Here is a 230,686-nt window from a genome sequence, read left to right as displayed (position 1 = left end):
TAATAGTAATGAGAATAGCAATACACCAGAAGAGAATATTGAACAAGCTGATTTTGTTGCTCATTGGGTACCAAAACGTTTTGTTTCTTTAGTTAGCTCTTTTTATCATGAATCAAAAACAATTCAAGAACTGTGGAAGGTCGTAAGACAGTGCAATAAAACTATTAACTTCTCTACAGGTGATAAAGCATTTACTAAAGACCAGGAACTTACTATTGGCTTAAAAGCTATTAAAGAGTTTGTTATGAAAATTAAATCCGGAGTAAAAATGAAGAAAGGTAAATTCGCTTATTTCAACGGGATTGTAAATAACTTAATGGACAAGTTCTACTTTGACAAAAAGTTTATGGGATTGTAACAAGGTTCTATCTGCATAAATAAACAGAAGTTCCCCAATACCAGGTTAACTTCTGCTTATTTCCCCCTTTTTTATTTTTCGGGGTTATGTTACTGTAATGATGTCAATATTAATTATAAAGTGATGGCAGTCACTTTGTGGAGCGTTGGTGCCTTTCTGAACGTGTTTTGGGCTCAGGCTTATCAGCGGCTCCATCTTTCTTTTGAGACTTGTACAATTTTGCAATTAAAACAATATTAATCGCAAACATTAACAACCCAAATACAGTTCCAATATTTCCTGCTACAAAGTTATTAAATGATGTTGTGTATGCTGCAAATTCTTTTGGAGTGAACCACATTGCATAACTGTGAAGTGGTGCCGCTTTAACTAGTACTACATAAATGAATAGAATAACTTCCGAGAAGTGTTTTACTACGAATTTCAAAATGTTCTTCATGTTGTATTCCTCCTAATGATAAATTTTTTATGTTCAGGCTGCTTACTTTTTAACTACAATCAATAGCACCAACTCCTTTAAAAGCATCAAATATCTTACATTCAAATCTAAACCTTTTTAACTACTAGACTATAAAACAATTATCGGCAACACTCCTTTCACATAACCGACTAATAGATGTAGCATTTGAATAAATCAATTGCACACGCATTTTAAATTTTTTCATATATCTACTATATCGAATAAATTCATACTCTTGTTTCACCAATATTCCCTTATATTTTCTATTTTCGACAAATAAGAAGAATTTGATTACACCATTTCAATTTTTGGGACATCTTTTTCTCTACTTCTCTTTTATATCCTATTTCAATATAAAAAATTAGTAACATTTTGCTCTACCATGTCGGACCCCGTTAAGAATCTCAAAAATTTTTACCTCTTTGTAATATGTACGCATTACTTTCCTTATCAGCCATTTATTTTCAGCTATATTGTGTAATCACCATTGTGACGAGATTTATGATAAATAACACATTCGTTTTTATGGATTGCATAAGTTTTTAGTAAAAATAAACAGATTAATATGGCTTACTTCTTTTATTTTCGACAAATTCATTGATTCTGATACTTAAATTACTACACTTATATACATTTCATATTTTGAAATAAGTGTGCGTAGAAACAAAAACAATTGTATGTACCAATGCTTTTCGATTAAATATGAAATTTGAAGTTGATGATTTTGTTGATGTGAAATAATACCAATATCTCTAATATCTGATATACTGATACAGTTATTAATATCAATTAGGAGGAACGACCTTTGAAAAAATTAATTATTGCAGGACTTTCAATAGGACTTTTAGCTGGATGTGGTTCTACTGATAGCAAGAGTGAAGTTAAAGAACAAACAACACAAAGCGAAAAACCTGAAACTAGTACTAAAAAAACTAGTAAGCATCCTTTCCCTAAAGATGCTAAACCAGTTGGAGAAGGAAAAATAACAGTTGATACTCCAGCCGGAAACTCCGAAAATGGAAATGTACCTGTCTTATTCTCGGATAAAAACACAATCATGGATCAAATCGGTTTAGATTATGCTAATTTCCAAGGTGACAAACAAACATTTGTTTACGTTGATAAAATCTTTGATAGAACTACTCAAGTCGGTGAATTAACACAATCAACTTTCACATTAGCAGAAGATACATTAAAACCAGGTGTACATACAGTTACTGCTGTTCAATTTGAGAATGATGACCCAAAAGGTAAAGTACTGAATTTTGTTGAAGCTAAATATGAAGTTAAAGAAAAGAAATAATAAATACTTGATACATTATTTAGTTCAGGGGGCATCTTCATGAAAGTTGTACGCTCTATATTTAAAGGATTTCGTTTAATAGGTTTAATTGTAAGACCTATACTCAAAGCATTATCTAAAAGTAAGTTCTAGCTACATAACAACAAAAAAGCCGACTCATAAAAGAGTTGGCTTTCAAATTATTCATATGGTCGATATTTTTCTCTTAATTGCCCTAATTCTTCAGCCAGTTTTTCTACATCTTCACGAAAATACAACGAAACCCTATCAACTACTTTAATAGGAACAATTCGTCCTTGTTTTACAAGTACATGTAATCTTTGGGTTGTGACACCTAATAAATTTACAGTTTCATTTGCTGTTAAAACTACTTGGTTAACTAACTTTTCTATTTCTTCACGACTTATTTTATAGTCCATACTCATTTTTCGTCCCTGCCTTTTTTCCATAAAGAAATTAAATTAATAACAAGCGCTATAGCTAAAATTATTGTGGAAGCAATTCCTAAGTAGTCACTTACTTCAGGCTTCTTATAGTTTGTTACTGTAACCACTAATATTAAAAATAATACTAATACCAAAGTGTTTCGGTCTAACTTCATTTTTACATGGATTGGATTTTGTGTAATTTTGTAATTATGTTATAATATTTTTAAGGTTGGGGGAATTTCTTCCCCCGTTGTGTTATTTGCGTCTAGTCTTGCGGGCTAGGCGTTTTTCTATTTCTTCTTCCTTTTTCTTCTCCTTTCTGTCTTTTATGTCGTTTAGAGCTTTCTTTGCGTTTATGATTCCTACCACCATCGCTACTATGTAAGCTAGATTTCTAAGAACCTTTTCTGTTAAGTCCCAATCCATGTTTCTCACCTCCCTTACATATATAATTATACCATACCTATTTATTCAAATCAATAGGTAATAGTTAAATAATTGCTATAAAATAAAAAAAGCCGTCATTATGACGGCTCTTACTTTACTCTTCAAACTTCACATATTCACCTGAAACCCATTGGTCTCCACCCACATTATACCAACCATCTCTATATCCCCACGACTGATATTGTTCTCCTTGGTACACATTTTTTACAATGTCATAATTAGTTCCTGGACCTTTACGAACACGCAATACATCTGCTGTAATAGTAACTATTCCTACACCATTATTGACTGATTGCGAACTTGTCGGTGTGCTTTCTCCTCTATAACGAATGTATGATGAATCATTATAAATCCACTGATTGCCACCAAGGTTTAACCATCCATTTGATTGTCCCCATACTTCGTAGGACTCACCTTTACCTAATTGACGAATAACCCCGTATCCAGTACCTGGACCTTTACGAAGATTGATGCCATTCCCCTCAATATACGCAATACCTGTCCCGTTAGTTGACGGTGGAATAAGTGTAGGAGTTACTTTACCATCTCCATTGTATGCATTTTGAACTCTTTCAATAAAATTATTCCAACGTCCTTCTGCCAACATACGATGAGGACAGTACTTCCCACTCCATGATTGATGTGTACGGACTTTATTAATTGGAATATTGTACTGTTTCATTAGTTGAGCTACAACGATAGCTGCATTGTCTTCCGCTTTATAGTATCTATCTCCACCGCTTAAAGAATAGCAAATTTCAACTCCGATAGATTTACGATTACCGTTCCCGTTTCCGTCGCCAGTATGCCAGGCGTTACGCTCTAAAGGGATTCCTTGTACTGCTTCTTTATCATCTACTGCAATATGAAATGAAACCTGATTATCATTACGAATCATATAAGCTACTTCGTTTTCTGCTGTAGCATCGTTGTAAGTATTGTGGACTGTAATGAATTCCGGATTCATTGTATAAGGACACTTTATACAATATTTACTTGGGTCAACTAATTTTTTTCTAATTTCCATTATAGAACATCTCCCTTTTTCTCTTCTTGTTTTTGTTTACCACCTAAAATTTCAACTGCATTTGTTAAAGCTTGTGGTAACGGAATGCCCATTCGACCAGCATTTTCTAAAAGTGAAAGTAATTCATTACCCATGAAGAAGAAAATAGTCGCTTCACGAATTGCACTGTTACTTCCAAGCGCTGAATCTAGTTGTGCAGCCGCTCCGACCAAAAGAAAAAGCACCACCTTTTTGGCGATGCCTTTGAAACCAACTTTACTTTTTAATTCTCCGTTATACCCTGCTGCAATCATGCCAGTTAAATAATCAATAACTGCCATCGTCACTAAGATTTTCAATGTTGCATCCCATCCTCCCAAGAAATACCCACAGAAGCCACCGAAAGTGGCAATAAAGATTTTTAATAACACATCAATACGATCCATCTTTTCCTCTCCTTTTTTAGATAATAAAAAAAAGACCAGCTTATGGCTGCTCCGGTTTCCTATTTATTAATTTTTTTTAGTCATAATCCTTTCAGTTGCGATTTGCTACTGTTCTATTCAGAAGGTACATTCTGTTTTTCCTGTGAAGCTTGTGTAATTCTGTCTAAGCAATCTTTGCAAATTTCCTGATTACCGATTCTTGTTGTATTTGTATTCACACCACAAATATCACAAAACCTTTCTGCAGTTCTAACGAACAGATTAGAAGTATCAGAGAATAATTCCACTTTTGTATTTGGTTTAATACCTGCTGTTTGCAACATATCCAATGGAATTTTGATTGTCCCATCTTCACCAACTGTTCCTAAAATACCTAAAAATTGACTCATTTCATTTTCTCCTTTCATCATTGTGAGCTACTTATAAAGTTCCATGCTTTTCCATCGTGGTAGTAAGCTCCAAATCCTCTATAACCATTCCCCATCCATAGAACCCCTTGTTGAGACAAAGGAATCTTTCCAAATGAGTTGAATAATATACCCGATGTTGAAATTGGTGACGTGAAGTTAACTCTCTTGGCTGTAAACCAAATCCCATCTTGAGCTGTTATACCGATATTACCTGCATTCGTTAGACGAATATTACTTTCAGCGCCATTATAATCTACATAGCGATAGTAAACGCCATTTCCATCTTTGTAGATACTTCCAATATTCCTACCAGTCCCATCACCTTCACCAAGGATTATATATGGGTTACGTGTTGTACTTTTTCTCTCATCTTCAAATCCCATCACAATTTTGGCAGAGCCTTGGTTTACAAAACGAATAACCTGATTTTCCATATGGAGGTATTCTTTTGTAGCACTTGTTTTGATAGTCATACCTTGGAGTAATCCAGCTTTTAACCAAGATGCTTCTACTCTACCTACCAAATCAATTAGATTGGCTGAAATTTTAATCTTTTCTGCCGTTTGATTGATAGATGAAATGATTTCACCTTTTTTTACGGTACTAAGAATATTCTTCTCAGTAACTTGAATACGTCCTTCCATATTCCTTACATAAGCATTCGTAGCAAATTTATCATTAGATTGAGTTTGTGTATAAACCTCTGTCTTTTTTGCTGCTAAATCAATACCTTTTTCATTAACACTAAAACGGTTATCGATTTGAGTCATCTTTTGATTGTATTGCTCAGTTGCTACTCTATTAGCTATATCTTCTAGCATTTTATCAGAATCAACTTGATCTTTAGGGTGTAACCAAAATTCTGTAGCTACTTTCCCCCGCTGTAACATAGGCATGCAAAACCAAGCTCTACCATTTCTTTGTACGTATGGTCGAAATCTTACAAACCCAGTTCCTGCTGGAGCTTTAGCTGTACAAGTAGATTTAATCCAAGTATTGTTAATGATTTGAACCCTTTCTCTAGCAGTTGAAATTCTGGTTGTTTTATTCGATTGCCAAAACTCCATCTCGATATACACACCATTATCAATAGGCACTTTCCCATCAGTGTTAAAGTAAGCCGAAACAACAATGTCTTCATAAGGAGAACAATCTATAAACTGCCCAAAAGCACCCCACCATCTATCCTGGTCTTGTCCCGTAGTGTGCATAGAAAACGAGTTGTATCCTTTATACTTTAGGTTTGGGTCTATAGCGTGCCCATTCGACCACCCCCAGTATTTGTTCCCTTGAGTAAAACCTGCATCGCGAATCTCATTGATGGCTCCAAGACCCCCAACATAATTTTCAACATCTTTCTTTTTCATTGTTAGATTCAATGCCTCAGAATGTTGCTCTAACGTTGTAGTAGCTTGAGTCAATGTTTTCCCTTGCTGTGTTTGAGTCTCTTGTAATTTAGAAACATTTTGAGTGATTCCATTTGCTGTCTTCTCTACCTCAGTAACACGTTTATCAAAACTACTTTGATTATTTTCTACTTTTGTTATTGTTTCTTTAATGCCACCTACACTTTTTTCAATCTCAGTTGTTTTCTTAGTGAATTCATTTAACGACACTTTATCAGCGTTTGAGGTGTCCCAGTCAGTAGCTATAGTACCTTTTTCTACTTTAAGGGCATTAACTCTAATCCAAGCGTAACCATTTTTTCCATCTAACGCTCGTTTTGTAGTACCTGCGATAAGCAAAAATGCTTGATCATCATCTCTATCGGCTGTGAATGTAAAATGAACTCTATAATAATTGTTATTCTGTCTATCGTTGATCTTAGCTACAATCGGAAAATCTAAAGTGTTAATATCAGGAATTCTTCTGTTTCCACCTTCAGCCGTATACATAATGTAAACGTAATCCAATAACCAACCTAACTCACTAGTTGCAACATTAAATGAAATCGTATATTTTTGACCTTTTTTAACTTTGAATTTACGATCATGTGACCGCATACCAACTTGTGTTCCATTAGGCACAACTTGCTGTTTACCATCGACTACAGTTTCCATTCGGAGTGAATAAGGAGTTGGCAACGAAGTTAAAGCACTCTCATTTGTAACATTAACAGCACCATAATTCCCCCAACGACTCCAACCATTAGCATTAATGAATTCTGTTCCATTAATCATGTTAGTTGCACCGACTTCTAAACCATCAACTTTACTATTAATTTGTTCCATTCGTTCTTTTGTACGTCCAGCTTCCTCTTTAATTTCAGTTGTTGTTTTAGTTAGTTCACTTGTTGTTTGCTGTACATTGGAAATTGTCTTTTTTGTGCCTTCTACAGTGGATTCAACCGTATTTAATTTATTACTAATGTCAGTATCTTTTTTAGTTAACGATTCGATGGATTGTTTAAAGCCGTTTGCTGTTTGCTCAGATTTCGTTACACGTTCTGTAAGCTTTCCCTGTTCGTTTTGTACATTTGATACCGAAGTATTTATTCCTTTAATAGTAGTCTCGATTTCTACTGTTTTTTTAGTGAAATCAGCTGTGGATACTTGGTCTTCTGGTGCTGGTGTCCATGCCGTTGGTATTGTGCCAATTTCTAATTTAAGCTTTTCAATTAACACGTCCCCCGTAAAATCACGTGCTAAAGCGTAAACTGAAACCTCCTTAATAGGCTTATCCATTACTACTGCACTTGCTGTAAACCTTTCCTGGTTATATTGTTTACCTAGGGTTAAACGGTTTTCTACGCGGCAACTTGGATAATGAAATGTATTGTCTGTGAAAGTAATCTTCACTTCGAAACCAGCCCATTTATTCGTTGTACCCCATGCAGTAACTTTACCTGTAAATAGGAAACTCATAGCAAGATTCTTACCCTGCATTAAGGTAGCTATGTCCTTTGCTACATCAAAGTAGGTATGCGGCTTATTTTCCCCAGTCTTCACTGAATGTGATTTAGTAGCTGTTTCTAGTAATAGATTTCGTCCACCAACTTGAATATTATCAACTTGAGTTTTCAGATTAGAAAGTGTCTGCTTCGTTCCATCTGCCGTTGATATAATCTCATTCGTTTTACTTTCAAGTTGAGACAAACCATCATTAATTTTCGTTAACTCCGACTTCTCTGCTTTTTGTTTAAGAGCTTCATTTGTTTGACTAATAGATGTATTAATATCTTGGAACTTCTTAACGTTACCATTCTTATCAGTTTCATAGATTTGTTTTCCTATAAAACCATCTTTAATTTCATCTTTCGTATAAACACCGGATTTATCAGCCTTATCTTTTAATTTATTATTAATCCACGTTTGATCAACTTTGTCATTAACCTGCTTTTGAACACCGACTATTTGTCCAGCTATTTCTTGCACTTTACCTTCCGCACTTAGAACCTTTTGATTTAATTCTGTCTTTGTGAATTCAATATCTTTGCTGACCTGCTCTATTGTTTCTTTTTTAACCAATTCCACATCAGGAACAACCGGGTCCCAAATACCATCTTTCCAGAGTTTTAAAATGCCCGGCTTACTGTTAGAAATATCTAACCATAATGTTTTTCTATCTTTGAGCCCTGTTGTTGGTGGGTATTTTGATTCAATGATTTCAACGGTATTATTTTTAACATTCTCTTGTACCTTTTCAGCAAGTGTTTTTGCTGCTTCTGACTCCTTCTTTGCATTACTAGCTGTTTCATTCGCTTCTTTCACTAACTTATCTAGCTGATTTATCATTTCTTGTTTATTGCCAAGCGAACTAAGAATACGATTGTAAATCCTTCTTAATTCTTCATTTGGATCAATAATTTCATGATAATCTCCAAATACATATTTATCTTGCAATGGATTTTTAAACGATTCATCACCAACAATTGCCCTAGCTTCTAAATAAAGCTTAGGTGTGAATCCAGTGTCTTTTATTCGAATCGTATCGCCCTCGTTAATTAATTCGTGAGCTAATCCAAACACACGACCAATTGATTGTGCTTCAACTTCATAAGAAACAGATGTATTTACACGTTTTTTTAACTCTGTATTCATAAGAGTCATTAAACGTTTGGCATCCATGTCATCGTTTTCTGTTTCCGGACTATAGAAACCAAATTTATGATTCCCTTTCTCGTTCCATCTTTGGAAAGCATCATTGTCCACAAGATAAGGAACACCCTTATTTATTTCTGTAATGGTAATGAATTCTCCGCCTTCTTTTTTTACGAAACCTAATAAGGCTGTACAAATATTTTGAGAGTTTTCAATCCGTTTAATTCCCAACAAGTCTTTACCAAGGGTTATTTCTTTCCCTGTTTCTTGACCACGCTTCTTAACCATATCTACATAACGCCCAACAACTTGAGAGCCTACAACTTCAGCGCGATATTGAATTTCTAACTCAAACAAAGAAGCAATCTTTTTAAGAAAAGACAACGGATCAATAAATTCATCGATTGTCATAGAACGGAAACTAGCATATTCTAAATTCCCCTTTTGCCACTTTGTGCCCGCAAGAGCGATATCAACCATTTCAATTACGGTTTTACCTTCTAATTTTTGTGGAGGGATAATTCCAGCTTTAGCAAGTTGAATCCATTCTCCTGATGCATAAGCAATTACTGATCTATCATCGGAATCTTTTTCAATTTCAGTAATTACATAAGGAACAATACGTCCATCGCGCACTTCTTTTAATACTAAGTTTTGCTGTATAAGTGTGGACGAATGCCTTGTATTATCAAATACTCGAAACTCTAATGTATCAATGTTGTTTTTGATTTCCCAATGTCGTTTATCATCCCAATAATCTGCGGGCTGAATGCTTGATACAATCTGTCCTGTTTTAAAATCGCAAACATGTAATTCACCACTTGGCGTTCTCATCTATATCTCTCCCTATAACTGATTGTAGCTATAACATCCGGCGGCATAATATCAATACGATTATCTCCACGAATGACCTTAGGAAACTCACTAAATATATCTTTAATATTAATAGCGTCTTTCCCATTAATCGTAACAAGGCTTCTTTCTGTATCAATAATTACTTTATCTCCTGTATCGAAAATATAAGGCTTTGTATTTGAAGGGACTTTGTTTACCTTCCAAATCTTTAAATCGTCAATTTGCATTTCGTTAATAGGCTGGTGATTATCCCACTTACAAATCGCGATCATAACTTGTGCTATTTTACGTTCTGTCATCGGATTTCCTGTTTCATCAATCCAACGTTCCACAAGTGAAGCACCATCTGTCTCTGTACCATCTATAAATTTAGCGACATAAACAGACCATTGTTTTCCTCTTCTAGCAATACGTAAACGCCCTCGGAATTGGTTAAATGTATTCGAATAATATCCACTTGTATCAACTAATTTCCGAAAACTATTGGGTGTTCCGCTATTCCCAATTTTCATATGAGCCTTTGTAATTTCAGCAGTCCCATATAGATCATTCATATTGATGCGTGCTACCACATTACTTGCCTCATCTAGAAGAAGAACTTCAACACGCCCCATTTCATCAATGTTTTTGGACTTTAAAGTCATCCATGCCTCCATTTCAAAATCTTGTAATGGTCCGCCCGGAATACTTTTCTTAGCTATTGCACCGTAAAATCCTTTTCCCTCTCCGTATTCTTCACAATATAATGCATAACCATCTCTTGATTTAAAACTACCTGTCCCTTTCATTTCCTCAACTTGTCCAGTAACAGGAGTCCATCCTATTGGTGAAGCCATTTCATCCCATAGCACACGCTCACGCTCTTGGACAGTGGATTCTTCCACAGTTAATGGATATCCAATACGGAAATAGTTTCGTTCTAAAGGATATTTACCAAACCATACATCTAAAAAAGTGCTTGGTTTTTTTACAGTCATTTCAATTAACGCTGGAGCTTCTACGCTTCCTTTATTCGTGAAATAAGAAGTAGTCTCGGTAGACCAGTTTTGAGTGAATGTGTAAGTTTGTACTTGCCCTAGCTTATAAGGTATCGGACAAACAAATTTAATTGTACCGATTCCAAGTGTTACAAATTCATCCGGGTCAAAGCTATCATCCACTACCGCTAAATATGTTCTATTTGGTTCTACATCGAAAATAAGCTCTGCTGTTTGATCTGTAATTAGCCAATCTGCAATTTCTTCTTTTATGATTTCTAAATCAGATCCATCAGGAACAATGATTCCTACAGGGATAGATAAAACACGCATTTCCGTTTGTGTGTTTAATAGTCTTGCGCCTGGATATCCAGGAACACTTAGGAAATTCCTTTTTAATGGCGCCCAAGTTGGTCTTTTCCATCCTTTTGCGATTTGAATAAAGTTTTTTCGTTCGTTATTAAATGTAAAAGAACTCATGTTGACACCTCATTTTTTATATAATAAAAGAAACCCAAACCTAAAAGTCTGAGTTTCTTTTTGTTTCTCTTTCTTGATACTCGGTTGTATATCGATACGTGCCACGCGCCACATCTCGTCCCTCTAAAACAACAGGAACTTCAACAACTAAATCGCCACCAAGCATTGGAAGTACTCCACCGTCAGATGATCCTGAAGAGTAATTAAATACTTGATTTGATACGCTGCTTGTCATGGCTTGTCTACTATTTGACATACTTCCATACACACCACTCATGACAGTCTTTAATCCTGATAATTGACTTACAGAACTAGCCATCATACGGCTCATATCACTCATTACTTGATTTATTTCACTAAACCTAGCAAATTGTTCGCGTGGCATGGCTGCTGCAATTCCAGCACCAATTGATCCGAGGGTCTTTTTATTTAAAGGTAAAACTGCTTCTGGTCCAGCTTCTCCAGCTCCTTGCAAGTTTCCACCCATCATTCCAAAGATAGTTGGTTTAGTGAAAATACCACCTTTTGCCCGCCAATCTATATTAATTCCCGATGGAAAAGTAATGTCTTTTCCTAAAACGTTTTTCGTACTAGTTTGCAAGCTGAAGTGTGGAAGAGGCGGCATTTCAGGTTTTGGGATTTTCAACTTCATATTTTCAAAGAAGCCCTTTATTTTACCAACAAACTCTTCTACTCTTCCAACCGCATCTCGTATCGGATCAATAATAAATCGTTTCGCCGCTTCAAATTTTTCTTGTGCTGCATTCTTTACAGAATCGAATTTTTCTCTAGCTGAATTATATAAATCAGTAAATTTTTGCTTTGCCTGATTATAGGCATCTGTTACTGGCTGAATAACATATTGCTTTACTAGATTCCAAGCTGTAAGCGTATAGGATTTTATAGAGCCCCAATTTGATAATATCCAATTGGCTAAATCAGCAAGCTTTTGCTTGGTTGTATTCCACAATTCTTGAACTGGCTGAATAACGTACTGTTTTACCAAGTTCCAAGCCATAAGGGTGTATGATTTGGCAAATTCCCACTGTGAACTTAACCAAGAAATTAAATCGCTAAATTTCTCTTTTACTAAACTCCAAGCTTCCTGTACAGGCTGGATAATATATTGTTTAAATAATCCCCATGCAACTTGTGCCACAGCTTTTGCGATTTCCCATTGTGTACCGAGCCATGTAACTAATTCACCTATCTTTGTACTTACCCAGTCATAAGCTTGTTGAATTGGTTGAATGATATATTGTGAAATGGCTGCCCATGCAATTTGTACCCCTGCTTGTATTAATAGCCATCCAGCTTGTAGTACTGTTGAAATTAATGAAATGATTGGATCTAAAACAGTAACGATGGTATTCCAAGTTTCTTGCCAAGCTTGTACGAGTGTCCCCCATAATTCTGAAGCTGTTGTAACTAAAGAAGTCCACCAAGAAGATGCTGTTTCCACAATTCCGGACCATAAACTACTAAAGAATTCCCCTATCGGATCAAAAAAACTATGCATCATTTCAGTAAATGAAGCCCAAGCTCCTGAAAAGAATTCAACAATAGAATTCCATGTACTACTACATATTTCGCCTATTCCTGTCCATAAATCGCTAAAAAATTGCCCTATTGGATCAAAGAATGAATGCATTGTTTCTAAGAAAGAACTCCATGCCTCACTGGAGGATTGAACTATTCCATTCCAAAGCTCTATTAAATATTCTTTAATAGAATTCCATGTTTCTATTGTCCAATTTTTAATATCTTCCCAATTTTTATAAATTGCTATACCTAAAGCAACTATGGCTGCTATGATAATTGGAACAATGGCAACTATCCCTGCTGCTACAGCTGCACCAACCCCAAATATACTCATTACCGTCATGACTATTGGCGCAAGAGCCATAATTGCACCTGAGATTATACCAATAGCCATTGCAACAGCTGTTAATGTGGCTGCTAACTTTGGATTGTTTGAAACCCATTCAGCTATTTTTGAAATGACATCCGCTATTACACTAAGAACTGGCTGAAGCGCAACTTGTAAATCCTGCATCGCTTTTTGAAATTTAACTGCTGGGTTTGCATCCATTTTCTTAATGGAATCATTCAGTTTATCTTGTTGCTTTCCAAAATCAACTGTTTTCTCTTTTGCACCTAGCAAAGTATTAATGATGTTTTGCCCTTGATCTTCATACATTGTCCCGAAAAATTTAACACCTAATTCATTACGTTTTGTTTCATCTTCAACCTCTGATAAAGCTTGTGCAATTTCTGTCATAGCTGCCGATCCATCTTTACCACCTTTAGCTACTGCCTGCCCCCATTTTTCAACTTGTTCTGCTGAAATTTTTGTACCTTCAAGAGCTTCAGTCATTGCTTTATCGACACCTTGACCAAATTCAGCCGCTTTAATACGCCCTTCTTTCAATCCGTCTAAGAGGTTATCAATATTCCAGGTTCCTGTATCAACACCAGCTGCCATAATAGCTTGTACTTCTTCAGCATTGTATCCTGCTCGCGTGAGCTGGCCGCCATATTCAGCGATAATATCTAATTGTTCTGGCGGAAAACCCATTTTTAATAAGGCGTCAGCCATACCGAGAGCGCCTTCTTGTGAAATGCCTAGTTCATTGCCAATTTCATTTGTTTCTTGAATTAATTCAGTAAAATCTATGCCAGCATAAGCATTAGAAATAACAGCTGCACTCTTTACAAAAGAAGCATTTGCTTCATCACTAACACCTTTATTCAAAGCCCATTGTCTTCTTACACCCTCAAGTGCTTCTTCTGCATCCAATCCATAGGCTGAAATTCCTCTTACAGCATCCTCTACTGATTTTTTTGAGGATTCAGGAACATCAAATCCTATTTCAATTTTTGTTTTTAACTTGGACATATCAAGTGCTTTTTCAACAGCTGCTGCCATACCTCCGCCTGCTGCCATACCACCAATAACATTTTCGAGTCCTACTTTTAGCCCTTCAAACTTTTTCTCCGTTCTTCCGGCTTCTTGCTGTAAATCTCTTAACTCATTTTGTACTTGTCGAATCGAATTTCCTGCATCCACAGATCGAAGAGCGCGTTGTAATTTATCAATATCCGTCCCTGCGCCTAATGCTTCACGGCCGATAATTCCAATCGCTTGCTCTAACTGTTTACTTGTAGCCGTTCCATTTCGAATTGCATTCACAAGACGATTTCCTAATGCTCCTGCAAAATCATCAACACTTTTACCTGTAGCTCTAAACAATGTTTCTAGTTGTCTTGTGGAACTCGCTACATTCTCTTGCTCAGCTTTCATGTTTCCTAGTTTATTTTTAAGACCATTAAGTGACCCTTCTGTAAATTCAATTTCACGCCTGAATGCACGGTATTGTTCTTCAGAAATCTTTCCGTTTTGAAATTGCGCTTGGACTTGTTGCTCCGCTGCTTTCAATTTGTCCAACTTTTGCGTTGTATTTTCAATTTGTTGAGTTAATAACTTTTGCTTCTGAGCCAAAGCTTCAACATTACCAGGATCAAATTTTAAAAGACGTTCAACATCTTTTAGTTCTTTTGCCAAGCTATCACTTTGCTTATTAACATCTTTTAAAGCATTTTGTAACGGTTGAGTGTTACCATTAATCTCAATTGTAATTCCTTTAATTCTTCCTGCCATTTTCTCACCCCTTTCTTAGAACGAATCGAAGTCTTTTTGATTTGCTTTTCTAACTTTTTCTTTATCCGGATTCTCCATTTCAGCAAATTCAGCAATATAGTCAAAACAATCACCGATTGTCATATCTTCTAAATCCCAACTTGTTAGTTTCGCTTTATAACAAAGAGCAAGGAACGTATCGGATGTTAATTCTTCATCACCGAAAGTCCCTTGCCCTTCATTATTTTCTGTTATTTTTTTTTTGCTCCCATAGTAACTTGGATTAAATCCATAATTTCCGGCATAATTTCTTCGATTGGGAACTCTTCAAATCCATCTAACCACACCATAGGATCAGGAATACTTTGATCCGCTGTTTTAGCGAATAACCAAGTTAAATCATAAATAAGTTCAAAATCCACATTACTTAAATCAACATTAGACATATCAATAGGTTGTTGCGTACCATCCGGTGAAGTTAATGCGCTAATTGCTCCTAATCCCATCAAATCAGCAAATAAATTACGTCTAAATTGAGCCTTATAACGTTTGACTGTTGCTGCTGTACTTTTAAGTCGGATTTGTTTTCCGTCTATTGTAATTGTCTTTTCCATTTACTTACGCTCCTTTTGGTGCTGCTGGTTTTTTAATGTACACTTCTTTGTACCAGTTATCGTAAATTGCTTGAGTCGTTTTAGACGTTGTTTTTGTTTTAACCATTGGTCTTCCGCCAGGCGCTAAAACAATTGGACTAGATACAAACTTCAATTCATTTGTATTTGGTTCAGCTGAATTTGTTTTTGTTTTAGATGCGATTGTCGGACGGCTCGCCGCACAGTTATACATAACGTGTCGAGTTGCGTTCACATCGCCATCGAATTCAAATAGTAATGCAAATGATTTTCCTTTGGCATCAGCTAACTCATTTAATACACCGTCTGTTTCATCTAATTGCTCTCCTAATGCATCGATAGCAAATTGTTCCGGAATAGTTGCAATAGATAGCGTTCCATCATAACCTTGGTTATTACTTGCCGCATAATAAAGCATATCATCAGCATAAAATTCAATTAAATCACCGCGTGGTTCAAAAGTTAGTTCAACCCCACCAGGTAATGGAACTGGAGTACCAAATTTCACTATAAAGTCTTGAATATCAATTGGTACATAATGTACATTCTTCAAACCAAATGTGACTTTATTTTCTTTATTCATTTACATCAACCTCGTTTCATATATTTTTTGATACATTTTTTCAGATTCAATAAAAGTCCCATACGAGTCATAAGGAATCTCATGATCGTCTAGGACTTTTTCAAGTTTCGCTTCTGCAACTAAATCTTTTTTAGTTGTGTAAAGCTCTATGTTTAAGTCATTTATCTTGTGGTAGACCTTGTTATCGGCCATTAAATTTGCTGATCCGTCCACAAGAAAACAAATATAAGGTGGCGCTGGAACTGGTTTAGTCGGTGTTGCTGTAAAATGAGAATAAGCCACAGGATAGCCTGTAGCTTCAAGCATTTTCTTTAATTCAATTAAGTTCATTGTTGAACCGACCTTTCAATTCGCTTTGGTAACTCGTCAGTTACATACTCCTCAACTGGACGAATATGCACTTTTGCTGGAACACGACCACCATCAACTTTCGCATGACCATTCTCTAAGAGATGTGTTAATTGCCCCTTTATATTATGAATAATAACTCCTTTCCCCTCTTTTTTCTTTCGCCACCCTTTACGATAACCACCTGTTTTTTTAGGACTATTTTGTTTTAATTTCCCTACAGCGATATCGCTTATTTCATCAATCTCATTTTCTAATTTTTCGTCCACAACACCAGCATACCTTTGTAATTCTCTGGTAATCTCACTTGCTAAATCATTGATATTAGCCACCAATATTCACCTCACAATATAATTCTGTGAAGCCATCCGATCTCATAAAGGAGCGGTAAATAGTGTATTTCATTTCCTCATATTTTACCTTGCTTTCCTTGTCATACTCATCAGAATCAACAATTAGCATAATCTGTGGTTTACGATTAAGCTGTCCCGCTGAATAAAATTCAGATTGACTAATACTTAATTCAGAGCAAAATATTTGTCTTGGTTTTTCATTTGTACCAATTTCTTGTCCAAGCTCATCCTTTTCAGTTTCAATGGAAATTAAAAAGCACACACCGTCTAATGATATGCACTTTGAATTTCCTACACTGGGTTTAATCGACGGCATCTTTAATCCCTGCCTTCTTAATCACTCTATTATTAAGACGGATTTGTAAATTTCGAGATAATGGAACATCTTCTTGGCGATGTCGATAAACCCATGCTGCATAATCAACTGTGAGCATTTGATCATCGATATTTTCAAAATCTAATACAATTCCTGTTCTCTCAATCTCATTTTGAGAACTAACTAATAAATTATTAAAATAAGCATCCCTCAAATCGTGAGTGATACCTAAATCAAGTTTTAATAAAGTTAATAAATTTGTTTTTACTTGATTATTCATTGCCTTCTAATTCCTTGATTAAAGGCTCACCTCTAAGATTTTCGCTCCCCGAAAGTTCTTCAATCCGTTTTTTCTTTCCTTGCCCCTTATGAGGGTAATGATCTCCCTTTCGATAAATGTGATTATTATCTTGTAAGTCTGTAAAATCTTCTAAGACTTCATACTTAGCCATTCATAACCACCCTTTCTTTATGCTCCCGCTGGCGCTTCTGGTGTGTATGTGATGTAGTATCCTGCTTGTTTGTCTACAGCTTTAGTATCAAAGCGAACAAAGCCAGCTAATAATTGACCGTAAATGTCATTATCAGTCCATTTAACAGATGCTTTTTTACGATCAAATAAAGTACAGAATTCATACGCATCACCCACAAAGCCAACTAAATCGCCATCTTTTTTACCAATCATATCATCATCTAAGACTACAACCTCTTTGCTCTTAATACGTTTACCAGATGCAACTGTAATATCATCCTGTAATAAATAACGACCATTTTTATCTTTCAATAAGTCTAATGCATTAAATAGTGAAGAGGAAACATAAAATTTCACATTATAAACCTGCTTAAAACCTGTATTTAGTAATGTAACAATCCCGTCTAATCCAGTTACAGGTTGAGCTGTAGCTGTTTTAAAGATAGCTGCAATTTCAGCATTTTTTGTATTTAAATCTTGGTCCTGAATATCTTCTGCAATGAGACCCGAAATATCATAATCTGCATCATCAATCATTTCTTGAGAAACAGGAATGTAACCACGATACGTTTCGATGTCGTATGATACATCTTCAAATTTAGGATGTGCAAGTTCTGGATTTTTTGCCAGCTCTGCAACTGAAATCATTTTTCCGTTTGATTTCTTAATAATCGGGTATTTACCTGAACCGCGATTTACTGGGATTTTTCGTACGTATTGTGTTAAATCTACTGTATCTACTTTTTCTTGTTGTGGTTTTAATAATTCTTCTGGAATTAATGCTCCCCCCTCCACAGATGTGAATCCAGAACGCGTTTGATCTTTACTGCGCACATAAGCATTGATAGCTTCACGTGTTTCATTGTGTTTTGGCATATTGCGTTTCGCTCCTTTATTTGGTGATCTACGATTAGATGCTTCTAGTTCCTTTTCTAGTTCCTCGATTTCTTCTGTTAATGTTGTTTTTTCATCTTCTGTGGAAGTAATAGCATCATCATTTTCCTTAATACTTGCTTCAAGTGCTGTTAAATCTTCTTCATTGTCGATTCCTTCGATAGATGCTTCCAACTCACTTCGTTTTGCAAGTAATTCCGTTAATTTTCCTTCCAAAGTTGATAAGGAATTTCGTTTCATATTTAATTTAGCGCCAATTAATACTGGATTAGGCATTGTTTAATCGCTCCCTTAATTGTTTTTTTCGTTGTTCTAACCTTTGTTTCTTGATAACTTCAACATCTTTTTGTCTGGCCATAATATCCGTTTGTGGATAAGCTGGGAATGCTGTAATAGAAACCTCATGTAGCTCAGCTTCAGTTATTCTCCATTTCATCGTTCCATCATCACGTGTAATTTGTTCTTCTTTTGTTGGATAAAAACCAAATGAACAGCCACGTACTTTCCCAGTCTGTACTTTACGATACGCACTTTTTGCATTTGGATCTTCTAAATCAATAATCGCTTTTCCCCATAAACCATAGTTATCGGACTTTAATTCAAGCGTGTCACTACCAAAACTAGCTAAAACCATTCTTGAATCATGATTATCCAGGCACATAATGTCATTGTTACGTAAACTATTTTCAAATGCTCCTGGTGCCACTTCTTCAAATGCTCCTGGCCATAACTCAGTTTCTTGATTGTAGACAACAAAATACCCCTCAATCACTGCTTCATTTTCGTTTTCACTATCTCTAGTTTTTAATTCTGACGTAAAGTGCATATGGCGTTTATTCATCGTTCTCACCTCCCTTCAGTTTGTTTTGGCTACCAATCTTATTAGCTGGAATATAGTTTTCTAAGATGATGAGCTCTTGCATTTCTGGATCAGGATCCAGTCCAACCCAATCACGTAATTCATTTCTTCTCATTGCATTTCGGTCAACCATTTGTGTGCCAGCTTCCACCATTTCACTTAAATTGTATGAGTATAAACTTCGTGGATTTAAACGGAAAAACCAATTTGGACTAAATAACAAATCACGTGTTAATGTTTGTGCTATAACTTGTCCGATCGAAAAAACGCGTGTATTAATGAAATTGTTATATTCATCTTTATTAAACTCACCAACACCCAAGAAAAAAGCCGGAATCCCAAAGAGCCCAGCAACAGTTTTCTTATCTAATTCAACACCTTCATTAATAGCAATATCTTTTAGCGATAAAGGTTTTACTTGCTCAACTTTTATTAAGTCTGCGGGGATGATCCAAGGCCTACCACCTTCTGTTTCTGCAAAATATTTAGCCATAATATTATCTCTACCTTCTTTACTAGATAACTCTTCTGTCATGGCATCCACAGAAATAATAAGTGATGGCATGTATTTACCGCTCATAAAATTATTCTTTGTTCTTGTAGCTTGATTTAAATTTCTTACGATTTCCTTTAATGCCACACGATATCCAGTACCACGGTATGGATAATTAGGATGAGGGTTAATTACAAAGTGAATTACCTCGTCTGATGTGTACGTTGTACCGTTGAAGTTGATGAGGTAGTTGCCATCCACATCTTCATAGCTTACGGCTTGCATTTGAAACGGTGTTAAATCATCAATGAAAGTCGTTTTTGGATCAATACCAATATGAACAATAGAATTACCATCACCATGAAGTAATAAGTCACTAACAATCTTATAAACCCAAGATTTACGAGTCATATTCCGATGTGGTTCAATATCTATCTTTCGTGACAATTGATTTCTCAACCGTTTATCACCTTCATCAGTATTTTCCATGAGATGAATTGTCATATTAGAAACTAAATCGGCTATTTTATCAACTGCAATTAATACATCAGGATTGTCCGAAAGTCTTGTATAACCAACTGTTTCAACATCTCCAAGTGCTATTGGAATAGAAACAGATGAACGTGTTTTTTTCTTTCTCCAAAACTTCAAAATTTACACCTCCTTCCTAAGATTAGCTTTCTAACCACGTTGAAGCATCAACAGCCTTTTCAAAGTTTTCAAGCATACGAATAGCACCAAAAACAGCCGCATCAAAGATATCGATACGCTGGTTTGGCATAACTTTTTCATATTGAATCATGTCATCTGTTTTCTCGATTGCTGCAACATTCTGCACACAATATTCAAATGCTTGCGAATGTAAATAATAAAACTCTCCATCCTTAGTTTTCTTTTCAATACGTCTAAATCCCTCAGATTTCTTGTGGAAGTATTGTGGTTGGTCAACCATTCGAAAACCTTTACTCTTCATTGCAAGGAAAAATTCTCGACTAAACTTTCTATCAAAACCAACCTGTTTAATTTTAAATCCCTTTTTCTTCATTTTGATAAACCAATTTACGATATCAGAATGATTTACAGTAGGCGTATTACACATGGTCAACCAACCATCATCTTTCCAACCAAATAAAGGGATATTGTCTTCCTCTGCCTTTTGCGTAGCTGCTATAATTGGAAACCAAGCATGAGGAATAACGATATCTACTCCTTTGTAATTTCCATACAAAGCCGCCGCTGTTAAATCGTGCATCTTCGAAAGATCGGCGCCACCAAACCAATCGATTTTCAATTTAGCTAACTCTTCAAGCGTCCAATTGTACTTTTTGTCAGAAGCTTTGAATTCATCTAAATTAAAATAAGCACGAATAGCTGATGTGTAAATGTTTAATGACTTTGCTAAAAAGTCTTTCCTCTGTTGAGGATCATTCTGTGCTTGTAGTGCATCGTTCAAGAGATCATCAGGTCGAATTGAAACCTCATAAGCTGGATTTGCTTTTTGATGTTCAATCGGGTTTGTGTAATCCACATTTCCTTTTTCATCTTCATCAGCCTTTGCAATGAACACAAAATAAGCCTCGTCTTTCACAGTGCCATCAAGTATCTTTTTACAATACTGTAAACGTTGATAACAGAAGCTTGTCATATCATCTCCGGCCGTTGTTATACCAATCATTAACTTATTCGTATAAGCTTTCATGGCTTCTTTGATGATATTATATTGTTTTGGTGTTTTATAAGCGTGTAATTCATCAGCAATAGCAATATTACAGTTTAATGAGTCCTGTTTATCAGGATTCGCTGCTAATGCTTGGATGAAAATAGAACCGTCACCTAAATCACCAGAAATAGAATGTTCCTGGTTATTATCAATTACCCTAAAATTCTCTTTTTCACCCATTTGACCAAGATTAAAGTTTATAAAATTAAAGCTTTCAAGGGATTGTTTTAATGCTGCCGAAGTAATATAAATTTTACTTCCAGATTTCCGATTTAATAATCCCAAAGCCCAGGCTAATCCTGCTGCAAAAGATGTTTTTATATTTTTCCTTGGAATATAAATAAACGCTTCTTTAAAACGTCTAATTTTTGTCCCCTTATGATAAAATCCTAGCAAATTATATACCTGGTACTTATGAAATGGCTCCAATAAAAAAGGCGTACCTCTTAGCGGTGTGCCGTCCAATTTTTCCCCTTGAGCATGTACGAAAGTTTTTTCAATAATTCTTATAACAAACTCTGCATCTTTTGGATTGAATTCATAATCAGGATTTTTTAAATCTCTTAAAAATCTTTCACAACCTTGTATTTGCTCTTTATTTGCTAATTTTCTGCCCTCCACAATTGAAGATGCGTATTCCATAACTAAGTCATAATTTTCATATTTACTCATGAACTATCACTCAATGCTTGTACTAATTTTGATTTTGGTTTTTCAGTTTCTTTTTTACGAACTGGTACTTCTGGACGTTTTATTCGTTCATACGTTTTCGGGTTCAAACATAGTAAATTCGAATAGTTGGCCAGGTCTTTCCGCAAAGCTTCCATAGCTGTGTAGATCGGGGTTTTTCTTTCATTCGTCGCCCCGGCTTTATTTGTATATGAATCTGTTATTTTAAAACCTGACTCTTCAAATTGTTGTTCGAAAGCTTGATATTGAGCTAACATACCAACATAAATGTTAATTGTATGTTCAAAATCATCCCGATAAACACCCAAATGTTTCATATTAGCAATCACAGTTTCTTTCAATTTCATTTTTTCTTTTTGGTCCATCCGGGCACCACACCCCCTTTCTAAAAAAAATATAGTCGCTCTATTGGAAAAAGCTCCCCCTCTCGGTCCCCATAAGACCCTTTGAATTATTTTTTAAGTAGGGGGGATTGTTTCATTTCTTCTTGATTGATTTCTTTCAGAAAATCTTCGATTAGTTTATTGATTAAATTTGTTGTAGCTTCTTTCTTTTCTTTTGGTGTTGTATTCTCTTGCATATCATCAAACGTTTCGATTAATGGTTCAATCTTTTCTAACTCAATATACTCTTCAAGTTTCTCTTCACCAATTGCATTAAGGATTGTTCCAATGACTATTGCCTTTTCAAGTTTAGTTAGTTGTTCCATTACCCTTCACTCTCTCCATTCGTTCTATCCATTGCATACCTAACTCGGTTAACTCATCACTCACTCGGTCATGCATCTTATCGTGACACCTTCCACACAAGCTAACCAGATTACTTGTTGTGAGTCTTAGCTCCGGTCTATTCCTTAATGGATGGATATGATGTACTGTCGTTGCTTCTTTGTTCTTGCCATATCGTTTACATTCTTGGCATTGGTACGAGTCACGTCTTAATACATTTGCTCGTTTGTTCTTCCAGCGTTTTGTTTTGTAGAAGTTAGTCAATGTTACTCACTCCTTATTCACCAAGTAATAATTCATCCGTCTTTACTAATCGTTCCTTATTACCTTTATCTCTTTCTAATAAATCTTTTATCGGTGTTTGCATGAGGTATTCTACAGAATAAAACATTGGCTTCTGTCCGTGAAGTTTATAATATTTGAATCCACTAATATCAATCCCAGACTTCTTATACGCTTTCTCATGAGACTTCAAGTATTTGATATACGCTTTCTTATCAATAGGTATAAGGCCAAGCAAAGCAATCTTACCGTTTAAAACACTGTTCAATTATTATCATTCCTTTCTTACTTTTCTCCAAAACAAAAAGCACCCATTATGGATGCTTCGAAACATATTAAACTTCTTAAAAATAAATACGTATAAATTACACATATTATATTGCACGTATAAAATATACGTGTTATAATAAATATAGAGTTAAAGGAGGTGAACAATAACTCGAAAATACATAAGAAAGGAGCAAGCGCTTTGCCATCATACAGTTCTAAACAATTAATAAAAATGGCTGAAGAACACCAATGGGAACGTCAGCCAAGTAAAAAGCGCGGTAAAGGTGACCATTTAATCTTCACCAAACCAGGAGCACCGTATCACATTTCGATACCTCATCCCGTCAAAGATGTTGCAACTGGAACCGCTCATAAAATTGTAAAGCAGATAAAGGGGTTTTAACCCCTCTGCTTTTCTAAAAACTGTATGATACTACTATAACCAATTTTTAAAGAAAATCAACAAATGTTAATTTTAATAAAAATGGAGGTTTTCAAATGAATAACTCAAATAGACATACGTATAAAGATTTCTATAGTTTTACTGCTATATTAGAACAATATCCCGATGAAGATGTTTTCAGCGTTTCATTTCCTGACATAGTTGGTTGTCATGCACAAGGCGACACAATTCAAGAAGCTATAAACAACGCTAAAGAATCCTTAGGATCCATTTTATATAACATGGAGATTAATCACTTAGAAATACCAGAACCAACCTCATTAGAAGAATTAAGTTTAGATATAGAGTTTTATGAGAATATTTCTAAAAAGATAATGGTACAAATTGAAATTCATATGCCATTATATAGAAAAGCTATAAATAATAATTCTATTAAGAAAACATTAACTATACCTCAATGGTTGAATGAAGCAGCTATAAAAGAAAATATAAACTTTTCACAGGTCTTACAAGATGCCTTAAGAGAGCAATTAAATATAAAATTACCTTTTGATAAAGACTATAATATAAAAGCAAATAATAATGATTTAAATGAGTATAATATAAATAGTGATAATAATAATTAAGGACGCCCTGAGCGTCCTCTTTTTTATATAATAAAAAGCACTCCATAAGGAATGCTTTCACATCTTTTCTATTTAGTTTAGTTCTTCACACCAGAATGATACTTTTAAATCAATACCAGTGTTATCTAAATAAATAAAATCTCTACGATTTACTTTATATAAATAACCTTCAATATATATCGTATCACCTACATTTGGAATTGGAGCACTGAAATTTTCATAGATTTTTGTTTTTTCATGTACTCTTGTTTTTGACATATCTAGAAATTCTAATTCGACTATCATCTTCAACATCTCCTTTCTATCTACATTATCTGATAAAAAGAGACATTTTTACAGAATAACATTTCGTCATATATCGACATAATAAAAGAGCAACCGTGCACCAGTTGCCCCTTCGTCAATTTCTTATGTTATTACTATAATCTATATTTTCAAGAGTTAACATTCATAAAACTGGCTGTCAGTAAAGTGCAAGTTTTTCAGCGAACTTTATTCTCCTTACAATCTCAGCATGTTTCTTATAGATATAACTAGAACTGTAATTCAAATCCTCAGCTATTTCCTCTAATGTCATTCCGTACACATACTTCATTTTCAATAATTTATTTTCTAATCCTTTGAACTTACTAATCAAATTCAATAAATCATGCATTGCATTCATATTATGAGCTAACTCATATTCAATTGCTTCAATACGTTCTTCTACCTTTGCACCTTCCGATTCAGCAGTTAAACGTACATCTTGCAAATCACCACTAACCCAACGTTTTAATTCAGCTTTTGTTTTATCCAAGTTGTAATCTAAATAAGCAATATCTTCTTCTAATTTTTGATAATCTTTTAGCCAATTAAACAAATTTGGGTTCACCTCTTTCATTTCTCTATCCAAACAAAAAAGGCACAAGACATACGCTTAATACGTACAGCTTGTGCCCTCCAGAAGACTGGTCGGACTCTTTAATTTACTTTTAAGTTAAGATCTGAAATTGTAAATTCTTTTGCTAATTCATTTTGATATTTCTTAAAGAACTCCATTTCTATTCCTAAAAGATTAGATAAAAATTCAACATCAACCATTAGTAAATCTAAAAGCGCTCCTAATGATAAGTACTTTCTATCAAATAAGAGTTGTAAAATACTTCTTACCTTACCAGGTTTCATAACTTTTATCTCTTCATCAAGAGGCTCTCTTATTTTATACCCTTGTCTATTTAATTTAATGTTAAAATATCTATACTTTTGATAATCAAGTAAACCAAGTGAATGTGCTCGATATGCCATCGCTTGAATTGATACAACCCATTTCTTTTTTAAATCAATGTATGAATCAGGGGATGACATCTTGATGAGCATACTAAAATCCTCAGTAAATTCTTTTTCTGGCAGTAAAAATGCTCCAGCGAATAAATTTGCTTCTTGTTCATATTCCCTATGTGATTTATTGTCTAATAAAGAAAATTCAACTTTATAATGTAACAGTAAGTGTCCTAATTCATGAGCCAAATCAAAATTTCTTCTAGCAGCAGACTTTTTCAAATTTCCCAACATAATAAAAGGGCGTTCATCTTCTGACCACAAGCTATAAGCATCTATTTTTTCCCCTATAGCCTTTTCAAAGATAAATGCCCCTTTTTTTTCAAGCATAAATAATAAGTTTATATTGCTCTTATTTCCTATATTTAAAAACTCTCTAGCTATACTAGCCGCTTTCTCGATTTTTACTTTTCGTTCTTCACTTGAATTATTAAGATATTCAATAATCTTATTTCTTAAAATAACTATTTCATTTGGAGGGTAATACAATTTCTTCTCAATAATTTTTAAAAAGGAGTTAAGATACTCAATATTTTTTGCTTCACTTTGATTTTTTTGGGCACTATTCATTACTTCTGCTCTATATGCAATATGGCATTGCTGCACATTCGTATTTCCATTTTTAGTAAGAATATCTTCAGAGTAAAAATATTTACTTTTTACCCCAAAGATATTTTTCATTTTATTTATAACTTCTAACTTAGGAGACATATACCCGTTCTCATATTGCCAAACAGCTTGCTCTGTAATATCCAACATTTCGGACAGTTGTTTCCTTGTATAGCCATGGAGAATTCGAATGTTGGTCAAAGTTGTACCAACAAACATGTATATCTACCTCCTATATAATACTAACTTCGACTATCATCATCATCGTTATTTGTTTGTTCTCGATCCAGTTCTTCCTCGTGGAAAATATCAAAGTCAACAGCCGCAGGTGAATCGTAGTTATACTCTAGTTCATCACTTTCTAAAACAGTGATATCCACATCGTCAAAGTCCACTGAGCTATTATTAATTAATTCCGTTAAATCGTCAACTAAATATGCTTTTTCATCATTAGGATTCGGCATCCAAACTAATATTTTTGAAATCATAAATGCTTCATCAATTTCATAAGTTACAATATAAAATTTATTATATTCTGTTTGCAGCCTGCTCACATCTGTATCCTCTAATGATTTCAATGTATTATCATCAAAAATGGATAAAATCTCCACACCTTCCGTATCTTCCGTGAATAAATCAGGAGCTTTTGGAAATGTAATATTATGATTTATTCTAGATAGTTTCTTTAAATAGTTTTCATCATTTTTCTTTCTTTGCTTCCTTCCATTAATCCCCTTACCACCTGGAAAATTCTCTTCATTGAAGTACTTAGCATTTTTGACAATGAACATGCTCTTGTCTTCAGAATCCGAAAACTGTAAATATCCCCAAGTATAACCTGCTTTAGCCTTTTTATACTCAATTCCTACTCTTTCACATTCTCTTGCTGTTTGGTCATCAATGTGATTTCCTTTCACCCATGCATATGCATCACTAATTAGCATTGTTCGTTGTTTTTCATTTCGTTCATGAATATAACTTTTATATCCATTCAAAATTCCATCAACAATTACTTGGTTTACTTCTAAGTTAAAAGTATATTCTTGCATCTCCTATCCCTCTTTCTATTTTTATAGTATGTAATATACTTAATTATATATCATATTCTAAAAAGTTAAAGAAAAAGTGATAAAAAGCAAAAAAAATTAAAGTTAGAACTCTTCACCCTCCTCTCGTTTCATTCTTTTAACTCTTCCTTGATGTGTAATAATTCTATATTCACCGTAAATCGGTAACTCTCTCACTTTTGCTTTTCCATTCGATATAATTACTATGCAATCTTTCTTAATATCCAAAATGTCTATTTCTAATTTTGTTGTTCCTGGATTTATTTCAATATCTTTTCTTCTCAAAATAACACTCCTCTTCTTACTTAAATAATTAATCATTTTTATGGATTACTCTTTTCCCCCAAACTGAAACCCAGGACAATATTTATTCAGCAATACTTTCATCTTCAACAATTTTCAACTGACCAGGAGCGACATCAGTTGTTCCATCTAGATTAACGTTGTATTCCATACCTTCATGTGGTTCTTCATAGAACTCATCAAGAGACATTTGAGAAGGATCAAGATTGATAGAAACATTTTCGCCAGCGAATGGATAAAGTTTATTAATTTTATCTTTTGTATCACCTTTTACACTGAATTCAAGAAGAGTTTTTTTACTATCACGTTGAATCTTTACAAATTCCGCGCCAATTGGTTCAACTTCGTCTTTCTCCACCGTTAAAATAACAATCGTCCCTGGCATTTTTAATAACTCATCAGCATGTGGAAGTTCATCACTTAATACGTGAAACTGTAAAACTTCTTTTTTATCATCCTTTTGCATTTTCTTGAATAATACGTTTAATTTTACGTTTGTCATGGTTTATTTCTCCTTTAATTGTTTTGATTTCTATCAGATGACACCCTTCTTCAAATACTCACGAGCCATGTATAAGAAGTGATGATATATGTAATTACCTGTTGTAGCTGGCTCAATAAATACAGTTGAAAATCCATATCGCACCTCAAATGTTTTTAAACTACCAAGTAATGCTTCTGGTTTGTATTGACTTATATACTCACCTTTTAATATTTTTTGATAGCCTTTTAAATCTTCCACAAGAAGAACAAATGGATGTTTAGCAGCACGAATCAATTCATTTTCAAATCTCGTACGATCTTTAATTGATTGAACCAATTCGTCTACACCGTTTTTACGTTCTACTCCGGCGCAAAGATAAACATCTCGTGTAATGCCCATCTCAGGATTCTTAGGGATTACCGCTGAATAATCGGCCGTATCAATTTTTCTAAGTCTGAATGGAACATTCTTTTTACGAAAATAATCAAGTACATGCTGATTTTTCTGTTCTCTTGTATCCACCATGATTTCTAATGTATCTAGTATTTCTTTCAATTCTTTTTCTGAATATCGATAATGAATCGCTGGCATTTATTTCACCTTCCTAAAGTGCGACATTGCACGATTGAATATTTCTTGTGAAAGCTCGTCCGTTAATTTATTTTCATAGTTGGCCACAGATTCTTTAACATGTAACCAACCATTTAGTGAAAAGTTCAATGTTAATTCCATGACCAACCTTGCAGCGGCTTCATCCTGATTAAACCAATCATTTATTTTCGGATTTATGTCTTGCTCAACACCGATAAAAAAATTAATAATTTTATCTATCGTTTGTTTTACCGCATGATCTTGGTCCGAATAATTACCTTGCAAATATTTAATAATCCGTAACTTGTATTCTTTAATAACTGATTCAATTTCAGGAGCAATCTTTTCATGGTTCTCAATGTATAAGTCATCGCCATCAAGAACGAGCTTCGCTCCCATCGATTGAACATCAACACATATTTGTTTTGGATGCATATTACACCTCTTTTTTTAATGAGTTACTAAATAGTTACTAAGTTATTTAAAAAGTTACTCGTGTAAACCCAGTCATATCAAGGGTTTAAGCGTTATTTAGTTATCAAAGTTACTAAAGTTACTCGTTTTTCTATTAAAGCCCTATATATATATTATTTTTTTATTTATTTATTTTTCATGGGAATGGAACATAGAAATTAAGTAACTTAAGTAACTATTCATCTACAAACGTTGTCATATCAACGTTTATACGAGTTACTAAAAAAATAATTAAGTAACTCTTTAGTAACTCTACCCTAAATTTTTTTCCTTTTTATAGGAGTTACGTTGTTTTTGTCTTCATTCTCAGTTGAAAATAAATTCGAACCAGCTAGTTTATTTAATGTAATTCCAAGAATAAAATTTTTATTTGCTGTACCTTTCTCTTTTTTAAATCCACGAATTTCTAATTGTCGATAAAAAGCACGATTCTTTAAATCCAATTCATTATTTTGAAAACACCACTTTGTATAATTTTCGTATAGTAGTTTCGCTTCAATTTTCACTGAAGGATTCACTATACAATTTTCATCAATGAAAGGTGCCAATATGTCCATGTCCTCACGATATTCTGCAGTCGCTGCCTTCACAGCTTCAGGAGCACGCAACCCTTCGGCCTGCCACTTCATGCAGCCCTCAACAGCCCACCGCAAAATACCAGGCATTTCTTTTGCTAATTTATCTGGTAGATCATAATCAATCTTGTCTTTTGGGATTGTTACGGTAAATGGAATAAGCATAATTCTTCTCCAAATACCTTCATCCGAACCTTTTACAATCGGCTTATGGTTGGTAGTGAAAAACACTTTAAATTCTGGTGTAAATTCAAAGTATTCCTGGCGTAAGAAACGAGCTGACATTTTCTCACCACCGGTGATTTGTTTTACCAGGGCTTCAGATAATTGTTGCCCTTCTTCACTCTCAACAGCTGATACAAAACGCGCTCCATCTAATCTGGCCACATCGTTATTGATTCCTGAATCATTTCTCTTTTTCAGGAAAGTATCACTGTTTGTTTGCCTTCCATAATCACCAAGTAAGTCTTGGATGATATTAATAAAAGTGGATTTACCATTTCGTCCATTACCGAATAAGAAAAACATTACTTGCTCTTTGGTTACACCAGTTAATGAATAACCAATTGCTTTCTGCAGGTAGTTAATTAGTTCATGATCTGGTTCACCTGCAGCTGTTTTAAAAATACTTTCTAAGAAAGCTTTCCAGTTTGGACACTCAGCATTCCTGTCATACTTGATTGGAGAAATCTTTGTTAATAACAAGTCACGATTATGCGGTAATAATTCACCGTTCTTTAAATCAATAACTCCGTTATCACAGTTAAATAAAAAGTTATGAGCATCCAATTCTTTCTTTTTCACTGATACCATTGGTCGCACATCCAAAATGCTATTTATCCGAATGGAACGTCTTTCACATTTCTTTGCCCAATCATGTAACAACTTTGATTGATATTTATCTTCTGTAGCCTTTGCTTCTCCATATATGGCTCTCAGTGTTTTGGCCGTAATAGCTTCAATCTGTCTCTTACTATCCTCATGCCAATGCTTACCGTTCCATATAAGCCATTCCAACTCATTACAGTACCGAACATTTTCGCCATGATAATACGCAATACGCTCCGCATTTCCTAACTCAGTTAAATGAAACTTTGGAGCTTCATCGATAATTTCCTCAGTATCTTCAATTGAGTTATCGGATATATAAACTTCATACTTTTTCTCTTCCAGCGGTTCATAATCAGCTATTGTGGAAGGAGTGGAAAGAATTGCTGTATCAATTGTCATTTCCCCGTATGTACGGCCATCACTTGAATGTGGTTTATCCCACTTCTCACGAAGTAAGGAAGACTCTCTAAACATAGAATCCATCTTTGCAGCATCTTTATCCGTCCAAAATGCTAAATGATTACATAAAGCCATATCAGTAGAAGAATGATCACCATTAATCAACATGCCCTGGAATAAATCTTTAATGGCTGCACCGTTTTTACTACCAAACATTCGCTCCCACAATTCTGAGTTCGATAGGCTAGTAATGTCTTCTCGTTCAAATGAAGTAGTGCTTGGCTTCTTCTCTGGCTTTGGTTTTTCTTTCAAATACTTCTCAAATAAAACTTTTAATTCATCCGTTCTATCTTCCACAGGAACTTGATCTAAGCAATTACCGGTGAAAGTGAAATACCGTCCATGTCTATATACTTCCAATCCAAGGTCTACATTTTTCCGTCCTGTACCTGGTCCCTTTAATGGCAGCTTGCCTTTTGCAATAATGTGGATGCCATCACCACTTGGTGAATATTCCGTGTAACTACTTACCGTTTCAATAACATCCTCAGCTAAACTTGTAAGAGCACCTTCTTGGATACAATGGTCAATATCAATGCCAATGAATGGATCATCCTTTGAAAACATGAATCCAATGCCGTCATAATCTCCTTGTTCATAGAATTTTATGATTGTCGGAAACGTTGACCAGCTACGCTTATTATTTGATTGAGCCATTTCCCCATTGATTTGATAAGGAACTTTTGTTTTCTTACCGTTTCTTACTTCTGACCGCCATAAGATCCAATGAGGAGTGTTTTTAAGCTCTGCCGGTATTTGATTAAATTTATATCTCATTTTATTTTCTCCCTTTGGAAAAGGGAGCCGTTAGTAGCTCCCTCCTATTTGAATCTTGTTAATTAATTTTTAGAATGGGATATCCTCATCTGAAACTGTAAATCCAGTACTTGGAGCTGCTACTTCAGACACTTTAAAACCATTTACTTGTGGGTATTTTTTACCGTTGTACTCACGTTCACCTACTACTAATCGCAACGGTTTATTTAAGAATGTATCAGCCCATTCTTTGTAGCTGCTAAATTGCATTCCATCTGGGAATTGTGCCGCTTTTGATGCTGCTTGGAATCGCCACATTGCTTTTTCAGTAACCGTAAAGTTATCAAATAAAATCTTTTGACCTTGGAATGGTTGGTCTACATCACTGCGAATTTCATAATCAACAATTACTCGATTATTACCTGACTCTGCTTGCTTTAATTCATAATTAACAACTGTTACTTCATATTCACCTGGTTTAATTACCTCAAATTCTGTTGCTTGACTGTGATCTACTTTAAACATTATTTTTCCTCCTTGTTGTTAAAAACTTGTATTCTATCTAAAGCGGCATTTAAATATTTAAGATTGAAATCTTGGAGTTTTTGTTTTGTTTTAAACTCAATTTCATCTAGCATCTTCGCTGCTTCATCACTGGATTCAACAATTTTTATTATTTGTTCAATAAGAGCCTTTCTTTCGTTCTCTTGTTCCGCTCTTACGTCCACACCGAGTTCCAACCATTTATAAATAATTGCACCATGCTCCGGCTTAATTAATTCACCATTTTCATTTATTAAATTAGAATTATCCTTAGTTGGTGTAGCTGTATGATTTTGTTCCATACGTAGAACAATCATGAATTCGTACTCCAAATCATCTTTCTGAATTGGTTTTAACCCTAACTTACGAATTTGAAGCTTATCATTATCATCACGTTCAGCTTGATACTCTTGCTTAGTACGTAACGTAGCAATAATATGAACATCATTTTCTGTAAGGGATTTAATAAATTCTTTAATAACCGGCTTCATTGTTTTCCAATCTTGAAAACGGCCACCTAAATCTTGCTGCTGGTCCAAGATACCTCCGATACCTTCCCAAGCATGTGAAAGGCTATCTGCAATAACCACTTCACAACCACTTTTCTTTAATAGTTCAATTGCTTGTTGGTATCGCACTGTGGAATACGGTGCATCAAGTTCTACATATTTAAAGCTACCAATCTTGTAACCTTTAATTGTATTGTTTGCATAAAGAAGCGAGCGTTTGTGTTCCGTATCGATAACACCAATCTTCTTCCACAATTCTTCTTCTGGTAAATCTGGATAAGCTTCTTTCATCATTCCATATGCCAGAATTAATGATGTTAATGTTTTACCACCACCGCTAGCACCAAATAACGCTATACATGCTTTCAACTTTTCACGTTGTGCATCTGTTACTTGCAACATACTTATACCTCCACACTATAAGAAATAGATTCAGGTTTAACCTTAACCCCTGGAACAATTTGTCCATCCCCATCTACAACTACTTTCTCATCACCAATTTGAACAATTTTTAATGTTTTCTTTAAATCGGCCCATTTCACACTATTTTTGATGAACTCAGCAAGGTCATTTTGAATTACATAATCCAAGAGAAGTTCCTCATTAGCTTTATCAGGCGCTTCCTTACTCTTACGAGTTTTGGATTTACCGTAAGGCGTAGAAATTGTTTTCTGTTTTGGATCCGCTGCAAGCTGTTCTGCGTGGTAACGTTGAACATGGCTTTCAAAGAAGGTAATACTATTGTGGACGGAAATTAATTCACCTTTTTCCCATTCAGCAATGCGATCACGTTCAACATTTGCTAATTGATTAATTTCCTTTTCCTTTGCTTTAAGAGCTGTTAATTTACGGAATGCCCAGTTCAAACCGTTAATATCCGTAATTTCAAACTGTTGCTCCGCATCTTGTAATTGGTCCACTTCTAATAATTCATTTTGTTGTAATGCATTCATCGATATTACCTCCAAATGTATTTTTAAAGTCCCGTGCAGTGTAAAGAGAAAGATATGTAAAACCATTTTTCGTAAACTCAACTTGAAGAGGATATTCCCAATCATCACGCTTTACCACTTCTAAATCCCCTTCTTCAGTTAAAAGTTTTTCTAATAATTGATGTCTCACATGAACCTGATTCTCGGGATAAACGCCCAGAATTCCTTGCTCTTCAGCTAAACGAATAGCTTGTACACTATTTTCAATCGCTTTAATATCCATCAAAATTCCACCACCTTGGCATATTCCACTGTTTTGCGGATTACTTCTCCACCAACATCGTTGGCTACTTGTTTTGATTTTTCATATTCAAATTCCATTGCGCTTTTTACTAATTTCGTTACTACTAATGGATTTGGATTACTGACAAATAAATTCCCCACACTTACTAAATATGTAGTTTTGGGTGTTAATTGTTCATCCATCCTTTTTCTCTCCTTTACAGCAAATCTATTCATGCTATAATGACTGTGAATTTTGTTTTTCTAAATCACCTGTTGGTGCAGGTGGTTTTTCTTTTTATACAGCTCGAAAGCATTCAACATTTTGTTCCGCAATTAAGTAATTTGTTAGATTTCCTTCAAGTACGGCATCCTGGCCAAACATAAAATACTTATCATCTTGCTTAATTTCAGAACCATAGAAGTCTTCAATTGGATGATCTGGTTCTTTAATAGATTCCTCTTCAGCAATGTCTTCCACAATTATTGCATCAATATTACTTGCATTAACGTGAGATGGTACCTTCCCAATAGCACCTTCATATTCAATTTTCGATAAAGCACCAAAGTTATTTTTAAATGTTTTAAATTGCTCTACTGTAAAACTTGCTTTAGCACCTGACTTAAAAATCAACGTTACTTCCTTCAATTAACTCACCTCATTCATTTTCTGTTCCATTACAACCCACTCTTGTGGAAATACAATCTTTCCATCGAGTGCATGAACTACAGTAAAATCATCTTCATCACAAATTCGAACTTCAGGGAAAATATGCTTTTGTAAATTTACATAGTTCCAAGTTTCTTGTGCACTCGCAAGGTTAACCGCTGGACAAAACTGTCCGTCTTTTTCAATAAAGCAATAACCTTTGAACAATTAACTCACCTCCCTTCGGGCTGAAACCTTACGGTTCATTTCCCTTAGCTGACACTTTGCTTCTAATTCAGTAATGAGTAATAACGCTGGACTCTTTCGCATCTCAGCACATTGCTGACGTACTTGAGATGCTTTCATTAATTTACTTGCGGATAATACTCCGTTCATGATTAGTCACCTTCCTTATCTATTTTTGTTTTCCGATATAAGTTAAATTTGTACACAACTTGCCATCCTCTATTACTACTTCTCTTTCATAATTCGACAAAATTTTCTCATGGTTGATTTTTTCTACTTTTTCACCGTACCTCCAATATCCAGCACGAAGTAGAAACTCGGAATACCCTTCTGGAATTGGTAATTCATAACCATCTAAGGTTATTCTAGTTACCTCAATGCCTTCTCTAATTATCATTTCTTTCACCTTCTACATTTCAAGAGTGACTCCACTTTCAACTCTACTTAAAGTAGAGTCTACATTAAAAAAAATTTGATCATAACTAATTTCTAGCAAGTCACAAATCTTCTTTGCATTTCCTACAGTCACCTCATCAGGATGATTTTCCATATTTCTATACGTTTGAACATGGACATTTAGTTTTTGCGCCATTTCATTTTGAGTAAAACCCTTTATTAATCGCGCTTGTTTGATAGTGAGAATCATCACTTTCACCTCGTTTCTATTCGCTTGTAAACTCATAATAATCTACTAAAAGTAGAATGTCAACACTACAAAAACTATACTAATCTACTTTTATATCATTTTTAAGAATTTAAAGTAGAATTTTTTCGACATTACATTGAATATATTCTACTTTTAGTATAATATTATAGATATAAAGTTGACGGAGGTCACTATAATGAGCATAGGAAAAAATATTAAAAAATTAAGGGATAAACATAATCTTTCACAAAAAGAGTTTGGTGAAATAGCTGGTGTTTCAGATAAAGCAGTATCAACTTGGGAAAAAGGATTGAAAGAACCACGAATGGGAGCTATCCAAAAAATAGCTGATCATTTTGGAATTTTAAAAAGTGACATCATCGAAGACCAAGATTCTAAAGTTACTCATATCAGACCGAACCAACCAAAAATTGAAAATAACTGCAAGGCTGTTCCATTACTAGGGGCAATAGCTGCTGGAACTCCACTTGAAATGGTAGCTGTGGAAGAATGGATTAACGTTCCAGTTGAAATAACAGATAATCATCCACATGCATTTTTATTAAGAGTAGTTGGTGACAGTATGAATAAAGTCATACCGCCGAACATGTTGGCATTAATAGATCCAGATACTGAAATTAAGAATGGGGATATCGCAGCAGTTGCAGTTAATGGGTTTGATGCAACTTTAAAAAGATTTTACAAGTTCCAAGACGGAATTACTTTAGAACCTGAGAGTTATAATCCAGAACATAAAACACAATTTTATGATTCTAAGGCTCAAGAATATACTCCTGTTGTAGTAAAAGGGAAATTAGTTTGGTATATGGCACCTCTTAACGCTAAATTTTAAAAGTAAAAGGTGATTATTTTGACTAAAGCAGCTATATATATCCGTGTTAGTACGCAGGACCAAGTTGAAAACTATAGTATAGAGGTCCAACGGGAAAGAATAAGAGCTTTTTGCAAGGCAAAGAGTTGGGACATCTATGATGAATATATAGATGGTGGTTATTCTGGTTCAAATTTAGAACGTCCTGGTATAAAAAAGCTTATAACTGATTTAAAGAACATAGATGCAGTTGTTGTATTAAAATTGGATAGGTTATCTCGTTCTCAAAGAGATACATTAGAACTCATTGAAGAACATTTTTTGAAAAACAACGTAGACTTTGTATCTATAACAGAAACATTAGATACTTCCACACCATTCGGTAAAGCAATGATTGGTATTCTATCTGTATTTGCTCAATTAGAGCGTGAAACAATTGCAGAACGTATGAGAATGGGACATATTAAACGAGCGGAAAACGGTTTAAGAGGTAACGGCGGAGACTATGATCCAGCTGGCTATACTAGGAAAGATGGACACTTAATAATTAAAAAGGACGAAGCTACTCACATTAAAAGAGCTTTTGATTTGTATGAGCAATATTATTCAATTACTAAAGTACAGGAAGTTTTAAAAGAGGAAGGTTATCCTATTTGGAGATTTCGAAGATATAGGGACATTCTTTCTAATACATTATATATAGGGCGTGTAACCTTTTCAGGAAAAGAATACGAAGGTCAACATGAACCTATCATTTCATCAGAACAATTTAAACGTGTACAGGCGCTTTTAAAACGTCACAAGGGACATAATGCCCATAAAGCTAAGCAAAGCTTGTTATCAGGGCTAATAACTTGTTCTTGTTGTGGAGAGAATTATGTATCATACAGCACAGGTAAATCTAAGGCTGCTGAATCCAAAAGATATTATTACTACATTTGCAGAGCCAAGAGATTCCCAGCTGAATATGAAGAAAGATGTATGAATAAAACTTGGTCCAGAAAAAAACTTGAAGAAGTTATTATATCTGAATTAAAAAATTTAACTGAAGAAAAGAAACAGACTAATAAAAAAGAGAAAAAAATAAATTACGAAAAACTAATTAAAGATATAGATAAGAAAATGGAACGTTTGCTTGATTTATTTATGAATACTACAAACATAAGTAAAGGCCTTTTAGAGCAACAAATGGAAAAGCTTAATTTAGAAAAAGAAAAATTACTTAATAAACAACAACGCTCTGAAGAAGAATCACTTTCTCGCGAAGTAACCTTGACTACTATTGATGATGCATTTGAAACGCTAGAGTTCAAGGAAAAACAGATTATAATAAACAACTTTATAGAGCAGATTTATATCAATCAAAATAACGTCAAAATCATTTGGCGTTTTTAAATAATAATTTTATGTATTCATTTCCGGCTATTCATACAGCCCAAATAAAGAAAGATTCTTTCTGCTTAATAGCTTCTATAACACCTTGCGCCACCAACTCCTGACCGGTAGACAAAACCCCTTTCCACTGCAACTGATTTAACTCTCTTTCTTCCTTTCTTTCCTGAATCCCACGAACGAGTACAGTACATTCACTAACTCTCCCCATCGTGATGCACTTCCGGCAATACGTGCATCTTTTACTGCACCTTTTACATAAAAATGATGCAAATAATCGCTGCTCTATATTTCCGCAGCGCTGACATATATATTTAGAAGCCTTCTTTGTTATGCCTTGTACACATGCGACTTCTCCCTTCTTTTTCAAATCACTTAATTCTTTCCGTAAATCTGAAGAGAGTTCTTCTAATAGCAACTGTTTTCCAGCAAGCATTCATACCACCTCCAGCACTACTATAAACCTTTCTCATCATCTCGTAAAAACTCAAAAAAGCCGATAACCTACTTAGAAAATAGTAAGCTATCGACTTTATACACATGTTTTATTCTTTTATAAATCCTAGAATCGACCGTATCCTAAGAAATGTTTTTTGTTATACGAACTGTTAATATCACCGTACGCAATTCCTTTATCGCTAGCATGGATCATTTGGCCATTACCAACGTAAATACCGATGTGAGATGGGCCTGCTTTGTAAGTACCTTGGAAGAATACTAAGTCTCCTGGTTGTGGGCTACTTACTTTAGAAACTGAGTTCCAGTAACCATTAACGTCTTGACGACCTACACCAAAAATGTAAGAAATGAATCCACTACAGTCAAAACCACCGTTTGATGGAGATGCACTTCCCCAAACATATGGCTTACCCAAATATTGCTTAGCTTTACCAATTACGCCAGTATCCGGTGGAGTTGGTGCTGGGTTTTGCTCTGGTGTTTTCTTTTCTGCTTTAGGTGCCTCTTTTTTAGGCTCTTCCTTTTTAGGTTCTTCTTTTTTAGGCTCTTCTTTTTGAGCTTGTCCACCATTGTTTGCTGGTGCAGCTTGCTCTGCAGGTGCTTGTGCTGGCTGAGCTTGCGCAGCTTTAGCAGCTTGCTCTGCTTGTTTTTGAGCAGCAGCTTCTTGTGCAGCTTTTGCTTGTGCTTCTTCTTCTGCAATGCGTTGTAATTGTAACGCTTGTTTCTCAAGCTCTTTCAATTGACCTTCCGTACTTGTCATTGAAGTTACAACTGTATCCATTTTACTGCTTAAATCGTTTACCGCTGTTGCTTTTTTCTCTTTTTCAGCGTCAAGTTCTTTCTTAGCAGTTTCAATTTGAGCTTGTGCTTCTTTTAATTCTTTTTGTTTCTCTTTTACCGTTGCAACATCTTTTTTCACACTAGCTTGATCTTCTTGTTGTGTTTTCATGATATCTTCATCAGACTCAAGAATTTTAGAAACAGAAGTTAAACGATCAACTAAATCTGCAACGTTTTTAGAGTTTACAAGAACTTCTGTTACAACGTTCGTATTTGGTTGTTCTTGAAGTGCAACTAAACGCTTTCTTAATAGCTCTTCACGTTTTGCAATCTTTGTTTGTAATTCTGCAATATCTTTATTTTTCTTTTCAATTAATTGCTCAGTATCAGAAACTTTTTTCGTTGTTTCATCAAGCTTTGCAGCATTCTCTTGAACAGATTTATCTAAACCTTGAATTGTTTTGTTTAAGTCATTCATTTGTTTTTGTAATTCATCACGTTCTTGTTGTTGTTTATGTAAAGTGTCATTTTGTGTATTAATTTGTGATTTCACGTCAGAAATTTTATCTTCTGCAAATACATTTGGTGTTAGCCCTGAAAACATTAACCCTGCAACTAATGCGCAAGATGTCATTTTTAGCTTTTTCATTTTATTTTTTACACCGCTTTCTTTTTTCTTTTTCCGTATATAACCTATAAAATTTATACCATAATTCGGGATTTTTTTTGCTAATGTTACGTTTTTGTAAAACAAATGTAATATTACATGTGACTATAGTGCAAAATTCGTATATTTTTGTATGTGTGTGTAGAAATTTATATACTTTTCTTACTTCTATAAACAAAGAAAAAACGTAAGGAATCCCTTACGTTTTATTAAATATACGAATAGAAATGAAATGCTACTTCATCCATTTCTCAGCCCAATTTTGGACCTCATCCATAACACTTTCTAACGCTTTTCCCTTGTCAGTTAAGCCATACTCGATTCGAACTGGTACTTCTGGATAGACATTACGAACTACAATGCCCTCGCTTTCCAATTCCTTCAAACGCTCTGACAACATACGATCGCTCATATTTGGGATAATATCTGCGATTTCTCTAAAACGTTTCGACTCTTCAAGCAAAGATTTAATAATTAAGCCAGTCCACTTCTTACTAAGCAGAGTAAAAGCTGACTCAAACTTTGGACATAAACAAGAATTATGCTCCATATGTTTCACCTCTCTCCCATTATAATATAGTTTCTTGTAAAAAGTAAGTTATAAAACTTTCCTCATTATTTTATTTTACGTACATTTTACCATTTCCAAATATTAACTTGTCAACTAAACGTAACATACCTGTAAAAAAACCCTCTTAAAAAGAGAGCTTTTTATATCTTTATTACTTCGTATACCATCCAAGACCTAATGCACCTTCACCTAAGTGCGTACCAATTACAGCTCCAAAATAACCTGTACGAATTGTGACGTGAGGATATTTTGCTTCTAATTCTTTCTTCCATTCATTCGCTTCTTCTTCACGTTGTGCATGAATGATAACTGCTTCCATAGGTACACCTTTACTTGCTTGCTCATCAAAAATTTCAATGATACGTTTTAATGCTTTTTTACGTGTACGAATCTTTTCAAACGGAATAATGATTTTATCTCTAAAATATAAAACTGGCTTCACTTGTAACAGACTGCCGATGAAAGCTTGTGCGCTATTCAATCGACCACCACGCTGTAAATGATGTAAATCATCAACTACAAAATAGGCGTCCATCGTTTTCTTCATTTCATCAAAACGAGCGATAATCTCTTTTGGATTCTTTCCTTCACTTGCTAACTTTGCACCTTCACGCACATAAAATCCTTGTACTTCACAACTAATTTCAGAGTCATACGTGTACACATCAATACCCTCTACCATCTGTCCAGCTGTCGTTGATGTTTGATATGTACCACTAATTCCACTTGATAGGTGAATACTAATAACTGCATCATAATCTTTAGCTAGTTCTTCATATAGCTCAACAAACTTTCCGATTGCTGGTTGAGAAGTTTTTGGAAGTTCCTCTTGTTCACGTACTTTCACATAAAAATCATCTGCTGAAATTTCAGCTTCTTCTTGATAAGATTCTGTTCCAAACACAACGTTTAATGGAATCATATATATATTGAGTTCATCACGAATTTGCTTCGGTATATATGCCGTACTATCAGTAACAATAGCTATTTTCATTTTCGTACCTGCCTTATAAAAAGTTTTATTTTCTAATTTTACACGAAAACTACAAATGGTGCATCCATACATGAAAATGCCGGTTGAAATTATACCTACCATCTCGACAAATTACAACAAAAAGATAAAATACTCACCAAAAACTTCAGCATATTTAGAAAAAATGTTTGAATATAAAAAGGCTCGCTTTTAAAATGGAAAGTACTAGTCATTTTGATAGATAGGGGCGTACACAAGTGCTATTACAATATTTTACAATCAAAGACTACGGCGAACACGAAATCGTCATTCAAAAATCAAGATTTATTTGTTATATTAGCCGAGCAACGACTGAGGAAGAGGCTCAAGCATTTATACAAAAAATAAAAAAACAACATTGGAATGCAACACATAATTGTTCCGCTTATTTAATTGGCGAACAAGACCATATTCAAAAAGCAAATGATGACGGCGAGCCTAGCGGTACAGCTGGCGTACCAATGCTAGAGGTACTTAAAAAACGTGGACTAAAAGATACCGTTGTTGTCGTAACACGCTATTTTGGTGGTATTAAACTTGGCGCAGGTGGATTAATTCGTGCATATGGAAAATGTACAAGTGAGGGCATTAATCATGTCGGTGTTGTCCAGCGAAAACTAATGCGTGTGATGCAAACCGAGATTGATTACACATTACTTGGCAAAGTGGAAAATGAATTACGCAATTCAAAATATGCCATTAAAGATATACATTATCTAGAAAATGTCACATTTGATACGTATGTAGAAGAAGACGGCAAACAAGCATTTACAGATTGGATGATTGAATTAACAAACGGGAAATGTACAATTACAGAAGGAGATATGTTGTACTTAGAACAAGATGTTATCTAAGCATAACCCATTTATCACCTTCAAAGATTAATGTAGTGAATTACTTCCCTACGAATGAACTAACGAACTAAGGAGATTATATATGGAAGAACGTTATTATCATCTCCAAAATAGCAGAATAAAAAAGAAGCGAAGAAGGAAACTTTTCTTCTTCCTTATTTTCGCATTTTTATTTGGCAGTATAGGAGTTTATGTGTTAAATTCTTACTCTTCTCTTATGGGGATGTATAGTGGTTTTACTCGTGAAAAATCGGATTTAAGAAATAAAGATGTAGAAATTACAAAGGAACCTTTTACAATTCTCATTATGGGTATAGAAGATTATGCGACAGACGGTCAAAATGGTCGTACAGACTCATTAATGTTTGCAACAGTCAATCCAAAAACACAAAAGATTTCACTTATGAGTATTCCTCGTGATTCTCGAGTTAAAATTGTTGGCAAAAATAAAGAAGACAAAATTAACGCTGCCCATGCTTACGGCGGAGAAGAAATGGCAATCAAAACTGTCGAAGGCTTTCTAAAAGTTCCTGTAGACCATTATCTTAAAATTGATTTCCAAGGCTTTAAAGGTATCGTTGATGCTGTTGGCGGCGTTACCGTTGACGTACCCTTCGATTTCTGGGAGCGATCTGACGTCGATTACTACAAAAAAATCCAATTTAAGCAAGGACAGCAAAACTTAAACGGTGAAGAAGCACTTGCTTATGTACGTATGCGAAAGCAAGATCCAAATGGCGATTATGGTCGAGCTGCTAGACAAAGACAATTACTAGCCGCTGTTGCTCATAAACTAAACTCCACTTCTACTGTATTTAAAATTAAAGATTTAACAGCTGTCGTTGGAAAATATATAAAAACCGACATTCCTATTTCAGACGGACTTGCTCTTTACAATAAACTTTCTGGATTTGATCCTTCTACAATGCAAACGTTAAAGCTTGAAGGTGAAGATAAAAAGATAGGCGGTATTTATTACTTCCTTCCAGATCCAATCAGTATAGAAACGGTGCGTAACGAAATTGAAAAAGAATTAGGAGAAAAAGCAAAAAATCCAACTACAAAAAACAACTCAAATCCTGATTCAAATTCAAGTTCTAATTCTAACGAACAAACAAAAAAAGAAACAAACCAAAATAAAACACCAACTGATCCGCCACCTTCTACAAATGCTCATGCGGAGTGGATTATGCGCAATCAGCCGTAGCAAAAAGGCCCAATCTATCCGATTGGGCCTTTTTTATTTACTTATTAAAGTGTTGTAAAATTGCTTCTACAATACGCTCTGATGCACGACCATCACCGTAAGGGTTAGATGCTTTCGCCATCTTATCATGAGCTTCTTTATCTGATAACAACTCATCAGCAAGACCAAAGATTGTCTCTTCGTCTGTTCCTGCTAATTTCAGCGTACCTGCTTCAATACCTTCAGGGCGCTCTGTTGTATCACGAAGAACAAGAACTGGTACACCAAGTGATGGAGCTTCTTCTTGTACACCACCAGAATCCGTTAACATTAAGTATGAACGAGCTGCAACATTGTGGAAATCAATTACATCTAGCGGCTCAATTAAATGAATACGGTTATGTTCACCTAAAATTTCATTTGCTATTTCACGAACGACAGGGTTCATATGAACAGGGTATACAACTTGTACATCTTCATGCTTATCAACAAGACGCTTAATTGCACGGAACATGTTACGCATCGGTTCACCTAAGTTTTCACGACGATGAGCTGTCATAAGTACAAGACGATCATTTCCAAGTTTCTCTAGTACAGGATGACTATATGTTTCTTTTACAGTCGTTTGCAGCGCATCAATCGCTGTATTTCCTGTGATGAAAATACGTGATTCATCTTTATTTTCCTTCTGTAAGTTCGTTGCTGATTTTGCTGTCGGTGAGAAATGAAGATCCGCCATTACACCTGTTAATTGACGATTCATCTCTTCTGGGTATGGAGAATACTTATCCCACGTACGAAGGCCCGCCTCAACATGACCTACTGGAATTTGATTATAAAAAGCAGCTAAGCTTGCAATAAATGTTGTTGTTGTATCACCATGTACAAGTACAATATCCGGCTTCGCTTCTTTCATTACTTTATCCAAACCTTCTAAGCCACGCGTTGTAACATCAATTAAAGTTTGGCGATCTTTCATGATATTTAAATCGAAATCTGGCGTAATTCCAAAGATACTTAATACTTGGTCTAACATTTGGCGATGTTGTGCTGTTACAGTCACAATCGATTCAATTTTTTCTGGGTGTTTTTGCAACTCTAATACAAGAGGTGCCATTTTAATTGCTTCTGGACGTGTCCCGAAAATTGTCATTACTTTTAAACGTTCAGTCATGTGATTGCCTCTTTTCTTTCACTAATTACAGCTTCTATTATGACATATAAAAATAGGCATGAGTATATCCCTTTTTAACGTATAACAGAAACTTTTCTATTACAAATACTTTTTCTTCCCACCGAGTAATAATCTATCTTTTGTTTCTTAACATCTTCATCAGTATAACAATTTCTCCCATCAAATAAAATAGGCTCCCTCATAAGTTGTACGTACTTTTCTAACGGATAAGTTTGAATATCTTCCCATTCTGTTACGATAAAAACCGCACTCGCATCTCTAATCGATTCATCTATACAATTGCTATATTGTATAGCATCTCCAAATATATTTTTCACATATTGAATTGCTTTTGGGTCGTAAAGAACAATATCTGCACCTATATTAATTAATGCTTCTATTATAATGAGAGATGGTGCCTCTCTAATATCATCCGTATTTGGTTTAAAGGATGCGCCAAGAACTGCAATCCGCTTTTTATTCATGTTCATGACTTTTTTCGCTTTTTCAATCAATAGCAGTTGTTGCTTATTATTTACTTCAATAACCGCTTTTAACAAACGAAAATCATGAGCAACATTTCCCGCAATTTGCACCAGCGCTTTCGTATCTTTTGGAAAACATGATCCCCCGTATCCAATGCCCGCATTTAAAAAAGACGCACCAATTCTCTTATCCATTCCCATCCCTTTAGCAACATCCAGTACATTTGCGCCTACCTTCTCACATATATTTGAAATTTCATTAATGAAACTAATCTTTGTAGCTAAAAAGGCATTCGACGCGTATTTAATCATCTCTGCACTTTTAATATCTGTAACATACGTTTCTAAGCGTAATTCGCTATACAAACTCTCTACTCTTCTTGCTACTTCCTCACTATCTGCTCCAATTACAATACGATCTCCATGAAAGAAATCATAAATACCTGAACCTTCACGCAAAAACTCTGGATTCGATACGATATGTAATGTATATCTCCCCTTTAACTCCTCCTCAATCCATCCTTTCATTACATCATTTGTACCTACTGGAACTGTACTTTTCGTAACAACAATAATATCGTTCGTCGCATATACTCCAATATCATTACAAGCACTCTGAATATACGTTAAATCCGCCGTCCCATCTAATAAAGGTGGTGTTCCAACTGCAATAAATATAAACTCTACATCCTCAAACGCCTCTTCTTTATTTGATGTGAAAGTTAAAGCATTATTCTCATATGCATCATTTATTAATTCATGTAATCTAACCTCATAAATAGGTAAATCCCCTTGTTTTATCCGTTCAATTTTCTCATCATCTATATCAAAACATGTAACTGAATGCCCCAACTTTGCCAATCCTACTCCTGTAATCAATCCAACATATCCAGTACCTACTATCGTAATTTTCATTTCCTTTTCGCACAGGAATATACAATAGAAAAGATATGAAATATAGAATTCTCCCTGTGCTTCCCCCTCTCACATTAAAAATGAGAAAACTCTTTTCCTTTTTCATTATATGAATTACTTCCCTCATTCTTTTTAAAGTTTTTGTAAAATTAAATGCACTATAATATAAAGTGCAACTTAATCATTGGGAAGCCAGCTACCAGCTCACTCCAGATAAATTCCCACATTTTAACACGAGACTTACTCATTTCTACGTGTAACACTTATAATACTGAAATAAAAGTATTCACTATCGAAGAAAAAGAGGAAATGTCATATTCCAAAGTCCAGTACGATTAACCTTCTTATATGATTCAACATTCTATATACAATTGTCATATATTCTATCCGCTTCCATTAAGCGTAAAAAGAAAAAAAGATTGAATTCTAATCTTTTTGTGATACCATATGTTATGAGCCTGTAAATAAACATCATAATTTTCAGATAAATATATTTTCAAAAAAAAATTACGTTAGACTATAAAGGGTGGGGTATTAATGGACTCACAAGTGATTTATGCCATTTTGGCATCTTTCATCACTGTACTCGTCGTTACTCCTTTAGTTATTAAATTAGCTTTTAAAATAGGAGCGACAGATAAGCCAAACGCACGTAAAGTGCACCAAAAGATTATGCCTCGTCTTGGCGGGTTAGCAATCTTTATCGGTGTAGCTGTAGGATTTGTTGTTGGCGGCTTATATGAGCAAAGAATGTTATCGATAACGCTAGGTGCGATTATCATTGTAATCATCGGAATTTTAGATGATATGTACGAGTTATCTGCGAGAGTAAAATTCGGTGGACAACTGTTAGTTGCCATTATGATTGTAAAAAGTGGATTATTAGTGCAAGTATTATATATCCCATTCCTTGGGGATACTGAACTTGGATGGCTTGCTTATCCAATTACAGTATTTTGGCTTGTAGGTATTACGAATGCAATCAACTTAATTGACGGCTTAGATGGATTATCTGCGGGGATTTCATCTATCGTACTTGCAACGCTAGCATATATGGCCTTCACTAGTCCATGGGGTACTGGAACAGCTATTATATTGCCACTTGCATTAATTATATTAGCAAGTACAATTGGATTTTTATTCTACAACTTCCATCCAGCAAAAATTTTCATGGGAGATACAGGAGCACTATTTTTAGGATACTGTATTTCTGTTATATCGTTACTTGGATTATACAAAAGTGTAACGTTATTCAGTTTTATCGTTCCAATTATCATTTTAGGTGTACCTATATTTGATACGATATTTGCAATCATCCGTCGTATCGTAAATAAAAAACCTATTTCAGCACCAGATAAATCGCATTTACATCACCGCTTACTTGCAATGGGATTCTCTCATCGCAAAACGGTACTAATTATATACGCATTCGGTATTTTCTTTAGTGTAAATGCCATTATTTTCACTAGTGCAACATTATGGTTATCCATTATTCTTCTTTTCGCTTTGATTTTCTTCACAGAAATCATTGCTGAAATAATCGGGCTTGTACATGAACGCTACAAACCAATTATTTCCTTTTATAAAAAAGTGAAAAAACGCGAAGACTAATTGTAGTATAGCCTTTACCATTATGAAATATTCAAATAGCATCCTCTTTCTTATAAGAGGATGCTATTTTTTATTCCTTATTTTATATTTCCAAAATATAGATTGTTTGAGAGTTCCTCTATTGGAGAAAGATATACATAATAAGAAACGTATCAAGTTTTCTTTTTACATCTTGATTGTCAAACTGAGGGTGAATGTTATGATCAAGCGAGTATTGCAATGTATTATTTTATTTTTGACCATTACTATGTACGCATCATCTAATACTGAAGCAACAACTGTTATTCCTGCTGAATATCATCCAAATACTGAAACGACCTCTCCTACACAAAAAATTGCGTACTTAACATTTGATGACGGGCCAAACAAATATACTACACAAATTTTAAACATCTTAAAAGAAAAGAACGGAAAAGCAACTTTCTTTGTTATTGGCGGAAAAGTGCCACATTACACAAAAACGATGCAAAGATTAATTAAAGAAGGACATTATATCGGTCTCCACAGCATGTCACATGATGTAAAACGCCTTTACACTGGTGACCCTTCCACTTTAATTGCAGAAATGGAGCAAACACAAAGCATTGTCCAGCAAGTTACGAAATTAAATACACATCTCGTTCGCGTTCCATATGGTAGTATGCCTTACTTAAAAAAGAATTACCGTGACGCACTTGTATCGGCCCAGTATAAAATGTGGGATTGGACAATCGATACATACGACTGGAAAAGCTATGACAATCCTTCTGCCATACTCGAAAGAATACGTAATCAAAGTGATGAACAAGTAGAAGTCATTTTAATGCATGATTCGAGTGTAACCGTACAAATACTTCCAAAAGTAATTGATTATTTACAGTCACAAGGATACAAACTTCTTCCCTATAATCCTTCTTCTCATCTCAAGGTAAATTTTTGGAAAGACACAAGATTGTAACAGCTTTAGTGCCTATGTGCTAAAGCTGTTTTATTTTTCTCTTCCCACCCTTCCCGTTTTTGTGTAAAATTTTAAATAGTGATGAAGTTTCGAGGTGAATAGAAATGAAACGAATAGATCTCATTTTTAACGCAATACAAAAAGGCAATTATACAGAAGGTGTAACCGCATCAGAACTCGCTACCTTTCTGCAACTAGATCGCGCCAATGTAAGTAGCGACTTAAACAAACTTGTAAAAGATAAACGTTTATTAAAAACAAATACGCGTCCCGTTCGTTTTTATATAGAAACGAACGCTTTGTTGGAAACGCATTCAAAAGAAGTGACTTCATTAGATACCTTTGCAATTGAAAATACAAGCCTTAAAATCGCAATTGAAAAAGCGAAAGCTTCTATGCTCTATCCTCCAAACGGTATGCATACTTTACTGCTCGGAGAAACAGGAGTCGGAAAGTCTATGTTTGCTTCTTTAATGCACGAATATGCAATTGAAGTTGAACAACTTCCTAAAAATGCACCATTTATCGTCTTTAACTGCGCTGATTATGCAAATAATCCACAGCTACTACTTGGACAGTTATTTGGAATTAAAAAAGGAGCTTACACAGGTGCAAGTGATCAAAAAGGGTTAATTGAAAAAGCTCATGAAGGGATTCTCTTCTTAGATGAAGTACATCGCCTGCCTCCAGAAGGCCAAGAAATGCTTTTCACCTTTATTGACCGCGGAGTATATCGCCGCCTTGGAGAAACAGAAAACGAGCGTAAAGCACAAGTATTAATCATTACTGCAACAACAGAAGAACCAAATTCATTTTTATTAAAAACATTTACAAGACGTATACCGATGACTATCACGCTGCCACCACTTCGTGAGCGTACACATAAAGAGCGCTTTGCTTTACTACAACTATTTTTTACAAATGAAGCAATTCGTCTGCGAAAAGAAATTCACGTTAGTCCGAATGCAATGCGTGCTTTCGTCTTTTACAATTGTCCCAATAACATCGGTCAATTAAAAACGGATGTACAGATCGCCTGTGCGAAAGCCTATTCTGAATTCGTAACAAAGAAACGTGATTCTGTCTATGTTTCAAGTACAGACTTACCTTGGTATATGAAAGAGGGGCTGTTCATCGAAAGAAAGAGCCGTCACTTATACCAAATACCAAATGAAACATTTGTATTTACAGGTGATGAAGGTTGGAGTAATCATAAAACAGAAGATGAAAAACGCTCTTCTATTTACGATTATATTGATTATAAATACGAAGAACTTCAAGCACGCGGTATTGAAGAGGAAGAATTAGAATTACTAATAGAAAATGATGTTCAAAGCTTTTTCGTACAATATTTTAACCAAATATCAAAAAAAACAAGCCATGAAAATGTTTTTAAAATTGTGGATCGTAATATCGTTTCCGTATGTGAAAAAATAGCGGAACTTGCGGAAAAGCATTTATCTAAGACGTTTGATGAAAAAGTATTTCTCGCTTTAAGTTTACATGTACAGACAACTCTACAACGTTTACAAAGCGGCAAACAAATACATCACCCACAATTAAATCAAATTCGTACGAAATATAAAAAAGCCTTTTCCGTAGCTATGCAAGGCATTCAACTACTGGAAGAAGAGTTACAAATAACAATGCCTATTGATGAAGCTGGCTTTTTAACAATGTTCTTCGTTGTTGATCCAATTCCTGCCTCACAAACAGAAGTAAAAGTATTAATATTAGCACACGGTAATGGCATAGCAACTGAAATGGCAAACGTTGCAAACGAACTTCTCGGCATTGAGGAAGTAACCGGTATTGATATGCCGTTACATGAATCACCGAAAGATTTCTTGGAACGTGTGAAAGTATATATGAAAACACTACAAAATGTAAATGGGCTTCTCTTACTTGTCGATATGGGGTCACTTGCTTATATCGGTGACATATTAGAAACGGAGTTTAAAATCTCTGTACGTGTTCTCTCGATGACGAGCACACCACATGCACTGGAAGCAGCTCGAAAAGCTCAGCTCGGTTATTCATTAGATGCGCTATATGAAACAGTAAAAAATTTAACACCGTTTTACTTAAACGTACAAGAAGAAAAGAAAAAACCTCTCTCTCCAATGAAATCTGTTATTTTAACAGCTTGTTTAACTGGTGAAGGAAGTGCTTTAGCTATTCAAAAAATGTTAGAGAATTATTTACGATTTGATAAAGACTTAATTGAAATTATTCCGATTAGTATCGTCCATGAAAAAGATTTAACGAAAATGATCGAGAACATAAAAAAAGAGCGTAACATCATTTGTATTGTCACGAATTTCGATGTGCAAGTGCCATGCTTAACATATCATTTCCAAGACATCGTAAACTACACAGCAATTCAGCCCATTCAAGAATTAATTACGTATGAAGAAACATATGCAAAAATGGCGGATATTCTTGAACAACAAATGCAGCGTAACGATGGAGCATTACTTATCAAAACAATTCGTTACGCATTAAATACAATTCAAGAATTAATTTCCTTACAGCTAACTCCTGATAGCTTAATGGGTGTTATTCTGCATATGAGCTGTATGGTTGACCGTCTTCAAAAAGGAGAAAACCTTCTTCCTCACCCTGATAAAGAGAAAAGAAGACAAGATGAATACTGGATGTATATGAAAGTAAAAAAAGCATTGCAACCAATTGAAAATACATTTGAAATACAAATACCTGATGACGAAGTGTTTTACGTTATGGACTTCTTTATTAAAAATCAACCTTTTAAAAATTAATTGAGGCCGTTTTTAAAAATATCGACCGTAACATGAGTTATATCAGCGATTATTAAAATATATCGGCGCAACTCAGATTATATCAGCGATTCTCACAATATATCGGCGTAACTCAGATTATATCAACGGTTTTCACAATATATCGTTTTACCGACAATAATCGCTAAACTAGCACCTTATATAATGAGAAAAGGCTGTTCCAACATATGGACAGCCTTTTCCTCTACTTCTTTACTTTTCTAACTCGCCCTCTTATTTCTCCCCTTTTTTGTGATTTCGTATGGACATTAACATATACATTTGCTTGAATAATTTCTTGAAGTAAATGTACAAATGATTTCCCTTGTAAAGGTCCCTCAAAATCCTCTACATTCACTACACCAGTAATACTTCCCTCGTTCAAGCTAATCCCTTGCTCCAGTGGACCATACAAATAGAAAACAACAGGACCAATTTGAGTAGACTTCCCTAAATGAATTTGACACGATGTAACCTTTTCTATATTTTTTAGTATTACTCTGTAATGCAATTTCGTTAAATCATCACTAAAAATAAACTCTGCTACCCCAAAAGCTTCTGTATTTACAGGAGGCACTTCCCTCTTACCTGTTAACCTGGCAAAGAAATGTGTTGTCATAAGGCATTCTCCTTATATAAATTTCCCAGCACTACTTCTACTACTTTATGGTTTAGACATAATCATTTATGACTTTTTCAATTTTAATTACAAAGAAAAGATTCACAAAATCTTTACATTAAAATCGTTCCTATAGATTGAACGTCTCTTGTATAATGCACATAGAAAAACATTATAGGAGGTTATTTTGAAAAAAAACAAACACACCTTTCACACATTATTAGAGATTTTTCTCGTCTCATTTAAATTAGGACTTACTTCATTCGGCGGTCCTGTCGCTCATCTCGGCTATTTCCACCACGAATACGTGCAAAAAAGAAAATGGATGAATGAACGAAGCTATGGAGATTTAGTAGCATTATGTCAATTCCTTCCTGGTCCTGCCAGCAGTCAAGTCGGTATGGGCGTTGGATTATTAAGGGGCGGGCTTTTAGGAGCTATTATTTCATGGATTGGATTCACTTTACCGTCTGTACTTATTTTGGTTTTCTTCGCCTCATTCCTTAATCAGTTCGATCTTGGAAGTGCTGGCTGGATTCATGGACTAAAACTTGTAGCAGTCGCTATTGTCGCTCATGCCATATGGGGAATGGCGCAAAAGTTAACTCCAGATCGCAACCGTGCAACAATTGCGATCGTAACTGCCGCAATCGCCTTATTATGGCCAAGTAGTTGGACACAAGTCATCCTCATTATAATATGTGGCTTTATCGGCTGGTTTTTATATCGCAACCAACCAATTAGCCAATCTCAAAATATAAAAGTACCTATTTCAAAAAAAATAGCAGTTTCTTGTCTCGTCTTATTCTTTGGACTATTACTACTGCTACCAATATTAAGACCGTTCTCTTATTACATCGCTTTATTTGACAGTTTCTATCGCTCTGGCGCACTTGTATTTGGAGGAGGACACGTCGTGCTGCCCCTTCTTGAAGGTGAGTTCGTACAAAACGGAATGATGACGAAAGAACAGTTCCTAGCTGGATACGGATTAACACAAGCAGTACCAGGACCACTATTTACATTCGCCTCTTATATAGGAGCAGTGTTAAACGGGACGCTTGGGGCAATACTCGCAACAATTGCGATTTTCCTCCCTGCTTTCTTACTCGTTATTGGTGTTTTACCATTTTGGAACAGTGTAAGAAAAATATCTTTCATACAAGGCGCACTACTTGGAGTCAATGCCGCTGTTGTCGGTATTTTAATTGCCGCTTTTTATGACCCTATTTGGACAAGCACAATTATGAACGCTGTAGATTTTGTTTTTGCGTCTCTTCTATTTTGCTTGCTCGCTTTTTGGAAAACACCACCTTGGGTTATCGTTATACTTGGAGCCTTTGGCGGATATGTTCTGTCCATTTTATAAATAGAAAAAACGACGGCTATACCATGCCGTCGTTTTTTCTATTAAAACTTTACAAGCTCTATTCCTTCTGGCAACTCACTCTCTGTTAAAATACGCAATTCCTTCACACGATCCATTACGTAAGAAGAACGCTTCACAAGCTCTGGATCAATATAAGCTGGATGAACCATAATTTCTACCGTTTGTTCACCTTGTACTCTTTCTTTTAACTTCACAAAGTAATCTTCCGTCACACCATCTGCGTAAAAGTCACTGTAAAACACATCAGAAAATGGATGCACCGCTCTATCTTCCTCACAACGACGAATTGGAACATTATATGTAGCCGCTAATCTCTCAAGAACATCGTGTAAGATCGGTAATCCGTGTACATGATGATGACTATCTAAATGAGTTGGTGTTAATCCGTAAGATAAAAACTTCTCAATTTGAGCAGTCCATTCTCTCTCAACTTCTTCTGGATTTATATTCCCTTCCCTTACAACACTTTGTTTATGAAACGACCCGTTTGCCCCTACGAGTGACGGTACATCCTTTAACAGTGGTTCCCCTGCTGTTAATACGAGATGTACGCCTACTCCGAGTAGGTTGTACTCTTTCGCTAAGCGTACCGCATGCTCTGTTCCTGGCATATTCATCATCATCGTCGTTGAATTTACAAGTCCATTTATATGTCCATCAATAATGCCATAATTTGTACCTTCTGTAAGACCGAAATCATCTGCATTTACAATTAACTTAATCATCATAATACCTCCTAATAAAGTGAAACTTTAATCAGTGGGGGGTTTTCTCCCCCCACTGATTATTAGTTGAACCAATCGGACTTTTATGGGCAGTTGATCCCCCACCTAATTTCTTTGTTTTCGCTGAATTTTGAGGTAGTGGTCTTACTGCCCATTAAAGTGGGATAGAATAAAAAAAGCGGGCTAAATAGCGCCGCTTTATTTCTCTACCTTTTTAAAGAATTGCGGAAGATACTCTTTATGTGCTTCCAACATTTCATCTAAAATTTGTTTTGCAACTTTATCTGATGGTACAAGTGGATTAATTGTCATAGCAAGCAGCGCCTTATGATAATCCCCTGTAACAGCAGCTTCAATTGTTGTGCGCTCGAATGATTTAATTTGTTGTACTAAACCGCGAACTGGTACTGGAAGATCTCCAACTGCAATTGGTTTTGGGCCTTCTTTCGTAATAATACAGTTCACTTCAACAGCTGAATCATGTGGTAAGCTTGCAATTGTTCCGTTGTTTCGTGTATTAACAGGCTGGATATCACCTTTATTATTGTAGATAGACGTAATTAAGCTACATGCTGCATCACTATAATAAGCTCCGCCACGTTTTTCTAATTGTGGTGGTTTAATATCTAAGTTCGGGTCTTTATATAACTCGAATAAATCATTTTCTAATTGTTTTACTACTTCTGCACGTGTACCTTTTTCAATTGAAGCTTCTTTCTCTTCTTCTAACATTTCACGTGTTTTGTAGTAGTAACGATGGTATGGACATGGAATTGCACGAAGGCCACGAATAAAGTCTGGTTCCCAGTTAAGCGCTGCGATATTTTCCATCGTAATTTGCTTTTCTGGATCTGTCACAAGCTCTAACACACGATCCATTACACTTACGCCATCTAAGTATACATCTAGTCCGTATACCATATGATTTAAACCTGCGAAATCAACGTGAACACGACTCGCATCTACTTCAAGTAACTTTGCAAGACCCATACGGATTCCGATTGGAACGTTACATAGACCAACTACTCTTTGAATATTTGTATAACGAAGAACAGCTTCTGTTACCATACCAGCTGGGTTTGCAAAGTTAATTAACCATGCATTCGGACAAAGCTCCTCCATATCCTTACAAATATCTAAAATAACAGGAATCGTTCTCAGCGCTTTGAATAAACCACCAGGACCATTCGTTTCCTGACCGATTACATCATATTTTAATGGGATTGCTTCATCTTTTGCACGTGCTTCTAATAAACCAACACGAAGCTGCGTCGTTACGAAATCAGCATCCTTTAATGCCTCGCGGCGATCAAGCGTTAAATGTACCTCGATTGGTAAACCAGATTTTTTTACCATACGTTTCGCTAAGTTACCAACGATTTCTAACTTTTCTTTTCCTGCCTCAATATCTACTAACCAAATTTCACGAACAGGAAGCTCATCATAACGCTTAATAAATCCTTCAATTAACTCTGGTGTATAACTAGATCCACCGCCGATTGTAGCAATTTTAATTCCAGTCATGCTTTATTCCCCTTTCGCTTCTAACTTTTTATAAAGATCGATAAACTCTGCCGCTAATTCTTTTACTGTAATCGCATTCATTAAATGATCTTGTGCGTGAATTAAGAGAACACTAACCGCTGTTTTTTCTCCTCTTGCTTCTGATTGTATGAGCTCTGTTTGGAAATGATGCGCTTCATTGATCGCTTCTTTCGCCTTTACCATCGCTTCATCAGCCTCTGCCATTTTCCCCTGTTTGGCAAATTGAATTGCCTCCATTGCAAAGCTGCGTGCGTTACCACTATTTAAAATCAATTGGAATGGAATTTGTTCTGCTGTAGTCATCATAATTACCGTCCTCTCTATAAGGTTCAACCGATTGAAATACCCCTTCAGTTTGAACATTTCTATTAAATTATTATTTTATGAATGATAGTTTGGTGTTCTTGTAGATGAGTATCATCTTTTTGAACATGATATAAAGGTAATTGTTCTCACAGATCATGTTGTCTGTGAGAACAATTATTATGTTACATAGGTACAGAGTTGTTATTTCCTTGTGCTGCTGCTTTTTCAGTACGAACGACTGAACGGTCACATAACACAACGAATGGATAATAGATTACCATCGCAATTACAAAGTTGAATAACTGTAGAATTGCACCTGAAAGATGTCCACCTGTTACAAGATAACCACTAATAATTGGTGGTGTTGCCCATGGAATCATCGCAACTGTTTTTGGTACCCAGCCAATAGATATAGCTGTATAAGAAGTAATTACCAAGACAATTGGTGTTATGATAAACGGTAAGAATAAAACTGGATTTAAAATAATTGGTGTACCGAATATTACCGGTTCGTTAATATTGAATGCACCTGGTCCAATTGATAAGCGAGATACACCGCGTAATTGTGCACTTTTTGCTACAAGTAATACAACTACTAAAAACGCTAATGTTGCACCAGAACCACCAAGATATACGAAAGTATCAAAGAATGGTTTTGTAACAATGTTTGGAACATCAAATGCAGATGTGCCACCTTGGAATAACTTCATATTTTTCTCTAATGCCGGTAAGTATAACGGCTCAATAATACCACCAACGATATTTGGACCATGTAAACCGAAGAACCAAAGAAGATGAACAAGGAGTACAATGACAATTGCACTTGGTAATGTCCCTGCTAAACTTTGCAGTGGTGATTGAATCGTATTAAAGATAAATTCATGAACACTTGTACCAGCTAATTTCACTGCTAATTGAATACCTGCAACTACTGTTAAAATAACAAATGCTGGAACTATAGCTGCGAAAGATCTTAAAACTGCTGGTGGTACTCCATCAGGCATTTTAAAAGTAATGTTTCTTTGTACAAAGAAACGGAATACTTCAGTAACAAGGAGTGCCACAATAATTGCTACGAATAGCCCTTGTGCACCTGTCCAAGCTAAGTTCAATCCGCCTTCTTTCGGTGTTGTTGGCGTAAGAATAATTAACGCACCAAATGAAATAATACCTGCTGACAAACCATCAACGCCGTAAGATTTTGCTAAGTTATAACTTGTTGTAAATGCTATGATTAGTGCTAGAATCGCGAAAGAACCAGTCCACATTCCACCGCCAACTTGTTTCCACGTTTCACCAAACAAACCTTTCATGAAATCTTGGAAAGCTTCAGATGGAAAACCATTAATTAGTGATGCCAGTGCACCAACTAAAATAAGTGGCATAACTGCAATAAATCCGTCACGGATCGCAGCTAAGTGACGTTGCGATCCGATTTTACCAGCGACAGGAACGATATATTTCTCCATGAATGCAATAAACTTTTGCATTTCGCTTCCCCCCTAATTATTTTTTTAGTGTTAATGCGTGATCTAAAACTGCTTCTCCATTCATCATGCCGTAGTGCATTGGATTGATAACGTCGATTCCAACGTTTTTCTCGTCAGCAAGCGTTTTCATTGAAGAGAGCATGTAACGAACTTGTGGTCCTAGTAATAACACATCTGCTTGGTCGATATTGTTTTTTACTGCATCCCCAGATACAGCCCAAATCTTTCCTTCTAAACCGCGAGCTTTTGCAGCCGCTTCCATTTTTGTAACTAGTAAACTTGTAGACATCCCTGCTGAGCAACATAATAAAATATTCATTTGAAAATCCCCCTTGTGTAGTATAAAAAATTTATGTTTTATTTATTTTTCTTTACGCTATTTATTAATGCAATTAGCGTGCCAACTTTTTAAAAGCACTAAAATCAGTGCTTTTTCGAGCATTTTCTTTGTGTGTTAACGCTTTCAATTAGTGTGTCGTCTAAAAAACACACAGTGTGTTATAAAACAACACGCTTTTAACACATAACTGTATGAAAATAGATTAGTGTTTAGTTGTCTAGTTGTGTTTAAAACAAAAAAACACTAAAAAAATTTTTTTAGCGTGAAAATCTATTAAAAAAACTCCTCTATCTATTGTCCAAGCAAACTCTACTAAATTACATAGAATAGAATAAAATAACACAATTCGAAAGGGGATTCCTATGCCAAAACATAGAAAACAAAGCAAAATAAAGATTTATAGAATAACAAGCTATAAAAAAGACAAGCGTTCTGAATTAGACTCTAACAAATTTGAACTAGAACAGCAGGAGGTAGAAAATAAGCAGGACAAGCAGGACAAACAAGATAATCAAGTACAATCGGAAAATGTAGTCATAGTACCCACAGATTCACACAACTTAGATATATGGGATGAAATTTCTCTAAAGGAAATACAAGCTGGTGAACATACAAATTTATTTGTGGAACAAAGTAATTATCAAAATATTAATTTGTTACAAGTTAGCGATATCCGTTTATATTTGGACAAGCAACTACAATTCAGTTCCGTCGATGAGCAAATTTATCATGAAGCACTTGTACATCCAATTATGTCAAAAGTAATTGATCCAAAACGTGTTCTCATATTAGGCGGTGGCGATGGTCTTGCCCTGCGAGAAGTTTTAAAATATGAAACTGTACTACATGTAGACCTTGTTGACTTAGATGGATCGATGATTGATATGGCTCGTAATGTTCCTGAATTAGTTTCTTTAAACAAAAGTGCATTTTTTGATAATCGTGTAAATACACACGTATGTGATGCAAAAGAATTTTTAAGCTCTCCTTCCTCTTTATACGATGTAATCATTATTGATTTCCCAGACCCAGCGACAGAGTTGTTAAGTACTTTATATACAAGCGAACTTTTTGCTCGTATAGCTACATTCTTAACAGAAGACGGCGCGTTCGTCTGCCAATCTAATTCACCCGCTGATGCACCACTAGTATATTGGAGTATTGGTAAAACAATTGAACATGCGGGATTAACTGTGAAAAGTTATCATACAATCGTTCCTTCTTTCGGAACTGACTGGGGATTTCATATTGCCACTAATTCTGCCTATGTACTCGATCAAATTGAGCAATTATACGTAGTACCAACTCCTCGAACATTGCCTTCTCTTCTTTTTCCTTTATTTCAATTTAAAGAAGAACATCTAGAACAACGTAACCTCGCTCTTTTAAATTCAGAATCAAATCTTATCTTACACCAATGTTACAAAAAGGAAATGGAGTTTTGACGATATCACAGGAAGGAGTGCTACCTTATGAAATATTCTACTTTCGGTAAGCATATAATAGTAGATTTGTGGGGAGTGGATTTTTCCCTATTAGATGATATGTACTTTTTAGAACATCATTTAGTTAACGCTGCTGATCAATCTGGTGCCCACGTTTTAAACGTAAGTACAAAAGAATTTGATCCGCATGGTGTTACTATTTTAGTTTTACTATCAGAAAGCCACCTTTCTATTCACACTTATCCAGAAAAAAACTTTGCAGCCATCGACTGTTATACTTGCGGTACGACCGTTGAACCGCAAATAGCGATTGATTATATCGTAAGTATATTAAAACCAAATGAGATGCATATAAAAAAACTAATTCGTGGTATAGGAGAGATTGTAAATACTGATTAAATACCGCTCTTATTCATTTGTAAAAAGGAGGAGTGTAAATACCATCAGTGGAACGAACATTCCACTGATGGTACAGACACATACATAAAGTGAAACTTTAATTAGTGGGGGTTTTGTTCATCTCCCACTAATTATTAGTTGAACCAATCGGGCCTTTACGGACAGTTAAGCTCCCTCCTAACTTCCTTGCTCCAGCCACATTTTGAGGTGGGAGTTTTACTGCCCGTTAATGCGGGATAAAAAAACCTTGCATACGCAAGGTTCATTCAGTCACTGACATCTTCCTATATAATTCTACAAATTCACTCGCTAATTCCTTCACCGTAATCGCATTCATTAAATGATCTTGCGCATGCACCATCAGAAGGGTAACTTCCGTCTTTTCACCACCAGCTTCTTTCTGTATGAGCTCCGTTTGTACACGGTGCGCCTCTTTTAATTCCTCTAGTGCTTCTTGTAATTTAGCTTCAGCTTCTGTAAACTCCCCACGCTTCGCACAATCAATTGCTTCCATTGAACAACTTCTCGCGTTTCCCCCATGCAAGATTAAATGAAAAGCTTTCGTCTCTATCGTATCCATTGTAGTTCTTTACTCCCCCTTTTCTTCCGCCAGTTTTTGTTTATCCCATATTTTTAAGAACGGTAAATAAATGAAGAATGCTAGCGCAAAGTTAACAAGTTGTAAAATAACACCTGAAATTTTCCCGCCCGATCCTAAATATCCACTAAAAAGAATAGGTGTCGTCCAAGGTACAGCGGCCCCACTTGGACGTGCGACCCATCCCCATTCCATTGCAAAGTAAGAAACAATTGTTAACACAACTGGAACTAATATAAATGGAATTAGTAAAAGTGGGTTCATTACAATCGGCATACCAAAAGTTACCATCTCATTAATATTAAATATACCAGGTGCAATTGACAATCTCCCTAAACTTTTTAATTGTTGACTTCGTGCAAATAGTAACATTCCGACAACTAGAGCAAGCGTTGCACCAGAACCGCCCATATAAATCCATAAATCAAAAAACTGTGCCGTAATCGTATTTGGTACATCTTGCCCAGCTTGAAAAGCCACTCGGTTTTGATCCATTAACGATAACCAAACGGGGCTCATTACACCACCAACAATAGTAGCACCATGAATTCCACACGACCAAAGAACATGAACGAGAATAACTGCTATTATTGCGCCCCAAAGACTAGCACCAAGTACACTAAGTGGCTCCTGTAAAATTTGTCCTACAATATTATGGATACTGCCAAAAGAAGTATTTTCTATAATTAAGCGTAAAATCCAAATAACTGTTACAACAATAAATCCTGGAACAAGTGCCGCAAATGAACGCGTGACAGCTGGTGGAACTGTCTCTGGCATCTTTATAATTATCTTTTTTTGTACAATAAATCGATAAAGTTCAGTAGATATAAGTGCAATAATCATTGCTACAAATAACCCTTGGCTTCCCATTAATACAGCTGGGATAGCGCCTTCTACAAGTACACTCTCTTTTGTACTTGGTATAATATATGCAACTTGGAATGGAGTCGCAAGTAAAAACGTCACAAGCGACAATGCCCCGGATGCTAAAGCATCCACTTTATAATACTCTCCAAGCCTGTAAGCGATTCCAAAAACAGCTATTAAAGCCATTATATTAAAAGTTGCACTAACTGGATAGCCTAAAGCTCTCTGCCAATTCTCCCCAAACAAACCTGCCATAAACTCGTTATATCCCGGTATCGGTAGCGCACTAATAATAAGGAAAAATGATCCAATAATTAAGAACGGCATCGTTAAAATAATTCCATCTCGAATCGCTTGTAAATGCCTCTGCTCTGCAACCTTCCCCGCTATCGGCATCACATACTTCTCTAAAAACCGTATCATCTATCCCACTCTCCTCATGGTTTCATTGACAAAGCTGCTTGCAAGATAGCTTCTCCATTACAAAGTCCGTAATGAACGGATTGAATGACATCAACAGGTATCCCTTTATCCTTACATAATTCTTGCATCTTCGGTAATAAATAACGTACTTGTCGTCCAAGTAAAAGTACATCGGCTTTATCAATATGGCTATTTACTTCAGAACCTGATACAGCCCAAATCTTTACCTCTATTCCTCTTGCCTCTGCTGCTTTCTCCATCTTTGTAACAATCAAACTGGAAGACATTCCCGCTGCACAGCAAAGCAAAATATTCATTCCGCTTCCCTCCCCCTTTTATTAAGCCTAAGTTATGGTGCATCCCTTGCCACCACTAGTTTACAAATATATATGTCTAGATTTCCTGCTGTATGCCGAGCTTAAAAACAAAAATTTCTTGGTTTTCACGCTATTCCATTTATCCGTATTCTCCTAGTAAAGAGGACTCTAACTCGCTATAATGATTCAGTATGAATTTTTTTAATTGATAGGAGGATATATTTATGAAGGCATATCGCTTTCCACTTATTTTATTATCTTCTATCCTAATTGGTGGTTTCATTGGTTATTTCATGGGTGCCGATGCAGTTGCTTTAAAGCCGCTTGGTGATATTTTCTTAAACTTAATGTTTACGATTGTTGTACCTTTAGTGTTCTTTAGCATCGCATCGTCTATTGCTAATATGGATGGATTAAAACGTTTCGGTAAAATTATGTCTAGTATGGCTGGGACTTTCTTATTTACAAGTATTTTAGCTGCTATTTTTATGATTATTGTCGTGAAAGTATTCCCGCCAGCACAAGGTGTTGTACTAGAACTAACACAACCTGACAAAGCCGGCAAAGCTGTTAGTGTTGCAGATCAAATCGTCGGTATTTTAACAGTATCTGACTTCTCTAAGTTACTATCTCGTGAAAATATGTTAGCTCTTATTTTCTTCTCTATCTTAATGGGGATTGCAACTTCAGCAGTTGGCGAAAAAGGAAAGCCATTCGCTACATTCCTACAAGCTGGTGCAGAAATTTCAATGAAAGTTGTATCTTTCATTATGTATTACGCTCCAATCGGACTTGCTGCTTACTTCGCAGCATTAGTTGGTGAATTCGGACCACAACTTCTTGGAACTTACTTCCGAGCAGCAATGGTATACTATCCTGCTTCTCTAATTTATTTCTTTGTATTCTTCACATTCTATGCATACCTTGCAGGTCGCAAGCAAGGTGTACAAGTATTTTGGAAGAACATGGTCTCTCCTACAGTTACATCACTTGCAACTTGTAGTAGTGCCGCAAGTATTCCAGCAAACTTAGAAGCAACAAAGAAAATGGGTATTTCTTCAGACGTTCGTGAAACAGTTGTCCTTCTTGGTTCTACTCTTCATAAAGATGGCTCTGTTTTAGGCGGCGTATTAAAAATCGCTTTCTTATTCGGTATTTTCAACATGGAATTTGAAGGACCGAAAACATTAGCAATCGCACTCGTTGTTTCTTTATTAGTAGGAACAGTAATGGGTGCTATTCCAGGCGGCGGTATGATCGGTGAAATGTTAATCGTATCTCTATACGGTTTCCCGCCAGAAGCATTGCCAATTATTGCAGCAATTAGTACAATTATTGATCCTCCTGCAACGATGTTAAACGTAACAGCAGATAACGCTTGTGCCGTAATGACAGCTCGCCTTGTAGAAGGTAAGAATTGGATCAAAAACAAATTTGCTTAATAGATAGAAAGAGGATGCTCATTTTGAGTATCCTCTTTTTGTCGTTATTTGTTGATAAGTCGATATCCCTTGTCGAAACGTCGATATATTGAAAAAATCGTTGATATATTTGAAGTTATGAACGATATATCCAAAAAATCGTCGATATAATCCATTCCGCCACAAATTTGTTATAATCTTCACAAATATTCCACACTCATTATCCATTCTCCGTACTATAATCATGTATGGAAAAGGAGTTGGACATAATGACACAAAGCGCACCAGAATTTAAAGTTTTGCAAAGCATTGCATTCCTTGCTGTCGTTTTGCAAAGTTCGTTATTATATACAATGAATCAAGGAAATGTCTTACTTGAGCAATCTCTCATTATGGGCATGCTATTTAATCTTGCAAAATTCTCAGCACCTGCATTCATATTTATCGTTGGATTTCATTTAATTCGTCACTATACAAAGCAATTAGTATACAAAGAATATATTTCTGAAAAAGCCGCACATTTACTCATTCCTTATTTCTTCTGGTCTATTCTTTACTTATTAACAACAAACGATATGATCACATTACAAGGCGGAATAAAAAGTGTATTACTCGGAACAGCCGCACCCCATCTTTGGTACGTAATTATGATGTTCCAAATTCACTTATTGTTCCCTTTGCTGTGCACACTATTTTATTGGTTTCAAAAACGAACAGAAAATAAAAAAGACATATATAAATATATGACCATCTTTGCTTGCCTATATTTCCTCTTAATGTGGTATTCTTCGCACTACATTTTTAATGGAGAGAAATTGACTAGCTCAACCATTTTACATTATACAGATCGTTCCTTCTTCTTCTACTCGTTCTATTTCGTCATGGGAGGAATCGCTGCTGTAGCACTAAAAACGTGGCGGCTATTCGTCATGAAACATATCCCGCTTATCACAATATTATTTTTCATCTTATTTTTATTCATCAATTATGAGTTGTTTAGTTTTTACGGAGCAAACTCTATTCATTTAACTGTTTCTACCTATTTAAAACCATCTATGTTTTTATATATCGTATGCGAAATTATCATACTGTATGTGTTATCTATTATGATAGTACAGCGTCGTGGTTTCTTATATAAAACGTTACGTTTCATTGGAAATTACACGTATGGTGCTTATTTAGCTCATTTATTCTTCTTGCAACTATGCACAAAACTTCTTTCCTTATTCACGCTGCAAGAAAATACTATATTATATAGCCTATTACTATTTGTATTAACGGCCATTACCTCTATTTCAACAATGGTCATTTGTAGTACAATACCATTTCACACTTGGATTACAGGTCCTTCTCCTACAACTAAGATGAAATGGACGAAGGTTGTATTCCGAAAAAATCATAGAAAACTATTCAAACCATATATTTGATATAATAATACGGATATAAAAAAGAAAGCGAGAGACACCTATGATTAATCAAGTTGGACAAATTATGCTATATGTAAATGACCAAGACGAAACAGTACAATTTTGGATAGAAAAAGTAGGATTCCAAATCATTGCGGATGAAAATAACGGAAACGGATTCCGCTGGATTGAAATTGCGCCGGCGAAAGAAGCAGGAACAAGCATCGTCCTTCACGATAAAGCGTTAATTGCGAAGATGCAACCTGAATTAAACTTAGGTACTCCTTCACTTATGTTCTTCTCTAATAACTTAGATCAACTGTATAAAGATCTTTCTGAGAAAAATGTCACAGTTGGACAGATTGTAGATTTACCTACTGGCAGAGCATTTAACTTTGCTGATAATGAAAATAATTACTTTGCAGTAATGGAACGTAAATAAAAAAGAAGCTATCCGAAAAAATCGGATAGCTTCTTTCATTTTAAGAAACTTGTTCTGCATTCGTTTCTCTATGCTGTATATGACTCGTGACCCAAGCAATGCCACCGGCAACAACGAGATAACATAACAATATTAAAATTTGCATTTGTAATTGCGACCAATCTCCTAAAGAGATAACATCTTGTAATCCTCTAAGAGAATGGGACATTGGGAGAAACTGTCCAATTTTGCTAAGAACAGCTATGTTTAATTCTCCTGGGAAAGTACCTCCGCTCGTCGCTAATTGCAGGACAAGAAGCGTTACCGCTAAGAACTTTCCAACAAGACCAAATACTGTGACTAACATAAGAATAAATGTCATGAACGTAAAGGAAATCACAATACTTGATAAAACAAAAAGTGGCACACTTGCGACTTCTAATTTCATAACACCTAGCACAACTACATCTACGAGTAGCGCTTGAATAAGTCCAATTAAATATACCAATCCTAGTTTATTAATAAAATGTACGGTTCCACTTACCTTCATATTTTGTCTGCGGCCAAGCGGTAAAATATTCGATGCCATAATTCCGCCAACATAAAATGCAAGTGATAAGAAATATGGTGCAATGCCTGAACCGTAGTTAGGAACGTCAGAAACTGTTGACTTCACTAACTGAACTGGCTCTGAGAACATCGTATTGCGTGCATCATCATTACGAACATCCGCTATCTTCTCTGCGCCCTCTCCTAATTTCGTAGAAAGTTCTTTCGCACCATCGTCAAGTTTAACAAGTCCGTTCGTTAACTGATTCGCACCATGATTCAGCTCTGTTCCGCCACTCGCAAGTTGATTTACACCTTCTTGTAATGATGTAAATCCATTTCCCCACTTCGTAAATCCATCAGCCAAATTCGATGCACCATCTGCTATCTTTTTCGTTCCAGCAGTAGCTTCATTTAACTTAACTCCGAATGTATTCATACCTTCTTCAATCTTATGTTGACCGTCAGTAAGCTTCTTCGCACCTTGTGTCAATTGTTGTTGGCTATTATTTAAAGTACTTGTTGCTTTAGCTAGTCCATTAGACGTAGCAACAATTTTTTGAAAAGCGGGATCTTGCTGCACTTCTGGATGATTTTTCACGTACTCTTCTAATTGTTGTTTTATACTATTAGCCGCACCATCCGCTTTTACTTGGCCTTCAGCAAGCTTCTCACTTCCGCTCACCCATTCATTTGTACCAGCACTTAATTCACTAACTCCTGATTGTAACGTTTTTTCACCTTGTGCTAATAACTCCATACCACTATGAAGTGATGTCGCTCCTTGACTCAGCTCATTTGCTCCCCCCGTTAAGGCAGATTGACTGGATGCAAGTTTTTCACTTCCTTCTTTCAATTTCGATGTCCCACTACTTAAACGATCAATACCATCCGCAAGCTGATTCGCTCCATTTTTTGCATCGGTCGTTCCTTCATGTAACTTCTCAGCACCATTACTTGCATCACTCAATCCTTGTGCCAAATCTTGAAACTTTGAAAAGACGCCTTCTGTATAAGATTTCGTAATACTGTTTGAGATTTTTGTTTTCATATTTTCAACAGCTGTCGTTCCAATTTGAGCCGCTACAAAGTTTTTCCCTGGATTTACTTTGTACTGCAACGTTGCCGGCTCTGGTTTCTCATCCATAAGTGTACTTACCTTTTTAGAGAAATCTTCCGGAATCGTAACAACCATATAATATTTATCTTCTTTTAACCCTTCATCAGCATTTTTTCCTGATACGAAATGAAAAGCCAATTCCTTATTCTCTTTTAAATTTTTAACAAAATCGTCTCCTGCATGAATTGTTTTTTCATCCATCACAGCACCCTTATCTAAATTCACAACCGCAACAGGTAATTTATCTAATTTTCCATACGGATCCCAATATCCAGCCAAGAAGAATCCTGAATAAATTAACGGAACGATTAATAAAAAAATTAAAGCGATACGTCCATGTTTATGGTGCCACATCGCTTTCCAATCTTTAAATATAAGTTGAATTCCTTTCATGAAACATACTCCTTCTCCTAATTTCACACCATTACAATGGTTTAACAGATTTACTATACACGTCACTTTCCATACTGTATAATACATCTTTAATTATCAATTCATTCCTTTTGGTCTATAGAAAGGAGATTCGAAATGGAACTGCTCCAGTTAAAATACTTTCAGACAGTTGCACGACTAGAACATATGACAAAGGCAGCTGAAGAATTGCATATCGCGCAACCTTCACTCAGCAAAACAATCGCTAGACTCGAAAAGGATTTAGGCGTCCCTTTATTTGATCGCCAAGGCCGACAGATTACTTTAAATTCTTTCGGAAAAGTATTTTTAAAACGGGTAGAACGTATTTTTCATGAATTAAGTGAAGGGGAACGAGAAATTAAAGATTTAGCCGAATTACAACAAAGCTCTATTACACTGGCCGTTTCTATTCCGAGAATATTACCAGAACTACTTGGCTCTTTTTTACTAGAACATCCTAACGTTCGATTCCAACAATTTCTTGCATCCACTCCTTCTATGAAACGACAACTAGATAATATAGAAATTGACTTTTGTATCTCCTCTGTACCAATTGAAGGTGAGGAGATTGTTTGGGAACCACTTATTACAGAAGAAATTTTCTTAGTTGTCCCTTCAGACCATCGTTTATCAGGCCGAGAAAATATCCACCTGCATGAAGTAAAAGACGAACCATTTATTAGTATGAACACTGGCTATGGATTTCGGCACTTAACAGATGCATTTTGTAAAGAAGCTGGTTTCACTCCGCATATTGCTTTTGAAGTAGATGAACCGACCGTGATTAGCGACCTCATTAAGCAAGGTCTCGGCATCGCTTTTGTTCCAAGTTTAACTTTATTAAAAAACTCTGCTTTAGCATCAAGCAAATTGCGTATTATTGAACCCACTTGTCAGCGAACTATCGGTTTAAGTTGGTCGAAAAAACGCTACTTATCAAAAACAGCTCAGCAATTTCGTGAATTCGTGATTGATTACTTCTCCAACATTAGGACGTAAGATTATATCAACAAATAAAAGTTGCCACCCTCATATGGTGGCAACTTTTATTGTTCACTCTTTTTTAATTCCATTTCAGCTAAAAGTGGTAGTACATTATCAAAAATATGCGTATTATTATTTTCACCTGTTACATATCCACCGTAATATCTACTAAATACGTTATCATTTCGGAATGTGGCCATATGATCATACAACTCTTTCGCAAACTTTGTATCACCTGTTTGTAGTACGTACAAAATCGTTAATCCGTATGCGGCTGGCGATTCATAATTCACAGTTTGTTTTCCCGTTTCTAAATTGTAACGACCGTATAGCTTTCCATCCTCCTGGAATTTCTTCTTTATAAATTCTAAATAAGCAGCTGATGAAAGACCACCTAAACTTCGATGATATGCAACGTACGATTGGTCAATAAGATTCACTTCTTTATCGTACGTAAATGTACCATCTTCTTTATACTCTTTTGGGAATGCCCAGCCATGCCTTGGATAATCCGCTAAAAACTGAACGACTTCCTGATATTGCTGAGCAGAAACTTTGCCGTACTTCTTCATATAGGAGAATGCACGCGGATTTATGTATGATGTTGTTACAAAATTATTTTGTTTCCCTGCATCTGCATCATAATAATCAACATAATAATTATCTTTTTTATTATAACGAAGTACAGCATCACTTAATTGATCGGCAACGTTTTTATAACGCTCTTCCTTATACATTTCATAAGCACGATATAATTGTTCTATAATACGAAGATCATCTATAAGTGCATTTGTAGCTGACTGCCTCTCTCCCTTTTCAGAGAGTTTCCATAAAACGATATGATTCTTATATACGAAATTATCTTGAATAACCTTTACTTGCTCATCAAATAACGCCTGATCATCTTTATCAAGTGTATATTGTAACCATAATCCCGCCGATTCTGATAAAGCTTCACGTCCCTTAGCTTCACCCGTACCTGCCTTAGTATCTACTAAACGATACGTGGCAAGCGTTCCATTGTCATTCACCATATGTCTTAAAATAAAATTTTCTGTACGGTTTCCTTGTAAAGCTGACCAAAATACAATTCCACCTAAAGCGATTAAGAAGATAACCCCAATCCCTATATATAAACGTTTCCGCAATCTTTTCACCTCCCTAGTAAGGCTAACCTTAATTTTATCAGAACATACATAAATTTAAAAAAGACAATCTATTAGATTGTCTCCCGCATTTCTACCCCTCGCAAACCCCTTTAGAAGGTTTATATAGCGATTGTACAAGTCGATCATATTCACGACGTGTAATCTCTTTATTATATAACTTCAATAATAAATCTCTATGCTCTTTTGAAAATGCCATCTTTTTAATGACTTCAGGATACATAAAACACCCTCTCCATTTCACATAAACTTCTTTTCCGAAAAACAGAACTTATGTTCGCATAAAAGATTATAAAAGATTCCTGCGCAAAAAACAAACAAAATATAAGCAACTACTTATTTCTTTCTATTCAAAATATTACAACATTATATTATCATATTCACTTTTTAAATACATATATATTTTTGGTAGTTTTTTTGAATAAATCTTCCAATTCAATCAGAAAATAATGGCAAAAAAGAAGAGGAGTTTACATATGGATACGGTAACATTAGCAAGAGCATTTTTTGGTTCTTCATTAGCATTCCACATTATCTTTGCAACACTTGGCGTTGGACTTTCATTGATGATTTTTATAAGCGAAATACTCTATCACTGGAAGAAAGACTCCGACTATGCCATTATGGCGAAAAGATGGACAAAGGCGTTTGCTATTCTTCTCGGTGTAGCAATTCCAACTGGAACAATTGTCGGTGTGCAAATCTCACTTCTTTGGCCTGGTTTTGCCAAAATTGTTGGACAAGTTATTTCTGTTCCCTTCCAAATTGAGATTTTCGCCTTCTTTTTGGAGGCTTTATTCATGTCGATTTACGTATATGCAGCCGATAAACTTCCTCCATTTATGAGATTAATCTCGCTATTTTTCGTCATGCTTGGTGCCACGGCATCCGCCGTTCTTATTACATCAGCAAATACATGGATGAATACACCAGCAGGTTTTTCAATGAATCCAGACGGATCTGTTTTTAACGTTGATCCGTGGAAAGCTTTCTTTAATCCGAGTTTTGGCACAAGTGCATTCCATGTCGTTATTACGGCTTATGCAACTGGTGCGGCTGTCATTGCTTCTATCGCTGGATTTAAATTATTGAAGAAAAATTTAAGTACACGTGAAATTGCTTATCATAAAAAAGGGCTACTATTAGGGCTTGTCGTTACATTTATTACAGGCGCTACGATGTGGCTTTCAGGACATGAATCAGCGATTGCCTTACATAAACACTCACCTGAAAAACTTGCATCTGCTGAAGCTTTATTTGAAACGACATCACACGCACCGTTATCCATTGGCGGAGTTGTGGATCCTAATACACTTGAACTAAACTATGCACTTGAAATTCCAAACATGCTTAGCTTATTAGTGGGACTAGACCCTAGCACTGTCGTAAAAGGTCTAAACGAATTTCCACAAGAAACATGGCCACCATTTTATACACATACTCTTTTCAACTTAATGGTCGGCACTGCTGCGTTTACCTTTGCTGTTGCAGCAATTGCGCTCTTATATTGGTACTTCGTTTACCGAAAAAAAGGAACAGAACTACCGAAGTGGCTACTTTGGGGGACTGCCGCATGCGGACCAATTATGATGCTCGGTATTGAATTCGGATGGATTTTCAGTTGTAGCGGTCGTCAGCCATGGACAATTTATGGTATGCAACGTACAGTCGATGCATCTACACGCGCTGATTTCGTCGGTCCTTTATTTGTTTTGTTCATCATTTTATATATTGGACTCGCTATTTTAACAGTCATTGTTCTACGGACATTCTTTAGAAGACATCCATTAAAGAATGATTTACAACACCAAGGAGGCGATTCTCGTGCATGAGGAAAGTATTGCAATCATCATCTTATGGGCCCTTATTTTCGTATACAGTATATTAGGGTCTATCGATTTTGGAGCTGGTTTTTGGGGCATGGTATACGCAAAACATCCAACGCTCGCTGCCAAACTTGCGAATCGGTACTTATCACCAACTTGGGAAGTAACAAATACGTTTCTCGTTTTCGTCGTTGTCGCATTTCTCGGCTTCTTTCCGAAAGCGGCCTTTACTCTTGCGACAGTAATGTTCGTACCAGTTATGTTAATTTTAGTGCTCATTGCAGTACGTAGTACATTTATGGTATTTGCTTACTCCTTGCCAAAATATCAATACCTTCTTCGGGTTATTTCAGGTATTACCGGTCTATTAATTCCAGCACTATTAATTACCGTTTTACCCGTTACAGAGGGAGCCTATATTACAATGTCTGAAGGAAAAGAAGTACTCCTATATGGAAAACTTCTTTCTAGCCCGGTTATCTACTGTTATATGCTCTTCGGACTAACGTCTGAACTATTTCTCTCCTCTCTCTTTCTTGCTGATTTTTCGAGAGAACAAAGTTCAGAAGATACGTATAGAATTTATAGAAGAAATGCCATCATCCTTGGTCCTGCAACGCTCGTCACGGCAATTATTGCCCTCGTTGTAATGGATCCAGAAACACATTGGCTTATGCAAGGATTAATAAAGCAATTCCCGTGGTTTACAGTTTCTATTGTTTTATTCGTTATCGGATACTCGTCCCTTTGGTGGACAAACAAAAAGTACAATACACTAGGATACCCTCGCATTGCCGTTTTAGCTGTCGTCGCTCAATATGCATTTGCAAGCTATGCTTACGGGGTCGCGCATTTACCGTATATTATTTATCCTGACGTAACTGTATTTACAAGCTTTACAACGAAAGAAACGTTCTATGCACTGCTCATTCTATACGCAATTGGAATCGCAATTTTACTACCTGGATTTATTTTCTTCTGGAATTTATTCTTAAAAGATCGTACTTTTTTGAAGGAAAAATAATATAACCTTGGAGTCTGTTCCAAAAGGCATTTTGGGATAGACTCCTTTTGTCATGTTTTGTCGTTAAATCGATATATTTTAATAACTGCTAATATATTTTGAGTTGCGCCGATATATTTCAATAATCGCTGATATATTTTAAGTTGCGCCAATACATCTCCATAATCGCCCATATAAATCTCATTTACTACCTTACTGCCCAATCAATTTATAGACTTCTATCACAATAGTTATTTCACTACTAATGACACTTGTCCTTTAGCTTGAAAAACACATATTCGCTTCATCTCGTTATACGTCTAGTTCTTCTTATTTTTTGCTGAATATACTACCAATATAAACTTGAGACAAGCTACATCTGTTTAAGGGAAAATAGAAAGGTAGGCAAAATATGAGCATTGAAATATGGATTACTATTATTGTATTTTTCTTAACAATGATTGTTATCTTTTGGCGGCCTCGAGGTTTAAATGAGGCGTGGCCAGCGGCAATCGGTGCTGGCATTATCCTAATTACTGGACTTGTGTCAAAACCAGACGTCATAGATATTGTTAGTAAAATAGGAGGAGCCTCCATAACAATATTAGCGACCATAGTTATGGCAGTTATATTAGAAAGCTTCGGCTTCTTCCATTGGTCCGCAGCGAAACTGGCAAATCTAGCGAAAGGTTCTGGCCGCCGTCTATACTGGTATATTCAATTATTATGTTTTCTTATGACTCTTTTATTTAATAACGACGGCAGTATTTTAATTACAACTCCCATTTTAATTCTCCTTCTAAAAAACCTTCAATTAAAACCACACCAACAAATTCCTTATTTATTAAGTGGCGCTTTAATCGCTACTGCGTCTAGTGCACCAATTGGTGTAAGTAATATCGTAAACTTAATTGCATTAAATATCGTTAATATGACTCTTTATATGCATACCGCTATGATGTTTGTACCTGCAACACTAGGCTTATTATTTATGTCATGGCTCATGTATACAGTTTTGAAGAAAAAACTTCCGAAAAAATTACCTGTTTCTTCATATGATATTGAAGAAATTTTCTTCACGAAAAACTTCCATCCACTAAAAGGAAATAATTCTGTTGATACGAAACAAAAACGGACAAGATTCATGTTAAAAGTATTAGGCTTCGTCTTCCTTATGCGTTGCCTTCTATTCGTTGCATCCTTCTTATCCATCCCAATTGAAATCGTTGCGGTACTTGGTTCACTCGTTCTTCTCATTTGGAGATGGTACTACTTACGAACAAATCCTGTCGACATTCTGAAAAAAACACCGTGGCACATTTTAATTTTCGCCTTCTCTATGTACGTCATTATTTACGGACTCCACAACGCAGGATTAACAGCTGCACTTGTACAATGGCTCGAGCCAGTTGTGAATCAGCATCTACTTTATGCTAGCTTTGCGATGGGCGGACTTGTATCCATCCTCTCTAACGTCTTCAATAACCATCCTGCCCTTATGATTGGTACAATCACATTAACAGAAATGGGATTAGATCCAGTCACATTAAAAACAATCTATCTTGCAAACATCATTGGTAGTGACATCGGTTCACTATTACTACCAATTGGTACACTAGCTTCACTCATTTGGATGTATATTCTGAAACAAAACAAAATTAAAGTAAAATGGAAAGACTATTTAAGTGTATCCCTTATCGTTATCCCGCTCACAACAGTCGTCACACTATTCCTCTTATTCTACTGGGTACATCTCTTCTTTGCCCTCTAAACAACAGAAGCCCCATTTTGCTACCGTCTTAGCAAATGGGGCTTCTTCTATAATAAAGTTAGGTACTACAGTGTGATCAATCAAGTAAAGAGGTGTAACGTGTTATTGATATAAATGACTACCAGCTTCTTTAAATTCTTCTGCTTTCTCTTTCATTCCTTTTTCAATTGCTTCTGTCGTTTCTAAATCATTTTCTTTTGCATATTCACGAATATCATGTGAAATTCTCATACTACAAAACTTCGGTCCACACATTGAACAGAAGTGAGCTGTCTTTGCCCCTTCTGCAGGCAACGTTTCATCGTGATATTCCATCGCACGTTCAGGATCTAAAGATAAATTAAATTGATCGCGCCAACGGAATTCGAAGCGTGCTTTTGAAAGTGCATCATCACGCTGATGAGCCGTTTTATGTCCTTTCGCAAGATCAGCCGCATGCGCTGCAATTTTGTACGTAATAACACCCGTGCGTACATCATCTTTGTTTGGCAAACCTAAATGTTCTTTCGGCGTTACATAACAAAGCATCGCCGTTCCAAACCAGCCAATCATCGCAGCTCCAATCGCTGATGTAATATGGTCATAACCTGGTGCAATATCTGTCGTTAACGGCCCAAGTGTGTAAAACGGCGCGCCCTGACAAATATCAAGCTCTTTCTCCATATTCTCTTTAATTAAGTGCATCGGTACATGTCCAGGTCCTTCGATCATAACTTGCACATCATGTTTCCAAGCAATTTTGGTTAATTCACCAAGTGTTTCAAGCTCAGAAAACTGTGCTTCGTCATTTGCATCTGCAATAGACCCTGGACGTAATCCATCTCCAAGAGAGAACGAAACATCGTACTGCTTCATAATTTCACAAATCTCTTCAAAGTGAGTATATAGGAAGTTTTCTTTATGATGGAATAAACACCACTGTGCCATAATCGAACCACCACGTGAAACGATACCTGTCGTACGCTTTGCCGTGATTGGAATGTAACGAAGCAATACACCAGCGTGAATCGTAAAGTAATCAACGCCTTGCTCCGCCTGCTCAATTAACGTATCACGATATACTTCCCACGTTAAATCTTCTGCAATTCCGTTTACTTTTTCCAGCGCTTGATAGATTGGTACAGTTCCAACTGGTACAGGTGCGTTACGAATAATCCACTCACGCGTCGTATGAATATTTTTACCTGTAGATAAATCCATAATCGTATCTGCACCCCAGCGCGTTGCCCACGTCATTTTCTCTACTTCTTCTGCAATCGAAGAAGATACAGCTGAGTTTCCGATATTCGCGTTTACCTTCACATGGAAGTTACGCCCGATGATCATCGGTTCAGCTTCTGGATGATTAATATTCGCCGGTAAAATAGCGCGGCCTTCTGCGATTTCCTTACGAACAAACTCCGGCTCTACCCCTTCACGAATCGCAACGTATTCCATCTCAGACGTAATAATGCCATTACGTGCATAGTGCATTTGCGTAACATTTGCACCTTCCTTTGCTCTAAGCGGCTTACGATCCATTTGCGGGAAAACAGGTGTATGTTTCGAAGCCACTTTCACACCGTCATCCTCTGGTTTCACTTCACGCCCTTCGTATGCTTCTACATCACCACGCCCCATAATCCAAGAGTGGCGCGGCGTTGGAATGCCTTTTTCCAACTCGACCTTATACGCAGGATCTGTATAAGGACCGCTCGTATCATACACACGAATTGGCGGATTTGGAACGCCATTCGTTTCGCTTTGTTCAATCTCACGCATCGGGACTTTCATACCTTCTCGTGGTCCATCCACATATACTTTCTTACTCCCTGGTAAACTCGATTTCAATTCAATTTGCTCAGCTGAAACAGATTGTTTCATAAACTTTATTGCCCCCCTGTTCGTGACAAGGACGAGATATGGCCAGCGCATGCCAAAATAAAAAGAGCCAGGTCCATAGAAAAATAAGGACCTGGCTCATAAAGACATCATTATGTAAAGCCGTTAACTTCCCTACGCTGGTACGAGCCAGATCAGGTCCAAAGGGTTAAGAAGTTCACGCGCTTCTCTCTCAGCCTACGCATACGTTAGGCACCCCTAGTTTATCACTGATTTAATTTTCAATACTTTCCCATCATACACCATAATCTGAAAAATTCAAAGTTTATTTCTTTTATTGTTTATGGAATCATCCACGTTAAATAATACGCCTGCACATACGTCATAATACCAACAATAATTACGAAGAATAAACTATGCTTTACTGTAAAACGGAACAAATCCGATTCTTTTCCAGCAAGTCCAACTGCCGCACAAGCAATTGCAATCGATTGCGGAGAAATCATTTTTCCTGTTACACCGCCCGTTGTATTTGCTGCAACGAGAAGCACTTCAGATACACCGACTTGCTGCGCTGTAATGGCTTGTAAATTCGAGAACAGTGCATTCGCAGACGTATCAGACCCTGTTAGGAATACGCCAATCCAGCCTAAGAATGGTGAGAAGAACGGGAATAGTCCGCCAGTTCCGGCTAATGCTAACGCTAACGTAGAAGATAGACCAGAATAGTTTGCGATAAATGCAAACCCTAGTACGAATCCGATAGATAGAATTGGCATTTTTAATTCGCTTAACGTTTCTTTAAATGTCACTACTGCATCTTTTACATTCATTTTCAAAATAAACATGGAAATGATACAAGCAATTAAAATCGCTGTTCCAGTTGCCGATAATACATCAAACTTTAGAATTGCCTCGTAAGGCGTTGGTTTATTTACAATGGGCTCTGCTTTCATTACTAAATTATGTAGACCTGGAATTTCAAACTTAAATACAAGACTTTCTAAAGCCCCTCCTGGAGCGAATAATGCCTTAAAGAAACTTTGGCTCCAAATGACTACCATAACCGTTAATACGATAAATGGAGACCATGCCTTCACCACTTTTCCAAACGTTAATTTCGGCATCGATGCTGCTGTCGTTGCTGCTACTTCACTATTTGCTTGCCCGGATTGATAAGTTTCTTTCGGCTGCCAAACTTTTAAGAACAGCGCTAAACTAATTAAACTTACAAGTGCCGATGTAATATCCGGAAGTTCCGGCCCTAAAAATGTCGCTGTAATGAACTGCGTAATCGCAAATGAACTACCCGCTACAAGTAACGCAGGCCACGTTTGTCTTATACCTTTAAATCCATCCATTAAAAATACGATAAAGAATGGAACAAATAATGATAGGAACGGTAATTGATGCCCAGCCATTTGTCCAATTTTATGTGGATCAATACCTGTTACTTGTCCAGCAACTGTAATCGGAATTCCCATCGCTCCGAACGCCACTGGTGCAGTATTTGCAATCAAACAAAGACCTGCTGCGTATAAAGGATTTAACCCAAGACCCGCAAGAAGCGCTGCTGTAATCGCTACTGGTGCCCCAAATCCTGCCGCTCCTTCTAAAAATGCTCCAAATGAAAATCCAATTAAAATAACGAGTAGACGATGATCGTTCGTAATCGATAATACCGATGCACGAATCACATCAAATTGACCTGTTTTTACAGAAATTTTATATAAAAATACGGACATAATGATAATCCAAGCAATTGGCCATAACCCGTACAAAAAACCGTACCCGGTTGCTGCCATTGCCATCTTGAACGGCATTTTATAAGCGAATAACGCTACTAAAACTGTAAGTACAACTGTAATAAATCCTGCTACATACCCCTTCATGCGGAAAACTGCTAAAGCTAAGAAAAAAAAGATAATCGGAATAAGTGCGACCGCTGCCGAAATCCAAATGTTTCCGAATGGATCATAAACTTGTGTCCATGTGTTCATTGTTCTCTCCCCCTAAAGAATCCCCTTTTAAATAGAATAACCTCATCAATAGACTATCAGGTCATCATACCTTTAAGCCTAAAATAAAAAAACGTTTAAGAAAACGTTTTCAACAACTTTCATTTATACTGTACCATAACAATTTCTATTAAAAAAGATTTTTTTGAAAATTTTATTATTTAATAGAAAATCTTACAAAATCGTCACGTTCTTGTAATGTTTATCGATAGGAAGTTTGCCAAAATTATTGCATAATAATAGTATAACAACAGAAATTATTCATGAGGTGATATATATGAACGGAAATAAAATATTAGCTGCGTTATCATACTTTAGTGTACTATTTGCCCCTATCTTATTCCCTATTATCGTTTGGATTGTGGGAGACGCTGAAACAAAACCACATGCAAAACGTGCTCTATGGACACACATCATTCCAAGTATCGCTACATTCATTGGCGTAACTATTTTAGGAATTATGGGTCTTGGATCTGATCAACCAGATGTAACACTTGGAATTGGATCAATGATTGTCTTAGCTATTTGCGGAATCATCAGCTTATACTACTTCATCTGGAACATTGTAAAAGGAATTAAAGTGCTGAAAGCTTAATTTTAAACAAATGTTTGTTTAAAAAGGGCCCCTTGCAAATTGCAAGGGGCCTTTTCCAAATTCGTTCACTTTATCTCCTGCGTTTCTTCTTTTTTCTCATCATTTTCTTTCGGCGCGTATTCACTTTATCCGCTATAATGTGGAGCGTACTTGCCACAACAATTCCCATTAAGAACGTTACAATTTCAACCTCATGTTTCTTCGCAATTTCTATTAAATTACCATCCAGTGCGATTACATTTAATAGAAATAAAAATGGAGAAAAGACGATTAACATGTACGCAATACGAATCACATCACCAAGTATAATCGTATGCGTAAAGAAAGATCGATGCGGCATTACTTTCTTATAAGGATACCAAAATATACGTAAGAAACCCCATTTGTTATAAGCATTACTGTACGTATCTAAATCTGGTGTTAAAAATGAAGTACCTACTAAAAAACCAATTGCAAAAGTTAATAAAAAATCAAAATTTGTTAATCCATACGAAAAGAGCAAAAACAAAACAACCGGAAGGGATATTAAGTTTATTTTCGTATGCGTTCTTCCTGATGGCATAATGCACTTCCTCGCTTACGTTCGTCCTGTCACCTTATGACAGGTTTCACCTATTGACCTAATTTCTGATCGATAAATGTTGTGTCTATATCCGAACCAAACCATTCTGCCAACTTCACTCGTGCCTTATTTTTCACATCTTCATTGACGTATAACGACACCTGTATTAGTGCGGCCGTTAACGCCCCCAAATCATCCGTATAGCCAATTCCAGCAATGAAATCTGGAATCGCATCAATCGGTGCAATAAAATAAGCAAGTGCTCCAATTACAATAATTTTCACTCGTTTTGGAACATCGGGTCTTTGTAAAACGTAAAACAGTAATAAACTTGCATAAATGACCGACTGCCCTGCTTGCTTTGCAACATGTTTTACTTTCTTCCAAAACGCTTCAACTGAAAATTTTTGTTTCATGTAAAAGCCTCCCTATTTTTAAAAAGAAATAAGCTAGAATATGTTATCAGTAAAAGTTCATGGAAATTACACAAAACCTATCAATGAACTTTCATTGTAACAAACAAACCAAAAAAGAACAAGTGTTCGTTAATTTTCACACGATTTCCTTCATATAATAGATTTCTAGATAACCCTTACCCATCTTCATTTCTTATTTCTCAACAAAGAAAATTTTCACTTCCACTTAACATTCTGCTCTACCTTTGTTATATTTTCTAGTTGACGGACATATAAACGAATGTTAAAGTTTTCTCTGGTAGTGACAAATCTTATACAAAAAATGTAAAATGTTATAGTGTTTCTCAGAAATGAATTTTGTTGTATAATACAGAAATGACGTTATGCTTATGAGCAACAAAAGAAACCAAAAGGGTATGCATAGTTATAGTCGTATATGGGTGAATATAGAACCTTTAATTATGGCCAAGAAAACTATGTATTTTTTATTTTAGCATTTTTCGCTCCAAAATCGACCAAGCCTGATAGAGAAAGGGTGGAAATGAATGAAAGAAACCTTGAAATCACAATTTCAAAATGTGCGTTTCACTGTATTCGTAGCTTTAGCCTTATGGCTGAAAACTTACCTTATTACACGCACAAGCTTTGATTTAAAACTTGAATCTTTCATGCAAGAATTCATTTTATTCCTTAGCCCATTAGCAGCATCATTACTGCTTGTTGGTCTTGCATTATTTGCAAAAGGGAAAAAACGTAACTATATAGCACTTGGAATTAATTTTGTCTTAACAATCGTTCTTGTTGGTAACGTAATGTTCTACGGATTCTACAATGACTTCGTTACTTTACCGGTGCTAGGACAAACATCTAACTTTGGAAGTTTAGGTTCTAGTGTAAAAGAATTATTTAACTACAAAATTATTCTTGCATTTGCAGACATTATCATATTCTTCGTTCTGTTGAAGAAAATGAAAAACTTTGCACCTACAGAGCGTGTAGCACGCCCGATGCGTTCCCTATACTTCGTATCAACAGTTGCTATTTTCTTCGCAAACTTAGGACTTGCAGAAGCTGAACGTCCAGAATTATTAACACGTTCATTCGACCGCGTTATGCTTGTTAAAAACTTAGGATTATATGTACACCAAGTATACGATCTTGGCTTACAAGCAAAATCAAGTTCACAAAAAGCATTCGCTGACGGTAGTAAATTACAAGAAACAGAAAACTACGTGAAAACAACACAAAGTAAACCAGATCCAAATATGTTCGGTACTGCAAAAGGGAAAAACGTAATTGTTGTCTCTCTTGAGTCATTACAAACATTCTTAATTGGCGCAACAGTTAACGGACAAGAAGTTACACCATTCTTAAACCAATTTACGAAAGAAAGTTATTACTTTGATAACTTCTTCCATCAAACTGGGCAAGGTAAAACATCTGATGCTGAATTCCTAGTAGATACTTCTTTATATCCACTAGACCGCGGTGCTGTATTCTTCACACACGGTAATAATGAATATACAGCAACTCCAGAAATTTTACGTCAGCAAGGGTATCACACGTCGGTATTCCACGCAAACAACGCAACATTCTGGAACCGTAACATTATGTATCCAGCACTTGGTTATGATCGTTACTACAACGAGCTTGACTACAAGATTACGCCAGAAACAAAATTAAACTGGGGATTAAAAGATATCGAATACTTCGATCAATCTATTGATATGTTAAAACAAGTGAAGCAACCATTCTATACTCGCTTCCTTACTTTAACGAATCATTACCCATTCACTTACGATGACAGTACAAAATTAATCGACGAATATAATTCTGGTGATGGAGTATTTGACCGTTACATGGTAACTGCTCGTTACTTAGACGAAGCAATGAAACACTTTATTGAGCGTCTAAAAGCAGAAGGTATTTACGACAACTCAGTAATCGTATTCTACGGTGACCACTACGGTATTTCTGAAAACCATAACCGTGCAATGGCACAGTTCTTAGGAAAAGAAGAAATCACTGCATTTGACCATATGAACTTACAAAAAACACCGATGTTTATTCACGTTCCAGGTCAAAAAGAAGGTAAAACAATTTCGAAACCAACTGGAGAAATTGATATTAAACCAACTATTCTAAACTTACTTGGTGTAGATTCTACAAATGACGTTCGATTCGGTCATGATGTATTCTCACCTGATAATAAAGGATTTGTTGTTCTTCGTGACGGTAGCTTCGTTACAGATAAATACATGTATACAAACAGTACATTCTACGATCGTGCTACTGGCGAAGTTGTACAATTACCGAAAGAAGAATCTCAACCACTAATTGATCGTGCCCAAAATGAATTGAACATGTCTGATAAAATCATTGAAGGTGACTTACTTCGCTTCTCTGAAAGTAATAAGATTAAAACTGGTGAAGTAAAAACAGTTATTAAAGAAGAAAAGAAGAGTGCTGAGTAATCTCAGCCTCTTTTTTTATTTTCTTCCATACAACTACTTATATTCATTAACTTTAAAATTACATAACCTTTACCAAATATTAACATAGCGTTAATGAAGAATCTCTATAATAAAATATGTAAACGAGGTTCTACATATTTCTTATCTTTCATCTTTCGTAAGATCCCTTAAAGAAATGTGTAAATCTTTTGTTTCTACTTTCTTATAATTGTCTTTCAACATGTTTTGTTTCCATACACAAAACATTCAACAAGACAATGTCCCTATGAAAGATAGCTACCCTCCTTGTGCAGCATTCCATAAGAATGTTGCTTTTTTTATTTAAAAGCAGGATTCTCATTCTTATTTTCGAATTTGTATATACAAAATGCTGTAAAGTGAAACTTTAATCAGCCCTTACCAATCGGGCAGCTACGGGCAGTTATTCGCCCAATTCACTTCTTTGCTCCACCCTAATTTTTAAGTGGAAGTTTTACTGCCCGTTAATGCGGGGTAAATCATCCTTACTTCTCTATGATTTACAAATACATATACGGTCATATGTAGAGAATTGCTTACATAAAAATTACTATAGTGATTTTTATCTCGCATGAATGAAAGTTTCACGTTACTTACGTACTTACGAAAGGATGGGACGGAAATTGGCATACGAAAAATTTGTACTTTGGAATGATGAAGTTATTGATACAACAAAACAACAAACGTACATAGAACTTGAAGAGAGAGGTTTGCAGTTCGGAGATGGTGTCTACGAGGTGATTCGCCTATATAAAGGGAACTTTCACTTATTAGATCCGCACATAACGAGATTATATCGCTCCATGGAAGAAATAGAATTATCGCTCCCTTTCTCAAAAGCTGAGCTCATCACTTTACTTTACAAATTAATTGAACGAAATCATTTCCATGAAGATGGCACAATTTATTTGCAAGTATCTCGTGGTGTACAAGCTCGCACACATATATTTTCATATGACAACCCTCCGACAATTTATGCCTATATTACAAAAAAAGAAAGACCAGCATTATGGATTGAATATGGTATACGTGCTATATCAGAACCCGATACTCGATGGCTACGCTGTGACATTAAATCATTAAATTTATTACCAAACGTACTAGCTGCTACGAAAGCTGAACGGAAAGGTTGTAAAGAGGCACTTCTCGTAAGGAATGGTATTGTAACGGAAGGAAGCCATTCCAACTTCTTTTTAATTAAAAACGGAACTCTTTACACACATCCAGCCAATCACCTTATTTTAAATGGCATTATTCGTCAATATGTCCTTTCTTTAGCGAATACTCTTCACATTCCTGTACAGGAAGAACTTTTCAGTGTTCGTGACGTTTATCAAGCAGATGAATGCTTTTTTACAGGCACAACGATTGAAATTTTACCAATGACCCACCTTGATGGGACCGCGATTCAAGATGGGCAAGTTGGGCCTATCACCAAAAAACTGCAAAAATCTTTTAATCAAATCTTGTTACAATCCAATATGGCCTCTTCTTAAACACGAATAATTTCTGTCCTTTCATATTCAATATATGCATTTAAATGGAAATCAAGGTGTAATTTTATGCCTTGATTTTTTTCTTGTAATCTTTTTGTCATATTCAGATTCCTATATAAGTCTTGACAGTAATCGACATGCTCTTTAGAATTTTTAACAGTTGGTAAATATTTCTTCACTACATTACAGACAGAAAGGAATCGACAAATTATGAAAAAGTATCTTGCCGGTCTTGCGGCAGTGTCTGTAGCAGGAGGAGCAGCACCTACACTTGATAGTGTTCAAGCTGCACCTGAACAAAATACACAAAAAGCTGCTACAACTGTCCAAGCTTCTGCATCAAACAGCTCATCTTATAAGGTAAACGCGAGCGTATTACATGTTCGTGCAGGATCAAGCACTTCTCACGACATCATCTCACGCGTTTATAACGGTCAATCATTAAACGTGATTGGCGAAGAAAATGGTTGGTTCAAAATTAACATTAATGGACAAACAGGCTTTGTTAGTGGCGAATTTGTATCAAAAAGTGGAGCAGCAAACAACAATGTAAGTACAGGTGGAAACAATAAAGTTACCGCTGATGTATTACGTGTACGTACAGCTCCTAACACATCTAGTTCTGTTTCTGGACGTGTATATGAAGGACAAACATTAAACGTAATTGGACAAGAAAATGGTTGGGTGAAAATTAACCATAATGGACAAGTAGGTTATGTAAGTGGCGAATTCGTATCTGGCGTTTCTTCTAATGCGGGTTCTTCAAACAACAATACGAATAATAACAACCAAGAAGTAAAACCAGCAAGCGGAAACTATACAGTAAATGTATCTTCCCTTCGCGTTCGTACAGGTCCTAGCACTTCTCACACAACTGTAGGTTCTATTACAAAAGGACAAGTAGTACAAGTTGTTGGAGAAGTTCAAGATTGGTTCAAAATCAATTACGCAGGACAAACTGCTTATGTAAGCAAAGACTATGTAACAAAAGGCGGTTCCAACGAAAACGTTACAGAAGGCAACAAACAAGAGCAAAACAATAATGGAACTATTCAAACTGGTGGTTCTTACGTGGTTAACGCTACATCTTTACGTGTTCGTACAGGCCCTGCCGCTTACCATAGTGTAATTGGTGGCGTTTTAAACGGTACAACATTAAACGTAGTTGGATCTGAAAACGGTTGGTTTAAAGTGAATTACCAAGGAAAAACAGGCTTTGTTAGTAGCGAATTTGTAAAATTCGTTAAAGGTGGCACTACTACTCCTGAGCAACCAAAACAACCTGAAAAACCTAACCAAGGTGCAATTGGCGACTACTACATTAATGCTTCTGCACTAAATGTACGTAGCGGCGAAGGTACAAATTATAGAATCATAGGCGCACTTCCACAAGGACAGAAGGTTCAAGTAATCTCTGAAAACTCTGGATGGAGCAAAATTAACTACAACGGTCAAACTGGCTATATCGGAACACGTTATCTGTCTAAAACACCAGTTGGAGGCGCAGTAGATAATAAGCCTAACAATAACCAAAATAACAATCAAAACAATAACAACAATAATAATACAGGCAACAATAGCGGCGACAGTTCTTCCGTACTTGCATACGCAAAATCAATGCAAGGTGTACCATACGTTTGGGGCGGAACTTCTGCTAACGGCGTAGACTGCAGTGGCTACATCTACCACGTATTTAAGAAATTTGGTCATAACATTAGCCGTCAAAGTGTTGCGGGATACTGGAGTAGCCTACCAAAAACTTCAAGTCCACAACCGGGGGACTTAATTTATTTCCAAAACACTTATAAATCTGGTCCTTCACACATGGGTATTTACCTTGGAGGCGGATCGTTTATCCAAGCTGGAGATAAAGGTGTCGCAATCGATTCATTAAGTAAATCTTATTGGAAGAGCCACTTCTTAGGATACACGAAAGCACCTTAATTAATAGTTTCAAAGCCTTCTAATTTACTAGAAGGCTTTTTTGCTATGAGTTCAACATATTACTCCCTTTCTCCTACCTTCTCTCTACAAAAATAATGTATCCATTCTTCTATTTCATACACTTTATTCTGCAAAAACAATGCATAACGTTATCATAATGTATATATTTTCATAAAAAACATAACCTATTTCATGTCTATTTATTTTATATGTGTTTTTTTGAAGAATTTTCTTTTTATTTAAACTTTTCATTAGACGTTTGACCTCCGATGTCCATTATGATAAGTTACTAAAGATGTTATATTCGTAAACGTATAGACAACTGGTTTATACACTGTTTTTACTATGAGGAAGGAGCATACACTGCATGAATCTTTTATGGGGAATTGGCGGCGTGATTGGAGTATTAGCAATTGCTTTCTTACTATCTTCCAACCGCAAAGCTATTAATTGGCGCACAATTTTAATTGCGCTAGCATTACAAATGTCATTTTCATTTATCGTATTACGATGGGACGCTGGTAAAGCAGGTTTAAAACACGCTGCTGACGGTGTTCAAGGATTAATTAATTTTTCTTACGAGGGTATTAAGTTCGTTACTGGGGATTTAGTCAACGCAAAGGGACCTTGGGGATTTGTATTCTTTATTCAAGCACTACTTCCAATCGTATTTATTAGTTCATTAGTAGCAATCTTATATTATTTTGGTATTATGCAGAAATTTGTTAGCATCGTTGGTGGTGCATTAAGTAAACTTCTTGGAACTTCTAAAGCAGAAAGCCTAAACTCAGTAACGACTGTATTTTTAGGACAAACTGAAGCTCCAATCTTAATTAAACCTTACTTAGCACGCTTAACAAATAGTGAATTCTTCACTATTATGGTAAGCGGTATGACAGCTGTTGCTGGATCTGTTCTTGTCGGTTATGCAGCAATGGGTATTCCGTTAGAGCACTTATTAGCAGCTGCAATTATGGCGGCTCCATCGAGCTTATTAATTGCGAAACTAATCATGCCAGAGACAGAAAAAGTAGATAATAACGTTGAACTTTCTACAGAACGTGAAGACGCAAATGTTATTGATGCAGCTGCACGCGGCGCATCTGAAGGTATGCAACTTGTTATTAACGTAGCAGCAATGTTAATGGCTTTCATCGCATTAATCGCTTTATTAAATGGATTATTAGGATGGGTTGGTTCTCTGTTCGATATTAAACTTAGCCTCGATTTAATCTTTGGTTACTTATTATCACCATTCGCAATCTTAATCGGGGTTTCTCCTGGTGAAGCGATACAAGCAGCAAGCTTTATCGGTCAAAAACTTGCAATCAACGAATTCGTTGCATACGCAAACTTAGGACCACACATGGCAGAGTTCTCTGACAAAACAAATCTAATTTTAACATTCGCAATCTGTGGATTTGCAAACTTCTCTTCTATCGCAATTCAATTAGGTGTAACAGGAACACTAGCTCCTACTCGCCGTAAACAAATTGCACAATTAGGGATTAAAGCAGTTATCGCTGGTACATTAGCGAACTTTTTAAATGCAGCAGTTGCAGGTATGATGTTCCTATAAACTTATATAGAGTCTTCTCTTTCTACAAGAGGAGACTTTTTTCATGCAATCCAAACGTCTTTTATGTATCTATTAATCAATTTATCCTAAATATAAGTACATTATGATACAATAATGTTTAAGTCTTTTTATTTTTCTTATGAAAATAGAGATACTACTTGTTGTTGCCCTTCAAAAGAGTTTCACGGCATGGTCAATTTCTTAATAATTGCGCATACTACAAGTATCTATTGATGAAATAGCTTTAAGGAGGAAAGTTTTGTGAAAGATAAGTTCTATAAAATCCTCTCTATGTGGATTTTACAAATTGTATTTTATTTTACTACTGTATATGTGACGAAATATGAGCATGCGCTCATTTTTACAATAATATACGTAATCGTAAACGTACTATTCTTATTTTTAGCTGACAAAACAGCATTTGTTTTCTTCATACTAGGAACCATTATTTCCGTATTTTATTTGTTTTATCAAGCATGGCTTCATTTATGGAGTACATCAGATCAATGGCAATATATGATTATCCACTTCCTGATGGCAGCTAACTTCTTCATTGTATATATAACAACTCACCTATTGAAAAAAGTGATTCATGAAAATAAAACTTTAACTGAGCGTGTGAGAACATTGGAACAATATATTGGAGAATCCAAATTACTAACAAGACAAGAATTCGAGAGACGCCAAGCGTTATTAACGACTGCAATGAATCGTCGTAATGAAACAGGCTTTATCATTTACTTTGATTTCACTTCCTTTAGTAAATATACGAAGGAAAGTGTTATGGACCGTGTAGCTTCCTTATTAGTTGAAACGGTAAGGAATGATTTTGACCTTGCTGCTGAATATGATAATAATACGCTAGTTATTTTATTACAAAACACAAATGAAGCTGGTGCTGACATTGTAATGAACCGCCTAAAGCCAAAAATGGAGCAATGGCTTGCTGCTGAAGCAATCCGAGATATAAAAATTTCACGCGAGCAAATTGGAAACAAAGGACAGACCCTGTTATGATGACTCTCGTTATACTTCTTTTATTCCTTCTGTTTTGCGTACTCGTTTTTTGGATCAGTATCACATTTTCAATTAAATATGTACTTATTTTTACGGCTTTTCTATTCTCTGGCTTACTCGTTTACTACTCTTTCTTAACAATCGCGGGCCTAATTCACCGAAATAGTAAACGAAAAGATCGTACATTAGAACATTATCCGAGCGTCGATATTTTCATACCTGCCCATAATGAAGGCGTCGTTATTAAAGATACTTTAGAAGCAATGGCTAAGATTGAGTATCCTGGAAAGCTAACTATTTATTTATTAAATGATAACTCTCAAGACGAAACACCTGAAATCGGCGATGATTTTGACAAGGCTTATGCTCATATTCGCCACATTCGTGTTCCCCCTGGTGAACCGAAGGGTAAATCACGTGTACTAAACTATGGGCTTAGTATTTCAGATGGTGAATACTTCTGTGTGTACGATGCAGATAACCAACCTGAACCACACGCACTGCGAATGCTTGTAGAGCACGCTGAAACAACTGAAGATGCTGTTGGAGCTGTTGGACATGTTCGTACAGTAAACGAAAAGCGAAACTGGCTGACGCGAATGATTTCACTGGAATTTCAAATCTTCCAGCTCCTTATGCAATCTGGACGCTGGTTACTATTCCAAACAGGCTCACTGACAGGAACAAATATGCTTCTTCGTCGCTCCGCACTAGAAGAGCTTGGTGGCTATGATCCTTATGCAATTGCAGAAGATGCTGAATTAACATTACGAATTACACAAAAAGGTTATCTCTTACCAATCGTCCCAGAATCAGTTACTTGGGAACAAGAACCAGAGCATTTAAAAATTCTTATTAAACAACGTACACGTTGGCTCCAAGGGAATTTATATATTTTAGAAAAAATGTTCTCATCATTAAGTTTCTTTAAAGGAAAGCTGCTTGTTCATTCCTTACAACAAGTTCTAGTGTATGTTGTATTTTGGCTATTCCTAATCATTTCAAACGTTTGGTTTGTAATTGGGCTACTCGGGATATTCCAAATTCAATATAGCATTCCGCTACTATTTATGTGGTATGTCGCATATATTACATATGTTTCTCAATTATTTAGTGCCCAGAGTGTCGAACGAACCTTTACACCGACTAATATTTTTATTAGCGTTATTATGTACTTTACGTACGCACAGCTCTTTACGTACTTATTTATTCGTAGCTTAATCTTATACTTACGTGCAAAGAGCAAGAAACAAGTCATTGGCTGGGATAAGACAGTTCGATTTAAAAAAGATAAATAATAAAAATAAGCACAGAGCGCCGTATGCTCTGTGCTTATTTATTGCCGTATAAATTATATATCAGACAATACCCCTTAGCTGAAAGTAATTTCACGTCCATCCCCCAACGAACGATCGACCTTCATTTATATACGAAAAAGTGATTGCTATTTTTGTAGAACCAATTGCTTCTCTTGCTGTTCTTTGCGCGTTTCAGTCTTAGGTTCCGTGCTTTCTTGGACACTACGATGTGCCACACGTTTCAAACAAATATGCTTCCACTTTCTTTCGTAACGTTTCATTATTCTAGATGTCCCCCTTGAATGCGCTTTAAAACTATTTGAAATCGCTTACAGGAAATAATATAGCACATATATATAAAAGTGACAACACATTTCCGACATATTTTTGACAAAAATACGAATAGAATTCGCAAGATATCGAATATTGTCGAAACCTATCGTTTTTTCTTCGTATAAAAGGCATACTACTTATATGATAAAGTATTTTATTTCCCCTACCCGCATTTCAAATTCCTTCTATATAAAGTGAAACTTTAATTAGCCATTACCAATCGGGCTTTTACAAGTAGCTCGACTTATTTGCTTTTGCTGAATTTTGAGGTGGTGTTCTTACTGCTCGGCAAATAGAGGTATAAAAAAAGAGCTGATATGAAATCAGCTCTTTTCCTTCTATTATTAATGACGCTTCCTACGTCCTTCTTTTTGTAACTCTTTAAATAATGCTGCCATCATAAAGAAAATAACAAAAACGAACGGGAATGCTGCAATGATAGCTGCCGTTTGTAAGGCTTCTAATCCACCAACATATAATAAGATAGAAGCTAGCGCGGCTAGAACGATACCCCAAATCATTTTAATGCGATTTGGTGGGTTTAAACTACCATGTGTCGTTAACATCCCTAAAACGAATGTCGCAGAATCTGCAGATGTAATAAAGAATGTAGAAATAAGAAGAATCGCTAGAACAGATAAAGCTGATCCAAAGCTTCCCATCTGATCAAACATAGCAAACAATCCTACTTCTGTTCCCATCTCTTTAATTTTTTCAAAGATATGTGCATCACCAAACAGCTCCATATGAATACCTGTTCCGCCGAAAACAGAGAACCAAAGGGCACCAATTATTGTCGGTACGAGTAACACACCGATTACAAACTCACGAATGGTACGTCCTCGTGAAACACGAGCAATAAACGTACCTACGAACGGTGACCATGCAATCCACCATGCCCAATAGAAAATTGTCCACGATTGAATCCATTGGTTTCCACCTTCGTCTAATGGACTTAAACGGAAGCTCATGCTTGGCAATTCTTGAATGTAAGAACCGATTGTTGAAGTGAAGTAATTCATAATAAAGTTTGTTGGACCCGCAAATAATACAATAATCATAAGTGCAAACGCAAAAATAATGTTCGTATTACTTAAATATTTAATTCCTTTATCAAGACCTGTTTGCGCAGATAACATAAATAATACTGTTACGATTGCAATAATAACTAACTGAGTCGTTAATGAGTTCGGGATAGATGTTAAATAACTAACACCACCTGCAATTTGTTTCGCCCCGAGACCTAATGACGTTGCAACACCAAACACAGTTGCGAAAACAGCTAACACATCAAATGAATGAGCAATACGCCCGTGTTCCCCGCCCTTAAATAACGGACCTACTGTCGCACTAATCGTACTTGCTTTTCCTTTTCTAAAGGTAAAGTAAGCAATACATAACGCTACAAACGCATATAGTCCCCAAGGATGTAATCCCCAATGGAAAAATGAAAAACGCAGTGCAAGGCGCGCACTTTCCTCAGTTGCACCTTCTCCAAACGGAGGTGCGTATAAATGGTTTAATGGTTCGGCAACGCCCCAGAAGACTAAGCCGATACCCATACCAGCACTAAATAACATAGCAAACCATGTCATATAACTATAATCAGGTTCGTCATCATCTTTACCTAAACGAATAGAACCGTATTTCGAAACAATTAAAAAGATAGACACACCTAAAATAATAGAAACGGAAATAATATAAAACCACCCGAACTTACTAACTAATGCAGTTTGAATTGCGGTTGTTACATTTCCTAAGCTACCTTTTCCAATAATAGATTCGGGAATAATCCCCCAAATTGTAAATGCAATACATAATGTTAATGAAACGATGAATGTTTTTGTCAGTTTCCTCATCAAATCCCCCTTCGTAGGTTTCGTTTTTGTAAATAACATAAATTCCGATATGTAAAATCGGATAGAAAACTATAATTTTGCGGTGATTTTCTTACTTTCACCTTCACCAATTCGAATTCTTATGGACAGCCTTACCTTTCGTATAACCTTTTCACTCTGCAAGAGCTACAAGTTAGAAATACTGCTGTCAAATTGTGTGAGAAAAACGCGGATAGGAATGTATTTTCCTAAAAAAGGATGTGTTACATATGTAAAAAAGGGCAAAGTTCTTCCTTGCAACCCTTTCGTTTTGTAACAATTATGCGGTTTTTTTGCTAGTATATAGCACGTGTTTATAGCTTCACAAACAAAATGTTTATGTTTATATAACTATATTACCCATAAAACGGTAAAATACTCAAGGAATGTAATCGTTTAGTAAACATCATGTAACACCCTTGTAATATTTTTATTTACGTCGAAAAAAACATGTTGTATTAAATATTTCGAATATAACTAGAAACCTATGAGTCATATAGAATGAAAAACGCTTTCCTATATTTTTTGTTATATTACAGGATATTAACGACTGATTACGAATGGTTTGTAATTGTGTGTTTTCCCCAAATCCGAAAAAATCTGTTGCTATAATGAGGACACGAAAACAAACGCAATGGAGGCTATCATGAAAAAATTAATTGGTATAGCAACAGCAGCAGTTTTTGGTCTTGGGATTTTCACATCATCTGCTAATGCAGAAACTGTTGTAACAACAGACGTACTAAACGTACGCGAAAACCCTACTACGGAATCAAAAGTTGTCGGTAAATTACTAAACGGTAATAAAATAGATGTTCAAAATACAGAAAACGGATGGTCAAAAGTTACTTTAGACGGTAAAGACGCATTCGTAAGTGCAGAGTTCACAAAAAGCATCTACTACGTAACAGCTAACGTATTAAACGTACGTGCTGAAGCGAACACAAACTCAGAAATTCTTGGAAAGTTGAAGAAAGACGATGTAATCGAAACAACGAACCAAGTACAAAATGAGTGGTTACAATTTGAATATAACGGGAAAACAGCTTATGTTCATGTTCCTTTCTTAACAGGTACAGCACCTGTGATTGAGAAACAAGAAACAACTGCCCCTGCTAAAGCTGAAGCACCAGCTAAGGCTCAAACACCTGCAGCACAAGCAAAACCAGCTGCTAAGCCTGCTGTGAAAGCTGCTGAAACTAGCACACCATCTGGTGGTCGTGAGTTAACTGTGGTAGCTACAGCATATACAGCTCACCCGAGCGAAAACGGTGGCACATATGGCGGCCGTGTATTAACTGCAATGGGTCATGATTTAACTGCGAATCCAAACATGAAAATGATCGCTGTTGACCCGAAAGTAATCCCATTAGGATCTAAAGTATGGGTAGAAGGTTACGGAGAAGCTATCGCTGGAGATACTGGTGGTGCAATTAAAGGTAACCGTATCGACATCCTGCTTGGATCAGATAGTGCTGCTCAAAAATGGGGACGCAAAACTGTTAAAGTGAAAATTTTAAAATAACCAATGACTGCTGAAGCCAGTTCTCCTTGTTGAGAGCTGGCTTTTATTTTTTTATAATACATATAAGGAGGTTATATCCATGAATGTAGAAGCAAAAGTAGACTGGATCGGTACACCAAAACCGTATATATATAAAGATGAAGTAGCATACGACGCTACTTCCATTGACTTTTCACTCGCTGGTGATGACAATCGATATAAATTAATTATGCTCAAGTCTGAAGAAAATACACATCACAAATTTGTCCGATATGGAATCAAACCTGGCTCACAAAAGCCATTTCCTATCGACATTCCATTTGAACAAAACATGTTACCAATTATAGAGCAAATATTACATGATCCGTATGTACAAGCGATATTAAAGGAAACGCACTCATAATTGTAAAAAAAGATATCAACGATTTTTCAATTATATCTATCATAACTTACGATATATCAACGGTTTGGCACGAAATATTGATTTAGCTACAAAATAAAGAGGCTGTTCAATATTGAACAGCCTCTCTCATATTAACGAGTTGGACCAGATACATCTTCTGATTTCAACGTATTATTTGCACCAAGAGAATGATACAACATCTTTCCATTTCCATTCACAGTTACAATATGTTCGTTATTAAAACTTTTGAACTTCACAGATCCATCACCGTAACGAATATGATACTCTTCATATGTCGTTACTTTATATTTCGTAGCACTTTGACGCTCTACATTACGAACTTCCATCGTTAATAAGTCTTCTGTAATTCCTTTTTTGTGTAAATACTGTATATAATCACGGTCTTCCTTATACGATTTCCCGCTCTTATCATAATTATTTTCAATTAAACTAAAATCATTTAATGAAATTGCACGTACGTTATCATAAATATGATTTCTTACAAATTCGCCCACTGCTGAACTTGATGTTTCTTTCGGGAATTTTAAGTAATACGTGCTTTGGTCTCCAATTTTAACACTTTCAGATTTCATCACACCAAAATCAGTAGTTTTCTCTAAATGTACTTCTACTGTTTCATCTGTGGATACAGGGCCAAGCTTATAACTTCCATAATTTAATTTTCCACGTTTTTTCCCATTCACAAATACAGTTGCATCACTTTAATCAGAAGAAATACTTACATACTTGCCTTCAAGCGATAAATCCACTTTCACCTTCTCGCTCTGTTCATCCGCTAAATCTACTTCTTTCTCTGTTTCTAATTCAGTAAGTTCTGTCTTCGCCGTTGCCTTTACAACATATGTACCTGGGAAGTATGGCCCCAACTCTTTCGAAGTTTTATCACTAGAAAGCTCTGTTTCTTTTTTGTCATTCACATATATTTCTGCGTTTTTTGCAGTTGTACTAACGCTCATATAATAAGATTTCATGCTGAACTTATACTTTGGATATAAGAACCACTCTTTTCCCTCTTCTACTATTTCCCCGTCCTTAAATGAAGATTTATCTTTTGTTAACTTTTGATCTACTGTCTCTTTCTGTAAATAAGAAAGTAATTGTTTGTTGTAAGAAGGATTCTCTTTTAAATAACGCATGTACGCTTTAATATCCTCTGTCTTAATCTTTAAGCTTGAATCATTCGCTTTTACAAACTCATCAATTGCATTAATATCTTTCTTTTGGAATGCTTCAATCATTACATTTACTTGCTTTTCTTTTGAAAACTTATATGCTCCAAATTTATATGCCCCAAATAATAATGCAGCAATAATGGCAAAACCAATGATTAAAAATAAATTTTTCTTACTTTTCACTGGTTTTGTCTCGCTTTGTAATTCTGTATATGAAGCAGCAGTGTTATCAACGATTACTTCTACTTTACTCCCACACTCAGGACAAAAGTTCAAATGGTCTGCAACATTCTTTTTACATGTTCCACAAAACTTCAACGTGCTCTCCTCCTATTTTTTAGCTAATTTCATTCCAGCAAATGCCGCTACATATGTCACAATAAGACTAAACAAAGTTAAATATATAAATGAATTTTGCATAGATAGTACTGTTCCACTTGTTCCAAATAAACTTGTTACAGTTCCTGAAACATTAATTTGGAACTTAGAAATCATATTCATTACAATCATCATAATTGTGTAAGAACCACTGCATACCGCTAATGTAATATATATATTGGCAGTCGGTAATTTAGCTAACTTTCTTCCCGCTCTAAACATAAAGAACAACGGAATAATAAGCAGTAATAAACCGTAATGGAATACGTTATTCACTTTATCAAATTCTGCAAGGCTTTCCTCATTTACTCCTTTTGAAATCAATATCTCTCTAAGCTCTACGCCATTTACAGAGACGCCTGATATAAATGAAAACGATAGTGTGCTCTCATATGTATTTGATTTCTTACCAATTCTAGTAAATTCCTTACTAAGTGCTGGACTTGATACTTCTAACGGCGCAAAATGAGCCATACTCCATAATTGAGGTGTTAACTCTAATGCTAATAATGTACTTTCAGATTTTAAAGTTGTTATTTCTTTTAATGGTTCAATACCATCTTCCTTACTTACTAACGCCATAATACAAACTGCTACTGCTGTTACTAAAAGTCCTTTTATCATAGCTGAAACACCGTAATAAACAGACGCTCCATATGGCATTAACTCTTGAAATGCTGCTGCCATATTGTTTTTGCTTGTATGAGCAATAAATCCTAATAAGGTAAATAATGTCCCACATACAAAACCACTCAATAAACTCTTAATCGCTGAATAGCCAACCGTAATCTTACCTGCTTCTGAGAATGGAATTGCAAAAGATTGTGATGCTATAAAACTTATAATGAATAAAAAGACTCCATAAATAATACCAACTGTTGCTGCCATAAAGATTTGATCTTTAATCGTTTTCGCAACATGCTGTTTCCCTAACCAAATTCCTGTACCAGCAAAAATAATAAATGGAATGATTAATAATAATGTAAATGGAGTATGCCAAGATAAAGAAAATATCAATCCACTATCATCGTTAGCTGTAAAACCAAGTAAATGATAACTTAACATCGTAGAAGTTGCACTCGAATAAAAACTTGGCAACATTTCTAATTCTTTCGCAAATTTGCTAAACATCTCACTTAACATAGAGGCAAATAATAAACTACCAATCCAACCAGCAATTAACATGAGAATACTTGCAACAGCCCCACCAATCAAACCTTTTTGTAAAACGGCTTTATCTGCTTTAAATTCAACTTTAGGAGCACCATCCATTGTAGGCAATTTTACAGATTGTTCTTTTTTCTTCACAACAGATAAAGAATACCCACACTTTTTACAATATAAATTTTTTTGGGCATTTTCACTGCCACAACCTTTGCAGTATTTTGCAGTATCTTTTTCTAATGTTACTGCATCTATAGCTCCTGCAATCTCCATACTACCTTCATTTGGGCAATAATTTACTTCTTCACCATGTTGTTTTCCACATGTGCGACAATACATTTAATTCACTCCCCACTTTGCTTAATTCCACAAACTGGACAGTAAGTAGATTTTTTATCGATATGCTCATTACATGAAATACAATTTACCGTTTCACCTTCATTTTCTACTGCTAACATCGGGTTAGGCTTTCCACATGAACCACAAAACTTATCATTTATTGATAAAGGTCCACCACATTCACATGTAGCTTTTTCACCTTGTTGTTTTTGCAATTCAACAATGCGCTTTCTTGCTTGATAAATAGCTACATCAAATTCTTGAACTGGAGCAATCATTTCTTTTAAGCTCGCTTCATTTACTCCACTTCCTCTTAATTGAACATACACTTGCTGTCCAACCTCTAATAGAACCTCTGCTTTTTTCTGCATTTGCACTTGCATTCCCTTTTTCAATTGAGCAATTTCTTGTGCAACTTGCAACTTCATTTTCCCTTGTTCTATTCCTTCTTGTAACTTATTCATTCCACTACCTAACTTCGTCTGTAAATCTGACAAATTATTTCTCCTCCTATACGTATATATTCATATACGAAATTAACATTTTATATATTACCATGATTTTCAAGTTATGTAATCCAAATTTCATTTTTTCTGTTTTGAGCATTTTTTGTTTATAATGGTAAAGGAAAGAAATATGTGTACGGAGGAATATTATGCTGCAACACTCAATTACGAAAGATGAAATTATGATGATTGCGAATGAGTTCGTTCAAGGACTAGATCCACAGCAAACAGCTGATCAGGAACATGTCGCTACAGCTCGGCACCTATATCGTAGTGGTGTTGTCTATAACGTTGACTTTGATGGTTATACACTATCAGGAACTGTAGATGCGGAAGGCAACGTATATAGCGTTCATATTCCGATTCGTAACGTCGCTGAAAGTTATTGTGATTGCTTCGCACCAACACAATGTGAGCATATGCTCGCTGTATTACTATCTGCAGCGTCTAGTTTCGGGCAAGTAGGAGATGTATTAACTTTATTTAAAAATAATACGAAACCTTCCCTTCCTCCTATTCGAACTGCAAGACAAGTATTGCAATCATCAGCTTTTGAAGAAACGGATTATAAAAGTTGGGAATCTTATTTTGAAAAAGAATATGAATCATTTAAAAAAGAACAAGCTCGCCTTACTTATAAACAAATGTATTTTCTTATGAGTATCTTTACAGATTTCTATACGAAACTTGAGCGGAAAGCTCCGCGCGTCATCGCCATACATGAATTATTCAGGTTACACGCAGCACTGTACTGCTTTCAAAAATTATTAGAAGAAATTCAGGCATTCGAAGCTAACAAAACGTATTCTTATCACCAACCTGTTAATGTCATTCGCCTATTTGTAGACAAAGTGGAATCCATCGTTCGGGACTTACAATCAGAAGCGATTCCTTCAGAGTCTGAAATAATTTTGCAAGAAACAGCTCGTCTTGTTCATGAAGTATTCTTCTCTACCGACGCTTATACGCAAGAACGATTTTTCATTTATCGCCACATATGGAGTGAACTTTTAAACAATAAAGAGAAAATACAAGAAGAAGAAAAACGAATCGATACGAAAATCAATCCACTATCCAAAGCGTTAGCGTCTTCTCATCTTCTCTTTTTAAATGACGAAGATCTACTAGCGATGGACTTACTAAAAAAACAGCCTGCTTCTGTTGTGAGTCTATACTTCTATTGGTTAGAAGAACTATTAAGTGCCATGCATTGGGATCGTGCAAAAAACTGGCTTTCCTTTACGTATAAACAAGTAAAGAAAACGATCCAAGATCACGAAAATACGATTTTCATAAAAGATGTCGTTCGGCTATTTGTAATCATGTATGAAACATATGCAACACATACAAATGAACAAGCTGGTTTCGAAATGATCTTACAAGAACTATTACCGTATAGTTTCAAAAACTATGAACAGTACGTACTCGCGAAAAAACAGTATCGTACATGGGCAGAGCTTCATCTCCTATATGGATTTGAAGCAATTGAGCTGTTGAAAGAGCCACTGAAAGATATTGAAAAAGAAGCGCCAGAAGTGGCACTTCCTCTTTATCATCTTGCTGCTGTAGAGGCGATTGAAGAACGAAATCGTAAATCATATAAACGCGCAGTTCGTTACTTAAAGAAATTACGTACATTGTATAAACGATTAAAACGTACCGATGAATGGGATGCTTTCATTATTCACATCGCCAATCTCCATTCACGTCTGCGTGCACTACAAGAGGAATTACGGAAAGGAAAATTAATCGATGATCAATCAAACTGAAGTAACAATTAGGCTCCAGCATGTTAGTCAAGGTTGGTTCCTTTGGGGAGAAGATGACAGCGGTGCTCCATTATCCGTAACAAGTTGGAAACGAAATGCATTCACATGGCACTCCACTTCTTTCTACGGTACTTCTCTAAAAGAAGCAACCTTCGAAGGAAAACAAGGTGTGCTACTAACAAATGCACAAGCCTTTGAATACATTGCAAACAAACCAATGAATTCATTTGCACATATGCACATAAACGGACCTATTACAGCACTTACAAAAGATGCAAATGAATTATGGAACGCCTTTACAAGTGGTAGCTTCGTACCAGATATGAATCATTGGCCTAAACAGCCATCTTGGAAAGTTCAAAATACACCAATTGAAGATGACACATTAGCATCTCTTTTCTCAGCAGCAGTTAATGAAAGCATATTACAAGATAATCGCTCAAATGACGGCTGGGAAGATGCTAAAAGACTATATGAACATTACGACTTTACGAAAAGACAATTGGAAACAGCACTACATGAAGAAGATTGGCTTCGAAAAATTGGTTATATTGAAGATGATCTTCCGTTTACAATCGGACTAAGACTACAAGAACCACAAGAAGAATTTGAAATGTGGAAGCTTGAAACAATTGTGACACCAAAGCGCGGGGCTCATCGCATATATGTATATGAAAACATCGATTCCTTACCGAAAAGATGGCACGATTACGAAGAACGGATTACAGAAACACAAGAAGGTTTTAGTAAGCTCATACCGTGGTTAAAAGAAGGAGATACATTCCGAAATGAGCTCTTTGAAACAGAAGCTTGGAACTTCTTAACAGATGCAAGCAACGAATTACTTGCAGCCGGCATTACAATTTTACTACCATCATGGTGGCAAAATTTAAAAGCAACAAAACCGAAATTACGTGTCCAGTTGAAGCAAAATACAGCACAAACACAATCGTTCTTCGGTATGAATACGCTCGTTAATTTTGACTGGCGCATTTCGACGAACGGCATTGATTTATCAGAAAGCGAATTTTTCGAGCTCGTTGAACAAAACAAACGTCTATTTAATATAAACGGTCAATGGATGCGACTAGATCCAGCCTTTATCGAAGAAGTAAGGAAACTCATGAACCGTGCCGATAAGTACGGACTAGAGATGAAAGATGTCCTGCAGCAACATTTATCAAATACGGCTGAAACAGAAATTGTAGAAGATGATAGTCCGTTTACTGATATTGAAATCGAACTAGATGGATATTATGAGGAATTATTCCAAAAGCTGCTTCATATTGGAGATATTCCAAAGGTAGATGTCCCTACTTCACTAAACGCAACACTTCGTCCGTATCAACAACACGGTATTGAATGGTTATTATATTTACGAAAGCTTGGATTTGGAGCATTGCTAGCTGACGATATGGGACTCGGGAAAAGTATTCAAACAATCTCTTACTTACTATATATAAAAGAAAACAATCTCAAAACAGGCCCTGCATTAATCGTAGCGCCGACATCTGTTCTTGGAAATTGGCAAAAGGAATTTGAGCGTTTCGCACCAAATTTACGTGTCCAATTACATTACGGAAGTAATAGAGATAAGGGCAATTCATTTGAAGATTTCCTTCAATCAGCAGATGTTGTATTAACATCTTATGCATTGGCTCAACTCGATGAGGAAGAACTGACTTCATTATGCTGGGATGCTGTTATTTTGGATGAAGCACAAAATATTAAGAACCCACATACGAAACAGTCGAAAGCAGTACGAAACTTGCAGGCAAATCACAAAATCGCTTTAACTGGTACACCAATGGAAAATCGCCTCGCTGAACTTTGGTCCATTTTCGACTTTATTAATCATGGATATCTCGGAAGCTTAGGACAATTCCAACGCCGCTTCGTCACACCGATTGAAAAAGATCGTGATGAAGGAAAAATCCAGCAAGTTCAACGGTTTATCTCACCATTTTTACTGCGCCGAACAAAGAAAGATCAAACAGTCGCATTAAATTTACCAGATAAACAAGAACAAAAAGCTTACTGTCCTCTTACTGGTGAACAAGCTTCCTTATATGAACAACTTGTTCAAGATACACTGCAAAATGTAGAAGGATTAAGCGGAATTGAAAGACGCGGCTTTATATTACTTATGTTGAACAAGCTAAAACAAATTTGTAATCATCCTGCTCTTTATTTAAAAGAAGAAGAACCACAAAATGTCGTTGAACGCTCTATGAAAACAAAAACGTTAATGGAGCTCATCGAAAATATAAAAGATCAAAATGAAAGTTGCCTCATCTTCACTCAGTACATCGGCATGGGAAACATGCTAAAACGTTTGCTAGAAGAACAATTTGGCCAGCGTGTCCTCTTCTTAAACGGTAGTGTACCGAAAAAAGATCGTGACAAGATGATTGAGGAGTTCCAAAACGGAACGTATGACATTTTCATCTTATCCTTAAAAGCTGGCGGAACAGGATTAAACTTAACTGCTGCCAACCATGTCATTCACTACGATCGTTGGTGGAACCCAGCTGTGGAAAATCAAGCAACAGACCGCGCATATCGCATTGGTCAAAAACGATTTGTTCATGTTCACAAACTCATTACAACAGGAACATTAGAAGAAAAAATCGATGAAATGCTAGAAAGAAAACAATCTCTAAACAATGCGGTCATCACAAGCGATAGTTGGATGACTGAACTATCAACAGACGAACTAAAAGAATTACTTGGTGTATAAAGTGAAACTTTAATCAGGCCAGTTACGTAGAGTTTTACTACCCGCAAAAAAAGCGCTAATCTCAAAATGAGATTAGCGCTTTTTTCTATTCCAAAACCAATTACTTATTATAATTCCCGTTAATCCGCCGCACGTATCAAGCAATGAATCTTGCCACATTGGTGTACGGTCCCCCGTATACCATTGGTGAATCTCATCAAATGTTGCATAACCCGCAACGAAAAGAATGGCATATATAAAACATCTTTTCCTCGAATGACCTGATCGATGAAAAGCGTAATAAATCAATGAACCTAGCATAAAGAACACCATAAAATGAGCACCTTTACGAAGGAAAAACTCAATAAATCCGCCTACACCTTTATTCGCAATACTAACAGGGGTTCCTCCACCATAATCGATAGATACCCATGAAAAATGCTCTTTCACAAATTCAACATTTACATATTGTTCAATATCTGAACGCATATCCTGCTTTTTATATGGTTGTGCCGAAGAATAGAAAATCAGCCCCATCCATAGTAATACAGGAATCCAAAATAACCATTTACGATTCATTATCCAGAATTCTCCTCTCTTAATCTTTTAAGGGTACCAAAAAAAAGAAAAAATTTCACGCCAAAACATGACATTCACGCCCTATTTATAAAGTGAAAGGAGGTGATACACATGGCAATTGAAACAATCGTAATGGATTTAACTTTACGTCTAGTATTAAACAACGGATTAGATAAGAACGGCAAAACAGTTTTCAAGAGCAAACAATTTAAACGTGTTAAAACAAATGCAAGCTTAGATCAAGTACACGACGTAGCTCATGCTCTTGCTTCCTTACAGGCATCACCACTTCACGCTGTACAACTTGTAAGCACATCAGATCTTTCTAAACTATAAAGTAAAACTCAGATCAGTGGGGATTTTATTCATCCCCATTGATTATTAGCCCGCAATTTAACCGGCAGATCCAAATCCCGTAAATAGCGGGATAAATACAAAGGAGGGAATAACACATGCAAGTACTAGAGTTGATTTTCGCGAAAGAAGATGGAAAAACAGTCGTTTTTTCTATCGATACGCCCATCACACCCATCGATGCACAAGTTGTAAATCAAGTAATGGATACAATCCTTGCCTCGTCTGTATTTTCATCCATTGATGAAAATACACGAAAAAAGGGAGCTCGCCTTATAGAAAAAAATGTATCTGAAGTTCCAATTACTCTATAAAATGAAAAAGACGAATCTGCATCATTTTGCAGATTCGTCTTTTTTCTTCGGCATTTCAATCGGAATAAAAATCTTTGAAAAACCGACGCATACGTACTTATAATGTTCTCCACCTATATCAAACTCAGTCGTATATGTTGAGAAGAATATATAATCATTTCGCTTCGTATAATGATCAATTAATAACCCAACTTGTGGCTCAACATACTTTTTCGCTAACTTTTTACCGGCCGATGCCAAGTCGCCAAGGAGACCCTCTTCATTCTCTTTTTGAACTTCATCTAGCTTCTTACTCACATCATTTCGCTTCATAAACTGCTTCGCTGCCCATTCTGTATATTCGCCCTTACTCGGATTACTGTTTGCTAAATATACTAGGAGAACGACAACTAAAGCCATAATAATATACTTTTTCTTCATACTATATCACCGCCTACTCTTTTCTATTTTCATATATATGTACAAGCGATGCAAATTAGAAAGACTATCACCTATTGATTGTAAACGAATAGCCAAAATTTACAATATGAAATAGAATATTAACAATCAATTTACTTAATTTATATATAATTATATTCAGAATGAAAATTATAAGGGAGGATATAGAATTATGGATAATGAAAACAACATTTTTATTTCTAGTTCTACAATGATGCTTGAACCATGTAAACACCCTTATTACCGTACAAAAATTATCGACAGTAGCGGAAACCATCTTTACTCCTGTCAAACTGCTCTCCAACTTATACAGAAATCTTGTCTAACAAATATTCATTCTACTTATCAAGGGAGACGTAATGCCGTAAAAACAAAATTTAAATTTAAACAAAACGTTCCAATTCCGATCAATCATAGAGAATATATTTGTGCTTTCCCAACAGAATCTCCTGCTTCTCCAAATTGTATTTGGCTTTTCTTCAAACATGTTCATACAATAGAGTTTTTCAAAAAAGCTAAACAAGCTAAAATTCATTTTTCAAACGGAACTACCGTAACGATACAAATTAGTTCCCATAAGTTAAGTCAGCAATTATGGAAAGCTGGATATGTATTATCCCAAATGAACATGCAAGATTCATCACCTTAATAACAAGTAGAATGGAAGGTAGTATCTCCTTACCTTCCATTCTATTTGCTATTTTTATCCTCTTACACTATCTCGCATTTTCTCGAGTGCTTGCCGATACATCCATCTTACTTGATAATATGTCATTTCCGTCTCTAAAGCGATTTCCCCCATCGTCTTCCCTACAAAAAAGCGTTCAAAAATAATATACTTCTCCTTCTCATCTAACACGCTCATAAAATCCTTCACTCTTATTTCAACATCCTCAAAATGAAAGATATCCTCATACTCTCCTACACATACACATCTCTCCTGCACTGCGAACTCTTTCTTCAATCTCTCTAATATATAACCTCGCACCGTTACAACTGCATATGCAGGGAAACATCCCTTCTTTGCATCAAATCTTTCATACGCATGCCAAAGACCAATTAAACCACATTGATAATACTCTTCATAATCTTTACGAATACCTAATTTCTTTATTTGATTTACAATCATCCCTTCATACAAAACAACTGCCTCTTTAAAAGTCGCTGGCTTCACACAGTACCCGTTTCTAAAAGGTATACCTTTCTAGTATTCCGCGGTACCTTCACAATATAAAAATAAAGAAAAGATTTCACTGTGAGTAATTTCAAATACTACCGACAGAATTTGAAATTACACTATGTAGTATTTGAAATTTTGTTGGTGGTATTTGAAGTAAGGGTAAAAATAAAAAAGGTGACTCCTTTGAAGAGTCACCTTTTTCTAAAAGAATAAATTATGCACCAAATTTTGGAGCTAGACCACTTAAACTAGTAAATCCAACTGAAAGAATAAAGAAAATAACAATTAAAATCGTTGCTTGTTTTTTACTTAGTCCAGCCGTAATATGTAATCCTAATCCCATTACAACTAATGCCCAAATATTGAAAACTTCGAATGATGAAGCAGCACCATGAGCAACTGTACCTGGCTCAAATAAAGTTGCTAAACTTGTATAAGAAGTTTCAATATCTCCACCAAGAATCATTCTAATAATAAAGTTCACAATTGCACCTAAAATTGAAATCGTATATGTGTAGACATAAATAGATAATAATTTCATGTATGAAGTATCATTACTCATAAACATCATAATCACTTTATAAATAGCTGCCGCAATGAAGAACCAAATCGCAGTACCAAATAGTCCACCAACAATACCTGCTCCTATTCCGAAGTAACCAACAACTTTAGCCGCTTCGGCATCAGGTACCTCACTCATTACATCAGGATGATTCATTACTTGATACATGCTAATCCCTGCAATTACAGCTGTTAATATAATGAAAAGGAAAAATGCCCCCCAAACCGGACTTTTCGTCTTCATTCTCTCAAACTGCTCACCTGGAGAAGTAATCATTCCTAATAATGATGGCTTCTTCGCACCTACATCTTGCGTATTAATATTTGCTTCCATTATAACGCCTCCTTCTATTTATATAACCCGTTCTAACGGGCGGTTCACTTCCTCATGCAAGAGGCTACGAACCGCCCACTAGAACGGTAATGTGTAGTTCTACTACACTATTAATTACTCATAACGCAATGCTTCAATTGGATCTAATTTTGCAGCTTTATTTGCTGGAATTAATCCGAAAATAATACCGAGTGTCATCGAGAACAGTACGCCTCCAACGACAACTTCCCATGAAACGAGTGGCGGCCATTTTGCGAATGTAGAAACGATATATGCTCCGCCATACCCAAGACCAATTCCGATTAAACCACCTAGAAGTGTTAACATAACAGCTTCAATTAAAAACTGTAATAAAATTTTACTACGTGTTGCTCCAAGTGCTTTACGTACACCAATTTCACGTGTACGCTCCGTTACAGATACAAGCATGATGTTCATAACACCAATTCCACCAACGACTAATGAAATACCAGCGATACCACCGATAATCATTGTCATAATACCGGTCATCTTCGAAATACCTTCTTGAATTTCTTTTAAATTCATAACTTCATATTTACCAGTTGCATCAGTCGGTTTACGACTATTTAAAACATCTGCAGCTTTTTTACCTGCTTTTTCTAGATTATCTACATTTTTTGCTTGAACAGAAATATTTTGAATTTCATCTTTTCCATACAGTGTCGGCCATAACGAAATTGGAACTAGTGCTTCTGATGGTCCCATTCCCATAAACTCATTATCTGATTTGTAAACACCAATAATTTGCATCGGTTGACCTTTCATTTCAATAATTTTACCGACTGGATTGGCATCCTTAAACACCTTTTCTTCCATTTGTTTACTAATCATAACAACGTTATTACCTTGATCCACATCTGATTCTTGTAAAGAACGTCCCTTTAACAACTTTACTTTATTTACTGCAAAATACTCGCTATCTAATCCAGTAATACTCACCATTTCTTTTTTATCTTCAATATCAAGTGGTTCCATGCTGGAATTTGTTGTTACCACATGTGAAATTTCTGGAATTTTTTTAATTTCAAAAATGTCTTCTTCAGTTACCTTCGGTGCTTCTACCATTCCCATACCGAAAGGATCGTTTATATCTGCACTATAATGAATCGGAACCGTTTGATTACCTGCCCCAACGAACTGCGATTTCAATGCAGCTTCCCCGCCTTGCCCAATCGCAACGACAGTAATAATTGAACCTACCCCGATAATAATACCGAGCATCGTAAGAGCTGAACGCAATTTATGAGCTAAAATAGAAGAGAGGGCAATTTTTATACTATCTAGTAAACTCATACCGCACACCTTCTATCTTCTGTAACTTTCCCGTCTCGCAGTACAATGCGGCGGGAAGAATACGCTGCCACTTCCTCTTCATGCGTAACCATAACAATCGTCGTGCCTTCTGCATTAAGCTTCGTGAAAATATCCATAACTTGTTCACCAGACTTCGTATCAAGTGCACCAGTCGGTTCATCGGCCATAATGAACGTTGGATTATTTGCAATCGCTCTTGCAATCGCTACACGCTGCTTCTGTCCACCTGATAACTCATTCGGTAAATGATGCACGCGATCTGCCAATCCAACTTTACCTAGTGCCTCCAAAGCACGCTTGCGGCGCTCTGCTTTCTTCACGCCACCATATACGAGCGGAAGCTCAACATTTTCCACTGCTGAAAGACGAGGTAGTAAATTAAAATGCTGGAATACAAAGCCAATGTATTCATTACGAATTAAAGCAAGCTTTGACTCGTCTGCTGTTAAGATATTCACGTCATTCAGCATATATTCACCTTCTGTTGGACGATCTAAACAACCGATAATATTCATAAGCGTCGACTTACCAGAACCAGACGGTCCCATAATCGAAACGAACTCACCGCTCTGAATTGTTAAACTAATACCATGCAAAATCGGCACCGCCAATTTTCCTTGATAATACGTTTTAGCAATATTATTTAACGTAATCATTTCTCTTTCACTTCCATTCCGTCATACACATCGTCGGAAGGATTTTTAACCACCTTTTGCCCCACTGTTACGCCTTCTACAACCTCTGTCCAGTCTCCATCAGTAGAACCTTTTTTCACATTTTGTTTACGAAGCTTTCCTTTTTCCTCAACATAAACAAATGCATCATCACCTTTTTCTACAATGCTTTTACTTGGAACAGCAATCATTGTCTTATTCTCTAAGTTTACTTGCAGAGAAACGTGGTAACCTGGAGATAAACCGTCTTGACTATCAAGGCTAGCTTTATATGTATATTGGGACATATTTTGAGTTGCTTCACCCATGCCGCCAGCTTGCGCCATCTCTGCACTTGTTGGGAACTCACTTACCTCTGTAATCTTACCTGTCCACTTCTTCTTATTATTTGCTTTTGCAGTTACAGTGAATGTTTGATCCTTTTGAATTTGTGACTTTTGAAGCTCAGTTAACGTACCTTGAACTTGGAATGGATCTTTAGAAGCTACTTGTAAAAACGCTTTTCCTTGACCACCTAACGCTTGAGATGAACTTTGTGCCGCATCTTTATCTAACTTTTGAACAACACCAGCAAAATTACTATAAATCGTAAGTTCTTTCTGCTTCTTACTTAACTCTTCTTTCTGCAACTTCCCTTTTTCTTTCTCAAGATCAATTGTTTTTTGCCCTATCTCTAACTCGTTTACTTGCTCGTCCATCGGATCCGTTACTTCTTTCCCAGCTCCGCTATCTTTCGCCTTCTTAATTTCTTTCTTCAACGAATCAATCTTCTTTTCCCCTTGATCATAACGCATATCTGCCATCTTCTGATCAAGCTCTGCTTGCTTCATTTGAAGGTTAATCTCTTCATTATCATAAGAGAATAACTTCGTGCCTTTCTCTACCTCTTGCCCTTCTTTTACCTCAATATCTTTCACTTTCCCTTTGGTCGGATCTGCATAGAAGCTTTCAATATTACCAGGCTTCACCTGACCAGAAATTAACTTCGTATTATTCAGCTTACGCTCTGTCACTTTCTCAAAACTTACAGCATCAGCATTTGTTGATGCACCCTTCTTCTTACCTTGCATAACAAAAATATTAATTGCCGCTACAATAACAATTAGTGCAATAACCCCAATAATAATCCATTTCTTCTTCTTGTTTGGAGTACGAACCGTATTTGGTAACATAGTCTCTCTCCCTTTTATAACTTAATAGTTTAATATAAAAATTGTATAAAACTTTCTGAAAATAGATTACATATTATTACAATGTTTTTACAAAGTTTTACACATCCATTTATATTGTAACAAAAATTCCAATGATTAGAAATATGACATTATATCTTTTAAGATAGATTTAAGGAAATATTATATTATATAGAAAAAGCCATCCAAAATAATAATTGGATAGCTTTTTCAAACAAAATATTACGCTACTTTAGGATCTTTTCTCTCATGTCCACGTTGAACAATAAATAAGAAGATTGTTGATAAAACCGCTCCTGTTAATAGTAAGATGAAACAACCATCCCAGCCAGAACTATCAACAATAACACCAATTGCTGCGTTAGCTACAAGACTTCCGCCTACATAACCGAATAGACCACACATACCAACTGTCGTACCAACTGCAAATTTCGGTACTAATTCCATCGCACTTAAACCGATTAAGAACTGTGGTACATAGATTAAACAACCGATAATAGAAACTGCAATACTTACAACAAGTACGCTAGTTGCTTGCCAATATATAAACGTACCAATAACAACTCCAACCATACTAATAATACATAATGGCATACGTTTTCCTTTAAATAATTTATCACTTAAAAAACCAACGATTAATGAACTTGGAATTGCCATACCTTCAAAGATTGCATATGCCGCATGCGCTTCTGCTTTTGAAAATCCTTTAACTGTCGTTAAATAAAGTGGAACCCAGTTAATAACACCGAAACGAATTAAATAAACAAAAGCATTCGCAATACATAAGAACCATACAAATTTATTTTTCACTACATACTTCATTAAAATTTCTTTTGGTGACATCTTATTAGCATTATCTGCTTTTTCAAGATTTTCATAGTCATTACGATACTCATCAATTGGAGGAAGACCTTCAGATTCTGGTGTATCCTTCGCATTGATCCAAACAAGAACTGCAATTACCATTGCGATAATCGCAGGGAAAATAAACACGCCGCCTTGCCAATGATTTTCACCGAAAATACCTACACCAATTCCGACAAGTGGTGGCACAAGCATTCCACCAACGTTATGTGAAATATTCCAAAGGCCTGTTTTCGTACCGCGTTCTTTCTTCGAGAACCATTTCGTCATAACAATACTACAAGGTGGTGCTCCCATACCTTGTACAATACCGTTAACAACAAGTAATGTAACAATCATCCCAAATGATGATGCAAAGCCGAAACAAATATTTACAAGCCCTGATAAGAATAAACCGACTGCGATAAAGCGCTGGGCGAAAGCTTTATCTGATAAATTACCCATAAAGAACTTACTAAATCCATAAACAATTGCCATTACTGAGCCTAGTAGACCAATTTCAGCTGTACTAAAACCATATTCTTGTACTAAATACGTACTTGATAACGTAAAGTTACTACGAACTAAATAATAAGCAGCATATCCAACTGAAATCCCGATTAACACACGAATACGTAGTAATCGATATACACGGTCGATCATATCCGCTGGCAATCTCTCAATTGCAGGTGCTGGCTTGAGCCATTTAAACATATATTTTCGTCTCCTTTTCTCACTTCAGAGAGAGACGCTGTCTATTCCATATCTCGATTATCCCGCTATTTGATATATTTTGGTTCGTCCTTCTAACCGGCTGTCCTTCTATTTCTTTCTCATTCTTCGCAAACATCGTTGGTACGCCAAACGACACTTTTTCTAAAATATGCCCCGCTTCTTCTGATAAACAATAATCAATAAATAAATCCGCAATAATACCACTCGGTGCACGTTTTAGTTTCGAAATCGCATTAACAGATAACCCTGTTTGCTCAGGTTCGTTACTTAAAATCGGAAAGCCTTGTTTTTGAAGCATTCTCTGATCTCCCATAAAGTTGATGCCTATCATATATTCACCGCTCGCAACAAGTTCTGCTGGGATGTAACCATTCACTGTTACTTCTCCAACTTGTTCTGCCAGATTCTTCACATATTCCTTCGCTTCCTCTTCACCTAACGTATCAATAAGTGATTGGAAAAACGTATATGCTGTACCTGAAACATTTGGATCGGGCATGACAATCTTTCCTTTATATACTGGATTCAATAAATCTTTCCATCTTAACGGATACGAGAGACCGAGCGGCGCTATTTCCTCGTTCCACCGCTCTTTATTAATCGCAATTGCCAGCTTCTCCACTTCATAACCGTACCAATAACCATCTTTATCTTTAACAGTCTTTGAAATACGATTTGCATGTTGGCTTATCACAGGAATAGAAAGATTTTTTTGCTTCATCATTTGATGCGCATCTACTGTACCGCCAATAATAATATCCGCCTTCGGATTTCCAGCTTCTTCTTCCACTCTACGAAGAAGTTCTTCTGTTGAAAGACGAATAAATTCATACGTACATCCGCGCGGTTTACAAAATGATGAAAGTAACGCTTCACCAACTTCCTCACGAGCCGCTACATACGCAACAATATGACGATCATCCAAAATAGGGAGACCATTTTTACTATATTTAATAGAGGTTGTATCTCGAGAGCAACTAGACATCGCTCCTCCAATTACTAGCAAAAAGAAGAAAAAGGCTATCTTTCTCATGACGCATTCTCCTTTACGAATAACTCTGCTAGAGAGCTTTTCATATACATAACATTTCCGTTATTATCACCGAGATATTGCACAACAAAGTACGATGGATACACAGAAATCGTAAGAATATCTTCACGATCATTCTTTACACGCTTACCTGTTTTATAAGCTGTAATATAAGCAATCGGTTCATTCTGCGATTGTAATAACTTCTGAATTTCTCCGTAATCTGTAATTTGCTTTGCGTATCGAATAGAATCAAGTATGTGCGTAAGATTGATAGTACGTACCACATCGCCTTGACGTACTACGACATCCTTTGCTGAAGCAAAGAAATCACTAATACGCTCTGGCGTGTAATACAGGCTTAATAAATACGTTTGAAGTGCTGAAATCATCGGATCCATGCCATTCTTTCCGTATACATTTTCCCCATACTGGAACAAGTCACCTACTGCAAAAGTACGCTTATGTCCATTCAAGTACGTTACTTCTCCAGTAAATACTTGTTCTTGGCTCTTAACGCCCTCAGGCTCTATTCGAATTCGGTCAAAGAATGAAACAATCGTATGCAAACGAACTTCATCCGTTACAACGATTTCTCCCCACTTTTCATGTCTTACTTTCACTTCAATTGGAAGAGATTCATTCACCCTTTGTAAAACGGCTTGTTTATCATTTACAATGTTGATTCGATTATAGATTTGCTTCTCCATAACATAAAACAAAACAAGAGAAACAATCATACAAATGACAAACATAAGAATTTGAAATGATAGCCTTTTCATTTCTGCCTACCTCCAAGATAAAAAAACGTTGTTTCGAAAATACCGCATAATTGTTTCATAAATGTATCATTTAACCGCTTTCAAGTTTTTTATGTCTTCCATCCTTCTCGGAAGCAAAAATGTAATGAATATTGTAGTACCTATTTCTTCACTACTCTCAATCCGCATGCTTCCGCCCTGCTTATTCATAATCTCCTGACAAATATACAAACCATAACCATTCCCATAACTAGAAGGAAGTGCCTTTCCTTTCGGAGACTCATTCCACTCTGCAAGCACCACTTCATCTATACCGATTCCATCATCATGAACAAAAACCTTCGCCTCATGCTCATTTACAATTACATTCATACGAATATGCGAAGCATCACTATACTTAATTGCATTATCAAGTACATTTAAGAAAATTTGCTTCGTCTTATCAAAATCCGCAACAACATGTACATCCGTTAACTCATTTATCACTGCAATTTCAAACTGATTTAGACGGGGTTTCACAATTGAAACTGCTTCTTCTGCCAATTCCTTTATATTCACAACTGTAGGAGACACTTCAAACGTACTCGTCCCATATTTCGAGGACTTAAGCAGTTCCTCTACAAGTGATAATAAGCGCTCACTTTCCACAGCCACATAACGAAGACTTTCCTGTACATCTTCTTTCGATTGTAACTTCGGAATTAAATCAACATAACCGATAATTGCCGTTAGCGGTGTTTTTAGCTCATGTGTAATGCGGTCTAGGAAATCTTTCTGCTTCTCTTTCTCCTCCTGCAATTGCTTAATATGCAGCTCAATTCCATCGGCCATCGCGTTAAAAGATGCTGAAAGCTGAGCGATTTCCACGTACTCATTTAACTCAATCTTACTCTTATAATCACCATTCGCGAGCCGCTGTGCCATTTGTCTCAACTGATCAATTGGTTTATGAAGAGACTTCGCCAAACGAATCGCAAAGAAAATACCGGTAGCTACTAAACAAAGAGACGTCATTAAGAAAGTCCAGCTCACATTTGTTAAAACTTCCTTCTCACCCGTTAACTCATTTATAAAACGAATACTTCCAATGACATCGTTTCCATAATATACTGGGCTTGAAAACAAAAGAATAGGAGCTGGATCCGCCTCCTCAAAAACGTAAGACTTCTTTCCCTTCAAGGAACTCTCAATGTCGATGTTACGGTGAAGCAATGCCCCTTTTTGTGTATCTGCAACAACATCGCCATTCTTCCCGATCATCTGCACACGGACATCCATACGCTTCGCTAAATACGACGCAATTAAAAGTGAATTCGGACCAAGCGTATCCACTTCTGCTTCCTTCTCTAAATAATTCATCGTATAAATTTGTGCTTCTACACTTAACTTTTCTAAAGAATCTGCTGCGTTATGATACATATTCTTTTCTAACGTAATATAAACAACTGCATATAAAAGAACAAAAATCGGAATTAACAGCCCAACTATTCCAAACACCATATTTCGCTTTAAAGACATACCATCACCACTTAACAATCCAGTTTATAGCCAACGCCATAAATTGTCTTAATATATTCTCCGCTCGTCCCAAGCTTCTTTCGAAGTCTCTGCACCATAATATCAACGGCTCTCGTATTTCCGATATACTCAAATCCCCATACTTTCTCAAGTAACTCATCCCTCATAAACACACGCTGTGGATTTGAAACAAATAACTGACATAAATTAAACTCTCGGTACGTTAACTGAATCTCTTGTCCACTCACATGTACCTTTCTTTCCTTAGGACAAATCACGATCTCTCCAGCCTCAATTACTTCATGACTTACAGCGGCCTCCGTCTTCTTTACACGCCGCGCCATATTCTTAACCCGAAGAATAAGCTCCGCATAATTAAACGGCTTCGTCACATAATCATCAGCACCAAGCTGCAAGCCAAGCAACTTATCATTCATCTGACTCTTTGCCGTTAACATAAGCACCGGAATATCCCTATCCCTCTCACGGAACAAACGAAGCAACTCATACCCATCCGTATCCGGAAGCATAACATCCAAAATCAATACATCCGGCCCTTCATTCCATCTCTCTAAAGCTTCTCTCCCATCAGCCGCTGCCAACACTTCATAACCTTCCATCTCCAACTGCATCCGAATCAAATTACGAATACTCGATTCATCATCCACCACAAGTATTTTCATCATTCTCCTCCTTCCATCATGTATTATAGTACAGTTTAGTATAGCAAAAATCCTATAAAAAAAGAGAGGGTATTGTCGAACATATTTTGTCGACGATACCCTCTCTTTCACTTATTATATTTATTTAGCATATCCATTCGGTTGCTTTTGATGCCAATTCCAAGCATGTTCAATAATTGTTTTCACATTTACATACTTAGGATCCCATCCTAGCTTCTCTTTCGCTTTCTTAGAAGAAGCAACTAAACGTGCTGGATCGCCCGCACGGCGCGGTGCTACCTCAGCAGGAATTTCATGATTTGTAACCTCACGAACTGCATCAACAATTTCTTTTACACTGAAACCATTACCATTTCCTAAGTTATAGAAATCACTCTCTCCGCCGTTCTGCAAGTCTTTAAGCCCTAAGAAATGAGCCGCTACTAAATCTTCAACATGAATATAATCACGGATACAAGTACCATCTGGTGTATTATAATCATCACCAAACATCATAATCTTCTCACGTTGACCTAAAGCCACTTGCAACACAAGAGGAATTAAATGTGTCTCTGGGCGATGATCTTCTCCAATAATACCATTTGGAGTTGCACCAGCCACATTAAAGTATCTAAAGATCTTATAACGTAAATTAGAAGCTTGGCTATACCAATGAAGCATCTTCTCAATTGCTAACTTCGTCTCTCCATACGTATTCGTTGGATTCGTCATCGTTTCTTCAGTAATAAGATCAACATCTACCTCACCGTACGTTGCCGCAGTAGAAGAGAAAATGAACTTATCTACCTTAAACTCATCCATTACCTCTAATAAACAAAGTGCACCATACACATTGTTATTATAATATTGAAGGGGCTTTTCCATACTAACTCCAACTAAAGAATCAGCTGCAAAGTGCATAACCGCCTCAATATTTTCTTGTTTAAAAACATTCCTTAAAAAGGATTTATCACGAAGGTCACCATTATAAAACTTCGCGCCTTCCGTAATTGCATCTTCATGACCAGTTTGTAAGTTATCTACCACTACTACCGATAAACCTTCGTCTACTAATTTTTTCACAGCGTGAGAACCGATGTAGCCAGCTCCGCCACAGATTAGGATTGAGTTCATTGTTTTCCTCCTACTATTTTCAAATCTCTTAATTATAAAAGGAAAAGGTATACGAGAACTCGTACACCTTTTATCTCTCCTTCATTACTTAGCTACAAAATAATCAGTTACATATTTCGCCCAAACGTCATGTCCTTTTGCACTTGGGAAACCAAATTCTTCTTGTAGGTATGGTAAAATACCTTTCGTTGAAGCATCCGGCCATGCTCCCCAATGATCAATATATGTATAATTATTTTGCGTCGCAAATTGTTTTAATGCTTCAATCGATTTCGGATAATTTTTCGCACCATACACTGGATTTGATGGTTGAATCATAATCGTAGCACCCTTTGCACTAGTAGAAAGTGCTTGAACGAACTTCTGTGTATTCGCGACAGAGTTTCCATTACCAGTTTTACCGTTATCAGTAATAAATGGTGGTTCAAATAAAATCACATCTGGATTCTCTTTTGCAATCTCTTTATCACGTTTATTCTTAATTAACTCTTCTGTGCTTTCACCCTTATATTCCTTTACAGTCACATTCCATAAACCTTTACCGTAAGCAGTTTCTAAATTAGCCGTTAACTTAGCTGCCCAAGCACCCTTTTCAGCTGAAGAAGCTTCATCACCAACGATAACAAGATTTACTGCTTTTTTATCCTCAGCAGCTTTCTTTAACTTCTCTTTCACTGCATCTGGCAAGTTCTTCGCATATGCTTCATTAAAAGATGACTTTGTATCTTGTTTTTTCTCTTCCTTTTTCTCTTCTTTCTTCACTCCGCTATCTTTCACTTCATCCTTTGTTTTCGTTACTTCACTCGTTTGTCCTGTTGCATTCGCAATCTTCTTATTCCAGTACAATTTACCGCTCACAATCGAAGCAACAAACAATACAAAAATAACAAGGACAAGTACTGCTTTCTTATTCATCGATTCACCTCATCTATTAATCTCACAATATATAATACTAATATAAATCCATGCAAAAATAAACCCAACTCCTTCCAAAGGAGTTGGGTTATTACATACTACTTGGTCACTTCAAGATGCGCTCTTAACTTATTCGTTAAATCTTGTTTTGCTGCTTCTGGGACATAGTAGTACCAAATACCATCAGAGGCTTTGTGACCGTCACCTGGGATTTGAATATCTTCACTGTTTTCCAGACAATTTTTATAATTCTTTTGCATATCAAACATTTGATCTTGCGTTAAGTTTGTCTTCACATTTTTTTGAATTGCTGTTAAAACATCACCATAACTTGTTAAAGAAGAGAAAGTAGCGCCTTTCTTAATAACAGCTTGCATCACTTGACGCTGACGCATTTGACGTCCGAAGTCACCGCGTGGGTCTTCATAGCGCATACGTGTGAATGATAGTGCCTCATCACCTGTTAAATGAATATTTCCTTTAGCAAAATGATGCTTGTCTTGTTTAAATTCTAAATCATTATTAACATCTACCCCACCAACTGCATCCACAATATCCTTAAATCCTGCCATATTCACTTCAATATAATAATTAATAGGAACATTCAAGAACTTTTCTACTGTCGCTACAGACATGTCTACCCCACCAAATGCGTAGGCATGGTTAATTTTATCACTCTTTCCTTTTCCAACAATTTCAGTATATGTATCACGCGGAATACTTACTGTCTTCATAGAGTTATTTTTAGGGTTTAATGTAATAAGTATTAAAGAATCAGATCTACCTTTTTCATTCCCTCGCTCATCTACCCCTAATAATAAAATTGAAACGGGTTCAGATTTGCTAATTTTCACTTCTTCAGTACCTTTAGAATCTTTATCGCGTTTCAATGGCTTATGAACTTCATCTAATGTTTTTGAGACAGAAGAGTATATACTATAGGCATAAGCTCCTCCACCTATAATTAATATTCCTACAATTCCTAATATCCAAAATAGGATTTTCTTTTTCATTATTTACCCTTCTTTCAACTTATCTGTCCATTCTTTTTAACGTAACCTTTTCACGTAACATTTTTTTATTTAGTTATCAATACGGTCATTCTGAATCACATGCAATACATTTTATACATGATCCAACTAGATACACCAAATCCAGCAGTCTATCTTCCTTAATTTATTCCCAGAGTTCAAAAATTATTTACTGATACCATTCAACTGCCTAATCACATGTCTTTTCCCAAAAATAGAATGTAGCAGTATGGATCCAATGATAATGAAAACTACGGCAAATATTTTTGGCATTGAGAATGATGAAACTATAAACGATAACGCAGCTCCTCTAGGGGCAAATAAAATCGATCTAGTCATCATTAATGTGAAAATCACCACTATAAAATTTGAGTTTTGCAGCATGTAATAGAATAGATACAGTATTATACCGTATATAATACTTCCTATAAATACACCTATAAAGGAAAAATCATTATACATTTCAGCAACAAAAGATGACCCATATCCATATCCTAATAAATACGCACTAGGCATAATTATATAAGTAAGGGTATGAGCGAATAAGTTACCATTAATTGCCCTATCAGCCGTTTGTCCAAAATACTCAGGTAGCCCATTTAGTGGCCGTATAATTTTATTATTAATAAACTCCATTAAAGGTCCGAAAGTAAAATATTTGTCTTTGGGTATTTGATCTTCGTACAACTTTGTATATCCAATTAGATTCGCACTAATTCCCTGAGAATAGAAAAACTCTAAAATGGAATTACCGACATTTTTCGCCTTTCCTCCCGCACTAAAATCAGCTCTTAAATTACCTATAAAGGTCATAAAAGCTAATAGTATTGGGACTGCAATTCCGCCTAAAGTCCATTCAAATTTCCCTAACCACTTCTTTTCTTGTTCAGGTTGTTTCCCTGTCTTCTGAACACTTCTCATACAATAATAAATAAATACTATTAATAAATTTAAAATAAAAATTGATCTTCTACCTGCTAAAGCAGCAAACAATCCTTCACCTATATACAACAATACTGGGAAAAAGCTTTTTCTTTTAGAAGGATTAGTTGCTAAATAAGCAAAAAAGGCTACATCATACATATTTCCAATTGTAATTAAAACAGTTGGTAGTGAAGATGTAAACGTCATAAAACTTTCGTAATATCCCTCTGTGGCAGCTGTCTGCTTCATTTCATAAACATAAATTAATCGAAATATCATACAAAAATAAAAAAACAATAGACTAAATAATCTAAACGAGTAAAGGTACCCTACACTAAGTTCCTTCTTCTTCTTTAGAAAACTCAAATCAGCCTTTTGAATGACTGCATATCCAATAAAAATAGCAAATAGACTTAAAAACAAACAAATTAAAGTAATATTTATAATACTTTTATCTTCAAAAGCCAGTCCAAAAATCCCTAACAAATTTACATTGTAACCAAAAATTTCAGTGACGACCATTCTTCCTATCAAGAAAGTGAAAAATGTTAGATTAAAGCATAAGAATATACTTCTTTCATAAAATTTCCTAAGTGCATAAAACACATTATGAAAAAAAATAGTTAATGTTGCTATTAATAACACCTTAGGTTCTTGAAATATTAAACCTATTAAAAAAAATAGTAATGCACCTATTAACAAAACATATCTAATTAGGATATTCATAAACAACCTCTCAAGTTTTTAATAAATGTTAGTATAAAACTAATCAATTCTTAATTCTCTCAATTTCATGTAAATATACATAACATCTACTATTTCAAATGTCCATATTTAACCTTTTTTATTTCTTATCTAATTACTCCCTACAAATATAGATTCTTCTTTTTTATAACTTACATAGATTCACTATTTTTAATTTTTCTTTTTAAACTCTAGTTATTATCTATCCTTAAAAATTCTTTTTATATTTTTTAGTATGTAAAGTATATCATTCCACTTAAGTACTATATAGCCAATATAAGCTGTTACATAAATAGCAGCTGCCCATAAAGCACTTAAATACCAGGATACACTAATAAATACTATTGTCATAAATAATTCTAATAAAATATCTTTCTTAACCCTAAGATTTAAAACCTTCGCTAAATATAATTCAGCAATAATACATCTAAATGCCAACAAAAATATAATGCATAAGATTGCTAAATTTAAACTATTTAATAGATATACACTTATGAATGTTAATACTAAACTCAAACCCACGGTGATTAAATTAATTATTAGCATCCACTTTTCTTTACGTAGAGTTTTTAAATACGTATTAATTAGTAAAAGCATTTTACTTTCATAAAGACACATTGGAAATAGCAATGCCATATAAGTTAAACTTTCCGCATACTGAGGTAACCAAACGGATAGAATTGATTTTGCTGGATAATAAAAAGTTAAAAGCCCTACTAATGGTACTGTAATAGAAATCCTCATTGTTTTGTAAATATCCGGGAGTTTCTCCTTCGATGTACGGCGTAGAGTAGGAAATAAAATTACTGCTATTGCATTAATGAATAGCATCAGCATATTGGCTATACTTAATGTTAATGATACCTTTCCGAATGTTTCAATACTCCAATTACCTTCAATAGCAAACCGGACAATACCAATAATAAGCATACTTGCAAAATTAGCAAATAATAATTTGCTTCCCACAGAAATATTAATCCATATTTCTTTAATACTTATTTTTATAGAATCCATTTTCCCAAACACCAATTCTTTACATGAAAATAACGAATACACTATTGAACAGATCTTCCCAACGATATCAGCAAAAATAAGATATTCAAATTGCTTAATACCATTCATTAAAAAGATTATAACTAAAATAAAATAAACTATACGTTCTAGAATTAGAATGATAGCATACTCTTTAATCCGATTAGTTGCTTGTAGCATAAAAGTTAATAATGAACGAGGAACTACCAATACACCTGTCAAACATGTTAATGCGACAACTATCGTTTTACTTGTATCCGTAGAGATTGAGCTATAAAATAAGAAAATTAAAAAATTCACAACAACATCAAAAGCAACTAAAAACCAATACTGCGATACGAAAACAGGTTTATATAAATTATTATATTCCCATCCTCCATACCTTAAATAAGCACCATCTGTCAAACCTAAGGACATATAGGATATATACGAAGAATAAAAGATATACAACTGCCAATAGCCATAATCACTAACACCAATAAATCTAGGTACAACTAAAAGCAACACCGTGGAAATAACTATAGATAAAATATTAGCAATAAATGTATACGAAAAATTACGAGCAAATTTCTTAACTGTACTGTTCATCTAACTACCTCTTTAATTCTATACAATAACATATATAAACTGACAATTCATTTTCCTGTACCCTTAAATAACTTCACTGTTTCTAGAGAGATTTTTTAACATCTCAAATTTCTTTTTTAATTAATACAAGGATTGAATTTCATAACCAGTTATATAGTAAAAAATAGTCTTTATTTTTTATTAAACAGGTTGAATCATGACTTAACGAGAACGATTTACAATAAATATTAGAAAAGATAAAAGCGTTTCTATAAAAAATAATACTTAGAAATCCCTTGCTTAAATCTCATAATATTCAATACAGATTTTCACCTATTTATTATTTTAATTTTTTCGTCTTTTTCCAAATAAAATAATATAGATTAATATTCAATCTAGTAATTATACAAGATAACTTCACAAATTTATTAGTTAAATCACTAATCTTAAATCTATATAAATTCCCCTTTAACTCCTTATAATTTTCTTTTTCAAGCCTTTCTTCTTGCATACCATTCATTAATAAACTAATATTCATATGCATATAATAATTTTTATACTCTTCTATCTCTACCCCTTCTTTAGTGTTCAATAAATTTATAATATTTATTAACGCTGTTAGAGCAGTTAATTTTTTGAGACTAAATTGTGATTGAGATGCATTATTACTATGAATGATATAATGATAATATGGAGTAGAATCATATACAATGTTCCTTGAATTCGAGACAGCCTGACAGCAAAACAACAAATCTTCACAAAAATGAATATTTTCATCGAAATACATTTTAAAGTCTTTATTCAATACATCTACAGAAAAAAGTTTATTCCATAAAAACCCCCTAAATCCATTTGGATTAAGAATTGTATTTAAGGCTTCTTCCTTATTTAATATTTTGACATCTGATTCAATATTTTTATTTAGGATAATACCATCCACAGTTTCTCTGATGTATCCACAAGCTACAATATCTGCCTTATTCTTTTCTATTAAGTGATATAAATTTTCAAACATATTAGTTTCAATCCAATCATCCGGATCAACAAAACCAATATATTTACCACTAGCTACATCTAATCCAATATTCCTGGCTGAAGAGACCCCTCCATTTTCCTTATGAATAACAGTAAATCGTTTATCTTTTTGGGCATATTCATCACAAATTAACCCACTATAATCTGTAGATCCATCATTCACTAGTATAATTTCTAAATCATTATAAGTCTGATTTTTAACACTATCTAAACATCTCGGTAAAAATTTTTCAGCATTATATACTGGAATGATAAGAGAAATTAACATCTTACTCCTCCTTTCCAATTAGTCTACGTTATTTTTATAATATGTTTTTTTGAAGTCATTTTTCTGTTACGATTAATGTTCTTCCCAATACAAAAGTCTCCTAATTATTAACTAGGAGACTTCATTTGTACATGTAACTAGCTGATTTACAAATTCAGAATAAAGAACCTCAGCATTACTTCTTTCCTTCCAAATATCTAATGCATTATCGCACATTTTCTTATACGACTCATTATCCATTATGTGGAATTCATTAAGCGATTCAACAATTTGTGAAACTGTACAATCTTTATCTAATAGGTATCCATTTTTTCCATTTTCAACAATTTCTCTTGTACCACCAACATCCGTAGCGATAACTGGAAGCCCCATAGATATTGCCTCCATGATTGCTACAGGTACTCCTTCGGATGCAGATAAATTAACAAAAACAGTTGCAGGATTTTCTTTATACCAATCTAAAACCTCTTGATTTTTAACGAATCCAGTAAATTTAACTTGTTTCATATTAAGCTTACTTTTTGCTAATTTTTTTATACGTTCAAACTCTGGGCCTCCACCAATATGAGTCCAGACATATGGGATATTCTTCTCTTCTAACTTCACTAATGCTTCTATTAGTAAATCAATTCGTTTTACCTTGCGCACTACAGAACAGCTCACAATATATAACTTATCGTTCATAGTATTACTAAGTACATTAGTTGAGATTGTTCCCAATCTTTCTACACTTACCTTATCCTTATATGCGGGATATGTTTGATTTAAGGTATCTACTCCATCTTGCGAACAAGGATATACTGCATCAAGAGACTTTAATAAATAGTCTCTCTCCGGTAAATATTTCAAAGGCGCCGCATCTTCATACAGGTCATATCTATGTGCGCGCGAAATTGTATATGGATTTCTTTCTTTAAAATATTTATGCTTTAATTCTACAGCAACTCTTGCAGTTATGTATAACCAATAACTATATACTGTAACTGAATCATACTGCTCAAAATCATACTCATTCAATTGATGCTCCACTCGATCATATACATCCATTGCACGACTTTCAAAATAATAACAATATAATTTATGCGACAGTTTCCCTTTAGAATCCGCTTTAATCATTTTTGTTTTTAATTTATCTTTATTAATAGTACTGAATTGTCTTAATACCATTTTGGATTTTCCTACAATGGAATGTTTTATTCCTATTGGTAAAATTATAACATTTTCAGGGACAGTCCTAGTCTGTTGCATCTCATTAGATACCATAGTGGAAATAATATAAATCTTTTTATAACTCTTAGATAGGTACTCTATTTCTGATTCCAAATATTCCTCACCTTTATGAAAAGGGTAATAATTGGTCAAGAGTATCAAACAATTATTCACTAATTTCCCACCTTTTGTTTTTCATCGTTATTTCTATTTATATTTTTTGATTTTATTACAGAGGCTACCGTTAAGAATATAACCTTTAGATCCAACATAAACGATACATTTTCTACATAATACACATCATTTTTCACACGTTGCTCCATTGTAGAATTATTTCTTAAGACCGCTTGATTATAACCTGTAATACCAGGTCGGACATCAAACTTTTTAAAGAATTCTTTTGGATAAATATCCTTATTTCCTAATGGACTTGGTCTTGGACCTACAAAACTCATATCACCTTTTAGTACATTAAGTAGTTGTGGAAGTTCATCTATACTTGTCTTCCTTAAAATATCACCAATTTTTGTTACCCTTGGATCGTTATCAGAATTAAATGTACTACCATCTTCATTACGAATATCCGGTGCATTTACTTTCATCGAACGAAACTTATACATAGGAAATTCTCTCATTCCTTTTCCTAATCTAGGCGCATTATAGAAGATTGGTCCTTTATCTTCTAATTTAATCATAATAGCTACCGGTATTATGATTAGTAGTAAAAAAGGAAGTAATAATAGAGAACCTATTATATCAAAAACGCGTTTAATACCATAACGGTACATCATCCAACCCCCGCATTAATAAATGTATTTCTTCTACAGCTGTAGCAAAATTATAATCTGTTGAAAAATCTAGTAATTCCTTTGCTTTCCTACTATCCATATAAGAAGAATGTATTCCTTCATTAGCATTAGGATCTTTCACTAATAAATTATCTTTGTTTCCAAACGCATTATTAATTGTATTTGCAACTTCATAATTTGTTAAAGCATCCCCGCTACCTATATTAAAAGTACCTGAAAGCTTCTCTTGTTTTAATGCATAAATTACAGATTTTGCTGCATCTTTTGCATATAGAAACTCTCTTTTTGCAACACTATTAGCATGTAAAGTTAATTGTTCACCATGAAATGCTTGTCTGAAAAATCTATTAATCATATAATTATTTTTTTCATTAAACCCATATAAATGGGCGAACCTCAAGTTTTTAATACAAAGCCCTTTTTTTCTAGAATAAATATTTCCAATATGCTCACAGGCCAACTTACTAACACCGTACATTAAATCAGGTAACGGTAACTCCTTCTCATTCCACGGTAGGGACGTTTCATCAGAGTAGGCCGATATTGTAGATGCATACACAATATTACTAATATTATTTTCATAGCATGCATCGTATAAATTTTGTGTTAGAATTTCATTATCATGAAACTCAGATATCTTCCCTTGGCTACCTCTTGTGGCTGCAAGATGCACCACTGCATCTACATCATTTAATTGATTTATCAAGTCTTCCAAAGTATAATCCGAAACTCTGTATTCGTAATCATTTATCGCTTTATTACCAATACTTCTTGTTAAAATGATAGGAGTATTCCCATCATTTTTAATGCTTTCAACAACGTATTGACCTAGAAAACCCGTTCCACCAGTAACAGCTATTTTCATCTTAGTCTCTCTCTCCGTAATTTGTTTTTAATCCTAACCAGCACTACTCTCAAATTATTCAATGGCTTTATTTAGTCTTTATAAATAAAATATCCAATTTTATCATTTTTACCATTTACTGGACGGATATTATCTCCTTGTTTGTAATAATTAAAACTATCTAAGGAATTTTCTATTTGGTTTTCAAATGCCAAATAATCTGCTGCGGTATTTGGTTTTTGACAGATAAATTCCAAAATATATTTATCATTTGGATTTTTTTTGACATTCTCCAATTCAGAAGTATCCCCATTTAATAAGTGCTCAAATGTTAGCTTCATTAAATTAACTTCATTATAATAAGATAGTAAATTCCACATATGGCACCCATCTAAACGAGGGGTTATTTCAATAATATATGGCATTCCCTCTTCCAATTTCATTTGTGCATAAACAGGGCCATTTTTTATTTCCAATTTGGCACATGCAGCTTCTATTATGCCATTTAATAAACTAGTAGTATTAGAAGTAAGGTTTACAGTTGGGACAATGTGTTTATGAATTAATCCTGTATATTCAGGCCAAGTTTCTCTATCGGACGCAACTAAATACTTTACTTTTCCATTTACTAGATAACCATTTACAGAAAGCTCTGGACCAGAAATATATTGCTCTAATATTACTAATCCTGAACGAGAATATTCTGTAGCAGCCTTATAGCTTTCTACATATTCCCCTCGATTTTGAACTAATTTCACCCCTCTTTGCCCTTGTGAATCAGCTGGTTTTAAGATAAAAGGAAATTCCATTTTTAATTCATCATCTTCACTTTTTATAACCTGAAATTTTACATTTCCTTCAAAGTCGTTCCCCAAAGTTTTTCTCATTAAGTCCTTATTATTACATATACGTGCTGTTTTTTCTGATACAAAATGTGGCATTTCTAATTTTTCACTGATTAAAGATGCTATCGGCATAGCTAAGTCTGAACCTGTAGAGTAAACAACAGAAATTTGGTTTTTCTCGATATAATCAATAATTGCCTGTGAATCTAAAATATTTATTTCGGCAAAGTGATCTGCTACATCTGCTCCTGGTCCATCTTTAGCCATTGCACAAGCATAAGTTTCATATCCCACTTTTTTCAGTTCCAAGATTGCATCCATCTGAACTGCTGCAACTCCTAGAATTAGAACTCTTTTTTTCATATATTTATAGTTCTCCTTATCTATTGTTTAAAATCTCTTTAAAAGTATCAGTAATATATTTTACCTCTTCATTTGTTAATCTTGTATGCAAAGGTAACGTGATTTCATTTTTATACATATTAAATGCATTAGGATAATTCTTTATATCAAATCCTAAGTTTTTATACGCTGTAAACATAGGCAATGGTTTATAATGTACATTGCTTGCAATTCCCATCTCGGCTAACTCAATAATAATTTTATTTCTTTCAGACTCTTCAATCCCAGGTATTCTTGCTAAATAAAGATGTCCCGATGAAGAGAAATCATCCCCATAATGTTTCAGACTTTGAATTCCATATGGCAACAATTCTTTGTCATACATTTCAATAATCTCTCTACGTCTACCCATAAGAGATTCATATCTATCCAACTGGACTAATCCAATTGCTGCCATTATATCTGTCATATTACATTTATAAGCTGGGTAAACAATATCATACTCCCATGCGCCTTTTTGAGTCTTTGCTAAGGCATCCTTAGATTGTCCATGAAGGCTGTATAACATAAATTGTTGATATACCCACTCATTGTCTAAACCTAAATCATTGCGCCATACAACGCCCCCACCTTCTGCCGTTGTTAAATTCTTCACAGCATGGAAAGAATAGCAAGTAAAATCAGCAACTTGTCCACATCTCTTTCCTTTTCGTTCAGCACCAAATGCATGCGCTGCATCGGTCATTACAATTATTCTTTCAAATAACTCTTGAGTTTTATTATTAGGTTTGAATAAATCTTTTTTACTTTCTACTATGCTATATATTGTATCGTAATCACACATTTTACCCGCAATATCAACTGGAATAATTACCTTAGTCTTTTCAGTAATTGCATCAGCAAGCTTTTCATAATCCATTTCAAAAGAATCAGGAGCTGTATCAACTAAAACAATTTTTGCCCCTACGTGCTCTATAATTGATGCAGAAGCTGTATAAGTATAAGCTGAAGTAATAACCTCATCTCCGGGTCCTACACCTAAAATTCGAAGTGTTAACTCCATAGCAGCCGTAGCTGAGTTTAAGCAAACCGCTTTATTTGTCCCAACATATTCAGCTATTTTCTTTTCAAGTTTCTTTGTTCTAGGACCTGTTGTAATCCACCCCGACTTCATCGCTTTTATTACTTCTTCTATCTCTACTTCTGTAATGTCTGGTGGAGAAAACGGGATATTTCTTATTGTATTATTAATCATTTAAGCTTCCTCACTTTACTTATTAATTTTCGTTTTAAAACTAGCTAGCTGATCTTAAACATCCAGCAAAAGCCTCTTGTTATACTCAATATTTTAAATTTAGCTATTCACTTCAACTTTATTATTCGCAAAATCTAATAAGGTTTTCCTAATACTCTCTTGACTCATCTGCTCAAACTCATTTATAAATTGTTGAATGGATTCAAAATCTTTTAAAACAGCCTTTCCTATATGGATTTTAGGAAATACTTGTTCCTTATGAATTTCATTATCATTTAACAACTCTTCGTACATCTTCTCTCCCGGTCTTAGTCCACTATATTCAATTCCAATTTCCTCAATAGAATAACCCGAAAGCTGAATTAAATTCTTTGCCAAATCTGCAATTTTAACAGGTTCTCCCATATCTAATACAAATAGCTCTCCACCTCTTGCCAAAGATCCTGCTTGGATTACAAGTCGTGATGCCTCTGGAATGGTCATAAAGTAACGGGTAATATCTGGGTGGGTAACTGTAACTGGTCCCCCACTTTGAATTTGTTTTTTAAACAATGGAATTACACTTCCGCGACTACCTAATACATTTCCAAACCTAACAGCAACAAATCTTGTTTGACTGATCATAGCCATGTGTTGAACAACCATTTCTGCAACACGTTTTGTTGCTCCCATTACATTTGTTGGGTTTACTGCTTTATCTGTTGAAACCATGACAAATGTATTTATTCCAAATGTATCTGCGGCTTCTGCAACATTTTTGGTACCAATTATATTATTTTTTACAGCTTCTTCAGGATTTCTTTCCATCAATGGAACGTGTTTATGTGCAGCTGCATGGTATACAACAAAAGGTTTGTGTTTTTTCATTATTTCAAATATTTTATTTCGATCTTGTATGTCAGCAATTTCTGTTACAAATTCTGCTTGCTCTTTATACTTAGTTCTCAATTCCATCTCGATATGATAAATACTATTCTCTCCATGTCCTAAAAGAACCATTTTTGCTGGTTTATATTTTAAAATCTGACGGCAAATCTCTGATCCAATAGAGCCCCCAGCACCCGTTATTAAAACCGTCTTATCTTTAATCTTCTCACCTATTCCCTTATCATCTAATTGAACAGGCTCTCTCCCTAGTAAATCTTCCACTTGCACATCACGAAATTCATTTACAGACACTTTTCCATCTAATAAGTCTTCTAACATCGGCACAATTTGCGTTTTCGCCTTCGTTTTTCTACACTTCTCAAAAATCTCATTTATTTGCCCTCTATTTAATGAAGGGATTGCAATAATGATATGTTCTATATCATTATCTTCCACAATTTCTTGAATATGATTTGTTGTACCAATAACCGGCACATTATAAATCTCCAATTTTTGCTTATTTCTATCATCATCAACAAACGCAATTGGATACAAATCTGCTTCTTTATTATGTTGTAATTGACGAACCACCATTGTTCCTGCTGAACCTGCACCAATAATTAATGTTCGTTTTTTATTAGTTGCCTTCGAAATATATGTATCACGGAACATACGCCATACGAAGCGAGAACCACCAATTAATAATAAATGTAACATCCATGCGATTGCTAAAATTCGAACATAAATATCGTGATTAATAATTTGTTGAACAATTGCTGTTACTAAAATTGATAGCGTAATTGCCTTAAATATTTGCTTTAGCTCTCCAATACTTGCATATTCCCATGCCTTATTATAAAGCTTATAAATAGCAGCAAAAACATGATGACTACATAATAATGTAATAGAACTAATAACTACTGTCATAGGAATCTTATTCAATACATTTGGATGTATAAACCAATAACTTAAATACACGGCAGTTAGTACTATAAATGAATCTAATAAAATTAATAATGAGAGCCGTCTTCGATAACTCAATATACCTGTTCCCTTCTTTATATAATTCTTATCTTACTCATAATAAAAAAGGACATTCTCTTATGAATGTACCTCTTCCTTTTTTACAAGTTCCTTCATATACTTCATTAACTCTACATTTAATTCTTCATTTTGCAGTGCCATCTCAATCGTCGTCTTAATAAATCCAAACTTCTCCCCAACATCGTAACGCGTACCCTCAAAGTCATAAGCAAATACACGTTGAACTTCATTTAATCGTTGAATTGCATCTGTTAATTGGATTTCTCCCCCCGCACCTGTTTGTTGATTTTCAAGGAACATAAAGATTTCTGGCGTTAATACGTAACGACCCATAATTGCTAAATTTGATGGGGCAGTTCCTTGGGCTGGCTTCTCCACAAATTGACGTACTTGATAACGACGATCGCTTTGTTCAATTGGATCGATAATACCGTAACGATGTGTTTCGTTTTCAGGTACTGTTTGTACACCAATAACTGATGACTGTGTACCTTCATATTGATCCATTAATTGACGTAAACACGGTGTTTCTGCTTGGACAATATCATCACCAAGTAATACAGCAAATGGTTCATTCCCAATAAATTTACGTGCACACCATACTGCGTGTCCCAGCCCTTTTGGTTCCTTTTGTCTTATGTAATGAATATTAATTTTTGAAGAAGCTTGTACTTTTTCTAGCATCTCATGTTTCCCTTTTTCAAGTAAGCTTTGCTCTAATTCAAAGGAATGATCAAAATGATCTTCAATGGCACGTTTACCTTTTCCAGTAACAATAATAATATCTTCAATTCCTGATTCTATCGCTTCTTCTACTATGTATTGAATTGTCGGCTTGTCAACGATCGGTAACATTTCTTTCGGCATCGCTTTTGTTGCTGGTAAAAATCTTGTCCCAAGACCAGCTGCTGGAATAATTGCTTTTCTTACTTTTTTCAATTTTAGTCCCCCTGCATCCTTTTATTTATATGTAGCAATAACAAAAACCCTACCTATAGAGTCTTGTTTATAACTCCATAGGTAGAGTTTCTATTAGAAATAAATTATGGGCATCTAACCCACCCTCACGTCATACTCCCGACGACAAGCGTCTAAGGTAGGTTCGAAATAAAAATTTCTACCCACAGCACGACCGAGTGCCCCCGTTGATAACGGTTAGGAGACATCACCAATTCTTTATTTAAAAAATACCGAACAATTTTTTACGACGAATTTGTTCTGGATCTTCTTTGTAAATTGCCTTCCCGCTAATTATTAAGTACGGATTTTCCTTCAAATCACTCATAACATTCATTCCGAATTCTTTCTCAATTAATTCATAGCCTTCCGCTAAATGAAACCCCCTTGATGTCGTGTTATGTGCATCTGAAGCGACCATATGTGTTAAATTATGTTCTACAAGCTGTAGTGAGAATTTTTTGATTTTCTTTCCAAATTTTCCAAGCAAACTACCTGCTGTCACTTGTGTTAATGCCCCTTTATTTACAAGGTTATATAACTTATCTGGCCGCTCGATTAACTCGGCATTACGTTCTGGATGAACAATAATTGGAATCATTCCCTTTACACGTAATTCGTATAATAATTGTTCAGCATAACGTGGTACGTGATTCGATGGAAATTCAATGAATATATATTTATTTGTTTCATTTAAAGTAACGATTTTACCAGTTTCATAGTCTTCTAATAAGTCACCATATAACCTGACTTCTTGTCCCGGCAAAATAATAAGTGGAATATTATGTTGTTGTAGTTCATCATTTAGTTGTTTTACGTGATGAATAATTGAGGTACGTTCATTTACATATTTGCCATTTTGATGGTGCGGCGTTGCGACAATTGTATGTATTCCTTCTGCTACGGCTTGTTGTGCCATTGCTAAACTATCTGTTACTGTCTGTGCACCGTCATCGATACCAGGTAAAATGTGACAATGTAAATCTATCATTTGTTTCATCCTCCCTCTCTCCTATAAAGATCTTTTTTCCCTTGAATATGAGATATCGCTCATATTCAAGGGAAAAAAGGAGATATGTTTCTACCATATCTCACTCTTTTAATTAGTTTGCACCGTAATAATAATATAAGCCTTCTTCACGTTCACGATCGTTCAGAACAACGCCCAACAATTTACCTTTAGCCGATTCCAACAATCCTTTTGCTTTTACTGCTGTTTCTTTCTCTGTTGATTCACTACGAACAACAAGAATAGAAGCATCACATACATTTGCCATAATTTGTGCGTCGGTAACAGCTAAAATTGGCGGCATGTCAAAAATAACCAGATCATACATACTGTATGCTTGTCCAAGAAGTTCTTTCATTGATTTTGAACCTAACAACTCTGCTGGATTTGGTGGAATTGGACCACAAGCTAAAAAGTGTAGATTATCAACTAATGTTGTTTGCACACATTTTTCTAAACGTTCACTATGTGTTAATACATTCGTGAGTCCAAAAATATTATCTACTTGGAACATTTGATGCATCGCCGGCTTACGCATATCAGCATCAATTAATAATACTTTCTTTCCTTGTTGGGCAAACACAACTGCCATATTAGCTGTCGTTGTCGTTTTCCCTTCACTTGGGTTTGCAGACGTGACCATTAATGAATGTAAATTCGTATCAACAGCTGCAAATTCAATATTCGTTCGAATATTACGATATTGTTCTGAAATTGGTGATTTCGGTTGTTGATGAGCAATTAATTGACGGCGTTGACGGTAATTCTTTTTCTTTTTAAATAAATTAAGAGCCAATTGTTTGTCCCCTCACTTTTCTTGATGATGGAGCGTGTGATTTCACGTTCATTGTTTCTTCATCCATACGAGCAACGATACCTAGCACTGGTAAACCAAGTAACTTTTCCACATCTTCTTCTTTTTTCACCGTGTTATCTAAATACTCTAGTAAGAATGCAAGACCAACTGCAGCTATTAAGCCAACAACGAATGCAATTGCTACATTTAACATTGGACGCGGTTTAATTGGAGATTGATTCTCTACAACTTCTGCCTTAGACAATACTGTTACGTTATCAATACTCATAATTTTTGCAACTTCATCTTTAAATACATCTGCCGTTGCATTCGCAATATTACGAGCTAATTTTGGGTCCTTATCCGTAGCTGTAACAGAAATGACCTGTGAATCTTTTTCATTAGCAACATTAATTTTTCCCATTAAGGCTTGCGCTGTCATGTTTAAATTCAACTTTTCATTCACTTGTTCTAAGATTACTGGACTTTTAATAATAACCTTATATGTATTTGTTAATTGAATATTTGTTTGTACCTCATTGTACTGAATTGCAGATCCTTCTTGCTTCTTCTGGTTAACAAGAATTTGCGTCGAAGATTGATAGATTGGTGTCATAAAGAAGAAGCTAATGATAGCACTTACAATAGCTGCACCAAATGCAATTACGAGGATCATTGCTAAACGTTTTTTTAAGATATGAAATAACTCTTTTAAACTAATTGTTTCTTCCATAAGTTCCTCCAACTTTCTAAAATTTACACATAGGAAAAATTATAACATATAAATCTTACATTTTTTATTTTTAATAATTCAGTTCTATATTTGTTCACAAGAAACAAGTTTAATCTTACAAAATAATCGTAAATATGACAACACATTCCAATGATTCCCCAAAAATTTTATCATATCATGCTTTTTACAATGTATAACTTGATAAATAATTATCAGAAAACAAAAAAGCCAACAAAAATTTTTGTTGGCTTTTTCATATTTTAGTAATAACCATACTGCTCTTTTTCTTCTCTTTTATCGTTCAAAACAACACCTAGTAATTTTCCTGATGCTTTATCTAATATTTGTTTCGCTTTTACGATTTTATCTTTTTCTGTCTTTTCACTTCGTACAACGAGTACGATTCCATCACATTTATTCGCTAGTATTTGTGCATCCGTAACCGCAAGGACAGGTGGTGTGTCAATTAATATAATATCAAACATGTTATATGCTTCTAGCAACGCCTCGTCCATTGCCCGGCTTCCTAATAGTTCTGCTGGGTTTGGCGGGATTGGACCTGCTGCCATTAAGTATACGTTCTCTATATCTGTTTTTTGAATGCATTGCATAAGTTTCGCTTGTCCTGATAATAAGTTCGTTAATCCATTTGAACTATGAATAGCAAATAAGTTTTGTATCGTCGGCTTACGCAAGTCAGCTCCAATTAATAAAACTTTCTTTCCTTGTTGTCCGAAAACAACTGCTAAGTTTGCGATTGTTGTTGTTTTCCCATCACCTGGATCGGCTGAAGTAACAATAATAGAACGAACATGATTATCTACAGATGTAAACTCAATGTTTGTACGAATGTTACGGTATTGTTCTGTAATACGCGATTTAGGTTCTTTATGTGTAATTAATTGTCGTAATGGTTTTCTTTTCTTTCTCCCGAACATATTCATAATCTCCTTTTGTGAAATGCGACATTTCCCTTTTCTCTCTCTTATGCTCGATTTCATACGTCTAATTAATATTTTTGCTGATTTCCCTATATCTCATCATAATCAATAACATTCTACTTTGTCTTATTTAAGTACCTTAACAATATGACAATGCCCTTATTTCTTTATTACCTTTATCACTTATCCTGTTTTCTAGATAAATAATAAAGTAAGTATATGGTAATTACCATCTATTTACAAGATATTTTCTGATTAGTTTGTAAATTATCGTTTCATCGTTATATAGCAGAAATTAAAAAATCTCCTTGTCTTTTCACAAGGAGATTTTTTAATTTCTATTCTTTTTTATCACCAATCGCAAATGTAATTTCTGCCTCACATGCAACTTCACCATCTACTGTTGCAATTGCTTTTCCTTTTCCAATTGGGCCGCGTACGCGTGTCATTTCTACTTCTAGACGAAGCTGATCACCTGGGCGTACTTGTTTTTTGAAACGGCAATTGTCGATACCTGCAAAGAAAGCAAGTCTTCCGCGGTTTTCTTCTTTCTTTAATACTGCAACTGCTCCGACTTGTGCTAATGCTTCTACAATAAGTACACCAGGCATAACTGCATAGTCAGGGAAGTGTCCGTTAAAGAATTCTTCGTTTGCGGATACATTTTTAATCCCAACCGCTCTTTTGCCTTCATCTACTTCTAATATTTTATCAACAAGTAAAAATGGATAGCGGTGAGGAATGATTTCTTTAATTTGTTCTATATTTAGCATGTAACAATCGCCCCTTTTGTAATATTGGTCTTACCACTTGGACATATTGCTATTATCCCATTTTGTTTATTGTTTGTCATTACAAAGTAACATTTTATATTTAGCACAACTTCCTAAAAAAAAATGCACACACTCTATTCCATTAAAATAGTTGCACATTTTTGCAACTGACACGGAGGTAGAAAAGAGTGTATGCCCAAATTAGGGAAAGGCAATATGTATTGAAACATTATTTGCCTTAATGTCGTATTCGACTCATTATATTATAAACGTTTTCAAATAAGGAAATATTAAATTTAACCATATATATGAATATTTTACCTGTTTCCTTCATATTTCTCTATTTTCCTTCCATTTTCGCAAAAAAACAAAATAAAAAAATATAAAAACGAAAAAAGAACTAAGGCATTAGCCTTAGTTCTTTCAAATTATCTCAAAGCACGCTTTGGTAATCTGTCGATATTCTCTAACATAATACCTGTACCAACCGCAACGCAGTGCATTGGGTTTTCAGCAATTAATACCGGTACTTTTAATTCTTCTGCTAGAAGCATGTCGATACCGTGTAGTAAAGCTCCACCGCCTGTTAGAATAACACCGCGGTCGATGATATCTGCAGATAATTCTGGTGGTGTGCGCTCTAATACGCCTTTTGCAGCTTGTACAATAACAGCTGCATTTTCTTTTAATGCTTCTGTAATTTCTTCAGAGCATACTGTAATTGTACGTGGTAAGCCTGTTACCATGTCACGTCCGCGAATTTCAAGTTCTTCGCTACGTGCACCTGGGAATACTGTACCAACCTTAATTTTAATATCTTCTGAAGTACGTTCTCCAATTAATAGCTTATACTTACGTTTAATATAGTTTAAGATCTCCATATCAAACTTATCGCCAGCCATTTTGATAGAGGAAGAGGTAACAATATCACCCATAGATAGTACAGCGATATCTGTTGTACCTCCACCAATATCAACAACCATGTTACCGCTTGGTTGGAAGATTTCCATACCAGCACCAACTGCAGCTACTTTTGGTTCTTCTTCTAAAAATACTGTTTTACCACCTGAACGTTCAGCAGCTTCACGAATTGCTTTTTGTTCTACTGATGTAATATTTGTTGGACAACAAATTAAAATACGAGGTTTTGAAAAGAAGCTCTTTACGTCCAATTTGTTAATGAAATACTTTAACATTGCTTCTGTAATTTCGAAATCTGCGATTACACCATCTTTAAGCGGACGAATTGCTACAATATTACCAGGCGTACGTCCCACCATACTTCTCGCTTCTTCACCGACTGCTAATACTTTACCACTATTACGATCAATTGCCACAACAGATGGCTCGTTTAATACAATACCCTTACCTTTAACATGAATTAATACATTAGCCGTACCTAGGTCAATTCCGATATCTCGCGCAAACATTCCCGTTTTTTCCTCCTCGATATTCAAAATCAGGTTACACCCGAATTCTTTTCACCTAATTTCTGATTTTATCATAAATTTAACAGAAACGTAATATTCGCAAAAAGAATTCTTCTGAAAAATATTACCGAATGTGAACGGAATGTTTGCTACTGTAACATTATTGACGTACAGGCTTCTCTACATCTTCTTTTCTATACTTTTGCTTTGTTGCTTCTCCACCTCTTAAATGACGAATAGACTTATGATAATCAAGAATTTCTTTCACTTCATTTGCGAGCTCTGGATTAATTTCTGGTAGACGTTCTGTTAAATCTTTATGGACTGTACTCTTTGATACCCCAAATTCCTTTGCAATGACACGCACTGTCTTTCTTGTCTCCACGATATACTTACCAATCTTGATAGTTCTCTCTTTGATGTAATCGTGCACACCACTCGCCTCCCTAATTTGGATGTGAGAAGGGTGAAATGAGCCTCGCTGCATACGACTAAGAAGTAAGTGTGAGTGCTGTTTGTAAGCGTTAAACATTCTTGGATTTATAATGAAATGATTCACGATTTCTCACCTCAAACACTCTCTTTGCTTTGGTTTATACCATTGTATTGCCCGCACTACTGATATATGCTACATGTTCACTATTTTTGCGGACTAAGTTAAGAAAAATTACATTTTTTTGTGAGAAATACGTTAACAGTGACTATTTTGGCGAAAAAAAATGACACCTTATATATAAGGCATCATTCTTCTCTTTCAAACTCTTCTTCTAATAATTGATGGTGGGGAACCTCTTTCTTACCGGCAATATAATAATATAAAGTGAATAAAACAAACAATAAAATAATAGCAGTCGACAGAACAAACAAAAATGACACAGTATCCCCTCCCTTTTGTAATATATATTCGAGAATCTCGTCATTTTTCCTTGTTATTGCAACTTTTTTCTCGAAATTGAGTATTTTTATATAAAAATAAAAAAATCAGCTCCCCTAGTGGGAACTGATTTTTTCACTTTCTTATTCTTGTGAAGAAGAATCGTTAGATGATTCTGTAGAACCATTTGTTGATTTTTCTTCTTTCTTCGGTTCTTCTTTTTTGTCACTAGTTGAACCGCTTGTTGATTTCTCTTCTTTTTGAGACTTGTCTTCTGTTTTACTTTCTGGTTTCGTGCTCGTTGACTTCTCTTCTTTTTGAGATTTGTCATCAGCTTTTTTACCAGAAGCATTCGTAGCCTTTGCAGCACCTGCATCAGCTTTAATTTCTGTTACTGATTTATTTAAGTAACGTTCAGGGTTCACAGCCACATTGTCTTTACGTACTTCAAAGTGAACGTGAGAGCCTGCCTCTTTATTCATTGCACTTAGACCGGATGTTCCTAATACTTCACCTTGTACAACTCTTGCACCTTTTTCTACTTTCACACTGCCTAAGCTTTGATAAGATACCGCTACACCATTTCCACTATCAACTGTTACAACATAACCAAGAAGTGAATCTTTTTCAGCTTTCGTTACTGTACCACTTAAAGCAGCAGCAACATTGAATTCTTTTCCATTCTTCGCAGCAATGTCAATTCCTTTGTTCGGGGAATATGTGTTGTTATAAAAGACAAGTGCTTTTTCTTGTTCCGCCTCAGTTGCTGCATCTTCATAAAATTTCTTTTGTACGACTACTTCCGCATTCGCGGCTGCTGGCATTTTCACTACTTCTGAAGATTTCGTTACTGGTACTGCTGGATCTTCCGATTGTGTATACGGTGTTGCTTGATCGTGGTTTGGAGTCTTCTTCGGATTAGCTCCTTGGAACCATAGCGCAACCATTAAGATTACCGCTGCACAAGCAATGTATAGTGCCGGAAACACCCATCTTTTTTGAAATAAATGTACTACCTTTTGCGACTTTTTATTATTTCTTCCTCGCATTCCATCATCACCTCAGCAATCATTTTGAACAATATTCACGTATCCTATACAACGTATAACTAATTACTTTTCGACAAAATCTGTAAAAATATGTATGAGAATTGCAAAATTTCCGAGGAAATGATAGAAAAAAGAAAAAACTGAGCAATTTTGGCTCAGTTTTTAATCTAATTGTTTCTTTTTGTAAACAATAATACAAAGAATGATAAGGCATATAGTCCAAATTGTATTGTTTAAAATATGTTCTTGAATCGCAATCAATCCTTCTCCCTTTATAACTTTTTGCAATGCTTCCATAACATGATTTGTTGGAAGAAGATTAACTACTTTTATAATAAATTCATTCTTAACCATTTCCTTTAACATCGGCCCCATTATGAATATTAGAAAAATCGGGAGCCCCACTATGGATGTTTGTGCTATATTTTGGGATAGTAAGCCAACTATAGTACCTAAAACGACACATAACAATGTTCCTATTAAAATAATAATAACTAGCATACCAATATTTCCTTTAAAAGTATCTAAAATCACTAAACTAATAAAACTAGATGCTAGTACAAAAAATACAGTTAATACACTTTTCCCTAAAATAACTTCTATTGGACTTGCTGGAGACAACATTAATACTCGTAACGTGTGTTTTTCCTTCTCCTCTGCAATAATAATTGCTTGCACATAACTTCCCACCATGGTAATCGTCATTACAATAATAAAACCTGCAAAGAACTCTTTTATAGAATCCATATTACTATAGAATACAGCAAGTAGAATAGGTAATAGCGCCATTAATATAACTTGTGAGTTTTTACCTGCATCATTTATTTCTTTTCTTACAATAGCCGAAAACCGTTTCATTGAAAATGTCATTATAATCCCCTCCCAGTAACTTCAATAAAGATATCGCCTAGCGTTGGTTCGTGTGAATGAATAGATAACAGTTCGCCCTTTTTCATCCATTCTGAAATATGGTTTGCGCCTAATTCATCTTTTTGCACTACTTCTTTTTGTTTATCTTTTAATACGACCTCTATTTGATCCTTAGCGTATTGTAAGCGCAGGTTCTCTGGCGTATCCAGCGCTACAATTTCTCCGCCACAAAGGAAGGCAACACGGTTACAAAGCGTTTCTGCTTCATCCATGTTGTGAGTCGTTAAGAAAATCGTCGTTCCTTCTTTATTTAAGTCGTTTAAGATTTTATGAATGTTTTGTACGTTTACTGGATCAAGTGCAGATGTTGGTTCGTCTAAGAAGAGGATATCTGGTTTATGAAGGATTGCTCTCGCTAGTGTGACGCGTTGCTTCATTCCCTTTGATAATTTTTTTACTGGTGTTTTTTTATCATCTAATAGATTCACTTGCGCTAGTACTTCATCGATTCGTTCTTTTTTGCAATCATATAAGTCACAAAATAATAATAAGTTATCATAAATGCTAAGTCTCTCATATAAACCGCTGTTATCTGTTAAAATACCAATTCGTTTGTAATCGATGCTACTTGGTCCTGTAATATCTTTCCCTAATACTCTTACCGTTCCAATGCTATGAAGCAATTGAGAAGTTAAAATTTTTACTGTTGTCGTCTTACCAGATCCACTCGGTCCGAGGAATCCGAATATCTCTCCTCGCTTCACCTCAATATTTACATTTCGAAGTGCCGTTTTTCCATCGAAACTTTTCATTACATCTTTCATTTCAATTGCCAATGTCATTTCTTCATCCCCTTTGTTTTTCTTCTTTATAGATGAAAGTCGCTTTAGCGCTTTTCGTTCGTTTGTTTCGCTTTTCTTGACTCAATCATATGAAAAACAAAGGGTTTACGCAGTAAAATACCGGTAAAAGGAGTATTTTTACCGGTGAATGAATCGCATGTTAAGCTTATTGGAGCACTTTTTATAGCCCAATCACGCCTTTTAATTCATCCATTCGTCCTTTCGAAAGCGGGATTGAACTTTTTCTTTCGTCATCCAAAATTAAACTAAAACTATTACGAGTCCACGTAATCACTTCTCGTACTCTTTGTAAATTCACAAGATAAGAGCGGTGACATCTAAAGAAACCAAAACCTGTTAATCTTGCTTCTAGTTCACTTAATGTTAAGGCACATACGAAATCGCCTTCACGAACGTGAATATGCGTTACTCCGTTTTGCGTTTCAATGAAATGGATTTCCATCGGATCAAGTAAAATGATTTTATCGTTCACTTTCGCAGGTATTCTTTCTAACTTCATTTGCGGAATCAGTTGAATGACTTTTTCTTCACCGACTTCTTCCACTTCCTCTTGTTCAATTTCTATCTTTTTCACACCATCGTTGTTTAATATGTATACATCCTCTGTTAACGAAAGGGCATCCGATAGGAAAGATGACGTAATAAAGATTGCCTTTCCTTGCTCTTTCATTTTCATAATTGCTTTTCGAATAATAACCGTACTCTCTATATCTACATTTTGCTCCGGTTCTTCCAAAATGATTAAATCCGGATTATGAATCATCATTCGTCCGATATGAAGACGGCGTTTCTCTGAAAATGATAATTTTTCTATTTTAACGTTTAGTTTATCTAGGAGACCAACAGACTGCACAACTTCTTCTATACTTATCTTTGATTCATAAAGCCCTAATAGAAATTTGAAGTATTCTTTCACCTTCAAACGATCATATGCCTCATCTTTCAAAAAACAAAAGCCGATGCGGGAATAATTTTTCTTTCCAATTGCTTCTCCTTCAAACAGTACATTGCCAGTCGAAGCTTCTTCTTCACCAATAATAATGCGGTGTAACACTTTAGCTGTATGATTATTGCATTGCAAAACAATACATTGTCCTTTCTCAACCTTTAGCTCAATTGCCGGTAACTGGTTCGTCTTCCCTAATTGTTTCAACTCTAGTAACGCCATTTCATTTCCCCCAAATGCCTTTTTATCCTATTATATCAAACAGTTAATGGAAAATTATGATACTTTAAACAAAAAATAGATGCCAGAGTCCTGACACCTATTTCTTCACCATCAATTTTCCTTCATAATCATTCATCGTCTTTATTTCAACACCTTTATAGTAATGAGCGACGATATCTGTATATTTCTTTCCTTCCGCTGCCATGCCGTTCGCCCCGTATTGACTCATACCAACGCCGTGACCGAAGCCTTTCGTCGTAACGATGATTTTATCTCCTTGTTGTTTCCACGTGAAATCAGAAGAACGTAAATCTAACTTTTCACGAACTTCTTTTCCTGTTAATGTTTTTCCTTGAAAAGCTACATCCTTTACGCGCTTTCCTTCCGTAAGGTCTTTAATGTTTCCAACCTTCCCGTCTGCTAGCACTTTCACACCGAGACGTTTTTGAAAATCAGCTACTGTAAATGTTTGCTCGCTCGTAAACTTTGGAGAGGCTTGATCCCACGGACTATCTACACTTTTCAAGTACGGATAATCATTTCCCCAATAGTCAGCTGCATTTTCTGTTCGGCCATTACTCGTTGAAAAGAAGGATGCTGAAATTGGTTTTCCATCATACGTTAAAACTTGTCCTGCTGTTTTCGAAACGGCTTCTTCGATTTTCTTCAAATTATTTTCGTAGTTATTACCCCATTGCTTCTTCAATTCATCTTTGCTTTTGTACACTTGATCTTTCACCGTATCTGTCACGTCCGCATTATTTTTCTTTCCTCCGCTTAACATACGTTGTACTACAAATGTTCTCGCTGCTAATGCCTGCGCCTTTAGTGCCTCTATTTCAAAACTGGCATTCATCTCAGAAGCTACTACACCTGTCACATACTCCTCCACTGGTAATGTTTCTACCTTCTTCTGTTTTTCGCGATATACAGCAACTTGAACAGCTGTATCCACTTTTCCTGGAGCTGGTATGCTTTCTATCGCTGGAGGAGTTTTAGAGGCCGTTTCTTCCCCTACTTTTGCTTTCGCAAATGGAATAACAAGGGCTGCAGGTACAATGATAACGAGCGCTATTAAGAGCGCTACTGTAATAAAAAGTGGCTTTGAAAATTTCATCCTATTTTCCTCCAATATAAAAGCTTTACTCCATTCATTCTTATGGAACAACTCTTTCTTTTAGAACATACTTAAGGGGAAGAGTATAAAACGGAAATTTTCTAAATATTTTTACTGGTACGTGCATAAGTATAGAATTTATTGACTATAACAGTAATAACCCAAAAAAATAGCCCCTATGTCAAAAGACATAGAGACTATTTTAATTAAGCGTGAAGATCAGAAACTTCTTGTTCTTTCACTTCTTCTACTTTTTCGTTTACACGTTCAATAGTTGCACCTAATGCAGCTAATTTCTTATGGAAGTTTACATAGCCACGGTCAAGATGTTTTAACTCAGTTACACGAGTATAACCTTCTGATACTAAACCAGCTAAGATTAATGCAGCTGCAGCACGTAAGTCAGTTGCTGCTACTTCAGCACCTTGTAAGCTGTTTGGACCGTTCATAATAACAGAACGACCTTCAATTTTAATATCAGCATTCATACGACGGAATTCTTCAACGTGCATAAAGCGGTTTTCGAATACCGTTTCTGTAATCATGCTTGTTCCATCAGCTTGTAGTAATAATGCCATCATTTGTGATTGCATGTCTGTTGGGAAACCTGGGTGAGGCATAGTTTTAATATCAACCGCTTTTAACTTATCTGGGCCGATAACACGTACACCTTCGTTTTCCTCAATAATTTTAACACCCATTTCTTCCATTTTCGCTGTAATTGAGCGTAAATGTTCAGGTACAGCATTTTCAATTAAGATGTCTCCACCAGTAATTGCTGCTGCAACCATGAATGTTCCCGCTTCAATACGGTCAGGAATAATAGAGTGGTTTGCACCATATAATTTATCAACGCCTTCGATACGAATCGTTCCAGTTCCAGCTCCGCGTACTTTCGCTCCCATCGCATTTAAGAAGTTAGCTAAGTCAACGATTTCTGGTTCTTTCGCTGCGTTTTCAAGAATTGTTGTCCCTTTTGCTAATGTAGCTGCAGACATAATGTTTTCTGTCGCGCCTACGCTTGGGAAGTCTAAGTAGATTTTAGCTCCTTTTAGTTCTCCCTCAACATATGCCTCAACAAAACCGTTACCAACCTGTACTTTTGCTCCCATTGCTTCGAAGCCTTTTAAATGTTGGTCAATTGGACGTGAACCAATTGCACATCCACCAGGAAGTGCAATACGAGCACGACCGTTACGTGCTAATAATGGTCCCATTACTTGAACAGATGCACGCATTTTACGTACATATTCAAATGGTGCTTCAATGTTTAGTTCTTTAGAAGAATCGATTGTTACTTGATTATTTTCAAATACGACTTCAGCATTTAAATGACGTAATACCTCATTAATTGTGTATACATCAGACAAAACTGGTACTTCAGATAGTACATTCTTTCCATCACTCGCTAATAGGGCTGCAGCGATTATAGGTAATACAGCATTTTTTGCGCCCTCAACACGCACTGTGCCGTTTAACCGCTTTCCGCCACGGACGATGATCTTTTCCAAATTATTCCCCTCCGTGTCCTTTTTTCAGTATCTATTCACTCAATACTCAGAAGTTATGATCGGTGTGCCAACCACAATTGTATCTTTGTTGTCTGTAGAACGTATTGCTATTTGCACATTTATTTTCTCTCTATTTGTTGAAAGAGCGTCATCCCACTTTTTATTGTATGCGGAGACTGACACAAATGCTCTTTCTTCTACTTGTTCGATCGCTCTTGCTGAAAGATCTTTCAAAACCTGATTGGTTTTATTTTGCAAAACACCTTCAATCTTATCATTCAGTACACCTTGAACACAAGTGTAAATTATAGGTTTTTCACTAAAAATTTTATTCATGTTTTGAACATACTTCGGGTCCCATTTCGCCCCACTCACTTCAAAGATAATGAAAGTGTTTTCTTTAGTATTTTCTTTACTCCAAGTTACTACTACTCGTTCTTCATGAGAAGCAAACTTTTTATAGGATGTAGCTTTATATCCATCTGGAGATTGCTCTACTTCCCACTTTTGAATATTTGCCTTTTCCTTCACATCGTTTAACAACTTTTGAAACGTATGTATGTTAGAAATTGTTTTTGTTTCTCTCGCTAACCATGACCATTTTTCTACTTTAGCATCATTTTTCTCTAAAGCCTTGATCATGCTCTCCATTTTCTGTTCATCGCTTATCGGTTTCATCTCTCTATATCCAACCAAAAATAAAACAACACTAAGTGCAACAATAAGAATGGCTTTAAACTTCAATTTCATCCCCTCCTATCCCCATTGTTAACGGAGATTTGAGGTTCTATACACTTACTTTACTAAATACGTTAAACTCTTCGAATAGCCTAAATAATCAAGGAAAAAGTTACTTACAGATGTCCCAATTGCAATTGTAATTAAGATGAGTAATACTCGCGTCTGCAGCACTTTTCCGGACTTCATTAAACGCTCAATGTGAATGCCTTGTAAGGCCCACCACGTAATGGTAATAAACAATAAATGCGAAACAATGGCAATCAGTGCTTGTTGCCCTAAAAGTTGTGCCAAAAAATCGACCCCTTTTTACTCAGCTACTACTTATGAAAGAATATAAAAACGATACCATAATAAGTAGGAGCTACACTTTTTCAAATGCACATAGACATCTTACATTTTACATCGTGATTTTCTTTCCAAAAACGTATATCTACATTACAAGTTAACACAAAATAAAAAGCGCAGAGTACTGACTCCACACCTTTTATTTTCACTATTGTACCACGTTCCCTAAGAAGAAGAAATCTTTCATTAATGGAAAATATTCATAAAAGAAATTGTACCCAATCATCGGCATAATCCCTAGTATTACAATCGAAATTGCACAAAGACTCATAACAACCTTTATATTTAACGGTAACCGTATTCTCTCTTCTGTCTCTCCGGTGCGGAAAAACATTTGTTGTAAAATACGGAAATAATATACGAATGAAACAACTGTCGTACCCATCATAATCGAAGCTAGTACGTAATGTGCTGGCTCTACATGAAGCGCGCCTAAAAAGATATTAATCTTTCCAATGAAGCCAGCCGTTCCTGGTATCCCAGCCAACGATAAAATAAAGATTGTCATCATAATCGCTGTAAATGGCGACCTTTTATATAAACCTGTGAAAATCGTTATATTTTCCTCATCATTTTGTAAGATTAAGCCGTGGATGATAGCAAATGCACCTATATTCATAAGCATGTATGCCAGCATATAAAACCACATGCTATCCATCGTAAATGGTGATAATGCCACAAGTGGAACGAGTAAATACCCTGCATGAGCAATGCCCGAATAAGCAAATAAACGCTTTATATTGTATTGTTTTAACGCGACTACATTCCCAACAATCATCGTAATACTTGCTAGCACCGCAATATATATACTCATATGCCCATATAAAGATTGCATATCTCCTTGTATTAATACACTTGCAAAAACCATAAGGAACAAACGAATAATGAGTAGGAAACCAGCAATTTTAGAAATCGTTCCAAGAAAAGCAGTAACTGGTGTAGCCGCTCCTTCATACACATCAGGTGCCCACATATGAAACGGCACTGTGGCAATTTTAAATGAGAGACCAACTAGCAATAAAAGAAATGCGAGAGCTAACAATAACTGAATACCACTAGCGAGTTCCCCAGTGAGTACCTTTTGCATATCTACAATGTTAGTTGAACCTGTAATACCGTATAAATAACTCATTCCGAAGAGCGTAATCGCCGTTCCAATTCCTCCGCTAATGACGTATTTCATTGCCGCTTCATTTGATGCACGGCTCTTTTTTCGTATTCCTACTAAGATATAGGAAGAAAGTGAAAGTAACTCCAAACCAACGAAAAGGGTAATAAAATCAACACTAGAAGCCATGAACATCGCGCCAAGAAGTGCCATTAAAAATAAGTAATAATATTCACCTTTATCTTCAATTGGATTCTTCTTATCATCGCTCATTGCGGTGCATAAAATGAGAGCTGAGGCACCTAATAGCAACGTTTTAAACCCTTTTGAAAATCCATCTAACACAAACGATCCATTTAAAATATCTCCCGCTGGTTCGCTATATAGAGTAATTAATGACACGATTGCTAATACGATGGCAGCAATCGCACCAAGAGCTACATATCTATGGTTCAGCTTAAAAAACAAATCACATATGGAAAGAAGGATGGCGGCGCCGAGAATAATAAATTCTGGCACCATTAGATGCCACGATAAGCTAAGTAACGTATTCATATCCATCCTACTTCACCCCCAATGTTTTCAATGTATTTTGAAGCGGATCCCCTAGTATTTCTGGCATAACTCCAATTGCAATAATACAAAAGATAAGTAGTAAAACAGGGACGTACTCCCATCCGTGTATATCAGATTTTGCTTCCCACTCTTTGTTTCCAAATGTCACTTGAAGTGTCGCCCTTAATACATATACAGCGGTTAAAATGATGCCAATCACACCGACTGCAGCAATGACGGGCTCTCCTTGAAATAAACCGAGAAAGGCAAGAAATTCACTAACAAACCCAGACATCCCTGGTAATCCAAGCGAAGCCATTCCTCCTGCTAAAAAGAATCCGCTAAGTATCGGTACACTTTTCGCAAGTCCGCCTAGCACCGTAATATCCGAAGTTCCAAACCGTTGTTCTATAACACCGAGTAGGAAGAAAAGCAAGGCTGCAATTAAACCATGTGATACAACTTGGAATAGTGCTCCTTGTGTACCAGGTGCATTAAGTGAAGCAAGTCCCATTAACACAATTCCCATATGCGAAATACTAGAGTAAGCCAGTACTTTCCTAAAGTCCGTTTGGATGAGCGCTAAAAAGGCACCGTATAATAAATTGATTACGCCTAATATAGCAATTAGCGTTGCAATATCGTGAAAATATTCCGGGAATAGCCCTTTCCCGAAGCGAATAATACCGTACGCTCCAATCTTCAGCAAAACACCCGCATGAAGCATAACTACAGCTGGATGCGCTTCTATGTGTACATTGACCATCCAGCGGTGCAACGGAAAAACAGGTAGTTTAATTGCAAAGGCAATCATTATGGCAATAAATACACTAAGCTGCAAATTACTTGGGATGACGAGTGCTCCCTCTGCGTTTACACTTCTTAATATCTCTTTCAGCTCCACAATATTTGTTGTACCTGTTTTCGCGAACAAAATTGAGAAAACAATGAGCAAAATAGCTGAGCCAATACCGTTATATATTAAATAACTATACGCAGCCTTTTCACTCGACAATTTTCCCCACTTTCCAATTAATAAGAACATTGGTGGCAACGTAATTTCAAAGAAGATAAAAAACAACATTAAATTTTGAGCAGCAAAGACACCGAGCATTCCTATTTCTAGCATGAGTAACAACATATAAAATGCTTTTAAATTTCTTTTAATAGAAAAGGCTGCAATTGCTGCAAGCATCGCTAGAAGAGCCGTCAGTACCATCATGACAAGTGACAAACCATCAATACCGAGCTCGTAATAAATAGAAAACCACCTTTTATCCACCGCTGTTAAATCTCCGAACTTAATCCATTTCACCTTTTCATCAAATAGTGACAAATTCTTTCCAGAAGCATATGTACAAGCGAGGACTATAGCGATTCCAAATGGAAGTGCCGTCCCAAATAAGCCAAGCGCTCGCACTGTACGCAATTCCTTTTTCGGTGTTAATACAAGCAATAAAATTCCTAAAAGCGGGGAAAAAATGAAGAACGTTAACAACAAATCATTCATCGTAAATCCCCTCCCGTATAGAGCAAAATAATGACGAGTACAGCGAGCGAAACCGCCGTTACAGTACCGTACACTTGTACATTCCCGTTTTGAAGTTTCGAGCCAAGATTACTTGTGCCTTTAACTACACTTCCAATTAAAACTGCAATTCCTTCGACTACATACACTTCAAATAAGCGAAGCACATGAGTGATTCCTTTCGTAATAGAGATCACCGTCATGTTGTATAGTTCATCGACATAATATTTTTCTTTCAAAAGATTATAAAGCGATGTTTCCGTACCCCCAGCCCAATCTCTAGAAATTGATTTCTTGCCATATATGAAATATGCAAGAGCGATTCCCGCAAATGAAACGAGTGTCGCAACAATCATAATCCAAACTGGTCCATGCGCTTCTTCAACCTTAAACCCTACATCTTTCGTCAACCAATCTCCGAGAAACGTCCCAAACCAAGGTGTATTTATATATCCTGCCACTACCGCAAGAACGCCGAGAACAAGCATTGGATACGTCATAACGCGAGGCGATTCATGCACTTCTTCCTTCGTCTTCGCTTCTCCGGTAAAGACAAGAAAGTATAGACGGAACATATAAAACGCTGTTAAAAACGCTGCAATTACTGCTAAAGTAAATAAAACGTAATTGCCATTCATCCAAGTCGCCGCTAAAATTTCATCTTTGCTGAAAAAACCGGAAAGCAGCGGAACACCGCTAATGGCGAGGGTACCTATTAAAAATAGCATACCAGTTACTTTCATCTTCTTCTGTAAACCGCCCATTTTATTAATGTTTTGCGTATGCACAGCATGAATTACACTTCCTGCTGCCAAAAATAGTAGTGCTTTAAAAAAAGCGTGTGTCGTTAAATGGAATATACCAGCTACATAACCGGCAGAACCTAACGCGAGCATCATGTACCCGAGCTGGCTAACTGTAGAATAAGCAAGCACCCTCTTTATATCTGTTTGCACAAGACCGATAGAGGCCGCAAAGATTGCAGTGAAAGCTCCAACGATTGCCACTGTCTGCATCGCCACTGTACTTGCTGAAAACAGAGGAAACATCGTCGCTACTAAATATACGCCAGCTGCGACCATCGTCGCCGCGTGAATAAGTGCCGAAACGGGCGTTGGCCCCTCCATTGCATCTGGCAACCACGTATGAAGCGGGAACTGACCTGATTTCCCCATCGCCCCGATAAAAATTAATATCGCTGTTATTGTAATCATGTAAGGAGGTAGATCCCCTGTATAAATCGCCCTAAATATTGCGTCATATTCAAAACTACCTGCGTACCAAAAAATTAAAATCATCCCGATAAATAAACCAACATCCCCAATACGGGTCATAATAAAAGCCTTTTTTGCAGCAGCCTTTGCTTCTTCTTTAAAGAAATAAAAACCGATAAGTAAAAATGAACCAAGACCAACTAATTCCCAAAATATATAAAGTTGTAATAAATTCGTTGATATAACAAGCCCTAACATCGCAAATGTAAAGAGTCCTAAATATGCGTAAAAGGTTGGTAATCGTTCATCACCTTTCATATAACCTTTCGAATACACATGTACAAGTAGACTCACAAGCGTCACGATAAATAACATTAAAGCTCCTAATGCAGTCACTTCAAAGCCGAATGATATATCCACATCTCCAGCTCTAAGCCACACCCACTTATGCTTCACGCTTGCTTCTGAAAATCTTTCTATTAACACAAGTACCGCAAGTATAAAGGAGAGAAAGACGAAAAAAATACTAAGTACGCTGCTTCCTTCTCTAATTTTCTTCCCGAATATAATAAGTAACAAAAACGAAACGAGTGGGAAAAGCGGTATGAGCCATGCATAATCGATCATTGTTTCCTTCCCCCTTTTTCGGTCACAATGCTATCCTTTAAGCGTATCCATTTCATCCACCTGAACTGTCGTACGATTACGATATAAAGCAATTAAAATGGCGAGTCCTACCGCCGCTTCCGCTGCCGCTACAGCCATCGTAAACAGTGAGAAAATTTGACCTGTTAAATTCGGAAATAAGCCTAATTTACTAAACGCCACTAAGTTTAAATTGGCAGCATTCAGCATTAATTCGATACAAACTAATACGATTACTGTATTCCGCTTTGTTAAAGCTCCAAATAGACCGATGCAAAACAAAATAATCGCAAGTGTTAAATATGCAGAATCTGGAACGCTACTCATTGGATTCCTCCTCTTTCTCGTCCTTTTTCGCAAGTATAATCGCGCCAACGAGTGCTACAAGTAAAATAACTGAAGTTAGTTCAAATGGGATAATATATTTTGAATAGAGAAGCGTACCGATTTGAAGTGTGTTGTTTTCATGGAGAGGTAAACTTCCTTGTGTGCTTTCATTTGCAAAATCAACATTATTAACAGCGAAATACATAACTGCTCCAAATGCTACAACTGCAAAGAAGATAATCCATTTTCGAAGAGTAAGACGCGATTCATTTTCCGCGTTATGTTTCGTTAACATAATGCCGAAAATCATAATAATTGTGATTGCACCAGAGTAAAGTAAAATTTGTGCAACGCCTATAAATTCGGCTGATAAAAGAAAATACAAACCTGCAATGCTGAGGAATGTTAGAACGAGAGCTAGCATCATGTGCATAACTTTCGTTAAGTTCAACATAAGAACACCGCCGATAATTGCAGACAAGGATAGTATAAAGAATGCTACAAACTCGCCATTCATGCCTTATTCTCCTTCCTGACGTTTTCGTCGTTTTCGTCAAGCCACTGCAAATTTTTAAATAAGTCATCACGTGAATATTCCGCGAGTTCAAAGTTATTTGTCATGACAATTGCCTCTGTCGGACAAACTTCTGTACATAAATCACAAAGAATACAAATTTCAAAATTAATATCATACGTGTCGATAATTTTTCCTTTTTTCGTAGGATCCGGATGTTTCTTTCCTGTTAACTGAATACAGTCTGTCGGACAAATGTTAGAGCACTGATTACAAACAATACATTTCTCCGGATAAAATTTTTGAATCCCCCGAAAACGGTCTGGCAACGGCAACGGTTGATTTGGATAATCATACGTTACCTTCTTCTTGCTCAAATTACTTAATGTATATTTTAACCCTTTAAATAGTCCTTTCATCTCTTACTGGCACCCCCCTCATAGATTAGAAGAATAACTCCTTAATCAATGCCGTTAAGAAAATATTTGCAAGTGCAATCGGCAATAATACTTTCCATCCAAACTCCATTAACTGGTCACCTCTTATACGCGGGAACGTAACGCGGAACCAAATTAATAGAAAGACTACACTGCTAAATTTCAAAGCAAACCATACGGCACCTGGGATAAATCCAAGAAACATGACTGGATTCCATCCGCCTAAAAAGAGCACTGTAATTAACGATGCCATCCCGAAGAAATATACGTACTCTGAAAGCATGAAAAACGCCCAGCGAAAACCTGAGTATTCCGTATGATATCCAGAAACAAGTTCTGACTCCGCTTCCGGCAAATCGAACGGCGTCCTATTTAACTCTGCAACTGCTGCGATTAAGAAAACGACGAAGCCAATTGGCTGTACGAAAATGTACCAGACCTTCTCCTGCGCCGCTACAATCTCATTTAAATTCAGACTACCAGCTAGCAAAACGATACCAATTACACTCATTACGAGCGGAATCTCATAAGAAATCATTTGCGCCGCCGCACGCATCCCTCCTAAAAGGGAATATTTATTATTCGATGCCCATCCCCCAGTTACAACACCTATCGTCGTAATACCGGAAACAGCAATATAATAAAGTAGCCCGACTCCAATATCTGCAAATTGAAATTTATCAGTGAACGGGATAACCGCAAGCACCATAAATGCTGGTGCAAATGCAATGACAGGCGCTAATATAAACAGCGGTTTATCTGCTGCTTTCGGAATACTATCTTCTTTCAATAATAGTTTTAAAACATCAGCTACCGTTTGCAGTAAACCGAATCGGCCTCCAACCTGGTTTGGTCCAATCCGCCCTTGCATAAACCCCATCACTTTCCGTTCTGCCAAAATTCCATATGTAACGAAGCCAAGGACTGCAAATAGTAGAAGTACCGCTAATCCAAAAAAAATGAAGAAATTCGTCCAGCTTGAAGGTGATTGTAAGAGCGTCTCAATCATTAGCCATCAACCTCCCCAAGTACAATATCAACTCCACCTAAAATCGTAATTAAATTAGCGATGTTTTCACCTTTTAATAACTTCGGTAAAATTTGCAAGTTATAAAAAGATGGCCTACGAAACTTCAAACGGTACGGCTCTTTCTTTCCGTCACTAGCGATATAACAACCAATCTCTCCGCGCGGCGATTCGATACGTACAAACGCTTCTCCCTTAGGTGCCTTAATAATTTTCGGTACTTTTGCCAGCACAGCTCCATCTTTCGGGAACTGCTGAACCGCTTGCTCAACAATCTTTAAAGACTCCTCGATTTCTTGCATTCGGCAAACGTAGCGATCCCAAGCATCTCCCACGCTTCCAACAGGAATATCAAAATCAAAACGATCATAAATCGAATACGGCTCATCTTTGCGGAGATCCCAGTTTACTCCAGTGCACCGCAAATTTGCTCCGCTTAAAGAATACGAAATCGCTTCTTCCGCGCTATATATACCAACGCCTTTCACACGATTTAAGAAAATCTCATTACCGCTAACAAGATCATGATAACCTGCCAGTTGCTCTCTCATATACGGAACAAACTCTTCCACCTTTTCAATCCAACCATCTGGCGCATCCCACTTCACACCACCAACTCTCATATAGTTAAAAGTAAGCCGTGCCCCGCATAATTCATTTAATAAATTTATAATCATCTCTCGTTCACGAAACGCGTACAGAAACGGGCTGACCGCTCCTATATCAAGAAGATTCGTCCCCCACCAAACGAGATGGCTCGCAATTCTTCCTAGCTCCATCGCAAGTACTCGCAAGTATTCGGCACGCTCCGGAATTTCAAGCCCCATCATCGTCTCTACAGCATGGCAAATGACGTAATTATTCGTCATGGCTGATAAATAGTCCATTCGATCTGTATAAGGGATAATTTGCGTATACTGTAAGCTCTCAGCAATCTTTTCCGTCCCGCGATGCAAATACCCAATAACCGGTGTAGCTTCTTTAATAATTTCCCCGTCAATCTTAATTACGAGCCTGAACACACCATGTGTACTCGGATGCTGAGGTCCTACATTCAAAAGCATCTCTTCCGTGCGGATCATAGCTACACCTCCACATCATACGGTTCATAGTCTTTTCTAAGCGGATATCCTACCCAATCATCTGGCATTAAAATACGCGTTAAATTCGGATGCCCTTTAAATACAATACCGAGCAAATCGTACGCTTCTCTCTCCGGCCAGTCAGCCCCTTTCCAAAGCGCTGTCACAGATTCGACTTGCGGCGCTTCCCGGTCTAGCTTTACCTTCACCGCTACCGATTGTTTCTTACCATATGAAAACAAATGAACATACACTTCCATATGTGTCACAAAATCCGTCGCATGTAGCTCTGACATATAATCAAAAGCAAGTCCCTCATGGAATCGCAGTAACTCCATCACTTCATAATATTTTTCGGGATCCACCACAAGAGTTGGCACATCCTTTGACAGTTTATTAATATAGGAATCTACTAATGCACCCTCTCCTAACTTCTCCCTAATAGCCTCAACATACTGATTTAAATACGGCTGATTTACGGACAGTTCTTCCTGCTTCGGCTCATCCTCTTTCTTACCTTCAGCCCCCTTTGTCTTCGCTCTTGCAGCCGCTGCCGCTTTTGCCTTGGCCGCTGCCGCTGCCTTCGCCTTCGCTTTTTCTTCTTCCGTTACTTCCTCGGTTCCTTCTCTTTTCTGCTTCGCTAACACCGCCGCTTTTGCCTTGGCCACTGCCGCTGCCTTCGCCTTCGCTTTTTCTTCTTCCGTTACTTCTTCTGTTCCTTCTCTTTTCTGCTTCGCTAACGCCGCCGCTTTTGCTTTGGCAGCCGCTGCTGCCTTCGCCTTGGCTTTCGCTTTTTCTTCTTCCGTTACTTCTTCTGTTCCTTCTCTTTTCTGCTTCGCTAACGCCGCCGCTTTTGCTTTGGCAGCTGCTGCTGCACGTCGTTTTGCTTCTTCTATAGTAATATCATTATTTTTTGGTAGCGCTTTCTCTTTTTCTTGACCTTCTTCCTCAAGCTTACTTATTTCCGCCTCGTGTTTCGCTACAAGGCGTTTTCTCGCCTCTTCTTTTGCACGCCTAGCTGCTTCTTTTTTCAACTCCTCTAAATCTTTATTTGGATTACTCATTTATTCGTCACCTGCTTCCCGGTCTTTGCTTCGTAACGAATTTTTTCTTTTAATTTATTAATTCCATAAATTAAAGCAGCTGGATTTGGGGGACAACCAGGAATATACACATCAACTGGTACAATTTGGTCTACACCTTTTACAACAGCATATGAATTTACATACGGACCACCTGCTGTCGCACAAGATCCCATCGCAATAACCCATTTCGGTTCGGGCATTTGATCATATAAGCGCCGAACAATAGGAGCCATCTTCTTCGTTACCGTTCCCGATACAATCATGACGTCCGATTGCCTTGGTGAAGTCCGAAAAAATGACCCAAATCGATCTAAATCATAATGTGATGAGCCTACTCCCATCATTTCAATTGCACAGCACGCCAGTCCGAATGTCATCGGCCATAAAGAATTGCTCCTCGCCCATCCTTTCAACTGTTCCAATGTAGAAAAAAAGATATTTCGTTCTAATTCTGCTCGTTCATTTGGATGTAATTCCTCAAAATTTATAACCATTGTAACACCTTCTTTTTCCAAGCATACGCTAATCCAACTAGCAACATTACAACAAAGATGAGCATTTCAATTAATGCAAATAAACCTAGCTTGTCATACGCAACAGCCCAAGGATATAAAAATAAAGTTTCTACATCAAAGATCACAAACAATAAAGCGAAAATATAATAACGAGCATGAAACCGAATGTTTGCATCATGAAAAGGCTCAATTCCACTCTCATACGTCGTCGCCTTTGCTGCACTTGGTTTATTTGGGCGCAGCATCCTGCCTAATGTAAGAGCCACTACCGGCAGCAATATACCTAATAGCAAGAAAATCAAAACGATCATATAACTATTTTCATATACACTTGCCATTGTGAAACCCTCCCCCCTAAATTAAGAACAAGTTCACATAGTAAACAATATGTCCTAGTTGCAGTAATTATTATTTTTAAATTTTTCTAAATAATGCAACTATTCTAATCATTATAGCAAACTTCAAATTCCTATGTCGATATGTTGGGAGACAGAAACAAGAATTATTAAAATCTATCTTTACAACTTGCTATAATTGTGCAAAATAAATATAAAACTTATATATGCTTTTCAAGAAACCGTAGGTGATATAAATGAAAAAACAAACACATGTAAGTATTCTTATAAGCATTGTATTGCTGTCTATAACGCTTCACTATGTAGCGATGCCTTTTCTGTATGAATACTCATTTCCTTTTCAGCTATTAATCGGAACGAGTACCCTATTAATTGATATTATCGCTTGTAGTTATATACTTTATTTTTCAAACATGAAAGAAGGGCTATCTCGTTTATTTTGGATCATATTATCTGTTGGAGCTCTCTCTTATTTTATCGGTGATATAGTCGTTGCCTATCAGCGTTTAATTGTAAAAGACTTCTATACGTTCGTTGATCCATCTGACTTTTTTTACTTACTTTTTTTAGTTAGCTTTACGTTTGCCTTTCTATACGAAATCATTTACAACCGAGATTTATTAGAAAAACTTTTTATGCTATGTGATATTTGTATTATCGTTACAGCCCAATTTACTTTAAGTTACTACTTACTTATTGAACGAACTATTCACATCTTTACAACATCCTATATCGACATATTTGTTCAACTTACCTATCCAATGGCTGATTTACTCTTTCTCTTAATAGGAATCAACCTTTTATTTAAACCACTATCCTTATTACCTAAAAAGGTCGGTGCACTTCTTGGCAGTGCTTTAATTTTATATGCTACTACAGATGCGATTTATGCTTATATAAAATACTTCATACCAGAGTATTCTATGTTTACAGTTACTCCTTTCTATCAAGTAACCTTAGCACTAGTAGCAATCGCCTGTATTCTCCATACAAAAGAGCCTGAAAAACAAGAACAAGTACTACTAACACCTAAAATTGGTGAATCAATCCGATTATCATTACCGTATATTTCGGTAGTAATGCTTATTGTTTTTATATTAGTTGAATACGTTTTTGCGCCTATTATAGTAATCGGACTTATAATAACTTTCTCTTTCGTTCTCATACGTCATAGTTTAGTTCGAAAACAAAATAAAATATTATTGCTAGCTCAAATGCAATTCAACTCAGAACTCGAGAAACAAATTAAACTACGTACAGAAGATTTAGTAGAACAGAAAAATGAACTTTATCATAATCAACAAATGTTTAAATCTTTATACGAGCATCATCCAGATCCAATCTTCACATTAGATTTGTACGGCAATTTTCTCAAAGTAAATAACGCTGGTACTACTTTACTCGGTTATCAAACGAATGAATTATTAAACCAGCCTTACTACTCACTCATATACGAAGAAGATTTAGAAGAAATGATTAACGCCTTTCATCGTGTGAAAAAGGGATATTCTATCTCTTTAGAAATACGGGCATACCATAAAAACAGAGATATTTACTACTTGCACGTTACCGCCGTACCGATCTTTTTAAAGGAGAAAATTTCTGGGGTTTATTTAATGATTAAAGATATTACGGAAAGCAAACAACAACAAGAACAAATCAACTTCCTAGCATACCATGATACTTTAACAGAGCTTGCAAATCGTCGTGCATTTCATCAACATTTAGAACAAGCAATTGCACGAGCAAAAATATCGAAAAAGCCTTTTGCTGTTATGTTTCTCGACCTAGACCGTTTTAAAGTTATTAATGATACCCTCGGTCATCGAGTAGGAGACCTATTACTCATCGCAGTAGCAAAAAGGCTCGAAAAAATAGCAACATCAAATATGAAACTCGCACGGCTAGCTGGGGATGAGTTCACAATCCTTATCGAGAATTACAAAAAAAAGCCAGATGTCCAAAAAATAGCTGATAGGATTGTGGCGGCCATGAATGAGCCATTTGAAATCGAAAATCAACATTTACAAATCTCACCGAGCATCGGAATTGCAATATATCCTGAAGCAGGTGAAGATCCGCTATCCATTTTGCAGCATGCTGATATGGCCATGTACGAAGCAAAGAATAAAGGAAAAAACGGTAGCTCTCTTTACACGAAAGAACTATATAAAAAAATGGAACGAAAAGCTCGAATCGAAAAAGATTTGCCAATCGCTTTAGTAAACAAAGAATTTTATCTCGTTTATCAACCACAAATTGATACGACAACAAATAAAATTATCGGTGCTGAAGCTTTAATACGTTGGAAACACCCACTATTAGGTGACATTTCACCATGTGAGTTTATTCCAATTGTAGAAGAGACGCCACAAGTAGTCCCACTTGGACATTGGGTATTACAAGAAGCTTGTCTCCAATTAAAAATATGGCATACCTTTGGCTACCAAAATTTAAAAATAAGTGTTAATCTATCCGCAAAAGAGTTCCGGCAAGATCAATTAATCGAAAGCATTTCACAAATATTAAACGACGTGCAAGTCGATCCAAAATATGTAACCCTTGAGTTAACAGAAAGAATTGCAATGATTGACGAGAAAGAAACGTTATTAAGACTGAAGCAATTAAAAGAGTACGGTATCCAAACTTCCATTGATGACTTCGGTACTGGGTATTCTTCTCTTGCTTATTTATCAATTTTTCCAATCGATACATTAAAAGTACCGAGAGAATTTACACAATTAGCTGATCATCGTCCTGAAGAACGAGCCATCGTTTCTACAATACTTTCCCTCGCAAATACTTTAAATCTTTCAGTCGTTGCCGAAGGAATTGAAACCGAAAAACAACTTAAGTTTCTGCAAAAACATAACTGTAAATATATGCAAGGTTACTATTTCAGTAAACCACTTACTAGTAATGAGTTTATAAAGTTTCTACAAAAAACCCCCAGTATGAACAAATAATTCATACCGGGGGTTTTTTAGTGCTAAATATTTTTCTCATAATATTCTTCTGCGATCTCTTCGTAAAAAGCTGCAGATGTTGTATAGAAATATGGAATTAACCATAAGAATCCAATCCCTAATGTAATACAACTTAATATAAACCAGCCAATAAAACTTAAACATAAAATGAAATACTCCATCTTATGTCCATCCATCATACGACGACTTTCTGTAATAGCCTGGTTCAGTGAATACTCAGGATGATCGTTTATAATAAAGTATGTCATCGCATAAGAAAATGATTTAATAATACCTGGAATAATGAACAATAACATCCATAAGAAAAGATAAAGATTTACTAATAAATATAATAAAAATGATTTTAGAAATCTCTTTCCCTCTGAAAACCAAACGAATACATTACCAATACTAGCTTGCTTTTCACGAAGGATATTTAAACCAAGGTAATATCCACCTAAAGTTAACGGTCCAGTAACAAAAAATGTAAGAATATTCGTTGAAAGTGAACCATTTGTTTTTTGCCAACCGAAAATTAAAGAAAATCCCCAATCAACACTAAAACTAAAAGCCGTGATAAGAATTGAAATGAGTAGTGTAGCTCCAACAGCTAATCCCCATTTTCCCTCTAATGAATCTAGTGCTTCTCCTTTTAAATCACTAATCATGCGTAGCCTCGCCTCCTATACACAATAATTCTATTAGTATAGCATGTTCCTATTGAAATTCACCTTTTGAAATATAGCGATAAAAGTGTGCTGTCGTCGTACTCATATACGGACTAAGCCAAAGAAATCCTATTCCAAAAGTAAAAAGCGCTAAAATAGCCCATCCTATGAAGCTCAGCCATAAAAGAAACAAATCTAACTTATGACCCTTCATAAGATTCTTACTTTCCTTCATCGCCTGCGAAACACTATATTCTGGATTTTCAATCATCACATAATACGTCAGTGCATAAGAAAAATACATCACAATCATACCAACAATTGAAATTGCTAATAGTACGAAGAAAGCTATTGCAAATGACGTATTCCCTTCTTCACCTAACAATGCAAATAAGCCTATTAACAGCATCGGAATCCATGTACCTGTATATAACAAAATAGCAAGCATTGCCCACATTGTTTTCATCATTCTTTTAAAGCCACGAAATCCTTCAAATAAGTAATCTACTTTAGCATCTTCTCGTTTACTAATCTGTAAAAATACATTTGTATAACCATATGATGTAATCCCATACGATGCGTTACTCAAAATTATCATAATGAAATAAAAAATCCCAAAGGTAATACCTGCTCCAATTGACATCGTTTCCTCTTCAAATGATCCAGTTAAGCTTGCAACTGAGAGAAATATAATAATTCCTGGAATTAATAGTATAAGCATTGCAGCCATCGAAACGACATAACTTAAAATAAAATATAAAATTGTTGATCCAACACCTAGTCCCCATTTTCCCTTTAAAGAGTACAATGCTTCTCGCTTCATTTCACCAATCATTGATTCATCCCCTTTATGAAATATAAATTGTTGTACACTTCTACTTATACAAGCATCAATATAATTATACCAGTTTTGTAAAATTATCCATAAAACAAACAAAAAAAAAATCCGTAAAGGCAAAGCCCTTACGGATTTTTTTTACTTCATATCGGAAACGTTTAAACGGTTCACGGCACGTTGTAATGCCATTTCTGCACGTTTAAAGTCAACATGTGCTTGTTTATCTTGCAGACGTTGCTCAGCGCGACGCTTCGCTTCATTTGCGCGATGGATATCGATATGGTTTGCTTCTTCAGCAGATGATGATAATACAGTCACTTTATCTGGACGAACTTCGATAAAGCCACCGCTTACTGCTACATAATCAGTGTGTCCACCATTTTTCAGACGAACTGCACTAATTTTTAATGGTGCAACAGTTGGAATGTGACCTGGTAAGATCCCCATTTCCCCACTCTCTGCTTTTACACTTACCATTTCTACTTCTTTTTCGTAAACCGGTCCATCAGGAGTTACAATACTGACTGGAAATGTCTTCATACTTCGTCCCTCCTAAGGCCTTACGCCATCATTTTCTTCGCGTTTTCAATAACTTCTTCAATGCCACCTACTAAGCGGAATGCATCTTCTGGAAGGTCATCATATTTTCCTTCTAGAATTTCTTTGAAACCACTAACTGTATTTTTTACAGGTACGTAAGAACCTTTTTGACCTGTAAACTGCTCAGCTACGTGGAAGTTTTGAGATAAGAAGAATTGAATACGACGAGCACGATGTACAACTAACTTATCTTCTTCAGATAACTCATCCATACCTAAGATAGCGATGATATCTTGAAGCTCTTTATAACGTTGTAAAGTTTGCTGTACTTGACGAGCTACTTCATAATGTTCTTCTCCTACAATTTCTGGAGAAAGTGCACGAGATGTAGATGCTAATGGATCTACGGCTGGGTAAATACCCATTTGTGTTAAACGACGCTCTAAGTTTGTTGTTGCATCTAAGTGAGCGAACGTTGTAGCTGGTGCTGGGTCAGTATAGTCATCGGCTGGTACATATACCGCTTGGATAGACGTGATAGACCCTTTATTTGTAGATGTAATACGCTCTTGTAATTGCCCCATTTCTGTTGCAAGTGTTGGTTGGTAACCTACCGCAGATGGCATACGACCAAGAAGGGCAGATACTTCAGAACCCGCTTGCGTGAAACGGAAGATGTTATCGATGAACAGAAGTACGTCTTGTCCTTGCTCATCACGGAAATGCTCAGCCATTGTTAAACCTGTTAATGCAACACGTTGACGTGCTCCAGGTGGCTCGTTCATTTGTCCGAATACCATCGCAGTTTTCTTGATTACGCCAGAATCGCTCATTTCGTGGTATAAGTCATTACCCTCACGAGTACGCTCACCTACACCAGCGAATACAGAGATACCACCGTGCTCTTGTGCGATGTTGTTAATTAATTCCTGAATTAATACTGTTTTACCTACGCCGGCACCACCGAATAGGCCGATCTTACCACCCTTAATGTAAGGAGCAAGTAAGTCTACTACTTTAATACCAGTTTCAAGAATTTCTACTTTAGTAGATAATTCTTCGAATGCAGGTGCTTGACGGTGAATTGGATCACGATGTACATCTGCAGGAACCTCACCATCTAAGTCAATTGCATCACCTAATACGTTAAATACGCGACCAAGTGTTACATCACCAACTGGTACAGAGATTGGTTTACCAGTATCTTCTACTTCTGTGCCACGAACAAGTCCATCTGTGGAAGACATTGCAACTGTACGAACTGTATCATCACCTAAATGAAGTGCAACTTCAAATGTTAAGTTAATACTTCCGTTTTCGTTGCTTTGTTTTACCGTAAGGGCGTTGTAGATTTCTGGTAGCTTTCCGCCATCAAACTTAACGTCTACAACCGGACCCATGATTTGCGTAACGCGCCCTTTATTCATCGGGTTCCCTCCTAGCTTTCTTTTAATTAGCCAACTTTCTACGAGCAGCTAGCTTTTAATTTTTTATTGGTTTATAGCTTACGCGACTCTTTTGACAGAGCCGCTTCCACTTTTTATTGAATCTAGTTCCAGCGGCTAGAACAGTCGGTCATTTCGCGCCTTCCTGTGAGGCAAACTACGCCTCTTCGTCAGGAGCTCCAATGCCCTCCTGTTCTGGACGAGCCGCTTCCACTTTTTATTACTATTCTAACGCTGCTGCTCCACCAACGATTTCCGTAATTTCTTGCGTAATCGCTGCCTGACGCGCACGGTTGAATGAAAGTGTAAGTGAATCGATAACTTCCATTGCGTTGTCTGTAGCACTCTTCATTGCTGTCATACGCGCTGCGTGTTCACTTGCTTTACCATCTAGTAATGCACCGTACACTAAGCTTTCTGCGTATTGTGGCAATAGTACTTTTAAAATTTCTTCTTCAGAAGGTTCGAATTCATAAGCTGTCGTTGGTTTGTCAGACGCCACATCAGTAAGCGGTAAAATTTTATTTTCCGTTACCTCTTGTGAAATTTTACTTACGTAATGGTTGTAGTAAATGTACAGCTCATCATAAGCACCATCTGCGAACATCGCAATTGCTCGAGAAGCAAGGTCTTTAATATCAGTAAATGATGGATGGTCAGATAATCCAACTACTTCATCAATAATGTTAAAGCCGCGACGTTTTAAATAATCACGTCCTAGTCGTCCAAGCACAATAATAGAATATTGGTTTGAATCCATATTATGACGTTCACGAATTACGTTACTTACTGTACGTAATACGTTACTGTTATAACCACCTGCTAGTCCGCGATCAGACGTAATAACGATGTATCCTGTACGCTTTACAGGACGCGCATTTAGCATTGGATGATTAATCCCTTTGCTTCCTTGCGCAATGCTCGCTACTACTTCTTGAATCTTTTCCATATACGGAACGAAAGATTTAGCATTTTGCTCTGCACGGTTTAACTTAGATGCAGATACCATCTCCATCGCTTTCGTAATTTGACTCGTTTTCTTTGTCGAGTTAATCTTCGCTTTTATATCGCGTAAAGATGCCACAGGTTTTCACCACCTTTTTTCCGGAAGTTGGCACGATTAGTAAGAATCCTCTTCCTAATCTACGTTGCAAGATATTCTTGCTCATGATTGAAGGAAAAGAATAGGTGCACCTACTCTTTTCCTTTACATGACCTTTAGCAATCTCAGAGCCCGAGATGCCTTTTATATATACTATCTAGCTCCAGCGGCTTGAATGCTCGGTGGCTTCACTTCTTCCCCTCACATTCAGAACGAGCCGCTTCCGCTTTTATTAATCTAGTTCCGCCTCCTAGCCCCTTTCGTCTAAGAACCTTCCCCACAAGAAGGTAAAAAGCACCTTCTGTGAGAAAGAACCTTAGCCGATGGGGCTGAACAGTCGGCTTCACTTTTTATTATTATTCAGAAGCTACGAATACTTTTTTAAATCCGTTAATTGCTGCTGCAAATTTGTCGTCATCCGCAAGTTTCTTAGTTGTGCGGATTTCTTCTAATAAGTCAGTCGCATTAGAATCTAACCAAGCATGGAATTCTTCTTCAAAACGAGTGATATCTACTACTGGGATATCATCTAGGAATCCACGTGTTAAAGCGTAAAGAATGATAACTTGTTTCTCTACACGTAATGGTTTGTGTAATCCTTGTTTTAATACCTCAACAGTACGAGCACCACGGTTTAATTTCGCTTGAGTTGCTTTATCAAGGTCAGAACCGAACTGAGCGAACGCTTCTAACTCACGGTAAGATGCAAGGTCAAGACGAAGTGTACCTGATACTTTACTCATCGCTTTAATCTGAGCAGATCCACCTACACGAGATACAGAAGTACCCGCATCGATCGCTGGACGTACGCCAGAGAAGAATAGATCAGATTGTAAGAAGATTTGTCCATCCGTAATAGAAATTACGTTTGTTGGGATGTATGCAGATACGTCCCCTGCTTGTGTTTCGATGAAAGGTAGTGCAGTTAAAGAACCGCCGCCTCTTGCATCACTTAATTTTGCTGCACGCTCTAATAAGCGAGAATGTAAGTAGAATACATCCCCTGGGTAAGCTTCACGACCTGGAGGACGACGTAATAGTAATGACAGCTCACGGTAAGCCGCTGCTTGTTTTGATAAGTCATCATATACTACTAATACGTGTTTACCATTGTACATGAACTCTTCACCCATTGTTACACCAGCGTAAGGAGCTAGGTATAATAATGGAGCTGGTTGAGAAGCAGATGCAGTTACAACGATTGTGTACTCTAATGCACCGTGCTTACGTAGTGTTTCTACTACGTTACGTACAGTTGATTCTTTTTGTCCAATTGCTACGTAGATACAAATCATGTCTTCATCTTTTTGGTTAATGATTGTATCAAGTGCAACTGCTGTTTTACCAGTTTGACGGTCACCGATGATTAACTCACGTTGACCACGACCAATTGGTACAAGGGCATCGATCGCTTTAATACCTGTTTGAAGTGGCTCATGAACAGATTTACGATCCATTACACCTGGTGCTGGACTTTCGATTGGACGAGTGTTTGTTGTATTGATTGGGCCTAAACCATCAACTGGTTGACCTAATGGGTTTACAACACGACCAATTAGTTCTTTTCCTACTGGTACTTGCATGATGCGACCAGTACGACGAACTTCGTCACCTTCACGGATTTCTGTGTAAGGTCCTAAAATGATAATACCTACGTTGTTTTCCTCTAAGTTTTGTGCTAGTCCCATAACGCCGTTAGAGAACTCTACAAGTTCACCAGCCATAACGTTATCAAGACCATGAGCACGCGCGATACCGTCACCAACTTGGATAACTGTACCAACATCACTAACTTCGATTTCAGACTGATAGTTCTCGATTTGTTGCTTTATCAGTGCGCTAATTTCTTCAGCTCTGATGCTCATGTGCTTCACCCCTATCTATTCTTCATTAATTCACGCTGAATACGTGCTAATTTTCCTTGTAAACTTCCGTCATAAATGCGATTTCCAATACGTACTTTAATGCCGCCTAGTAAATCTTCATCTACAACATTTTTCACGCGAATTGCATCTTTGCCCGTTCTCTTTGCAAATGCTTCAGCAATGTTAAGCTTCTCTTCTTCTGATAGAAGACGAGTAGAATATACAGTTGCATCCGCTACGTTACGTTCTTCATTAGCAAGAACAACATATTCATCTGCAATTTCAGGTAAGATATCAATGCGTTTGTTATCAATTAAAATATATAACGTATTTAAAATAGATTCAGAAACAGATCCGAATACGTTTGCAAGAAACGTTTTCTTCTGCTCTTTTGAAATGTTCGGTTGCGTTAAAAAGCTATGTAGTTCTCCGTTCTTTACATAAACGTTTTGTACAAGGCGTAATTCCTCTTCAAACATTTCTAATACGTGTTTTTCTTTAGCAATTTTAAAAAGAGCGACAGCATAACGTTTTGCTACAATCCCATTGCTCATCGCGCTTCTCCTACTTCTTTAATATAATCGCGAATTAACTTCACTTGATCTTCTTCTTTTAATTCTTTTTCAATTACTTTAGAAGCAATTTGAACAGATAAAGAAGCGACTTGTTCTTGTAAAGCAGCAATTGCTTGCTCTTTTTCGCGTTGAATTTCTTGTACAGCAGATGCTTTAATTGATTCTGCTTCTTCTTTCGCAGCAGCAACAATAACATCTTTCTGATCTACAGCTTGTTTTTTCGCTCTTTCAATTAACTCTTGTGCTTCAACACGTGATTGTTTTAACATTTCACGTTGTTCTTCTACTAACTTCTTCGCTTCAGCGTTACTTCTTTCTGCAGCGTCGATTTCATTAGTAACATGCTCTTCACGTTCTTTCATAATCCCCATTAAAGGACCCCACGCAAATTTGCGTAGCATCACTAACAGAAGTAAGAAAATGAACAATGTATAAGCAATCGTTCCAAATGGAATGGCAGCCCCTAATAATAAAGTTGGCACAAGGATTCACTCCCTTCAAAATATCTAGATTGATCATATGAAAAAAAAAGACATACGTTTCGTTCATAAAGCAATGGCGAAGAAAGTTCGGAAAAACACTCTTCGCCATCTATGTAAGGGGAGTCTCCCTTATTTGTTCATTACGATGAATGCAATAACTACACCGATGATTGGAAGTGCCTCAACTAAAGCAACCCCGATGAACATAATTGTTTGAAGTGCGCCTTTTAATTCTGGTTGACGAGCAACACCTTCGATTGTACGTGATACGATAAGACCGTTACCAATACCTGCACCTAATGCTGATAAACCAATTGCAATTGCAGCTGCGATTACACCTAAACTCATTTAATTTGTCCTCCTTTGTATTATAAAAAAATAAATTTTTTCTTACTTAAATTATATTAATGGTCATGGCTTACTTTATGAGCCATATAAACCATCGTTAACATAACGAAAATAAATGCTTGGATTGATCCAACGAATACACTGAATCCCATCCATGCTAACATTGGTACAAGCGCACCTACTGCCCCAAGGACTGATGCTCCGCCCAACTTAGCAAGTAATCCTAATAAGATCTCACCTGCATAAATGTTACCAAATAAACGAAGACCTAACGTTAATGTGTTAGCAAACTCCTCAATAACCTTTAATGGGAATAAGAATTTCATAGGTTGGAAATAACCTTTTACGTACTCTTTCGTACCCTTCATCTTAATTCCATAATAATGGGTGAGGGTAACTACCATCACGGCTAATGTTAATGTAACTGCTGGATCAGACGTTGGTGATCTCCACCATGCAATATGTTCGCCAGCTTCAGTTGCTGAATACATGAATGGTAAACCAAGGAAGTTCGATACGATGATAAACATGATAAGCGTAACGCCAAGCGTTAAGAAACGTCCACCTGTTTTCCAGTCCATCGTACTATTGATAATCCCTTTCACGAAGTCAAACACCCATTCCATGAAGTTTTGCATCCCGGTTGGGCGAAGAGCTAAGCTGCGAGTTCCGATAACAGCGATTAAGAAAACAATAACTGCTGCTACAGTAACCATCATAACTGATGACAAATCGAACGTTAAACCTAGAAATTCAACTAATTTACCGTGTTCCACTAGTAATTCACCTCTCTTCCCTGCTCTTATACTCTAAATAAAGAAAATCTATGATCATGACAAGGTATCCTGTCAGCAATCCTACACCTAGGCCCCACATCGCGATTAACTCTTGATATTTGGCTGCAAATAAAATTAATAACCCAATCGTGGCGAATCTTGAATATGTACTTACCGCTGTTGCCTTGAACTTCACGTTTTCTCCATTTGTTACGCGATCTAGCAGCTTGTCTGTTCTACGTGCAATGATGCGCAAACTAAGAAAACTGAAAATCGTACCGATAATCAGTCCAAGAAATACATCCTTGTAAGAGGTAAATCCCCATCCTAGCACTAGAAGCGCAAGCAAGTAGTACATATATTTCTTTTGTCTTTGGACAAGTCCATGTACGTCTATCATCATTGCTCTCCCGAATAGTAATGTCGAATGAGTCGAATCATTGCGTATACCCCTGTTCCTAGTCCGAGTAATAACCCTATAATAAGAAACAACGGAAACGTTCCAACCTTATTATCAATCCACTGCCCACCAAAGATTCCAACAAGAATAGAACCGACTAACTGAGCGAGAATACCTGACATTAAAGCATAAGCTTTTATATGGCTGCGATCGTTTTTTTGCAAGGATTCATCCCTCCAATATGTAACCCTCATTCACGATGTGTTAATAATAACTCATTTTTTTGCATAAATCCTATACAAAACAAAAAGTTTACATTTTCGTCACGGAATAGATGTAATTTTGTCACTGAAAGCCCTACCATCTATCCCCGTTGTTAGCATACAATAGGGTATTAACAGTGTCAACGAGAAATCGTAAAAAATCTAAAAATTTGAGTATTAGGCATTTCCTCCCAAAAATGAAAACGTTCCCCTTCTAAATACTGGTTACATATATGCAATTTCTAACAGTTTTCTCTTTATAATAGAAGGAAATGTTCACAAGTTTGTCACTATTATATTTTCGAGATATAACGCTTTTCTTCCATAATATAGTGTTCCTCAGACGTAAGACTTCTATATTATATGTGAGGTGTATGCAACTTATGTTGTATATACGATGTATATTTATCCTCTCCCCCTCCCCTACTTGCTTACAGCAAAAAAAGACGAGCTGGGGAATCTCCCCTGCTCGTCAGTTGTCTTACTTCGTTCCGAATAAACGGTCACCAGCATCACCAAGACCTGGTACTACATATCCGTGGTCATTTAATTTCTCATCTAATGCTGCTACATAAATATCAACATCAGGATGTTCTTCTTGTACTACTTTTACCCCTTCTGGAGCTGCAACGATACACATTAATTTAATTTGTTTCGCACCGCGCTTTTTCAGAGAGTTAATTGCTTCAGCCGCAGAACCACCTGTTGCTAGCATCGGATCTAGTACGATAAAGTCACGCTCTTCTACATCCGTTGGAAGTTTCACATAGTATTCTACCGGTTGCAATGTTTTAGGGTCACGGTATAAACCAACGTGTCCTACTTTTGCTGCTGGAATTAATTTCAGAATTCCATCAACCATTCCTAAACCTGCACGTAAAATCGGAATTAAACCAAGTTTTTTACCAGCGATCACTTTTGTTGTCGCTTTGCTTACAGGTGTTTCAATTTCAATGTCCTTAAGTGGAAGGTCGCGAGTAATTTCGAAAGCCATTAAGCTTGCTACTTCGTCCACTAATTCACGAAAATCTTTCGTACCTGTATTCTTATCGCGAATATATGTAATCTTATGTTGAATTAACGGGTGATCAAATACATACAGTTTTCCCATGTGAATCTCTCCTTTAGATGATATTCATGCGTTTGCACGCTTTTTTACACTATTTACGATTGTAAAGAAAACGCTACTAATATTCAAGGGCAAATTTGGCAAAATCATGATTTTACGATGAATCTATCTAGTATCTTTACCAATTATGGGAGCTGTATCCTTCATTATATCGCCAAAATTTATTCATCATTTGTATACATACTTTAAAAATAATATATGTCCACAAAAAAGACCGCCAAAACAATTAAGTCTCGGCAGTCTTCTTCAATCTATTATAGATTTGGATACATTGGGAATTTGCTAGTTAACGCTTCTACACGCTTACGTACTTCTTCTAATGCAGCTTCATTGTCATGATTTTTTAATGTATAGGCAATAAGTGACGCAATTTCATCCATTTCTTCTAAACCGAAACCACGAGATGTTACAGCTGCTGTACCGATACGTACACCACTTGTTACAAATGGGCTTGCTGTTTCAAATGGAATTGTATTTTTGTTCACTGTAATACCAACTTCATCTAATACGTGCTCTGCTACTTTACCTGTGATTTCTAAGTTACGAACATCAATCAAGATTAAGTGATTGTCTGTTCCGCCAGAAACAAGTGTAAGTCCTTCTTTTTGGAGACCTTCAGCTAAGCGGTTCGCATTGTTAATGATATTTTGTGCATATGTTTTGAAATCATCTTGAAGTGCCTCACCAAATGCAACAGCTTTCGCAGCGATTACGTGCATAAGTGGACCACCTTGAATACCAGGGAAGATTGATTTATCAATTTGTTTTGCAAATTGCTCTTCACATAAAATCATACCACCACGCGGGCCACGTAACGTTTTATGTGTTGTCGTTGTAACGAAATGTGCATGTGGTACTGGATTTGGATGTAAACCAGCAGCTACTAAACCAGCGATATGTGCCATATCAACCATTAAATAAGCGCCCACTTCATCTGCAATCTCACGGAATCGCTTGAAATCGATAACACGAGGGTATGCACTTGCACCTGCAACGATTAATTTTGGTTTATGTTCTTTCGCTTTTGCTAATACATCATCGTAATTAATACGGTGAGAGTCAGCATCCACGCCATATTCTACGAAATTATATTGTACTCCACTGAAGTTAACAGGGCTTCCGTGTGTTAAGTGACCACCATGAGATAAATTCATACCAAGTACTGTATCGCCTTGCTCTAAAATCGTGAAGTATACTGCCATGTTCGCTTGTGCACCAGAGTGTGGTTGAACATTGACGTGCTCTGCGCCGAAAATTTCTTTCACACGATCACGTGCGATATCTTCTACTACGTCTACGTGTTCACAGCCACCATAGTAACGTTTTCCAGGATATCCTTCAGCATACTTATTCGTTAAAACAGAACCTTGTGCCTCCATTACTGCTTCACTTACGAAGTTTTCCGAAGCAATTAACTCAATCTTTGAACGCTGTCTTCCTAGTTCTGCCTCAATTGCAGCAAATACCTTTTCATCTTGACGTTTTAAATGATCCACCAAAATCCCCCTTTTCTGAACGAATTACATCGATTCCCAATAGTTTTTTCTCATTTATTCAGAAAAAACGAAAATTCAGGTTGTAATTCTTTCGAACCTTCATGTTTTCAACTACATTCTAACATGACTTTCTATATCATAAAAGAAAAAAAAGACCGAAAATCGGTCTTTTCTTTCTTCTATTATAAAGTCAGACAACATACCTTTTATCTTATGATAAACAGTTACTATATGACTTCCTAATTTCTCATATTTAACGGCAAGTGGTAGTCTCTTCCGCTGCCGCATAGACAGCACGTGCCCCACCAATTAGTTTTCCACGTGTTTTGGCCATCGTTACATGCGCACTTCCAATTTCCTTCACACTTGTACGAACCGGAACAGCTACATGCTTTAAATGCATACCGATAAATGTATCACCAATATCCATTCCTGCATCAGCTTTAATAAACTCAACTACTACCGGATCTTTCAAATTGTGATACGCGTATGTCCCCAATGCACCACCTGCTGATCTAACAGGCGTAACTGTTACAATTTCAAATTGATATTTTATCGCTACTTCTCTCTCAACTACTAAAGCACGGTTTAAATGCTCACAACATTGAAACGCTAATTCAATACCTGTTTGCTCTTGAAATTGTTTTAACTCAGAGAAAATCGCCTCTGCTACTTCCATCGTTCCTGATGTTCCAATTCTTTCGCCTAGCACTTCGCTCGTGCTACAACCCACTACAAAAATTTGACCGCTTTGTAATGAAGCTTGTTCTTGGAAATCAGAAAGCAACATTTGTAGCTGTTCTCTTACCTTTACGATTTCTGTCATTACGCCTCTTCCTTTCACAGGTTGGTTCACCAAATTATATTGCACACTACTGATAGTTAGAATCTATTACTTTGTTTCGTATGTTTTAATTTTTCCTACGCGGTTTTCGTGACGACCACCTTCATAGTCAGTTGTTAACCAGATTTTCGCAATATCACGCGCTAGACCAGCACCAATTACACGCTCGCCCATTGCTAGCATGTTAGTGTCATTATGCTCTCTCGTTGCTTTCGCGCTGAAAGTATCATGAACTAACGCACAACGGATACCATTCACTTTGTTTGCTGCGATTGACATACCAATGCCTGTCCCACAAACTAAAATACCACGATCTACTTCACCATTCGCTACCATTTCAGCTGCTGGAAACGCAAAGTCAGGGTAATCAACAGAACCAGCTTCACATTCACAACCTAAATCAATATATTCAATATTTAACTCTTCTAATAAACTTACAAGTTCTTTGCGGATATTCATACCGCCGTGATCAGATGCTATTACTACTTTCATTTTTACCCCTCCAAAGTTTCAATCCATTATCTTCATTTCTCACTCGATCCTTTAATGGGACGAAGTGATCTCCAATATCGTATTATACACGAAACATCAACCTTCTGAATGGTTTTTCAGTAAAGTTTGTACAAGTTTTTCCATCTCTTCTAACGTTTCTTTATAAATAGAAAGTGATCCGCCAAATGGATCTGAAATATCCTTACTTATTCCCTCAGCTACTCCATATAATGTATCTACTTTCTCTTCGACACTCGGATAATGCCCAAGGACAATTTGCTTATGGTTTTCCGTCATTGTTACTACAATATCTGCCCAACCAATCAAAGTTTCGTTTACCTGCTGCGCGGCATGATCGATTGCAATTCCCTTTTCAGCTAAAGCTTCCTTCGCATGTACCGATGCATCGCTCCCAGGATAGGCGAAAACACCAGCAGATTGCACTTCAAACTTATCTCCTCCGTGATGACGAAGCAACGCCTCAGCCATTGGACTACGACATGTATTGCCAGTACAAACAAATAACACTCGTTTCATTCAAACCCACCCCTATATTCCATTTCTTATCACTCATCATAACTTACATTAGAATAGAACAAAAGAAATGTGAATATACAAAAGGCGCATTTCTCTTATATTTTTTCTAAGAAAAATGCGCCTTATCCACATATATGTGAAGCCCTATTTCCAAGTGCCTAGAGTATTTTAACATACCTGCTGAACATACAACAAAAATAAGGAATCCATTTCATACGAAACGGATTCCTCTTATATAGCAATTATTTCATTGTAACTTTCATTACTTCTGTTGAACCTTTTGTAGCTGCTACGCCTACAGTTGTCTTAATAGACTCAGCTGCATCTGTGTTTGTAATAACAATTGGAGTAATTGTGCTTTTCGCTTTTTCACGGATTAATTCTAGGTCGAATGAGATTAATTTATCTCCAGCTTTTACAGCTTGGCCTTCAGAAACGTGAGCTTCGAAACCTTCGCCTTCCATTTTTACAGTTTCTAATCCAACGTGGATTAAAATTTCTGTACCGTTTTTCGCTTTAATTCCGATAGCATGTTTTGTGTGGAATAATTGTACGATTTCACCATCAACTGGAGATACAACTACACCTTCAGTAGGATCGATTGCAACACCGTCACCCATCATACGACCAGCAAATACTGGATCTGGTACTTCTTCAATATTTTTCACTGCTCCAGTTAATGGAGCTACGATTGTTTCTTCATTTGTTTTTGAACCAAGACCGAATAATTTTTTAAACATAGGATAGTCCTCCTTATAATTTACCTAAAAGTTTATAGGGCAATCCCTAGTAAAGCTCGGGATACATGTAAGACTTCATACTTCGAATATTATACTGTAAAAACGCTTTCGAAATAAATTACGTCATTACTAATAGACTCTTATTGTAGCGCTTCACAAAATTCCAGTCAATTCTGATTGTCTGAATAACAATTAGAAGTTAACTTCTATTTATATTTTCTCTTTTTTTGCCCAACTTGTCTAGAGGTCTTTACTACATTTTATTTTTTGTTGTTAATTTGTAAAATTTAATTCAAACTTTTTTCAAAATCCACTTGACTAAAGTAAGTAACTATTTTATCATTACTTACGTAAGGTAAGTTGATAACTTTTAGGAGGTTTTGAAAAATGATGGATTTCGGTCTACTTATTATTCGTCTTATTATAGGAATTACATTCATGGGTCATGGTGCTCAAAAATTATTTGGTTGGTTCGGCGGTTACGGTTTAAAAGGAACAGGTGGCTGGATGGAGTCAATCGGTTTACGCCCTGGTGTATTTATGGCATTTATGGCTGGCGCAACTGAATTACTAGGTGGTTTCTTATTCGCATCAGGTATTTTCATTGTAGTTGGTTCATTATTTATCGTTGGAACAATGTTAATGGCTATCTTCACTGTTCACGGAAAAAATGGTTACTGGGTAACACAAAACGGATATGAATATAACTTAATGTTAATCGCTGTCGCTGTTGGTGTAGCTTTAATCGGACCTGGGGCATACGTTTTACTTTAATTTTTATCTCAAATTTGAGATTCTTGAAAAAAGAACTTACTTCATTACAATTGAAGTAAGTTCTTTTTATGAAACAAAATATTATTTCCAGCAGGATTTTCTCATCGTTATCTTGTAAACAAACAATAAGTATTCATATTTAGAAAGGGGATTACAAGCATGTTATCCATTAATCCAGATGAACAAACTGAAAAAGATAATTACAAATTACTTACTGGAAGTATCATCCCTCGTCCTGTAGCATTCGTTACTTCTGTAACAAAAGACGGTGTATTAAACGGAGCGCCATATAGTTATTTCAATATTGTCGCTGCTAATCCACCACTTATCTCAGTATCTGTACAACGAAAAGCTGGAGAAAGAAAGGACACTTCCCGAAACGCAATTGAAAAAGGAGAATTTGTTGTACATATTTCTGACGAATCATATGTAGCAGCAATTAATGAAACAGCAGCTAACCTCCCGTCAAATGAAAGTGAAATTGAACTAGCAAAACTAACACCAATCAAAAGTGAAGTCATCTCTGTTCCAGGTATAAAAGAAGCAAATATTCGAATGGAATGCGTATTAGAACGTGCAATTCCACTTGGCGGAACGGAAGACTCACCAGCTTGTGATCTACTAATTGGACGCGTCGTTCGTTTCCACATTGCCGAACATCTATATGAAAAAGGGCGCATTCACGCCGAAGGACTCAAACCAATAAGCCGCTTAGCAGGACACAACTATGCAAAATTAGGAGAACAATTTGAATTGGTTAGGCCAGTTTAAAAGTGGAAGTGGCCTGTTTAGCTCTGACCAGCTAAGGTTCTCTCGCACAAAAGGTGCTTTTTACCTTGAGTAGCAGAGGTTCTTAGATGCGAAGAGCTGGCCACTGGAACTGGATAATATCTAAAAGCGGCAGCGGCTCGCTCAGAATGGGAGGGGAATGGAGCTTCTGACGTAGAGGCGCTTTTTGCCTCGCAGGAAGACGCGAAGCCACCGACCATTCTAGCCGCTGAAGCTGGATATATTTAAAAGCAAGGCGGCTAGATTCCTCCCATCACTCAAATATAAAATCCCCTGCTTTTTAGCAGGGGATTTTCTCATTGTAATTCTTCCTTCTTTTCCTCTAAAGTAGGCATTTTCTCTTTTTTCGGCTTCCCTAGCTTAATTACGAAGAAGTATAGGGAAAGCAATGTAATAAGAAAAACAATTAAAAACGGGTACGGAGAGTAAAAGGCACGCGCCGCCTCAGTCTTTCCCGCAACAAATTTCAATGACTCAATATCTAAAAACTCAGCAAACATTTGTACACCGAGCATACTAAACCAAAAAACAAAAAAACTAATAATAATACCAAAAACTTGCTTCAATCTCGTCATTCATCTCATCCTTTCTATATCTGTAATTTTTAGCGCAATAAATATAGTACAAACAAAATATTCACAGAAAGGAACTATCTCACCATTCACGAATTAACTTAATCCAACCTAACATCGAAATTTGCAAAATAATACCCCAAATTATAAGTCTTCTTAGCCATCGAGGATAGAAGGTTAAAAATTTAACATACCATTCCAATAGCTTGTTCATAATTCCCTCCTACATAAAATTATATAGGAAAAAGGATATATAATCCAAACCCAACCAAAATGATACCACCTACTACCTCACCATATGTACCGAGCATATCTTTCGCATGTCTCCCAATTAATAAACCCATCCACGCTAATAACATGCTAACAAATCCAAAAAGTAAAATCGTAATAATTGTTTGTGCCCCATAAATACCAAGACTAAGTCCTACTGAGAAGCTATCTATACTGACGCCAAATGCAAATACGAATAAACCAATTCCAATAGGGGCTGTTCTAGTCTCTTCATTTTGTAAAATGGTCGAATATACGATATAAAACCCTAGTCCAATTAATAAAATAGCACCCGCAAAATGTGCGATATCTCCATACTTCTCTGATAAAAAATGACCTAGTACCATTCCTATAAACGGCATAATAATATGAAATATCCCTATCGTCATACCAATATACAGGATTTGTCTTAACTTTAGGGGCATCATCCCCATACCAAGACTCACCGAGAACGCATCCATCCCTAAGGCGAACGCCATAATTATTAAAGGTATTAGCTGTTCAAACGTCATTCATGCCCCTCCTTGGACGTGCTACTTCACAATATGCTTATCCAAGGAGAAATATTCTGTTTGCTAATCTTACCTTATCATTCAATAATAATATGATGTCCTGCCGCTTTTGTTAAACGATTCATAATTGCATTCCCTATTCCTTCATTAGGAAATGACTCACTAAAAATAACATCCACTTCACTTGCATCAAATGTTCTAAGTACATCATATAATTTAGTCGCAACAATAGCTAAGTCACTTCTAACACCACAAGATAATATAACATCTGCACTATATACATGCTGATACTCTTCTGTCGTTAATACGCCTACTTTAAATCCTTCTTCCTTTTTCTCATCCACAAGATGCTGAATAAACTCACGTGAACCCTCAACAATACTAAGTGGTGCTTTCGGTGCATAATGTGTGTATTTCATTCCAGGTGATTTCGGTTTTTCCTTCTCATCCTTTAAAGCTGGATCTAAAGAAACCGTACCTATCACCGCTTCTAATTGTTCTTTCGTAATCCCACCTGGACGTAATATTGTTGGAACCGCGCTTGTACAATCAATTACAGTTGATTCAACGCCTACTCCAGTTGCACCACCATCAACAATACCTGCAATCTTCCCATTCAAATCTTCATATACGTGAGAAGCTAATGTTGGACTTGGACGCCCTGAACGATTCGCACTTGGTGCCGCAACAGGTACATTCGCCTCTTCAATAAGAGCAAGTGCAATTGGATGATCCGGCATTCTTACTCCAACCGTATTAAGTCCTGCCGTCACCTTCTCTGAAATCCCTTCTTTTCTCGGCAAAATAATTGTTAATGGTCCTGGCCAAAAATGCGCCATTAACTTCTCTGCAACTGGTGGAATTTCTTTCACAATCCCATCTAACTGAGATTTTGTACCTATGTGGACAATGAGTGGATTATCACTCGGTCTTCCTTTCGCTTCGAAAATTTTCGCGATTGCTTCATCGTTCATCGCATTTGCACCTAACCCATAGACTGTTTCCGTAGGGAAAGCCACCGCCTCATTTTCTCTTAATAATTTTGCTGCTTCTTGTAACTGTGGATAATATTTTTTTCTTTCCACAACATTATCCACAACCCACATATTTGTATGCATTTTTTTCCACGTCCTTTTCTACCCTTAAATACTTGTCTATTTTTAGTTTACTATGAGATTTATCCAAAAGACAAACAAGGTTTATCCACAAAATGTGGATAAACCTAATTAATCCGTGGATAACTTTGTGTATAGCTGACAATTTAGTATTATTGCATTCTGCTCTTTTATATTTTTACAAAAATGTTCTAGCTGTTGAATTCCCTCTGAAACCTCATCCTTTTCTATAGTAAAAAAGTCAAAGAACTGAAAGATCGGTACAGATTGTGGATGATTTGTTAGTAAGTACAATTGTTGAACACTTTTTTCTTTCATATACTGCAAAAACATTTCAAAAAAATATAAGAAAGTCTGTTTATCCACATGAGGTGTGAATAAACAAGAACGAATAAGCACATCTTCCCCACTTTGTTCATAACCAATTACAGCTCGTATTTCTTCCGCCTCTTCCAAAATCATAAATTGTGCGTACAACTCATTTATTTTATCATCTTTTTTATTAGCTTGTCCGAAAAAAGAATGTAATCTTTCCACATCTGCTTTCGTAGCAAAATACACTTTCTTCATAATAAATCCCTCCTCATTTTTATATATGAAGAGGGATTTATTAATAGTACTATTTAGAGAATAAAGATGTAAAAGCTTCTACAATAAACAATTTAACTTCTGGCTTTTCTTCTTCCTCTTCTACTTTTACATACTCATTTTGCTTTTCTTGTTTTTTCTCCACAGGTTTCTCCACTTTTTCCACAGTTTTCATTTCTTCTTTACTTACAGGCTGCTCTTCGACTTTTGTTTCATTTTTTACTACTTTCTTTTCAGAAGCTGTTACTTTTTTTACTACTTCCTGCTTTACAGCTTTCGTTTCTTTTACCTTATCTACTTTCTTCTCTTCTTTATCTATTACTTCCTCATCTAGTTGTTTCACCTGCTCCTCTTCAGGAGATTCCGCCTTCACAACGTGCTCTTCTTTTCTTACAGCTGTCCCGCTCGAAAAATCTAAGAAACACATTGGTGGAAATAATACACACCACCAGTTCGCCCCTTCACCTTCTCCAATTGTGATTAATACTGCTTCATATTCTCCTGCTGGATAAATAAAATTCCCGTATACCTTTGTAGGAAACTTTACATTCTTACTAAATTTCACTTGAAATGAATCTTTACTTCCTTCTCTTTTTAACGTATTTTCCACCGTTTTCTCGATTTCTGGAATATGACTTTGAATTACTTTGCGTGCCTCTTCAAATGAAGTTAAATCCGCTACCCACCCATCAATTTGTGCTTTTACTTCATCACGCACTTTACGTTTCAATGCCTGGTCTTTATCTGAATCACTATTTGCTAAAATTCGTAATCGAACGGCCTCTTTCGGAATAACTGAAGGCCCTTTCGCATCAGCTTTCATATATCCAAACTGCACAAGTAACTGTGCACCAATTAATAGTATAAGAAGATAAGCAATAACTTGTTTTTTCATTTCCTCCACCGTCCCTTCTACAAACAGTGTGGACAGACTTTCATCTTTCTAAACTATTAAATTCAAAATCTATATGAATTTTTCCACAAAAAAATAGAGTAAGGTGTGAACCTTACTCCATCTCTGCAAATACCATACGATCTTTTCCGTTAATATCGAAAACAACCTCAACATGAGCATGTGGAAAAGCTTGTTGTAACAATCTTTTTACATCCTCACCTTGTCCTACTCCAATTTCAAACGCCACAATCGCTTTCTTCTGCAACACATTCGGCAATTCTTCCATAAAACGGCGATAGAAATCTAATCCGTCTTCACCACCAACAAGTGCTCTCTTCGGCTCATGCTCTTTCACAACAGGAGAAAGACCACGCCAATCCTCTTCCGGTATATATGGCGGATTTGAAACAACAACATCTAGCTTTTGACCCGTTTTATGAAATGGTGACAATAAATCACCGTGATAGAACGTTACTTCTGCACCTAAAGCTTTTGCATTTTCTTTTGCAACTTCAATCGACTCTTGTGCAATATCTACTGTATAAACATGAAGATTTTCATTTTCTAAAGCAAGCGTAATAGAAATCGCTCCACTACCTGTACCTATATCTGCTACATGTAGTTTCTCATCACCAAAATGGCGCTCGATTCTTTCTAATACTCCCACTATAAGCTCTTCTGTTTCCGGTCTTGGTATTAATACTTCTTCATTCACAAAGAAAGACCGTCCATAAAACATTTCATAACCAATCATATATTGAATAGGAATACCTTCTACATGCTTGTGGATAAACTCCGTAAAGCTTTTCTCTTGATCCTCAGTTATTTCTTCACGCATATTCATAAGTAATCCTGTTCTGTTCACCTTTAATACATGACAAAGGACAATTTCTCCCGCATTTTCATCTCGTCCATTTTCCTGTAAAAAAGAAGAAGCCCATTTCAGGGCTTCATAGACACGCATTACTCAGCTGCCTCCATCTTTTGAGCCTGATCTTCCATCACTAAGGCATTGATGAAATCATCTAACTTACCTTGTAAGATTTGATCTAGCTTTTGAATCGTTAAACCGATTCGATGGTCTGTAACACGGTTTTGCGGGAAGTTATACGTACGAATACGCTCTGAACGATCTCCCGTACCAACAGCTTGTTTACGGTTTTGATCATACTCAGCTTGCGCTTCTTGTCTAAACTTATCATAAACACGTGCGCGTAATACTTTCATCGCTTTTTCTTTATTCTTGATCTGTGATTTCTCATCCTGACAAGATACAACTACACCAGTCGGTAAATGCGTTAAACGCACCGCTGACATCGTTGTATTAACGCTCTGTCCACCAGGTCCACTAGAAGCGAATGTATCAACACGAACATCTTTCTCATGAATATCAATTTCTACTTCTTCTGCCTCTGGTAATACAGCTACAGTTGCTGTAGATGTATGAATACGTCCACCAGATTCCGTTTCAGGAACACGTTGTACACGGTGAGCACCATTCTCGAATTTCAGCTTCGCGAAAGCACCTTTACCATTAATCATAAAGATAATCTCTTTATATCCACCTAACTCTGTATAGCTAGCCTCAATAATCTCCGTTTTCCAGCCCTGTACCTCAGCGTAACGGCTATACATACGGTATAAGTCACCAGCAAATAAAGCTGCCTCGTCTCCACCAGCAGCTCCACGAACCTCAACGATAACGTTCTTATCATCATTAGGGTCTTTTGGAACAAGTAAAATTTTCAGACGCTCTGATAATGTTTTATCTTGTGATTCTAACTCAGAAACTTCTTCTTTTACCATTTCACGCATTTCTGCGTCTAACTTATCTTCTAACATTGCTTTCGCATCTTTTAATTGCTCACGAACATCCTTATACTCACGATACACCTCTACCGTTTCCTGTATATCAGACTGTTCCTTTGAATATTCACGAAGCTTATTTGAATCACTAATAATCGCTGGATCACTTAACAATTCATTTAACTTCTCATAACGATTTTCTACAGCTTGCAAACGATCTAACACATCATTCACCTCTACATCCTAGTATCTAATACAAATAGTATATGGTACTTACTCAAAAAAACGCAAATTATATTTAAAAGCGCAAGCGGCTCGCTCAGAATCGCAGGCCACTTTCAACTCTCGACCTTGAAGCGCTTTTTGCTTCGAGCGAGAGAGCGAAATGGCCGGAGATTCTAGCCGCTGGAGCTAGATAATATATTTAAAAGTGGCGGTGGCTCTTTCAGCTCTGACCAACTAAGGTTCTTTCGACCTAAAGGTGCTTTTTACCTTTCGGGCGGAAGGTTCTTAGATGCGAAGAGCTAGCCACCGGAACTAGATATATTTAAAAGCATAAGCGGCTCACACCGCTCATTCTCTCTATTTTGAAAAAAACCCGCCTTGCGCAGCGAGTTTTACTTATCTTTGTTTGCAGGTACTGCATGACAATGACGACAACGTGGTTCATACGATTCTGAAGCTCCAACTAAAATAATTGGATCATCAAATGCCGCTGGTTCTCCATCAATTAATCGTTGTGTACGACTTGCTGGAGATCCACATACAGAACATACTGCTTGTAGTTTTGTCACATGTTCAGCAATCGCCATCAGCTGAGGAACTTGTCCAAATGGTAGACCACGGAAATCTTGGTCTAAACCAGCTACAATGACACGATAGCCACGATTTGCCAATACTTGCACCACTTCCACAATGTCCCCATCAAAAAATTGCACCTCATCGATTGCAATAACATCCAGCTCTTCTGTAATATGTTCAAATATATCCTTTGAAGCTGAAACAGGAACTGCTTTTACCTTTAATCCGTTATGTGATACAACATCTTCTTCACTATATCGATTATCAATACATGGTTTAAATACAATTGCATGTTGTTTTGCAAATTGCGTACGGCGCACACGGCGGATTAGCTCTTCTGACTTGCCAGAAAACATACTACCGCAAATCACTTCAATCCAGCCATTTTGATTTATTAAGTACATGAAGCTCTCCTTTCATCTACTTTTCAGTTAAAAGTAGGGTAAAGGTATAATATTTTCGCAAAAAAAACAGACAAGCGAATACATACACTTGCCTGTTTTATGTTTTTATTACTTAAGACCGTATTTCTTATTGAAGCGGTCAACGCGTCCGTCTGCAGTAGCAAACTTCTGACGTCCAGTGTAGAATGGGTGAGAATCAGAACTGATCTCAACTTTTAGTAATGGATAAGTGTTACCATCTTCCCACTCAACAGTTTCGTTAGATCCTTTAGTAGATCCGCTTAAGAATTTGAAGCCTGTGTTTGTGTCCATGAATACAACTTTCTTGTAATCTGGGTGAATTCCTGCTTTCATTCTTTTCATCTCCTTCCGCCCTGAATCATTTTCGAAACAGAGTTTTTCATCTTCAGCTGCATACACAACTATATTGATGAAACACATATGATGAAATTATAACAAGGCTAACTTCATTTTGCAACTACCTGTTTTTGTCTTTTTAATTTTAAAAGCGCAAGCGGCTCGTTCAGAATGGGAGGGGGATGGAGCTTCTGACGTAGAGGCGCTTTTTGCCTCGTAGGAAGACGCGAAGCCACCGACCATTCTAGCCGCTGGAGCTGGATATTAAATTGAAAGTGGAGGTGGCTCGCTCAGCTCTGACCAGCTAAGGTTCTTTCGCCCTAAAGGTGCTTTTTACCTTTCGGGCGGAAGGTTCTTAGATGCGAAGAGCTAGCCACCGGAACTGGATATTATCTTAAAGTGGAGACGGCTCGTTCAGAATCGCAGGGCATTGGAACTCTCGACCTTGAAGCGCTCTTCGCTTCGAGCGAGAGAGTGAAATGACCGGAGATTCTAGCCGCTGGAGCTGGATATTAAATTGAAAGTGGAGACGGCTTGTTCAGCTCTGACTGGCTAAGGTTCTCTCCCATAAAAGGTGCTTTTTACCTTTAATGCGGGAGGTTCTTAGACACGAAGAGCTAGCCGTCGGAACTGGATACATTTTAAAAGCAGAAGCGGCTCGTTCAGAATCGCAGGGCACTTTAAACTCTCGACCTTGAAGCGCTCTTTGCTTCATGCAAGAGAGCGAAATGACTAAAAATTTTAACTGCTGAAGCGGCTCATCCAGCTCTGACTAACTCAAGTTCTTCCACTTATTTCCCTCTTTAATATCACCTAAACAGCATAAAAAACTCGCTTACTATAAAATAAGCGAGTCCTGATTTTTTCCCTTTACTTAGTTGTTACATACCTTTTCGAGTCTGCAACAATGTTTTGTAAAAACTCTTCATTTGTCTTCGTTTGACGAAGCTTACGTAAGAAACTTTCAACGAAGTCTGGTGTATCACGCATTGTTTTACGAATGCCCCATAACTTGTCTAAATGTTCTTTTGGAATTAATAGATCTTCTTTACGTGTACCAGAACGACGAATATCGATCGCCGGGAAGATACGACGTTCAGCTAATGAACGATCTAAGTGAAGTTCCATATTTCCAGTTCCTTTAAATTCCTCGTAAATAACATCGTCCATACGGGATCCTGTATCAACAAGGGCTGTTGCTAAAATTGTTAAGCTACCGCCTTCTTCAATATTACGCGCAGCTCCAAAGAAACGCTTCGGTCTATGGAAGGCAGCTGGATCGATACCGCCTGATAATGTTCTACCACTTGGTGGAATAACGAGGTTGTAAGCTCGAGCTAAACGGGTAATACTATCCATTAAAATGATAACATCTTTCTTGTGCTCTACAAGACGCATCGCACGTTCTAACACAAGCTCAGCTACTTTAATATGATTTTCTGGTACTTCATCAAAAGTAGAACTTACAACATCCCCTTTAACAGAACGTTCAATGTCTGTTACTTCCTCTGGACGCTCATCAATTAAAAGTACAATTAATTCTGCTTCCGGATGATTTGTTGTAACACTGTGCGCGATTTCTTTTAATAGACTTGTTTTACCAGCCTTTGGAGGCGCAACAATTAAACCACGTTGTCCAAATCCAACTGGTGCGATTAAATCCATGATGCGTGTCGGTAACTTTTTCGGTTCCGTTTCCAATTTCATTTGGCGATCTGGGTATAATGGTGTTAATGCAGGGAAATGCACACGCTCTTTTGCTGAATCTGGATCATCTCCATTTACAGCTTCAACTTGTAATAACCCAAAATAGCGTTCATTTTCTTTCGGAGGTCGTACTTTACCAGAAACCTTGTCTCCATTACGTAAATCGAAACGACGAATTTGCGAAGCTGAGATATAAATATCTTCTGAGCTTGGAGAATAGTTGATAGGACGTAGGAATCCAAATCCTTCTGATTGAATAATTTCTAATACACCTTCCATGAAAAAGAAACCTTCTTTTTCTGCTCGAGCTTTCAAAATAGAAAAAATTAACTCTTTTTTCGTTAACTTGCTATAATACGAAATCTTAAATTCTTTCGCAAGCTCGTATAACTCTTTTAATTTCATGTTTTCTAATGCTGCAATTGACAAATTCATTCAGACACCACACTTTAACGTTATTCTCTTTTTTCATGGGTAAAGGGAAAAAATACGGAAGGCAAATAATTAATAATGAAAGGCAATAAGTTCAAGTAGGGTAATATTCACTATTGTAACCCTTTTATCTAGTTTTAATCAATACGTTGGAACACAAATACAAGAAGCGAAGACAAGAAAATTTGTCTTCGCTTCTTATTTAATTTAGTTCCAGCTTCAACAGCTAGAATGGTCGGTGGCTTCGCGTCTTCCTACGAGGCAAAAAGCGCCTCTACGTCAGAAGCTCCATCCCCCTCCCATTCTGAACGAGCTGCTTACGCTTTTTATTTAATAACCAAGTTTGGTTTTTTATTCAAGCTATGACGTCCATCCACGAAGCGTACTGTGCCTGATTTTGCGCGCATAACAAGGGATTGCGTTGTTCCTACGCTACCTTTAAATTGAACACCGCGTAATAGTTCTCCATCTGTTACGCCTGTTGCTGCAAAGATTGCATCGTCACCTTTTACTAAGTCCTCCATACGAAGGATACGATTAATGTCTTCTATGCCCATTTTTTTACAACGTGCTAATTCAGCTTCGTTTTGTGGCAATAGTTTTCCGTGAATTTCTCCACCTAAACATTTTAAAGCAACTGCTGCTAATACACCTTCAGGTGCTCCACCAGATCCAAATAAAATATCTACACCTGTACGATCAAATGCTGTATTAATTGCTCCAGCTACATCTCCATCATTAATTAATTTAATGCGAGCACCAGCTTTACGAATTTCTTCGATAATTTCTTGATGACGTGGACGATTTAAAACTGTCGCTACAACATCTTCAATATCTTTATTTTTTGCTTTCGCAACTGCACGTAAGTTATCAATAATAGGCGCATCAATGTCGACCGCCCCGACTGCTTCTGGGCCAACCGCGATTTTATCCATGTACATGTCAGGGGCATGTAACAAATTACCGTGGTCTGCAATTGCAATAACAGCAAGAGCATTCCAGCCACCAGCTGCTACGATGTTTGTCCCTTCTAAAGGATCAACCGCAACGTCTACACGTGGTCCATATCCTGTACCTAATTTCTCTCCGATATATAGCATTGGTGCTTCATCCATCTCACCTTCACCAATTACAACTGTACCTTTCATCGGAATTGTATCAAATACATCACGCATAGCTGATGTTGCTGCACCATCTGCTTCATCCTTTTTCCCGCGCCCCATCCAACGCGCTGATGATAAAGCTGCAGCCTCTGTTACACGTACTAACTCCATAGATAAACTTCTTTCCACGATAATCCCTCTCCTTTAAGCCTTTATATTTCTGCCGTATTTTGTGAACCGTGTTTTTCTATAAAGTGTACTTCCGCAAGTAGTGATGCTTCGCTTCCCCCTTGCGGAAGTATCACTTATGCGTTCTTCATCTCTTCAATTTCTTGCTTTGTCATTTGTTCTCGCCAAATGTTTGCTCCAAGCCCTTTAAGCTTGTCCACTATATTCTCATAACCTCGATCAATATGCTCAAGTCCTGTTACTTCTGTAATTCCATCTGCCATTAACCCTGCAATAACAAGTGCCGCTCCCGCTCGTAAATCACTCGCCTTCACTTTTGCACCTTGCAGTAACACAGGACCAGTTACAATTGCCGAACGACCCTCTACTTTAATTTGAGCATTCATACGACGTAATTCATCAATGTGCTTGAAACGGGCACCGTAAATTGTATCTGTTACAACTCCCGTCCCGTGCGCCTTTGTTAAAAGCGTCGTAAACGGCTGTTGTAAATCCGTTGGAAAACCTGGATATACAAGCGTTTTGATATCAACTACTTTTAGCTTTCTATTACCGTTCACCGTAATTTGATCATCGTTCGTTTCAACTTGAACACCAGCTTCTCTTAGCTTTGCAGTAACTGATTCTAAATGCTGAGGAATAACATTATCAACCGTTACTTCTCCTCCTGATGCAGCTCCTAGAATCATATACGTACCAGCTTCAATACGATCTGGGATGATAGTATGGTGACAACCATGTAAAGAGTCCACACCATCTATTCGGATTACATCTGTACCAGCACCTTTAATACGTGCTCCCATGCTTGTTAACAATGTAGCTACATCAATGATCTCGGGCTCTTTCGCTGCATTTTCAATAACAGTTCTACCTTTCGCTCGTACAGCTGCTAGCATAATATTAATCGTAGCTCCTACACTAACAACATCTAAATAAATACGTGCCCCACGTAGCTCATCTGCTCTTAAATAGATGGCACCTTGTTCATTCGTAACATGTGCACCTAGCGCTTCAAACCCTTTAATATGCTGATCAATCGGCCTCGGTCCTAAATGACATCCACCCGGAAGCCCAATAACAGCTTTTTTAAAACGGCCAAGCATCGCACCCATTAAATAATAAGAAGCGCGCAATTTTTTCACTTTTCCATTTGGCAAAGGCATTGCAACCATGTTAGAAGGATCGACTACCATCTCCTCCTCCTGTCCATAAGTTACTTTCCCTCCAATTTCCTCTAGTAAGTCTCCTAACATTTTCACGTCCGAAATATTAGGGACACCACCAATAGTTACTGGAGTATCTGCTAAAATTGTCGCTGGAATTAATGCAACGGCACTGTTCTTTGCACCACTTACTCGAATTGTTCCATTTAAAGCTCTTCCGCCTTCAATTAGCAATTTTTCCATATTGAGCTCCCTTCTTGTGAATGTATTTACTTTCTATCTTTTTATAGAAAGCTCCCCTTAAGAATCTCAATTACTCTTTCCATCCCAAAACTCAATAAATAGGAAACCATTATCTTCATTTCTCCTATAGCACGAATAGATAAAGATCAACTATTCATCGAATTCACTTTATCAATTTAGATACGTTATCACATTTATTAATAGGACTATGCACATTATTTTCTATTTAAAAACCAAAAATGATAAAATCTTTAGACTTGTTCACGCTTTCATTATACAACGAAAGGAAACCGTCTAAAAGACTAGACGGTTTCCAAAACGGAATTTTATTCTTACGCTTTACCGTTAGAACCGAATTCGCGAATTTTACCAATAACAGTTGCTTTGATAGCGTCGCGGCCAGGTCCGATAAATTTACGAGGATCGTAAACTTCTTGGTCTTTGTTTAATACTTCACGAACAGCTTTTGTAAACTCGATTTGGTTCTCAGTGTTTACGTTGATTTTTGAAGTACCTAAAGAGATAGCTTTTTCGATATCAGCAGTTGGGATACCAGTACCACCATGTAATACTAAAGGTACGCCAGTGAAGTCACGAACTTGTTCCATTTCAGCGAATCCTAAGTTAGGCTCACCTTTGTAAGGACCGTGTACAGAACCTAAAGCTGGAGCTAGGCAATCGATACCTGTTGCTTCAACAAGGTGCTTACACTCTGCTGGGTCAGCGTAAATTACGCCTTCAGCGATTACGTCGTCTTCTTGTCCGCCAACTGTTCCAAGCTCAGCTTCAACAGATACGTTACGAGCGTGTGCGTATTCTACTACTTGTTTAGTAGTTTCAACGTTTTCTTCGAATGGGTGGTGAGAAGCGTCAATCATTACAGATGTGAAACCTGCATCGATTGCTTCTTTACATTTTTCGAAGCTTGAACCATGGTCAAGGTGAATCGCTACAGGAACAGTGATGTTCATTTCTTCGATTAAAGCTTTAACCATAGCTACAACTGTTTTGAAACCAGTCATATGACGAGCTGCACCCTCAGATACACCTAGGATTACAGGAGATTTTTCTTCTTCCGCAGCAGCTAAGATAGCTTGAGTCCACTCTAAGTTGTTCATGTTGAATTGACCAACTGCGTATTTTCCTTCTAGTGCTTTGTTTAGCATTTCTTTCATAGAAACTAAAGGCATGGTGAATCCTCCTAAAAAACGTTTTTTGTATCCGATAAGTTCTTATCGCTGGTAGTATGACCAGAATAAGGTAAAATATGTATATCTACATACCGGACTTTTTTCTACACTCAATAGGATAACAACTTGTACTCAAAAACTCAACCGTATTCACCTGCACAATAGTCCATGTAAACGCTTTTTTCCATATTTTTTATAAAAAATTCATTTTTATGCCTCTACAGCGAGCTCATTTCTCACAGCTTGACGAATTTCATCAATATCAAATGGTTTAGCAAAATGCATTAAAGCTCCTAAATCTTTTGCTTCTTGGATCATATCAAGTTCTCCATAAGCAGTCATTAAAATTACTTTAATACTCTCATCAATTTCTTTTACATGCTTTAAAATCTCTATACCATCCATGCCTGGAATTTTCATATCTAACACTACTAAATCTGGATTATCTTTTTTCACGATATCTAAAGCTTGAAATCCATTTGCTGCTTGGAATGTCTGATAACCTTCTTTTTGGAACACTTCATGTAATAACACACGAATCCCATATTGATCATCAACGATTAAAATTTTACCTTCCATAATTCCCAACCTTTCTGTGTAAGTACAAGATTTAAAGCTTCTTATATCTTAACGATTTATTTTCGCTATTCTTTGGCAAATTCCTTCCTATTCTTTCTTATTTTACCGTTTCCTATTTTGTTATGCTACCCTACGATTTCACCTTTCTAAAAAAATAAACTATAATGAAAGCCGGCAAACACGTACGAAGGGAGTAACATTATGTTAAAAATTTTTTCAACTCAATTAAGTGGTTATTTCTCCAGAGTTTCTCAAAAAGAAGAAATGAATATAGAAGATAGCGCTCGTTTACTTGCTCAAGCACTAGTTGGCGATGGTTTCATTTATTTATATGGTACAAATGAGATGGAGGGCGTTATTGCCGAAGCACTATTCGGTGCTGAACCAATGAAGCAAGCAAAACGCTTATTTGAAAATGGTAAAGAAGCAGAAGTAACCTCTGCGGATCGTGTACTTCTTATTAGCCGTTTTTCAACAGATGAAGCGGTTGTAGAAATTGCAAAAAAACTACAAGAAGAGGGACACTCTATTGTCGGCATTTCTGCTCTTCAAGAAGGTACGGAATCACTCGAACGATATACAGACGTACATATTGATATAAAACTGTTAAAAGGTCTTATTCCAGACGATGAAGGTAATCGCTACGGATTCCCAAGTTTAATAGTAGCTTTATTTGCTTATCACGGAATCAAATTTACAATCGATGAAATGTTAAACGAATATTAAAAAAAAGCGCCTTATTTCAGGCGCTTTTTTTATTACTTGCTCTCTTTATTCGTAATAGAAGCTCTTACGAAGTCATGGAACAATGGTTGTGGACGGTTTGGACGAGAAACAAGTTCTGGATGGAACTGTGCTGCCACGAACCAAGGGTGGTCTTTTAATTCAATGATTTCAACTAGACGGCCGTCTGGGCTTGTACCAGAGAATACAAATCCTTCTTTTTCCATATCCGGACGGAACTGGTTGTTGAACTCATAACGATGACGATGACGCTCATATACAACCGGCTCATTATAAGCATTGTAAGCATTTGTTTCTTCAGCAAGCTTACATGGGTATAGACCAAGACGAAGTGTACCACCTAGGTCCTCTACATCTTTTTGTTCTGGTAATAAGTCGATGATTGCATATGGTGTGTCAGGGTTGATTTCAGAAGAGTTAGCACCTTCTAAACCTAATACATTACGCGCGAATTCGATTGATGCAAGTTGCATACCTAAGCAAATTCCTAAGAATGGAACTTTGTTTTCACGAGCATATTGAATCGCAACGATTTTACCTTCTACACCACGATCACCGAAGCCACCTGGTACAAGGATACCATCTGTATCGCCAACTAATTCTTTTACGTTTTCTGCTGTTACGTGCTCAGCATTTACCCATTTCACTTCTACATCTGTGTCGAATGAGTAACCAGCATGACGAAGTGCTTCTACAACAGAAATATAAGCATCTTGAAGTTCTACATATTTACCAACAAGAGCGATTTTTGTTTTCTTAGAAAGATTACGCACTTTGTTAACTAGAGCAGTCCACTCTGTCATATCTGCAGCTGGATTGTCTAATTTTAAGTGGTCACAAACGATTTGGTCCATGTTTTGTTCTTGAAGAGATAATGGAACCGCATATAAAGTATCTGCATCGCGAGCTTCGATAACTGCTTTTGTATCGATGTCACAGAACAATGCAAGCTTGTCTTTCATATCTTGAGAAACAGGCATTTCTGTACGAACAACGATAATGTTTGGTTGAATACCTAAGCTACGAAGTTCTTTAACACTATGTTGTGTTGGTTTTGTCTTCATTTCACCCGCTGCTTTTAAGTACGGGATTAACGTACAGTGAATGTACATTACATTGTCACGACCGATGTCGCTCTTAATTTGACGGATTGCTTCTAAGAATGGTAGAGATTCGATGTCACCAACAGTCCCACCGATTTCTGTAATAACAACATCCGCATTTGTTTCACGACCAGAACGATATACGCGTTCTTTAATTTCGTTAGTAATGTGAGGAATAACTTGAACTGTTCCTCCTAAATATTCACCGCGACGCTCTTTTTGAAGAACTGAAGAGTAAATTTTACCTGTTGTTACGTTGCTGTATTTGTTTAAGTTAATGTCGATAAAACGCTCATAGTGACCAAGGTCTAAGTCAGTTTCTGCGCCATCATCTGTTACGAATACCTCACCGTGTTGATATGGGCTCATAGTCCCTGGGTCTACGTTAATGTATGGATCAAACTTTTGAATCGTTACGTTTAAACCACGATTTTTTAAAAGTCTTCCAAGAGATGCTGCTGTAATACCTTTTCCTAAAGACGATACTACACCGCCTGTTACAAAAATATACTTAGTCATGAAAAAGCTCCCTTCTATTTTGCTGTTATATAATCACCGTTGCAAAGCGCAACGTATGTAGATAACACTGTATCCATCTTATTGTTAGACTCTTTTTATTTTCTAAACAAAAAACAAAAAAGAAAATTGCTCCCCTCATCACAAAAAGTAATAAGTAGGGAGCAATTTTCTTTTATATTTACACTTTAAAAGTATTATCGTCCTTTTTTAAAGAGCCCAAAAATGATTCTACATGGACGATAATGAAAAGTCAAGAACTACAGTTCTTCCTCTTCTTCTTCTTCAGTTTCATCATACTCAAGTTCTTCTTCAGCGAAGTCATCGTCATCTTCGTCTAAATCATCAAGATCGTCGTCATCTCCGTCTTCTTCTTCAAGAACCTTGTCCAAATCTTCTACATCGTCTTCATCTTCACTTACGTCTGCATCGTCGAAGTCATCTTCATCTTCTTCAATGTAGTCATCAAAACCGTCTTCTTCAACTTTACGTTTCTTCTTCGGTTTTGGTTGAGGCAAGATTTCTTCATCAATTTGCTCGTATGGGTACCAGCTGCGTAGTCCCCAACGATTTTCTCCTAAATTAATGAAACGTCCATCGATGTTTAAGTCTGTATAAAATTGTGCGATTTTCGCATTAACTTGCTCTTGAGATAGTCCCAGCACTTGAGCGATTTCTTGAACCAACTCGTTGAATGTCGTTGCTTGTTTTTTATCCCCTAAAACGCTATGTACAACTTCAATCATTGAACATTCTTTTAGCTCTTCTGGTGAATATTGCTTAAAATCCACTTATGCGGCACTTCCTTTCATCAAATATAACCTTATATATAACGGCCTGCTTAAAAAAATCCATACTATTCATTATAAACAAAAGTCGCACAAATATGCTACAAAAAAAACGGGAAACTTTTATAGGGTAGTAAAATTATAATTTGTCTGTTCCTTATTTCGGAAGCATATGGGCCCCTTGCAATACATACCTAATTTGCATTTCTGTATATTCTTCGAGCGTATACAGTTTTTGCAACGCCCAGCGTCTAAATCCCCACATCTGCCCTTGTATAAAAATATTATGGGCAAGAAGCTGTATTTCTTTTTTATTTAATGTAAATGTTCCATTTTCCGTACACTGTTCTAAAATATCCTCGAACATTCCTACCATTTGAAACTCCTTTTCTAATACATACGGAAGTGATTCTTTCGGTAAAAAGCGTACCTCTTGATACATTATCAATACTTCTTCCTGCAATTCGTCCATCACTTTAAAGTAATTCGTTATTGCTATCTTTAAACTTTCTACACTCCCTTTTTCTGTACACACTACTTCCTCTAATCGTTCTTTTACATGTTCATATATACTATCACAAACTAAATATAAAACATCGTCTTTTGTACGAATGTACTCATAAAGTGTCCCTATACTAAATCCAGCCGCTTTTGCAATTTCTCTCGTTGTTGTACGCGGAAATCCTTTTTGTTTAAACAGTTGCACCGCACCTTTAATCATTTGTTCACGTCTTAACGCAACTAATTTTTCATCTTTCACCGATGCATGTACATTATGTTTAACCATTCCCTTCACCTCTCTCTATTATTTTTTGGAAGGAAAAAGCGTAGGAAAATACCTACGCTTTCGTTCCTACTTCGTTAACATACGAGAAATTACAAGCCTCTGAATCTCTTGTGTTCCTTCATATATTTGTGTAATCTTTGCATCTCTCATATAACGCTCTACTGGATAATCTTTCGTATAGCCGTAACCACCAAATACTTGCACCGCTTCAGTCGTCACCTTCATAGCTGTATCCCCTGCAAATACTTTTGACATCGCTGATTCTTTTCCATACGGAAGCCCTTCTGATTCAAGCCAAGCCGCTTGATATGTTAAAAGGCGTGCCGCTTCTACATCTGTTGCCATATCTGCAAGTTTAAAGCCAATCCCTTGCTGCGCCGCAATTGGTTTTCCAAATTGATGGCGCTCCCTTGCATATTCTACAGAAGCATCTAAAGCCCCTTGTGCAATACCAACAGCTTGCGCCGCAATACCGTTACGACCTCCATCTAATGTTTGCATCGCAACTTTAAACCCTTGCCCCTCTTCTCCAAGTAGATTCTCTACAGGAATACGGCAATCTTCAAACATAATTTCAGTCGTTGGTGAAGAGCGAATCCCTAGCTTGCTCTCCTTCTTCCCAACTGAAAATCCCGGTGTATCACTTTCTACAATAAATGCACTCGTACCACGCTGCTTCGATTCAGGATCAGTTAGCGCAAAAACAACATAAATATCAGCAATACCGCCATTTGTAATGAAAATTTTTGATCCATTTAAAATATAATGGTCTCCATCTCTCTTTGCAATTGTCTTCATTCCACCAGCATCCGATCCAGATCCTGGCTCCGTTAAGCCGTATGCACCAATTTTCTTCCCTTCAGCCATCGGTCGTAAAAACTTTTGCTTTTGCTCTTCCGTCCCAAATTTAAAAATTGGCCATCCCGCAAGTGAAGTATGCGCGGACAGTGTTACGCCTGTTGAAGCACAAACGCGAGATAATTCTTCAATAGCGATTACGTACGCTAAGTAATCGCTTCCAATTCCGCCGTACTCTTCAGGCCATGGAATACCAGTTAAACCAAGCTCTGCCATTTGATCAAATAATTCTCGATCAAATCGCTCTTCCTCATCACGCTCAGCTGCTGTTGGTGCCACTTCATTTTTAGCAAAATCTCGAACCATTTTTCTTATCATTTCATGTTCTTCTGATAGTTTAAAATGCATCTCCGTCTCCCCCTCGCCCTTTTATAAAGCACGGCTAATAACAAGTTTCTGTATTTCACTTGTTCCTTCATATATTTGCGCGATTTTCGCATCACGGAAAAATCGTTCTACTGGATAGTCTTTCGTATAACCGTAACCACCAAATACTTGCACCGCCTCAATCGCGACTTCAACCGCTGTCTTAGAAGCAAATAATTTCGCAATAGATGCTTCTTTACCGCATGGTAATCCTTGTGCCCTAAGAGATGCCGCTCTATATACGAGTAACCTTGCTGCCTCGACACTTGTTGCCATATCTGCAAGCTTGAAGCCAATCCCTTGCTGCGCCGCAATGGGCTTCCCGAATTGTTCTCGTTCTTTTGCATAATCAATCGCACATGCAAGCGCCGCTTCAGCAATTCCTAACGCCTGTGCACCGATTCCAATTCGCCCAACATCTAAATTCGCCATCGCCACCTTGAATCCTTGTCCTTCTTCCCCAAGTAAATTCTCAGCTGGCACTTTCATATCTTCAAAAGTAAGTTGTACTGTACGAGAACCGAGAAGTCCCATCTTATGTTCATCTTTTCCGATGATTAAACCAGGTGTATCTTTCTCTACTATAAATGCAGAAATACCACTTTTTCCTGCCTCTGGATTTGTAGAAGCGAATACAATGTATGTACTTGCTTCACCACCATTTGTAATAAACACTTTCGATCCATTAATAATATAATGATCACCTTTTTTCACAGCTCTTGATTTCAAACTCCCTGCATCTGATCCTGCATTTGGCTCTGTTAAAGCAAATGCGCCTAAATATTCCCCGGTTGCAAGTTTAGAAACATATTTTTTCTTCTGTTCTTCTGTTCCGAAATATAAAATCGGATTCATTCCAACTGACGTATGTACAGCTAAAATTACACCAACTGTTGCACTGACCTTTGAGATTTCCTCAATTGCTAGAATGTAAGAAATAAAGTCCATTTCTGCCCCGCCGTATTTTGCAGGCGCTGGAATACCCATTAATCCAAGCTCACCCATCTTTTGCAAAATCTCTTTCGGGAACACCCCTTGTTCCATGCTAGGAACAAAGGGAGCTATTTCCTTCTGTGCAAAGTCCCGAACCATTTTCCTCATCATTTGCTGCTCTTCATTAAAACGAAAGTTCATATATTCCGCCTCCATTTGCTATATATCCTTTAAATAATTTGGTAAGACCACTATGTTGTAACAAAGGGGGCATTTATTCGTAAACGTAGAATCCACGGCCTGTTTTACGCCCTAACCATCCTGCATTCACATACTTACGTAATAACGGACATGGGCGATATTTACTATCTCCTAATCCTTCATGCAAAACTTCCATAATGTATAAACACGTATCTAAACCGATAAAATCAGCGAGTGTCAAAGGCCCCATCGGATGGTTCATACCAAGCTTCATGACTTCATCAATTGCTTCTTTCGTCGCTACACCTTCATATAACGTATAAATCGCTTCGTTAATCATCGGTAGCAAAATGCGGTTTGATACAAAACCTGGGAAATCATTCACTTCAACTGGTACTTTCCCAATTTTTTTCGTAATATCTTCAATTGCTTCATATACCGCATCATCGGTAGCCAAACCACGAATAATCTCAACAAGCTTCATAACTGGAACTGGATTCATAAAGTGCATACCGATTACTTTTTCCGGACGCTTCGTTACCGCTGCAATTTCTGTAATTGGCAGAGATGACGTATTCGTCGCTAAAATTGCGTGTTCTGGAGCAATTTCATCTAGATTCGCAAAGATTTTCTTTTTAATATCCATTTTCTCAACAGCTGCTTCAATAATAAGATCCGCTTCTTTCACACAATCTAAATCAAGCGTTACTGTAAGACGATTTAATGTCGCTTCCTTCTCTTCTTCCTTCATGCGTCCTTTTTCTACTTGGCGCGCTAGGTTTTTCGTAATGATAGCCAATCCTCTATCTAATTGCTCTTGTTTTAAATCTTGTACCTTCACGTCATATCCTGCCATTGCACATACTTGTGCAATTCCTGATCCCATTTGCCCTGCACCAATTACAACAATGTTTTGTACACCCATTTTTTCTTCCCCCTTAATTGTTAATAAATTTTATACCCTCGAACTTTAATTAGTGAACTTCAATCATCACTGCGTCCCCTTGACCGCCACCGCTACAAATCGAAGCAATTCCAATTCCGCCGCCGCGCTGCTTAAGTGCATGGATTAGTGTAACGATAATGCGCGCTCCGCTTGCTCCAATCGGATGTCCCATCGCCACTGCGCCGCCATTTACATTCAATTTTTCTGGATCAATTCCTGCGATTTCTGTACTTGCGATTGCTACCGCTGCAAATGCTTCATTAATCTCGAATAAATCGATGTCTTCAATTGTCTTGCCTGTTTTTTCAAGCAATGCGTTAATTGCATAACCTGGCGTTCTTGGGAAATCTTTAGATTCCACTGCAATTGCTGTATGCGCCAAAATTGTCGCTAATGGCTTTCTTCCTTCTTGCTTCGCTCTGTCTTCGCTCATTAATACAAGTGCGGCACCACCATCGTTTAGTCCTGGCGCATTACCAGCTGTCACCGTCGCTGTCTTATCAAATACAGGTTTTAACTTTGCTAACTTTTCAATCGTTGTATCTTCACGTGGCGCCTCATCCTTTGCAACGACAATAGGATCGCCTTTTCTTTGCGGAATCGTTACTGGTACGATTTCCTCTTCAAAACGCCCTTCTTTATGCGCTGAAACCGCACGCTGATGGCTACGATATGCCCATTCATCTTGCGCTTCGCGAGAAATTCCATCTTCCTTTGCAACTTCTCCGCCATAAACGCCCATGTGTGTACCTGAAAATGCGCATGTTAAACCGTCAGCAACGTTTAAATCAATAACTTCGTTGTTGCCCATTCTGTATCCCCATCTTGCTCCACGTAAAATGTAAGGACTGTTACTCATCGACTCCATACCGCCAGCTACAATCAGTGATTGATCGCCAGTACGAATAATCTGATCCGCTAACGTAACCGCACGAAGCCCTGATGCACAAACTTTATTCACTGTTTCCGTCTGCACTTCCCAAGGGATTCCAGCAGCCCTCGCAGCTTGGCGCGATGGAATTTGTCCCTGCCCACCTTGAATAACCGTTCCAAATATAACTTCTTCAACATCACTAGCCGCAACATTTGCTCTTTCAAGCGCTGCTTTAATTGCAATTCCTCCAAGTTCCGTCGCTTTTACATCTTTTAAAGATCCTCCAAATTTTCCAACTGGTGTTCTTGCAGCACTTAAAATAACTGTTTTACTCATGTTTCTTTCCCCCATTTCATTTTTTAACACTGAGCGCTCGCTCGGTATCCCTACGTTGAGAAGAGGTGCAATCATTGCACCTCTTTCTAAAGTTGTATACATTCTTACAAACTACATCGCTTCTTTTTTCTGTCCGATAACAGATCGTTCTAAAATCTCTGTCACATCAAGAGTTTGAACTTTCTCTTCTACCTCTTTCGCTTTCGTTCCATCACTGATCATCGTTAAGCAATATGGACAACCTGTACCGATAATGGATGGCTGTACAGCTAATGCTTGTTCTGTACGAGCAACGTTAATACGAGAACCTGTTGTTTCTTCCATCCACATTAAACCACCACCTGCGCCACAGCACATTCCCGTTTCACGGTTACGTGCCATTTCTACAAGATTCACTCCAGGAATCGCTTTCAAAATGTCACGTGGCGCTTCGTACACTTCGTTGTATCTTCCTAAATAACAGGAATCATGGTACGTAACTGTTTCTTCAATAGCGTGAACAGGCTTTAAGCGCCCTTCTTTCACCCACTGAGCTAACAATTCTGTATGATGATAGACTTCTGCTTGCAAGCCAAAGTCCGGATACTCATTTTTAAATGTGTTATAAGCATGAGGATCAATCGTAACGATTTTCTTCACTCCTGCCTTTTCAAATTCTTCGATATTCTTTGTCGCCATCTCTTGGAATACAAATTCATTTCCGAGGCGGCGTGGTGTATCTCCAGAATTCTTTTCTTTATTACCGAGAATTGCGAATGAAATGCCTGCTTCGTTCATTAACTTCGCAAACGATATCGCAATCTTCTGACTACGATTGTCGTATGATCCCATTGAACCAACCCAGAATAAATACTCGAATTCCTCCCCAGCTTTTGATTTTTCTTTTACAGTTGGAACTGTTACTTCGTCATCACCTTGGCGCCATGTTTCACGCTCTTTACGGTTCAGCCCCCACGGATTTCCTTGACGCTCGATATTTGTCATCGCGCGTTGTGCTTCCGCGTCCATTTTTCCTTCTGTTAAAACGAGATATCGACGTAAATCAATAATTTTGTCAACATGCTCATTCATAACTGGGCATTGATCTTCACAGTTACGACACGTTGTACATGCCCAAATCTCTTCTTCTGTAATAACATCTCCGATTAAACTCGGATCGTAAGCGAGTGTTGTAGACGCTGATTCTTGTTGTCCTTTTCCAGCTGCCATCATCGCTAACTGATTTCCTTGTGTGTTATTGAAGGCAACTACTGGAACCCACGGTGCTTTTGATGTTACCGCAGCTCCTTTATCAGTTAAATGATCGCGAAGTTTTAAAATTAAGTCCATCGGCGATAACATTTTTCCTGTTCCTGTTGCCGGACACATATTTGTACAACGGCCACACTCTACACAAGCGTATAAGTCAATAAGTTGATTTTGTCTAAAGTCTTCAATTTTACCAACACCAAATGTTTCTTGCGTTTCATCTTCAAAATCAATCTTTTCAAGCTTCCCTGGGTTTGAAAGACGACCGAAGAATACATTAGCTGGTCCCGCAATTAAATGCGCATGTTTTGATTGTGGAACATACACTAAAAACGTTAACAAAATTAGTAAATGCACCCACCAAGAAAAATAGAACACTGAAATGGCTACGGTTTCATTTATCCCGCTAAAAACGTAAGCGATTGCAGAAGCAATTGGTTCACTCCATGAAAGCTCCTCGCCATGCCATATAATTCCCATACCGTTACCAAGTAGCACAGAAATCATTAAGCCACCGATAAAGATAAGAACAAGACCTGATTTGAAGTTACGTTTTAAACGAACAAGCTTTTCTACATAACGTCTATGAAAAGCCCAAAATACTGCAATTAAAATAACAAGTGTGACAATTTCCTGGAAGAATGTAAATGCAGGGTATAGTGGTCCAAGTGGAAGATGTGATCCTGGTGCGAGTCCTTTCCAAACGAAGTCAATTGCTCCAAATTGGACAAGAATAAATCCGTAAAAGAACATAACGTGAATGATGCCGCTTTTCTTATCTTTCAGCAGCTTTTTCTGACCGAAAACATTGACCTTAAGGAGATCCCAACGCTCTTTAAAACGACGGTCAAATTCAATTTTTTTCCCTAATTGTATGTAGGCCATTCTCGTCCGTATAAGATATACAAACAAATATCCTGCATAAGCAATAACAGCAATGGCAGCCAGCCAATTAATGATCAGTAAGCTATTCATTTTTATGCTACCCCTCTCTTTGTAAGCCCTCTTTCTTTTTTGAATCTTCAAAAATATATAATTTTCTGAATTATATCCCCTATCCCCATTATATAATGAGTGAGCATTCAGTCAACAGTTTTTTGTTATAGAACAACACATTTTTTCATAAAGCTGTTTATTTCGGTGAAACTATAAAGTGAAACTTTAATCAGTAGGGGTGGTTCATCCCCCCGCTGATTATTAGTTGAACCAATCGGGCTTTTACGGGCAGTTGATTTCCAAACTAACTTCTACTTATTCAACAGTTTTGAGTTGAATGGCTTACTGCCCGTTAAAGCGGGATAAAGTGAAACTTTAATCAGTAGGGGCGGTTCATCCCCCGCTGATTATTAGTTGAACCAATCGGGCTTTTACGGGCAGTTGATTTCCAAACTAACTTCTACTTATTCAACAGTTTTGAGTTGAATGGCTTACTGCCCGTTAAAGCGGGATAAAGTGAAACTTTAATCAGTGCAACATACTATCCTCTAATAAAATTTATAATAAGAGCCATGCTACCCGTATCATTTGTAACACACTGAAGGTGAAAAGAATGCGAAGGAGGGAATTCACTGATGCTCTACTTATCTCTTTTGTTAATATCCGTTGCTCTTTGGATTACAATTGACCTTTCATACGGGCGACTTCTTCATTTAAAACGAGTAAGCCCTCGCACTTTCCCTTTACGTCAAAGTGATTTTCACCTTTATACATACGGGAAAGATTTATATGACGCTTTATTTACTGATATAAAACAAGCACAGCATCACATTCATATTTTATTCTTCATTGTAAAAAACGATAAAATCAGTCGTGAATTTTTAAAATTGCTGATTGATAAGGCTCAGGAAGGAATTGAAGTACGACTTTTACTTGATCGATTTGGCAGCCATTCTTTATCAAACGAAGCTATTCGCTCCCTGCAAAAACATGGTATATCTTTTTCATTTTGTCATAAGGTAAAATTTCCTCTGCCTTTCTTTTCTGCTAATCAAAGAAATCATAGGAAAATTACAGTGATTGATGGGAAAACCGGCTATATCGGGGGATTTAATATCGGCGAAGAGTATCTAGGGCATAATGAATATTTAGGATTATGGCGAGACTATCATTTACGTCTTACAGGAGAAGGGATTCAAGATTTACAAAAGCAATTTTTGCATGACTGGTTTGATGATACGAAACAGAATTTATTGGATGCTTCTCTTTATTTTCCAAAACAAAACCCAGGTACCATCCTGCATCAATTTATTCCGACTGATGGTGCTTATTTACAACATACTTTTTTACATTTAATTAACGGGGCAAAAAAAGAAATCTGTATCGGTACACCATATTTCATTCCTGGAAAAAAAATTATGAATGCCTTATTAAAAGCAAGAGAAAGAGGGGTTCAAATCACAATTCTTGTTCCAGAAAAAGCTGATCACCCTCTCGTTCGAGAAGCAAAATTCCCGTACTGCCGAAAATTAATACAGGCTGGTTGCAATATTTATGCATTTCAACAAGGATTTTTTCACGCCAAAATTATTATAGTGGACGATGATATTTGTGATATCGGAACGGCAAACTTTGATATGAGAAGTTTATATATTAACCATGAAATAAACTGCCTGTTATATAATAAACATTTCATTCAAACAGTAAAAAATAAATTCCATGAAGATCTAGAGAATGCATCCGTACTTTCCTATAGTGATGTAAACCCGCCTTCTCTTATCGATAGAGGAAAGGAATGGATTGGAACAATGCTTGCTTTCTTTTTATAGGAAAAACAATGAATAAAAGGGGGTATCTCATATGATTATACGGCTTGGATATGTCTCACATGCAATGGCACTCTGGGACTGTTCTCCTGCCAAAACAATGACGTTTACAAGCTTTAAGAAACTCAGCAAGCAAGAACGAGAAGACAAACTGTACCATGTTATAAGGCAAAATTTAGAGCACACAATACGTATCCTTCATTACAATATAGCACATGAAATCCCACTATATCGCCTATCATCTTCCATCGTCCCACTTGCAACACATCCCGAAGTCGAGTTTGACTATATTGGGGTATTCACACCACTTTGGCGTAAAATAGGGGCTTTAATTAAAGAACACAATTTACGAATAAGTTTTCATCCAAATCAATTTACGCTATTTACAAGCGACAAGCCACATATTACTACTAACGCTATTACGGATATGACTTATCATTATAAAATATTAGATGCTATAGGCATTGCAGATTCTTCTTACATTAATATTCATGTAGGTGGAGCCTATGGAAATAAAGAAAAGGCAATTGAGCGCTTCCATGAAAACATAAAAAAACTTCCTACACATATAAAAAAACAAATGACTCTTGAAAACGATGATAAAACATATACAACTGCTGAAACTTTATCAATTTGCCAAAAAGAAAATATTCCATTTGTATTTGATTATCATCATCATATGGCCAATCTTTGCGAAGAACCACTAGAAGAGTTGCTTCCTGCAATTTTTGAAACTTGGTCACATACAAATATTTCTCCTAAAGTTCACATTTCCTCCCCGAGATCGGAAAAAGAATTTAGGGCCCATGCTGAATATATCGATTTAGAGTTTATTAAGCCCTTCTTACACATTGCGAAAAAAAACAATCATAATTTCGATATTATGATTGAAAGTAAACAAAAAGACTTAGCACTATTCCAATTAATAGACGAACTTTCTGCTATAAGAGGAATGAAAAGAATAGGTGGTGCAAAGTTACAGTGGTAAATTGTAACTTTGCACCATTTTTTCAAAAAAGTAATTTTTATAGTAAAAAACATTCTATTTTATATGCTATTATTTAAATTAGCATTTTCTCCCCGAGATTCAACTTTATTGAAACGGAGTCATAATATGATTAATCAAAAAAAGTATATACAATCTGTCATAATATACATATTTATATTTGCTCTTTGGATATTCCTTATACCAAATGAGTTGAATATAAAAGAAACCGGGATTCTTTTCTTATTCTGTTTCGCTGCACTTTTTTCTTGCTATTGCTTATGTAAAGCGATTAGAAAAATGACACACGGTGATAAATTATTTTGGATTTTATTATTATGTACTTGTCTATGCGGGTTAGCTATGGAGATAACTTTATTCCTTCATTCACTTTCCATTCATGAGCAAGTTATATTCTCATATAAAGCATTACCTTTTTTTATCATACAATATGTTTTACTCTTTGTTGGATTTGCTATAAAGTTTATAAAAATTTACTCTATTAAGGGTCTTGCTCAATTTTCATTCGATAGCATCTTTATTGTTATTATGAACATTTATTTCACTTTAACTTTTATCTTGGACCTTTCAAGCTTCCGTATGTTAACAAAGGAAACTTGGATTTTAATTGGCTATTTTATTGCACAATCATTAGTAATTTACGCCGTTATTAGTCTTTATAGAAGAGAACAATATTCTTCTAGTAGAATCGCATTAATTATCGGTTTCACTATTATACTCGTATACGGTTACATTCATCTGTTTCAATTAAATTTTGGGATGAAAACTTCTCCTGAATTTAATTATTTAATACACACTGCTTCTATTTTATTAATTGGACTTTCTTCCATACTATATATCTTGGATAAACCAATGCAACATGAAACGAAAGCAAAATATTATCGATTCGATTATGTACGTTTTATACTACCTTATTTTAGTATAATTATTACTTTTTCCTTTATTATCATTCAACCTTGGGATGATAAATTTATGTTAATTGGTCTCGTATTATCACTTATTTTGTTATTCTTGCGGCAACTTTACATGTGGAAAGATAATCAAGCACTAATCCTTACATATGAACAGTTGACTACACAACTAGAGGACGAAGTTGAAGAAGGTGCATTTGCATTATCAAAAAGTGAACAACGCTATAAGTCTTTATTCGAAGATCATCCCGATGCCGTTTTCTCTTTAAATATGAATGGCATTTTTCAACAATCTAATAAGGCATGCGAAAGCTTATTTACTGCCTATTATTGTGAAGTAGGAAGCTATTCTCTGGTACACTTCATTGATTCAAAAGACCACGAACTACTAAAGAAGGCTTTACAAATTACAAAGGAAGGTAGGCCACAAACGTTAGAAGTTCGTACAAAAGAACAAGAAGGCTATTATTATTATCTTCATATTACACTTATCCCTACTTTTATAAACAAAGAAGTGGTCGGAATGTTTGGGATAGCGCGTGATATTACAACTTTATATGAAAAACAAAAACAAGTAGAGCATTTAGCCTTTCACGATGCACTTACTGGATTACCAAATCGCCGAAAGTTCGAAAAAGATTTAAAAGCCATTTTAAATACAGCCCAAACTAACGCAAATGATGTTGCCGTCATATTCCTTGATTTAGATCGATTTAAAAAAATTAACGATAGACTTGGTCATGACGTCGGAGATTTATTATTAATTGAAGTAGCAAAAAGATTACGCGGTTGCTTGCGTTCAAAAGATATCGTCGCTCGCCAAGGTGGAGATGAGTTTACAATTCTATTACCAGAAATGTACTCAGAAAAAAGTGCAATTTTTATAGCTGAACAGATTTTAACTATTTTAAACAAACCATTCTTCATTCAAGGCGAAGAACTCTCTATTACACCAAGTATCGGAATTGCGATGTACCCTGATTATGGAACTAATGTAAATGAGTTAATGAAAAATGCTGATATGGCTATGTACCGTGCGAAAGCAAATGGAAAAAACAGATTTGTTTTCTTCTCAAAAGAAATGAGTATCGCTCAAAATGAAATTCAATTCTTAGAAGGTGAACTTTCAAAAGCATTACAACAAAATGAATTTTTCCTTGAATACCAGCCACAAGTAAGCACAAAAACAAAACAAATTATCGGTTTTGAAGCATTAATACGTTGGAAGCATCCAAAACTCGGTATCGTATCTCCTGCCCAATTTATCCCTCTAGCAGAGGAAACTGGTTTTATTATTGAACTTGGCAATTGGATTTTACGTACTGCCTGCTTAGAGGCAAAAAGATGGCATAATCAAGGTTTTTCTCACTTAAAAGTTGGTGTAAATTTATCTGTTGTTCAATTTAACCATGCAGATTTAATCCCAACTATTTCAAAGGTGTTGGAAGAAACAGAACTGAAACCAGAAGCACTAGATATTGAAATTACGGAAAGCATCGCAATTAATCAAAATCAATCTGTAGTTGCAAAACTAGAACAACTTCAAAATCTCGGTATTCAAATTTCAATCGACGACTTTGGAACTGGTTATAGTTCTTTAGCTTATTTAACAAAATACCCAATCAACACATTAAAAATCGCTCGAGAGTTTATTTGTGGAATTACAACTAGTCCTTTAGAAGAAGCAATTGTCTCTTCCATTATTACACTATCAAAAGAACTAAATTTAAAAGTGATTGCAGAAGGTGTAGAAACAGCAGAAGAATGGGAATTTTTACATAAACAAAATTGTGATCACATTCAAGGATTCTTTATTAGCAAACCTGTTTCTAGTAAAGACGTTTGGATGTTACTCCATAAAAAAACAACCGCCTAAGTAAGACGGTTGTTTTTTAATATTCAAAAGGTAAATCTTTAGCTAATTGTACCTCTTGATCGTTATGAGAAATTATATGGCTTTTCTCTAATGCCGTATCGCCTAATGAAATACCCCATGCCATCGCTAACGTTAATAAACTACCAATAAGTAATTTCTTCATATTCCATCACCCACATTTTTTATTTTAATATATCATGAAAATTTATCCCTATTATATGCAATTATGCATACCCATTTTTTAGGATATTTATCTACTGATTTTATTTACGAGCGCTTCTTTATATGCATGCATTTCTAATATATCAAAAAAGAAACTTGCCTTTTTATATGCATCTTCAACCTCTGCCTCATCGTACTCCAACTTCCCTAGGCATTCACCTCTTTGATAATATAGCTGTCCAATTAATGCCATACTATTAATTCGGCATGATATTTCAATCGCTTTATTTACTTGATAAAGTGACTCTTCATATTGATTATCTAAATATAATGCTTTTGCATGATTATATCTTACCTTCACTTCAAATTCTTCATTATCATGCAATACATCTAATTGTTTTAATATATCTTCAAATAACTCAATACTCTTCTTAAAATAGCTATTTTCAGCATAAATATTTGCAATCGCATTTTCTATATAAAGATTTTGGTATACGTCTATTCCAGCTAACTGTTGATTTAACAATTTTTTCAATTCTAAAATACAATATTCGTAATCGATTTTCTTTAATATGTAAGCTGCTACATGATATTGCCATTGAAGAAACTGCTGAAATTCAGGATGATATTCTTCCTTTTTCAGCTCATTCCATACTTTATTATAAATTTCTTTATATCTTTTTTGCTTACAAAGCATAATGATTTGATCTTTAAACTGTTTTTTTCTTTCAATATCAGAATAAATAAGTACCTCATAAAAATGAATAATGGGAACTTGTAATTTTGCTGCGATACCTTGCAATATATCCATACTTGGGTATACCGCGCCCGATTCAATTCGACTTACTTCCGATTGATGACATATGTTCTCGGATAACTGTTTCTGTGTTAATCCTCTCATCACCCTAATTTTCTTAATTTCACTTCCTAATTTTTCTGCGTGCATACTTACTCACCATCCCATTAGAACAATCTAATTTTTTGAGTTGTCATACCACTACAATAATGTGAATTCGACAATTTTTGATATGAAATAATGCATAATATATATAAAATTCGGCAAATTTTTCATACAATTCATCTCACATACAATAATAGATTAGGAGTGTTATAGATGAATTATAGAAAACTTGCTAGTGCTTTCGTTACATTCGGTCTTCTTTGCCCTTTATCAACAGAAGCTATTCATGCTCAAGAATTAGACAAAGGTGCAGTCAAAGTTGAAATTGCTCAGCCTGGTTTAACAATCGGTAAATTAACACAACCTCAAAATGATACGAAAGAAAATATTGCTAAAAAGTATTTAAAAGGTGAGGTAAATGGGGCGAAAGCTCAACAAGAACAAGTCACTACTGAAAAAAATGTAGATTTCCAACCTACAAATAAAGAAACCAAAGAAAATCAAACCGAAGTTCGCCTTGCACAAACATATAAAAACTATAAAGTATATGGCCAAGATCTCATTGTAAAAGTAGATAAAAATGGAGTAATCACAACTGTTAGTGGTAAAGTTGTTCAAAATTTAAATCAACAACCTAATCTTACTATAACAAATTTTTTGTCGAAAAATGAAGTAAAATCTAAATTACGCGATATAGTTCAAATTCCAAGTGATGCAGTTGAGACAGAATTCTCTAGCGAAACCGTTGTTTATAAGAAAAAAGATGGCTATTATACATTCGCAACTGTTATTACATTTACTTATGAAAACAATGAACAAATTATAAACGGCAATGCTATAGTTGATTTAAAAACTGGCGAAGTACTTTTCCAAGAAAAATTCATTAAAAACAAAGAGAATAAGACTATAAATCAAGTAACATCACCTAGATTATCCCCCGCAAGTGAGCAAGGAACTGGGAAAAATGCACTTCAAGAAAACATCTATTTCAATATTGCCAAAGGAACTGATGGAAAATTTTATTTAGCGGATTTATCACGCGGAAATGGTATTTATATTTATAATGCAAACTACGCCGATTCCCTCGGGGGATATAGTCAAGCTGGTTATCCAGGGACACTAATTTCAAGTAGTACTCCTAATTTTGCAGATAAAGAAGCCGCGGGCGCTATGAAGAACATGAGTGATATTTACGATTACTTTAAGAAAGAACATAATCTAAAAAGTTACGACAATAAAGATTCAAAAGTTGTTGCTAGTGTACACGGTTTTGATTCTACTGAAGTTAGTGATGGTGTAAAAGAAGACTATGTAAATGCATTTTGGCATCCCGCTTGGAACCAAATGGTATTTGGTGATGGTTTAGACGGAAAACTAACATCAGCTCTTGATGTAACAGCTCATGAATTTGGACATGCTGTATTCAGTGGCACAACGAAAAATAAAGTCGTGAGATATCCAAGCGCTGAAACATCTGCACTAAACGAGGGATTAGCGGATTTCTGGGGTACACAAATCGAATATTACGTAAAGAAAGATAAAGGAAACTGGATTATGGGCGATACATTAGGTGGCCTAACAATTCGTGATATCCCAAGGGAAATTGGTGACGGCGGTCATAAACTATATACAAATTTACAAGATTTCTATAACGATGGTAATAATCAAGAATCACACGTGAATTCTGGTATTATCAGTCACGTATTATATCAATTAGCTGAAGGTAAAACATATAACGGTGTTGCTGTTCAAAAACAAGGAAATGAAAAAGTAAGTAAAGTTGTTATGCGTACATTGCAAAATTATGCAACTTCCGCTGAAGACTTTGAATCACTTCAATCTCATATCGTACAAGCTGCAAAAGATTTATATGGAACTGCCGTATCAAATGAATTTGCAAAGGCATTTGAAGCACACGGTTACAAACCGTTACAAAAAATAAATAAAGTAATAGCGGTACAATAATAAAAAAGAAGTTTACCAATCATAGGTAAACTTCTTTTCATATCCATCCCTTTTCTTCCGCAATTGTAATTGCTTCAATTCTATTTTTCGCATCAAGCTTCGCTAATACTTCAGAAATATAATTACGTACTGTACCCGGCGAAAGATAAAGCGCCTTCGCAATTTCGTTTGCCGTCTTTCCTTCTTTCGCAAGCAACAATACTTCCTTTTCGCGATCTGACAACGGATTTTGCTCCTGCCATAGGCCGAACATTAAATCTTGGGAGACCTCTCGTTTCCCCTTCATTACATTACGAATTGCTGCTGCTAAATCTTCACTTGGGCTATCTTTTAACAAATATCCGTGCACACCAGCTTTCATTGCTCGTTCAAAATAACCAGGTCTTGCAAATGTTGTTAAAATCATTACTTTGCATGATGATTTTTCTTTCTTTAAAGCCTCAGCGACATCCAATCCACTTTGAATCGGCATTTCAATATCCATAATACTTACATCTGGCTTTAACGATTCAATTAATTGTAACGCCGCTTCCCCGTTCGCAGCTTGCCCAATTACTTCGATATCATCTTCTAGATCAAGCAGGGCCCCTAACGCACCACGAAGCATCCGCTGATCTTCTGCAATAATAATTCGGATCATGCCCTCACCTCATCTTTTCCTGTTCTAATAACAACTGGAACTTTTACTGTTAACAACGTCCCTGGATTGATTGTACCTAGTTCAACAAATCCATCAATAAGAGCAATTCGTTCTTTCATGCCGCGAATACCATTTCCATCATGATTTTGATCTGTTAAACCGATTCCGTTATCTTCTACTTGTAAAATCAGCTCACCTTGCGATTCTAATACAGAAACTGCGCACCGCGTTGCCTTACTATGTTTTACAACATTTGTAACGGCCTCACGTAAACACATCCCGACAATATTTTGTTCAATTGGTGATAACGAGCTCGACCTTGCTTCTTGCCTCACTTCTAATTCAATATTAGCTGCTTGTAAGATCGCTTTTATTTGCTCTAGCTCTTCTTCTACCGTAATCATACGCATATCAGAAATTAATTCCCTCAGCTGTTTTAAGGCTGTACGAGACGTTTGTGTAATTTCCTTCGCTTCCGCACTTGCACGCTCTGGATTTTTCAAAATTAACTTCTCAACGAGCTGGCTTTTTAAAGTAATAAGAGATAGCGTATGTCCTAATGTGTCATGAAGATCTCTTGCAATCCGCTGCCGTTCTTCACGTTTTACTAAGTCTTTAATTTGCTCGTTCGCCTCATCTAATTGATTTCTTAACATCTTTTTCTGATTAAAATTACGCATACCAAATGGCGTAAGAAGCATTAAAATAAACATCGGAACGATATTTACTAAACTTGTAGTTGTTAATTGATTCATATTTACAACTAAAAATGCTCCAAGCATTATAACTAACGAACATAAAAGCACTCGAAATACTTTCTTATTTGGCGCAAATCCCATCGCACTTGCTGTGAAAAAGCCAAAAAATATCATAAAAGGATTATAAAATAAAGCAAATAAAAAGATGAGTATCATTTGAATGCATGCCCAAAAAACAAACGTCCTCTGAACAAAATATAGCTGACGGTATGTAATAATAAAAAGTATCAACATACCGCTTCCTAGCACAAGCTTCCATCCTGATGCTTGTGCTAAGTGATAAATTGGAAATAATAGATAAACAAACCACATGTATGGAAAGAATCCCATATGTTTCGGAAAAATCTCAACCCTCTTCTTCTCTATCATTTATACCGCTTCCTGTCTTTTTCTTATATATATTGATACTACAACAAATATAAGGAAATAACCTCCTAATACCGCGATATTTTCCCATCCAATTGATTTTCCAGCTACAATATCCCACGCACCACTTCCGAAATGGTATGTCGGTGTCCATTCACCAATCGTTCTTAATATTTTTGGGAATACTTCAATCGGCATCCACAACCCGCCAACTATAGCTAAACTCATATTTAAAATATTTGCTAAGCCAGCAGCTGCGTCCGCCTTCTTAATGGAACCTATTACTGTTCCTAACGCTAAAAATGGTGTTACCCCTAACAATAACCATAACCCCGCACCAATCCATTGCCCTACCGTTAACTCAACATGATTAATTAGTATCCCTGCAATAAAGATAACTAATATTGAAAAAGCATTTACTACTGTTTGAGCGATAATTTTTGCTGTTAAATATGCTCCCTCTGGAAGCGGTGTAATTTTTAGAAGATGTGTCCATCCTTGCCCTCTTTCCTGAGAAAGTCTCACACCGAAACTAAAGAGTGCAGTCCCTACAATACTGAAAGTTGCCATCGAAATTAAATAATGTGCTTTCCACGCATCTCCGTTTTGTGGTACTTGAACAACATTTGTAAAAATGTAGTAAAACATAACAGGCATTAATAATGAGAAAAAGATAAATAATTTATTGCGGAATGTACGTAAAATTTCTATTTTGCACTGCATCCATAACGCTCTCATGCGATTTCCTCCTTCTGATTTGCGACAAACCGTTCAAATGCCTCATCAAGGCTTCCACGTTCAACTGAAACATCTGTTACAGGTAAACTCCTTTGATAAATGGCTTTTAAAGTTTCATCCGTATCCTCCGTTGTTAAAATGAAGCGTCCTTCGTTTGACTTTACTTCTGTTACATTTGGTAATTCCTTTAGTAATTTTGTAGGAATGCTTTCCTTCGAATAAAATGTGATTGTTTTTCTCGAAATCGTTGCTTTCATTTCGTCTGGTGTACCATCTGCGATAATCTTTCCGTTCGCAAATAATAAGATACGATTTGCTAAAGCATCTGCTTCTTCTAAATAATGCGTCGTTAAAATAATCGTTTTCCCTTCACTTGCTAACTTTCGAATCGTTTCCCAAAACGTTCTTCGAGACGTAATATCCATTCCGACTGTCGGCTCATCTAAAAATAACAAATCCGGATTTCCCGCAAGTGCAAGCGCAAAGTTTAATCTTCTTTTTTGCCCACCTGATAATCTCTCACATCTTTGCTTTCGCTCTGATTCTAAATTTGATAACTGCAGTAACGTTTCTTTCGCTATAGGATTCGTATAATAACTACGGAATAACTCAATTGCCTCTTCCACCGTAATACTATCAATGACACTTACTTCTTGCAGCATCGCACCGAAGCTATTACGAACATCCCTATGCTTTGGACTCTTTCCAAATATAAAGACCTTACCTTCTGTTGGATCCTTTAATCCAAGCATCATCGACATCGTCGTTGTTTTTCCCGCACCATTCGGACCAAGTAACGCTACTATTTCCCCTTTATTTACATGAAATGAAACATTATTTACTGCGCTTTTATGTTTAAATGTTTTAGAAACACCATTTACTTCAATAATCTTTTCCATCTCTCCACCCCCGCTGTTTCTTATATTTACATTGTATTACTTGGAAAACTTAGGAAACAGTATGATGCGTCATGACATCGATATGACAATTGTCATGTATTCTTTATGAGAGGAATCAACCCGCATACCGCAAGCGAGTAGCAGGACGAAAATAAACATGATACAATCGGATAAGATATATATTCGAGGAAGGACAGTGGTTTTCATGATTATTCGTAATGAACAAGATTTAGAAGGCTTACGAAAAATCGGCCGCATCGTTGCGCTTGCACGTGAAGAAATGAAAAAACAAGCGAAGCCAGGTATGACAACGAAAGAGCTTGATTTGATCGGTAAAAAAGTATTAGATGAGCATGGTGCTATTTCTGCACCTGAAAAAGAATATGATTTTCCAGGTGTAACTTGCATTAGTGTAAATGAAGAAGTTGCTCATGGTATTCCAGGAGATCGTGTATTAAAAGAAGGCGACTTAGTAAACGTCGATGTATCTGCTGCACTTGATGGCTATTATGCAGATACAGGTATTTCATTTGTACTTGGAGAAGACGAGGAAAAAGAAAAACTTTGCCAAGCAGCGGTTGATGCATTTTGGACAGCAATGAAAAAGGTTAAAGCTGGCTCAAAACAAAATCAAATTGGTCGTGCTGTTTCAAACTTCGCACATAAAAGTGGGTACAATGTTATTCAAAACTTAACTGGTCACGGCATTGGTCTTAGCTTACATGAAGCACCAAATCACATTTTAAGCTACTATGATCCAATGGATAATGCGCTTCTAAAAGACGGTCTTGTTATCGCTGTAGAACCGTTCATCTCTATGAAGGCTGATCATATTATTGAGCGTGGTGACGACGGTTGGACATTCGTTACACCTGATAAAAGTCTTGTTGCACAATGTGAACATACCGTTGTCGTAACACGCGGTGAACCAATAATCTTAACAGAAATCTAATACCAAAAACGGCTGTTTTGTAGATTTATTCCACATAAAACAGCCGTTTTTTATTTTTGGGAAAATATGTGAACTATTGTTGAACTCTTTATCATTTAAGTATATAATCTTTAGCGGAGGTTACTTAAGCTTATCTTTACTAAAAAGATATTGTAACTAAGGAGTAAAACACCTTCTTTCTTATTGTTTAAACAGGCTCAAAAATGACCGTAGTAACGTGTTAGTCGAATATTCTGTAATCCTTATATCTCTCTAACAATGTAAGAAACTATCATCTTTCAACTTCGGTCCACTAATCGCACAACTCTCTTTAGACAAAATAAATGACTATTTTCAAAGTACATATTGTCTTCATTCTGACCAAAACCAACCCTATCTAGATTTTTATTTCCACATAACTTTAAGGCAAAAATAAGCCTTCACAAAGGGATACACTACCTTGGTTAGTATGTATCGTAAAACTTACCTTTATAACCATTCTTTTTTACTAGATATACATGAAAACTATCTCACATATGAAGGTCTGATATCATTCTTTATATCAGTATTTTTTTCGACATTTTTTGTCGAATTGTGTATATTTCCATAGAACTGTGTAAATATACATTTTGTTTTACGTTAAACAATTTTACTTTGAACATAATCCTGTTTGTCTGAGAACGCGTATAGAAACGGAGGGATAACAAAAGTAAATAGCTTATAACAAATACTTTTAATATTCCATTTGTTCATGTGGAATAAGTCCCCAATGGACAAATGAATGTTCAGAGGAGGAAAAATGAAAAAACTTTTTAATGTATGTTTAATTGTATTCGTACTATTTTCGCAACTTGCTAGTTTTCCATACAATCAAGTAAGAGCGGAAACGTTAACAGGAGATTCCTTATTTGACACTGTTGAAATGAAAGATGCAACGAATCATATTATTGACGAAGCAAAAAATCCTAGCAACTTAGTAAAGATAGGATCAACCATTGAAGTAGAATACGCTTGGTCAATAAAGGATCAACAAGCTGCACACGCAAATGATACAGCAGTAGTTCAAATACCACTTGCATTAAAAGTATCTAAAGATTTGCAAGGGGATTTAGTAACAGATCAAAAAAATATTGGTCAATATTTTATAACAGCTAAAGATAATAAATTAAAATTAATATTTAATGATCAAGTAGAAAATTTGAAAGACGCTAAAGGAAAAATTAAAGTTGATACCGTGTTTAACTCAACTTTAAAAACTGGGGAAAAATCAGTTCAAATCGCTTTTCCTTTAGGAACAATGGTTCAGCCTATATCAGTTCCTGTTCAGGTAGAAGACTCTAAAGAAGATGGCACCAAACAGGATACTAATAAACCAGTGCAAGATCCAGTAGCTAAACCTGTTACTGACAATCCGGAGCAAGATCCAACAACTAAAACTGTTACTGATAATCCGGAACAAAACCCAGCAACTAAAACTGTTACCGATAATCCGGAACAAAACCCAGCAACTAAAACTGTTACCGATAATCCGGAACAAAACCCAGCAGCTAAAACTGCCACTGATAATCCGGAACAAAACCCAGCAGCTAAAACTGCCACTGATAATCCGGAACAAAACCTAGCAGCTAAAATTGCTACTGACAATCCAGAACAAAAGCTAGCAAGCGACCCTGCTGAGAATACAAATTCAGGTCCAAAGCAAATAACAACAAACATTTTAACCGGTGTAAAGTTGACGGATAAAGACGGAAAACCATTTACAGAGGATAACCGTCCAAGTACAGATTCCCCTGCCAATATTGAGTTTACATGGGAACTTTTAAAATCAATGAATGTGAAAAATGGAGATTACTATATTTTTGATCTTCCTAAACATTTTAAGATTTACAATACAATTAACAGTCCTTTATATGATAGTGAAAACCATCAAATTGGTAATTTTACTGTTACAAAAGATGGAAAAGTCACGATGACATTCAACGATTATGTTGAAGAGCATCCAGATGTTGCTGGTAACCTACAATTAAAGACAGAATTTAATAGAGCTGAAATTAAAGGTACAACAACACAAGAAATTCCTTTCCCGATTAAAGATAAGGATGTTTCTATTACAGTTGACTTTAAGCCTAATGTACAAACAGCTACGAATAAAAAAGGATTACCTGATAGACCAATTAATACAAATGAAATTAATTGGAAAGTAGAGATGAACAAAACGCAAGACACCCTTAAAAACGCTATTTTTAAAGATAGCATTCCACAAGGTACAAACTTAAATAAAGATTCTATTAAAGTTTATTATTTAGAAGTTGATGTTAATGGGAATGTAACGCGTGGTGCAGAAGCTGAGCCAACAGATTACAATATTATTTCATCAGATGGCTCAAAATTGGAGATTGCTTTTAAAGATTCTATCAATAAAGCATATCAAATCGAATATGCCACAAAAATTACTGATGAAAATATTAAAAGTTTCCGAAATAACGTTACGATAACGAGTGATAATCAAAAGCAACAAAACGCAAGCTCTACTGTAACGGTTTCTCGTGGTACACACTTAAATAAAACAAGTAAATATGATCCAAAGACGCAAACAATTGAGTGGACAATTACTTACAATGGTGATCAAAGAGAGATCAAAAAAGCAGATGCGATTTTAAAAGATATTTTTGACGATACACACGAACTAGATGCAAATTCTATTGTTGTAAAAAACGCTTCATATAATGAAAAAGGAACGCTTGTAACAGGTGACGCTGTTAATAATTACACTGTAAGTAACAAGAAGAATGGATTCGATTTACAGTTTAACAATGATATTAATAGTGCTTATGTGATTACCTATAAAACCAAGCCAACTAATAAAGTTATAGAAGATGGAAAAGTAAAAAATAAAGTTACAGCTGATAATGATTCAAGTAAAGAAAATGAAGCTAGCTTCAAGCAGCAAAATATTATTAAATCTAATAATAAAGCTGAAACAAATTATAAAGACAAAACAACAACTTGGACAATTATAGTAAATAATAACAACTATCCATTAAACAAAGCGATCATTACGGACACCTTTGATCACGGTGGATTACAATTAAAAGATAAAAAACTAGAAATTAAAGACGGAAATTATATCCTTCAAGCTGGGACTGACTATGTTTTAGATGCAACAGATAAAGGCTTTACAATTACTCTTATAGGTACATATCAGTCTAATATGACAAAGACATTAGTCGTAAAATATACGACAGACTTTGATTATACAAAGCTAGAAAGTGGTAAAACTTCATTTAAAAATACAGGTAACCTATCTTGGATAGATACGGATTCTAATCCACAATCAAATAAAGTTGAAGCTAATTTCGATCCTGATACTTTCACAAAGGCAAATGGTTATAAATACGGTTCTTATAACGCCCAAACGAAGGAAATTACTTGGATAATAGGCTTTAACTATAATAACGTTGAGATTAAAGATCCTTACGTTATAGACGTAATACAAGATAAACAAAAGTTAGTTCCTGGATCCATTGAAGTGCGCGACATGATTTTAAATGGAAATCCTGATAATGCACAACCTGGTAATGCTGTACCAACTGAGAAATATGAACTTGAAGAACCTACAGAGAAAAATAAAAACACCCTAAAGGTTCATTTCAAACAATCAATTAATTCACCCTACTATATTATCTTTAAAACAAGCCTTGATGGCGAACTTATCCAAGGTACCTACAAAAATGAGGCAGATTTAAAAGATGGCTCTAAAATTGTAAACACCCTTACAGGTGACACTCAAGTAAATAAAGGTGGCAGCTTTGTTACTAAAAAAGCTGTGCAAGACGACAACTATATTAATTGGAGTATCGCAATTAACGAAAGCCAATCAACCATTGCGGATGCGGTTGTAACAGATGACCCAACCGAAAATCAGGTAATTGTGGAAGATTCATTCCACTTATATCCTACAACTGTTGATCCATATGGAAATTTAACAAACGATAAAGTAAACGAATTAAAAGAAGGAACAGACTATAAACTCAAAATAACAACAGACAATAATACCGGAAAGCAACATTTCGAAATTGCCTTCTTGAAAAAAATTGATCGAGCTTATATTTTAGAATATCGCTCACTTATTAATGCAGACGATAAAGAAAAAGTAAGTAATAAAGCGAAAATCACAGGCAATAAGTTGACAGTTAAAAACACAGAAACTACTGAAACAATTGAAGTGAGAATGTCTTCTGGTTCAGGTGGAGGATCTGCTACCAAAGGTCGTGGAAACCTTGAAATTATAAAGGTAGATAACGACAATAAGAACGTACTATTAGCTGGGGCAGAATTTACTTTATACGATCGTACAGGTAAAACTGTTATCCGTAAAATTACAACAGACAAAGACGGTATCGCTAAATTTAATAATTTAAAACGTGATAAATATTTATTAAAAGAAACAAAGGCTCCTGAAGGCTATGTAATTAGCTGGGATTTAAAACAAGGGAAAATTGTTGAACTTGGTACACAAGAGACTACAACATATAAACTTGCAAATAAGAAATTTGTCGGGAAAGTAGTTTTAACAAAATCTGATGACCTGAACAAAAACGCAACACTACAAGGCGCTATTTTCACACTACTGGATAAAGATAAAAAAGTAATTCCAGAACACAAAGAATTAACAACAAATAATAACGGACAAATTATTATAGATAAACTAAAACCAGGAACTTACTACTTACAAGAAACGAAGGCTCCTGAGCATTATCAATTAGATAGCAAACTTATTCCGTTTACTATCTCTATAGATCAAACAACAGTAGTAAATCTAGCTGCGACAAATAGTTTAACTAAAGGATCTGCTCTTTTAACAAAAGTGGATAATTATAATAAAACTTTAGCAGGGGCAGAGTTTACTGTTCAAGATCGCAACGGAAAAAATATTCCTGGATATGAGAAATTAACAACAAATGAACATGGACAAATCGAAGCAAAAGATTTACGTCCTGGTAAATATCAATTTGTCGAAACAAAAGCTCCTGAGCACTATGAATTAGACAAAACACCTATCCTATTCGAAATAGAAAAAAGCCAAACTACAGCTGCTTCTATTAAAGCAAAAAACACTTTAATTAAAGGTGGTGTTACTTTAACAAAAGTTGATGATGTTGATGGCACTACTCTTGAAGGTGCGGTATTCAAAATTGTTAACAACAAGAACGAAGACGTGCGTACAAACTTAAAAACAGAAAAAGATGGAACTTTAACCGTTGAAGATTTAGAGCCTGGTGAGTATCAATTTATTGAAACAACACCACCTAAATACTATGAGTTAAATAAAGAACCAGTTCCATTTACAATTGAAAAAAGTCAAACAAGTATCATTCCAATTACTGCAAAAAACAGTTTAACAACAGGTGCCGTTGAGTTATTAAAAATCGACGAATTTGATAAAAAGACTCCTCTTGCTGGAGCTATATTCAAAATCGTTAATGAAAAAAACGAAGACGTGCGTACGGACTTAACTACCGATAAAAACGGAACTATTAAAGCTTCTGACTTACGTCCAGGCAAATATAAATTTATTGAAACGAAAGCTCCTGAACATTATGAACTGCGATCAACACCAATTGAATTTACAATTGAAAAAGGTCAAAAAACACCAATTGTTATTACAGCTGAAAATAGTCTACTACCAGGCGATGTTGAGCTAATAAAAATCGATGATGTTGATGGCACTCCACTTACAGGTGCCGTATTCAAAATTGTTAATAACAAAAATGAGGATGTCCGTACAGAATTAGTTACGAATCAGGAAGGTAAAATTATTGCTACTGGTTTACGTCCAGGTAACTATAAATTTATCGAAGTAAAAGCTCCGGAGCATTATGCCTTAAATAAAACACCGATTGAATTTACAATTAAGGTAAGTCAAGCAACTGCTATTAACGTTACTGCTACTAACAGCTTAATAAAAGGCGGTATTGAATTAACAAAAGTTGATGATGTAAATGCTAAGGAAACCCTTGAAGGTGCGGTATTTAAAATAATTAATGACAAAGGCGAGGATGTTCGTACGGAACTTACTACCAATAAAGACGGTAAATTAGTAGTACAAGACTTACGTCCAGGTAATTATAAACTAATCGAAACAAAGGCTCCTACTTATTACGATGTAAATGAAGAACCTATTGAATTTACAATTGAAAAGAGCCAACAAAAACTCATCCCTATTACTTTCAAGAATAGTTTAACGAAAGGAAAAGTTAAACTTATTAAAGAAGATGATGTGGAAAGTAGTAAAGCTCTTGCCGGCGCTGTATTCACATTGCAAGACACAACTGGCAAAGAAATTATGAAAGATTTAACAACAGATGGTCACGGAGTATTAGTTATTCCTGATTTAGCACCAGGGGATTATCAATTTATCGAAACAAAAGCCCCTGAACATTATAAATTAGACAAAACACCTATTAAGTTCACAATTAAAAAAGGTAGTAAGGAAGATCTTCCTATCCCTGTTACTATAAAAAACAGTTTACTTACAGGTGGCGTCACTTTAACAAAAGTTGATGATGTTGATGGCACTACTCTTGAAGGTGCAGAATTTATAATCGTTGACGCTCATGATACTAAAAAGGTAATTCGCAAAGGTTTAACGACTGATACAAACGGTAAAATTACTGCTTCTGATTTACGTCCTGGAGACTATCAATTTGTTGAAGTGAAAGCTCCAAAAGACTATACCTTAAGCAAAGACCCTATTCCGTTCACTATCGAAAAAAGTCAAAAAGAGAATATTACTGTTACTGCTACTAACAGTTTAAAGAAAGGTGCAGTAACATTAACAAAAATCGATGACATCGATCGTACGATGCTCGAAGGTGCAATCTTTAAGATTGTGGATATGAATGGTAAGGAAGTTCATACGAATCTTGTTACAGATAAAAACGGTAAAATTTCTGTTTCTCATTTACGCCCTGGAGACTATCAGTTCATTGAAACAAAAGCTCCTGAGCACTATGTATTAGATGAAACAACGATTCCATTTACAATTGAAAGAAGTCAAACGAAAGAGATCAATGTTACAAGCAAAAATGCTTTAAAAAACGGTAGCGTTGAACTAACAAAGATTGACGATATTGATATAAATACAAAACTTGCTAATGCCGTATTTAATTTATTAGATGCAGACGGAGAGTTGGTTGAAGAAGGCTTAAAAACAAATGATGAAGGTAAAATTGTTGTTGAAAATCTACGTCCTGGTACGTATCAATTCGTTGAAACAATTGCTCCTGAACATTACGATTTAGATAAAAAACCTATCGTATTTACAATTAAAAAGAGCCAAACTGAAACTCTTCATGTCACTGCTACAAATGCTTTAACAAAGGGTGCAGTTAAACTTTCTAAAACAGATGATGTTGATGGCACTGTTCTTAAAGATGCAGTATTTAAAATTGTTAATATGAATGGTGATGTAGTTCATAAAGACCTTGTTACAAATGAACAAGGAATAATCGAAATTAACGACCTACGTCCTGGTGATTATCAATTCATCGAAACGAAAGCTCCGAAGCATTACGTTTTAGATGAAACACCAATCAAATTCACTATTGAAAAAGGACAGAAGAAAGCTATTTCTTTAACTGCTACAAATAGCTTAAAACAAGGTAGTATCGAATTACTTAAAGTTGATGATTTAAACAATCAAACAAAACTTGCCGATGCGGTATTTAATTTACTAGATCAAGATGGCAAAGTACTTAAAACAGATTTAAAAACAAACAGTGAAGGTAAAATCGTTATCGAAAACTTACGTCCTGGTACGTATCAATTCGTTGAAATAACGGCTCCTGAACACTATGATTTAGACAAAAAACCAATTATATTTACAATTGAAAAAAGCCAAAAAGATATTGCTACCGTTACTATGAAAAATAGTTTAACAAAAGGCGGCGTGGAACTTTCTAAAATGGATGACGTCGATGGCACTACTCTTGAAGGCGCAGTATTTAAAATTGTGGATATGAATGGCACCGTAATTCACAAAGAGCTTGTTACGAATCAACAAGGTAAAATTAGCGTTTCTGACCTACGTCCTGGTGATTATCAATTCATCGAGACAACGGCTCCGAAACACTATGATTTAAACAAAGAGCCAATTCCATTCACAATCACAAAGAGCCAAGCTGATCCTATCTCCGTTACAGCTACAAATAGCTTAACGAAAGGCGCTGTGGAACTTTCTAAAGTGGATGATGTAGATGGTACCGCTCTTAAAGATGCGATATTTAAAATTACTGATATGAATGGTAACGACATTCGCACTGAGCTTACAACAGATGTAGATGGAAAAATTTCTGTTTCTGATTTACGCCCTGGGGACTATCAGTTTATTGAAACGAAAGCTCCTGAACACTATAAATTAGATAGTAAACCTATTAAGTTTACAATTAAGAAAAGCCAAAAAGAAAAGCTCCAAGTTACTGCTACAAATAGCTTAACTGAGGGTTCTGTAGAATTAATAAAAGTGGATGATATAAATCCAGATACAAAACTTTCTGATGCGGTGTTTAACATCATTGATGCGAATGGTAAAATTGTTCGCACGGATTTAACTACTGATAAAGATGGTAAGATTACTGCTACAAACTTACGCCCTGGAGACTATCAATTCATTGAAACGAAAGCTCCGAAAGATTACGATTTAAATAAAACACCTATCAGCTTCACTATCGAGAGAAGTCAACTATCTCCCGTTTCTGTTACTGCTAAGAATGGCCTAACAAAAGGTGGCGTGGAATTAACTAAAGTTGACTCTATAGATAAGAAAGAAATGCTAGAAGGTGCGGTATTTAAAATTACTGATATGAATGGTAACGACATTCGTACGAATTTAGTTACCAATAAAGACGGAAAAATCATCGCGAAAGACTTACAGCCAGGAGACTATCAATTTATTGAAACGAAAGCTCCTAAACATTACGACTTAAATGAAGAACCAATTAAATTCACAATCGAAAGAAGTCAAACAAAGCATGTCTTCGTTACAGCTATTAATAGCTTAACGAAAGGTAGTGTGGAGTTAATTAAAGTTGATGATGTTGAAGAAAACACAACACTTGAAGGTGCAGTATTTAAAATTGTTAACAAGGATGGGCATGACGTCCGTACCGATTTAACTACTGATAAAAACGGCCGTTTAGTCATTGATGAATTACCACCAGGACACTATGAGTTTATCGAAACAAAAGCTCCTGAACACTATGACTTAAACGAAACACCTATTAAGTTCACAGTTAAAAAAGGCCAAGAAAAAATCGCCTCTGTTACTGCTACGAATAGCTTAACTAAGGGCACAGTTGAATTAACTAAAGTTGATGACATCGACGGTACTACTCTTGAAGGGGCTATCTTTAAAATTGTAGATATGGACGGCAAGGATGCTCGTTCAGATTTAACTACTGATAAAGATGGGAAGATTTCTGTTTCTGATTTACGTCCGGGAGATTATCAGTTCATTGAAACGAAAGCTCCGACTGGCTATGATTTAAACGTTAAACCAATTCCTTTCACAATTACGAAAGGACAATCTCAAATTACCTCTGTTACAGCTTTAAATAGTTTAACAACAGGTTCAATTGAGTTAACTAAAGTTGATATTGATCACCACGGAACACTTGAAGGTGCCATTTTCAATATTTTAGACCAAGATGGAAAAGTAGTACGAGAAGGTTTAAAAACAGATGGGCATGGTAAATTAATCGTAAATGATTTGAAACCTGGTAATTATCAACTAGTGGAAACAAAAGCTCCTGAAGGCTATCAATTAGATGCATCACCAATAAGCTTTACTATTGAAAAAGCCCAAGCTTCACCACTACAAATTACAGTTTCAAATAAAAAAATTGAATCTTCTTCAGGTGGAGATGACAAGCCAGTTACTCCTCCAAATAAAGAAGAAAACAAAGGCAATGAAACATCTGAGAAACACGAAAACGGAACTTCTGAAGAAACATCGAATAAAACAGATAACAAACAGCAAGATGATCAAAATACGGATAAACACCTTCCAAATACAGGTCATAAAGAAGACCCTACACAAACAGTAGGTATCGTTCTTCTACTAGCTGGATTATTAAGTATTTTAGCTACAAAACGCAAAAAAAATTATTAATAATTTTTTCACATCCAATCAATCTCTCAATTGATTGGATGTTTTTTTATACAAAAAGGACGATACATAAAGTATCGTCCTTTTAACGGGGTGAGGCTGCCCAAAAGTACGGAAAACCTTTGAACAGCCTCTTATTTTCATATGGATGCCTTACATATATCACTGATAATAATTATGAAATGCGGAAACATAATTACCATCAACTGATTCAAACATGAGAAATGAAACCCTACAGTGATTCCATTCCTCTACATAATCTAAAGTTTGGGTACACTAGATTCATGCAATGTAGGAGCTTTCAGAGTAGAAAGCGAACCTTCGTTTAAAATGATAGCATACATATCTCCCTCAAAAATATGCAAATATGCATATATCGTTTTTATTTCTCAATGTCAGAATATTGAAAAACAAAAGGCACGAAGGTAAAATAAAGTCATTATCCGTCTTCTTTTGTCAGTCAGAGAGAATAGAAGAATAGGAGAGGAAAAAATGAGAAAATCATTGAAACAAAAAATAGTAAGCTCTTTGCTTGCTGTATCACTCGCTGTTAGCTTAGCTCCAATCGGGCAAGCGAAAGCGGATTCCACGTCAGAGGTTACACAAACTCCATCTATTACAAAACAGATTGATCCAAACCGCGCGATTGAACATGTTCGTTTCTTGTCTGAAACAATTGGTCCTCGCCCCGGTGGGACAAAATCTGAAGAATGGGCTTCTCGTTACATTGGTATGCAGCTTAAATCAATGGGCTATGACGTAGAATATCAACCATTTCAGGTGCCCGATCAATACGTTGGATTCATTGAATCACCACTATCAACAAAACGTACTTGGCAAGCTGGTGCTGCTCCTAATGCACTAATTTCTACAGAAGCTGTTACAGCTCCCCTTATCTTTGTTCAAGGTGGTACAAAATTAGAAGATATTCCAAATGAAGTAAACGGTAAAATTGTTTTATTTGAAAGAGGAACGACAGTTACAGACTATAATAAACAAGTTGAAAATGCTATTAGCAAAGGTGCAAAAGGTGTTCTTTTATACAGTTTAATTGGCGGACGCGGAAATTATGGACAAACCTTCAATCCCCGCCTAACGAAAAAGCAATCTATCCCTGTCTTTGGCCTTGCTTATGCACAAGGAAATGCATTTAAAGAAGAAATCGCTAAAAAAGGGACAACAATTCTTTCCCTAAAAGCGAGACATGAATCTAAATTAACATCTCTAAATGTTATCGCCAAAAAGAAACCAAAAAAGAGTACAGGTAATGAAAAAGCAGTCGTTGTAAGCTCGCACTATGATAGTGTTGTCGGAGCACCTGGCGCAAATGATAATGCTTCTGGAACTGGATTAGTATTAGAACTAGCTCGTGCTTTTCAAAATGTAGAAACTGATAAAGAAATTCGCTTTATTACCTTTGGTTCTGAAGAAACTGGATTACTTGGTTCGGATTATTACGTGAATAGTCTATCCCCAAAAGAACGCGACCGTATTTTAGGTGTCTTTAACGCCGACATGGTTGCAACAAATTATGATAAAGCAAAGAATTTATACGCTATGACACCTGATGGCTCTACAAACTTTGTAACAGACGCTGCCTTGCAAGCAGGTAAACAACTAAATAATGAACTCGTCCTACAAGGTAAATTCGGTTCTAGTGATCATGTTCCATTTGCTGAAGCTGGTATTCCTGCTGCTCTATTCATTTGGATGGGTGTCGATAGTTGGAATCCATTAATCTATCATATTGAGAAGGTATACCATACACCTCAAGATAACGTATTAGAAAACATTTCGCCTGAACGAATGAGAATGGCATTAGACGTTATCGGAACAGGAGTTTATAACTCGCTTCAAAAACCTGTTCCTCAAACTGAACAGAAAGCTGCTTAATCATTTAAAAGACCACTGATTTTATCAGTGGTCTTTTATTGAGAAAAAATATATATGCATAAAAGCATATTTTATCCTACCCATTATCGTATACAATATTAATTGTAACAAAAACGATTACAACTAATAAGGAGGCTTTTTCTATTATGAAAAAAATGATTTTAGCAGGTGCATTAACTTTAGCAGGAATTACTGGAGCTACTGCGTTTATCCCTGAAACAAAAGTCGCTGCTGCCGCTCAAGAACAAAGCTTTACAAAATTTTATTCTTTGCAAACTGGAGGTAGTTCTGAACAAGAACCTATTTTCCTTCAAAAAGGACAAGAACTAACAATTCATCCTAACAGCAAAACTCCTAGTTACAGTGTTTATGACTCAAATCATAACCTTATTGGACGTTATTCTGATGGTTACGGCCGAATTTTCACTGCAAAAACAGATGGAAATATGTATGTTCAATTTCATGCACCTTACGTTTACTATAGTCCTGTTAGTTTTTCTGTTACTTATACTATTCAATAGAAAAGAGGTCCTTTATAGGACCCCTTTTATTTCTCTTCCCAATTCACTTTTACAAATCCATCTTTTACTTTTAATCCGCTTATATTCAATACATATTCTTCATTTGCTTTTAAAGTAACTGTAAAAGTACCTTTTTTCGATTCACAAATTTCCTTTAACTCTTTTATACCTTCTCCTTGTCTTTCATACACACTAAAACATAAGTTTCCTCGTTTTGCATCTGTCTCATAAGAAAATGTCACTTCTGTATCCTTTTCATATTGAAATTTGATATCCTTACCGGCAATATCCCATGATGAGAATTTTGCCTCGTAACTTGTTTTCCCTTGCTTCTCATTTTCTAAATATATATCTCCTGCTCTCCACGCATCATCTAACGTTTGTGCAAAAGTAAAACCACTAAGTAATACAAACATTGTACTTGCCAATATCGCAACTAATGTTACTTTCTGTTTTTTAACAAAATTCACCTTACATTCTCCTTCAACCTTCTTTTTACTTCTTCTTACCATATATAATAAAAATCCAATAAAGAATGGCAATATAACTGCTAAAATACTCCATCCTTTGCTCATTTGATGTGCTTTAGCATCTGTATATACCCATGATGCAACACATATTAAAAGTGCTATAAAAGCCAAAAACATTGTAATTCCAGCTATCTCAAATACTACAAATGGATTAGCGAACTCTATCATGTAATTTATACTCCTTCTTTAAAAATGACTGTATTACAACATATATCGGAATGTATACGTGCATCATAATCACACTTGCTATCAGCATAGGAATTTTATGATCCAAATGAGTGATAAATTGTTCTATAACAATTGTTAACAAAACAATCCAAATGGCATGAATACTAATTAGCCACCTCTTCTCTAACTTCTGAGCCTTTCGCACACCCTGCTTCGTGTTATTGATCAGCTCTTCGCTTGGTATTATCTCTCCTGCTAAACTGCTCTTTATTTTCTGTTCAAGTTTATCTTCCCTCATGAACGAACCCCTCCAAATGTTCTCGCATTTTCTTTTTCCCATAATTAAGCCGATACTTTACCGTACCAATTGGTATATTTAATATTTCACTCATTTCCTTGTAAGAATATTGTTCATAGTAATAGAGTACGAGTACCGTTTTATATTTTTCATTTAATAACTGTATAACTTCCCGTATCATTTTGGCTTCTACCTTTTGAATGATTTCCTCTGATATATTCACATCATCTACAAACTCTACTTCTCCACCACCTTCTTTATGAAATAAATCTAATACGCGATTTTTCCATCTTTTCTTCTTGCGGTAAAAGTCATAAAATGTACGAACGCAAATTGTAGTAATCCACTTTTTATAATTATCCACATAAGAAAGTTGGTGCCTTGATGAAAAAACCTTTATCCACGTCTCTTGAAAAATATCTTCCGCATCTTCTTTCGTTTTCGCTAATTTATAGCATAAGGAATATATTTGCTTCTTATATATATCAATTAATTCTTCTATCTTTTCTTCCATCATAAGCCTCCTAACATTTACATAAGACGACGCAAATTCCCCTTTTGTTTGATAAAATTTTATTTTTTTTATTATCTCCACATAAAAAGGCAATCACAACATCGTGTGATTGCCTTTTATTTAAAAACGAAAGCCCGCTTCCGCTTTTCTTTATGTCCAGCTCTGCCTCCTAGCCCCCTTCTGTCTAAGAACCTTCCCCACGAGAAGATAAAATGCATCTTCTGTGGGAAAGAACCTTAGCCTTCGGGACTAAACAGTCGGCTCCGCTTTTCTTTATTGTCCAGTTCCAGCGGCTAGAATACTCGGTGGCTTCGCGCCTTCCTCCGAGGCAAAGTACGCCTCTCTGTCAGGAGCTCCATCCCCCTCCTATTCTAAACGAGCCGCTTCCGCTTTTCTTCATTACATTTTTTCTGGTGCAGATACTCCTACGATTGCTAATGCATTTTGAAGTGTAGTGCGTACTGCTTTCATTAACTCGTAACGAGCTTTACTTAATTCTAAGTTATCTTGGTTTAATACTTTTTCCGCATTGTAGAAGCTGTGTAATGTTGCTGCTAATTCAAATGCATAGTTTGTAATACGGTGTGGCAGACGTTTTTGTGCTGCATCCGCAACTACAGCTGGGAATTCACCAAGTTTTTTCAGTAACTCTACTTCTTTCTCAGAAGTAACAAGTTTATAGTTCACATCTCCATCTGCAGCTAATCCTAATTCTTCGCCTTGACGAAGGATACTGCATACGCGAGCATGAGCATATTGTGCATAGTATACTGGGTTTTCATTAGATTTTGATACCGCTAAGTCCATATCAAAGTCTAAATGAGAGTCACCGCTACGCATTGCGAAGAAGTAACGCATTGCGTCCACGCCTACTTCTTCCATAAGCTCACGAAGTGTAACTGCTTTACCCGTACGCTTACTCATCTTCATTTTTTCACCGTTTTGATACAGTTGTACCATTTGGATGATTTCTACTTCAAGCGTGTCTTTATCGTAACCAAGTGCTTGAATAGCAGCCTTCATACGAGGAATGTAACCGTGGTGGTCAGCACCCCAAATGTTGATTAACTTATCAAAACCACGCTCTAATTTATCACGGTGATAAGCGATATCTGGCGTTAAGTATGTGTAAGAACCATCGTTTTTAATTAATACACGGTTTTTATCGTCACCGTAAGTCATTGAACGGAACCAAGTTGCTCCATCTTCTTCAAAGATCTCTTCGCGCTCTTTTAATACGGCAAGAGCTTGATCGATTTTTCCGTTTTTGTATAGTGATGTTTCTGAGAACCATACATCAAATTTAACACGGAAGCTTTCTAAGTCTTTTTGAAGTTTTGCTAATTCATATTTTAAACCGTACTCACGGTAGAATTCATAGCTTTCTTTTTCATCAGCTTTCGCATAACGATCGCCGAATTCTTCAGCTAAACGTTTACCGATTCCAATGATATCCGCACCATGGTAACCGTCTTCTGGCATTTCTTTATCTAAGCCTAAAGCTTGCATGTAACGAGCTTCAACAGAAAGAGCTAAGTTATGAATTTGGTTACCAGCATCATTAATGTAGTACTCACGAGATACATCATAGCCTGCTTTTGCTAATAGGTTACATAAAGTGTCACCTACTGCCGCACCACGTGCATGTCCTAAGTGAAGGTCACCTGTTGGATTCGCAGATACGAACTCAACTTGTACTTTTTCACCTTTACCAGTATTCGTTTCACCGTAAGCTTCACCAGCGTTTACGATTGTTGGAATTAAATCTGTTAAATAGCTATTATCCATATAGAAGTTAATAAAACCAGGACCAGCGATTTCGATTTTTTCAATAGAAGCTTTTGCTTTATCAAAGTTTGCAACTAGTTCTTCTGCAATCATTCGAGGTGCTTTTTTTGCAACGCGTGCAAGTTGCATTGCCATATTTGTAGAGAAGTCACCATTTGTTTTATCTTTTGGAGATTCTAATACAACGTTTGGAATCTGTTCTTCTGTCGCTAATTCTGCCTTTAATACAGCAGCCTGAATTTCTTCTTTAATCAATCCTTTTACCTGTTCTAAGGAATTCATTATTTTGCCTCCTTCAAATTAATTGTAATAGTATATCTGCCAGCTTCTTGTTCACTTAGAAGCAATGCGTAAGTTAAGAAGAGTTGTCCTTTTTTCTTTTCATCCGACCATTTAAAAAGAACGTTATCAGTCTTTGTTTGCAATGCAAACGTACCAAGTTCACTCGTATACGTACCAGTTGTCCATTCACCTTTCACATGCGTCTGACGCATAGAAACAGCACCTGAACGCATAATGAGAACTTGTTCATCTTGAATTTTAATAATTGTTTTCACTTCGCCTTGTTCGTTCGGCTCCTGGAATGTTACATATGTACCTTGACCTTTTACATAGTATTGACCATTTGCTTCAAAAGCAACGGTTTCCTTCCTCGCCCCTTCACGGATTTCTGTTACGAAATGAACGTGTACCGGCAAGCCTGCAAGTTGTTTCTCCACGTCTTGCACACCTTTCAAATGTTATAGATATTAAATACTACTTATAATAAATCACTTTTCCTATCATATCAAAAAAAGACTCTGTCTGTCTGCTGAAAAATCAGGAAAACTCCATTTCAAAAAATAATTCACTTATACTTTATTTCATATGATAAAATGTTTTTTAAATCTAAATATTCTTTTAATTATAGAGGTGAATTTAGTGATACCAACAAAATTAATAAAAGGCGATGAAATACGAGTGATTTCCCCATCGTGTAGTTTAAGTATTGTTTCAAATGAAAATAGAAAACTTGCTATAAAAAGATTAACTGACATGGGCTTTCAAGTTACATTCTCAAAATATGCCGATGAGATAGATCGATTTGCTTCCTCTTCTACTTCTTCCCGCATTCAAGACCTCCATGAAGCATTTGGAGATCCTAATGTAAAAGCTATTTTGACTACACTTGGCGGATACAACTCAAATGGTTTATTAAAACATCTCGATTACGATTTAATTCGTGAAAACCCGAAATTTTTCTGTGGTTATTCTGATATTACTGCCTTAAATAATGCAATTTACACAAAAACAGGACTTGTTACATATTCAGGACCCCATTTCTCTTCATTTGGAATGGAGAAAGGACTCGAGTATACAGCCGATTACTTTTTACAATGCTTAACCGCTAATGAGCCTATTGAAATCGTTCCGGCTGAAACGTGGAGCGATGATTCTTGGTATATAGATCAGGAAAATCGAGAATTTATTAAAAATGAAGGATACGTTTCAATTCATGAAGGAGAAGCTACGGGAGATATTATCGGTGGCAATATGAGCACATTTAACTTACTGCAAGGTACACCATATATACCAAATTTAAAGGACAAAATTTTATTTATTGAAGAAGATAGTTTAACTGGAACATCTACTCTTAAAACTTTTGATCGTTATTTACATTCCCTTATGCAGCAGCAAGATTTTGAATACATAAAGGGAATCGTTATAGGAAAGATGCAAAAAGGTGCAGAATGTACGATAGAAGACATTCAAGAAATGATTGCTTCAAAACCTGAACTTGCACATATTCCTATCATTGCAAACGCAAGTTTCGGGCATACAACTCCGATTTTCACTTCCCCAATTGGTGGAAGTGCAAAAATTATTTCTAACAAAGAAAAGACATCTATCACTATTTTAACGCACTAAAGAAGGAGCGAATGAGTCGCTCCTTTTATGGTTTTTCTATTTTTTCCAACGCTTTTTGCGGTATTGACTCTTTCGTTATTTCAGCCCATCCTTTTCCTTGCATACCTTTTGCATAAATTTTTATAAAAGCACCTGCATGCAATTCACGATTTACCATTCTTTTAATAATTTGTTGCTTTCCGTCCTCTGTATACCCTTTAAATGTATACAAATATTCACCGTCTTTTTTCTCACCTTTATCTACAACCGCATAATAATCTTGTATTTCTTTATTTGAAAAGAAGTTGTCTACAAAAGCATGTACACCTTCTGTTTTTGTGTTTAAATAATACGCTGTTCCACCTAGAATAATGGCGAATACAGCTAAAACTTTAATTACCAATTTCATACATGAACCTCCTGTTTGCACTTCTTTCTCGCTAGTATTATATCTATACTTGTATTATACGGAAAAGAGCATACTATACTCTATCTAAAAGTCTTACACTTTCCTTACATTATTGTAAGGGATTTTTTCTTACAGCAAGTTCCCAAGAAAAAATTTTTCCGTTTCATACACTTTTATATTATTATTGAATGATACGAATTTTTATTACAAAAATCAAAGGAGACAGTTTTCAAATGGCTATCTTGCAAGGTTTAGCACTATTACTCGTTGTACTTTGTCTATTTACACTTTTCAGTTACCGCGCGCCTTACGGAATGAAGGCGATGGGCGCTTTAGCTAATGCAGCAATTGCAAGTTTTCTTATTGAAGCATTTCACCGTTATATAGGTGGAGAAATGTTTCATAATGACTTTTTACAATCAGTAGGAGAAGCTTCCGGTAGTATGAGCGGTGTCGCAGCAGCGATTTTAGTCGCATTAGCAATCGGTGTTTCCCCCGTATACGCTGTTTTAATTGGTATCGCTACTAGTGGATTCGGTATTTTACCAGGATTTTTCGCTGGATACGTTTGTGCCTTCGTCGTGAAATTTCTCGAAAAGAAATTACCAGCTGGTGTGGAATTTTTAGCAATCCTATTTATCGCTGCACCAATCTCACGCGGAATGGCAATGCTTATGGATCCGCTCGTTAACGCAACACTCGGTAAAATCGGTTCTATGATTTCAGTTGCAACTACAGAAAGTCCTATCATTATGGGTATTATGCTTGGTGGATTAATAACAGTTATTTCTACCTCTCCACTGAGTTCTATGGCACTAACTGCAATGCTTGGATTAACAGGTTTACCAATGGCAATTGCTAGTCTGGCCGTTGCAGCCTCAGCCCCGATGAACTTTATTTTCTTTAAACGATTAAAAATTTGTTCAAAGAAAGATACAATTGCTGTAGCAATCGAGCCTTTAACACAAGCCGATGTTGTCTCAGCAAATCCAATTCCAATCTATATGACAAATTTCGTTGGCGGTGCACTTGCTGGTATTATTACATCGCTATTCCAGCTTGTTAATAATGCACCTGGAACAGCATCACCAATTCCAGGTCTTCTTGTCCTATTCGGATTTAATGACGTTATAAAAGTAACGATTGCTGCCGTACTATGCGGAATCGTTACCACTATTGTCGGATACATCGGATCTATTGTTTTCCGTAAATATCCGATCCGCTCTGCTGATGAAATTCGCGGCATTGCTTCAGAAGAGAAAGTTGCATAAGAAAAAGAGCTATTCCCATCATTTGAGAATAGCTCTTTTTTATGTTGCATAACGGTAAATGAAATTATATAGGCGATTTTTTAAATATATCGACTTACCGACACATAACGACAAAATAAAAGCCCTCTAATCTGAAGTGCACCCCAATTGTTAGACACAGTCTAACAATTGGAGGTGCATTTTTTATGGCTAAATTTTCTTCAAAAGAAAAAATCCAAGCGGTGAAACGATATTTAGATGGTACAGAAAG

General features: G+C 36.2%; 222 protein-coding genes, 2 pseudogenes and 1 riboswitch (1 of these 225 cut by a window edge). Of the genes and pseudogenes, 49 read left to right on the top strand and 175 right to left on the bottom strand.

The genetic code is table 11. The features are described 5' to 3' along the window. On the top strand, window positions 1-358 hold the final stretch of the coding sequence (locus CGQ22_RS10295; RefSeq protein ID WP_089148671.1) for a helix-turn-helix domain-containing protein. It extends 476 nt beyond the left edge of the window; 358 of the gene's 834 nt are visible here — the last part of the coding sequence; its start codon lies beyond the left edge, outside the window; its stop codon occupies window positions 356-358. 130 nt (window positions 359-488) lie between these two features. Here the strand turns inward: CGQ22_RS10295 and CGQ22_RS10290 are convergent, their stop codons facing one another. After that, window positions 489-797, bottom strand: a complete 309-nt coding sequence (locus tag CGQ22_RS10290) for a hypothetical protein (protein ID WP_089148670.1) — start codon at window positions 795-797, stop codon at window positions 489-491. Between the two features lie 826 nt (window positions 798-1,623). Between CGQ22_RS10290 and CGQ22_RS10285 the strand changes: the two genes are divergently transcribed. Further along, window positions 1,624-2,121, top strand: coding sequence for a hypothetical protein (locus tag CGQ22_RS10285; protein ID WP_089148669.1), 498 nt, complete (start codon window positions 1,624-1,626; stop codon window positions 2,119-2,121). A 179-nt stretch (window positions 2,122-2,300) separates the two neighbouring features. Here CGQ22_RS10285 and CGQ22_RS10280 read toward each other — a convergent pair whose 3' ends face one another. From CGQ22_RS10280 to CGQ22_RS10170, 23 genes are all read right to left on the bottom strand, one after another. Further along, window positions 2,301-2,540, bottom strand: a complete 240-nt coding sequence (locus CGQ22_RS10280; RefSeq protein ID WP_033690498.1) for a MerR family transcriptional regulator — start codon at window positions 2,538-2,540, stop codon at window positions 2,301-2,303. Window positions 2,541-2,804: 264 nt separating this feature from the next. Continuing rightward, window positions 2,805-2,975, bottom strand: a complete 171-nt coding sequence (locus CGQ22_RS31935; protein WP_000383710.1) for a hypothetical protein — start codon at window positions 2,973-2,975, stop codon at window positions 2,805-2,807. A gap of 115 nt (window positions 2,976-3,090) precedes the next feature. Further along, window positions 3,091-4,023, bottom strand: coding sequence for an N-acetylmuramoyl-L-alanine amidase (locus CGQ22_RS10270; protein WP_089148668.1), 933 nt, complete (start codon window positions 4,021-4,023; stop codon window positions 3,091-3,093). Continuing rightward, window positions 4,023-4,448, bottom strand: coding sequence for a phage holin family protein (locus CGQ22_RS10265; protein WP_000373879.1), 426 nt, complete (start codon window positions 4,446-4,448; stop codon window positions 4,023-4,025). The genes CGQ22_RS10270 and CGQ22_RS10265 overlap by 1 nt, the downstream gene beginning before the upstream one ends. Before the next feature lie 113 nt (window positions 4,449-4,561). Further along, window positions 4,562-4,837: an AbrB/MazE/SpoVT family DNA-binding domain-containing protein gene (locus CGQ22_RS10260; RefSeq protein ID WP_089148727.1), complete on the bottom strand. Its 276-nt coding sequence runs from the start codon at window positions 4,835-4,837 to the stop codon at window positions 4,562-4,564. A gap of 17 nt (window positions 4,838-4,854) precedes the next feature. After that, the gene (locus CGQ22_RS10255; RefSeq protein ID WP_089148667.1) at window positions 4,855-9,732 is read right to left on the bottom strand and encodes a phage tail spike protein; all 4,878 of its coding nucleotides are present in this window, start codon (window positions 9,730-9,732) and stop codon (window positions 4,855-4,857) included. Then, the gene (locus CGQ22_RS10250; protein WP_089148666.1) at window positions 9,729-11,210 is read right to left on the bottom strand and encodes a distal tail protein Dit; all 1,482 of its coding nucleotides are present in this window, start codon (window positions 11,208-11,210) and stop codon (window positions 9,729-9,731) included. Before CGQ22_RS10250 ends, CGQ22_RS10255 begins: the two co-directional genes overlap by 4 nt. Before the next feature lie 40 nt (window positions 11,211-11,250). Beyond that, window positions 11,251-14,871, bottom strand: a complete 3,621-nt coding sequence (locus tag CGQ22_RS10245; protein ID WP_089148665.1) for a phage tail tape measure protein — start codon at window positions 14,869-14,871, stop codon at window positions 11,251-11,253. Window positions 14,872-15,101: 230 nt separating this feature from the next. Further along, window positions 15,102-15,464 carry a hypothetical protein gene (locus CGQ22_RS10240; RefSeq protein WP_089148664.1) on the bottom strand — a complete coding sequence of 121 codons (363 nt, stop codon included), beginning with the start codon at window positions 15,462-15,464 and terminating at the stop codon, window positions 15,102-15,104. 4 nt (window positions 15,465-15,468) lie between these two features. Continuing rightward, a complete protein-coding gene (locus tag CGQ22_RS10235; RefSeq protein WP_089148663.1) occupies window positions 15,469-16,065 on the bottom strand; it encodes a major tail protein in 597 nt (198 codons plus the stop codon). After that, window positions 16,066-16,395 carry a hypothetical protein gene (locus tag CGQ22_RS10230; protein ID WP_089148662.1) on the bottom strand — a complete coding sequence of 110 codons (330 nt, stop codon included), beginning with the start codon at window positions 16,393-16,395 and terminating at the stop codon, window positions 16,066-16,068. Continuing rightward, entirely contained in the window at window positions 16,392-16,736 is a 345-nt protein-coding gene (locus CGQ22_RS10225) for an HK97 gp10 family phage protein (protein ID WP_089148726.1), read from the bottom strand. The genes CGQ22_RS10230 and CGQ22_RS10225 overlap by 4 nt, the downstream gene beginning before the upstream one ends. A gap of 1 nt (window position 16,737) precedes the next feature. Next, complete coding sequence (locus tag CGQ22_RS10220; protein ID WP_089148661.1) at window positions 16,738-17,082, bottom strand: phage head closure protein; 345 nt, start codon at window positions 17,080-17,082, stop codon at window positions 16,738-16,740. Beyond that, entirely contained in the window at window positions 17,069-17,362 is a 294-nt protein-coding gene (locus CGQ22_RS10215) for a hypothetical protein (RefSeq protein ID WP_089148660.1), read from the bottom strand. Before CGQ22_RS10215 ends, CGQ22_RS10220 begins: the two co-directional genes overlap by 14 nt. Beyond that, window positions 17,355-17,534 carry a hypothetical protein gene (locus CGQ22_RS10210; RefSeq protein WP_089148659.1) on the bottom strand — a complete coding sequence of 60 codons (180 nt, stop codon included), beginning with the start codon at window positions 17,532-17,534 and terminating at the stop codon, window positions 17,355-17,357. Before CGQ22_RS10210 ends, CGQ22_RS10215 begins: the two co-directional genes overlap by 8 nt. A gap of 17 nt (window positions 17,535-17,551) precedes the next feature. Further along, window positions 17,552-18,724, bottom strand: a complete 1,173-nt coding sequence (locus CGQ22_RS10205; RefSeq protein ID WP_089148658.1) for a phage major capsid protein — start codon at window positions 18,722-18,724, stop codon at window positions 17,552-17,554. Then, window positions 18,717-19,289, bottom strand: coding sequence for an HK97 family phage prohead protease (locus CGQ22_RS10200; protein WP_089148657.1), 573 nt, complete (start codon window positions 19,287-19,289; stop codon window positions 18,717-18,719). The genes CGQ22_RS10205 and CGQ22_RS10200 overlap by 8 nt, the downstream gene beginning before the upstream one ends. Beyond that, window positions 19,282-20,451, bottom strand: coding sequence for a phage portal protein (locus tag CGQ22_RS10195; RefSeq protein ID WP_089148656.1), 1,170 nt, complete (start codon window positions 20,449-20,451; stop codon window positions 19,282-19,284). The genes CGQ22_RS10200 and CGQ22_RS10195 overlap by 8 nt, the downstream gene beginning before the upstream one ends. 22 nt (window positions 20,452-20,473) lie before the next feature. Then, complete coding sequence (locus CGQ22_RS10190) at window positions 20,474-22,192, bottom strand: terminase large subunit (RefSeq protein WP_089148655.1); 1,719 nt, start codon at window positions 22,190-22,192, stop codon at window positions 20,474-20,476. Further along, entirely contained in the window at window positions 22,189-22,575 is a 387-nt protein-coding gene (locus CGQ22_RS10185) for a P27 family phage terminase small subunit (RefSeq protein WP_089148654.1), read from the bottom strand. The genes CGQ22_RS10190 and CGQ22_RS10185 overlap by 4 nt, the downstream gene beginning before the upstream one ends. 86 nt (window positions 22,576-22,661) lie before the next feature. Continuing rightward, window positions 22,662-22,919 carry a hypothetical protein gene (locus tag CGQ22_RS10180; protein WP_089148653.1) on the bottom strand — a complete coding sequence of 86 codons (258 nt, stop codon included), beginning with the start codon at window positions 22,917-22,919 and terminating at the stop codon, window positions 22,662-22,664. Next, window positions 22,903-23,202, bottom strand: a complete 300-nt coding sequence (locus CGQ22_RS10175) for an HNH endonuclease (RefSeq protein ID WP_089148652.1) — start codon at window positions 23,200-23,202, stop codon at window positions 22,903-22,905. Before CGQ22_RS10175 ends, CGQ22_RS10180 begins: the two co-directional genes overlap by 17 nt. A 13-nt stretch (window positions 23,203-23,215) precedes the next feature. Beyond that, window positions 23,216-23,488, bottom strand: coding sequence for a hydrolase (locus tag CGQ22_RS10170; RefSeq protein WP_089148651.1), 273 nt, complete (start codon window positions 23,486-23,488; stop codon window positions 23,216-23,218). A 201-nt stretch (window positions 23,489-23,689) separates the two neighbouring features. On the opposite strand from CGQ22_RS10170, the gene CGQ22_RS10165 reads away from it, so the two are divergent. Both CGQ22_RS10165 and CGQ22_RS10160 read left to right on the top strand, forming a co-directional pair. Next, a complete protein-coding gene (locus tag CGQ22_RS10165; protein ID WP_016716807.1) occupies window positions 23,690-23,893 on the top strand; it encodes a type II toxin-antitoxin system HicA family toxin in 204 nt (67 codons plus the stop codon). Window positions 23,894-23,988: 95 nt separating this feature from the next. Further along, window positions 23,989-24,519: a type II toxin-antitoxin system HicB family antitoxin gene (locus tag CGQ22_RS10160; protein ID WP_016716806.1), complete on the top strand. Its 531-nt coding sequence runs from the start codon at window positions 23,989-23,991 to the stop codon at window positions 24,517-24,519. A 72-nt stretch (window positions 24,520-24,591) separates the two neighbouring features. Here the strand turns inward: CGQ22_RS10160 and CGQ22_RS10155 are convergent, their stop codons facing one another. The 19 genes from CGQ22_RS10155 to CGQ22_RS10070 form a co-directional block, all read right to left on the bottom strand. After that, window positions 24,592-24,804: a hypothetical protein gene (locus CGQ22_RS10155; protein WP_089148650.1), complete on the bottom strand. Its 213-nt coding sequence runs from the start codon at window positions 24,802-24,804 to the stop codon at window positions 24,592-24,594. Window positions 24,805-24,982: 178 nt separating this feature from the next. Continuing rightward, window positions 24,983-25,378, bottom strand: coding sequence for a sigma-70 family RNA polymerase sigma factor (locus CGQ22_RS10150; RefSeq protein WP_089148649.1), 396 nt, complete (start codon window positions 25,376-25,378; stop codon window positions 24,983-24,985). Between the two features lie 101 nt (window positions 25,379-25,479). Continuing rightward, complete coding sequence (locus CGQ22_RS10145) at window positions 25,480-26,664, bottom strand: spr1629 family repressor/antitoxin (RefSeq protein ID WP_089148648.1); 1,185 nt, start codon at window positions 26,662-26,664, stop codon at window positions 25,480-25,482. Window positions 26,665-26,687: 23 nt separating this feature from the next. Further along, window positions 26,688-27,494 carry a spr1630 family ClpXP-sensitive toxin gene (locus CGQ22_RS10140; protein ID WP_089148647.1) on the bottom strand — a complete coding sequence of 269 codons (807 nt, stop codon included), beginning with the start codon at window positions 27,492-27,494 and terminating at the stop codon, window positions 26,688-26,690. A 102-nt stretch (window positions 27,495-27,596) separates the two neighbouring features. After that, window positions 27,597-27,797 carry an XtrA/YqaO family protein gene (locus CGQ22_RS10135; protein WP_016716801.1) on the bottom strand — a complete coding sequence of 67 codons (201 nt, stop codon included), beginning with the start codon at window positions 27,795-27,797 and terminating at the stop codon, window positions 27,597-27,599. 82 nt (window positions 27,798-27,879) lie between these two features. Then, on the bottom strand, window positions 27,880-28,317 hold the full coding sequence (locus CGQ22_RS10130) for a hypothetical protein (RefSeq protein ID WP_089148646.1): 438 nt from the start codon (window positions 28,315-28,317) through the stop codon (window positions 27,880-27,882). Between the two features lie 33 nt (window positions 28,318-28,350). After that, on the bottom strand, window positions 28,351-28,890 hold the full coding sequence (locus CGQ22_RS10125) for an ERCC4 domain-containing protein (protein WP_089148645.1): 540 nt from the start codon (window positions 28,888-28,890) through the stop codon (window positions 28,351-28,353). Then, window positions 28,891-29,325, bottom strand: a complete 435-nt coding sequence (locus tag CGQ22_RS10120) for a hypothetical protein (protein ID WP_089148644.1) — start codon at window positions 29,323-29,325, stop codon at window positions 28,891-28,893. Window positions 29,326-29,621: 296 nt separating this feature from the next. Continuing rightward, the gene (locus CGQ22_RS10115) at window positions 29,622-32,006 is read right to left on the bottom strand and encodes a phage/plasmid primase, P4 family (protein WP_089148643.1); all 2,385 of its coding nucleotides are present in this window, start codon (window positions 32,004-32,006) and stop codon (window positions 29,622-29,624) included. Between the two features lie 69 nt (window positions 32,007-32,075). After that, window positions 32,076-32,510 (bottom strand): DUF669 domain-containing protein, encoded by a 435-nt coding sequence (locus CGQ22_RS10110; RefSeq protein ID WP_089148642.1) that lies wholly within the window; start codon window positions 32,508-32,510, stop codon window positions 32,076-32,078. Next, window positions 32,510-33,439, bottom strand: a complete 930-nt coding sequence (locus CGQ22_RS10105) for an AAA family ATPase (RefSeq protein WP_089148641.1) — start codon at window positions 33,437-33,439, stop codon at window positions 32,510-32,512. The genes CGQ22_RS10110 and CGQ22_RS10105 overlap by 1 nt, the downstream gene beginning before the upstream one ends. Window positions 33,440-33,441: 2 nt before the next feature. Then, window positions 33,442-33,990, bottom strand: a complete 549-nt coding sequence (locus CGQ22_RS10100) for a host-nuclease inhibitor Gam family protein (protein WP_089148640.1) — start codon at window positions 33,988-33,990, stop codon at window positions 33,442-33,444. Then, window positions 33,968-34,252, bottom strand: coding sequence for a hypothetical protein (locus CGQ22_RS10095; protein ID WP_089148639.1), 285 nt, complete (start codon window positions 34,250-34,252; stop codon window positions 33,968-33,970). The genes CGQ22_RS10100 and CGQ22_RS10095 overlap by 23 nt, the downstream gene beginning before the upstream one ends. After that, window positions 34,252-34,455: a hypothetical protein gene (locus CGQ22_RS10090; protein WP_089148638.1), complete on the bottom strand. Its 204-nt coding sequence runs from the start codon at window positions 34,453-34,455 to the stop codon at window positions 34,252-34,254. Before CGQ22_RS10090 ends, CGQ22_RS10095 begins: the two co-directional genes overlap by 1 nt. Window positions 34,456-34,549: 94 nt before the next feature. Beyond that, complete coding sequence (locus CGQ22_RS10085; RefSeq protein ID WP_089148637.1) at window positions 34,550-34,900, bottom strand: YqaI family protein; 351 nt, start codon at window positions 34,898-34,900, stop codon at window positions 34,550-34,552. Next, window positions 34,901-35,128 carry a hypothetical protein gene (locus CGQ22_RS10080; protein ID WP_089148636.1) on the bottom strand — a complete coding sequence of 76 codons (228 nt, stop codon included), beginning with the start codon at window positions 35,126-35,128 and terminating at the stop codon, window positions 34,901-34,903. Continuing rightward, entirely contained in the window at window positions 35,129-35,296 is a 168-nt protein-coding gene (locus tag CGQ22_RS31930) for a hypothetical protein (protein WP_175423372.1), read from the bottom strand. A gap of 19 nt (window positions 35,297-35,315) precedes the next feature. Further along, on the bottom strand, window positions 35,316-35,543 hold the full coding sequence (locus CGQ22_RS10075) for a hypothetical protein (protein ID WP_089148635.1): 228 nt from the start codon (window positions 35,541-35,543) through the stop codon (window positions 35,316-35,318). Window positions 35,544-35,555: 12 nt separating this feature from the next. Continuing rightward, window positions 35,556-35,828 carry a helix-turn-helix transcriptional regulator gene (locus CGQ22_RS10070; protein ID WP_254704090.1) on the bottom strand — a complete coding sequence of 91 codons (273 nt, stop codon included), beginning with the start codon at window positions 35,826-35,828 and terminating at the stop codon, window positions 35,556-35,558. A gap of 160 nt (window positions 35,829-35,988) precedes the next feature. Here CGQ22_RS10070 and CGQ22_RS10065 point away from each other — a divergent pair, with 160 nt between their 5' ends. Together CGQ22_RS10065 and CGQ22_RS10060 are read left to right on the top strand one after the other, a co-directional pair. Beyond that, window positions 35,989-36,645 (top strand): LexA family protein, encoded by a 657-nt coding sequence (locus CGQ22_RS10065; RefSeq protein ID WP_089148634.1) that lies wholly within the window; start codon window positions 35,989-35,991, stop codon window positions 36,643-36,645. Between the two features lie 18 nt (window positions 36,646-36,663). After that, complete coding sequence (locus CGQ22_RS10060; RefSeq protein WP_089148633.1) at window positions 36,664-38,019, top strand: recombinase family protein; 1,356 nt, start codon at window positions 36,664-36,666, stop codon at window positions 38,017-38,019. Window positions 38,020-38,053: 34 nt separating this feature from the next. Here CGQ22_RS10060 and comFA read toward each other — a convergent pair. The 4 genes and pseudogenes from comFA to CGQ22_RS10035 all read right to left on the bottom strand — a co-directional run. Next, window positions 38,054-38,452: pseudogene (gene comFA / locus CGQ22_RS10055) on the bottom strand (ATP-dependent helicase ComFA); the annotation flags it as partial. 126 nt (window positions 38,453-38,578) lie between these two features. Continuing rightward, the gene (locus CGQ22_RS10050; RefSeq protein ID WP_139032805.1) at window positions 38,579-40,009 is read right to left on the bottom strand and encodes a C40 family peptidase; all 1,431 of its coding nucleotides are present in this window, start codon (window positions 40,007-40,009) and stop codon (window positions 38,579-38,581) included. 148 nt (window positions 40,010-40,157) lie between these two features. Further along, window positions 40,158-40,472, bottom strand: a complete 315-nt coding sequence (locus tag CGQ22_RS10045; RefSeq protein WP_000400857.1) for a winged helix-turn-helix transcriptional regulator — start codon at window positions 40,470-40,472, stop codon at window positions 40,158-40,160. Window positions 40,473-40,644: 172 nt separating this feature from the next. After that, window positions 40,645-41,487 carry a DegV family protein gene (locus CGQ22_RS10035; RefSeq protein ID WP_000684725.1) on the bottom strand — a complete coding sequence of 281 codons (843 nt, stop codon included), beginning with the start codon at window positions 41,485-41,487 and terminating at the stop codon, window positions 40,645-40,647. A gap of 236 nt (window positions 41,488-41,723) precedes the next feature. Here CGQ22_RS10035 and CGQ22_RS10030 point away from each other — a divergent pair, with 236 nt between their 5' ends. Further along, the gene (locus CGQ22_RS10030) at window positions 41,724-42,359 is read left to right on the top strand and encodes a YigZ family protein (protein WP_000926664.1); all 636 of its coding nucleotides are present in this window, start codon (window positions 41,724-41,726) and stop codon (window positions 42,357-42,359) included. A gap of 82 nt (window positions 42,360-42,441) precedes the next feature. Next, the gene (locus tag CGQ22_RS10025) at window positions 42,442-43,566 is read left to right on the top strand and encodes an LCP family protein (RefSeq protein ID WP_061884756.1); all 1,125 of its coding nucleotides are present in this window, start codon (window positions 42,442-42,444) and stop codon (window positions 43,564-43,566) included. 37 nt (window positions 43,567-43,603) lie between these two features. Here the strand turns inward: CGQ22_RS10025 and wecB are convergent, their stop codons facing one another. Further along, entirely contained in the window at window positions 43,604-44,719 is a 1,116-nt protein-coding gene (wecB, locus tag CGQ22_RS10020; protein ID WP_000140145.1) for a non-hydrolyzing UDP-N-acetylglucosamine 2-epimerase, read from the bottom strand. Between the two features lie 74 nt (window positions 44,720-44,793). Continuing rightward, the gene (locus CGQ22_RS10015) at window positions 44,794-46,119 is read right to left on the bottom strand and encodes a UDP-glucose dehydrogenase family protein (RefSeq protein ID WP_089148631.1); all 1,326 of its coding nucleotides are present in this window, start codon (window positions 46,117-46,119) and stop codon (window positions 44,794-44,796) included. A gap of 537 nt (window positions 46,120-46,656) precedes the next feature. Here CGQ22_RS10015 and CGQ22_RS10010 point away from each other — a divergent pair. The 3 genes from CGQ22_RS10010 (at window position 46,657) to CGQ22_RS10000 (ending at window position 51,447) form a co-directional block, all read left to right on the top strand. After that, window positions 46,657-47,730, top strand: a complete 1,074-nt coding sequence (locus CGQ22_RS10010) for a glycosyltransferase family 4 protein (protein ID WP_000378319.1) — start codon at window positions 46,657-46,659, stop codon at window positions 47,728-47,730. Window positions 47,731-47,929: 199 nt separating this feature from the next. Then, entirely contained in the window at window positions 47,930-48,667 is a 738-nt protein-coding gene (locus tag CGQ22_RS10005; RefSeq protein ID WP_089148630.1) for a polysaccharide deacetylase family protein, read from the top strand. Window positions 48,668-48,771: 104 nt separating this feature from the next. Next, window positions 48,772-51,447: a sigma-54-dependent transcriptional regulator gene (locus CGQ22_RS10000; protein ID WP_089148629.1), complete on the top strand. Its 2,676-nt coding sequence runs from the start codon at window positions 48,772-48,774 to the stop codon at window positions 51,445-51,447. 223 nt (window positions 51,448-51,670) lie between these two features. On the opposite strand, the gene exsM is transcribed toward CGQ22_RS10000, so the two are convergent. Then, entirely contained in the window at window positions 51,671-52,084 is a 414-nt protein-coding gene (gene exsM / locus CGQ22_RS09990; RefSeq protein WP_000207045.1) for an exosporium regulatory protein ExsM, read from the bottom strand. Between the two features lie 187 nt (window positions 52,085-52,271). Here exsM and CGQ22_RS09985 point away from each other — a divergent pair, with 187 nt between their 5' ends. Then, complete coding sequence (locus tag CGQ22_RS09985; protein WP_061884758.1) at window positions 52,272-53,453, top strand: chromate transporter; 1,182 nt, start codon at window positions 52,272-52,274, stop codon at window positions 53,451-53,453. A gap of 41 nt (window positions 53,454-53,494) precedes the next feature. Here the strand turns inward: CGQ22_RS09985 and chbG are convergent, their stop codons facing one another. The 5 genes from chbG to CGQ22_RS09955 all read right to left on the bottom strand — a co-directional run bounded on the left by chbG (window position 53,495) and on the right by CGQ22_RS09955 (window position 57,859). Next, on the bottom strand, window positions 53,495-54,199 hold the full coding sequence (gene chbG / locus CGQ22_RS09980) for a chitin disaccharide deacetylase (protein WP_046946620.1): 705 nt from the start codon (window positions 54,197-54,199) through the stop codon (window positions 53,495-53,497). A 198-nt stretch (window positions 54,200-54,397) separates the two neighbouring features. Next, entirely contained in the window at window positions 54,398-55,723 is a 1,326-nt protein-coding gene (gene celF / locus CGQ22_RS09970) for a 6-phospho-beta-glucosidase (protein WP_000145747.1), read from the bottom strand. Between the two features lie 3 nt (window positions 55,724-55,726). Further along, window positions 55,727-56,050, bottom strand: coding sequence for a PTS lactose/cellobiose transporter subunit IIA (locus tag CGQ22_RS09965; protein ID WP_000989046.1), 324 nt, complete (start codon window positions 56,048-56,050; stop codon window positions 55,727-55,729). 182 nt (window positions 56,051-56,232) lie between these two features. Further along, window positions 56,233-57,540, bottom strand: coding sequence for a PTS cellobiose transporter subunit IIC (gene celB / locus CGQ22_RS09960; RefSeq protein WP_001168822.1), 1,308 nt, complete (start codon window positions 57,538-57,540; stop codon window positions 56,233-56,235). A gap of 16 nt (window positions 57,541-57,556) precedes the next feature. Further along, entirely contained in the window at window positions 57,557-57,859 is a 303-nt protein-coding gene (locus CGQ22_RS09955) for a PTS sugar transporter subunit IIB (protein ID WP_001023563.1), read from the bottom strand. Window positions 57,860-58,242: 383 nt separating this feature from the next. Here CGQ22_RS09955 and CGQ22_RS09950 point away from each other — a divergent pair, with 383 nt between their 5' ends. Both CGQ22_RS09950 and speD read left to right on the top strand, forming a co-directional pair. Further along, window positions 58,243-59,325 carry a polyamine aminopropyltransferase gene (locus tag CGQ22_RS09950; RefSeq protein ID WP_089148628.1) on the top strand — a complete coding sequence of 361 codons (1,083 nt, stop codon included), beginning with the start codon at window positions 58,243-58,245 and terminating at the stop codon, window positions 59,323-59,325. 27 nt (window positions 59,326-59,352) lie between these two features. Beyond that, a complete protein-coding gene (speD, locus tag CGQ22_RS09945; protein WP_089148627.1) occupies window positions 59,353-59,724 on the top strand; it encodes an adenosylmethionine decarboxylase in 372 nt (123 codons plus the stop codon). A 262-nt stretch (window positions 59,725-59,986) separates the two neighbouring features. Here speD and CGQ22_RS09940 read toward each other — a convergent pair whose 3' ends face one another. Genes CGQ22_RS09940 through CGQ22_RS09930 form a run of 3 tightly spaced genes read right to left on the bottom strand, consistent with a single transcriptional unit; the run spans window position 59,987 to window position 61,932 of the window. Next, on the bottom strand, window positions 59,987-60,304 hold the full coding sequence (locus CGQ22_RS09940; protein ID WP_000379647.1) for a PTS sugar transporter subunit IIA: 318 nt from the start codon (window positions 60,302-60,304) through the stop codon (window positions 59,987-59,989). 9 nt (window positions 60,305-60,313) lie between these two features. After that, on the bottom strand, window positions 60,314-61,615 hold the full coding sequence (gene celB / locus CGQ22_RS09935) for a PTS cellobiose transporter subunit IIC (RefSeq protein ID WP_000617768.1): 1,302 nt from the start codon (window positions 61,613-61,615) through the stop codon (window positions 60,314-60,316). A gap of 14 nt (window positions 61,616-61,629) precedes the next feature. Next, complete coding sequence (locus tag CGQ22_RS09930; protein WP_089148626.1) at window positions 61,630-61,932, bottom strand: PTS sugar transporter subunit IIB; 303 nt, start codon at window positions 61,930-61,932, stop codon at window positions 61,630-61,632. Between the two features lie 224 nt (window positions 61,933-62,156). Between CGQ22_RS09930 and CGQ22_RS09925 the strand changes: the two genes are divergently transcribed. From CGQ22_RS09925 to CGQ22_RS09915, 3 genes are all read left to right on the top strand, one after another. Beyond that, complete coding sequence (locus CGQ22_RS09925) at window positions 62,157-63,374, top strand: dicarboxylate/amino acid:cation symporter (RefSeq protein ID WP_000649376.1); 1,218 nt, start codon at window positions 62,157-62,159, stop codon at window positions 63,372-63,374. A 248-nt stretch (window positions 63,375-63,622) separates the two neighbouring features. Next, on the top strand, window positions 63,623-64,780 hold the full coding sequence (locus tag CGQ22_RS09920) for an acyltransferase (RefSeq protein ID WP_000194298.1): 1,158 nt from the start codon (window positions 63,623-63,625) through the stop codon (window positions 64,778-64,780). Window positions 64,781-64,820: 40 nt separating this feature from the next. Then, window positions 64,821-65,201: a VOC family protein gene (locus CGQ22_RS09915; RefSeq protein WP_000610153.1), complete on the top strand. Its 381-nt coding sequence runs from the start codon at window positions 64,821-64,823 to the stop codon at window positions 65,199-65,201. Between the two features lie 40 nt (window positions 65,202-65,241). Here CGQ22_RS09915 and CGQ22_RS09910 read toward each other — a convergent pair whose 3' ends face one another. Next, entirely contained in the window at window positions 65,242-67,242 is a 2,001-nt protein-coding gene (locus CGQ22_RS09910; protein WP_061884762.1) for a YhgE/Pip domain-containing protein, read from the bottom strand. 135 nt (window positions 67,243-67,377) lie between these two features. On the opposite strand from CGQ22_RS09910, the gene CGQ22_RS09905 reads away from it, so the two are divergent. Next, window positions 67,378-68,262, top strand: a complete 885-nt coding sequence (locus tag CGQ22_RS09905) for a LysR family transcriptional regulator (RefSeq protein WP_061884763.1) — start codon at window positions 67,378-67,380, stop codon at window positions 68,260-68,262. Window positions 68,263-68,309: 47 nt separating this feature from the next. On the opposite strand, the gene CGQ22_RS09900 is transcribed toward CGQ22_RS09905, so the two are convergent. Together CGQ22_RS09900 and CGQ22_RS31925 are read right to left on the bottom strand one after the other, a co-directional pair. Then, window positions 68,310-69,395 carry a transcriptional regulator gene (locus tag CGQ22_RS09900; RefSeq protein ID WP_139032806.1) on the bottom strand — a complete coding sequence of 362 codons (1,086 nt, stop codon included), beginning with the start codon at window positions 69,393-69,395 and terminating at the stop codon, window positions 68,310-68,312. Window positions 69,396-69,486: 91 nt separating this feature from the next. Beyond that, window positions 69,487-69,636, bottom strand: coding sequence for a hypothetical protein (locus tag CGQ22_RS31925; RefSeq protein WP_000283182.1), 150 nt, complete (start codon window positions 69,634-69,636; stop codon window positions 69,487-69,489). A gap of 253 nt (window positions 69,637-69,889) precedes the next feature. On the opposite strand from CGQ22_RS31925, the gene cydA reads away from it, so the two are divergent. From cydA to CGQ22_RS09880, 3 genes are all read left to right on the top strand, one after another. Then, a complete protein-coding gene (gene cydA, locus CGQ22_RS09890; protein ID WP_046946617.1) occupies window positions 69,890-71,245 on the top strand; it encodes a cytochrome ubiquinol oxidase subunit I in 1,356 nt (451 codons plus the stop codon). Beyond that, a complete protein-coding gene (locus tag CGQ22_RS09885) occupies window positions 71,238-72,263 on the top strand; it encodes a cytochrome d ubiquinol oxidase subunit II (protein ID WP_000544169.1) in 1,026 nt (341 codons plus the stop codon). Before cydA ends, CGQ22_RS09885 begins: the two co-directional genes overlap by 8 nt. Window positions 72,264-72,654: 391 nt before the next feature. Beyond that, window positions 72,655-74,013, top strand: a complete 1,359-nt coding sequence (locus CGQ22_RS09880) for an arsenic transporter (RefSeq protein WP_046946616.1) — start codon at window positions 72,655-72,657, stop codon at window positions 74,011-74,013. Between the two features lie 102 nt (window positions 74,014-74,115). Here the strand turns inward: CGQ22_RS09880 and thiC are convergent, their stop codons facing one another. Both thiC and lldP read right to left on the bottom strand, forming a co-directional pair. Beyond that, complete coding sequence (gene thiC / locus CGQ22_RS09875; RefSeq protein WP_061884764.1) at window positions 74,116-75,876, bottom strand: phosphomethylpyrimidine synthase ThiC; 1,761 nt, start codon at window positions 75,874-75,876, stop codon at window positions 74,116-74,118. Window positions 75,877-75,988: 112 nt separating this feature from the next. Then, a riboswitch (TPP riboswitch) is annotated at window positions 75,989-76,104 on the bottom strand. Window positions 76,105-76,175: 71 nt separating this feature from the next. Then, entirely contained in the window at window positions 76,176-77,834 is a 1,659-nt protein-coding gene (gene lldP, locus CGQ22_RS09870) for an L-lactate permease (protein ID WP_001099332.1), read from the bottom strand. A 295-nt stretch (window positions 77,835-78,129) separates the two neighbouring features. Between lldP and CGQ22_RS09865 the strand changes: the two genes are divergently transcribed. Beyond that, window positions 78,130-78,447 carry a magnetosome magnetite crystal formation protein family gene (locus tag CGQ22_RS09865; RefSeq protein WP_001014099.1) on the top strand — a complete coding sequence of 106 codons (318 nt, stop codon included), beginning with the start codon at window positions 78,130-78,132 and terminating at the stop codon, window positions 78,445-78,447. A 70-nt stretch (window positions 78,448-78,517) separates the two neighbouring features. Here CGQ22_RS09865 and CGQ22_RS09860 read toward each other — a convergent pair whose 3' ends face one another. After that, entirely contained in the window at window positions 78,518-79,009 is a 492-nt protein-coding gene (locus tag CGQ22_RS09860) for a metal-binding protein (protein ID WP_001139059.1), read from the bottom strand. A gap of 50 nt (window positions 79,010-79,059) precedes the next feature. Next, window positions 79,060-79,425 carry a YkvA family protein gene (locus CGQ22_RS09855; RefSeq protein WP_000810373.1) on the bottom strand — a complete coding sequence of 122 codons (366 nt, stop codon included), beginning with the start codon at window positions 79,423-79,425 and terminating at the stop codon, window positions 79,060-79,062. Between the two features lie 545 nt (window positions 79,426-79,970). Here CGQ22_RS09855 and CGQ22_RS09845 point away from each other — a divergent pair. From CGQ22_RS09845 to CGQ22_RS09810, 6 genes are all read left to right on the top strand, one after another. Continuing rightward, the gene (locus CGQ22_RS09845; RefSeq protein WP_000665350.1) at window positions 79,971-81,899 is read left to right on the top strand and encodes an LTA synthase family protein; all 1,929 of its coding nucleotides are present in this window, start codon (window positions 79,971-79,973) and stop codon (window positions 81,897-81,899) included. A 629-nt stretch (window positions 81,900-82,528) separates the two neighbouring features. Further along, window positions 82,529-83,413 carry a D-amino-acid transaminase gene (locus CGQ22_RS09835; RefSeq protein ID WP_074593743.1) on the top strand — a complete coding sequence of 295 codons (885 nt, stop codon included), beginning with the start codon at window positions 82,529-82,531 and terminating at the stop codon, window positions 83,411-83,413. Between the two features lie 210 nt (window positions 83,414-83,623). Then, entirely contained in the window at window positions 83,624-85,357 is a 1,734-nt protein-coding gene (locus CGQ22_RS09825; protein ID WP_000760291.1) for a C40 family peptidase, read from the top strand. A 367-nt stretch (window positions 85,358-85,724) separates the two neighbouring features. Then, window positions 85,725-86,936, top strand: a complete 1,212-nt coding sequence (locus tag CGQ22_RS09820; RefSeq protein ID WP_001051029.1) for a NupC/NupG family nucleoside CNT transporter — start codon at window positions 85,725-85,727, stop codon at window positions 86,934-86,936. Window positions 86,937-87,197: 261 nt separating this feature from the next. After that, entirely contained in the window at window positions 87,198-87,953 is a 756-nt protein-coding gene (locus tag CGQ22_RS09815; protein WP_000653233.1) for a nucleotidyl cyclase domain-containing protein, read from the top strand. Next, complete coding sequence (locus CGQ22_RS09810) at window positions 87,950-89,251, top strand: glycosyltransferase family 2 protein (RefSeq protein ID WP_000988751.1); 1,302 nt, start codon at window positions 87,950-87,952, stop codon at window positions 89,249-89,251. Before CGQ22_RS09815 ends, CGQ22_RS09810 begins: the two co-directional genes overlap by 4 nt. 677 nt (window positions 89,252-89,928) lie before the next feature. On the opposite strand, the gene opuD is transcribed toward CGQ22_RS09810, so the two are convergent. Further along, on the bottom strand, window positions 89,929-91,443 hold the full coding sequence (gene opuD, locus CGQ22_RS09800; RefSeq protein WP_001230114.1) for a glycine betaine transporter OpuD: 1,515 nt from the start codon (window positions 91,441-91,443) through the stop codon (window positions 89,929-89,931). 664 nt (window positions 91,444-92,107) lie between these two features. Here opuD and CGQ22_RS09790 point away from each other — a divergent pair. Both CGQ22_RS09790 and CGQ22_RS09785 read left to right on the top strand, forming a co-directional pair. Then, complete coding sequence (locus tag CGQ22_RS09790) at window positions 92,108-92,986, top strand: cell wall-binding protein EntA (RefSeq protein WP_000733340.1); 879 nt, start codon at window positions 92,108-92,110, stop codon at window positions 92,984-92,986. A 79-nt stretch (window positions 92,987-93,065) separates the two neighbouring features. Then, a complete protein-coding gene (locus CGQ22_RS09785; protein WP_001100117.1) occupies window positions 93,066-93,368 on the top strand; it encodes a DUF3910 family protein in 303 nt (100 codons plus the stop codon). Between the two features lie 131 nt (window positions 93,369-93,499). Here the strand turns inward: CGQ22_RS09785 and CGQ22_RS09780 are convergent. The 3 genes and pseudogenes from CGQ22_RS09780 to CGQ22_RS09770 all read right to left on the bottom strand — a co-directional run bounded on the left by CGQ22_RS09780 (window position 93,500) and on the right by CGQ22_RS09770 (window position 96,939). Then, window positions 93,500-94,879, bottom strand: a pseudogene (locus CGQ22_RS09780) (zinc ribbon domain-containing protein). A gap of 12 nt (window positions 94,880-94,891) precedes the next feature. Continuing rightward, the gene (locus CGQ22_RS09775; protein ID WP_089148624.1) at window positions 94,892-96,442 is read right to left on the bottom strand and encodes a zinc ribbon domain-containing protein; all 1,551 of its coding nucleotides are present in this window, start codon (window positions 96,440-96,442) and stop codon (window positions 94,892-94,894) included. Window positions 96,443-96,447: 5 nt separating this feature from the next. Next, window positions 96,448-96,939, bottom strand: a complete 492-nt coding sequence (locus CGQ22_RS09770) for a zinc ribbon domain-containing protein (protein WP_061884769.1) — start codon at window positions 96,937-96,939, stop codon at window positions 96,448-96,450. A gap of 158 nt (window positions 96,940-97,097) precedes the next feature. On the opposite strand from CGQ22_RS09770, the gene CGQ22_RS09765 reads away from it, so the two are divergent. Then, window positions 97,098-98,717 (top strand): SWIM zinc finger family protein, encoded by a 1,620-nt coding sequence (locus tag CGQ22_RS09765; RefSeq protein WP_089148623.1) that lies wholly within the window; start codon window positions 97,098-97,100, stop codon window positions 98,715-98,717. Next, entirely contained in the window at window positions 98,701-101,457 is a 2,757-nt protein-coding gene (locus CGQ22_RS09760; protein WP_089148622.1) for a DEAD/DEAH box helicase, read from the top strand. The genes CGQ22_RS09765 and CGQ22_RS09760 overlap by 17 nt, the downstream gene beginning before the upstream one ends. Window positions 101,458-101,529: 72 nt before the next feature. Here CGQ22_RS09760 and CGQ22_RS09755 read toward each other — a convergent pair whose 3' ends face one another. Continuing rightward, window positions 101,530-102,015: a VanZ family protein gene (locus CGQ22_RS09755; protein WP_001080704.1), complete on the bottom strand. Its 486-nt coding sequence runs from the start codon at window positions 102,013-102,015 to the stop codon at window positions 101,530-101,532. Between the two features lie 111 nt (window positions 102,016-102,126). On the opposite strand from CGQ22_RS09755, the gene CGQ22_RS09750 reads away from it, so the two are divergent. After that, window positions 102,127-102,351 (top strand): DUF1659 domain-containing protein, encoded by a 225-nt coding sequence (locus tag CGQ22_RS09750; RefSeq protein WP_000963860.1) that lies wholly within the window; start codon window positions 102,127-102,129, stop codon window positions 102,349-102,351. A 116-nt stretch (window positions 102,352-102,467) separates the two neighbouring features. Continuing rightward, window positions 102,468-102,683, top strand: coding sequence for a DUF2922 domain-containing protein (locus CGQ22_RS09745; RefSeq protein WP_001197590.1), 216 nt, complete (start codon window positions 102,468-102,470; stop codon window positions 102,681-102,683). A gap of 21 nt (window positions 102,684-102,704) precedes the next feature. Here CGQ22_RS09745 and CGQ22_RS09740 read toward each other — a convergent pair whose 3' ends face one another. Next, window positions 102,705-103,103, bottom strand: coding sequence for a DUF4359 domain-containing protein (locus tag CGQ22_RS09740; protein WP_089148621.1), 399 nt, complete (start codon window positions 103,101-103,103; stop codon window positions 102,705-102,707). Between the two features lie 190 nt (window positions 103,104-103,293). On the opposite strand from CGQ22_RS09740, the gene CGQ22_RS09735 reads away from it, so the two are divergent. Next, window positions 103,294-103,770 carry a competence protein ComK gene (locus tag CGQ22_RS09735; RefSeq protein ID WP_000368311.1) on the top strand — a complete coding sequence of 159 codons (477 nt, stop codon included), beginning with the start codon at window positions 103,294-103,296 and terminating at the stop codon, window positions 103,768-103,770. 54 nt (window positions 103,771-103,824) lie between these two features. Here CGQ22_RS09735 and CGQ22_RS09730 read toward each other — a convergent pair whose 3' ends face one another. From CGQ22_RS09730 to nuoA, 50 genes are all read right to left on the bottom strand, one after another. Continuing rightward, window positions 103,825-104,295 (bottom strand): sigma-70 family RNA polymerase sigma factor, encoded by a 471-nt coding sequence (locus CGQ22_RS09730; protein WP_089148620.1) that lies wholly within the window; start codon window positions 104,293-104,295, stop codon window positions 103,825-103,827. A gap of 220 nt (window positions 104,296-104,515) precedes the next feature. Further along, window positions 104,516-105,196 carry a YknW family membrane protein gene (gene yknW, locus CGQ22_RS09725; protein WP_000387920.1) on the bottom strand — a complete coding sequence of 227 codons (681 nt, stop codon included), beginning with the start codon at window positions 105,194-105,196 and terminating at the stop codon, window positions 104,516-104,518. 114 nt (window positions 105,197-105,310) lie between these two features. Next, on the bottom strand, window positions 105,311-106,510 hold the full coding sequence (locus tag CGQ22_RS09720; RefSeq protein WP_089148619.1) for an ABC transporter permease: 1,200 nt from the start codon (window positions 106,508-106,510) through the stop codon (window positions 105,311-105,313). After that, complete coding sequence (locus tag CGQ22_RS09715) at window positions 106,507-107,187, bottom strand: ABC transporter ATP-binding protein (protein WP_000631624.1); 681 nt, start codon at window positions 107,185-107,187, stop codon at window positions 106,507-106,509. The genes CGQ22_RS09720 and CGQ22_RS09715 overlap by 4 nt, the downstream gene beginning before the upstream one ends. After that, the gene (locus CGQ22_RS09710; protein ID WP_089148618.1) at window positions 107,184-108,377 is read right to left on the bottom strand and encodes an efflux RND transporter periplasmic adaptor subunit; all 1,194 of its coding nucleotides are present in this window, start codon (window positions 108,375-108,377) and stop codon (window positions 107,184-107,186) included. Before CGQ22_RS09710 ends, CGQ22_RS09715 begins: the two co-directional genes overlap by 4 nt. Before the next feature lie 240 nt (window positions 108,378-108,617). Further along, the gene (pgtP, locus tag CGQ22_RS09705; RefSeq protein WP_000477602.1) at window positions 108,618-109,952 is read right to left on the bottom strand and encodes an MFS transporter; all 1,335 of its coding nucleotides are present in this window, start codon (window positions 109,950-109,952) and stop codon (window positions 108,618-108,620) included. Window positions 109,953-109,971: 19 nt separating this feature from the next. After that, window positions 109,972-111,006, bottom strand: coding sequence for an ABC transporter substrate-binding protein (locus tag CGQ22_RS09700; RefSeq protein ID WP_001225641.1), 1,035 nt, complete (start codon window positions 111,004-111,006; stop codon window positions 109,972-109,974). Further along, entirely contained in the window at window positions 111,003-111,785 is a 783-nt protein-coding gene (locus CGQ22_RS09695) for a DUF3919 family protein (protein WP_006925814.1), read from the bottom strand. Before CGQ22_RS09695 ends, CGQ22_RS09700 begins: the two co-directional genes overlap by 4 nt. Before the next feature lie 66 nt (window positions 111,786-111,851). Beyond that, window positions 111,852-113,282, bottom strand: a complete 1,431-nt coding sequence (locus CGQ22_RS09690) for a HAMP domain-containing sensor histidine kinase (protein WP_089148617.1) — start codon at window positions 113,280-113,282, stop codon at window positions 111,852-111,854. An 11-nt stretch (window positions 113,283-113,293) separates the two neighbouring features. Further along, complete coding sequence (locus tag CGQ22_RS09685) at window positions 113,294-113,965, bottom strand: response regulator transcription factor (protein WP_000699553.1); 672 nt, start codon at window positions 113,963-113,965, stop codon at window positions 113,294-113,296. A gap of 120 nt (window positions 113,966-114,085) precedes the next feature. Beyond that, window positions 114,086-115,078: a UDP-glucose 4-epimerase GalE gene (gene galE, locus CGQ22_RS09680; RefSeq protein WP_001084662.1), complete on the bottom strand. Its 993-nt coding sequence runs from the start codon at window positions 115,076-115,078 to the stop codon at window positions 114,086-114,088. A gap of 84 nt (window positions 115,079-115,162) precedes the next feature. After that, window positions 115,163-115,993 (bottom strand): SGNH/GDSL hydrolase family protein, encoded by an 831-nt coding sequence (locus CGQ22_RS09675; protein ID WP_089148616.1) that lies wholly within the window; start codon window positions 115,991-115,993, stop codon window positions 115,163-115,165. 98 nt (window positions 115,994-116,091) lie between these two features. Next, window positions 116,092-117,006, bottom strand: coding sequence for a polyisoprenyl-teichoic acid--peptidoglycan teichoic acid transferase TagU (gene tagU / locus CGQ22_RS09670; RefSeq protein WP_089148615.1), 915 nt, complete (start codon window positions 117,004-117,006; stop codon window positions 116,092-116,094). A gap of 183 nt (window positions 117,007-117,189) precedes the next feature. Continuing rightward, complete coding sequence (locus CGQ22_RS09665) at window positions 117,190-118,674, bottom strand: O-antigen polysaccharide polymerase Wzy family protein (protein ID WP_001023228.1); 1,485 nt, start codon at window positions 118,672-118,674, stop codon at window positions 117,190-117,192. Window positions 118,675-118,890: 216 nt separating this feature from the next. Continuing rightward, window positions 118,891-120,312, bottom strand: coding sequence for a lipopolysaccharide biosynthesis protein (locus CGQ22_RS09660; RefSeq protein ID WP_001089482.1), 1,422 nt, complete (start codon window positions 120,310-120,312; stop codon window positions 118,891-118,893). A 319-nt stretch (window positions 120,313-120,631) separates the two neighbouring features. Further along, a complete protein-coding gene (locus CGQ22_RS09655; protein WP_000908872.1) occupies window positions 120,632-121,594 on the bottom strand; it encodes a glycosyltransferase in 963 nt (320 codons plus the stop codon). Between the two features lie 111 nt (window positions 121,595-121,705). Next, window positions 121,706-122,977 carry a glycosyltransferase gene (locus tag CGQ22_RS09650; RefSeq protein ID WP_089148614.1) on the bottom strand — a complete coding sequence of 424 codons (1,272 nt, stop codon included), beginning with the start codon at window positions 122,975-122,977 and terminating at the stop codon, window positions 121,706-121,708. Next, a complete protein-coding gene (locus CGQ22_RS09645; protein WP_089148613.1) occupies window positions 122,977-123,591 on the bottom strand; it encodes a sugar transferase in 615 nt (204 codons plus the stop codon). Before CGQ22_RS09645 ends, CGQ22_RS09650 begins: the two co-directional genes overlap by 1 nt. Next, window positions 123,572-124,477 (bottom strand): NAD-dependent epimerase/dehydratase family protein, encoded by a 906-nt coding sequence (locus CGQ22_RS09640; RefSeq protein WP_000686357.1) that lies wholly within the window; start codon window positions 124,475-124,477, stop codon window positions 123,572-123,574. Before CGQ22_RS09640 ends, CGQ22_RS09645 begins: the two co-directional genes overlap by 20 nt. A gap of 71 nt (window positions 124,478-124,548) precedes the next feature. Continuing rightward, window positions 124,549-125,664: an ATP-grasp domain-containing protein gene (locus tag CGQ22_RS09635; protein ID WP_089148612.1), complete on the bottom strand. Its 1,116-nt coding sequence runs from the start codon at window positions 125,662-125,664 to the stop codon at window positions 124,549-124,551. A 16-nt stretch (window positions 125,665-125,680) separates the two neighbouring features. Next, window positions 125,681-126,898, bottom strand: a complete 1,218-nt coding sequence (locus tag CGQ22_RS09630) for a DegT/DnrJ/EryC1/StrS family aminotransferase (protein ID WP_089148611.1) — start codon at window positions 126,896-126,898, stop codon at window positions 125,681-125,683. A 99-nt stretch (window positions 126,899-126,997) separates the two neighbouring features. Continuing rightward, on the bottom strand, window positions 126,998-128,806 hold the full coding sequence (locus CGQ22_RS09625) for a polysaccharide biosynthesis protein (protein WP_000122182.1): 1,809 nt from the start codon (window positions 128,804-128,806) through the stop codon (window positions 126,998-127,000). A gap of 60 nt (window positions 128,807-128,866) precedes the next feature. Continuing rightward, window positions 128,867-129,748 carry a UTP--glucose-1-phosphate uridylyltransferase BpsC gene (gene bpsC, locus CGQ22_RS09620; protein ID WP_000757806.1) on the bottom strand — a complete coding sequence of 294 codons (882 nt, stop codon included), beginning with the start codon at window positions 129,746-129,748 and terminating at the stop codon, window positions 128,867-128,869. A gap of 241 nt (window positions 129,749-129,989) precedes the next feature. Further along, window positions 129,990-130,757, bottom strand: a complete 768-nt coding sequence (locus CGQ22_RS09615) for a tyrosine-protein phosphatase (RefSeq protein WP_089148724.1) — start codon at window positions 130,755-130,757, stop codon at window positions 129,990-129,992. 112 nt (window positions 130,758-130,869) lie between these two features. Then, entirely contained in the window at window positions 130,870-131,571 is a 702-nt protein-coding gene (locus tag CGQ22_RS09610) for a CpsD/CapB family tyrosine-protein kinase (RefSeq protein WP_089148610.1), read from the bottom strand. Then, window positions 131,561-132,304, bottom strand: coding sequence for a YveK family protein (locus CGQ22_RS09605; RefSeq protein WP_000393154.1), 744 nt, complete (start codon window positions 132,302-132,304; stop codon window positions 131,561-131,563). The genes CGQ22_RS09610 and CGQ22_RS09605 overlap by 11 nt, the downstream gene beginning before the upstream one ends. A 260-nt stretch (window positions 132,305-132,564) precedes the next feature. After that, entirely contained in the window at window positions 132,565-133,242 is a 678-nt protein-coding gene (locus tag CGQ22_RS09600) for a CpsD/CapB family tyrosine-protein kinase (RefSeq protein WP_000467945.1), read from the bottom strand. 341 nt (window positions 133,243-133,583) lie between these two features. Next, window positions 133,584-134,018, bottom strand: a complete 435-nt coding sequence (gene fabZ / locus CGQ22_RS09595; RefSeq protein WP_000931959.1) for a 3-hydroxyacyl-ACP dehydratase FabZ — start codon at window positions 134,016-134,018, stop codon at window positions 133,584-133,586. A gap of 428 nt (window positions 134,019-134,446) precedes the next feature. Next, entirely contained in the window at window positions 134,447-135,448 is a 1,002-nt protein-coding gene (mreB, locus tag CGQ22_RS09590) for a rod shape-determining protein (protein ID WP_000457978.1), read from the bottom strand. A 160-nt stretch (window positions 135,449-135,608) separates the two neighbouring features. Next, complete coding sequence (spoIIID, locus tag CGQ22_RS09585; RefSeq protein ID WP_000544012.1) at window positions 135,609-135,881, bottom strand: sporulation transcriptional regulator SpoIIID; 273 nt, start codon at window positions 135,879-135,881, stop codon at window positions 135,609-135,611. A 308-nt stretch (window positions 135,882-136,189) separates the two neighbouring features. Then, complete coding sequence (locus tag CGQ22_RS09580; RefSeq protein ID WP_000008901.1) at window positions 136,190-136,324, bottom strand: hypothetical protein; 135 nt, start codon at window positions 136,322-136,324, stop codon at window positions 136,190-136,192. Window positions 136,325-136,465: 141 nt separating this feature from the next. Further along, on the bottom strand, window positions 136,466-137,371 hold the full coding sequence (spoIIQ, locus tag CGQ22_RS09575; RefSeq protein WP_089148609.1) for a stage II sporulation protein SpoIIQ: 906 nt from the start codon (window positions 137,369-137,371) through the stop codon (window positions 136,466-136,468). 162 nt (window positions 137,372-137,533) lie between these two features. Next, window positions 137,534-138,241 (bottom strand): ABC transporter permease, encoded by a 708-nt coding sequence (locus CGQ22_RS09570; protein WP_089148608.1) that lies wholly within the window; start codon window positions 138,239-138,241, stop codon window positions 137,534-137,536. Further along, window positions 138,241-139,083 carry an ABC transporter ATP-binding protein gene (locus tag CGQ22_RS09565; protein ID WP_089148607.1) on the bottom strand — a complete coding sequence of 281 codons (843 nt, stop codon included), beginning with the start codon at window positions 139,081-139,083 and terminating at the stop codon, window positions 138,241-138,243. The genes CGQ22_RS09570 and CGQ22_RS09565 overlap by 1 nt, the downstream gene beginning before the upstream one ends. A gap of 181 nt (window positions 139,084-139,264) precedes the next feature. Next, on the bottom strand, window positions 139,265-140,272 hold the full coding sequence (locus CGQ22_RS09560; RefSeq protein ID WP_089148606.1) for a LytTR family transcriptional regulator DNA-binding domain-containing protein: 1,008 nt from the start codon (window positions 140,270-140,272) through the stop codon (window positions 139,265-139,267). Window positions 140,273-140,369: 97 nt separating this feature from the next. Continuing rightward, entirely contained in the window at window positions 140,370-141,389 is a 1,020-nt protein-coding gene (spoIID, locus tag CGQ22_RS09555) for a stage II sporulation protein D (RefSeq protein WP_000672663.1), read from the bottom strand. Window positions 141,390-141,595: 206 nt separating this feature from the next. Beyond that, window positions 141,596-142,900 carry a UDP-N-acetylglucosamine 1-carboxyvinyltransferase gene (murA, locus tag CGQ22_RS09550; RefSeq protein ID WP_000411274.1) on the bottom strand — a complete coding sequence of 435 codons (1,305 nt, stop codon included), beginning with the start codon at window positions 142,898-142,900 and terminating at the stop codon, window positions 141,596-141,598. Between the two features lie 39 nt (window positions 142,901-142,939). Continuing rightward, a complete protein-coding gene (locus CGQ22_RS09545) occupies window positions 142,940-143,644 on the bottom strand; it encodes a YwmB family TATA-box binding protein (protein WP_175423373.1) in 705 nt (234 codons plus the stop codon). 51 nt (window positions 143,645-143,695) lie between these two features. Next, the gene (locus CGQ22_RS09540; RefSeq protein WP_000057889.1) at window positions 143,696-143,932 is read right to left on the bottom strand and encodes a DUF1146 family protein; all 237 of its coding nucleotides are present in this window, start codon (window positions 143,930-143,932) and stop codon (window positions 143,696-143,698) included. A 202-nt stretch (window positions 143,933-144,134) separates the two neighbouring features. Next, complete coding sequence (gene nuoN, locus CGQ22_RS09535; RefSeq protein WP_002180967.1) at window positions 144,135-145,649, bottom strand: NADH-quinone oxidoreductase subunit NuoN; 1,515 nt, start codon at window positions 145,647-145,649, stop codon at window positions 144,135-144,137. 7 nt (window positions 145,650-145,656) lie between these two features. Beyond that, a complete protein-coding gene (locus tag CGQ22_RS09530) occupies window positions 145,657-147,159 on the bottom strand; it encodes an NADH-quinone oxidoreductase subunit M (protein ID WP_089148605.1) in 1,503 nt (500 codons plus the stop codon). Then, complete coding sequence (nuoL, locus tag CGQ22_RS09525) at window positions 147,156-149,018, bottom strand: NADH-quinone oxidoreductase subunit L (RefSeq protein ID WP_089148604.1); 1,863 nt, start codon at window positions 149,016-149,018, stop codon at window positions 147,156-147,158. Before nuoL ends, CGQ22_RS09530 begins: the two co-directional genes overlap by 4 nt. A gap of 30 nt (window positions 149,019-149,048) precedes the next feature. Continuing rightward, entirely contained in the window at window positions 149,049-149,363 is a 315-nt protein-coding gene (nuoK, locus tag CGQ22_RS09520) for an NADH-quinone oxidoreductase subunit NuoK (RefSeq protein WP_089148603.1), read from the bottom strand. Continuing rightward, entirely contained in the window at window positions 149,356-149,880 is a 525-nt protein-coding gene (locus CGQ22_RS09515; protein ID WP_001012813.1) for an NADH-quinone oxidoreductase subunit J, read from the bottom strand. Before CGQ22_RS09515 ends, nuoK begins: the two co-directional genes overlap by 8 nt. After that, the gene (gene nuoI, locus CGQ22_RS09510) at window positions 149,877-150,296 is read right to left on the bottom strand and encodes an NADH-quinone oxidoreductase subunit NuoI (RefSeq protein ID WP_000677191.1); all 420 of its coding nucleotides are present in this window, start codon (window positions 150,294-150,296) and stop codon (window positions 149,877-149,879) included. Before nuoI ends, CGQ22_RS09515 begins: the two co-directional genes overlap by 4 nt. A 25-nt stretch (window positions 150,297-150,321) precedes the next feature. Next, window positions 150,322-151,323: an NADH-quinone oxidoreductase subunit NuoH gene (nuoH, locus tag CGQ22_RS09505; RefSeq protein WP_000573426.1), complete on the bottom strand. Its 1,002-nt coding sequence runs from the start codon at window positions 151,321-151,323 to the stop codon at window positions 150,322-150,324. Beyond that, window positions 151,323-152,423, bottom strand: coding sequence for an NADH-quinone oxidoreductase subunit NuoD (nuoD, locus tag CGQ22_RS09500; protein ID WP_000621434.1), 1,101 nt, complete (start codon window positions 152,421-152,423; stop codon window positions 151,323-151,325). Before nuoD ends, nuoH begins: the two co-directional genes overlap by 1 nt. A gap of 2 nt (window positions 152,424-152,425) precedes the next feature. Continuing rightward, window positions 152,426-153,487, bottom strand: coding sequence for an NADH-quinone oxidoreductase subunit C (locus CGQ22_RS09495; RefSeq protein ID WP_089148602.1), 1,062 nt, complete (start codon window positions 153,485-153,487; stop codon window positions 152,426-152,428). Further along, a complete protein-coding gene (gene nuoB, locus CGQ22_RS09490) occupies window positions 153,484-154,002 on the bottom strand; it encodes an NADH-quinone oxidoreductase subunit NuoB (RefSeq protein WP_000236331.1) in 519 nt (172 codons plus the stop codon). Before nuoB ends, CGQ22_RS09495 begins: the two co-directional genes overlap by 4 nt. After that, window positions 153,993-154,361 carry an NADH-quinone oxidoreductase subunit NuoA gene (gene nuoA / locus CGQ22_RS09485; protein WP_000179273.1) on the bottom strand — a complete coding sequence of 123 codons (369 nt, stop codon included), beginning with the start codon at window positions 154,359-154,361 and terminating at the stop codon, window positions 153,993-153,995. The genes nuoB and nuoA overlap by 10 nt, the downstream gene beginning before the upstream one ends. A gap of 254 nt (window positions 154,362-154,615) precedes the next feature. Between nuoA and CGQ22_RS09480 the strand changes: the two genes are divergently transcribed. Further along, window positions 154,616-157,345 carry an EAL domain-containing protein gene (locus CGQ22_RS09480; protein WP_000744999.1) on the top strand — a complete coding sequence of 910 codons (2,730 nt, stop codon included), beginning with the start codon at window positions 154,616-154,618 and terminating at the stop codon, window positions 157,343-157,345. A gap of 23 nt (window positions 157,346-157,368) precedes the next feature. Here CGQ22_RS09480 and CGQ22_RS09475 read toward each other — a convergent pair whose 3' ends face one another. The 19 genes from CGQ22_RS09475 to CGQ22_RS09370 form a co-directional block, all read right to left on the bottom strand. Next, window positions 157,369-158,013: a DUF975 family protein gene (locus tag CGQ22_RS09475; RefSeq protein WP_046946594.1), complete on the bottom strand. Its 645-nt coding sequence runs from the start codon at window positions 158,011-158,013 to the stop codon at window positions 157,369-157,371. Window positions 158,014-158,062: 49 nt separating this feature from the next. After that, window positions 158,063-158,848 (bottom strand): DUF975 family protein, encoded by a 786-nt coding sequence (locus CGQ22_RS09470; RefSeq protein WP_000578832.1) that lies wholly within the window; start codon window positions 158,846-158,848, stop codon window positions 158,063-158,065. A 141-nt stretch (window positions 158,849-158,989) separates the two neighbouring features. Beyond that, the gene (gene atpC / locus CGQ22_RS09465; RefSeq protein ID WP_000847211.1) at window positions 158,990-159,391 is read right to left on the bottom strand and encodes a F0F1 ATP synthase subunit epsilon; all 402 of its coding nucleotides are present in this window, start codon (window positions 159,389-159,391) and stop codon (window positions 158,990-158,992) included. Between the two features lie 20 nt (window positions 159,392-159,411). Next, window positions 159,412-160,818: a F0F1 ATP synthase subunit beta gene (gene atpD / locus CGQ22_RS09460; protein ID WP_001032593.1), complete on the bottom strand. Its 1,407-nt coding sequence runs from the start codon at window positions 160,816-160,818 to the stop codon at window positions 159,412-159,414. A gap of 241 nt (window positions 160,819-161,059) precedes the next feature. Continuing rightward, window positions 161,060-161,920 carry a F0F1 ATP synthase subunit gamma gene (atpG, locus tag CGQ22_RS09450; protein ID WP_000157696.1) on the bottom strand — a complete coding sequence of 287 codons (861 nt, stop codon included), beginning with the start codon at window positions 161,918-161,920 and terminating at the stop codon, window positions 161,060-161,062. A 374-nt stretch (window positions 161,921-162,294) separates the two neighbouring features. After that, the gene (gene atpA / locus CGQ22_RS09440; RefSeq protein WP_000027521.1) at window positions 162,295-163,803 is read right to left on the bottom strand and encodes a F0F1 ATP synthase subunit alpha; all 1,509 of its coding nucleotides are present in this window, start codon (window positions 163,801-163,803) and stop codon (window positions 162,295-162,297) included. An 11-nt stretch (window positions 163,804-163,814) separates the two neighbouring features. Next, window positions 163,815-164,357 (bottom strand): F0F1 ATP synthase subunit delta, encoded by a 543-nt coding sequence (atpH, locus tag CGQ22_RS09435; RefSeq protein ID WP_000064683.1) that lies wholly within the window; start codon window positions 164,355-164,357, stop codon window positions 163,815-163,817. Then, on the bottom strand, window positions 164,354-164,860 hold the full coding sequence (atpF, locus tag CGQ22_RS09430) for a F0F1 ATP synthase subunit B (protein ID WP_001142618.1): 507 nt from the start codon (window positions 164,858-164,860) through the stop codon (window positions 164,354-164,356). Before atpF ends, atpH begins: the two co-directional genes overlap by 4 nt. Before the next feature lie 129 nt (window positions 164,861-164,989). After that, window positions 164,990-165,208 (bottom strand): F0F1 ATP synthase subunit C, encoded by a 219-nt coding sequence (gene atpE / locus CGQ22_RS09425; protein ID WP_000052064.1) that lies wholly within the window; start codon window positions 165,206-165,208, stop codon window positions 164,990-164,992. 56 nt (window positions 165,209-165,264) lie between these two features. Beyond that, the gene (gene atpB / locus CGQ22_RS09420) at window positions 165,265-165,984 is read right to left on the bottom strand and encodes a F0F1 ATP synthase subunit A (protein WP_000399872.1); all 720 of its coding nucleotides are present in this window, start codon (window positions 165,982-165,984) and stop codon (window positions 165,265-165,267) included. Window positions 165,985-165,991: 7 nt separating this feature from the next. Beyond that, window positions 165,992-166,384, bottom strand: a complete 393-nt coding sequence (locus CGQ22_RS09415) for an ATP synthase subunit I (RefSeq protein ID WP_000567600.1) — start codon at window positions 166,382-166,384, stop codon at window positions 165,992-165,994. Then, the gene (locus tag CGQ22_RS09410; RefSeq protein ID WP_001171223.1) at window positions 166,384-166,608 is read right to left on the bottom strand and encodes an AtpZ/AtpI family protein; all 225 of its coding nucleotides are present in this window, start codon (window positions 166,606-166,608) and stop codon (window positions 166,384-166,386) included. The genes CGQ22_RS09415 and CGQ22_RS09410 overlap by 1 nt, the downstream gene beginning before the upstream one ends. A 26-nt stretch (window positions 166,609-166,634) precedes the next feature. Further along, the gene (locus CGQ22_RS09405) at window positions 166,635-166,748 is read right to left on the bottom strand and encodes a DUF4024 domain-containing protein (RefSeq protein WP_000232962.1); all 114 of its coding nucleotides are present in this window, start codon (window positions 166,746-166,748) and stop codon (window positions 166,635-166,637) included. Window positions 166,749-167,128: 380 nt separating this feature from the next. After that, complete coding sequence (gene upp, locus CGQ22_RS09400; RefSeq protein ID WP_000517539.1) at window positions 167,129-167,758, bottom strand: uracil phosphoribosyltransferase; 630 nt, start codon at window positions 167,756-167,758, stop codon at window positions 167,129-167,131. Window positions 167,759-168,030: 272 nt separating this feature from the next. Continuing rightward, complete coding sequence (gene glyA / locus CGQ22_RS09395) at window positions 168,031-169,272, bottom strand: serine hydroxymethyltransferase (RefSeq protein WP_000349804.1); 1,242 nt, start codon at window positions 169,270-169,272, stop codon at window positions 168,031-168,033. Window positions 169,273-169,525: 253 nt separating this feature from the next. Beyond that, complete coding sequence (locus tag CGQ22_RS09390) at window positions 169,526-170,098, bottom strand: TIGR01440 family protein (protein ID WP_000136371.1); 573 nt, start codon at window positions 170,096-170,098, stop codon at window positions 169,526-169,528. Window positions 170,099-170,164: 66 nt separating this feature from the next. Continuing rightward, entirely contained in the window at window positions 170,165-170,608 is a 444-nt protein-coding gene (gene rpiB, locus CGQ22_RS09385; RefSeq protein ID WP_000869542.1) for a ribose 5-phosphate isomerase B, read from the bottom strand. A gap of 96 nt (window positions 170,609-170,704) precedes the next feature. Then, window positions 170,705-171,145: a low molecular weight protein arginine phosphatase gene (locus tag CGQ22_RS09380; RefSeq protein WP_000832367.1), complete on the bottom strand. Its 441-nt coding sequence runs from the start codon at window positions 171,143-171,145 to the stop codon at window positions 170,705-170,707. A 242-nt stretch (window positions 171,146-171,387) separates the two neighbouring features. Further along, window positions 171,388-171,885: a PTS sugar transporter subunit IIA gene (locus CGQ22_RS09370; protein WP_000473665.1), complete on the bottom strand. Its 498-nt coding sequence runs from the start codon at window positions 171,883-171,885 to the stop codon at window positions 171,388-171,390. Between the two features lie 387 nt (window positions 171,886-172,272). On the opposite strand from CGQ22_RS09370, the gene CGQ22_RS09365 reads away from it, so the two are divergent. Next, entirely contained in the window at window positions 172,273-172,659 is a 387-nt protein-coding gene (locus tag CGQ22_RS09365) for a DoxX family protein (RefSeq protein ID WP_000968616.1), read from the top strand. A gap of 159 nt (window positions 172,660-172,818) precedes the next feature. Further along, a complete protein-coding gene (locus CGQ22_RS09360) occupies window positions 172,819-173,430 on the top strand; it encodes a flavin reductase family protein (protein ID WP_089148601.1) in 612 nt (203 codons plus the stop codon). 314 nt (window positions 173,431-173,744) lie between these two features. Here CGQ22_RS09360 and CGQ22_RS09350 read toward each other — a convergent pair whose 3' ends face one another. The 15 genes from CGQ22_RS09350 to spo0F form a co-directional block, all read right to left on the bottom strand. Beyond that, window positions 173,745-174,023: a DUF3935 domain-containing protein gene (locus CGQ22_RS09350; protein WP_000197472.1), complete on the bottom strand. Its 279-nt coding sequence runs from the start codon at window positions 174,021-174,023 to the stop codon at window positions 173,745-173,747. A 79-nt stretch (window positions 174,024-174,102) separates the two neighbouring features. After that, window positions 174,103-174,234, bottom strand: coding sequence for a hypothetical protein (locus CGQ22_RS32410; protein ID WP_001037636.1), 132 nt, complete (start codon window positions 174,232-174,234; stop codon window positions 174,103-174,105). Window positions 174,235-174,253: 19 nt separating this feature from the next. After that, the gene (locus CGQ22_RS09345) at window positions 174,254-174,802 is read right to left on the bottom strand and encodes a manganese efflux pump MntP (protein ID WP_089148599.1); all 549 of its coding nucleotides are present in this window, start codon (window positions 174,800-174,802) and stop codon (window positions 174,254-174,256) included. A gap of 77 nt (window positions 174,803-174,879) precedes the next feature. Then, on the bottom strand, window positions 174,880-175,920 hold the full coding sequence (locus CGQ22_RS09340; RefSeq protein WP_074593773.1) for an L-threonylcarbamoyladenylate synthase: 1,041 nt from the start codon (window positions 175,918-175,920) through the stop codon (window positions 174,880-174,882). 108 nt (window positions 175,921-176,028) lie between these two features. Then, the gene (locus CGQ22_RS09335) at window positions 176,029-176,487 is read right to left on the bottom strand and encodes a hypothetical protein (RefSeq protein WP_000758439.1); all 459 of its coding nucleotides are present in this window, start codon (window positions 176,485-176,487) and stop codon (window positions 176,029-176,031) included. Window positions 176,488-176,536: 49 nt separating this feature from the next. Continuing rightward, window positions 176,537-177,400: a stage II sporulation protein R gene (gene spoIIR / locus CGQ22_RS09330; RefSeq protein ID WP_002097913.1), complete on the bottom strand. Its 864-nt coding sequence runs from the start codon at window positions 177,398-177,400 to the stop codon at window positions 176,537-176,539. Between the two features lie 112 nt (window positions 177,401-177,512). Beyond that, entirely contained in the window at window positions 177,513-178,364 is an 852-nt protein-coding gene (prmC, locus tag CGQ22_RS09325; RefSeq protein ID WP_001267055.1) for a peptide chain release factor N(5)-glutamine methyltransferase, read from the bottom strand. After that, window positions 178,364-179,431, bottom strand: coding sequence for a peptide chain release factor 1 (prfA, locus tag CGQ22_RS09320; protein WP_000887064.1), 1,068 nt, complete (start codon window positions 179,429-179,431; stop codon window positions 178,364-178,366). The genes prmC and prfA overlap by 1 nt, the downstream gene beginning before the upstream one ends. A gap of 392 nt (window positions 179,432-179,823) precedes the next feature. Next, window positions 179,824-180,411 carry a thymidine kinase gene (locus CGQ22_RS09315; RefSeq protein ID WP_000280859.1) on the bottom strand — a complete coding sequence of 196 codons (588 nt, stop codon included), beginning with the start codon at window positions 180,409-180,411 and terminating at the stop codon, window positions 179,824-179,826. Window positions 180,412-180,519: 108 nt separating this feature from the next. Next, complete coding sequence (locus CGQ22_RS09310; RefSeq protein WP_000643433.1) at window positions 180,520-180,765, bottom strand: type B 50S ribosomal protein L31; 246 nt, start codon at window positions 180,763-180,765, stop codon at window positions 180,520-180,522. 873 nt (window positions 180,766-181,638) lie between these two features. Beyond that, window positions 181,639-182,910 carry a transcription termination factor Rho gene (gene rho / locus CGQ22_RS09305; protein ID WP_001053903.1) on the bottom strand — a complete coding sequence of 424 codons (1,272 nt, stop codon included), beginning with the start codon at window positions 182,908-182,910 and terminating at the stop codon, window positions 181,639-181,641. A 323-nt stretch (window positions 182,911-183,233) separates the two neighbouring features. Next, window positions 183,234-184,199, bottom strand: a complete 966-nt coding sequence (glpX, locus tag CGQ22_RS09300) for a class II fructose-bisphosphatase (RefSeq protein ID WP_000442340.1) — start codon at window positions 184,197-184,199, stop codon at window positions 183,234-183,236. Window positions 184,200-184,315: 116 nt separating this feature from the next. Beyond that, window positions 184,316-185,605: a UDP-N-acetylglucosamine 1-carboxyvinyltransferase gene (gene murA / locus CGQ22_RS09290; protein ID WP_000413254.1), complete on the bottom strand. Its 1,290-nt coding sequence runs from the start codon at window positions 185,603-185,605 to the stop codon at window positions 184,316-184,318. Window positions 185,606-185,937: 332 nt separating this feature from the next. After that, window positions 185,938-186,795: a class II fructose-bisphosphate aldolase gene (locus CGQ22_RS09285; protein ID WP_001131855.1), complete on the bottom strand. Its 858-nt coding sequence runs from the start codon at window positions 186,793-186,795 to the stop codon at window positions 185,938-185,940. A 210-nt stretch (window positions 186,796-187,005) separates the two neighbouring features. Then, window positions 187,006-187,374, bottom strand: a complete 369-nt coding sequence (gene spo0F / locus CGQ22_RS09280; protein ID WP_000398594.1) for a sporulation initiation phosphotransferase Spo0F — start codon at window positions 187,372-187,374, stop codon at window positions 187,006-187,008. 201 nt (window positions 187,375-187,575) lie between these two features. Here spo0F and CGQ22_RS09275 point away from each other — a divergent pair, with 201 nt between their 5' ends. After that, window positions 187,576-188,100, top strand: coding sequence for a DUF2529 domain-containing protein (locus CGQ22_RS09275; protein WP_000912412.1), 525 nt, complete (start codon window positions 187,576-187,578; stop codon window positions 188,098-188,100). A gap of 32 nt (window positions 188,101-188,132) precedes the next feature. Here CGQ22_RS09275 and pyrG read toward each other — a convergent pair whose 3' ends face one another. The 8 genes from pyrG to CGQ22_RS09235 form a co-directional block, all read right to left on the bottom strand. Continuing rightward, on the bottom strand, window positions 188,133-189,740 hold the full coding sequence (pyrG, locus tag CGQ22_RS09270) for a CTP synthase (RefSeq protein ID WP_000170460.1): 1,608 nt from the start codon (window positions 189,738-189,740) through the stop codon (window positions 188,133-188,135). Between the two features lie 257 nt (window positions 189,741-189,997). Next, window positions 189,998-190,528 carry a DNA-directed RNA polymerase subunit delta gene (gene rpoE / locus CGQ22_RS09265; protein ID WP_000346280.1) on the bottom strand — a complete coding sequence of 177 codons (531 nt, stop codon included), beginning with the start codon at window positions 190,526-190,528 and terminating at the stop codon, window positions 189,998-190,000. Between the two features lie 154 nt (window positions 190,529-190,682). Next, complete coding sequence (locus CGQ22_RS09260; RefSeq protein ID WP_000238603.1) at window positions 190,683-191,312, bottom strand: TetR/AcrR family transcriptional regulator; 630 nt, start codon at window positions 191,310-191,312, stop codon at window positions 190,683-190,685. Between the two features lie 66 nt (window positions 191,313-191,378). Beyond that, a complete protein-coding gene (acdA, locus tag CGQ22_RS09255; RefSeq protein ID WP_000545543.1) occupies window positions 191,379-192,518 on the bottom strand; it encodes an acyl-CoA dehydrogenase AcdA in 1,140 nt (379 codons plus the stop codon). Window positions 192,519-192,539: 21 nt separating this feature from the next. Continuing rightward, entirely contained in the window at window positions 192,540-193,670 is a 1,131-nt protein-coding gene (locus CGQ22_RS09250) for an acyl-CoA dehydrogenase (protein ID WP_089148598.1), read from the bottom strand. A gap of 73 nt (window positions 193,671-193,743) precedes the next feature. Continuing rightward, window positions 193,744-194,595 carry a 3-hydroxybutyryl-CoA dehydrogenase gene (locus CGQ22_RS09245; protein ID WP_000538874.1) on the bottom strand — a complete coding sequence of 284 codons (852 nt, stop codon included), beginning with the start codon at window positions 194,593-194,595 and terminating at the stop codon, window positions 193,744-193,746. 49 nt (window positions 194,596-194,644) lie between these two features. Beyond that, complete coding sequence (locus CGQ22_RS09240) at window positions 194,645-195,928, bottom strand: acetyl-CoA C-acetyltransferase (RefSeq protein WP_002026635.1); 1,284 nt, start codon at window positions 195,926-195,928, stop codon at window positions 194,645-194,647. 9 nt (window positions 195,929-195,937) lie between these two features. Beyond that, a complete protein-coding gene (locus CGQ22_RS09235; RefSeq protein ID WP_001086769.1) occupies window positions 195,938-198,049 on the bottom strand; it encodes a (Fe-S)-binding protein in 2,112 nt (703 codons plus the stop codon). 596 nt (window positions 198,050-198,645) lie between these two features. On the opposite strand from CGQ22_RS09235, the gene cls reads away from it, so the two are divergent. The 3 genes from cls to CGQ22_RS09220 all read left to right on the top strand — a co-directional run bounded on the left by cls (window position 198,646) and on the right by CGQ22_RS09220 (window position 203,629). Further along, window positions 198,646-199,839 carry a cardiolipin synthase gene (gene cls / locus CGQ22_RS09230; RefSeq protein ID WP_061884795.1) on the top strand — a complete coding sequence of 398 codons (1,194 nt, stop codon included), beginning with the start codon at window positions 198,646-198,648 and terminating at the stop codon, window positions 199,837-199,839. A gap of 31 nt (window positions 199,840-199,870) precedes the next feature. After that, a complete protein-coding gene (gene uvsE, locus CGQ22_RS09225) occupies window positions 199,871-200,824 on the top strand; it encodes a UV DNA damage repair endonuclease UvsE (RefSeq protein ID WP_089148597.1) in 954 nt (317 codons plus the stop codon). 126 nt (window positions 200,825-200,950) lie between these two features. Then, entirely contained in the window at window positions 200,951-203,629 is a 2,679-nt protein-coding gene (locus CGQ22_RS09220) for a DUF4084 domain-containing protein (protein WP_061884796.1), read from the top strand. Window positions 203,630-203,645: 16 nt separating this feature from the next. Here the strand turns inward: CGQ22_RS09220 and CGQ22_RS09215 are convergent, their stop codons facing one another. Then, complete coding sequence (locus CGQ22_RS09215) at window positions 203,646-203,792, bottom strand: quorum-sensing peptide PapR (protein WP_000734730.1); 147 nt, start codon at window positions 203,790-203,792, stop codon at window positions 203,646-203,648. Window positions 203,793-203,879: 87 nt separating this feature from the next. Next, the gene (plcR, locus tag CGQ22_RS09210) at window positions 203,880-204,737 is read right to left on the bottom strand and encodes a transcriptional regulator PlcR (RefSeq protein ID WP_000542919.1); all 858 of its coding nucleotides are present in this window, start codon (window positions 204,735-204,737) and stop codon (window positions 203,880-203,882) included. Window positions 204,738-204,905: 168 nt separating this feature from the next. Here plcR and CGQ22_RS09205 point away from each other — a divergent pair, with 168 nt between their 5' ends. Then, window positions 204,906-206,657, top strand: coding sequence for a M4 family metallopeptidase (locus tag CGQ22_RS09205; protein ID WP_001109502.1), 1,752 nt, complete (start codon window positions 204,906-204,908; stop codon window positions 206,655-206,657). Between the two features lie 37 nt (window positions 206,658-206,694). Here CGQ22_RS09205 and CGQ22_RS09200 read toward each other — a convergent pair whose 3' ends face one another. From CGQ22_RS09200 to CGQ22_RS09185, 4 genes are read right to left on the bottom strand one after another with little or no spacing between them, the layout of a single operon-like run. Next, the gene (locus CGQ22_RS09200; protein ID WP_000619235.1) at window positions 206,695-207,297 is read right to left on the bottom strand and encodes a response regulator transcription factor; all 603 of its coding nucleotides are present in this window, start codon (window positions 207,295-207,297) and stop codon (window positions 206,695-206,697) included. Continuing rightward, a complete protein-coding gene (locus CGQ22_RS09195; protein ID WP_000570638.1) occupies window positions 207,294-208,424 on the bottom strand; it encodes a sensor histidine kinase in 1,131 nt (376 codons plus the stop codon). The genes CGQ22_RS09200 and CGQ22_RS09195 overlap by 4 nt, the downstream gene beginning before the upstream one ends. Beyond that, on the bottom strand, window positions 208,425-209,159 hold the full coding sequence (locus CGQ22_RS09190; protein ID WP_001202431.1) for an ABC transporter permease: 735 nt from the start codon (window positions 209,157-209,159) through the stop codon (window positions 208,425-208,427). Further along, window positions 209,156-210,058: an ABC transporter ATP-binding protein gene (locus CGQ22_RS09185; RefSeq protein WP_089148596.1), complete on the bottom strand. Its 903-nt coding sequence runs from the start codon at window positions 210,056-210,058 to the stop codon at window positions 209,156-209,158. The genes CGQ22_RS09190 and CGQ22_RS09185 overlap by 4 nt, the downstream gene beginning before the upstream one ends. Before the next feature lie 157 nt (window positions 210,059-210,215). On the opposite strand from CGQ22_RS09185, the gene map reads away from it, so the two are divergent. The 4 genes from map (at window position 210,216) to CGQ22_RS09165 (ending at window position 223,571) form a co-directional block, all read left to right on the top strand. After that, the gene (map, locus tag CGQ22_RS09180) at window positions 210,216-211,010 is read left to right on the top strand and encodes a type I methionyl aminopeptidase (RefSeq protein WP_139032807.1); all 795 of its coding nucleotides are present in this window, start codon (window positions 210,216-210,218) and stop codon (window positions 211,008-211,010) included. 778 nt (window positions 211,011-211,788) lie between these two features. Further along, window positions 211,789-221,160, top strand: a complete 9,372-nt coding sequence (locus CGQ22_RS09175; RefSeq protein WP_139032808.1) for a SpaA isopeptide-forming pilin-related protein — start codon at window positions 211,789-211,791, stop codon at window positions 221,158-221,160. Window positions 221,161-221,649: 489 nt separating this feature from the next. Beyond that, on the top strand, window positions 221,650-223,050 hold the full coding sequence (locus CGQ22_RS09170; RefSeq protein ID WP_001232220.1) for a M28 family metallopeptidase: 1,401 nt from the start codon (window positions 221,650-221,652) through the stop codon (window positions 223,048-223,050). Window positions 223,051-223,196: 146 nt separating this feature from the next. Then, on the top strand, window positions 223,197-223,571 hold the full coding sequence (locus CGQ22_RS09165; protein WP_000738221.1) for a hypothetical protein: 375 nt from the start codon (window positions 223,197-223,199) through the stop codon (window positions 223,569-223,571). A gap of 26 nt (window positions 223,572-223,597) precedes the next feature. Here CGQ22_RS09165 and CGQ22_RS09160 read toward each other — a convergent pair whose 3' ends face one another. From CGQ22_RS09160 to CGQ22_RS09130, 5 genes are all read right to left on the bottom strand, one after another. Next, window positions 223,598-224,269, bottom strand: a complete 672-nt coding sequence (locus CGQ22_RS09160) for a hypothetical protein (protein WP_000568891.1) — start codon at window positions 224,267-224,269, stop codon at window positions 223,598-223,600. Next, complete coding sequence (locus CGQ22_RS09155) at window positions 224,253-224,567, bottom strand: hypothetical protein (RefSeq protein ID WP_001206381.1); 315 nt, start codon at window positions 224,565-224,567, stop codon at window positions 224,253-224,255. Before CGQ22_RS09155 ends, CGQ22_RS09160 begins: the two co-directional genes overlap by 17 nt. Continuing rightward, a complete protein-coding gene (locus tag CGQ22_RS09150; RefSeq protein ID WP_139032809.1) occupies window positions 224,554-225,081 on the bottom strand; it encodes an RNA polymerase sigma factor in 528 nt (175 codons plus the stop codon). The genes CGQ22_RS09155 and CGQ22_RS09150 overlap by 14 nt, the downstream gene beginning before the upstream one ends. 399 nt (window positions 225,082-225,480) lie before the next feature. Beyond that, window positions 225,481-227,151, bottom strand: a complete 1,671-nt coding sequence (gene argS, locus CGQ22_RS09135) for an arginine--tRNA ligase (RefSeq protein WP_001086444.1) — start codon at window positions 227,149-227,151, stop codon at window positions 225,481-225,483. Then, window positions 227,151-227,588, bottom strand: coding sequence for a YwiB family protein (locus CGQ22_RS09130; protein ID WP_000414867.1), 438 nt, complete (start codon window positions 227,586-227,588; stop codon window positions 227,151-227,153). Before CGQ22_RS09130 ends, argS begins: the two co-directional genes overlap by 1 nt. A 202-nt stretch (window positions 227,589-227,790) precedes the next feature. Between CGQ22_RS09130 and CGQ22_RS09125 the strand changes: the two genes are divergently transcribed. After that, complete coding sequence (locus CGQ22_RS09125) at window positions 227,791-228,777, top strand: S66 family peptidase (RefSeq protein ID WP_089148593.1); 987 nt, start codon at window positions 227,791-227,793, stop codon at window positions 228,775-228,777. Between the two features lie 25 nt (window positions 228,778-228,802). Here CGQ22_RS09125 and CGQ22_RS09120 read toward each other — a convergent pair whose 3' ends face one another. Then, complete coding sequence (locus CGQ22_RS09120) at window positions 228,803-229,165, bottom strand: YxeA family protein (RefSeq protein WP_000779931.1); 363 nt, start codon at window positions 229,163-229,165, stop codon at window positions 228,803-228,805. Window positions 229,166-229,398: 233 nt separating this feature from the next. Here CGQ22_RS09120 and CGQ22_RS09115 point away from each other — a divergent pair, with 233 nt between their 5' ends. Further along, window positions 229,399-230,436 (top strand): PTS sugar transporter subunit IIC, encoded by a 1,038-nt coding sequence (locus CGQ22_RS09115; RefSeq protein WP_000996307.1) that lies wholly within the window; start codon window positions 229,399-229,401, stop codon window positions 230,434-230,436. Window positions 230,437-230,686: the final 250 nt, after the last annotated feature.

Source organism: Bacillus sp. M13(2017) (assembly GCF_002218325.1).
GTDB lineage: Bacteria > Bacillota > Bacilli > Bacillales > Bacillaceae_G > Bacillus_A > Bacillus_A thuringiensis_K.
Note: the sequence above shows the minus strand (reverse complement) of the source record. Positions and strands in the feature narration are given on the sequence as shown.

Coding starts and splice junctions, on each gene's coding strand:
- CGQ22_RS10290 (WP_089148670.1), bottom strand. CDS start 797: ATGAAGAACATTTTGAAATTCGTAGTAAAACACTTCTCGGAAGTTATT.
- CGQ22_RS10280 (WP_033690498.1), bottom strand. CDS start 2,540: ATGGACTATAAAATAAGTCGTGAAGAAATAGAAAAGTTAGTTAACCAA.
- CGQ22_RS31935 (WP_000383710.1), bottom strand. CDS start 2,975: ATGGATTGGGACTTAACAGAAAAGGTTCTTAGAAATCTAGCTTACATA.
- CGQ22_RS10270 (WP_089148668.1), bottom strand. CDS start 4,023: ATGGAAATTAGAAAAAAATTAGTTGACCCAAGTAAATATTGTATAAAG.
- CGQ22_RS10265 (WP_000373879.1), bottom strand. CDS start 4,448: ATGGATCGTATTGATGTGTTATTAAAAATCTTTATTGCCACTTTCGGT.
- CGQ22_RS10260 (WP_089148727.1), bottom strand. CDS start 4,837: ATGAGTCAATTTTTAGGTATTTTAGGAACAGTTGGTGAAGATGGGACA.
- CGQ22_RS10255 (WP_089148667.1), bottom strand. CDS start 9,732: ATGAGAACGCCAAGTGGTGAATTACATGTTTGCGATTTTAAAACAGGA.
- CGQ22_RS10250 (WP_089148666.1), bottom strand. CDS start 11,210: ATGAGTTCTTTTACATTTAATAACGAACGAAAAAACTTTATTCAAATC.
- CGQ22_RS10245 (WP_089148665.1), bottom strand. CDS start 14,871: ATGGCAGGAAGAATTAAAGGAATTACAATTGAGATTAATGGTAACACT.
- CGQ22_RS10240 (WP_089148664.1), bottom strand. CDS start 15,464: ATGGAAAAGACAATTACAATAGACGGAAAACAAATCCGACTTAAAAGT.
- CGQ22_RS10235 (WP_089148663.1), bottom strand. CDS start 16,065: ATGAATAAAGAAAATAAAGTCACATTTGGTTTGAAGAATGTACATTAT.
- CGQ22_RS10230 (WP_089148662.1), bottom strand. CDS start 16,395: ATGAACTTAATTGAATTAAAGAAAATGCTTGAAGCTACAGGCTATCCT.
- CGQ22_RS10220 (WP_089148661.1), bottom strand. CDS start 17,082: ATGCCGTCGATTAAACCCAGTGTAGGAAATTCAAAGTGCATATCATTA.
- CGQ22_RS10215 (WP_089148660.1), bottom strand. CDS start 17,362: ATGAATAATCAAGTAAAAACAAATTTATTAACTTTATTAAAACTTGAT.
- CGQ22_RS10210 (WP_089148659.1), bottom strand. CDS start 17,534: ATGGCTAAGTATGAAGTCTTAGAAGATTTTACAGACTTACAAGATAAT.
- CGQ22_RS10205 (WP_089148658.1), bottom strand. CDS start 18,724: ATGCCTAATCCAGTATTAATTGGCGCTAAATTAAATATGAAACGAAAT.
- CGQ22_RS10200 (WP_089148657.1), bottom strand. CDS start 19,289: ATGAATAAACGCCATATGCACTTTACGTCAGAATTAAAAACTAGAGAT.
- CGQ22_RS10190 (WP_089148655.1), bottom strand. CDS start 22,192: ATGAGTAAATATGAAAATTATGACTTAGTTATGGAATACGCATCTTCA.
- CGQ22_RS10185 (WP_089148654.1), bottom strand. CDS start 22,575: ATGGACCAAAAAGAAAAAATGAAATTGAAAGAAACTGTGATTGCTAAT.
- CGQ22_RS10180 (WP_089148653.1), bottom strand. CDS start 22,919: ATGGAACAACTAACTAAACTTGAAAAGGCAATAGTCATTGGAACAATC.
- CGQ22_RS10160 (WP_016716806.1), top strand. CDS start 23,989: ATGAATAACTCAAATAGACATACGTATAAAGATTTCTATAGTTTTACT.
- CGQ22_RS10155 (WP_089148650.1), bottom strand. CDS start 24,804: ATGATAGTCGAATTAGAATTTCTAGATATGTCAAAAACAAGAGTACAT.
- CGQ22_RS10145 (WP_089148648.1), bottom strand. CDS start 26,664: ATGTTTGTTGGTACAACTTTGACCAACATTCGAATTCTCCATGGCTAT.
- CGQ22_RS10140 (WP_089148647.1), bottom strand. CDS start 27,494: ATGCAAGAATATACTTTTAACTTAGAAGTAAACCAAGTAATTGTTGAT.
- CGQ22_RS10130 (WP_089148646.1), bottom strand. CDS start 28,317: ATGACAAACGTAAAATTAAACGTATTATTCAAGAAAATGCAAAAGGAT.
- CGQ22_RS10125 (WP_089148645.1), bottom strand. CDS start 28,890: ATGCCAGCGATTCATTATCGATATTCAGAAAAAGAATTGAAAGAAATA.
- CGQ22_RS10120 (WP_089148644.1), bottom strand. CDS start 29,325: ATGCATCCAAAACAAATATGTGTTGATGTTCAATCGATGGGAGCGAAG.
- CGQ22_RS10115 (WP_089148643.1), bottom strand. CDS start 32,006: ATGAGATATAAATTTAATCAAATACCGGCAGAGCTTAAAAACACTCCT.
- CGQ22_RS10110 (WP_089148642.1), bottom strand. CDS start 32,510: ATGTTTAAAGTAGATCACAGTCAAGCAACAGAATTTGAGGTAATTAAA.
- CGQ22_RS10105 (WP_089148641.1), bottom strand. CDS start 33,439: ATGTTGCAAGTAACAGATGCACAACGTGAAAAGTTGAAAGCATGTATA.
- CGQ22_RS10100 (WP_089148640.1), bottom strand. CDS start 33,990: ATGAATGCATTACAACAAAATGAATTATTAGAAGTGGACCAATTACAA.
- CGQ22_RS10095 (WP_089148639.1), bottom strand. CDS start 34,252: ATGGATATTAAAGCGATTGAAAATAGTGTACAAGCTATTCGTTTAGCT.
- CGQ22_RS10090 (WP_089148638.1), bottom strand. CDS start 34,455: ATGGATGAACAATTAACACCCAAAACTACATATTTAGTAAGTGTGGGG.
- CGQ22_RS31930 (WP_175423372.1), bottom strand. CDS start 35,296: ATGAACGGAGTATTATCCGCAAGTAAATTAATGAAAGCATCTCAAGTA.
- CGQ22_RS10075 (WP_089148635.1), bottom strand. CDS start 35,543: ATGATAATTAGAGAAGGCATTGAGGTAACTAGAATAACCTTAGATGGT.
- CGQ22_RS10070 (WP_254704090.1), bottom strand. CDS start 35,828: ATGAGTTTACAAGCGAATAGAAACGAGGTGAAAGTGATGATTCTCACT.
- CGQ22_RS10065 (WP_089148634.1), top strand. CDS start 35,989: ATGAGCATAGGAAAAAATATTAAAAAATTAAGGGATAAACATAATCTT.
- CGQ22_RS10045 (WP_000400857.1), bottom strand. CDS start 40,472: ATGGAGCATAATTCTTGTTTATGTCCAAAGTTTGAGTCAGCTTTTACT.
- CGQ22_RS10035 (WP_000684725.1), bottom strand. CDS start 41,487: ATGAAAATAGCTATTGTTACTGATAGTACGGCATATATACCGAAGCAA.
- CGQ22_RS10025 (WP_061884756.1), top strand. CDS start 42,442: ATGGAAGAACGTTATTATCATCTCCAAAATAGCAGAATAAAAAAGAAG.
- wecB (WP_000140145.1), bottom strand. CDS start 44,719: ATGACTGAACGTTTAAAAGTAATGACAATTTTCGGGACACGTCCAGAA.
- CGQ22_RS10015 (WP_089148631.1), bottom strand. CDS start 46,119: ATGAAAATTACGATAGTAGGTACTGGATATGTTGGATTGATTACAGGA.
- CGQ22_RS10010 (WP_000378319.1), top strand. CDS start 46,657: ATGGACTCACAAGTGATTTATGCCATTTTGGCATCTTTCATCACTGTA.
- CGQ22_RS10005 (WP_089148630.1), top strand. CDS start 47,930: ATGATCAAGCGAGTATTGCAATGTATTATTTTATTTTTGACCATTACT.
- CGQ22_RS10000 (WP_089148629.1), top strand. CDS start 48,772: ATGAAACGAATAGATCTCATTTTTAACGCAATACAAAAAGGCAATTAT.
- exsM (WP_000207045.1), bottom strand. CDS start 52,084: ATGACAACACATTTCTTTGCCAGGTTAACAGGTAAGAGGGAAGTGCCT.
- chbG (WP_046946620.1), bottom strand. CDS start 54,199: ATGATTAAGTTAATTGTAAATGCAGATGATTTCGGTCTTACAGAAGGT.
- celF (WP_000145747.1), bottom strand. CDS start 55,723: ATGACTGGAATTAAAATTGCTACAATCGGCGGTGGATCTAGTTATACA.
- CGQ22_RS09965 (WP_000989046.1), bottom strand. CDS start 56,050: ATGATGACTACAGCAGAACAAATTCCATTCCAATTGATTTTAAATAGT.
- celB (WP_001168822.1), bottom strand. CDS start 57,540: ATGCAAAAGTTTATTGCATTCATGGAGAAATATATCGTTCCTGTCGCT.
- CGQ22_RS09955 (WP_001023563.1), bottom strand. CDS start 57,859: ATGAATATTTTATTATGTTGCTCAGCAGGGATGTCTACAAGTTTACTA.
- CGQ22_RS09950 (WP_089148628.1), top strand. CDS start 58,243: ATGCCAAAACATAGAAAACAAAGCAAAATAAAGATTTATAGAATAACA.
- speD (WP_089148627.1), top strand. CDS start 59,353: ATGAAATATTCTACTTTCGGTAAGCATATAATAGTAGATTTGTGGGGA.
- CGQ22_RS09940 (WP_000379647.1), bottom strand. CDS start 60,304: ATGGATACGATAGAGACGAAAGCTTTTCATTTAATCTTGCATGGGGGA.
- celB (WP_000617768.1), bottom strand. CDS start 61,615: ATGATACGGTTTTTAGAGAAGTATGTGATGCCGATAGCGGGGAAGGTT.
- CGQ22_RS09930 (WP_089148626.1), bottom strand. CDS start 61,932: ATGAATATTTTGCTTTGCTGTGCAGCGGGAATGTCTTCCAGTTTGATT.
- CGQ22_RS09925 (WP_000649376.1), top strand. CDS start 62,157: ATGAAGGCATATCGCTTTCCACTTATTTTATTATCTTCTATCCTAATT.
- CGQ22_RS09920 (WP_000194298.1), top strand. CDS start 63,623: ATGACACAAAGCGCACCAGAATTTAAAGTTTTGCAAAGCATTGCATTC.
- CGQ22_RS09915 (WP_000610153.1), top strand. CDS start 64,821: ATGATTAATCAAGTTGGACAAATTATGCTATATGTAAATGACCAAGAC.
- CGQ22_RS09910 (WP_061884762.1), bottom strand. CDS start 67,242: ATGAAAGGAATTCAACTTATATTTAAAGATTGGAAAGCGATGTGGCAC.
- CGQ22_RS09905 (WP_061884763.1), top strand. CDS start 67,378: ATGGAACTGCTCCAGTTAAAATACTTTCAGACAGTTGCACGACTAGAA.
- CGQ22_RS31925 (WP_000283182.1), bottom strand. CDS start 69,636: ATGTATCCTGAAGTCATTAAAAAGATGGCATTTTCAAAAGAGCATAGA.
- cydA (WP_046946617.1), top strand. CDS start 69,890: ATGGATACGGTAACATTAGCAAGAGCATTTTTTGGTTCTTCATTAGCA.
- CGQ22_RS09880 (WP_046946616.1), top strand. CDS start 72,655: ATGAGCATTGAAATATGGATTACTATTATTGTATTTTTCTTAACAATG.
- thiC (WP_061884764.1), bottom strand. CDS start 75,876: ATGAAACAATCTGTTTCAGCTGAGCAAATTGAATTGAAATCGAGTTTA.
- lldP (WP_001099332.1), bottom strand. CDS start 77,834: ATGAACACATGGACACAAGTTTATGATCCATTCGGAAACATTTGGATT.
- CGQ22_RS09865 (WP_001014099.1), top strand. CDS start 78,130: ATGAACGGAAATAAAATATTAGCTGCGTTATCATACTTTAGTGTACTA.
- CGQ22_RS09860 (WP_001139059.1), bottom strand. CDS start 79,009: ATGCCATCAGGAAGAACGCATACGAAAATAAACTTAATATCCCTTCCG.
- CGQ22_RS09855 (WP_000810373.1), bottom strand. CDS start 79,425: ATGAAACAAAAATTTTCAGTTGAAGCGTTTTGGAAGAAAGTAAAACAT.
- CGQ22_RS09845 (WP_000665350.1), top strand. CDS start 79,971: ATGAAAGAAACCTTGAAATCACAATTTCAAAATGTGCGTTTCACTGTA.
- CGQ22_RS09835 (WP_074593743.1), top strand. CDS start 82,529: ATGGGACGGAAATTGGCATACGAAAAATTTGTACTTTGGAATGATGAA.
- CGQ22_RS09825 (WP_000760291.1), top strand. CDS start 83,624: ATGAAAAAGTATCTTGCCGGTCTTGCGGCAGTGTCTGTAGCAGGAGGA.
- CGQ22_RS09820 (WP_001051029.1), top strand. CDS start 85,725: ATGAATCTTTTATGGGGAATTGGCGGCGTGATTGGAGTATTAGCAATT.
- CGQ22_RS09810 (WP_000988751.1), top strand. CDS start 87,950: ATGATGACTCTCGTTATACTTCTTTTATTCCTTCTGTTTTGCGTACTC.
- opuD (WP_001230114.1), bottom strand. CDS start 91,443: ATGAGGAAACTGACAAAAACATTCATCGTTTCATTAACATTATGTATT.
- CGQ22_RS09790 (WP_000733340.1), top strand. CDS start 92,108: ATGAAAAAATTAATTGGTATAGCAACAGCAGCAGTTTTTGGTCTTGGG.
- CGQ22_RS09785 (WP_001100117.1), top strand. CDS start 93,066: ATGAATGTAGAAGCAAAAGTAGACTGGATCGGTACACCAAAACCGTAT.
- CGQ22_RS09775 (WP_089148624.1), bottom strand. CDS start 96,442: ATGTATTGTCGCACATGTGGAAAACAACATGGTGAAGAAGTAAATTAT.
- CGQ22_RS09765 (WP_089148623.1), top strand. CDS start 97,098: ATGCTGCAACACTCAATTACGAAAGATGAAATTATGATGATTGCGAAT.
- CGQ22_RS09760 (WP_089148622.1), top strand. CDS start 98,701: ATGATCAATCAAACTGAAGTAACAATTAGGCTCCAGCATGTTAGTCAA.
- CGQ22_RS09755 (WP_001080704.1), bottom strand. CDS start 102,015: ATGAATCGTAAATGGTTATTTTGGATTCCTGTATTACTATGGATGGGG.
- CGQ22_RS09750 (WP_000963860.1), top strand. CDS start 102,127: ATGGCAATTGAAACAATCGTAATGGATTTAACTTTACGTCTAGTATTA.
- CGQ22_RS09745 (WP_001197590.1), top strand. CDS start 102,468: ATGCAAGTACTAGAGTTGATTTTCGCGAAAGAAGATGGAAAAACAGTC.
- CGQ22_RS09740 (WP_089148621.1), bottom strand. CDS start 103,103: ATGAAGAAAAAGTATATTATTATGGCTTTAGTTGTCGTTCTCCTAGTA.
- CGQ22_RS09735 (WP_000368311.1), top strand. CDS start 103,294: ATGGATAATGAAAACAACATTTTTATTTCTAGTTCTACAATGATGCTT.
- yknW (WP_000387920.1), bottom strand. CDS start 105,196: ATGGAAGCAAATATTAATACGCAAGATGTAGGTGCGAAGAAGCCATCA.
- CGQ22_RS09720 (WP_089148619.1), bottom strand. CDS start 106,510: ATGAGTTTACTAGATAGTATAAAAATTGCCCTCTCTTCTATTTTAGCT.
- CGQ22_RS09715 (WP_000631624.1), bottom strand. CDS start 107,187: ATGATTACGTTAAATAATATTGCTAAAACGTATTATCAAGGAAAATTG.
- CGQ22_RS09710 (WP_089148618.1), bottom strand. CDS start 108,377: ATGTTACCAAATACGGTTCGTACTCCAAACAAGAAGAAGAAATGGATT.
- pgtP (WP_000477602.1), bottom strand. CDS start 109,952: ATGTTTAAATGGCTCAAGCCAGCACCTGCAATTGAGAGATTGCCAGCG.
- CGQ22_RS09700 (WP_001225641.1), bottom strand. CDS start 111,006: ATGAGAAAGATAGCCTTTTTCTTCTTTTTGCTAGTAATTGGAGGAGCG.
- CGQ22_RS09695 (WP_006925814.1), bottom strand. CDS start 111,785: ATGAAAAGGCTATCATTTCAAATTCTTATGTTTGTCATTTGTATGATT.
- CGQ22_RS09690 (WP_089148617.1), bottom strand. CDS start 113,282: ATGTCTTTAAAGCGAAATATGGTGTTTGGAATAGTTGGGCTGTTAATT.
- CGQ22_RS09685 (WP_000699553.1), bottom strand. CDS start 113,965: ATGAAAATACTTGTGGTGGATGATGAATCGAGTATTCGTAATTTGATT.
- galE (WP_001084662.1), bottom strand. CDS start 115,078: ATGAACTCAATCCTAATCTGTGGCGGAGCTGGCTACATCGGTTCTCAC.
- CGQ22_RS09675 (WP_089148616.1), bottom strand. CDS start 115,993: ATGAATAAGAAAGCAGTACTTGTCCTTGTTATTTTTGTATTGTTTGTT.
- tagU (WP_089148615.1), bottom strand. CDS start 117,006: ATGAAAAAGAAAATCCTATTTTGGATATTAGGAATTGTAGGAATATTA.
- CGQ22_RS09665 (WP_001023228.1), bottom strand. CDS start 118,674: ATGAATATCCTAATTAGATATGTTTTGTTAATAGGTGCATTACTATTT.
- CGQ22_RS09660 (WP_001089482.1), bottom strand. CDS start 120,312: ATGAACAGTACAGTTAAGAAATTTGCTCGTAATTTTTCGTATACATTT.
- CGQ22_RS09655 (WP_000908872.1), bottom strand. CDS start 121,594: ATGTTAATTTCTCTTATCATTCCAGTATATAATGCTGAAAAATTTTTA.
- CGQ22_RS09645 (WP_089148613.1), bottom strand. CDS start 123,591: ATGTACCGTTATGGTATTAAACGCGTTTTTGATATAATAGGTTCTCTA.
- CGQ22_RS09640 (WP_000686357.1), bottom strand. CDS start 124,477: ATGAAAATAGCTGTTACTGGTGGAACGGGTTTTCTAGGTCAATACGTT.
- CGQ22_RS09635 (WP_089148612.1), bottom strand. CDS start 125,664: ATGAAAAAAAGAGTTCTAATTCTAGGAGTTGCAGCAGTTCAGATGGAT.
- CGQ22_RS09630 (WP_089148611.1), bottom strand. CDS start 126,898: ATGATTAATAATACAATAAGAAATATCCCGTTTTCTCCACCAGACATT.
- CGQ22_RS09615 (WP_089148724.1), bottom strand. CDS start 130,757: ATGATAGATTTACATTGTCACATTTTACCTGGTATCGATGACGGTGCA.
- CGQ22_RS09605 (WP_000393154.1), bottom strand. CDS start 132,304: ATGGAAGAAACAATTAGTTTAAAAGAGTTATTTCATATCTTAAAAAAA.
- CGQ22_RS09600 (WP_000467945.1), bottom strand. CDS start 133,242: ATGTTCGGGAGAAAGAAAAGAAAACCATTACGACAATTAATTACACAT.
- fabZ (WP_000931959.1), bottom strand. CDS start 134,018: ATGCTAAATATAGAACAAATTAAAGAAATCATTCCTCACCGCTATCCA.
- mreB (WP_000457978.1), bottom strand. CDS start 135,448: ATGTTTGCGCGAGATATCGGAATTGACCTAGGTACGGCTAATGTATTA.
- spoIIQ (WP_089148609.1), bottom strand. CDS start 137,371: ATGCGAGGAAGAAATAATAAAAAGTCGCAAAAGGTAGTACATTTATTT.
- CGQ22_RS09570 (WP_089148608.1), bottom strand. CDS start 138,241: ATGACATTTTCAATGAAACGGTTTTCGGCTATTGTAAGAAAAGAAATA.
- CGQ22_RS09565 (WP_089148607.1), bottom strand. CDS start 139,083: ATGACATTGGCAATTGAAATGAAAGATGTAATGAAAAGTTTCGATGGA.
- CGQ22_RS09560 (WP_089148606.1), bottom strand. CDS start 140,272: ATGGCGTTACTAGAGTTGAAACAATTAGGGAAGACGAACCAGTTACCG.
- spoIID (WP_000672663.1), bottom strand. CDS start 141,389: ATGAAATTTTCAAAGCCACTTTTTATTACAGTAGCGCTCTTAATAGCG.
- nuoN (WP_002180967.1), bottom strand. CDS start 145,649: ATGAATACGTTACTTAGCTTATCGTGGCATCTAATGGTGCCAGAATTT.
- CGQ22_RS09530 (WP_089148605.1), bottom strand. CDS start 147,159: ATGAATGATTTGTTGTTAACGTTCTTCATTTTTTCCCCGCTTTTAGGA.
- nuoL (WP_089148604.1), bottom strand. CDS start 149,018: ATGATCGATTATGCATGGCTCATACCGCTTTTCCCACTCGTTTCGTTT.
- nuoK (WP_089148603.1), bottom strand. CDS start 149,363: ATGAGTAGCGTTCCAGATTCTGCATATTTAACACTTGCGATTATTTTG.
- CGQ22_RS09515 (WP_001012813.1), bottom strand. CDS start 149,880: ATGAATGGCGAGTTTGTAGCATTCTTTATACTATCCTTGTCTGCAATT.
- nuoI (WP_000677191.1), bottom strand. CDS start 150,296: ATGAAAGGACTATTTAAAGGGTTAAAATATACATTAAGTAATTTGAGC.
- nuoH (WP_000573426.1), bottom strand. CDS start 151,323: ATGATTGAGACGCTCTTACAATCACCTTCAAGCTGGACGAATTTCTTC.
- nuoD (WP_000621434.1), bottom strand. CDS start 152,423: ATGATCCGCACGGAAGAGATGCTTTTGAATGTAGGACCTCAGCATCCG.
- CGQ22_RS09495 (WP_089148602.1), bottom strand. CDS start 153,487: ATGAGTAATCCAAATAAAGATTTAGAGGAGTTGAAAAAAGAAGCAGCT.
- nuoB (WP_000236331.1), bottom strand. CDS start 154,002: ATGGTTATAAATTTTGAGGAATTACATCCAAATGAACGAGCAGAATTA.
- nuoA (WP_000179273.1), bottom strand. CDS start 154,361: ATGGCAAGTGTATATGAAAATAGTTATATGATCGTTTTGATTTTCTTG.
- CGQ22_RS09480 (WP_000744999.1), top strand. CDS start 154,616: ATGAAAAAACAAACACATGTAAGTATTCTTATAAGCATTGTATTGCTG.
- CGQ22_RS09475 (WP_046946594.1), bottom strand. CDS start 158,013: ATGATTAGTGATTTAAAAGGAGAAGCACTAGATTCATTAGAGGGAAAA.
- CGQ22_RS09470 (WP_000578832.1), bottom strand. CDS start 158,848: ATGATTGGTGAAATGAAGCGAGAAGCATTGTACTCTTTAAAGGGAAAA.
- atpC (WP_000847211.1), bottom strand. CDS start 159,391: ATGAAGACATTTCCAGTCAGTATTGTAACTCCTGATGGACCGGTTTAC.
- atpD (WP_001032593.1), bottom strand. CDS start 160,818: ATGAATAAAGGGCGCGTTACGCAAATCATGGGTCCGGTTGTAGACGTT.
- atpA (WP_000027521.1), bottom strand. CDS start 163,803: ATGAGCATCAGAGCTGAAGAAATTAGCGCACTGATAAAGCAACAAATC.
- atpH (WP_000064683.1), bottom strand. CDS start 164,357: ATGAGCAATGGGATTGTAGCAAAACGTTATGCTGTCGCTCTTTTTAAA.
- atpE (WP_000052064.1), bottom strand. CDS start 165,208: ATGAGTTTAGGTGTAATCGCAGCTGCAATTGCAATTGGTTTATCAGCA.
- CGQ22_RS09415 (WP_000567600.1), bottom strand. CDS start 166,384: ATGATAGACGTACATGGACTTGTCCAAAGACAAAAGAAATATATGTAC.
- CGQ22_RS09405 (WP_000232962.1), bottom strand. CDS start 166,748: ATGGTAGGGCTTTCAGTGACAAAATTACATCTATTCCGTGACGAAAAT.
- upp (WP_000517539.1), bottom strand. CDS start 167,758: ATGGGAAAACTGTATGTATTTGATCACCCGTTAATTCAACATAAGATT.
- CGQ22_RS09390 (WP_000136371.1), bottom strand. CDS start 170,098: ATGACAGAAATCGTAAAGGTAAGAGAACAGCTACAAATGTTGCTTTCT.
- rpiB (WP_000869542.1), bottom strand. CDS start 170,608: ATGAAAGTAGTAATAGCATCTGATCACGGCGGTATGAATATCCGCAAA.
- CGQ22_RS09380 (WP_000832367.1), bottom strand. CDS start 171,145: ATGAAACGAGTGTTATTTGTTTGTACTGGCAATACATGTCGTAGTCCA.
- CGQ22_RS09370 (WP_000473665.1), bottom strand. CDS start 171,885: ATGTTTAAAAAATTATTCGGTCTTGGTTCAAAAACAAATGAAGAAACA.
- CGQ22_RS09365 (WP_000968616.1), top strand. CDS start 172,273: ATGATGGATTTCGGTCTACTTATTATTCGTCTTATTATAGGAATTACA.
- CGQ22_RS09360 (WP_089148601.1), top strand. CDS start 172,819: ATGTTATCCATTAATCCAGATGAACAAACTGAAAAAGATAATTACAAA.
- CGQ22_RS09350 (WP_000197472.1), bottom strand. CDS start 174,023: ATGACGAGATTGAAGCAAGTTTTTGGTATTATTATTAGTTTTTTTGTT.
- CGQ22_RS32410 (WP_001037636.1), bottom strand. CDS start 174,234: ATGAACAAGCTATTGGAATGGTATGTTAAATTTTTAACCTTCTATCCT.
- CGQ22_RS09345 (WP_089148599.1), bottom strand. CDS start 174,802: ATGACGTTTGAACAGCTAATACCTTTAATAATTATGGCGTTCGCCTTA.
- CGQ22_RS09340 (WP_074593773.1), bottom strand. CDS start 175,920: ATGCATACAAATATGTGGGTTGTGGATAATGTTGTGGAAAGAAAAAAA.
- CGQ22_RS09335 (WP_000758439.1), bottom strand. CDS start 176,487: ATGAAGAAAGTGTATTTTGCTACGAAAGCAGATGTGGAAAGATTACAT.
- spoIIR (WP_002097913.1), bottom strand. CDS start 177,400: ATGAAAAAACAAGTTATTGCTTATCTTCTTATACTATTAATTGGTGCA.
- prmC (WP_001267055.1), bottom strand. CDS start 178,364: ATGCGTGTCTATGAAGCCCTGAAATGGGCTTCTTCTTTTTTACAGGAA.
- CGQ22_RS09315 (WP_000280859.1), bottom strand. CDS start 180,411: ATGTACTTAATAAATCAAAATGGCTGGATTGAAGTGATTTGCGGTAGT.
- CGQ22_RS09310 (WP_000643433.1), bottom strand. CDS start 180,765: ATGAAAGCAGGAATTCACCCAGATTACAAGAAAGTTGTATTCATGGAC.
- rho (WP_001053903.1), bottom strand. CDS start 182,910: ATGAATTTGTCAATTGCAGCATTAGAAAACATGAAATTAAAAGAGTTA.
- murA (WP_000413254.1), bottom strand. CDS start 185,605: ATGGAAAAATTGCTAATTGAAGGCGGAAGAGCTTTAAATGGAACAATT.
- CGQ22_RS09285 (WP_001131855.1), bottom strand. CDS start 186,795: ATGCCTTTAGTTTCTATGAAAGAAATGCTAAACAAAGCACTAGAAGGA.
- spo0F (WP_000398594.1), bottom strand. CDS start 187,374: ATGGAAGGTAAAATTTTAATCGTTGATGATCAATATGGGATTCGTGTG.
- CGQ22_RS09275 (WP_000912412.1), top strand. CDS start 187,576: ATGTTAAAAATTTTTTCAACTCAATTAAGTGGTTATTTCTCCAGAGTT.
- pyrG (WP_000170460.1), bottom strand. CDS start 189,740: ATGACTAAGTATATTTTTGTAACAGGCGGTGTAGTATCGTCTTTAGGA.
- CGQ22_RS09260 (WP_000238603.1), bottom strand. CDS start 191,312: ATGGTTAAACATAATGTACATGCATCGGTGAAAGATGAAAAATTAGTT.
- acdA (WP_000545543.1), bottom strand. CDS start 192,518: ATGCATTTTAAACTATCAGAAGAACATGAAATGATAAGAAAAATGGTT.
- CGQ22_RS09250 (WP_089148598.1), bottom strand. CDS start 193,670: ATGAACTTTCGTTTTAATGAAGAGCAGCAAATGATGAGGAAAATGGTT.
- CGQ22_RS09245 (WP_000538874.1), bottom strand. CDS start 194,595: ATGGGTGTACAAAACATTGTTGTAATTGGTGCAGGGCAAATGGGATCA.
- CGQ22_RS09240 (WP_002026635.1), bottom strand. CDS start 195,928: ATGTATACAACTTTAGAAAGAGGTGCAATGATTGCACCTCTTCTCAAC.
- CGQ22_RS09235 (WP_001086769.1), bottom strand. CDS start 198,049: ATGAATAGCTTACTGATCATTAATTGGCTGGCTGCCATTGCTGTTATT.
- cls (WP_061884795.1), top strand. CDS start 198,646: ATGCTCTACTTATCTCTTTTGTTAATATCCGTTGCTCTTTGGATTACA.
- uvsE (WP_089148597.1), top strand. CDS start 199,871: ATGATTATACGGCTTGGATATGTCTCACATGCAATGGCACTCTGGGAC.
- CGQ22_RS09220 (WP_061884796.1), top strand. CDS start 200,951: ATGATTAATCAAAAAAAGTATATACAATCTGTCATAATATACATATTT.
- CGQ22_RS09215 (WP_000734730.1), bottom strand. CDS start 203,792: ATGAAGAAATTACTTATTGGTAGTTTATTAACGTTAGCGATGGCATGG.
- plcR (WP_000542919.1), bottom strand. CDS start 204,737: ATGCACGCAGAAAAATTAGGAAGTGAAATTAAGAAAATTAGGGTGATG.
- CGQ22_RS09205 (WP_001109502.1), top strand. CDS start 204,906: ATGAATTATAGAAAACTTGCTAGTGCTTTCGTTACATTCGGTCTTCTT.
- CGQ22_RS09200 (WP_000619235.1), bottom strand. CDS start 207,297: ATGATCCGAATTATTATTGCAGAAGATCAGCGGATGCTTCGTGGTGCG.
- CGQ22_RS09195 (WP_000570638.1), bottom strand. CDS start 208,424: ATGATAGAGAAGAAGAGGGTTGAGATTTTTCCGAAACATATGGGATTC.
- CGQ22_RS09190 (WP_001202431.1), bottom strand. CDS start 209,159: ATGAGAGCGTTATGGATGCAGTGCAAAATAGAAATTTTACGTACATTC.
- CGQ22_RS09185 (WP_089148596.1), bottom strand. CDS start 210,058: ATGGAAAAGATTATTGAAGTAAATGGTGTTTCTAAAACATTTAAACAT.
- map (WP_139032807.1), top strand. CDS start 210,216: ATGATACAATCGGATAAGATATATATTCGAGGAAGGACAGTGGTTTTC.
- CGQ22_RS09175 (WP_139032808.1), top strand. CDS start 211,789: ATGAAAAAACTTTTTAATGTATGTTTAATTGTATTCGTACTATTTTCG.
- CGQ22_RS09170 (WP_001232220.1), top strand. CDS start 221,650: ATGAGAAAATCATTGAAACAAAAAATAGTAAGCTCTTTGCTTGCTGTA.
- CGQ22_RS09165 (WP_000738221.1), top strand. CDS start 223,197: ATGAAAAAAATGATTTTAGCAGGTGCATTAACTTTAGCAGGAATTACT.
- CGQ22_RS09160 (WP_000568891.1), bottom strand. CDS start 224,269: ATGATAGAGTTCGCTAATCCATTTGTAGTATTTGAGATAGCTGGAATT.
- CGQ22_RS09155 (WP_001206381.1), bottom strand. CDS start 224,567: ATGAGGGAAGATAAACTTGAACAGAAAATAAAGAGCAGTTTAGCAGGA.
- CGQ22_RS09150 (WP_139032809.1), bottom strand. CDS start 225,081: ATGGAAGAAAAGATAGAAGAATTAATTGATATATATAAGAAGCAAATA.
- argS (WP_001086444.1), bottom strand. CDS start 227,151: ATGAATTCCTTAGAACAGGTAAAAGGATTGATTAAAGAAGAAATTCAG.
- CGQ22_RS09120 (WP_000779931.1), bottom strand. CDS start 229,165: ATGAAATTGGTAATTAAAGTTTTAGCTGTATTCGCCATTATTCTAGGT.
- CGQ22_RS09115 (WP_000996307.1), top strand. CDS start 229,399: ATGGCTATCTTGCAAGGTTTAGCACTATTACTCGTTGTACTTTGTCTA.